This window comes from Schaalia sp. HMT-172 (genome assembly GCF_030644365.1).
GTDB lineage: Bacteria > Actinomycetota > Actinomycetes > Actinomycetales > Actinomycetaceae > Pauljensenia.
On the sequence record NZ_CP130058.1, the window covers coordinates 57672 to 288357 of the forward strand.

190 protein-coding genes, 4 tRNA genes and 1 other RNA gene (2 of these 195 only partly in view) are annotated in these 230686 nt (G+C 66.8%); 98 read left to right on the plus strand and 97 right to left on the minus strand.

Annotation, left to right across the window (positions count from 1 at the left end):
• Positions 1–400 carry the end of a hypothetical protein gene (locus QU663_RS00265; RefSeq protein ID WP_304990602.1) on the plus strand. It extends 560 nt beyond the left edge of the window, so 400 of the gene's 960 nt are visible here — the last part of the coding sequence; its start codon lies off the left edge, out of view; it ends in the stop codon at positions 398–400.
• Between the two features lie 408 nt (positions 401–808).
• Here the strand turns inward: QU663_RS00265 and QU663_RS00270 are convergent, their stop codons facing one another.
• The 7 genes from QU663_RS00270 to QU663_RS00300 form a co-directional block, all read right to left on the minus strand.
• On the minus strand, positions 809–1588 hold the full coding sequence (locus tag QU663_RS00270; protein WP_021611290.1) for an amino acid ABC transporter ATP-binding protein: 780 nt from the start codon (positions 1586–1588) through the stop codon (positions 809–811).
• Complete coding sequence (locus QU663_RS00275) at positions 1588–2460, minus strand: amino acid ABC transporter permease (RefSeq protein WP_021611291.1); 873 nt, start codon at positions 2458–2460, stop codon at positions 1588–1590. Before QU663_RS00275 ends, QU663_RS00270 begins: the two co-directional genes overlap by 1 nt.
• A 10-nt stretch (positions 2461–2470) precedes the next feature.
• Positions 2471–3334 (minus strand): ABC transporter substrate-binding protein, encoded by an 864-nt coding sequence (locus QU663_RS00280; RefSeq protein WP_021611292.1) that lies wholly within the window; start codon positions 3332–3334, stop codon positions 2471–2473.
• Between the two features lie 232 nt (positions 3335–3566).
• A complete protein-coding gene (locus QU663_RS00285) occupies positions 3567–3770 on the minus strand; it encodes a hypothetical protein (protein ID WP_304990604.1) in 204 nt (67 codons plus the stop codon).
• A 144-nt stretch (positions 3771–3914) separates the two neighbouring features.
• On the minus strand, positions 3915–4364 hold the full coding sequence (locus QU663_RS00290) for a cupin domain-containing protein (RefSeq protein WP_021611294.1): 450 nt from the start codon (positions 4362–4364) through the stop codon (positions 3915–3917).
• A gap of 55 nt (positions 4365–4419) precedes the next feature.
• Positions 4420–5712: an amidohydrolase family protein gene (locus QU663_RS00295; RefSeq protein ID WP_296490302.1), complete on the minus strand. Its 1293-nt coding sequence runs from the start codon at positions 5710–5712 to the stop codon at positions 4420–4422.
• 82 nt (positions 5713–5794) lie between these two features.
• The gene (locus QU663_RS00300; RefSeq protein WP_021611981.1) at positions 5795–7261 is read right to left on the minus strand and encodes an adenosylhomocysteinase; all 1467 of its coding nucleotides are present in this window, start codon (positions 7259–7261) and stop codon (positions 5795–5797) included.
• A gap of 104 nt (positions 7262–7365) precedes the next feature.
• Here QU663_RS00300 and QU663_RS00305 point away from each other — a divergent pair, with 104 nt between their 5' ends.
• Positions 7366–8091: an ABC transporter ATP-binding protein gene (locus QU663_RS00305; protein ID WP_021611980.1), complete on the plus strand. Its 726-nt coding sequence runs from the start codon at positions 7366–7368 to the stop codon at positions 8089–8091.
• Positions 8088–9455: an efflux ABC transporter permease gene (locus QU663_RS00310; RefSeq protein ID WP_021611979.1), complete on the plus strand. Its 1368-nt coding sequence runs from the start codon at positions 8088–8090 to the stop codon at positions 9453–9455. The genes QU663_RS00305 and QU663_RS00310 overlap by 4 nt, the downstream gene beginning before the upstream one ends.
• Before the next feature lie 177 nt (positions 9456–9632).
• On the opposite strand, the gene QU663_RS00315 is transcribed toward QU663_RS00310, so the two are convergent.
• Both QU663_RS00315 and QU663_RS00320 read right to left on the minus strand, forming a co-directional pair.
• Entirely contained in the window at positions 9633–10022 is a 390-nt protein-coding gene (locus QU663_RS00315; protein WP_021611977.1) for a type II toxin-antitoxin system death-on-curing family toxin, read from the minus strand.
• On the minus strand, positions 10019–10564 hold the full coding sequence (locus QU663_RS00320) for a Panacea domain-containing protein (protein ID WP_021611976.1): 546 nt from the start codon (positions 10562–10564) through the stop codon (positions 10019–10021). Before QU663_RS00320 ends, QU663_RS00315 begins: the two co-directional genes overlap by 4 nt.
• 163 nt (positions 10565–10727) lie before the next feature.
• On the opposite strand from QU663_RS00320, the gene QU663_RS00325 reads away from it, so the two are divergent.
• A complete protein-coding gene (locus QU663_RS00325; RefSeq protein WP_269500913.1) occupies positions 10728–10856 on the plus strand; it encodes a hypothetical protein in 129 nt (42 codons plus the stop codon).
• Positions 10857–10990: 134 nt separating this feature from the next.
• Here QU663_RS00325 and QU663_RS00330 read toward each other — a convergent pair whose 3' ends face one another.
• Positions 10991–11236: a YtxH domain-containing protein gene (locus QU663_RS00330; RefSeq protein ID WP_034481434.1), complete on the minus strand. Its 246-nt coding sequence runs from the start codon at positions 11234–11236 to the stop codon at positions 10991–10993.
• A 220-nt stretch (positions 11237–11456) separates the two neighbouring features.
• Between QU663_RS00330 and QU663_RS00335 the strand changes: the two genes are divergently transcribed.
• From QU663_RS00335 to QU663_RS00380, 10 genes are all read left to right on the plus strand, one after another.
• Entirely contained in the window at positions 11457–11741 is a 285-nt protein-coding gene (locus QU663_RS00335; protein WP_084437421.1) for a hypothetical protein, read from the plus strand.
• A gap of 69 nt (positions 11742–11810) precedes the next feature.
• On the plus strand, positions 11811–12248 hold the full coding sequence (locus QU663_RS00340) for a hypothetical protein (protein ID WP_021611972.1): 438 nt from the start codon (positions 11811–11813) through the stop codon (positions 12246–12248).
• A 91-nt stretch (positions 12249–12339) separates the two neighbouring features.
• A complete protein-coding gene (locus tag QU663_RS00345) occupies positions 12340–13203 on the plus strand; it encodes an HAD-IIB family hydrolase (RefSeq protein WP_021611971.1) in 864 nt (287 codons plus the stop codon).
• A gap of 124 nt (positions 13204–13327) precedes the next feature.
• A complete protein-coding gene (locus QU663_RS00350; RefSeq protein WP_051267779.1) occupies positions 13328–13873 on the plus strand; it encodes a hypothetical protein in 546 nt (181 codons plus the stop codon).
• A 120-nt stretch (positions 13874–13993) separates the two neighbouring features.
• Positions 13994–14755, plus strand: a complete 762-nt coding sequence (locus QU663_RS00355; RefSeq protein WP_232210935.1) for a hypothetical protein — start codon at positions 13994–13996, stop codon at positions 14753–14755.
• 431 nt (positions 14756–15186) lie between these two features.
• A complete protein-coding gene (locus QU663_RS00360; protein WP_021610680.1) occupies positions 15187–15516 on the plus strand; it encodes a hypothetical protein in 330 nt (109 codons plus the stop codon).
• A gap of 126 nt (positions 15517–15642) precedes the next feature.
• A complete protein-coding gene (locus QU663_RS00365; RefSeq protein ID WP_034480046.1) occupies positions 15643–16152 on the plus strand; it encodes a hypothetical protein in 510 nt (169 codons plus the stop codon).
• 416 nt (positions 16153–16568) lie between these two features.
• Entirely contained in the window at positions 16569–17045 is a 477-nt protein-coding gene (locus tag QU663_RS00370; protein ID WP_304990605.1) for a hypothetical protein, read from the plus strand.
• Positions 17046–17084: 39 nt separating this feature from the next.
• Positions 17085–17750: a hypothetical protein gene (locus tag QU663_RS00375; protein WP_304990606.1), complete on the plus strand. Its 666-nt coding sequence runs from the start codon at positions 17085–17087 to the stop codon at positions 17748–17750.
• A 3-nt stretch (positions 17751–17753) separates the two neighbouring features.
• The gene (locus QU663_RS00380; protein ID WP_304990607.1) at positions 17754–18239 is read left to right on the plus strand and encodes a hypothetical protein; all 486 of its coding nucleotides are present in this window, start codon (positions 17754–17756) and stop codon (positions 18237–18239) included.
• A gap of 171 nt (positions 18240–18410) precedes the next feature.
• Here QU663_RS00380 and QU663_RS00385 read toward each other — a convergent pair whose 3' ends face one another.
• Entirely contained in the window at positions 18411–19007 is a 597-nt protein-coding gene (locus tag QU663_RS00385) for a hypothetical protein (RefSeq protein WP_021612136.1), read from the minus strand.
• Between the two features lie 150 nt (positions 19008–19157).
• Between QU663_RS00385 and QU663_RS00390 the strand changes: the two genes are divergently transcribed.
• From QU663_RS00390 to QU663_RS00400, 3 genes are all read left to right on the plus strand, one after another.
• On the plus strand, positions 19158–19679 hold the full coding sequence (locus QU663_RS00390) for a peptidylprolyl isomerase (protein WP_021612137.1): 522 nt from the start codon (positions 19158–19160) through the stop codon (positions 19677–19679).
• 108 nt (positions 19680–19787) lie between these two features.
• Entirely contained in the window at positions 19788–20666 is an 879-nt protein-coding gene (locus QU663_RS00395; protein ID WP_021612138.1) for a rhomboid family intramembrane serine protease, read from the plus strand.
• Positions 20667–20778: 112 nt separating this feature from the next.
• The gene (locus QU663_RS00400) at positions 20779–21540 is read left to right on the plus strand and encodes a Rossmann-like domain-containing protein (protein WP_084437428.1); all 762 of its coding nucleotides are present in this window, start codon (positions 20779–20781) and stop codon (positions 21538–21540) included.
• Positions 21541–21667: 127 nt separating this feature from the next.
• On the opposite strand, the gene QU663_RS00405 is transcribed toward QU663_RS00400, so the two are convergent.
• The gene (locus QU663_RS00405; RefSeq protein ID WP_009058111.1) at positions 21668–21931 is read right to left on the minus strand and encodes a cell division protein CrgA; all 264 of its coding nucleotides are present in this window, start codon (positions 21929–21931) and stop codon (positions 21668–21670) included.
• 124 nt (positions 21932–22055) lie between these two features.
• Between QU663_RS00405 and QU663_RS00410 the strand changes: the two genes are divergently transcribed.
• The 4 genes from QU663_RS00410 (at position 22056) to QU663_RS00425 (ending at position 24520) form a co-directional block, all read left to right on the plus strand.
• Positions 22056–22757 (plus strand): DUF881 domain-containing protein, encoded by a 702-nt coding sequence (locus QU663_RS00410; RefSeq protein WP_034481568.1) that lies wholly within the window; start codon positions 22056–22058, stop codon positions 22755–22757.
• Positions 22750–23511, plus strand: a complete 762-nt coding sequence (locus QU663_RS00415) for a class E sortase (protein WP_021612141.1) — start codon at positions 22750–22752, stop codon at positions 23509–23511. Before QU663_RS00410 ends, QU663_RS00415 begins: the two co-directional genes overlap by 8 nt.
• A gap of 10 nt (positions 23512–23521) precedes the next feature.
• Complete coding sequence (locus tag QU663_RS00420) at positions 23522–23683, plus strand: hypothetical protein (protein WP_003791609.1); 162 nt, start codon at positions 23522–23524, stop codon at positions 23681–23683.
• 150 nt (positions 23684–23833) lie between these two features.
• Positions 23834–24520 carry a gamma-glutamyl-gamma-aminobutyrate hydrolase family protein gene (locus QU663_RS00425; RefSeq protein ID WP_021612142.1) on the plus strand — a complete coding sequence of 229 codons (687 nt, stop codon included), beginning with the start codon at positions 23834–23836 and terminating at the stop codon, positions 24518–24520.
• Between the two features lie 509 nt (positions 24521–25029).
• Here QU663_RS00425 and pknB read toward each other — a convergent pair.
• From pknB to QU663_RS00460, 7 genes are read right to left on the minus strand one after another with little or no spacing between them, the layout of a single operon-like run.
• On the minus strand, positions 25030–27063 hold the full coding sequence (gene pknB / locus QU663_RS00430; protein WP_021612144.1) for a Stk1 family PASTA domain-containing Ser/Thr kinase: 2034 nt from the start codon (positions 27061–27063) through the stop codon (positions 25030–25032).
• Positions 27036–29300 (minus strand): serine/threonine-protein kinase, encoded by a 2265-nt coding sequence (locus QU663_RS00435; RefSeq protein ID WP_304990609.1) that lies wholly within the window; start codon positions 29298–29300, stop codon positions 27036–27038. Before QU663_RS00435 ends, pknB begins: the two co-directional genes overlap by 28 nt.
• A gap of 11 nt (positions 29301–29311) precedes the next feature.
• Positions 29312–30763: a penicillin-binding protein 2 gene (locus QU663_RS00440; protein ID WP_021611541.1), complete on the minus strand. Its 1452-nt coding sequence runs from the start codon at positions 30761–30763 to the stop codon at positions 29312–29314.
• 3 nt (positions 30764–30766) lie between these two features.
• Positions 30767–32146 carry an FtsW/RodA/SpoVE family cell cycle protein gene (locus QU663_RS00445; RefSeq protein ID WP_021611542.1) on the minus strand — a complete coding sequence of 460 codons (1380 nt, stop codon included), beginning with the start codon at positions 32144–32146 and terminating at the stop codon, positions 30767–30769.
• Positions 32146–33444 carry a PP2C family serine/threonine-protein phosphatase gene (locus QU663_RS00450; RefSeq protein ID WP_021611543.1) on the minus strand — a complete coding sequence of 433 codons (1299 nt, stop codon included), beginning with the start codon at positions 33442–33444 and terminating at the stop codon, positions 32146–32148. The genes QU663_RS00445 and QU663_RS00450 overlap by 1 nt, the downstream gene beginning before the upstream one ends.
• A gap of 1 nt (position 33445) precedes the next feature.
• Positions 33446–33946, minus strand: a complete 501-nt coding sequence (locus QU663_RS00455; protein ID WP_021611544.1) for an FHA domain-containing protein — start codon at positions 33944–33946, stop codon at positions 33446–33448.
• Between the two features lie 4 nt (positions 33947–33950).
• Positions 33951–34652, minus strand: a complete 702-nt coding sequence (locus tag QU663_RS00460; RefSeq protein WP_021611545.1) for a DUF3662 and FHA domain-containing protein — start codon at positions 34650–34652, stop codon at positions 33951–33953.
• A 480-nt stretch (positions 34653–35132) separates the two neighbouring features.
• Between QU663_RS00460 and QU663_RS00465 the strand changes: the two genes are divergently transcribed.
• Complete coding sequence (locus tag QU663_RS00465) at positions 35133–37805, plus strand: SpaA isopeptide-forming pilin-related protein (RefSeq protein WP_021611546.1); 2673 nt, start codon at positions 35133–35135, stop codon at positions 37803–37805.
• A 554-nt stretch (positions 37806–38359) separates the two neighbouring features.
• On the opposite strand, the gene nrdF is transcribed toward QU663_RS00465, so the two are convergent.
• On the minus strand, positions 38360–39322 hold the full coding sequence (gene nrdF / locus QU663_RS00470; RefSeq protein WP_021611548.1) for a class 1b ribonucleoside-diphosphate reductase subunit beta: 963 nt from the start codon (positions 39320–39322) through the stop codon (positions 38360–38362).
• Between the two features lie 61 nt (positions 39323–39383).
• Positions 39384–39647, minus strand: coding sequence for a hypothetical protein (locus tag QU663_RS00475; protein WP_021611549.1), 264 nt, complete (start codon positions 39645–39647; stop codon positions 39384–39386).
• Here QU663_RS00475 and QU663_RS00480 point away from each other — a divergent pair.
• The 3 genes from QU663_RS00480 (at position 39646) to QU663_RS00490 (ending at position 42254) form a co-directional block, all read left to right on the plus strand.
• Positions 39646–39951 (plus strand): hypothetical protein, encoded by a 306-nt coding sequence (locus QU663_RS00480; RefSeq protein WP_296490358.1) that lies wholly within the window; start codon positions 39646–39648, stop codon positions 39949–39951. The two genes, QU663_RS00475 and QU663_RS00480, sit on opposite strands and share 2 nt — an antisense overlap.
• Positions 39952–40004: 53 nt before the next feature.
• Positions 40005–41114: an ATP-binding protein gene (locus QU663_RS00485; RefSeq protein ID WP_021611552.1), complete on the plus strand. Its 1110-nt coding sequence runs from the start codon at positions 40005–40007 to the stop codon at positions 41112–41114.
• A 180-nt stretch (positions 41115–41294) separates the two neighbouring features.
• Entirely contained in the window at positions 41295–42254 is a 960-nt protein-coding gene (locus QU663_RS00490; protein ID WP_021611553.1) for a M48 family metallopeptidase, read from the plus strand.
• A 117-nt stretch (positions 42255–42371) separates the two neighbouring features.
• Here the strand turns inward: QU663_RS00490 and QU663_RS00495 are convergent, their stop codons facing one another.
• The 4 genes from QU663_RS00495 to QU663_RS00510 all read right to left on the minus strand — a co-directional run bounded on the left by QU663_RS00495 (position 42372) and on the right by QU663_RS00510 (position 45887).
• A complete protein-coding gene (locus tag QU663_RS00495; RefSeq protein ID WP_034480947.1) occupies positions 42372–42893 on the minus strand; it encodes a hypothetical protein in 522 nt (173 codons plus the stop codon).
• A gap of 33 nt (positions 42894–42926) precedes the next feature.
• Complete coding sequence (locus QU663_RS00500; RefSeq protein WP_021611555.1) at positions 42927–44237, minus strand: alpha/beta fold hydrolase; 1311 nt, start codon at positions 44235–44237, stop codon at positions 42927–42929.
• 535 nt (positions 44238–44772) lie between these two features.
• Positions 44773–45102 carry a branched-chain amino acid transporter permease gene (locus QU663_RS00505; RefSeq protein WP_021611556.1) on the minus strand — a complete coding sequence of 110 codons (330 nt, stop codon included), beginning with the start codon at positions 45100–45102 and terminating at the stop codon, positions 44773–44775.
• Complete coding sequence (locus tag QU663_RS00510; RefSeq protein ID WP_021611557.1) at positions 45099–45887, minus strand: AzlC family ABC transporter permease; 789 nt, start codon at positions 45885–45887, stop codon at positions 45099–45101. The genes QU663_RS00505 and QU663_RS00510 overlap by 4 nt, the downstream gene beginning before the upstream one ends.
• A gap of 249 nt (positions 45888–46136) precedes the next feature.
• Between QU663_RS00510 and QU663_RS00515 the strand changes: the two genes are divergently transcribed.
• The 4 genes from QU663_RS00515 to QU663_RS00530 all read left to right on the plus strand — a co-directional run bounded on the left by QU663_RS00515 (position 46137) and on the right by QU663_RS00530 (position 49247).
• Entirely contained in the window at positions 46137–47042 is a 906-nt protein-coding gene (locus QU663_RS00515; protein WP_021611558.1) for a cysteine ABC transporter substrate-binding protein, read from the plus strand.
• Positions 47043–47129: 87 nt separating this feature from the next.
• Positions 47130–47789 carry an amino acid ABC transporter permease gene (locus QU663_RS00520; RefSeq protein ID WP_021611559.1) on the plus strand — a complete coding sequence of 220 codons (660 nt, stop codon included), beginning with the start codon at positions 47130–47132 and terminating at the stop codon, positions 47787–47789.
• The gene (locus QU663_RS00525) at positions 47770–48447 is read left to right on the plus strand and encodes an amino acid ABC transporter permease (protein WP_021611560.1); all 678 of its coding nucleotides are present in this window, start codon (positions 47770–47772) and stop codon (positions 48445–48447) included. The genes QU663_RS00520 and QU663_RS00525 overlap by 20 nt, the downstream gene beginning before the upstream one ends.
• Positions 48435–49247 (plus strand): amino acid ABC transporter ATP-binding protein, encoded by an 813-nt coding sequence (locus QU663_RS00530; RefSeq protein ID WP_021611561.1) that lies wholly within the window; start codon positions 48435–48437, stop codon positions 49245–49247. Before QU663_RS00525 ends, QU663_RS00530 begins: the two co-directional genes overlap by 13 nt.
• 414 nt (positions 49248–49661) lie before the next feature.
• On the opposite strand, the gene QU663_RS00535 is transcribed toward QU663_RS00530, so the two are convergent.
• Positions 49662–50882, minus strand: coding sequence for an RNase H family protein (locus tag QU663_RS00535; protein WP_021611563.1), 1221 nt, complete (start codon positions 50880–50882; stop codon positions 49662–49664).
• A 161-nt stretch (positions 50883–51043) separates the two neighbouring features.
• Between QU663_RS00535 and QU663_RS00540 the strand changes: the two genes are divergently transcribed.
• On the plus strand, positions 51044–52396 hold the full coding sequence (locus tag QU663_RS00540; protein ID WP_084437406.1) for a hypothetical protein: 1353 nt from the start codon (positions 51044–51046) through the stop codon (positions 52394–52396).
• A gap of 87 nt (positions 52397–52483) precedes the next feature.
• On the opposite strand, the gene QU663_RS00545 is transcribed toward QU663_RS00540, so the two are convergent.
• The gene (locus QU663_RS00545; RefSeq protein WP_021611565.1) at positions 52484–54946 is read right to left on the minus strand and encodes a S9 family peptidase; all 2463 of its coding nucleotides are present in this window, start codon (positions 54944–54946) and stop codon (positions 52484–52486) included.
• A 264-nt stretch (positions 54947–55210) separates the two neighbouring features.
• Here QU663_RS00545 and QU663_RS00550 point away from each other — a divergent pair, with 264 nt between their 5' ends.
• From QU663_RS00550 to QU663_RS00600, 11 genes are all read left to right on the plus strand, one after another.
• On the plus strand, positions 55211–56215 hold the full coding sequence (locus tag QU663_RS00550; RefSeq protein ID WP_021611567.1) for an Abi family protein: 1005 nt from the start codon (positions 55211–55213) through the stop codon (positions 56213–56215).
• A 38-nt stretch (positions 56216–56253) separates the two neighbouring features.
• Entirely contained in the window at positions 56254–56865 is a 612-nt protein-coding gene (locus QU663_RS00555; protein WP_370465122.1) for a GtrA family protein, read from the plus strand.
• A gap of 28 nt (positions 56866–56893) precedes the next feature.
• Positions 56894–57826, plus strand: coding sequence for a patatin family protein (locus tag QU663_RS00560; RefSeq protein ID WP_021611569.1), 933 nt, complete (start codon positions 56894–56896; stop codon positions 57824–57826).
• Positions 57827–59133: 1307 nt separating this feature from the next.
• On the plus strand, positions 59134–59382 hold the full coding sequence (nrdH, locus tag QU663_RS00565; protein WP_009058684.1) for a glutaredoxin-like protein NrdH: 249 nt from the start codon (positions 59134–59136) through the stop codon (positions 59380–59382).
• A gap of 302 nt (positions 59383–59684) precedes the next feature.
• Positions 59685–60101 carry a class Ib ribonucleoside-diphosphate reductase assembly flavoprotein NrdI gene (gene nrdI, locus QU663_RS00570; RefSeq protein ID WP_021611572.1) on the plus strand — a complete coding sequence of 139 codons (417 nt, stop codon included), beginning with the start codon at positions 59685–59687 and terminating at the stop codon, positions 60099–60101.
• Positions 60071–62227: a class 1b ribonucleoside-diphosphate reductase subunit alpha gene (gene nrdE, locus QU663_RS00575; protein WP_021611573.1), complete on the plus strand. Its 2157-nt coding sequence runs from the start codon at positions 60071–60073 to the stop codon at positions 62225–62227. Before nrdI ends, nrdE begins: the two co-directional genes overlap by 31 nt.
• A 273-nt stretch (positions 62228–62500) precedes the next feature.
• Entirely contained in the window at positions 62501–63061 is a 561-nt protein-coding gene (locus QU663_RS00580) for a hypothetical protein (protein WP_304990610.1), read from the plus strand.
• Positions 63062–63091: 30 nt separating this feature from the next.
• A complete protein-coding gene (locus QU663_RS00585; RefSeq protein WP_304990611.1) occupies positions 63092–64105 on the plus strand; it encodes a hypothetical protein in 1014 nt (337 codons plus the stop codon).
• 113 nt (positions 64106–64218) lie between these two features.
• Positions 64219–64692 (plus strand): hypothetical protein, encoded by a 474-nt coding sequence (locus QU663_RS00590; RefSeq protein ID WP_034482162.1) that lies wholly within the window; start codon positions 64219–64221, stop codon positions 64690–64692.
• A 115-nt stretch (positions 64693–64807) separates the two neighbouring features.
• Positions 64808–65419, plus strand: a complete 612-nt coding sequence (locus QU663_RS00595; RefSeq protein WP_304990612.1) for a hypothetical protein — start codon at positions 64808–64810, stop codon at positions 65417–65419.
• A 137-nt stretch (positions 65420–65556) separates the two neighbouring features.
• On the plus strand, positions 65557–67386 hold the full coding sequence (locus QU663_RS00600; protein WP_304990613.1) for an ABC-ATPase domain-containing protein: 1830 nt from the start codon (positions 65557–65559) through the stop codon (positions 67384–67386).
• 646 nt (positions 67387–68032) lie between these two features.
• On the opposite strand, the gene QU663_RS00605 is transcribed toward QU663_RS00600, so the two are convergent.
• Positions 68033–69040 (minus strand): DUF559 domain-containing protein, encoded by a 1008-nt coding sequence (locus QU663_RS00605; RefSeq protein ID WP_051267743.1) that lies wholly within the window; start codon positions 69038–69040, stop codon positions 68033–68035.
• Positions 69041–69605: 565 nt separating this feature from the next.
• Between QU663_RS00605 and QU663_RS00610 the strand changes: the two genes are divergently transcribed.
• Together QU663_RS00610 and QU663_RS00615 are read left to right on the plus strand one after the other, a co-directional pair.
• Positions 69606–70373, plus strand: coding sequence for an ABC transporter ATP-binding protein (locus QU663_RS00610; protein WP_021611313.1), 768 nt, complete (start codon positions 69606–69608; stop codon positions 70371–70373).
• Positions 70374–70402: 29 nt separating this feature from the next.
• The gene (locus tag QU663_RS00615) at positions 70403–72937 is read left to right on the plus strand and encodes an FtsX-like permease family protein (protein ID WP_021611312.1); all 2535 of its coding nucleotides are present in this window, start codon (positions 70403–70405) and stop codon (positions 72935–72937) included.
• Positions 72938–73039: 102 nt separating this feature from the next.
• Here QU663_RS00615 and QU663_RS00620 read toward each other — a convergent pair whose 3' ends face one another.
• Together QU663_RS00620 and QU663_RS00625 are read right to left on the minus strand one after the other, a co-directional pair.
• Positions 73040–76072 (minus strand): prealbumin-like fold domain-containing protein, encoded by a 3033-nt coding sequence (locus QU663_RS00620; RefSeq protein WP_304990614.1) that lies wholly within the window; start codon positions 76070–76072, stop codon positions 73040–73042.
• A 688-nt stretch (positions 76073–76760) separates the two neighbouring features.
• Positions 76761–78509 (minus strand): L-serine ammonia-lyase, iron-sulfur-dependent, subunit alpha, encoded by a 1749-nt coding sequence (locus QU663_RS00625; protein WP_304990615.1) that lies wholly within the window; start codon positions 78507–78509, stop codon positions 76761–76763.
• A 688-nt stretch (positions 78510–79197) separates the two neighbouring features.
• On the opposite strand from QU663_RS00625, the gene QU663_RS00630 reads away from it, so the two are divergent.
• From QU663_RS00630 to QU663_RS00655, 6 genes are all read left to right on the plus strand, one after another.
• A complete protein-coding gene (locus QU663_RS00630) occupies positions 79198–82272 on the plus strand; it encodes a SpaA isopeptide-forming pilin-related protein (RefSeq protein ID WP_021610838.1) in 3075 nt (1024 codons plus the stop codon).
• Between the two features lie 82 nt (positions 82273–82354).
• Complete coding sequence (locus tag QU663_RS00635; protein WP_021610837.1) at positions 82355–83965, plus strand: SpaH/EbpB family LPXTG-anchored major pilin; 1611 nt, start codon at positions 82355–82357, stop codon at positions 83963–83965.
• A 138-nt stretch (positions 83966–84103) separates the two neighbouring features.
• On the plus strand, positions 84104–85240 hold the full coding sequence (locus tag QU663_RS00640; RefSeq protein ID WP_034480233.1) for a class C sortase: 1137 nt from the start codon (positions 84104–84106) through the stop codon (positions 85238–85240).
• Positions 85241–85375: 135 nt separating this feature from the next.
• Positions 85376–87976, plus strand: a complete 2601-nt coding sequence (locus QU663_RS00645) for a prealbumin-like fold domain-containing protein (RefSeq protein WP_021610835.1) — start codon at positions 85376–85378, stop codon at positions 87974–87976.
• 356 nt (positions 87977–88332) lie between these two features.
• Positions 88333–89076, plus strand: coding sequence for a 5'-methylthioadenosine/S-adenosylhomocysteine nucleosidase (mtnN, locus tag QU663_RS00650; protein WP_304990616.1), 744 nt, complete (start codon positions 88333–88335; stop codon positions 89074–89076).
• Between the two features lie 178 nt (positions 89077–89254).
• Positions 89255–89761 (plus strand): low molecular weight protein-tyrosine-phosphatase, encoded by a 507-nt coding sequence (locus QU663_RS00655; protein WP_021612470.1) that lies wholly within the window; start codon positions 89255–89257, stop codon positions 89759–89761.
• Between the two features lie 170 nt (positions 89762–89931).
• Here the strand turns inward: QU663_RS00655 and QU663_RS00660 are convergent, their stop codons facing one another.
• On the minus strand, positions 89932–90879 hold the full coding sequence (locus QU663_RS00660; protein WP_034481961.1) for an endonuclease domain-containing protein: 948 nt from the start codon (positions 90877–90879) through the stop codon (positions 89932–89934).
• Between the two features lie 506 nt (positions 90880–91385).
• Here QU663_RS00660 and QU663_RS00665 point away from each other — a divergent pair.
• Positions 91386–92117, plus strand: a complete 732-nt coding sequence (locus QU663_RS00665) for a hypothetical protein (protein ID WP_232210948.1) — start codon at positions 91386–91388, stop codon at positions 92115–92117.
• A gap of 344 nt (positions 92118–92461) precedes the next feature.
• On the opposite strand, the gene QU663_RS00670 is transcribed toward QU663_RS00665, so the two are convergent.
• The 13 genes from QU663_RS00670 to QU663_RS00730 all read right to left on the minus strand — a co-directional run bounded on the left by QU663_RS00670 (position 92462) and on the right by QU663_RS00730 (position 107951).
• Positions 92462–93796 carry a cytochrome c biogenesis protein/redoxin gene (locus QU663_RS00670; RefSeq protein ID WP_021612474.1) on the minus strand — a complete coding sequence of 445 codons (1335 nt, stop codon included), beginning with the start codon at positions 93794–93796 and terminating at the stop codon, positions 92462–92464.
• Positions 93797–94095: 299 nt separating this feature from the next.
• A complete protein-coding gene (locus QU663_RS00675; protein ID WP_021612475.1) occupies positions 94096–94773 on the minus strand; it encodes an AAA family ATPase in 678 nt (225 codons plus the stop codon).
• Positions 94774–94775: 2 nt separating this feature from the next.
• Positions 94776–95309, minus strand: a complete 534-nt coding sequence (locus tag QU663_RS00680; RefSeq protein WP_021612476.1) for a phosphoribosyltransferase — start codon at positions 95307–95309, stop codon at positions 94776–94778.
• Positions 95310–95630: 321 nt separating this feature from the next.
• On the minus strand, positions 95631–96134 hold the full coding sequence (locus QU663_RS00685) for a SprT-like domain-containing protein (protein WP_021612477.1): 504 nt from the start codon (positions 96132–96134) through the stop codon (positions 95631–95633).
• 106 nt (positions 96135–96240) lie between these two features.
• Positions 96241–101445, minus strand: a complete 5205-nt coding sequence (locus tag QU663_RS00690) for a DUF3418 domain-containing protein (protein ID WP_304990617.1) — start codon at positions 101443–101445, stop codon at positions 96241–96243.
• A 348-nt stretch (positions 101446–101793) separates the two neighbouring features.
• On the minus strand, positions 101794–102744 hold the full coding sequence (locus tag QU663_RS00695) for an ADP-ribosylglycohydrolase family protein (protein WP_021612323.1): 951 nt from the start codon (positions 102742–102744) through the stop codon (positions 101794–101796).
• 232 nt (positions 102745–102976) lie between these two features.
• Positions 102977–103531, minus strand: coding sequence for a DUF6301 family protein (locus tag QU663_RS00700; RefSeq protein ID WP_304990618.1), 555 nt, complete (start codon positions 103529–103531; stop codon positions 102977–102979).
• Positions 103524–104021, minus strand: a complete 498-nt coding sequence (locus QU663_RS00705; protein ID WP_304990619.1) for a DUF6301 family protein — start codon at positions 104019–104021, stop codon at positions 103524–103526. The genes QU663_RS00700 and QU663_RS00705 overlap by 8 nt, the downstream gene beginning before the upstream one ends.
• 38 nt (positions 104022–104059) lie before the next feature.
• Positions 104060–105622: a hypothetical protein gene (locus QU663_RS00710; protein WP_021610744.1), complete on the minus strand. Its 1563-nt coding sequence runs from the start codon at positions 105620–105622 to the stop codon at positions 104060–104062.
• The gene (locus QU663_RS00715) at positions 105619–105972 is read right to left on the minus strand and encodes a hypothetical protein (RefSeq protein ID WP_156912115.1); all 354 of its coding nucleotides are present in this window, start codon (positions 105970–105972) and stop codon (positions 105619–105621) included. The genes QU663_RS00710 and QU663_RS00715 overlap by 4 nt, the downstream gene beginning before the upstream one ends.
• Complete coding sequence (locus tag QU663_RS00720; protein ID WP_021610742.1) at positions 105963–106448, minus strand: YbaB/EbfC family nucleoid-associated protein; 486 nt, start codon at positions 106446–106448, stop codon at positions 105963–105965. Before QU663_RS00720 ends, QU663_RS00715 begins: the two co-directional genes overlap by 10 nt.
• Positions 106449–106503: 55 nt before the next feature.
• Positions 106504–107661, minus strand: a complete 1158-nt coding sequence (locus QU663_RS00725; protein ID WP_021610741.1) for a VIT1/CCC1 transporter family protein — start codon at positions 107659–107661, stop codon at positions 106504–106506.
• Positions 107658–107951 (minus strand): hypothetical protein, encoded by a 294-nt coding sequence (locus QU663_RS00730; protein WP_034480128.1) that lies wholly within the window; start codon positions 107949–107951, stop codon positions 107658–107660. Before QU663_RS00730 ends, QU663_RS00725 begins: the two co-directional genes overlap by 4 nt.
• A 240-nt stretch (positions 107952–108191) precedes the next feature.
• On the opposite strand from QU663_RS00730, the gene QU663_RS00735 reads away from it, so the two are divergent.
• Positions 108192–109034: an alpha/beta hydrolase gene (locus QU663_RS00735; RefSeq protein ID WP_021610739.1), complete on the plus strand. Its 843-nt coding sequence runs from the start codon at positions 108192–108194 to the stop codon at positions 109032–109034.
• 792 nt (positions 109035–109826) lie between these two features.
• On the opposite strand, the gene QU663_RS00740 is transcribed toward QU663_RS00735, so the two are convergent.
• Positions 109827–110900, minus strand: a complete 1074-nt coding sequence (locus tag QU663_RS00740) for a PfkB family carbohydrate kinase (protein ID WP_034480132.1) — start codon at positions 110898–110900, stop codon at positions 109827–109829.
• A complete protein-coding gene (locus QU663_RS00745) occupies positions 110897–111103 on the minus strand; it encodes a hypothetical protein (RefSeq protein WP_304990620.1) in 207 nt (68 codons plus the stop codon). The genes QU663_RS00740 and QU663_RS00745 overlap by 4 nt, the downstream gene beginning before the upstream one ends.
• A 38-nt stretch (positions 111104–111141) precedes the next feature.
• On the opposite strand from QU663_RS00745, the gene QU663_RS00750 reads away from it, so the two are divergent.
• The 4 genes from QU663_RS00750 (at position 111142) to QU663_RS00765 (ending at position 115271) form a co-directional block, all read left to right on the plus strand.
• Complete coding sequence (locus tag QU663_RS00750; RefSeq protein ID WP_021610955.1) at positions 111142–111840, plus strand: trimeric intracellular cation channel family protein; 699 nt, start codon at positions 111142–111144, stop codon at positions 111838–111840.
• Between the two features lie 84 nt (positions 111841–111924).
• Positions 111925–113337: an amino acid permease gene (locus QU663_RS00755; RefSeq protein ID WP_021610954.1), complete on the plus strand. Its 1413-nt coding sequence runs from the start codon at positions 111925–111927 to the stop codon at positions 113335–113337.
• Positions 113338–113467: 130 nt separating this feature from the next.
• Positions 113468–114211 carry an HNH endonuclease family protein gene (locus QU663_RS00760; RefSeq protein ID WP_021610953.1) on the plus strand — a complete coding sequence of 248 codons (744 nt, stop codon included), beginning with the start codon at positions 113468–113470 and terminating at the stop codon, positions 114209–114211.
• Positions 114212–114416: 205 nt separating this feature from the next.
• A complete protein-coding gene (locus QU663_RS00765) occupies positions 114417–115271 on the plus strand; it encodes a VanZ family protein (RefSeq protein WP_021610952.1) in 855 nt (284 codons plus the stop codon).
• Here QU663_RS00765 and QU663_RS00770 read toward each other — a convergent pair.
• The 15 genes from QU663_RS00770 to QU663_RS00840 form a co-directional block, all read right to left on the minus strand.
• Entirely contained in the window at positions 115258–115641 is a 384-nt protein-coding gene (locus QU663_RS00770) for a type II toxin-antitoxin system death-on-curing family toxin (RefSeq protein WP_021610951.1), read from the minus strand. The genes QU663_RS00765 and QU663_RS00770 overlap by 14 nt on opposite strands.
• Positions 115642–115645: 4 nt before the next feature.
• Positions 115646–115849, minus strand: a complete 204-nt coding sequence (locus tag QU663_RS00775) for a type II toxin-antitoxin system VapB family antitoxin (protein WP_021610950.1) — start codon at positions 115847–115849, stop codon at positions 115646–115648.
• Between the two features lie 46 nt (positions 115850–115895).
• On the minus strand, positions 115896–116549 hold the full coding sequence (locus QU663_RS00780) for a DNA-binding response regulator (protein ID WP_021610949.1): 654 nt from the start codon (positions 116547–116549) through the stop codon (positions 115896–115898).
• 199 nt (positions 116550–116748) lie between these two features.
• The gene (locus tag QU663_RS00785; protein WP_021610948.1) at positions 116749–117852 is read right to left on the minus strand and encodes a sensor histidine kinase; all 1104 of its coding nucleotides are present in this window, start codon (positions 117850–117852) and stop codon (positions 116749–116751) included.
• Between the two features lie 9 nt (positions 117853–117861).
• Positions 117862–118650, minus strand: a complete 789-nt coding sequence (locus QU663_RS00790; protein ID WP_021610947.1) for an ABC transporter permease — start codon at positions 118648–118650, stop codon at positions 117862–117864.
• Positions 118651–118754: 104 nt separating this feature from the next.
• On the minus strand, positions 118755–119477 hold the full coding sequence (locus QU663_RS00795; RefSeq protein ID WP_021610946.1) for an ABC transporter ATP-binding protein: 723 nt from the start codon (positions 119475–119477) through the stop codon (positions 118755–118757).
• A gap of 762 nt (positions 119478–120239) precedes the next feature.
• On the minus strand, positions 120240–122147 hold the full coding sequence (locus tag QU663_RS00800) for an ABC transporter ATP-binding protein (protein ID WP_021611130.1): 1908 nt from the start codon (positions 122145–122147) through the stop codon (positions 120240–120242).
• On the minus strand, positions 122144–123115 hold the full coding sequence (locus QU663_RS00805; protein WP_021611131.1) for an ABC transporter permease: 972 nt from the start codon (positions 123113–123115) through the stop codon (positions 122144–122146). Before QU663_RS00805 ends, QU663_RS00800 begins: the two co-directional genes overlap by 4 nt.
• Positions 123108–124034 carry an ABC transporter permease gene (locus QU663_RS00810; protein WP_021611132.1) on the minus strand — a complete coding sequence of 309 codons (927 nt, stop codon included), beginning with the start codon at positions 124032–124034 and terminating at the stop codon, positions 123108–123110. Before QU663_RS00810 ends, QU663_RS00805 begins: the two co-directional genes overlap by 8 nt.
• Before the next feature lie 336 nt (positions 124035–124370).
• Complete coding sequence (locus QU663_RS00815; protein ID WP_021611134.1) at positions 124371–125972, minus strand: ABC transporter substrate-binding protein; 1602 nt, start codon at positions 125970–125972, stop codon at positions 124371–124373.
• A 262-nt stretch (positions 125973–126234) separates the two neighbouring features.
• On the minus strand, positions 126235–127134 hold the full coding sequence (locus QU663_RS00820) for an ABC transporter substrate-binding protein (protein WP_021611135.1): 900 nt from the start codon (positions 127132–127134) through the stop codon (positions 126235–126237).
• Positions 127131–127826 carry an ABC transporter permease gene (locus QU663_RS00825; RefSeq protein ID WP_034480532.1) on the minus strand — a complete coding sequence of 232 codons (696 nt, stop codon included), beginning with the start codon at positions 127824–127826 and terminating at the stop codon, positions 127131–127133. The genes QU663_RS00820 and QU663_RS00825 overlap by 4 nt, the downstream gene beginning before the upstream one ends.
• Positions 127823–128461 carry an ABC transporter permease gene (locus tag QU663_RS00830; protein ID WP_021611137.1) on the minus strand — a complete coding sequence of 213 codons (639 nt, stop codon included), beginning with the start codon at positions 128459–128461 and terminating at the stop codon, positions 127823–127825. The genes QU663_RS00825 and QU663_RS00830 overlap by 4 nt, the downstream gene beginning before the upstream one ends.
• On the minus strand, positions 128458–129348 hold the full coding sequence (locus tag QU663_RS00835; protein ID WP_034480533.1) for an ABC transporter ATP-binding protein: 891 nt from the start codon (positions 129346–129348) through the stop codon (positions 128458–128460). Before QU663_RS00835 ends, QU663_RS00830 begins: the two co-directional genes overlap by 4 nt.
• Positions 129345–129815 carry a MarR family winged helix-turn-helix transcriptional regulator gene (locus QU663_RS00840; protein ID WP_021611139.1) on the minus strand — a complete coding sequence of 157 codons (471 nt, stop codon included), beginning with the start codon at positions 129813–129815 and terminating at the stop codon, positions 129345–129347. The genes QU663_RS00835 and QU663_RS00840 overlap by 4 nt, the downstream gene beginning before the upstream one ends.
• A gap of 267 nt (positions 129816–130082) precedes the next feature.
• Between QU663_RS00840 and QU663_RS00845 the strand changes: the two genes are divergently transcribed.
• Complete coding sequence (locus QU663_RS00845; RefSeq protein WP_034480526.1) at positions 130083–130787, plus strand: ion transporter; 705 nt, start codon at positions 130083–130085, stop codon at positions 130785–130787.
• Between the two features lie 259 nt (positions 130788–131046).
• Here the strand turns inward: QU663_RS00845 and QU663_RS00850 are convergent, their stop codons facing one another.
• Positions 131047–132420, minus strand: a complete 1374-nt coding sequence (locus tag QU663_RS00850; RefSeq protein ID WP_021611141.1) for a uracil-xanthine permease family protein — start codon at positions 132418–132420, stop codon at positions 131047–131049.
• Positions 132421–132578: 158 nt separating this feature from the next.
• Here QU663_RS00850 and QU663_RS00855 point away from each other — a divergent pair, with 158 nt between their 5' ends.
• Together QU663_RS00855 and QU663_RS00860 are read left to right on the plus strand one after the other, a co-directional pair.
• Positions 132579–133058, plus strand: coding sequence for a hypothetical protein (locus QU663_RS00855; protein ID WP_232210908.1), 480 nt, complete (start codon positions 132579–132581; stop codon positions 133056–133058).
• A gap of 81 nt (positions 133059–133139) precedes the next feature.
• Positions 133140–133227 (plus strand) — tRNA-Ser (locus QU663_RS00860).
• 1047 nt (positions 133228–134274) lie between these two features.
• Here the strand turns inward: QU663_RS00860 and QU663_RS00865 are convergent.
• Positions 134275–134850, minus strand: a complete 576-nt coding sequence (locus QU663_RS00865; protein WP_021611145.1) for a YbaK/EbsC family protein — start codon at positions 134848–134850, stop codon at positions 134275–134277.
• A gap of 152 nt (positions 134851–135002) precedes the next feature.
• On the opposite strand from QU663_RS00865, the gene ffs reads away from it, so the two are divergent.
• Together ffs and QU663_RS00875 are read left to right on the plus strand one after the other, a co-directional pair.
• Positions 135003–135098: signal recognition particle sRNA small type (gene ffs, locus QU663_RS00870), an RNA gene on the plus strand.
• A 118-nt stretch (positions 135099–135216) separates the two neighbouring features.
• Positions 135217–135289, plus strand: a tRNA-Arg gene (locus QU663_RS00875).
• 136 nt (positions 135290–135425) lie between these two features.
• Here QU663_RS00875 and gluQRS read toward each other — a convergent pair.
• Positions 135426–136340, minus strand: a complete 915-nt coding sequence (gene gluQRS, locus QU663_RS00880; RefSeq protein WP_021611146.1) for a tRNA glutamyl-Q(34) synthetase GluQRS — start codon at positions 136338–136340, stop codon at positions 135426–135428.
• A gap of 81 nt (positions 136341–136421) precedes the next feature.
• Here gluQRS and QU663_RS00885 point away from each other — a divergent pair, with 81 nt between their 5' ends.
• From QU663_RS00885 to QU663_RS00905, 5 genes are all read left to right on the plus strand, one after another.
• The gene (locus tag QU663_RS00885; RefSeq protein ID WP_021611147.1) at positions 136422–136880 is read left to right on the plus strand and encodes a CrcB family protein; all 459 of its coding nucleotides are present in this window, start codon (positions 136422–136424) and stop codon (positions 136878–136880) included.
• Between the two features lie 2 nt (positions 136881–136882).
• On the plus strand, positions 136883–137251 hold the full coding sequence (locus QU663_RS00890; RefSeq protein WP_034480528.1) for a CrcB family protein: 369 nt from the start codon (positions 136883–136885) through the stop codon (positions 137249–137251).
• A gap of 642 nt (positions 137252–137893) precedes the next feature.
• The gene (locus QU663_RS00895; protein WP_021611151.1) at positions 137894–138922 is read left to right on the plus strand and encodes a methionine ABC transporter ATP-binding protein; all 1029 of its coding nucleotides are present in this window, start codon (positions 137894–137896) and stop codon (positions 138920–138922) included.
• Entirely contained in the window at positions 138919–139656 is a 738-nt protein-coding gene (locus QU663_RS00900; protein WP_021611152.1) for a methionine ABC transporter permease, read from the plus strand. The genes QU663_RS00895 and QU663_RS00900 overlap by 4 nt, the downstream gene beginning before the upstream one ends.
• 82 nt (positions 139657–139738) lie before the next feature.
• A complete protein-coding gene (locus tag QU663_RS00905) occupies positions 139739–140572 on the plus strand; it encodes a MetQ/NlpA family ABC transporter substrate-binding protein (protein ID WP_021611153.1) in 834 nt (277 codons plus the stop codon).
• Positions 140573–140807: 235 nt separating this feature from the next.
• Here the strand turns inward: QU663_RS00905 and QU663_RS00910 are convergent, their stop codons facing one another.
• Both QU663_RS00910 and upp read right to left on the minus strand, forming a co-directional pair.
• Positions 140808–141362, minus strand: coding sequence for a YagU family protein (locus QU663_RS00910; RefSeq protein ID WP_009055699.1), 555 nt, complete (start codon positions 141360–141362; stop codon positions 140808–140810).
• A 230-nt stretch (positions 141363–141592) separates the two neighbouring features.
• Entirely contained in the window at positions 141593–142231 is a 639-nt protein-coding gene (gene upp, locus QU663_RS00915) for a uracil phosphoribosyltransferase (RefSeq protein ID WP_021611702.1), read from the minus strand.
• A 212-nt stretch (positions 142232–142443) separates the two neighbouring features.
• On the opposite strand from upp, the gene tadA reads away from it, so the two are divergent.
• Together tadA and QU663_RS00925 are read left to right on the plus strand one after the other, a co-directional pair.
• Positions 142444–143673 (plus strand): tRNA adenosine(34) deaminase TadA, encoded by a 1230-nt coding sequence (gene tadA / locus QU663_RS00920; RefSeq protein ID WP_304990621.1) that lies wholly within the window; start codon positions 142444–142446, stop codon positions 143671–143673.
• Between the two features lies 1 nt (position 143674).
• On the plus strand, positions 143675–144166 hold the full coding sequence (locus QU663_RS00925; RefSeq protein WP_021612774.1) for a MogA/MoaB family molybdenum cofactor biosynthesis protein: 492 nt from the start codon (positions 143675–143677) through the stop codon (positions 144164–144166).
• A gap of 197 nt (positions 144167–144363) precedes the next feature.
• On the opposite strand, the gene moaC is transcribed toward QU663_RS00925, so the two are convergent.
• The 4 genes from moaC to QU663_RS00945 all read right to left on the minus strand — a co-directional run bounded on the left by moaC (position 144364) and on the right by QU663_RS00945 (position 150163).
• Complete coding sequence (gene moaC, locus QU663_RS00930) at positions 144364–144837, minus strand: cyclic pyranopterin monophosphate synthase MoaC (protein ID WP_009056586.1); 474 nt, start codon at positions 144835–144837, stop codon at positions 144364–144366.
• Between the two features lie 52 nt (positions 144838–144889).
• Positions 144890–146215 (minus strand): gephyrin-like molybdotransferase Glp, encoded by a 1326-nt coding sequence (gene glp / locus QU663_RS00935; protein ID WP_021612772.1) that lies wholly within the window; start codon positions 146213–146215, stop codon positions 144890–144892.
• A 353-nt stretch (positions 146216–146568) separates the two neighbouring features.
• Positions 146569–147585, minus strand: coding sequence for an endonuclease domain-containing protein (locus QU663_RS00940; protein ID WP_034482393.1), 1017 nt, complete (start codon positions 147583–147585; stop codon positions 146569–146571).
• Positions 147586–149122: 1537 nt separating this feature from the next.
• Complete coding sequence (locus tag QU663_RS00945) at positions 149123–150163, minus strand: zinc-dependent alcohol dehydrogenase family protein (RefSeq protein ID WP_021611743.1); 1041 nt, start codon at positions 150161–150163, stop codon at positions 149123–149125.
• 173 nt (positions 150164–150336) lie between these two features.
• On the opposite strand from QU663_RS00945, the gene moaA reads away from it, so the two are divergent.
• The 11 genes from moaA (at position 150337) to QU663_RS01000 (ending at position 165239) form a co-directional block, all read left to right on the plus strand.
• Positions 150337–151401, plus strand: coding sequence for a GTP 3',8-cyclase MoaA (moaA, locus tag QU663_RS00950; RefSeq protein WP_021611742.1), 1065 nt, complete (start codon positions 150337–150339; stop codon positions 151399–151401).
• Between the two features lie 225 nt (positions 151402–151626).
• Entirely contained in the window at positions 151627–152979 is a 1353-nt protein-coding gene (locus QU663_RS00955) for an MFS transporter (protein ID WP_034481134.1), read from the plus strand.
• A gap of 68 nt (positions 152980–153047) precedes the next feature.
• Positions 153048–156818, plus strand: coding sequence for a nitrate reductase subunit alpha (locus tag QU663_RS00960; RefSeq protein WP_021611740.1), 3771 nt, complete (start codon positions 153048–153050; stop codon positions 156816–156818).
• Positions 156818–158368, plus strand: a complete 1551-nt coding sequence (narH, locus tag QU663_RS00965; RefSeq protein WP_021611739.1) for a nitrate reductase subunit beta — start codon at positions 156818–156820, stop codon at positions 158366–158368. Before QU663_RS00960 ends, narH begins: the two co-directional genes overlap by 1 nt.
• On the plus strand, positions 158365–159054 hold the full coding sequence (gene narJ, locus QU663_RS00970; protein WP_021611738.1) for a nitrate reductase molybdenum cofactor assembly chaperone: 690 nt from the start codon (positions 158365–158367) through the stop codon (positions 159052–159054). Before narH ends, narJ begins: the two co-directional genes overlap by 4 nt.
• A 5-nt stretch (positions 159055–159059) precedes the next feature.
• Positions 159060–159836: a respiratory nitrate reductase subunit gamma gene (narI, locus tag QU663_RS00975; protein WP_021611737.1), complete on the plus strand. Its 777-nt coding sequence runs from the start codon at positions 159060–159062 to the stop codon at positions 159834–159836.
• 299 nt (positions 159837–160135) lie between these two features.
• A complete protein-coding gene (locus QU663_RS00980; protein ID WP_021611736.1) occupies positions 160136–161131 on the plus strand; it encodes a MoaD/ThiS family protein in 996 nt (331 codons plus the stop codon).
• A gap of 100 nt (positions 161132–161231) precedes the next feature.
• Complete coding sequence (locus QU663_RS00985) at positions 161232–161651, plus strand: molybdenum cofactor biosynthesis protein MoaE (RefSeq protein ID WP_021611735.1); 420 nt, start codon at positions 161232–161234, stop codon at positions 161649–161651.
• A 1-nt stretch (position 161652) separates the two neighbouring features.
• Positions 161653–162477, plus strand: coding sequence for a HesA/MoeB/ThiF family protein (locus QU663_RS00990; RefSeq protein WP_021611734.1), 825 nt, complete (start codon positions 161653–161655; stop codon positions 162475–162477).
• Positions 162468–163106, plus strand: coding sequence for an NTP transferase domain-containing protein (locus QU663_RS00995; protein WP_296490874.1), 639 nt, complete (start codon positions 162468–162470; stop codon positions 163104–163106). Before QU663_RS00990 ends, QU663_RS00995 begins: the two co-directional genes overlap by 10 nt.
• Before the next feature lie 75 nt (positions 163107–163181).
• Positions 163182–165239 carry an MBL fold metallo-hydrolase gene (locus tag QU663_RS01000; protein WP_021611731.1) on the plus strand — a complete coding sequence of 686 codons (2058 nt, stop codon included), beginning with the start codon at positions 163182–163184 and terminating at the stop codon, positions 165237–165239.
• A gap of 396 nt (positions 165240–165635) precedes the next feature.
• Here the strand turns inward: QU663_RS01000 and QU663_RS01005 are convergent, their stop codons facing one another.
• Positions 165636–166148, minus strand: coding sequence for a molybdopterin-binding protein (locus tag QU663_RS01005; protein WP_021611729.1), 513 nt, complete (start codon positions 166146–166148; stop codon positions 165636–165638).
• A gap of 334 nt (positions 166149–166482) precedes the next feature.
• Between QU663_RS01005 and modA the strand changes: the two genes are divergently transcribed.
• Both modA and QU663_RS01015 read left to right on the plus strand, forming a co-directional pair.
• Complete coding sequence (gene modA, locus QU663_RS01010; RefSeq protein ID WP_034481127.1) at positions 166483–167280, plus strand: molybdate ABC transporter substrate-binding protein; 798 nt, start codon at positions 166483–166485, stop codon at positions 167278–167280.
• Between the two features lie 9 nt (positions 167281–167289).
• Positions 167290–169479 (plus strand): ABC transporter permease, encoded by a 2190-nt coding sequence (locus QU663_RS01015; protein ID WP_021611727.1) that lies wholly within the window; start codon positions 167290–167292, stop codon positions 169477–169479.
• Positions 169480–169646: 167 nt separating this feature from the next.
• On the opposite strand, the gene QU663_RS01020 is transcribed toward QU663_RS01015, so the two are convergent.
• Both QU663_RS01020 and QU663_RS01025 read right to left on the minus strand, forming a co-directional pair.
• Complete coding sequence (locus QU663_RS01020) at positions 169647–170309, minus strand: nucleotidyl transferase AbiEii/AbiGii toxin family protein (RefSeq protein WP_021611726.1); 663 nt, start codon at positions 170307–170309, stop codon at positions 169647–169649.
• Positions 170273–170629, minus strand: a complete 357-nt coding sequence (locus QU663_RS01025) for a hypothetical protein (RefSeq protein ID WP_021611725.1) — start codon at positions 170627–170629, stop codon at positions 170273–170275. Before QU663_RS01025 ends, QU663_RS01020 begins: the two co-directional genes overlap by 37 nt.
• 455 nt (positions 170630–171084) lie before the next feature.
• Here QU663_RS01025 and QU663_RS01030 point away from each other — a divergent pair, with 455 nt between their 5' ends.
• Positions 171085–175659: an acyl-CoA dehydratase activase-related protein gene (locus tag QU663_RS01030; protein WP_021611723.1), complete on the plus strand. Its 4575-nt coding sequence runs from the start codon at positions 171085–171087 to the stop codon at positions 175657–175659.
• 146 nt (positions 175660–175805) lie between these two features.
• Here the strand turns inward: QU663_RS01030 and QU663_RS01035 are convergent, their stop codons facing one another.
• Both QU663_RS01035 and QU663_RS01040 read right to left on the minus strand, forming a co-directional pair.
• Positions 175806–177416 carry a glycoside hydrolase family 2 TIM barrel-domain containing protein gene (locus tag QU663_RS01035; RefSeq protein ID WP_034481124.1) on the minus strand — a complete coding sequence of 537 codons (1611 nt, stop codon included), beginning with the start codon at positions 177414–177416 and terminating at the stop codon, positions 175806–175808.
• Positions 177417–177692: 276 nt separating this feature from the next.
• On the minus strand, positions 177693–179717 hold the full coding sequence (locus QU663_RS01040; RefSeq protein ID WP_021611721.1) for an OPT family oligopeptide transporter: 2025 nt from the start codon (positions 179715–179717) through the stop codon (positions 177693–177695).
• A 366-nt stretch (positions 179718–180083) separates the two neighbouring features.
• Between QU663_RS01040 and QU663_RS01045 the strand changes: the two genes are divergently transcribed.
• A tRNA-Ser gene (locus QU663_RS01045) sits at positions 180084–180173 on the plus strand.
• Positions 180174–180523: 350 nt separating this feature from the next.
• Here the strand turns inward: QU663_RS01045 and QU663_RS01050 are convergent.
• Positions 180524–181207: a superoxide dismutase gene (locus tag QU663_RS01050; protein ID WP_021611720.1), complete on the minus strand. Its 684-nt coding sequence runs from the start codon at positions 181205–181207 to the stop codon at positions 180524–180526.
• Positions 181208–181381: 174 nt separating this feature from the next.
• Positions 181382–182350 carry a DUF808 domain-containing protein gene (locus tag QU663_RS01055; protein WP_021611719.1) on the minus strand — a complete coding sequence of 323 codons (969 nt, stop codon included), beginning with the start codon at positions 182348–182350 and terminating at the stop codon, positions 181382–181384.
• 79 nt (positions 182351–182429) lie between these two features.
• On the opposite strand from QU663_RS01055, the gene QU663_RS01060 reads away from it, so the two are divergent.
• From QU663_RS01060 to QU663_RS01075, 4 genes are all read left to right on the plus strand, one after another.
• Positions 182430–184145 carry a methyltransferase gene (locus QU663_RS01060; RefSeq protein ID WP_021611718.1) on the plus strand — a complete coding sequence of 572 codons (1716 nt, stop codon included), beginning with the start codon at positions 182430–182432 and terminating at the stop codon, positions 184143–184145.
• Between the two features lie 181 nt (positions 184146–184326).
• Positions 184327–185721, plus strand: coding sequence for an SWIM zinc finger family protein (locus QU663_RS01065; RefSeq protein WP_021612176.1), 1395 nt, complete (start codon positions 184327–184329; stop codon positions 185719–185721).
• Positions 185718–188159 carry a DUF6493 family protein gene (locus tag QU663_RS01070; RefSeq protein ID WP_021612175.1) on the plus strand — a complete coding sequence of 814 codons (2442 nt, stop codon included), beginning with the start codon at positions 185718–185720 and terminating at the stop codon, positions 188157–188159. The genes QU663_RS01065 and QU663_RS01070 overlap by 4 nt, the downstream gene beginning before the upstream one ends.
• The gene (locus QU663_RS01075; RefSeq protein WP_021612174.1) at positions 188156–190792 is read left to right on the plus strand and encodes a DUF6493 family protein; all 2637 of its coding nucleotides are present in this window, start codon (positions 188156–188158) and stop codon (positions 190790–190792) included. The genes QU663_RS01070 and QU663_RS01075 overlap by 4 nt, the downstream gene beginning before the upstream one ends.
• A 139-nt stretch (positions 190793–190931) precedes the next feature.
• On the opposite strand, the gene QU663_RS01080 is transcribed toward QU663_RS01075, so the two are convergent.
• The 15 genes from QU663_RS01080 to QU663_RS01150 form a co-directional block, all read right to left on the minus strand.
• Positions 190932–191198, minus strand: coding sequence for a Txe/YoeB family addiction module toxin (locus QU663_RS01080; RefSeq protein WP_009053938.1), 267 nt, complete (start codon positions 191196–191198; stop codon positions 190932–190934).
• Positions 191199–191200: 2 nt separating this feature from the next.
• On the minus strand, positions 191201–191464 hold the full coding sequence (locus QU663_RS01085; protein ID WP_005985322.1) for a type II toxin-antitoxin system Phd/YefM family antitoxin: 264 nt from the start codon (positions 191462–191464) through the stop codon (positions 191201–191203).
• A gap of 591 nt (positions 191465–192055) precedes the next feature.
• Positions 192056–193081, minus strand: a complete 1026-nt coding sequence (locus QU663_RS01090; RefSeq protein ID WP_034481619.1) for a DUF1266 domain-containing protein — start codon at positions 193079–193081, stop codon at positions 192056–192058.
• 138 nt (positions 193082–193219) lie between these two features.
• A complete protein-coding gene (locus QU663_RS01095; RefSeq protein ID WP_021612171.1) occupies positions 193220–194725 on the minus strand; it encodes a hypothetical protein in 1506 nt (501 codons plus the stop codon).
• Entirely contained in the window at positions 194722–196320 is a 1599-nt protein-coding gene (locus QU663_RS01100; protein ID WP_304990622.1) for a hypothetical protein, read from the minus strand. The genes QU663_RS01095 and QU663_RS01100 overlap by 4 nt, the downstream gene beginning before the upstream one ends.
• 78 nt (positions 196321–196398) lie before the next feature.
• Positions 196399–197928, minus strand: coding sequence for a hypothetical protein (locus tag QU663_RS01105; protein ID WP_304990623.1), 1530 nt, complete (start codon positions 197926–197928; stop codon positions 196399–196401).
• Complete coding sequence (locus QU663_RS01110; RefSeq protein WP_296490811.1) at positions 197925–199523, minus strand: hypothetical protein; 1599 nt, start codon at positions 199521–199523, stop codon at positions 197925–197927. Before QU663_RS01110 ends, QU663_RS01105 begins: the two co-directional genes overlap by 4 nt.
• A gap of 112 nt (positions 199524–199635) precedes the next feature.
• The gene (locus QU663_RS01115; RefSeq protein WP_021611128.1) at positions 199636–201204 is read right to left on the minus strand and encodes a hypothetical protein; all 1569 of its coding nucleotides are present in this window, start codon (positions 201202–201204) and stop codon (positions 199636–199638) included.
• Positions 201201–202781: a hypothetical protein gene (locus tag QU663_RS01120; RefSeq protein WP_304990624.1), complete on the minus strand. Its 1581-nt coding sequence runs from the start codon at positions 202779–202781 to the stop codon at positions 201201–201203. The genes QU663_RS01115 and QU663_RS01120 overlap by 4 nt, the downstream gene beginning before the upstream one ends.
• Positions 202782–202955: 174 nt before the next feature.
• Positions 202956–204506 (minus strand): hypothetical protein, encoded by a 1551-nt coding sequence (locus QU663_RS01125; protein ID WP_304990625.1) that lies wholly within the window; start codon positions 204504–204506, stop codon positions 202956–202958.
• Positions 204503–206080, minus strand: coding sequence for a hypothetical protein (locus tag QU663_RS01130; protein WP_304990626.1), 1578 nt, complete (start codon positions 206078–206080; stop codon positions 204503–204505). The genes QU663_RS01125 and QU663_RS01130 overlap by 4 nt, the downstream gene beginning before the upstream one ends.
• Before the next feature lie 173 nt (positions 206081–206253).
• The gene (locus tag QU663_RS01135; RefSeq protein WP_304990627.1) at positions 206254–207774 is read right to left on the minus strand and encodes a hypothetical protein; all 1521 of its coding nucleotides are present in this window, start codon (positions 207772–207774) and stop codon (positions 206254–206256) included.
• The gene (locus tag QU663_RS01140) at positions 207771–209363 is read right to left on the minus strand and encodes a hypothetical protein (protein WP_304990628.1); all 1593 of its coding nucleotides are present in this window, start codon (positions 209361–209363) and stop codon (positions 207771–207773) included. The genes QU663_RS01135 and QU663_RS01140 overlap by 4 nt, the downstream gene beginning before the upstream one ends.
• A 124-nt stretch (positions 209364–209487) precedes the next feature.
• Complete coding sequence (locus QU663_RS01145; protein ID WP_304990629.1) at positions 209488–211020, minus strand: hypothetical protein; 1533 nt, start codon at positions 211018–211020, stop codon at positions 209488–209490.
• Complete coding sequence (locus tag QU663_RS01150) at positions 211017–212594, minus strand: hypothetical protein (protein ID WP_304990630.1); 1578 nt, start codon at positions 212592–212594, stop codon at positions 211017–211019. The genes QU663_RS01145 and QU663_RS01150 overlap by 4 nt, the downstream gene beginning before the upstream one ends.
• A gap of 312 nt (positions 212595–212906) precedes the next feature.
• Here QU663_RS01150 and topA point away from each other — a divergent pair, with 312 nt between their 5' ends.
• From topA to QU663_RS01190, 8 genes are all read left to right on the plus strand, one after another.
• Complete coding sequence (topA, locus tag QU663_RS01155) at positions 212907–215651, plus strand: type I DNA topoisomerase (RefSeq protein ID WP_304990631.1); 2745 nt, start codon at positions 212907–212909, stop codon at positions 215649–215651.
• Positions 215651–216490, plus strand: a complete 840-nt coding sequence (gene tmk / locus QU663_RS01160; protein WP_021611892.1) for a dTMP kinase — start codon at positions 215651–215653, stop codon at positions 216488–216490. Before topA ends, tmk begins: the two co-directional genes overlap by 1 nt.
• Positions 216487–217677 (plus strand): DNA polymerase III subunit delta', encoded by a 1191-nt coding sequence (locus QU663_RS01165; protein ID WP_021611893.1) that lies wholly within the window; start codon positions 216487–216489, stop codon positions 217675–217677. Before tmk ends, QU663_RS01165 begins: the two co-directional genes overlap by 4 nt.
• 37 nt (positions 217678–217714) lie before the next feature.
• On the plus strand, positions 217715–219325 hold the full coding sequence (locus QU663_RS01170) for an alpha/beta hydrolase (protein WP_021611894.1): 1611 nt from the start codon (positions 217715–217717) through the stop codon (positions 219323–219325).
• Between the two features lie 114 nt (positions 219326–219439).
• Positions 219440–219512 (plus strand) — tRNA-Thr (locus QU663_RS01175).
• Between the two features lie 432 nt (positions 219513–219944).
• Positions 219945–220415: a Dps family protein gene (locus QU663_RS01180; protein ID WP_009056527.1), complete on the plus strand. Its 471-nt coding sequence runs from the start codon at positions 219945–219947 to the stop codon at positions 220413–220415.
• A 327-nt stretch (positions 220416–220742) separates the two neighbouring features.
• Positions 220743–221780, plus strand: coding sequence for a ferrochelatase (hemH, locus tag QU663_RS01185; RefSeq protein WP_021610726.1), 1038 nt, complete (start codon positions 220743–220745; stop codon positions 221778–221780).
• Between the two features lie 73 nt (positions 221781–221853).
• The gene (locus QU663_RS01190; RefSeq protein WP_021610725.1) at positions 221854–223056 is read left to right on the plus strand and encodes a PLP-dependent transferase; all 1203 of its coding nucleotides are present in this window, start codon (positions 221854–221856) and stop codon (positions 223054–223056) included.
• Between the two features lie 184 nt (positions 223057–223240).
• Here QU663_RS01190 and QU663_RS01195 read toward each other — a convergent pair whose 3' ends face one another.
• A complete protein-coding gene (locus QU663_RS01195) occupies positions 223241–224470 on the minus strand; it encodes a chloride channel protein (RefSeq protein ID WP_021610724.1) in 1230 nt (409 codons plus the stop codon).
• Positions 224461–224922 (minus strand): MarR family winged helix-turn-helix transcriptional regulator, encoded by a 462-nt coding sequence (locus tag QU663_RS01200; protein ID WP_021610723.1) that lies wholly within the window; start codon positions 224920–224922, stop codon positions 224461–224463. The genes QU663_RS01195 and QU663_RS01200 overlap by 10 nt, the downstream gene beginning before the upstream one ends.
• Before the next feature lie 226 nt (positions 224923–225148).
• On the opposite strand from QU663_RS01200, the gene QU663_RS01205 reads away from it, so the two are divergent.
• Positions 225149–225478, plus strand: a complete 330-nt coding sequence (locus tag QU663_RS01205; protein WP_021610721.1) for an Lsr2 family protein — start codon at positions 225149–225151, stop codon at positions 225476–225478.
• 62 nt (positions 225479–225540) lie between these two features.
• Here the strand turns inward: QU663_RS01205 and QU663_RS01210 are convergent, their stop codons facing one another.
• Both QU663_RS01210 and QU663_RS01215 read right to left on the minus strand, forming a co-directional pair.
• Complete coding sequence (locus QU663_RS01210; protein ID WP_296490783.1) at positions 225541–226035, minus strand: DUF3060 domain-containing protein; 495 nt, start codon at positions 226033–226035, stop codon at positions 225541–225543.
• Between the two features lie 45 nt (positions 226036–226080).
• Positions 226081–227295, minus strand: coding sequence for an OmpA family protein (locus QU663_RS01215; RefSeq protein ID WP_034482292.1), 1215 nt, complete (start codon positions 227293–227295; stop codon positions 226081–226083).
• A gap of 269 nt (positions 227296–227564) precedes the next feature.
• On the opposite strand from QU663_RS01215, the gene QU663_RS01220 reads away from it, so the two are divergent.
• The 3 genes from QU663_RS01220 (at position 227565) to ispD (ending at position 229808) form a co-directional block, all read left to right on the plus strand.
• Positions 227565–228302, plus strand: a complete 738-nt coding sequence (locus QU663_RS01220; RefSeq protein ID WP_021612715.1) for a phosphoglyceromutase — start codon at positions 227565–227567, stop codon at positions 228300–228302.
• A gap of 287 nt (positions 228303–228589) precedes the next feature.
• Positions 228590–229108, plus strand: coding sequence for a CarD family transcriptional regulator (locus tag QU663_RS01225; protein ID WP_009059404.1), 519 nt, complete (start codon positions 228590–228592; stop codon positions 229106–229108).
• Positions 229092–229808 carry a 2-C-methyl-D-erythritol 4-phosphate cytidylyltransferase gene (gene ispD, locus QU663_RS01230; protein ID WP_021612714.1) on the plus strand — a complete coding sequence of 239 codons (717 nt, stop codon included), beginning with the start codon at positions 229092–229094 and terminating at the stop codon, positions 229806–229808. The genes QU663_RS01225 and ispD overlap by 17 nt, the downstream gene beginning before the upstream one ends.
• A gap of 108 nt (positions 229809–229916) precedes the next feature.
• Here ispD and QU663_RS01235 read toward each other — a convergent pair whose 3' ends face one another.
• Positions 229917–230686, minus strand: the 3' portion of a protein-coding gene (locus QU663_RS01235; protein ID WP_021612713.1) for a hypothetical protein. The gene runs 76 nt beyond the window's last position; 770 of the gene's 846 nt are visible here — the last part of the coding sequence; the start codon falls outside the window, past its right edge — the gene reads right to left on this strand; the stop codon is at positions 229917–229919.

The following is a 230686-nucleotide window of genomic DNA, read 5'->3' on the forward strand; positions in this document are numbered from 1 at the left end:
TCACTGTAACGCGAGCCCCTCGAGAGAAGATCTCAACAAGCTGTTAGGCATCGCCCACAAGTCCACTTGCGTGTGGGATGTTGATGATGGGGCCACGATGCCCACGACCGATGACCCGCTCATGGAGGGTGACGCCGAGGACTACTTCACCGGGTACCTTAATGGCACCGTCGGTCCCTTCGCCGAGCTGAACCCGCCCGTCAACCCCTTCACCATCACCCCCGCGCCCACGACCGACCCGGCCACCGGCGCTGCTTCCTCGGCCGCCGCATCGGGCGACCGGTCCGAGACGGGCGAGTCCTCTTCCACGGGCCTGCTCATCGGTATCGGCGCCGCCATCGCCGTCCTCCTCTTGGTCGGCACCGGTGCCCTGGTGGTGGCGCTGCGTCGGAAGAAGTAACAGTGCGGCCACCACTTGCCCGTGCGTGAACGTCACGCATTCGAGGCAGCCAGTTAGACGATCGCAGGGCTCTCTATCGAGTACAAGACCACACTCATGCCGAGCGACCACGATCAGGTGAATCCCTCCTGGCCGACGGGCAGGGCGCAACGATCACAGCCCTGCCGCGAAGCAGAGCGGTAGCAGATAGCGGTGAGACACCATCCGACCTCCTGGAAGATCACGGGGGTGCAAGTCCACTCATCATCAAGGACCTCACCCCCTACCCGCAACCCCGGCCACCGCCCGCTCACCCACACTCAACTCGGAAAAGCCGTTATATGCTGTCAAGGCGTTGCACGTTAGCGCGCTAGCTAGTGCTTTGGTCGCGCAGAGATGAGGCCAGCTCGCAGTCGCCCCGTCTGCCCGTCAGTGCAGGATTCGCGCCAGGAAGTCCCGGGTTGCCTGCTCGCGCGGGTTGTCGATGACCTGCTCGGGCGGGCCCTGCTCGACGATCTGGCCGCCGCGCAGGAACACGACTCGGTCGGCTGCCTGTCGAGCGAAGCTGATCTCGTGCGTCGCCATGAGAATGGTCGAGCCCTGAGCCTTGATCTCGCGCACGAGATCCAAGACCTCGCCGACGAGCACCGGGTCCAGCGCGGCCGTGATCTCGTCCAGCAGGAGAAGCTCCGGGTTCGTGGCGAGCGCGCGTGCGATCGCCACGCGCTGCTGCTGGCCGCCCGACAGGCGATCCGGGTACTCCTTCGCCTTGTCCTTCAAGCCGATGCGCTCCAACAGCTCCATGCCGCGCTCGCGCGCGCGGTCCTTCTCCCAGCCGTGCACCTTGCGGGCCGCCAGCGTCACGTTGTCCAGCACAGACATGTGCGGGAACAGGTTGTAGTGCTGGAACACCACGCCGATGCGCGCGCGGATCTGATCCGCGTTCGCGCGCGGATCCGTGATGTCCACGCCAGACAGGAAGATCTGGCCGTCGTCCACCCGCTCCAGCAGGTTTGCGCAGCGCAGCAGCGTCGACTTACCCGAGCCCGACGCGCCCAAGAGGACCACGACCTCGTGCGCGGCGACGTCCAGGTCCAGGCCGCGCAGGACGACGTTGTCGCCGAAGCGCTTGACGACGCCGACGGCGCTCAGGACCGGGATCGTGTTGTCCGAGGCGGGGGAGGCCTCGTTCATCGTGGGGACCGACATCAGACGGCACCTCCCATCTGCTCGCGCTTACGCAGCCGGGCCGTGTACCAGTCCGACAGGCGAATGAAGGGGAACGACAAGACGATGAACAGCAGGCCGGCAACCACGTAGGAGGTCATGTTGTAGGTCTTGGCCTGCACCATCTGGGCCGAGCGGATCGCGTCGACCGCGCCCAGGACCGAGATCAGGCCGACGTCCTTCTGCATCGAAATGAAGTCGTTCATCAGGGCGGGCGTGACCTTGCGGATCGCCTGCGGAACGATGATCATGCGCAGCGTCTGCCCGTGGGACAGGCCCAGCGAGCGGGCCGCGTAACGCTGGGAGGGGTGCACCGAGTCCAGGCCGGCGCGCAGCACCTCGGCGACGTATGAGGAGTACGTGAGGATCAGCGCGACCGTGCCCAGGAACGCGGTCGGGATGCGCGTCGTCGGGTTGAGCGCGGGGATGCCGAAGCCGATCAGGTAGAGGACGACCAGGAAGGGGACGCCACGGAAAATGTCCGTGTATGCCGCCGCCAGGAAACGGATCGGGAAGAACACGGGACCGGCCAGCGTGCGCGCGGCCGCCAGGAGGGTCGCGAACACCGCGACGCCGAGCACCGCGATCGCCAGGATCCGGATGTTGAGCCACAGGCCGGACAGGACCTGGGGGAAAGCCTCGACGAAGTACTTGCCGTTGAAGAAGGTGTTGCGGGTGGCCTCCCACCCGTCGGAGTTGACGACCACGGCGATGAGGACTCCGGCGACCACGACCGTGGAGGCCAGGGAGATGAGAATAGACCGGACCGTCTGCTTGCGCCGATAAGCGCGACGGCCACGCTCCACCGACGAAACGGGAGGCGTGGCCAGCGCGTCATTCGAGTAGTCACTCATGAATGAGGCCTCACTTGAGGGTGGGCACGTTCTGTGCCTCGTTCAGCCACTTCTCCTGCAGCTCGGCGAGCTTGCCGGACGAGGCCAGGCGATCGACCGCGGCGGAGACCGTGGGGGTCAGCTTGGAGCCCTTGGGCAGGACGATGCCGTACTCCTCGCCGCCCGTCGTGTCGTCGAACTGGCCGATGATGACGCCGTCATCGATCTGCGCGGAGACCATGTAGAAGGCGGTCGGCAGGTCGACAACGATCGCGTCCACGCGGCCCGTTTGCAGGGCCAGGACCGTGTCGTCGGAGGAGTTGAAGATCTGCAGCTTCTGGGTCAGTCCGGCCTCCAGGTGATCGGAGGCGAACTGCTGCGACGTCGTGCCGGCTTGGACGCCGATGAGGACGTCCTTGAGGTCCGCAATGGATGTCGCACTGGCGGCAGGGGAGCCGGCCTTGGTGATGATCGCCGAGGTGGTCGTGTAGTAGGGGGAGGTGAAGTCGACGGCGTTCTTGCGCTCGTCGGTGATGGAGAACTGCTGAATGTTCAGGTCCCAGTCCTTCGCGCCGGGGGTGATCGACGAGTCGAAGGTGGCGCGCACCCACTGGACGTTGTCGGCGCTGTAGCCGAGTTCCTCGGCCAGCGCGTAGATGACGGCCGACTCGTAGCCTTCGCCCGAGGCCGGGTCGTTGTCCAGGATCCACGGCGAGTAGGCGGGGTCGGAGGTGGCGACGGTGAGCTTACCGTCCGTCACGGTCGGCAGGGCGCCGGGGCCGTAGGTCTGCTCGGCGTCGGAGGAAGAAGAGGAGCTCGTGCCGCCCGTGCAGGCGGCCAGGCCGAGGGCCGCGACGGCGGCGACGGCAGCGAGGGAACGGACAGAGCGGCGCATGGGGCCTCCCGGTGACGTGAGGAAATCCGCCGGTGAGGGCGGGTCTGACTCGATGAGCGTATAGGCACGCCGACGGATGCGCTGGCGTCGTTTCGATGCACGAAACAATGGAACGAGGCCTGGGCTGGGAAAACGCTGGAATCGTTGGGGTATCAGGGGATGGGGGATGGGACACAGTGCCGCGCGGGCATGCGAAAGGGCCGGGCCACACGGGCCCGGCCCTCCCATCACGTCACTTCTGGAACTTATCCTTCAGATCGGAGACGACCTCGGTCGCCTTGTCCTTGGCGGCCTCGACGGCTTCGCTCGCCTTGTCCTTGGCGGTCTCGGCGGCCTCGCTCGCCTTGTCCTTGGCGGTCTCGGCGGCCTCGCTCGCCTTGTCCTTGGCCTTCTCGAGGCCCTCTTCAGCCTGCTTCTTCAGATCGTCCAGACCCATGTTTCCTCCTTGGAACGAGCCGCTCGTCTTAGTCGAGCGGATGGTCTCACCTTATGCTGGAAACGTGGCGCCCGCGCGTTCAAGGTACTCAGCGGCGCGATCGCTCCCTGTGCGTCCGAGCCCTGGAACATTGTGCCGTCGGGCTTAGGCCCCCTCGGCGAGCGTCCAGTCGTCGAAGGTGAACTCGGGGGAGACGACGCAGGTGGCCAGCGCGTAGTCGCCGCGGGCGAAGGTGCGCTGCCAGGTACCGGCCCTCACGAGGACCTGCACGGGGTTCGTCGGATCGGAGGCCTGCGCGCCGTCCGGAGAACCCAGCGTGACGATGCGCGGGTCGGCGTCGGGCGCGTCCCCTCTGCCTCCCAGGTGCACCTCGAGGGCACCGGGCCCCGACCAGATCCACAGCTCGTCGGAGTGGACGAGGTGCCAGCGGGCCTCCTCGTCGCACTCGAGGAGGAAGATGATCGCGGAGGCACTGTGGCGGCTCCCGCGCGGCGTGTCCACGCGGGTGGGCGCGGTCCACGTGCGGCGGTAGTGCCCGCCCTCGGGGTGGGGCGCGAGGCCCATGGCGTCAATCAGCGGGGACACGTCGGTCATGTGACACTCCAAACGAAGGGAAAGGGAGGCTGAGCGAAAGGGGGAAACGAAGGAGTCAGCGCGAGGCCGAGTAGCGCACGCGCCCGGACACGACGGTTTCGACGACGCGACCTGCGCCGTGGCGGGCGACGGTGTCGATGGTCTCCACGATCGAGGTGACGGGCACGTCGACGACGCACATGTCGGCGACTGCGCCCGACTGGAGCTGACCCAGGCGGTCAGGGCCGGTCGCCAGGCCCATCGCGGTGGCACCGCCCAGGGTCGCGGCCTGCAGGAGGCGGCGCGCCAGGTCCTGATCCTCGTAGCCCTGAGATCGCGCCAGGTCGAAGAGGAGGGCGACGTCCTCGAGCAGGTCGAGGGACGGGGAGGAGGACAGGGAGTCCGTGCCCACCGCGATCATGTTGCCCTCTGCGAGGTAGGCGCCGACGGGCGGCGCGTCCAGGCCGATCACGCGATTCGAGCGCGGGCACAGCGCCACTGCCGTCTGGCGGGCGCGCAGTCGCCGGCGGTCGTCGGCGCGCATGTACACGCCGTGCGCGACGTGGCAGTCGGGCCCGAGGACGCCCAGCTGATCGACGAACTGCGTCGACGAGAAGCCACCCCCGCGCGAGCGCATCGCCGTGAACGACGAGGAGTGCTCGCTCTTCCACAGGTCGGCCAGGGCGGTCGTGCGCGTCTCGGACCATTCGGCCTCGGAGTGGGACTCGCCCAGGTGAATGTGGATGCGCATGCCGCGGCGCCTGGCCATGTCCGGCAAATCCAGGAGCGGCTCGGCGTCGAGGGAGTAGGGGGCGTGCGGGGAGATGCCCACGGCCGGAGGGGTCGGCATCGCGTCCAGAGAAGCGGAGACCTCGCGCTCACCGCGTGCCCGCCACTCCTCGTTCGACCAGCCCATGACCTCCCAGTAGGCGACGCCGTGCAGGCCCGCGTCGTGCAGCGCCGAGGCCGCGGCCGCGTCCGTCACCACGTCGGCGGCGGCGGTCGTGCCGCCCTCCAGGAGCAGGCGCGCGCCCGCGGCCGCGTCCCCTGCCCAGTCCAGGCCGCCCGCGTCGTAGACCTCGTCGAAGGCGCGCGCCCAGTCGTCGAAACCCCGATACTGCCCCGCGCCCACGGACGCCATGCCCGTGTACTGCAGGTGCGTGTGCGCATTGACGAGGCCGGGAAGCAGCACGCCGTCACAGTGGCGTTCCGTGAAGGAAAGGCCGCGCTGCGAGAGCGTGTTGATGACCCAGCCGCGCGCCCCTACGTGCTCGATGCGCCCGTCGCGCACGGCGACAGCGCCGTCGAGAATCGAGGGGGCGGTGATCGGGATGACCATGCCGGCGGACCAGACGACCACGTCGCTCATCGGGGACCTTTCAGTGGGGAACGCTGACTATCAGTGTAGAAGCGGGGCGGGGGCGACCGCCCGCGGGTGGCGTGAGCTGCGACTACGCCAGGGACAGGGCGGCCAGCGCCGCCGCGGCCACCGCGTCGTCGGCCTCGCGCGGCAGGTCGTGCAGGCCGGGGGCCAGCTCGCCTTCGCGGGTGAGGAGCTCGCGCAGGGATGCCAGCTGCACGCCGAAGCTCATGTCCATGATCTCGATGGGGTTTCCCTCGCCCGCCGTGTAGTTGATGCCCTCCCCGCGCTCAAGGACGCGCAGGGTCTTACCCGAGGGGCTCGTCAGGGTCTGCACGTGGGGATCGCCCGACTCGGCCATGACCCAGGAGACGGCCACTGCCTCGTCGATGGACACCTCCCCGTCGACCCCGCCGGCGACTGTGACGATCGCGCCACCCGGCGCCGCCTCCAGTGCGCTCAGCGGGATCGTCGAGCGCTCGCCCGTCGCGGAGATCAACATGCCGGCGCTCGCAGCTGCCTCCTGAAGCGAGGCCACGGCGAACCCGTCCATCGACGCCTGCAGGGCGCGCACGGGGTCCAGCTCCACGACGGTCACGGCCGCGCCGAGCGCCGCGCCGAAGCGTGCGCAGCCCCGCCCCACGTCGCCGTAGCCGATGACGACGACGCTCATCCCCGCCACGGGCGCGCCCACGCCGCGCGGGTCGATCAGGTCGAGGATCGTCGTCCAGCACGACTGGCCCGTCCCGTAGGCGTTGTCGAACAGGGTCTTGGACCGCGCGTCGTTCGAGGCCATAACCGGAATGCGCAGGTCGAAAGAACGCAGGGGGCGCAGCCCCGAGGTGGTCTCCTCCGCCGCGCCGACCAGCGCGTCCAGGACGCCCGGGCAGTCTTCCGTGTCGTGCGCCAGGCGGATCAGGTGGGAGCCGTCATCCAGGAGGAATTCGCTGCGCTGAGCCAAAAACTCGCGCGCGAGCTCCCACTCGCGCTCGCGGGAGGCTGCCGAGTCCGCGAAGACGGGGATGCCGGCGTCGCGCAGGCGGGCCGCGACGTCCTCGCGGGTCTCGGACGCCCAGCCGAAGACGCTCACGCGCGCCCCGGCCTCGGAGAGCATGAGAGCCAGTGCCGCTGTTTTCGGTTCCAGGACGAGGGAGAGCCCCACGCTTCGGCCCGCCACCAGGGGAGCCAGGGCGCGTGCCGCCGCCTCGGTGACCGGCATGTGGGCGCGCGCCCACTCGATGCGCTCCTCGTCGCCGGGGCCCGTGATGGTGCGCCCGTCGGGGGCGACGACGGCGCGGAAGACGCCGCCGGGCGCCAGGACCGTGATCGCCCCGGGCCTCGGGGCCGCGTCCTCCTCGAGCGAGAAGACGACCGGGGGCGAGGCCGGGGTCCCCTCGGCGTCCGACAGCGGGCGCACGTGGGCGCCGAAGGCGCGCAGCAGGGCGGCGAGCGTCGGGTCGTCCGTCGCGAAGGAGCGCCCCGCGATGAGCATGTTCGTGGCCCGCGCGTAGGCGCGTAGCAGCAGCTGGGCGGCGAGTGGATCCAGGGCGCGGTTCATGCGTCAAACGTAGCAACTGCGGCGTCGATGTCGGGGATGAGCCAGGGGGTGACCAGGGCGGACCCCCATAGAAACGCGCGGGGCTGCGGGCCTATCGTTCACACATGACACACGACACGGCGGGTCTGGTGACCCGAGCACTGACGAAGACATACATGCGTGGGAACACGCCCGTCCATGCCCTGGCAGGCGTCGACCTGACCCTCCCGCAGGGCACGCAGGTGGCGATCATGGGTCCCTCGGGCTCCGGTAAGACCACGCTCCTGCACTGCCTGGCGGGCGTGCTGCGCCCCAGCTCCGGGTCAATCATGCTCGACGGCGAGGAGATGACGACCATGTCGGAGCGGGTGCTCTCCGACCTGCGCCTGCGCCGCTTCGGCTTCGTGTTCCAGGACGGCCAGCTCCTGCCCGAGCTGCCCACGCAGGAGAACATCGCGATGCCCCTCATGCTCGCGGGCACGCCCAAGTCGCAGGCCATCGCTCGCGCACGCGAGATCCTGACGAACCTCGGCCTCGACGGCGCCGGCCCCTACCGCCCCGGCCAGCTCTCGGGCGGCCAGGCCCAGCGCGTCGCGATCGGGCGCGCGCTCGCCACCAATCCTTCGGTGATCTTCGCGGATGAGCCCACGGGCGCCCTCGACCAGGCAACCGGCGGCGAGGTCATGTCCCTCCTGACGAGCGCCTGCGCCTCCACCGGCGCATCCCTCGTCCTCGTCACCCACGACCCAGCCGTCGCCGCGCGCCTGCCGCACACGATCCACGTGCGCGACGGCCGCATCTCCCTCGAGGCCCGAGGCAGTGGAACCCCCAGCCAGGGGGTGGCCCGATGAGCGCCGTGCGCACAGCCGCCGGAGCGCTCCTGCGGTCGCGCGACCGGGCGACGAGTGTCCTCACGGTCGCTGCCTTTGCCCTGCCGCACGCGTTCCTGCTCGCGGTCACGGGCGGCGTCATGGCCTTCGGGGCGCGTGCAGCCGTGGCTGCCACGTCCGCCACGGCCGACGACCCCTCAAGCCTCGACGGGATGGCGTCCTTCTACGTGATGCTTGCGTACTTCGCGGCCACCCTGCTGATCGTTCCCATCATCTCGATGGGGGCCGCGGCCGCGCGCCTGGGCATGAGCAGGCGTGAGCGCGACCTCGCGGTCCTGCGCCTCGTCGGCCTCGCGCCGGGAAAGACGAAGCTTGCCTGCATCCTCGAAACCTGCGTGTTCGCGGCCATCGGCGTCCTCGTCGGATCGATCCTGTACGCGGTGACACTGCCCGCGTGGGGTGCCCTGTCCTTCCAGGGACGCCCGATGGGGGCCAGCGAGATGTGGGTGGGGGTCGTGGCCCTCCTCGTCGAGGGGCTCGCCATGATCCTCCTGGCCTCCCTGTCCTCGTGGCTGGCCATGCGCACAGTCGCGATCACGCCCCTGGGCGTCGCGCGCCGAACGCAGGCGGGCCGAGTGAGCGCGGTCGGCCCCGTCCTCGGACTGGTCCTCCTCGTCCTCTGGCTGAGCGTCGGCACCCTCGCGATGAACCTGGGAACCGCGATCGGCATGGCCGTGTTCATGGGCTTCATGGGCGCGATCTTCCTGATCGTCAACCTGGTGGGCGTCTGGTCGATCAGCCTCATGGGCCGCATCATGGCTCGGGCTTCGCGCACCCCTCAGATGATGGTGGCCGGGCGCCGCATGGCCGACGACCCGCGCGCCGTGTGGCGCTCCTTCGGGGCGGTTGCCCTCGTCGGGTTCCTCGTGGGCATCATGTACCCGGCCGCCTCCGCGATCTCGATGAGCGGGGACTCTACGGACGAGGTCGGGCGCATCGTCATCGGCGACATCAACAGGGGCATGCTGCTCACCTTCGCGATCACCCTCGCACTGGGCGCCGTGTCGACCGCGGTCAACCAGTCGATCCGCGTCCTCGACTCTGCCGACCAGGTGCGCGCCCTGTCCTACATGGGGTCGCCGCGCGGCTTCATGGACCGCAGCCGCCGCCTCGAGGTCGCGATTCCCGCGTCCGTGATGATCGTCGGCTCGATGCTGCTCGGCATGGTGTTTATGTCGCCGATGCTCGCGGCGGGCGCCGTCAAGGGGTTCCTTGTCGCGCTCGCCACCGCGATCGTGGGTGTGGTCCTCATCGTTGCCGCCTCCGAGGCGACCGTCCCGCTGCGCCGCCGCATCCTGGCGGGAGTGCGCGAGGGACGCGAGTAGAGCGTGGGAGACCTTTGACGAGGCGATGATCTGTCTGCACGAGGCGCTGCGAGGTTGCCCCGGCCTCGGCCCCCTATCGACGAGGCCGGGGCAACTTATGGAGCTGGTGTCGAGTAGCCGATGCTTGCTGCGGGACGATTGCGCGTGTCAGTATTGACGGTTTTGAACTGCTTGTGGCTATTCGGTGAGCGGTACGAGGTGCTGGGCGATCCAGCCTGCGAAGTCCGCGAGGGGAAGATTGTGAGTGACGACGGAAACCACCACTTCTTCGCCCTCTGCATCGGATATGCCCCGGAGGGTTTGTCGATGGCAAGCAAGGAAGTAAATGAGGGTCATCCAGCCGGTTCTTTTGTTCCCGTCGTCAAACGCGTGAGCTAAGACGATTCCCTCTAAGAGAGCAGCAGCCTGACTGACGACGGTTGGATGCAGCAAGGACCCATCGAAGGTTTGAAAGGGTCTGCCACACGCGCTCCGAAGCTTGTGTTCCGAGATCAAAGAACCGGAACACTCGGTGCGCGCGTAGCAGACCGCAAACTCGAACAGCTTGTCGCTAGGATCGGTGGTCACGATCCAAGACGGGCCAACAGGCCAGCCCAGCGTTGATTCTCACTGTCCATGAAACTGCGAGAAACCGGCTGAAAATCACAATCCAGGGCCTGGGGACGCTCGGGTCCGGAGGCAGTGGAGAAGTACCGCATCATCGTCTGCAGGGACATCTGCGCAGATGAAGGAGCACTACTAGGGAGTCCGGCACGTGCCTCGATCCATGGTTCCTCTTGGTGAGTTCGTTCTGCAAGACTCCGCGAGCTGCTTGTCTTGTACGCGCTCACGACGGCATCGATCACTGCGATCTCTGCCTTGGTCAGCGAAGCTGTGCTCGTGGGGTGAGAGTGCAGAGTCCCACTGTTCTGCGCTGCATACACGCTTTTGTAGACAGGGCCGAACTTCCATGCTTCAGGAGCCTCTTGGAACAGCGGGCGACCCGTCCAAGCCTGCGACCACCCCTGTACGTAGTACAGGAGCTTGTGTAGCTTCATCTTGTCACAAGAAGGATCGGTGGCCAGGATTCGCTCTGCAATCGTGAACACCTTGTTCTGATCCGTCATCATCTGACCCCCTCTCTCTAGGTCATGTCTTTCCTCAAGTGTATGCGTTTCCCGTCTGGCTTCCACGCTTTTCGCTCTGTTGTGCGTAATTTCGCGTTTGGAGTGTTGGTAATTTATGGTCCTAGTATTTGCCCCCATGCTCTTCTGTAGCCTCCAGAGTGATCGGATGCTGACCAGACGTGTGCTCTTTCTTGCTTGGGGCCTGTGTGGATTCCCAGAACGTGATCGCGCCTCCGAGGCGACCGTCCCGCTGCGCCGCCGCATCCTGGCGGGCGTGCGCGAGGGACGGGAGTAGAGCGCTCGTCGCCAGTCGCGTGGGTCCGAGCTGCGGGGGAATGCAAACGAGCTACGAGGAAATACAAACCCGTCGGGGGTGAGAGTGTATGGAGAAGGGGGGCAAACCTATTGGTTCGCCCCCCTTCCGGTCACTCACTTTGCGAGTTCGTCCTTGGCGTCCTCCGCCTTGTCCTTGGCGTCCTCGGCGATGTCCTTTGCCTTGTCCTTAGCGTCCTCGGCGGCCTCTTCGACCTTGTCCTTGGCGTCCTCTGCCTTGTCCTTAGCATCGCCAGCGAGCTCAGCAAGCTTGTCCTTGGCTTCTTCAGCCTTCTCCTTGGCCGCGTCAACGACCTTCTCGAAGCCTTCTTCGGCCTTCTTTGCCAGATCTTCCAGACTCATGGTTCTCTCCTCGAAATAGGGGTGTTCAATGCTTTGAACGAGCATGATCAGCCTAACACATGGTGTGATGGTGGGATACTTTTACAAGGGGATGCAAGCTGTTTGTCGATTTGTTGCCCCGATTAAATGAAGCGAAGTGCGAGAAGGGAAATGAGTGTGACGCGCGCCTCATAGGTGCTAGGATTGCGCCATTCACACCGTAATAGTCGATGGAGACATCGTGTATCGCTCGCCTTCCCAGTACTCGCACGCGGAGGGGGTCGGTGGGGCCGCGCGAGGAGCGCAGGTCACCAGGCCAGCCGCGCGTCGCCGGCGCCCCGCGCCGCCCTCGTATCCGCCCGCCGTGCGCCCACAGACGCGAGCGGGCCTCGATGAGGAAATCTTCTCCCTGTCGGCCTCGACGAGATGCCCACTGTCCATGGGGGCCAGTCGCTTCCCGCGCATCGGTGCTTTCGTGGTCGCCGTGCTGGCCCTGGCTGCGGCTGCGCTATGGTGGTGGTGCTGAGACGATCTCGACGTCCCCCGAATGGAATGGAGGGGCGTGACGGCCTCGGTTCCATCATCTGGAGGTGTTGTGTTCCTCGTCGGATTACTTCTGTTTGCTGCCCCCGTAGCATTTGTCGTCCTCCTAGCGCTGGCTGCCGACGTCACGGCAACGAAAAGCCGCGAGAGAAAGGCCGCCGATGCGGAGGCGCGGGTCATGTCGGCCGATGGAGCTTCGGACAATGCTGGTGAGTTGATCCGCGAGAAACGGCGTCAGGGTTCGAGTGTGGTGCGAATCTGCGTCATCCTGGGTTTCGTCCTCACCGGAAGTATGTTGTACCTGCCGCCGTTGGCCTGGCTCGCCAGCTTTTTTGATCCGGACGGTAACCCGCCCGCAGTCGCCATGAACTTGGCCTTCCTCTCCGCGCTGCTCTTTATCGCTCCGTTCGGCATGCTTGCGTTCCTGTGCGCCCTCCTCGTGCGCTTCTTCGAAAAGGGCAACGAGAAGGATCGGGAGCGCTCAGAGTGACCATGCGCGTACCGCACGAGGTCACGTGAGGTTGCCCCGGCCTCGTCGCAGGTCGCGCGCACCCGGCACCCCGGTCGGGCACAATGGAGGCATGACGACCCCCACTGACCCCGCGCGTTACGCGGGCGCCGACCTGCGCCTGGCCGCCGTCGACATGGACGGCACGCTCCTGGACGATGACAAGAACTTCCCGCCCGGCATGGACGAGCTGCTCGACCAGATGGATGCGCGCGGCGTCACCTTCGCGCCCGCGTCCGGCCGCCAGGTGTGGACCCTCATCGACATGTTCCCCGGGCGCCTGGGCATGACCGTCATCGGCGAGAACGGCGGCATCGTCATGCGTGACGGCGTCGAGGTCTCCTCCCACCCCGTCGACACCCCCACCGTGCGCGAGGTCATCCGCCTCGTGCGGGAAGCTACCTCGGGTTCGGACGGGATCGACGGCGGCCTGGTCATGTGCGGCAAGCAATTCGCCTACGTCGAGCGCACCGACGACCGCTTCGTCGACGGCGTCATGCCCTACTACCACCGCACCAAGCGCGTGGATGACCAGATCGCCATCATCGACGCGATCGAGGCCGGCGAGATCGACGACGCGATCGTCAAGCTCGCCGTGTACGTCATTGGGCCGGTCCAGGCGCTCGCGGAGGCCACCCTGGCCAACTTCGCTGACACGCACCAATACGCGATTTCCGGCGCGAATTGGGCGGACCTGCAGATTCGCGGCGTCGACAAGGGCAGCGCCGTGCGTGACCTGCAGCGCTTCCTCGGGGTGGATCGTTCCCAGACCGCCGTCTTCGGCGACGCGGGAAACGACCTGTCGATGATGAGCGAGGGGGACCTGTCCTTCGCGATGGCTAACGCGTCGCGGGACGTCGTCGAGGCTGCACGTTTCGTGGCGCCCTCGAACAACGAGGCCGGGGTCGCCCAGGTGCTGCGCGCTCTCCTCGGGTGAGTGTCCGTTGCGCGGCTAGGAACGTACCGTTAATCTCAATTCTTGAAAGACTTTTCGGTACGGGGGATGTGTGGGTTCTTCACAGTCTCGTTGCCGCATGTCGGTGCAATAAAGGAGGAACCTAATGAGCACCCCTTATCCCCAGCAGCCTGCGGGGCAGCCCGCAGTTCCCGTGCAGCCCGCAGTTCCCGTGCAGCCCGCGCAGCCTGTGCAGCTCGCGCCGCAAGGGTCGCCGCAGGTTGTGCCCCAGGCGGGAGTACCCGCGCAGCCCGCGGGGCAGGGGTATTCGACGGCACCTCAGGGATTTGCGCCGGGCTATGCGCCCGTGCCTCAGGGGCCTGTGAAAGTGCGGGTTAACTGCGTCTCCCTCGTCTTTGGAATTTGTGTATGGGTGTTCATCGCGCTGTTAGTGCTGGACGCGTGGAGATTGATGCACTCGCCGGATGTGTCCGCGAGCGGGGCGGCTATTGTCGGCTTCTATCCTCTTTTTGTGCTGGGCTTCTGCGGTCCGTTGAACCTCGTCGGTGCCATCGTGGCGTCCTCAAGGGCGAAGGAGAAGCCGGCGAAATGGAAGCTCAACAGGCTGGGAATGATCCTCAACCTGAGCCCGTACGTCATCTTTTTCGTCATCATGTTCGTCGGCATGATTGTGGAGGCGTTTTTGTCGTAGGTCGTTGGCGCACGCCCAATGATGGCGTGTGCTTGTTCTTGACCAGGCCGCCGCTGCGATCACTGGGGGGAGAATGCTATGAACGACTGCAGCGTTCCCGCAGGTGGACCTCGTGAACGCATGTCGCGACGGATGTGCGGGCTGTCCCTGTTCTGCGTATTCGCGGGACTTGCGGTCATGATCGGTGGCTTTATCGTCCGATCAGCCTCGGTTGTTGACGAGATGAGCGCCAGCGCGAACCTCGTCATTCCCGGCGACTCTGCAGTGATGAGCGACGGCGAGTTTATCCGTTCCCTCCTGCCCGTCGTCGGTGCGTCTAGGATCGTTCACCTCGTCGGTGTTATCGCCGGGTTAGTGGGGCGAGCGCGAGCCGAGGGGCGCAGGGAGCTCGGGCGCTGCGCGTTGGGAGTGGGTGCGAATGCCTTCTTCCTTGCCTGTGCCTGTATTATTCCCGCGGTGGGTATTGTTGGCGATCCGGGCGCTCTCGTCCCCCTCCTCGTCGTGTGCGGCGTTGCGGTCCTGGCTGCGTGTGGCTCCCTGTTCGAGCGTCTCTTTCACAGCGTGGGCGCGAAGTCGGTGGGTGCGGGGCTCGCGGGCATACTGGCGATGGTCGGGGCGCTGATTGTTGGCCTGTTCGCGATGCTTCACGACCTCGCGATGGCGCTGGGGGATCCGTTCTTGCCCACGCTGATCGTCGTGGCCGTCTGCTTCTACATGTCCGTCCCGGCGGGCCTTGTCCAACTTGCGGGCTTGATCATGGGAATACGAGCGCGTCGGCGCGCTGACAGCGAGGCTGAGCGGGCACTCGCCACGTGGGGAATAGTCCTGAATGTGCCCCTGTGCTGGTGCGTTCTTTTCCTCCCCCTGCTGGTTCTCATCTGAACCTGCTCGGCGCTTTGCTGGCGATGGTCGAGGTGTCGCCTTTTCGTTGCGATGGCGAGGCTTCTGTCGCCTGACTGCCCGGGTGCTGCGCGCTCTCCTCGGGTGAGTGTCCGTTGCGCGGGTAGGAACTTACCGTTAATCTCAATTCTTGAAATATCGGTTGGATGGAGGACACCGTGAGCATGCCCGGATACACGCAATATGGAGGCAGGCCGACCCAGGCGGGCCCCGTGCAGCCGAGCATAGCGCCATATCCGGGGCTTCAGCCGGGAGTGCCCGCCTACCCGGGTATGCAGCAGGTGCCCCCTCAGCCCGCCGTTTCCGCAGTTCCTGGAGCGCCCGCGGGGCAGCCCGTGCAGCCCGCGCCGCAGGGGTATTCGGCGGTGCCCCAGGGGATTGCTCCGGGCTATGCACCAGTGCCTCAAGGGCCCGTGGTTCAGAAGGTGAATTGGCCGTCGATCATCCTGGGTATTATCGGGTGGACCCTCATCGGCCTGACGCTGCTGGCCATGTGGATGGCCCTGCGAGCTAGCGCGTCCGATCCTGACCCGAGTGGCAAAGATATAATCGGTTTCTTTCCGCTCTTCGCCCTGGTAATCATTGGCCCGGTGAACCTCGCCGGTGGCATTGCCGGGATCATGGGGGCCGTCGGAAAGCCCAAGACGCTCAAGCTCAACTGGTTGGGAATCCTCCTCAATGCGAGCCCGTACGTCATTTTCACAGTCCTCCCGTTCTTGCTGGCGATACTCTTTGGCCGCTGAGCCGTGGGGCAGCTCACGTGTCCAACAATGTTTGTGGGTGCATGCCCACCGTCGGCCCGCTCGCAAGGGCGTGCGGCTGTGCTGGTATTACCGCGATGATCAACTCATGAAGGAGCGATTGTGACAATGTCGGATTCTCGCGCCCCGAACTCACACACCTATCGGAGCGGAGGAAATCAGGGCGGGATACCCACGGCTCCCTACGCGCCCGGGCAGGCTGCGCCGCAGGGAGCCAACCCGTACCAGGCTGCTGGCCCCTACCAGGGGTATCCGCAGTCCTGCCCGGTCGGCCCCCAGGTGCAGATGCCCCCGCGGGTCAACTGGGTGTCCATTGCTTGCGGGGCGGCGGTGTGGGCACTGCACCTGATAACCTATCTGGGGCTTTGGCTGCTGACCAGCACGGAATTTGGGAAGACCCATCACTCAGTCTTAGGTTTCGTCGGCCTTATTCCGCAGATAACAGGTTCGGTCATGCTCCCCCTCAACATGACTGGCCTGGTCATCGGGATCAGGAGGCTCTCGGATCGGTCGAGGAAGTGGCGGTTGAATTGGTTGGGGATCGTCCTCAACGTGAGTCCATATATCTATTTCGCAATCTGTTTTATCCTCTGGGTGATGAACGGCAGCACGCACTAGACATAAGGGCAAGGAGCAGTGAATGACTGTGCCGATCAACAATCCTCAGCCGGACAGCTACGGGGATAGTGTGCCGTATCAGGGGAGTATGCCCTACCAGAGTGGCGGACTCTATCCGGGTGATGGGTTCTACCAGGGTGGTGTCCCCTACCAGAATGGCGGGTTCTACTAGGGTGGCGGACCCTATCTGGGATACCCTCAGACCTATGTCGCCCAACCCCAGGTGAGCTTCCCTACGCGGGTCGATCGGATCAGCATCTCCTGTGGAATCGCAGGGCGGGTCATCATTGTTCTGGCTCTCCTGGCCCATGGGGCACCCCAGGTGCTGCGCGCTCTCCTCGGGTGAGTGTCCGTTGCGCGGGTAGGAACTTACCGTTAATCTCAATTCTTGAAATATCGGTTGGATGGAGGACACCGTGAGCATGCCCGGATACACGCAATATGGAGGCAGGCCGACCCAGGCGGGCCCCGCGCAGCCGAGCGTAGCGCCATATCCGGGGCTTCAGCCGGGAGTGCCCGCCTACCCGGGTATGCAGCAGGTGCCCCCTCAGCCCGCCGTTTCCGCCGAGAAACGAGGCGGAAAAATGGCGAGCTGGATCTCCCTGGCCTGCGGAATCATCGGACTGGTCATCATCGGCGCGACAGTGTTCGCCATGTGGGAGGCTCTCCACTCGGAATCGATGATGGCCGATGCGAGCGGGGCGGACATCATCGGATTTTTCCCGCTCTTCGCGTTTATCTTCATGGGCCCCGTGAATACGGCCGGATTCGTGACTGGGATTATGGGTGTTGCACTCACCCCGAAGGCAAAGACAGTCGTCGGATGGCTGGGTCTTCTTCTCAATGCAGCCCCCTACGTGGCGTTCTTTGCCAGTATATGGTTTCTCCACTAGCCGATGAGCGTGCGTGAGTAACGAACAAAGGATCAGCGAATGAGCGTACCGACCAACAACCCGCAGCTAAGCGGCTACCCGGGAGTGCTCAACCCGCAGGGGGCCAGCGCCTACCAGGGGGCCACGCCCTATCAGGGGAGCGCGCAGCAGGGCGCCGCACCCTACCAGGGGGCCACGCCATACCAGGGGAGCGCGCAGCAGGGCGCCGCACCCTACCAGGGGGCCACGCCATACCAGGGGAGCGCGCAGCAGGGCGCCGCACCCTACCCGGGTGGTGCTCCCCAGTCGTACCCGGGTGGCGTTCCCCAGTCGTACCCGGGTAGTGCTCCCCAGCCCTACGGCGGGGCGCAGACGCAGGCGAGCACGAAGAAGATCCCGACCGCTTTTATCCTCGGTATCGCGGTCTGGGTAGCAATCTTCCTGATCATCGGCGTGACGGCGCTGATGATATGGAGTTCGGCCGACGAGAGTGCTTCGGAGCGGTCCGGGATCGCCGTTATTCCGATGTTTGGATTCCTGGTCGTCGTCCCGCCCCTCGTCCTCTTCGGCCTGATCGCCGGCGGATCGGCGAATAAACGGCTCATGACGCGCAAGCAGCTCATCATGAACAGGATCGGCATCGGCTTGAGCGTCGCGCCGTTCGTCGCCTTCTTCCTGCTCTACGCCGTCATCATGATCGCGACGATGGTCGAGAGGGGCCACTAGCCCATGAATCAGCGTCAGCCCTACCCTGCCGCGGTGTCGGCGTCGCCCCCATCGCCCGCGTCGCCCGCGGGCCCCGCGCCGCAGGGCCCCGAGGCCCGCGCTGCCGCCCATGCCGAGCAGCGCCAGGGCCTCCACGGAAAATATTCCGTGCGCTTCGGCATCGGCGGATGGGTGTTCTTTACCCTCCAGGTGGTCCTTGCCCTGGTGCTGATCACCACGGGGGTGTTCCAGGACTATCCGAATGTGACGTGGCCGCTCATCTTCTTTTTCATCTTCCTCTACGGATCGGCCGTTCAAGCACCCATGAACATCACCGGCCTCGTCGTCGCGCTGGTGGGGCTACGCAAGCGCTACGCACGTCAGCAGCGGTCACGCTGCGTGTGGGGAATCATCCTCAACGTAACCCCTTTCCTGGTCGCCGTCGCCATCGTGATCATCGGCGAGATAATGCGCCAGCCGGCGGGTTCTATCCCTCTGCCCAGCAACTGAGGCCGTCACCTACGCCCCCGAGCTGTGACCGCACCACCCACGCCCCGCGCCGCCCCGGCGAGAACGTAAGCGGCCGCGCCGGGGAGCACCGCTGGCAACACAAACACAAACAGCAACGGGTGGGGCCGCGACGCAATGCGTCGCGGCCCCACCCGCACAAGTGACGAAGACTCAGCCCTCGAAGGTGGCCTTCTCAGCTTCGGTGTCCGGCACGAAGGAATCCGTGTCCAGATCGGCCCAGTACTCCTCGGCCCACGGATCCTCGATCGGCTGCGAACGCTTCCACAGGATGTAGCCAGCGCCGGCGACCGCGCCGACCAGGGCCGTCAGACCGAAGGCGCGCAGCACGCGGCACTTGCGGCGCTTGGGCGTCGGCGTCGCCAGGGCAGCAGCCGAGGCCTCGGAGGCGCGGCGAGCGCGATCCGACAGGGAACCGCGGGCAGTGAGGGCGGCGCTCGCCTCGTTCACGGCGCGGGAAGCGCGCGGCAGGTAGTCGTCCACCAGGTGTCCGCGGGCGTTCTCGATCGCGGGGCCGGCGTGCGCGGCGGCGGCCTGCGCGCGGGCGGCGGCGTTCTCGATGGCGGGGGTCGCGTGCTCAATCGCGTTCGTCAGGACGGCCTGCGCGCGGGGCGCAGCCCAATCAACGCCCTGGTTCGCCAGATCGGCGGCCCGGACGGCAACCTTCCCGGCGTACACAGCGGCGGCGTCGCGAAGCTGCTCAGAGGTAGCGCGCAGCTTTTCTGCATCGAAAGAAGGCGAAGTAGCCATGATGTCTCCGATTCTGTCCACATTAACTGGGGCGCGGCCGCGCCACTCACTCCTATTGTGCTACATCCGCTTGTGATGTGCAGCCCACCCACCAGGGCGACCCGTGTGACGGACAGGAAACACCCAGGAAAAGATGTCACCATTAACCCCATGAAAGCTATTCTGCACACCACCGCCGGCGACATCACCGTCGAACTGTTCCCCAACCACGCCCCCAACACGGTTCACAACTTCGTGACCCTGGCCAAAGGCGAGCGCGAATGGGTCGACCCGAAGACCGGCCAGAAGACCTCCCGTCCCCTCTACGACGGCACCATCTTCCACCGCGTCATCCCCGGCTTCATGATCCAGGGCGGCGACCCCCTCGGCACCGGCACGGGCGGCCCCGGCTACCAGTTCAACGACGAGATTCACCCCGAACTGACCTTCAACGACCCCTACCTGCTCGCCATGGCCAACGCCGGCAAGCGCATGGGCAAGGGCACCAACGGCTCGCAGTTCTTCATCACCGTGGCCCCCACCCCGTGGCTGCTCGGCAACCACACAATCTTCGGTAAGGTCACCGACGAGGAGTCCAAGCGCGTCGTCGACGCCATCGTCAACACCCCCACGGGCGCCAACGACCGCCCCGTCACGGATCAGGTCATCAACTCGATCGAGATCGTCGACTGACCTTTTCTTCTCTTTTTCGACGAGGCCGGGGCTACCCCCGCTGCTCAGTGCAGTTGGCGGGGTGGGCGACCCCGGCCTCGTCCCTTACCCACTCCTGAAAGGGACCCTATGAGCATGCCGAGCTACGGCCAGCGCTCCGACCCGCGCGCCGCCCCCGACTGCCCGCGCCACCCGGGCGTGCGCAGCGTGGACTACTGCAAGCGCTGCAACCGGCCCATGTGCGTGGACTGTGCGATCCCCACCGAGGTCCGCTCCATCTGCGTGGACTGTACGTCCTCCAAGAAGCGGTGGATGGGTTCCGCGTCGCGCGCGGTCGCGGCCGGCGCGCCGGTCGTCACCTACGCGATGATCGCGATCTGCGTCCTCATGTACGCGGTGACCTCCTTCGCGCCCTCGACGAAGCTTGACCTGGCGCTCGTGCCCGCGACCCTCATGTCGCGCCCGTGGACGATCCTCACTGGCGCGTTCCTGCACGGCGGCATCATGCACATCCTGTTCAACATGCTCTCCCTGTACTGGGTGGGGCGGGTGATCGAACCGGTCCTGGGTCGGTGGCGCTTCCTCACGCTCTACCTGGTGAGCGCGCTGGGAGGCTCCGCCTTCATCATCGCGTGGTGCCTCATCCAGCCCTCCGAGATCTTCGTGAGCACGGTCGGCGCGTCGGGCGCCGTCTTCGGCCTGTTCGGCGCCGTGTTCGTCCTCCAGCGCCTGGGCGGGTCAGACACGACCGCGATCCTGACGCTGCTCGGCATCAACCTCGTCTACGGCTTCATGGTCAGCGGCATCTCCTGGCAGGGGCACATCGGCGGGGCGATCGCCGGCGTGGGCGCCACGTGGGTCCTCGTGCGCATGGCCCGCCCGCGCGCAGGCGTCACGCAGGTGTACCAGAATCGGCGTGAAACGGTCGTCGCGCTCGGCATGATTGTCGGCATGATCGTGATTAACGCGCTGGCCTTCCGCGTCCTCGTTGAGGTCTACGGGGCGTGATCGGAGAGCCGTTGCCTCCGCGGGGCATCGGCGAGTTGTCTTAGGATGACCTAACATAGGGAGGGTCCGGCGCTGTGCCGGGCCCTCCCTCATGCTTCCCACAGGAGACACCATGACCAGCCCCTGGGACCTGTACGACCAGCTCATCGACGAGATTCCCGCCGACATCACCGTCACCGCGATCCACACAGACGGCAAGTGGCGTCGCGTTGCCACCAGCGAGGACGGCGCCGGCATGGCTTTCGGCATGAACGTCCAGTCCCGCCCGCGCGCCATCGAGGACCCCTCCGACCTGGTCGGCCGCCCCCTGCGCGACGTCGCCGCCCTGGCGAAATCCTGGAACTTTGAGGACGCCGGCGTCGGCATGGCGGCCGTCAACGCCTACCACTCCCATCCAGTGCGAGCCCTTGCCCACGGGTTCCGCCCCTGCAAGGAAAACAACTGGGCGCGCACCTTCCACCCATACGGGCCCTTCGTCGCCGGCAAGCGCGTCGCCGTCATCGGTCACTTCCCCTTCGCGGCTGCCGCCATGCCCGACGCTGCGGAGCTCACGATCCTCGAACGCAACGTCTTCGACGGCGACTACCCCGACTCCGCCTGCGAATACCTGCTCCCCGAGATGGACTACGTCTTCATCTCCGGATCCGCGTTCGTCAACAAGACGATGCCGCGCCTGCTCGCGCTCGCGGCGGACGCGCACACCGTTGTCCTGGGCCCCTCCACTCCGGCCTCTCCCGCGATCCTGAGAGCCGGCGCCACGACCGTCATGTCATTCGCCAGCGCGCATCCCGCCCGCCTCGAAGACGGCCTCGCCGGACGCACCCTGCAAGGCATGTACGACGCCGGCATGAGGGTCGAGCTCAGCCGCCCCTGACGCGCCGCTTCGCTCCGAGCGGTCCGCCCGGGCCTCGTCGAAATACAGCGGGGCGTCCCAGCCGCAGCCGGAACGCCCCGCTCTCACACTCGCTGGAGACGGCAGGCCCACGCCCGCCGCGCTCCCGTCAGCGCCAGCGCAACGTCATCAGGAAACCCACCATCATCGTGCCCAGACCCACCGCGATATTCCACGCGCCCAGCTTCGGAATCGGGTAAATGCCCTGGGAAATGTAGTAGACGACGACCCACAGCAGGCCCAGGATCATGAGGGCCACGAACGTCGGCGCCCACCATGCGGGACTCAACGGAATGCCATCCGTCCAATTCTTGATCTCGGTATCGTCCTCGACCTCGTGCCCATTCTTCTTACGCTTCTTAGATTCGGCCACGTCGGGTCCTCTCTGCTGGCCCGCGCGGGAAGACAAACCGCCCGGCGGTGATGAATTAATCGCAACACTAGCGTAGTCTCGGACCTGAGAAGTGCCAAAACGCAGCGCCACGGAGGGGGAAATCATGCGCGCACGCACAGCACGCCACGCGGTGGCCGTCCTCGCCGTCACCATCGCCTCCGGCCTGCTCTTCTCCGTCTCCTCCCTCAACGAGCGCAAAAACCCTGCCGGGACCTCGAACCTGGCGACCCTCGTGCGCACCCGCCAAGCCCAGGTCTCCACCCTCGACAACGAGGTATCCTCCCTCGACGCCCAGGTGCAGAGCTTCTCCTCCGCGCCCCAATCCGGCTCCCCCGACGAAGACGCCTTCACCGCCCGATCCACCAGCCCCGTGAGCGGCCCCGGCGTCCAAATCACCCTCTCCGACGCGCCCCCCGGCCAGATCCCAGCCGGAGCCACCCCCAACGACCTCGTCATCCACCAGCAGGACATCGAGGACACCATGAACGCCCTGTGGGCCGGCGGCGCCGAAGCCATGACCGTCCAGGGCGTGCGCATCACCAACCGAACCGTCATCCGCTGCATCGGCAACGTCATCCTCGTCGACGGAACCAGCTACTCGCCGCCCTATGTGATTCAAGCAATCGGTGATCCTGACACCCTGCGCGCGACGGTTACCGCAAACCCACGTATGGTGAATTATCAGGCCTACGTGACAAAATACGGCCTCGGGTGGGACATGCAGACCAAAGACTCCCTGAACTTCGCACCCGCAACAACCTCGTTGACCGTCAACTACGCAACCGTGGAGGAATCGCATGGGTGAACACGTCGCCCGAACCACACCGACAAAGAAAAAGCGCTCCAACGTCTTCTGGAATATCGTCGGTGTCGTCGGCGAACTCCTCATCACCTTCGCGTTCGTCATCGGCCTCTTCTCCGTCTGGCAGCTCTACTGGACGACCTACCAAGTCTCCGGACAGGTCTCCCAGACCATCGCCTCGTACGAAGACAGCCACCAGCCCGCCAAGCGCACCCAGGGCGAAATCCGCACCGACGACCCACCCGCCTTCGACCGCGAAGTCGGCGACGGCGAAGTCTACGGCATCGTCCACGTGCCCACCTGGGACTGGATGAAAATCCCCCTCGCCGAAGGCACCACCTCCTACGTCCTCGACCAGGGCTGGGCCGGCCACTACGACATGACCACCCAGCCCGGCGGCGTCGGCAACTTCTCCGTCGCCGGCCACCGCCGCACCTACGGCAACAACTTCCGCTGGATCGACCGCCTCACCCAGGGCGACAAGGTCGTCGTGGAAGTCGACGACCGCTACCTCGTGTACTCCATGGTCTCCTCCGAGATCATCGACGCCACCGACCCCACCCAGATGCGCGTCGTCGCCCCCGTCATCGACGACGAATCCTGGTCCGAAACCCCCACCGAGCGTTGGATGACCATGACCACCTGCCACCCCGAATACGGCAACTGGCAGCGCTACATCGTCCACCTCAAGTTCGAATCCTGGACCCCCAAGGACACGGGCGTGCCCGCCGAACTCGTCGACGAACCCACGAACTGAAGGACCCCACATGTACGCATGGATCTTCCGCCACCTGCCCGGCCCCACCTGGTTCAAGGTCATCGAATCCCTGGCCCTCATCGGCGCGGCCGTCGCCGCCCTGTTCACCTGGGTTTACCCCTGGGTTCAGTCCTACCTGGAACTGGGGCAGTCCTCCGTCGGCGGCGCCTGAACCGCTCACTCCGGAAAGGTACGAGGCCGGGGCCACCCCGGCCTCGTGCCGTATCCACGGGCGTCGGTTGGCTACCGCCGTCCGCGCCCGCGCGCCCGCGCGCCCGGAGAACGGACGGCGCCCGCGCGCCCGCTGGGGGAGCGCCCTACGATGGAGGCCGGAGAAGGGGCCACGGCCTCGTACATGAAAGGACCGGCAATGGCACGAATCCTCTGCGTCGATAACTACGACTCGTTCGTCTTCACGATCGTGGGCTACCTGCGTCACCTGGGTGCCGCCGTGGACGTGGTGCGCAACGACGTCGTGGATCCCGCGTGGTTCGAGGCCGGCTACGACGGCGTCCTCATCTCCCCCGGACCCGGCGACCCCAAGAGCGCCGGCGCCTCCCTGCAGACCATCGCCGACTGCGCCGAGCGTGAGATCCCGATGCTGGGCGTGTGCCTGGGCCACCAGGCCCTCGGCGAGCTCTTCGGCGCGACCGTCGGGCACGCACCCGAGCTCATGCACGGCAAGACCTCCGTCATCACGCACGACGGGCGTGGCGTGTTCGAGGGCGTGCCCTCGCCGCTGACCGTCACCCGCTACCATTCGCTGACGATCGACCCCGCGACCATGCCCGACGAGCTCGAGGTTTCCGCGGCTACCGAGTCCGGCATCATCATGGGTGTGCGCCACCGCTCCCTGCCCCTTGAGGGCGTCCAGTTCCACCCCGAGTCCGTCATGACCCAGTCCGGGCACCTCATGTTCGCCAACTGGCTGGCCGCCTGCGGTGACGCTGGCGCACGCGAGCGGGCCGTGTCCCTGAAGCCCGTCGTCGCGGAGCGTTTCACGCTGTAGATTCTGCAGTCCGCGTGGCAACTACCGTGCCGCAGGCGTGCTTGTGGGCGCGTGCATCCGGATAGGTTACGAGCATCTGGATAGGTTATGCGTATGTGGATAGCTTATTAACCTATCCGGATGTCAATAACCTATCCACATCGTCACAACCTATCCACATCGTCACAACCTATCCGCATCAGGGCCGGCTTTCCCGCCTCGCGTGTTGGCCGCGCCCGCATGCAGTGAGGCCCGCGTCGCAGCACAGCACCTATCCGCATCAGGGCCGGCTCGGTTCGGGATAGGTGTTCGTGGAAGCGTTCGATGACGAGGTTGTGGCCAGGATCGGGGCGCTCGTGGCCTCACCACGCACGCCCGAGCTCACCGCCGAGTAAGCGCGTGCGGCTCACCACACACCCCACCGCACACGCGGGATACGACGAGGCCCGCACCTCAGGAGGATTCCTGTGAGTGCGGGCCTCGATGCGCGTGTGCCGCAGGGGCGGTGTGTGCCGCTCGCGCGGCGCGCGTCAGTGACTCTTCGTGGGGCTCGGGCTGGGGGTGTTCCCCTGGGAGCCCTTGGATACCTTCAGCTTCACGGTCGAGTTCTTGTCCACCTTCGAGCCCTCGCCGGGCTCGACAGAGAGGACCTGGCCGGCGGGCTGCGAGCCCGCGACTTCCTCGACGGTGACGGTCAAGCCCAGGGCCTTGAGCTGCGCCTCGGCGTCGTCACGGCCGATGCCGACGACGGAGGGGATCTCCACCTGCGCGCTCTTGCCGTTGGACACGGACACGGCGATGCTCGTACCCTTCTTGACCTTCGTCCCGGTCGCGGGATCCTGCGAGACGATGCGGTCCTTCTCCTTATCGGAATCGACGCTTGTCACGTTACCGAGCTCCAGGCCGGCGGACTTCAGGGCGCTGCGCGCCTGGTCCTGGCTCATGCCCTGCAGATCCGGGACCTCGACCTCGGAGGAGCCCGAGGACAGGGACACGGTGATGGTCTGGCCGGCCTTCACCTTCGTGCCGGGGGAGGGGTTGGTCTCGGCGACCTTGCCCTCGGGCACGGTGTCGGACGCGACCGTCTTCGAGCTCTGCTCAAACTTCAACCCCTGGGCCTCGATGGCCTTGCGGGCCTCGTCGGGGCTCATGCCGACCAGGTTATCGGGCACGACGACGGAGTCGGGGCCCGACGAAATGGTGACGCGCACGGTGGCGCCCTTCTCGGCGGATGTGCCCGCGGCCGGGTCAGTCGAGACGACGGATCCGGCCTCCACGGTGTCGGAGGCGACCTTGTCGGGGTTGAGTTCCCACGTGAAGCCGGCGGCTTCGATCTGGGCCTTCGCGTCGGCCTGCGACAGGCCGACGACGTTGGGAACCGCCGTCGGCTCAGCCGTCGACGCGCCGCGCGTGAGCGCGTACACGCTGCCTCCGATGAGGAGCAGGGCGATGAGGACGAGGGACGCGATGATCGCTGTGCGGCGCTTGCGTGCCTTGGCGGCGGCGTTGGCCGCGTCGTCAGTCGCCACGGCGGGCAGGGACGTCGAGGTCGCCGCGACCCCGGCGGGGGCGGCAGCGTGTGGGGCGACGGTGTGGGGGGTGACGGCGGCCATCGGGGTGGTGGCAGCTGTACGCGCACCGGCCATGCCGGCGGCGGGCAGCACCTCGGTCGCCCAGGAGTCGGTGGGTGGGGCGCCCACGTCCAGGCCGCGAGCCACGCGCTGCAGGTCGGAGAGCATGGCGGCGGCGCTGGGGTAGCGGTCGTCGCGGTTCTTCGCCAGGGCCTTGAGGACGACGCGGTCCAGGGAATCCGGGATGTCGGAGAGAATCGACGAGGGCGTGGGCGGGATTTGCTCGACGTGCTGGTAGGCGACGGCCACCGCGGAATCGCCCTTGAAGGGAGGGCGGCCGGTCAGCAGCTCGAAGAGGACGACGCCGGTGGAGTACAGGTCGGAGCGCTCGTCAACGGTCTCGCCGCGCGCCTGCTCGGGGGAGAGGTACTGCGCTGTGCCGACGACCGCGTTGGTCTGAGTCATCGTCGCCTGCGAGTCGGTCAGGGCTCGGGCGATGCCGAAGTCCATGACCTTCACCTTGCCGTCCGAGGTCAGCATGATGTTGCCCGGCTTGATGTCTCGGTGCACCAGGTGGTTGGCGTGCGAGTACTGCAGGGCGGACAGGACGCCGGAGACGATCTCGATGGCCTCGTTGATCGGTACGGCCGTCCCGTCGGAGATGAGGTCCTTGACGGTGTGTCCCTCGACGTACTCCATGACGATGTAGGGCACCGCGATCGAGCGGCCGGTCGTGTCTTCGATGATCTCCTCGCCGGTGTCGTACACGGCGACGATGTTCGGGTGATTCAGCGATGCCGCTGACTGAGCTTCGCGGCGGAAGCGTGCCTGGAAGATCGAATCTTGCGCCAGGTCGCGCCGCAGCATCTTGATGGCGACGACGCGCGAGAGGCGGGTGTCGAAGCCCAGGTGGACTTCGGCCATGCCGCCTCGCCCGATGAGCGAGCGGACCTCGTATCGGCCAGCTAGACGGTGGGCCATGGGCTCTGCCATGTCCTAACCTCCTCGATAATGTTTGCCCCCGCGTTGGTTTGGATGAGGGAGCTCAGCATGTACTTGATCGTAACTGCTGCGAGTACGATTAGCGCAATCGCGATGAGTGCGATGATCGCCGCGCGGATGATTTTCTTGCTCGCCGGGACGGGCGGTGCGACGACGCTGCGCGAGTACGCGGTCTTTGCGATCGGTCGTTTCCGGTCGACGGAGCGTGCGTCGAGTTCGTGCCACTGGGGGCCGCGGGTCTTCTTCTCGGGGCGGGGTTCGTACACGGAGCGCCGCGGGCGAGTGTTGGCTTTCTTGCTGCGGGGCTGGGGCACGGTTCCGTAGACGCGCGGCGTGGAGCCGGTGGTCGTCGGTGTGGGGGACGAGGCCGTGGCGTCCGCGGCGCGTCGTCCGTCCGAGCGGCGGGAGGGCACGGGTGCGCCGGAGCGCACGGCCTGGCGCTGAGCCTGCTCGGCGTCGCGGCGTTGGCGTGCCTCGCGGCGTTGGCGCGCTTCGCGTGCTTCGCGCAGCTCGCGCTGGCGTCGTTCCTCCTCGCGGGCGACTTGCGCGCGGCGCTGTTCTTCGGCGGCGTCCTCGGCTTGGCGGTGCTGGGCGCGCTGGCGCAGGCGTTCGGTCAGCGCGGCGTGGCGGTCCTGCGGTTGTGCGGGTTGCGCTGACGAGGGCGGGGCGGGGATCGCGTCCGGGCGTGCGGGGGTGTCCGAGGCTGGCGCAGCCTTCTCGGGGCTGGCTTGCTCGGGCGCGGCCTTCGTGGGGGCAGCCGTGAGCGGGGCCGCCTCCGGAGGCGAGGCCTGGGCGGGTGCCGCGGGAATGGGCGCTGCGCCAGCGGCGCGAGTGCGCGAAGGCTCTGCGGGCGTGCCGGGGGCGGCTGGCGGTGGCGCGGCGTGCCGGGTTGTGGGCGCCTCAGGGATGGCTTGCGGCGCGGGCCGAGCCGCGACGATGCGCGTGGGGATCGAGGCCTGGGCGGACTCTGGCTGGGGCACGGCGGCGTGGCGGCCCGTGGAGGTCAGGGAGCTCGAGGAGGCGGGGGCGTGCTCGCCCGTCGCGTCGGGGCGGATGCGCCGTACCCGAGTGGGCGCGGACACCGGCCGCTGGACCGGGGGAGCGGGGGCCTCGTCGATGATGCGCGGGACGGTCGCGTGGCGACCGGTGATCGGGATCATCGAGGAGGAGGGCGCGATCGTGGTGGCCTCGTCGATGATGCGCGGGACGGCCGCGTGGCGTCCCGTGATGGCGCGCACTCGGGGGGTGAGGCCCGACGGGGGCTGGAGCATCTCGTCGGGCAGCGTGCGGCGAGTCAGGTGACGCACGGGTGCGAGGATCGGCACGGAGGGTTGGACGGGCGTGCGGGTCTCGGCCGGGCGCTGCGCGGCCTTCGGCAGCGGCAGCGGGCGAGGCGCCACGGAGATGCCCATGGCCTTGGCAGCCCCGGCGATCTCGCGGACGGCCGCGGAACCGGACTCGGGGCGCTTGGCGGGATCCTTTTCCAGCAGGTGCAAGATAACGTCGGCGAGGGGCTCGGGGACGAAATCCGGCAGCGGAGGCACGGGGTCGTTGACGTGGGCGAACGCGATGTCCACCTGCGTCTCGCCCGTGAAGGGGCGTCGACCCGCCGCTGCCTCGTAGGCGATGACGCCGAGGGCGTAGAGGTCTCCGGTGGGGGTCGCCAATTCGCCCATAGCCTGCTCGGGCGGCAGGTACTGGGCGGTGCCCATGACCATGCCGGCGGCTGTCAGGTTGACCTGGTTGCGGGTGCGGGAGATGCCGAAGTCCGTCAGCTTCACCATACCGTCGGGGCGAACAATGATGTTCGCGGGCTTGATGTCGCGGTGCACGACGCCCGCGCGGGCCGCAGCGCCGAGGGCCATCGCGACCTGGATGAGGATCGGAATGAGGTATTCGGGTTCGATGCGTGAGCCGCCGCGCAGGTAGTCTGTCAGCGGGTATCCGTCGACGAGCTCCATGATGATCCAGCCGATGCCATCTTCCTCGCCCGAATCCTGCGTGTTCGCGATGTTCGGGTGGGAGATCGACATGGAGTTGCGGGCCTCGAGGCGCAGGCGCGACAGCGAGAGCTCCTCGCCCGCCAGCTCGGGGCGCAGGACCTTCGCGGCGACGATGTGGCCGCTGACCCGGTCGCGGGCCTTCCACACTTCGCCCATGCCGCCCTGGGCGATCGGGGTGAGCAGCGTGTAGCGCCCCCCGAGCACCCGCCCGGCACCGGATGTCATGCGTTGGACGCTCACGAGAGCCCCGCTTCCAGGATGGCCCGGGCGATCGGGCCGGCCACGTCTCCGCCGTGCGGTGTGGGATTGTTGTCGTCGCCCTCGACGAGGACAGCGAACGCGATCTTCGGGTTGGTGACGGGGGCAAATCCGATGGCCCACGCGTTGGCGCGGTCGCCTTCGCCCGTCTCGGCGGTGCCCGTCTTGGCTGCGACCGCAACGTTCGGTAGCGCCATCGTGGAGCCGGTGCCGTAGGGCTGGGAGACGACGGCCTCCATCATGGTGGTCAGCTTCGAGGCCGTCTCCGCGGAGATCGGTCGGCCGCCGTCCGTGGGGGCGGTCGTGCGCACGACCTGGTTGTCGGCGTCGACGATCGACTTGATCAGGTAGGGTGTCATCATCTGGCCGCCGTTGGCGACCGTCTGGGCGACCTGCGCCATCTGCAGGGGCGTGGTCTGGACCGTGTACTGGCCGATGGAACTCATGGCGAGCTGGGCCGCGTCGGCGTCGGAGGGGAACACGGAGGGCGTCACGGTCAGGGGAATCTGCGATTCGCGGCCGAATCCGAAGCGGTTGGTGACGTCGATGAGCTGCTGGTTCGTCAGCTGCTGGGAGGCCAGCACGAAGGTCGTGTTGCAGGAGCGCGCGAAGGCCTCGGTGAGCGTCGGGTTGCCGTCCCCGCAGGTGGATGACTCGATGTTGGAGACCTCGGTGGCCGTGCCCGGCAGGGTGGTCGATACGGGTGAGGGCATGCGCGTGTCCGGCGCAGCCAGGCCGTTTTCGAACAGTGCGACGGTGGTGAGGACCTTGAAGGTCGAGCCGGGGGCGTAGCGCTGCGAGATGGCCCGGTTCGTCAGCGGGTTGTTCGGGTCAGCAGACAGGGTCGAGAAGGCCTGGGACACCTCGGTCGCGTCCGAGGAGGCCAGCTGATTGGGGTCGTAGCTCGGCGAGGAGTACATCGCCAGGACCGCGCCGGTCGTCGCGTCCAGGGCCACGACGGCTCCCTTGCGGTCGCCCAGCGCCTCGGCGGCGGCCTTCTGCATCTGGGAGTTGAGCGTGAGTTCGACGCCGCCGCCCTGGCGGTTCTGGCCCGTCAGGAGGTTACGCAGGCGCTGCCCGAGGAGCGTCTGGGACTGGCCGTCCAGGACATCCTCCTCGGCGGCCTCGATGCCGGTCGACGCGTTGCCCACGGACGAGAAGTAGCCGGTGACGGGGGCGTAGAGGGGCCCCTCGGAGTAGGAGCGCGCGTAGCGCTTGGAGCCGTCCTCGAGCTCGGAGGAGGCGATGGCGGTCTTGTCAACGATAATGGGGCCGCGGTCGGTTTCTGCCGCGTGCAGGATCGTCCGCTGGTTACGCGGGTCCTCGTTGAGCGAGGACGCGGAGATGAACTGCGTGTTCGTGACACCCACCCCGAGGAGGGCGAACATCAGCAGGACGATGACGAAAATCTTGCGAATCTGGTTATTCACGCCTTACTCACCCACTCCCACGGCCGGCTGGATGCCCGAGTTCCACGGCGCTGGGGTCGAGGCCGGGCGACGCGCGGCGTCGGAGACGCGGATCAGCAGCGCGACGGTGATCCACGAGGACACCATCGAGGAGCCACCCGCCGCGAGGAACGGGGCGGTCAGGCCCGTCAGCGGAATAATGCGCGTGATGCCGCCGAGGACCACGAAGAGCTGAATCGCGAGGGAGAAGCTCAGGCCGGTGGCCAGGAGCTTGCCGAAGCCATCGCGCACCGTCAGGGCGGCGCGCAGGCCGCGCTGGATGAGGATCAGGTACAGGACGAGGATGGCCGCCATGCCCGTCAGGCCCAGCTCCTCGGCGAAGGAGGAGAGGATGAAGTCGGAGTTGGCCAGCGGCACCAGCTGCGGGTAGCCGCGGCCCCAGCCGGTGCCCATGAGGCCGCCCGAGGCCTGGCCGAAGAGACCCTGCACGAGCTGGTAGGAGCCGGAGTCGTAGATATCCGGATCCAGGGCGTGCAGCCACACGTTGAAGCGCGTCTGGACGTGTGCGAAAGAGTGCACGGCGATGGCGACGGCGGGCACGAAGAGCGCGAAGCCGATGACCAGCCACGACACGCGGTTCGTGGCCACGTACAGCATGGCGACGAAGAGGCCGAAGAAGAGCAGCGAGGTGCCCAGGTCGCGCTGGAGGACGAGGATCGCGATGCCGATGAGCCACACGACCATGATGGGGCCGAGGTCTCGGGCGCGCGGCAGGCGCATGCCCAGGACCTTGCGGCCGCCGATCGCCAGGTTGTCGCGGTTGGTGACCAGGTAGCCGGCGAAGAAGATAGCCAGCGTGATCTTGACGAGCTCGCCCGGCTGGATCGAGATGGGGCCCAGGTGGATCCACACGCGCGCGCCGAAGGTCTCCTGGCCCAGGCCGGGAATCATCGGCAGCAGCAGGAGGAAGAGGGAGAGCGCGCCGAAGGTGTAGGTGTAGCGGCGCAGCATGCGGTGGTCGCGCAGGGTGATCAGGATGATGGCGGCGATGACGATCGCGATGCCCACGAAGAGCGCCTGCCGGAAGCCGACCACGGCCTCGTCCCTGCGTGCGTAGGACAGGTCCAGGCGGTAGATCATCGCCAAGCCCAGCCCGGTGAGCGCCACGGCGATCGGCAGGATCACCGGGTCCGCGTAGGGCGCGAGGAAGTGCACGCCGATCTCGCCGACGATGGCGAGCGCGACGAGCACGCCCACCTGCGTGAGAAGGTTCGCGGGGATGGTGCCCGTGTAGTTCAGGGAGGTGAGCACGTAGCCGGAGATGCCGACCGCGAGAGCCAGGCCCATGAGGCCGAGCTCAAGGAAGCGGCGCGGCCTCGCGGGGGCGATTGAGACGGTTGCCATCAGGATTCGCCTCCGCTCTGCGCCCCGGATTGTGGGTTGCCCGACTGGGCGCCGGACTGGGCGCCGGACTGGGCGCCGGAGGGCGCGGGGGTCACGGCGGAGCGCTTGAGGCCCGCGATGTAGGAGTCGATGTCGGCGCGCGAGGAGCGCAGGACGGGGGTGTCGAGGCGCTGGCGGTCCACGGGGGACAGGTCGGCGAGCGCGACGTCGGAGACTTCGATGGCGTGGGAGAGTTTCCACGGGCCGATTGACTGGGGGATGCCCTGGTAGATGACGACGTACCCGTCCTGGCCGACCGCGTAGTACTGGGTCTGCGTCCACTTCCAGGACAGCCAGGAGGCCGCGACCACCAGGACGGTGACGAGCGAGACGAACACGGGCGTCCACCAGGAGGAGCGGGGCTTGAGCTCGAGGGGGGCCTCGTCCTCGTCCGTTCCGTCTCCCGAGGCCTTGGCCCCCAGGGCGGCCGCGCGCGCCGCCGCTCCTTCGCCGCCGCGCGACTTGGCGTTGCGGTCGATGGCAGCGGCGCCGACGATCTGCGGGGGCGCGGGCGGGTAGGTGCCGGCGGGAACGATGTCCGCGATGACGCAGGTGATGTTGTCGGGGCCGCCGGCCAGGAGGGCCAGACGGATGAGCTCTTCGGCGCATTCGCCCGGGTCCTTGATGTCGGCCATGACCTGGCCGATCGTCTCGGGGGAGACCAGGCCGGAGAGGCCGTCGGAGCACAGCATCCAGCGGTCGCCGACGACGGCCTCGCGGATCGTCTCGTCGGGGGCGACGTCGGCCTGGGCGTCGCCGAGGATCTTCAGGACGACGTTGCGGTTGGGGTGGTGTTCGGCCTCTTCGGGCGTGATCTGGCCGGTGTCGACCAGGTATTGCACAAAGGAGTGGTCGGTCGTGACCTGCGTGAGCGTGTCGCCGCGCAGGACGTAGGCGCGCGAGTCGCCGATGTGGACCATGGCCAGGCGGTTGCCCGAGCGCATGAGGGCGATGCAGGTGGTGCCCAGGCCTTCGAGGTCGCGGTCGCGGCTGGAGCGGTCGGTGAGTTCTTCGTGCGCGTCGAGGAGGGCCTCGCGCAGGAGTGGGAGCATGGAGTCCGCGGGGTGGGAGTCCGTGTCGAGGGGGACCAGGTGGGCGAGGGCGACCGAGGAGGCGATGTCGCCGCCGGCGGGCCCGCCCATGCCGTCGGCGAGGACCAGGAGGTTGGCGCCGGCGTAGCCGGAGTCCTGGTTGTTGGAGCGCACCAGGCCCACGTCGGAGCGGGCAGCGTAGTGGAATTGAACGGCTTTTGCTGACATGTCAACCCACCAATTCGAGCGTGGTCTGGCCGATACGGATGACGTCGCCGATCTTGAGCTGGCGGGGTTGGCTCAGGCGTTCGTCGTCAATGAAGGTGCCGTTTCGGCTGGAGAGGTCTTCGATCCACCAGCCGTCGGACTGGGGGGTGAGGGCTGCGTGGCGGCTGGAGGCGTATTCGTCTTCGAGGACGAGGGTGCACGCTGGGGAGCGGCCGATGACGATGGGGGCTTCGCCGAGGGGCAGCATGGTGCCCACGAGCGGCCCGCCGGTGACCAGGAGGTCCTTGGGGGCCAGCGGGTTGGTGGAGGTGCGCTTCTTGTTCTTGCGTTTCTCGCGCGAGGCTTTGCGGCGCGAAGCGGCCTTATCGCGTCCCTTGCCGCGCGGGGTGACGACGGTGCCGAAGATGTCGCGTCGCAGCGTGTTGACGGCGGCGAGCACGAGGAGCCAGAGCAGCACCAGGAACCCGATGCGGAAGACGGTAAATGCGAGATCAGTGGTCACTTCATTAAACTCCGCTCTGGTCTGGGTGTGTCCAGAAGAGGATCTTGGTACGTCCGATGACGATTTGGTTGCCGTCGAGCAGGGTTGCTGCGTCGATGCGGTGGCCTTCGACGAAGGTGCCGTTGGTGGATCCCAGGTCGGTCGCGATGACCCCGGTGGGGGTGATGCGCAGTTCGAGGTGGCGGCGTGAGACGCCGGAGTCGTTGACGACGATGTCTGCTTCGGAGCCGCGCCCGATGACGGTGACGGGCTCGGTGAGGAGCCACTTGTCGCCGTCGACGTCGATGATGGGGTGTTCGGGGGATGCGGACGAGGCCGTGGCGGGGGCGGCGGGTCCGCGCCGGTTTTCGGCGTCGACTTTGAGGGTGCCGCTGGGTTCGGAGGCGTCGGCGATGAATTCGATGGTGACGGGGCCGAGGAGGGAGTAACCGTTGGAGGAGGCGTGTTCGGTGGCCTGTTGGGCGAATTCGTCGGCGAGGACGTCGAGGGATGCTTCGAGTGAGGTGAGGTCGGTGCGCGAGGCGTAGACGGTGAAGTGGTTGGCGGCGATGATGCGAGTTGCGGAGACTTCCTGGACGGATTCGTCCATGGCGCGGCGGATCGCCGTGGTGATGTCCACGGGCTTGATCCCCGACCGGAACACGCGCGAGAAGGCGCCGTTGACGCCTCGCTCAACGGCGCTCTCGAAGCGGTCGAAGATGCTCATAGTCGTGCTCTCCTCATTCCCCCGCGCGGTGTGCGCGACGTACGTTGTGTGTGGAAGCGAGGCCGCTTCCGGTCCCAGTTTAGCGGCGATAGTAAGCGCCGGTGCCCCAACTGTCGGGATGTTCCCGATGTGGGGTGGCGCTGGTCGTCGCGCGCAATGCGCGTGATGGCGGGGAATACCGCGCCATGATGCGCCTGTGACAGCTGGTGCACATGTTACACGTGTGACTATAAGTGTGGTGGAGCAAACAAAGTGAGAGGGGTGTTCTCTTGGTGGCGCGTCTGGCGTTGACTGCTTGTCAGCGGTGTTCGTTGATGTGCCAATCTGAGCCTGTGTGGAATTAACGCGGAATATAGACGTATGCTCGACGGTCATAAAAGCGCTGGTAAAACTCGAATACGATGATATCTGCCACAACTTACTCATTAATTGACGGGACTTGCTAGGGTGGCGTGGTAACTATTGCTAACTGGGGGAACTATGCACCATGACGAAGCTGTGAGCAGTGCTCGCCTGGCGGACACCGCTCCTCCGCGAGGGCGATACGCGCCCGAGGCCTCCCTCCGCACCCGCGGTCCGAGGCCTCGTCGTTTTCTCACTCGCGCCCTGATCGCCGGGGCGCTCGCCGCCGCCTCGGCACTGCCCGCGCTCACCTCCGCGGTCGAGCCCGCCCACGCCGAGGCTCCCCTCGAGACGCCCGGCGTGACCACGACCTCGTTTAATCGCGCTGAGGGGCGTATCGGCGCCACCGTCATCAACAACATTGAAGGAGATCGCACAACCTTCGTGTCCGACAACGGCTACTTCGGTGTTGTGCGCGGCCAGTCGCGCTACAACTCGAGCGACCCGAACCAGTCGTCGATCAAGCACACCAGCGGCACTCAGGTTCAGCCGTGGCTGAAAGCATCCGTGGCTGAGAGTGGGGACTACTGGTCCTACATCGTTCGAGGAAAGCCCTACACAGCTACTGCTGAATACAGTCCGTACTACATCTCCGCCTCCACGACGAGTGCTCTGGGCTTCAAGCCCAACGATCCCGGAACGGTGACGCTGGGTGAGCCATTCCTGATCGGGGCCGTGCGCCACAACAATTTCACGATTCTTACGTGGAACGACTGGGTCCATTCCTCCTTCGACATTCGTATCGGTGACCTGGAGGAGTCCTTCCCCTTCGACCAGTACGAGACGACGAACGACACGGAGACGACCGCGGTGCCCCGCGCCGGAGGTCCTTACAGGTACAGAATCGAAGGCAGCGGGACCTACTGTCCCCCCGGCGCGCCCTACAAGGCGCGCAAGCGAGGGGATAAGGCCAACTGGTACTGCTACGAGTATGTGGGCACTGGCAAGGGCGATGCGGACATCTACAAGAATCCCAACCCGCCCGCCGCGAACAGGGAACCCAGGAATTACCGCGAGAACGCCGGCGTCCCCGGCCAGACCCCGGACTCCGACGACATCCTGACGATCCGTAAGACCTCGTCGGAGAAGACCGTCATCATCAACGGGATGCCGCACCGCCTCTTCATCTACGGTTTCGTGCCCAACGCGGACGGCAACTGCCCCGCCGCGCCCCCGGCGGGCGTGGAGCCGGTGGCGACGTTCGTGACGAAGGAGAACAGGTCGTCATTTGGTTGCATGTATGGGTCGTTCCAACAGGAGCGCTACGTGCGCGTCGCCAAGGCGATCACCGAGGACTCCGAGGGCGTGGGCGGCACGATCCCGCCCTTCACCTTCACGACGCGGGTCGGCGATGGCTGGGCCGGCATGACCGGAACCCCGGACACGACGCTCGTGGCCGCCGACGGCTTCGTGGAGGCGGGCTCCTTCTCGGATGCGCAGCTGACCCCCACCGGCTACGGCGCTGGCGGCACCGCGACCTCGTCCTTCAAGGCCTTCATCCCCGGCCAGTCGAAGTTCGTCATCGCCGAGACCGGCCCCGTCCTGCCCGGGTACTCCCCGAAGCCCGGCTACTTCGGGCCCACCTGGGAAACCAGTGAGCTGGAGGGGAGCCCCGTGTGGGCCATGACCGACGTGACCTGCCTGAACGGCGTGGGCGAGCGCGTGAACGTCACACGCGACGCGACCACCGGCGGCGTCGACTTCTCGGAGGTTGCCCCGGCCTCGTCCCCCGCGGCACTGCCGATCACGTGTACCTTCACGAACCAAAAGCAGTCGCCGAACCTGCGCCTCGACAAGAGCCTCGATGCCGTTGAGGGCGAGACGACCGACACGATCACCGTCACCTATCGCATCACCGCAACCAACGACGGCAACGTCAAGGGGTCCACCGGGCGCGTCGTGGACCGTCCCGACTTCGCGCCGGGACTGACCGTGCAATCCGCGCGCATCACGACCGAACCCGAGAATATCGACCAGGCCCCCGCGCTGCCCGCAACCGAAAACTACGTCCTGACCGAGGGGACCGACATCGAGCCGGGCGCCTCCGTTACGTGGTTCATTCGCTTCACCGTCGCGCGCGACAAGAGCGCCGAGGGGTACAGGGAGACCCTGCTCGAATGCCGCACCGAGAATGAGCGCCTCGTTCCGGGCCACGGCCTCTACAACGAGGTCGCCGGACCCAAGGATCACGACGGCAGCGCCAACAACGAGGCCTGTGCACCCGCTCGCCCGCGCTCGATCCGCGTCGAGAAAGCCGGAACCCAGCCCGTGGGCACGCCCAACGATGACGGCACCTACCCGCTCGACGGCGCTGCTTTCGCGATCTACGACAACGCGGAGCTCAGCGGAACCCCGGTCAGCGTCCTTGATGGTGGATCCAGCTTCGTGGTCTCGTCCTTGGAGAAGGGCGTCACCTACTGGCTTGTCGAGACCCGCGCGCCGGCGGGCCACGTCCTGCTGCCGCGCCCCGTTCCCTTCCACATCGAGGTGGGGACCGATGACGCGCGTTCGACCGTCGTCGTGGCCGACTATGGACCGGACCAAGGCTTCACCTCCGTGCGAGTCCTGCCCGCCGACGCCGACGCGAGCGGCGACGCCGCCCTGCCCGGTATCCGCGTCGTCGACACGCAGGTCGGCACCCTGCCCAAGGCCGGCGCCGCCGGGGTGTATCCCTACCTCGCTGTGGCCGCGTGCCTGCTCGGCCTCGCCGGCGCATGCGCGTGGCGTCGCAGAGGCCTTGTGATGGCCTGATAGGCCGCCTGTTTGTGCGCACCGGGGGTGCCCGCCAATCGGCGGGCACCCCCGGCACTCGTCTCGGTCCTCGTCCTGGTCTTCGTCCCGGTCTTTGTCCTGGTCTTCGTCCCGGTCTTCGTCCCGATCCTGTGGTTCCTCAACAATGTCGCATGCAATTCCCTCGCGACTATTTCAAACATTGAAATCGCATCGTTGGAATTGCAACGTTTGTAGGCGGTGTTAAAAACTGACCCGGGGGAATTGCATGCGACTTTTTTGGGGGGAACGCCGGAAAGGGGTCGCGCATAGACGACGCGGCCGGGCACCCGCCAGATTCCTGCAGTCGTGGTCCCGTGGTTCCTCAACAATGTCGCATGCAATTCCCTCGCGATTATTTCAAACATTGAAATCGCATCGTTGGAATTGCAACGTTTGTAGGCGGTGTTAAAAACTGACCCGGGGGAATTGCATGCGACATTTGGGTGGGAATCCACAGAAAGGGAGCGCGCACAGACAATGCGGCCGGGCATATGACGCGGCCGGGCACGACAATGTGCCCGGCCGCGTGGGGATCAGAAGTCCCAGTCCTCGTCCTCGGTGTCCACGACCTCGCCCATCACGTAGGACGAACCGGACCCCGAGAAGAAGTCGTGGTTCTCGTCCGCGTTCGGGCTCAGGGCCGCCAGGATCGCCGGGTTCACGTCGGTCGCGTCATGCGGGAACAAGGCCTCGTACCCCAGATTCATGAGCGCCTTGTTCGCGTTGTAACGCAGGAACTTCTTCACGTCCTCGGTCAGGCCCAGCGGATCGTACAGGTCCTCCGTGTACTGCTCCTCGTTCTCGTAAAGCTCGTACAGTAGCGCGTACGTGTAATCGCGCAGGTCATCCTGGCGTTCCTCGCTCGACTCGTTCACGGCCAGCTGATACTTGTAGCCGATGTAGTAGCCGTGGACGGCCTCGTCGCGGATGATGAGACGAATCAGGTCAGCCGTGTTCGTCAGCTTCGCGTGCGAGCTCCAGTACATGGGCGCGTAGAAGCCCGAGTAGAACAGGAAAGACTCCAGCATCGTCGAGGCGACCTTGCGCTTCTCCGGGTCGTTGCCGTCGTAGTACGACTTGATGATCTCGGCCTTCTTCTGCAGGGCCGCGTTCTCATTCGACCAGCGGAAAGACTCGTTGATCTCCTCCGTGGATAGCAGGGTGGAGAAGATCGACGAATAAGACTTCGCGTGCACCGACTCCATGAATGCGATGTTCGTGTAGACGGCCTCCTCGTGCGGGGTGCGCGCGTCCGGGATCAGCGACACCGCGCCGACCGTGCCCTGAAGCGTATCCAGGAGGGTCAGGCCCGTGAACACGCGGTTCGTCATGAGCTGCTCATCCTTGTTGAGGGTCTTCCAGCTCGGCAGGTCGTTGGAGAGCGGAATCTTCTCAGGCAGCCAGAAGTTGCCCGTCAGGCGATCCCAGACCTCAAGGTCCTTGTCGTCTTGGATCTTGTTCCAGTTGATGGCCTCGAACACGGGCTCGGTCGCCATGGGGGCTCCTCTATGTGCGGTGTTGAACGGACGAGGCCGGGGTTGCCTCGCGCTGCTCCCATCAGGATACCCGCGGGGTACGCCCGGCGCGTTCACCCGGGGATGTGCGTTTCGTGGACGCGCTCACGCAGGAGGGCACGCGGGCGCTATCGTAATCGCCATGACGACGCCCACATTCGCCGATGCCGACGCTGCGCTCGCCAAAAACGACTACGAGGCCGCCCTCACCATCCTCGAACGCATCGACGTGGTTGGCGAAGACGCCTGCTACCGGCGAGACATCCAGGCCGCGACCATGGCCGGCAAAGGCTGCTCCCAAGCTCATGAAGCTCCCCTTCATCTCCGGCCTGGGCTGCTTACTTCTGTACCATCTGTGCCTCGCTCGATTCATGTCCTACGGCGCCCGCCCGTTGGTCCTCCTGCTGTACATCGCCCCCATCGCCGATATTTACCTCCACATGGGCCGCCAGGTCGCCACCTTCAACCGAACCCTGCCGCGAGGCGTGCGCCTGACCTTCTTAGGCCTCAACATCCGGTGGCATGATGTGGCTGACAATGTCTACATCTCCTTTTTCACCACAGCCTTCGTCGGCCTCATCCTCGCATCCTTGGTGCAGGGCGGCGGGTAGGGCCGCGCTCCTCGCGTACCGACGCGTGGCTCGTGGGCGGTAGGCTTGTGGGCATGACGAGCCCCCTCATCGACTCTCTCACCGCCGCTGTTCGCGCGGCGCCTGAGGATCGGCCGCTGCGCCTCCACCTCGCTGAGCTTTTGATCGCGCAGGGGCGTAGCGGTGAGGCCGTCCCCCACGTCGATGTCGTCCTGGCCTCAGACCCCACCAACGCGCACGCCCTCTCCCTCATGCGGACCGGCCTCGGTGTGCCCGAACCTCCCGCCGAAGTGGTCTGGGAGGTCGAGACCCCCACCACGACCCTGGCTGACGTTGAGGGCATGCAGGATGTGAAAGACCGTCTCGCCGAGGTATTCCTGGACCCGCTGAGGGGCGCTGACGGCGTCGGACTCTCCGGTAAGAGCCTCCCAGGAGGCATCCTGCTCTACGGCCCCCCGAATTGCGGAAAGGCTTTCATTGCGCGCTCGCTCGCGGGCGACGTTGGGGCGTCATTCATGTCAGTCTCGCTCGCCGACCTTCGGGCGCGGTACACCGAGGGTTCCCCGTTCAGCCTCTATTCGTTCTTCGAAGCGGTCCGCAAGAATGCTCCCGTTGTCCTTTTCCTTGAGGACGTTGACGCCATTAGCCTCAAACACAGCCTGACGGTTCACGATGAATGGACAGTGCTCAATAACCAGCTCTACTCGGCGATAAGGTTCGACAATAACGAGGGCGTGTTCCTCTTGGCCTCGACCGACAGGCCGTGGGATGTGTCGCAATACCTGCGTAAGCCGGGCTGCTTCGACCAATCCATCGCCATCCTGCCTCCCGACGAACCCGCACGCCGCGCGATCCTCACTCGCTATCTCGCAAAACATCATGTGGAGGGTATTGATATCGACTTCCTGGTTCGCAAAACGCGGGCATACACGGTCGCCGACCTGGAGGAGCTCGTCGACTGCGCTATCCATTTTGCGATGATTCACTCCGAGACCAGCGGTACGCCTCAGGCGGTTGCTTGGCAGCATTTCGTCACCGCCTTCAAGCTGGTAAAACCCGGCGCGGGCCGATGGTTCGCTTTGGCGCGGACCCTCGTAGAACGCGATAACCATGCCGGTCAGTACGACGACCTGGCCACCTACTTGAAGATAAATAAGCAGGTGATCGATTGGGTAGTACGTTAGCGATCCGTGAGTGGCGCGTGCCCAGGTCTTCACCCAGGCCTCGTCACGAGGGGGAGGGCTATCGGTTGCCTCGACGTCGTGCTAGGTAGGCGTTGATGTTCTGGGGACGCGTTCTGAGATTCGCACGTGTTTCGTGGACGAGGTCACCTCGGACGAGTGAGGGGCGGTATCGTATGCGCCATGACGACGCCCACATTCGCCGATGCCGACGCTGCGCTCGCCAAAAACGACTACGAGGCCGCCCTCACCATCCTCGAACGCATCGACGTGGTTGGCGAGGACGCCTGCTACCGGCGAGACATCCAGGCCGCCGCCTGCGCCGACCGCCTCCGCCTCTACCCCCTGTGCGAGGAATACGCGACGCGCGCCCACTCCTACGGCGACGACATGGCCGACCCCTTCGCCCTCATGGCCCGAGCTCAGCGCCGACAGGGGCTGGCCACCGACGCCGCCGCCACGGCCTCGTCCGGCGCGCGCATCCACCCCAACAACCCGGCGATCGCGCGCGAACTCGCCCTCGCCCTGGTCGCCCTCGGGCGATACGAGGAAGCCCGCGGCCCCGCCGACCTCGCCACCGACACCTACCGCAACGACATCGAACTCCTCATGGCCTACGGGCGCGTCTGGGAACCCGTCAACCCCGACGCCGCGCAGTGGGCCTTCCGTCTAGCCAACAAACTCAACCCCGATTGTGAGGAAGCGAAGACCGCCTACGACAGCCTGCTGCGCCCCCTCAGGGGCGCGGGACGATCCTCCTACCAGATCGAAATCCAGCCCCCCGTCGCCGCCGCCTACCGCACCATGCTGCGCCGCGTGCGCGCCGTGGTGACCACAGCCGGGAAGTTCGCCGCCGCCTCCGGCGTGTGCTGCCTGCTCTTCTACGTGTGCGTCGCCCGATCCCTCTTCCCCGGCGCCCGCTGGGGGGTCTTCCTGCTCTACATCGCCTCCGTCATCGGCGTTCGCGCATACATGGCTGCCCAAATCTCCATGTTCAACCGAACCCTGCCGCGAGGCGTGCGCCTGTCCTTCATGCGCCTCGGCGGACGATTCCCCGAGCTGCGCGCCAAGGCCATCGCCTGCGTGTACGCCGTCGTCATCGTCGGCTTCTTCCTCATCTGCATCATGAGCGGCATCAGCTAGAGCCTAGAGCCGCCCACTGTGCACCGATGCGCGGCGTGCGAGCGCGCGGCAGGCTTGCGGGCGTGACGAGCCGACGCGCCTCAGTGCCCCGGGGCGGCGGCGCCCCCGAAAGCGTGCCTAGGCCTCGTCCCGAGCGGAAGACGCCGCCTCGCCCGCGAGCGTTGCCACGGCTCCGACCGCCTCCAGGGCACCGAGAACCAGCCCCTGCCTCGTGTGAGCGAAACGCACGCCCTCCGCGCGGCGGCGCTCCCCGCGGCGGAACAACCACCGCTCCACGCCGACCGTGATCATCGCCGACCCCAGCGCCGCGCCCGCCAGAACCGCCAGCTCGCGCGGCTCCGCCTCCGTGACACCCGTGAGCGGATCCTCGCCGGCCACCGGCGACCCCTTCGAGCAGTCCGTCTCGTCGTCGTAGGGCGGCAGCTCCCCGTCCTCGGGCAGCATCGTGACGATCGACCAGCCGATCGCCCCCAGCAGGCCCGTCTTCACGAGGGCACGCAGCGGGCGTGAGCGCACATAATCGGGCAGCGCGTACCAGGCGAGCGTCGCTCCCGCGCCGACCGCGATACCCGCGGCGCGGGTCGGGCTCACCGGCAGGGACACGGAGCAGGGGCAGGGGCAGGAGTGAGGCGAGGCCATGGCCAGTCCTTTCAGTGAAGCGTCTCTCGCGGGTCAGTCCGCGAGCAGGTCAAGCAGGTGAGAGACGACCTTTCCGCCAGAATAGGCGGAACCGTCGTGCTGATACTCGTTCGTGATGTAGTGGTGGGCGCCGATCAGGTCGCCCGTGTCCAAGGACAGCTCGCGCGGCACGAACATGTCGTCGTAGTAGACGGCCGCCGCGACCGGCACCGTGTTCTCGGCCAGCACGTCCGGCAGGTACACGGGGGCGGCCTCCGTCGTCGAGGCGAGGATCTCGGCGACGCCCTTCAGGGGTGCCAAGCCCGGGTCCTCGTCGAAGACGCGGCGCATGAAGTGCTCGCCCGTCAGGTAGAACGGCTCGCGCTCGTCGAGGGGGTCCGCGTCCTTCGCGAAGCCCGGGACCTCCTCGGCCAGGCGATCCGCCGCCCAGAGCGTCGCCGTACCCGCCAGGGACGGCGTCGCGCACGCGTAGATGTACTCCTGGAACACCCCGTAGATCGGCGCGACGTCCACCTGCGCGCCGATCGCAGCCAGGAACTGCGACGAGAGGCGGCGCTGGCCTCGAACCGACGTCCACGGGCCCTCAAGCAGGTAGTGCAGCTGGTCCGTGTTGCCCTGGCCGCCCAGCATCATGCCGATCATGCGCAGGCGGGTCGGCGAGAGGCGCTCGCCCATCGGCAGCGTCTCCTCCGTGTCCGTCAGGTGCGCGCACAGCTCGCGGACCGTGCGCTCGTCCCCGGGGTGGCGGCGGAAGTACGCGCGGTTGCGAGCCGCCGTGCGCTCATAGGTGAGGCGGTAGATGTCGTCCACGTGGACGAGGCCGGGCAGGCCTCCCGTGATCAGGCTGGCCTTCAGTCCCTGGGGGGCCAGCGACAGGTACGAGGTCGTGATGAAGCCGCCGAACGACTGGCCGAGCGTCGTCCACGGGTCTTCCCCGCACAGCTCGCGGCGCAGCGCCTCCGCGTCGTAGACGATCTGGTCCTGGCGGAAGTAGCGCAGGTACGCGGCCTTCTCCTCGTCCGTGGCCAGGTGGGAGAGCGCCTGGGCGTCCATGCGCGTGGACTGGCCTGTGCCTCGTTGGTCGAGGAGCACCACGCGGTAGTCCTGCAGGAGACGGTTCATCCACCCGCCGGTAAACGTGCCGAAACGCGGGCTCGGGTAGCCCGGGCCGCCCTGCAGGAATACCGCGTAGGGGGAGTCCTCGTGGCCCTTGCGCACGACTTCGCGTGCGAAGACCTCGATCGTGGGGTTGTCCTGGCCGATCGGGCGCAGGTGATCGAGGGGGACCTGGAGGCGATGCTCGTAGACCGTGTGTCCGTGGTGCAGGTACGACTCTGTGTGCATGGGCACAATGGTAGCGGTTTTGCCGCCGTGCCGTTGTGCCCGTTTGTTGTCGGACGGCATTCGGGCGGGGTGGTTTGCTGCGTGCTCTCGCCGGGACTCTAGTGGGGGCCTGTTGCGAATGGTTCCCCAACAATGTCGCATGCAATTCCCCGAGGAGTGTTTCAAAAGTTGAAATCGCATCGTTGGAATTGCAACGTTTGTGGCGAATGTTGAAAGTTTAGGCAATCGAATTGCATGCGACATTTTTCTGCGCTGGGCTCGCTCGGCCAGGCCCAGCCGACACCCACTGGCGCCGTAGCCGGCCTGCCGCGCGCTCTCGCCGGGTCCTCCTGCTGCGCGCTCTCGCCGGGACTCTAGTGGGGGCCTGTTGCGAATGGTTCCCCAACAATGTCGCATGCAATTCCCCTGCGAGTATTTCAGACTTTGAAATCGTGTCGTTGGGATTGCAACGTTTGCGGGGTGTCTCGAAAAATGACCAAGTTAAATTACCTGCGACTTTGGGGGGGCTCAGAGCCAGTTCATCAGAGCCAGTTCATCAGAGCCAGTTCAGCAGCGCGATGTAGGCGAGCGTTCCGGCGCCGACGCTCCACAGGAGCTTGCGGCCGCTGAGCAGGTGCACCGCGACGGTAATGCCCGTCGCCACCAGCGCCGCCCACCAGCGCCCGCCCGCCGCCTGCGCATTGTGGGACAGCGTCGACAGGACCAGGATCAGCATGATCCCCGGCGGCATCCACACCGCCATATCTTCCACGAAGCGCGAGTCGCGCAGCGGCTCCAGGATCTTGAACGGCAGCGCGCGCAGCGTGAAGTCGATGACGAAGACGATCGCCAGGATCGCCAGCAGGTAGGGCAGAGACGGAGTCACGAGGCCTTCCCTTCGTGGCGGACCTGACCAGACCCGCCGCTCGGGGGCAGGGAATCGGGGAAGCGCAGGATGCCTCGTCGATGGAGGACGTGACGCACCGACAGGCAGGCAACGAACAGGAGGAGCGCGACGATGAGGCGCTGGCCCGGCGCCACCACCATGGCCACAGCGAAGGATGCGCCAGCCAGGAGGATCGAGGGCAACTCGCGCCTCGTGCGCGCCGCGTCCAGGGTCAGCGTGATGAACAGGGCCGTCAGTGCGAAGTCGAGGCCCTGGATCTGCGTGGGGATAAGCGCGCCCGCGAAGACTCCGACCAGGCCCGAGACGAACCATGTGAGATGGAAGAGGACCTGCATCGCCAGGAGGCGTGGCTTGGTCCACCCGTTCGGGCGGGCGGCGGTGAGGGCGTACGCCTCGTCGACCAGGGCGTACATCGAGAAGAGCCGCGCGACACGTCCCTCGATCGCGTGCAACGGGAACGAGAACGCAAAAAAGAGGAGGCGGAAGTTCACCAGGAGCATCGTCACCGCGATGACGGCCAGCGGCGTGTTCTGCGCGGCCAGGGTAATGACGAGGAGCTCGGCCGACCCCGAGTAGGCGGCCAGTGACAGGGCGGGCGCCATCCACCATGGCATCCCCAGCTGAACTACCAGGAGGCCGTAGGCCAGGCCGAGCGGGATGTATCCGGCGGCCACGGGTGCCGTGATGCGCAGCCCCTCAACGATTTCAAAGCGGGTAGGCTTCGCCGGCACGGGGAAGTTCACTGTGCGCGGTAGCTTGGGCATGAGAGCAATTTTTGCGTGTCTGTCCGTCCAATTGCGAGCGGGCGCACTGTAGCGTGACGGTTTTAACGTTTTTCTGGGCCCTAGGTCCTGGAGCGGAATACTGGCGATCGCCCTGCCATTCGTTTGTCACATAGTTTCAAAACGGGAAACGCCCCTCGCAAATGTCGTTCCGCGGTGGAAGCATCGACACCAACGCCGAGGACGAACGCCCCGGCGTCCTTTATTCCAGACCGCAGATTAGGAGCCCTTATGAGCGCCACTCACGCACGCACAAAGCCATTCCTTCGACTCGCCACGGCCGCCGTCGCCATGGTCGCAGCCCTCGGCATGGCCGCATGCTCCGGTGGCGCGGCCACCTCCTCGTCCTCCTCGAGCGCGCAGGTCGGCGACCGCACCCCCGAGCAGATCCAGGAAGCCGGCGAGATCGTCATCGGCATCTTCTCCGACAAGGCCCCCTTCGGCTACATCGACGCCGACGGCAAGCCCGCCGGATACGACGTCGTCTACGGTGACCGCATCGCCGCCGACCTGGGCGTCACCGCCAAGTACGTCCCCGTCGACGCCGCCGCCCGCACCGAGGTCCTCGCCTCCAACAAGGTCGACATCACCCTCGCGAACTTCACCGTCACGCCCGAGCGCGCCGAAAAGGTCGACTTCGCGAACCCCTACTTCAAGGTCTCCCTCGGCGTCGTCTCGCCCACCTCGGCGGAAATTACGGACGTGAGCCAGCTGGCCGGCAAGACCCTCATCGTCACCAAGGGCACGACCGCCGAAGCCTACTTCGAGGCTAACCACCCCGAGGTCAAGCTCCAGAAGTACGACCAGTACTCCGACGCCTACCAGGCCCTCGAGGACGGCCGCGGCGACGCCTTCTCCACCGACAACACCGAGGTCATCGCCTGGGCGATCCAGCACCCCGGCTTCAGCGTCGGCATCAAGAGCCTGGGCGACACCAGCTACATCGCGGCCGCCGTCAAGAAGGGCAACACCGCCCTCCTCGACTGGCTGAACAACGAGCTCGTCGAGCTCGGCAAGGAAGACTTCTTCCACAAGGACTACGAGCAGACCCTCGCCCCCGTCTACGGTGACGCCGCGACCCCCGACGACCTGGTCGTCGAAGGCGGCGTGGACACCACCTCCACCTCCACCAACTGACGCAGGTACGAGGCCGTGGCCCCTCCCGGGTCCGCCCGCCGCGGGTGATCGCCCGGCGCGGCCACGGCCTCGTCCCAGATTTCGCTTATGAATCTTGAGATTTTGGCGCGATACGCGCCCCTCTACGTCGACGCCGCCATCCTCACCCTGAGGATTGCGGCCATCGGCATCGTCGGCTCTCTCGCTGTCGGCCTCCTGGTGGCTGCGATCCGGCACTACCGGATTCCGATCGCCTCTCAGATCGGTGCCGCCTACGTCGAACTGTCGCGTAACACGCCGCTGCTCGTGCAGCTTTTCTTCATCTACTTTGGCCTGCCGCGCGTGGGCATCAAGTGGAGCGGTGAGACCTGCGCGATTGTCGGCCTGATCTTCCTGGGCGGCGCCTACATGGCCGAAGCCCTGCGTTCCGGCCTCGACTCGATTGCCACCATCCAGTGGGAGTCCGCGTCGGCGCTCGGCCTCACGCGCACGCAGACGCTGCGCCACGTCGCCCTGCCGCAGGCCATCGCGACCTCCGTGCCGCCGCTGGCCGCCAACGTCATCTTCCTCATCAAGGAAACCTCCGTCGTCTCCGTCGTCGCGCTGCCCGACCTCGTGTACGTCGCGAAAGACCTCATCGGCATGTCCTACAACACCTCAGAGGCTCTGATCCTCCTGGTCCTCGCCTACCTGGTGATCCTCCTGCCCGTGTCCATCGCGGCCCGACTCGTCGAAAAGAAGGTGCGCCGTGGCGGATTTGGGAATTAACGTCATCTTCGAAGGCCGCAACCTCGTGCGCATCCTCGAGGGCCTGGGCGTCACCATCGGAATCTCCGCGCTGTCCGTCGTGCTGTCCCTGATCCTCGGCGTGTTCGTGGGCCTCGGCATGCGCTCGCGCTGGCGCCTCCTGCGCTGGCTCATGCAGCTCTACCTCGAGTTCGTGCGCATCATGCCCCAGCTTGTGCTGCTGTTTGTGGCCTACTTTGGGCTCACGCGCGTCGCGGGGATTAACCTGAACGGCATCACCGCGTCCGTCCTCGTCTTCACCCTGTGGGGCGGTGCCGAGATGGGCGACCTCGTGCGAGGCGCGCTCATCGCGATCCCCCGCCACCAGTACGAGTCCGCATACGCTCTGGGACTCTCCCCGAGGCAGACCATGCGCCGCGTGATCCTACCGCAAACCCTGCGTAGGCTCGCGCCCCCGGCCGTCAACCTCATCACCCGCATGATCAAGACGACGTCCCTCGTCGTCCTCATCGGCGTCGTCGAAGTCCTCAAAGTCGGACAGCAGATCATCGACGCCAACCGCTTCAACTACCCCACCGCCTCGCTGTGGATCTACGGCCTGATCTTCGCGCTGTACTTCCTCATCTGCTGGCCCATCTCGCTCCTCTCACGCCACATGGAGAAAACATGGCAGAACTGACCCCCGACACTGCGGCCTCGCCCGAGCGCGCCACGTCCTCGTCCGTGGAAGACCCGCAGCTGCGCCTCGTCGACCTCGACAAGACCTACCCGGGAGGGCACCACGCCCTGCGCGGCGTCTCCCTCGACGTCGCCGACGGTGAAGTTGTCGTCATCATTGGCCCGTCGGGCTGCGGCAAGTCCACGCTGCTGCGCACGATCAACGGCCTCGAGCCGATCAACTCCGGGCAGATCCTCTTCGACGGGACCGACCTGGCGGCGCCCGGCGTCTCCTGGCCGGGCGTCCGCCGCCGCATCGGCATGGTCTTCCAGTCCTACGAGCTCTTCCCCCACCTGACCGTCATGGGGAACCTGACGCTCGCCCCCGGCCTCGTCGCGGGAGAATCACGCGCCGACGCCGAGGAGCGGGCGCATAAACTGCTCGAGCGCGTCGGCCTGGCTGACCGCGCCGACGACTACCCGCGCCAGCTCTCCGGCGGCCAGCGCCAGCGCGTCGCCATCGTGCGCGCCCTCATGATGAACCCCGAGATCCTCCTCCTCGACGAGGTCACCGCCTCCCTTGACCCGGAGATGGTGCGCGAGGTCCTCGACGTCGTTCTCGAGTTGGCTCGCACCGGCATGACGATGCTCATTGTGACGCACGAGATGGGCTTCGCCCGCGCGATCGCCGACCGCATCGTCTTCATGGACGAGGGCCGCATCGTCGAGGTCGACCCGCCGCGCAAGTTCTTCGCCGACCCGTCCTCGGATCGCGCGCGCAAGTTCCTCGACATCTTCAGCTTCGAGGGCGCCAAGCTGTAAGCGCGTTGGGGCTCGCGGATAGGAAACGGCTACGCGGATAGGTTATGAGCATCTGGATACCTTAATAACCTATCCGCGTGTGCATAACCTATCCGCATGTGCGCAACCTATCCGCATGAGGTGCACTCGGCCGACTGGAGCTCCAGGGGGGGACGCGTGCACTGGCTGTCGAGACGCAACCTCTCCGCGTCGCGGCCACGGCCATGGAGCGGTTTCCCAACAATGTCGCATGCAATTCCCCTGAGGTTGCTTCAAACATTGAATTCACGTCGTTGGAATTGCAACGTTTGTGGGCGGTGCCGTTTATTCGGGCAGCCGAATTGCATGCGACTTTTGGAGAGAGTGCGGCTGTCGTGCCCGGAGCGCGCCCGCCGAACGCGCGAGCCGAGCCCACCCGAGACAGAACGCCCCGCTTCAGGAAATCAGCGTCGACTGGTGGTGCACCATGACCAGGCGCGCCTCGCCAGAGGTCGCCGGCGCCCACACGCTGGATTCCAGCGACGCGCCGCCCTCCCAGCGCACCCGGTAGCGGGTCAGGAACGCCCCGCCCAGGTCGTGCGCGTCGATGCGGCCGACCGCTGGTGAGGCGGGCGAGGGCCCCGCCAGCGTCGTGGTCGCCGCGCCACCCGGCCAGATGCGCGTCGTGCGCTCGTCGGTCATGGCCGCCAGCGCCTCCTCGTCGCCGCCGGTCCACGCCAGGATGAACTCGCGCTCGCGGGCGATCGCGTCCTCGGTGGTCGCCGAAGGTTCACTCTCGGACGAGGCCGGGGCCGCCTCGGTGGGTACGCTCGACTCGGTGGAAGCTGAGAAAACGCTGGGATGAGAACGGAAAGTCGAGGTCGTGGCCCCGCTGCTGGAAGCGGTCCCGGTCGTGGGCGTGTCTATGGTGTCGGCCGAGCCCGTACCCGCCGGGTCCGCGTTCTTCGCCGAAGCGCCGCGCGAAGGCGACTCTGTCGCGGGGGAATCAGAGGTGGCAACGCCCTGCGGTTCTGCCGAAGTGGGCGCAGTGTCCTCGGCGGAACCGCCACGCGAAGAAGACGCAGTCGCAGGCGCATCAGCGGAGGTGGCATCGTGAGGGGTTTCTGACGTAGATGCAGTGTGCGTGTCAGCTGAGCCTGCGCTGGCCGCGCCGTCGTCCGCCTGTGTTGTGCTCGCAGTGGTGCGCGACGAGCCGCCCCCGAACCCGGGACCCGGCTCGGGTGTGCGCCCGGCCTGGTAGGCCTCGGCGCACCCTCGCGCGAGGTCGTCGGCGCGCTCGTTCATGCGGTGGCCAGCGTGTCCCTTGACCCACTCGAAGGTGACGCGGCGCCCTTCCATGGCCCGGTCGATCTCCTGGATGAGCTCCAGGTTCTTGATGGGCTTCTTGTCGGCCTTTGTCCAGCCGCGTTTCTTCCAGCCGAGCCGCCACTTGGACACGACGTTGATGGCGTACTGCGAGTCGGCGAGGATGTGCAGCTCGTCGCCGGTCTCGGCGGTGGCCTGAAGCAGGCGCAGGATCGCGGTCAGCTCACCGAGGTTGTTGGTGCCCTTCGGCCAGCCGCCCGCGTCCCACGTGTCCTCGTCCACGTACCAGGCCCACCCCGCGGGCCCGGGATTGCCGAGGGAAGAACCGTCTGCCGCCGCCGTTATCGTCATGCCCTCATCCTATCGGCATCGCGCTTGCCTGATCGGAACGGGGACGAGGCCCGGCTCGTTCGGGCAACGGGACGAGGCCGGGGCAGCCTATGCCTCGTGCTCTAAAATCGGGGGTGGGCGCGGTCGCGCCCTTCGCCGCAACGATGAGGACGGAGACGACCATGAGCACTCGCAGCGATGAACAGCACGAGACGAATGCGCCTCAGCGAGAGGGAGGTGGTTCGGCGAAGCGGAAGCGGTCCCGCCCGTGGGGTCTCCTCGCGCTTGCCTTCGCGCTTGGGTTGCTCATGTGGAGCTGCATTCCGAAGGGCTACCTGATCAGTTCGTCGGTGGATGAGCTGAGTACGGGTGACGCTGTTATCGCTCTTCGAATAGGTCACGCAGAATCGGTGTCTGGCCTGGAAGCACCGATTCATGACAGCTGGGTCGTGCTTCTCGATGCTCAAGGCAATCTCGAAGGCGCGCTCCGTCGCGATGATTCAGTAGCCCGTCTCGCGTGGCTTGACAGCGGGATTTCATACGGTTCGTGGGAGCAAGAGTACCTGACCACGGAAGACGGGACCCGTGTGGTGGACCGTGACCATTCGAGGATTGCGGAATATGGGCGTTACCTGCTGCCGGATGGACGAATTGTCGTTGTTTCTTCCTGGTCCGATAAGGGGCTTCTGATCGATACGATCGAACCTGATGGCAGTATGACGACTGTGGAAACTGAAGGAACGCGCGGAGACATGGGCCAGTGCGGGGGACGGATTGTGTCGATCGTCGACACGAAGCAGCTCCCGCGTGCGAAGGCATCAGAGGCCTTTGAGGCCTACGCCGCACAATCGGGCGGTGATGGTGACCAGCCGGAGGTTCTGTCTGTCGTCGTTCAGCTGACTGATCTTGACGGCGGTACTCCCCAGATCCTTGGCGTAGCGCCCGAGAACAATGTGTTGGGGTCGGGGCAGAAGATGTTTGCCTGCGAGGGGGATGTGATCACTGTGCCGGGCATCCAAGTGGCCGATCCTGACTCCACAAAGAGGGCAAAAGTGTCTGAACCTGAGGGAACCCTGGTTCTCCAGCGATGGGACCTGTCGACGGGGCAGCGCACGGTTATTCCCGTGCTCGACGAGCAGGGAAATCCCATCGAATTGGGGAGAGACCCCAATATCGATCGCTATGTGGGGATCCAGGTGGGGCGCGAGTACAGGTTCATCAGTGCGGACGGTCATGCGTTTGCGGTCGACTTGGACAGTGGCCAGGGCCGTCACCTGTTCTCGTACAGGGAGCCGGGCAATTACCCACCAGTGTTGTTCCAAGTGACTAAGACGGGCGTCTACGCCCTCGACGATGACTTGCAAGGGCGCCGGGTCAACCTCATCTATCTACCGTGGGACGGGGGAGAGCGCCGGAAGGTTCTGACAACGACCAAGCTGGAGGGATACATCAAGACGTGGAGCCCGCTGTCGGGGCACGTGCGAAAGATTGAGTCCTTTACCCTGCGTCCCGGCTGGGACGGCGGCGCTCAGTAACGTAGCGAGGTAACACAGCACAGTCTCGCGCGGCACCGTGCGCGGCGCGAGAGGGGCGGTCTTCCAACGAAGACCGCCCCCCACCCGTTACAGCGTGACGCCCACCTGGCCCAGCGCGAAGGCGAATTCCTCGCAGCGCGCCGCCCACCGGCCCTCGCGCCCGGACGGGCCGGCGTGCCCGGCGACCATCTCGGTGCGCAGGATGATCGGACGCTCGCGCGGGTCGCGCGCGGCGACGAGGCCTCCTCTGGCCTCCGCGCCCGTGCTCTCGCCGCCGCCGGAGTCGACGCCGACCGTACCGGAATCCCCGGCCGCCCCCGAATCGCAGGAGTTGCAGCGCTTCCCAGCCCCGGCCTCGTCCGTGGAGGGAACCTGGCCGGTGGCCTCGCGCAAGCGCTGCACCCACTTGGTGGGCTCGACGAACTCGACGCGCGTGTCGTTGACGGACGTCGTCGCCATGATCGCGGGCAGGAGCGCGCCGTCGGGCACGTTCTCGTACGGCGTGTAGCGGCTCATTGCGTCGAACACGGCGCGCGAGGTCAGCGGGTTGCCCCATTCTTCCCACTCGCCGACGGTGAGCGGCAGGGTCGGGTCCAGGATCGTGGTGAGCGCGTCCACGAAGGGAACGCCCGCGAGGATCGCGCGGAAGCGGTCGGGGGCGGCGTTGGTGACCGCGCCCATGAGGAGGCCTCCGGCGCTGCGGCCCTCGGCGACCAGGCGGCCGGGCGCCACCCACCCGGAGTCGACCAGCCAGTCGGCCACGTCGATGAAGTCCGTGAAGGTGTGCTCCTTGACCAGCTCCTTGCCGTCCTCGTACCAGGCGCGGCCCATCTCGCCGCCGCCGCGCACGTGCGCGATCGCGTAGACGGCGCGGCGTAGGATCGGCAGGCGCAGGGTCTCGAACTCGGGGTCGTAGCTGACCTCGTAGGACCCGTACCCGATCTCCCAGCCCGCGTGCGTGCCGTCCGGGCGCGCGTCGCGGTGGTGAATGAGGGTGACGGGGATGCGGGTCGCGCCGTCGCGCGCGAGCACCCACACGCGCTCCTCGACGTACTCGGCGGGGTCCCAGCCGGGTGCCTCGCGGGTGCACAGGGTCCGTACGCTCAGCGCCGCGTTTTCGCTTGTGGTCTCGGGGGACGAGGCCGGGGCGCGGTTCGGCAGGGTCACCTCGGCGACCGTGGGCGGCACGGTCTGCGACTGGAACTCCACGCGCAGCGGATCGGCCCACGGGGTTGGCACGGTCGTGATCGTGCGCACCGGGGCGTCGACCTCCACGCGCTGCCACGTGGGCGCCTGCTCGCTGCGGTCCCACACGTCGACCTGCGTGAGCGAACCCGAACGAAGCGAGAGCGCCACGTAGCCCGCGTGGGCCTCGACGTCGGTGATGCGCTCGCCGGGGCCGGGGCTACGCAACGGCTCCCAGGACTCAAACGGCGTGAGGGGGGTGGGCTCGTCCCCCGGCAGGGGAGTGCCGGGAGTGCGATCCGCCAGGGCCTGGCGACTGTACGCGGAGGAAGACGTGACGCCGAGGCGCGCCAACGCCTCGGGCGACCCCCCTGCGGGCAGCATCGCCTGCGCGAGCGAGCCCTCCTGCGTCAGCCCCGTATGCACGATAAACAGGCGGTCGCCCGCCGAATCCGCCGACACCAGCGTACGCGGGCGCACCGGCATGAGCGGCAGCGGGCGCACCGACGGGTGGGCGGGCAGCCACAGCCACGCGCGGCCCGCCGTCGACGAGGACGAATGAATGACGACGTGCCCCGGGAAGCCCGAGGGCGCGAACCCCATCTCGAAGCCCTCGTCCGGTTCAACCAACAGCAGCTCGTCGGCCTCGCGCGGCGTGCCCAGGCGGTGCAGCCACACGTCGCACGCGCGCCACGCATCGTCCACTCCCATGTAGATAAAGGACTTCGAGTCATCCGCCCACGCGAAACCGTACCCGGCGCCTGCCACGGCCTCGTCGATGACGCGCCCCGACGCCTCCTGCACGACCCACGTGTAGCGCTCGTCGCCGCTCGTGTCCCTCGCCCACGCGATCAGGCGCCCATCCGGGGAGGGATACAGGTCCGCCAGGCGGAAAAACTCCTGCCCGCGCGCCCACTCGTTCTCATCGACGAGGAGCTCCTCACCCCGCGCGGGCACGCCCGGATAGGGGACGAGCGGGATCGGCGCCCCGGCCTCGTCGCGCTCCACCGGCGCGCGGTGATGCGTCGCGTAGGACTGACCCTCCGCGAAACGACGGAAGTACCAGAACTCGCCCTCGCGGATCGGAACCGTCACGTCGGTGAGCGCCGTGGAGGCCTTCACCTCCTCCACGAGGCGCGCGGCCGCCTCGCGCGTCGGCGCCGTCACCGCGTCCGCCCACGCGTTTTCCGCCTCCAGGTGCGCGCGCACCTCCGGGTTCTCTCCGTCGCGCAACCAATCCCACGGGTCATCAAAATGCTGCCCGAACTGGTCGCGCACCCGGTACCCGTAGCGTTTCGGGGCAATCGGGGGAGTCGGCGAGGCCTGGGGTGCGTGGTGCGGGGTCGTCTCAGTCATGGGGACCATCTTAGAGGCGGGCGTGGGGGTGGGTCGCCGCGGGTGCGGGCTGGCGGCGTGCGGGCCCGGGCGTGGCGGGTGGTTGAGCGGCCCGGGGCGGTGCCGGGGAGGATGGTGAGGTGGCCGCAGTGTTCGTCCACAACGTGCAGCATGACTGCACTCGGATGGACAAACCCAGTGCGTGTGCGCGGCTGCCGTGATACGATGAGATCACAATGACCGGTTCCGCCCGACGAGGGTCCAGGGCCGGTCTTAACATTTCGGAGAAGAGCGATGGAGCCCAAACCCTTTAAGTCTGTCGATGATCAGATTTCCATTCTCCGCGAGAGGGGAATGGAAATACATGATCTTGAGTTTGCTCGCTCTGTCCTTCGTGAAATCGGATACTATAGACTGTCTGGATATTCCTATCCCTATCGTGCTGTCCAAGCAGAGGCAGCGCTTCTCTCCGATAACTTTATCGAAGGAACCACGATCGAAAAAGTGGTCAAGCTGTACAGGTATGATCAAGAGCTAAGAGCTGTCACGGGGCTTCAGCTAGCGAAAATTGAAATTGTGCTTCGGGTAATGATCAGTCACGAGCTTGGACGGGTTGATCCATACATACACTTGAGTCCACATAAGCTCGGGAAAAAAGCTTGGGATAAGAATAATGCGCAATCAACTGAACAGTATGCAATGTGGCTAGAAAAATATAGTACAGCTGTGGTTCGTTCAAACGAGGACTCAGTCGTGCATTATAAGAAAAAGTATGACGCCATTTTGCCAGTTTGGGTCGCAGTGCATGTTCTCGATTGGGGAAGTTTGCGCATGTTGTACGACTTCGCTCGCGATGAGCAGCGGAGAGCTGTTGCCAATCAGCTCAATATTTCAGAATCGCAGCTCAGCTCATGGCTGCTTTGTCTTAATGATGTCAGAAATGTGTGCGCGCATCATGGTCGACTCTATAGCAGGACGTTTCCAAAGAGTCCCATGCTCACGGGAGAGGATCATGAGCTCGGATTTCTGCGTCGATTCGTGCTTGACGATGTGAAAGAGGGGAATGGGAAGGAAAAGAAAGGAAAGTGCTTTGCGCAGTTCACCATCATCCAGTATCTTCTTTCTAAGATGAATCTGGAGGGGCTCGACGAACTTCCACGTCTGTTGCATAACTTCCCCGAAGTATCTCCTGTTTCGGTTGAATACCTTGGTGTTCCCGAGAACTGGGAGGAGCTTCCTTTGTGGAATGGTGATATGTATTCGTGTCCTCCTCAGGCGATGTCATACAGTCAAGGCTGATGGTAGAAACACCGGGGAGTGCGTGCGAGACTAGGGGAGTGAACGACGAACAAGCTCCCTCGCGCGAATCCGCCGTGCTCGCACCCGCGTCCCTGGTGCTTGAGCCCGCGGCCCCTGCACTCGGACCCGCAGCGCTCGCGGACTCGTCTCTTACTCAGCCCGGCACCCGCGGACAGGTGAACGAGGAAGCGGCCCCTGCCTCGTCCCTGAGCCTCACCGAGCGGCTCATCGCCTGGGTGCGCGAATTCATCCAGTTCGGGCTCGTCGGTGCGACCGCCTTCATCGTCGACGCCGGACTGTTCAACCTCCTCCAACACGGTCCGCTCGGCATCCTCGCCGGACACCCCAACACCGCGCAATTCGTCGCCGCCGTGACCGCGACCCTCTACTCGTGGATCGCCAACCGCCTGTGGACCTACCGCGGCCGCACCCGGGACAACGCCACGCGTGAAGCCATCCTCTTCTTCTTCGCCAACGCCTGCGGCATCGGCATCTCCCAGTTCTGCCTGCTGTTCACCCACCACATCCTCGGGTTCACCTCGGCGCTGGCCGACAATATCGCCGTCTACGTCGTCGGCTTCGCCCTGGGCACCGCGTTCCGCTTCTTCTTTTATCACTACGTGGTCTTCACCGGGGGTACGCGCGCGTAGGTTCGAGGCGCGGCGGTAGGGTCGACACGTGAAGGAAACGCCAGAGCACTACCCGACCCCCGAAGAATCCATCGCCACGATGGTCACCATCGACGACACCGCCCTCGTTTTCGAAGGTGGCGGCATGCGCAACGCCTACACGGCCGCGCTCGTCAGCCGACTCATCGCCGAAGGCATCAACTTCCCCCACATCTCCGGCGTCTCCGCGGGCTCCAGCCACCTGTGCAACTTCACCTCCCGCGACGCGATCCGCTCACACGCGACCTTCGTCGACCTCGTCGAAGACCCCGAATTCGGCGGGCTCAAACACTTCCGCAAAGGCCACGGCTACTTCAATGCCGAGTACATCTACCAGCAGATCTGCTACCCCGACGGCGCCATGCCCTTCAACATGGACACCTTCCTGGCGAACCCGGCCACCACGCGCGTCGCCACCTTCAACGCATCGCGCGGCGAAGAACGCTGGTTCTCCAAGGAAGAAATGAACACCCTGGACACCCTCGGGCCCATCGTCCGCGCCTCCTCCACGCTGCCGATCCTCATGCCGCCCGTCGAAATCGACGGCGACACCTACGTCGACGGCGCGCTCGGCCCCAACGGAGGCCTGCCCTTCGACCAGCCCCTGCGCGAGGGATACCGCAAGCTCCTCGTCGTCCTCACCCGTCCCCGCGACTTCGTCAAAGACCCCATGCCCGCCAGCGTCGGCGCACTCCTGCGCACCGCCTACCGTTCATTCCCGTCCGTCTTCGAGGGCGTCGCCCTGCGCACCGACCGCTACAACGCGGGACGCCGCTTCCTCTTCGAACTCGAGGAACGAGGCCAGGCCTACGTCTTCGCCCCCGACAACCTGTGGATCAACAACACCGAGTCGCGGCGCGAGCGCCTCGAAGCCACCTACCGAGCCGGCCTGGTCCAGGCCGTGCGCGAGATGCCCGCAATCAAGGCGTTCCTGGGGTTGTAAGGGGCCGCGGCTGTTGCGGGAGCCGTGTCGCGGTGCCGGTGGCCGGTGGTATCGGCGGCCCGGGGGAGGGCTGGTGGCCCGGTAGCGGGCTGGTGGCCCGTGGTGATGGTGGCCCGTCGGTGGGTGTGTCTCTCGTTGGCTGCGTTGCGGGCCTGGGTGTGGCTTCTGTCTGGGGCTATCCGGATAGGTTGTGCGCATCCGGATAGGTTATGGGGATGTGGATAGGTTGTGCGCATCCGGATAGGTTATTAAGGTATCCGGATGCTGGTTTCCTATCCGGATGTTGGTTTCCTATCCGGATGTGTTGTCGCCCGGGGGCGGTATCCGCTCAACTAGCCGCGTTGCGGGCCTGTGACCCGGCGCGGAGGCTGGGGCCGCGGGAGGCGCGGCGGAGCCAAGGCTGCGCTCGTGATGATTCAGCTGGCGTGGCCGCGTTCGTTGCAGCCGCTCCCAGGCATCGTGGCCGGGCTGTTCGGTTCTTGTCGTGCCCTCTTGCCGGGTGATTGGGGGGTTTTGCAGCATTAGGAGCTGTTTTACGGCGTGTCGTCGGCGTGTCGCGGCTCTATTGGTGCAATTCCCCCGTGGGCGACGGTGTAGGGGTTACGGGTGGCACCCCGGCCCGCCCCCGTGCCCAGCCGCCGGCCCCGGGGAGTCAGCCGTCCGCCCATGCCCCCAGCCGCCCGCCCATGCCCCAGCTGCCCGCCCAGGCCCCCAGGCCCAGCCTGGCCCCCCGCACGTGATCTGCCTTGCGACGCAGGCCGCCCGCCCATGCCCCCAGGCCCGCCCGTCCCGCGCAGCTTTCCGCGGCATTTCAGGCATTCGTCCGAAATGGCTCCCAACCCCTACATCTAGGGGCGCTTATCTGCCAACGACCCCTAGATGCGGGGGTGCGACACGCCCAAACCCCTCCGCTAAACTGTGATGCGCAATACAATTCACCTGGTTGAACAATGGTTATCCACAGGGTGGTGACGACGCTGTCCACAGTGTTCACAGGGGTGTTAGGGTCCTCGGGGACATGATGAACGGGTTGTAGGGTTAGCGATAAACCCACGTGTTTGCGCGCATTCGCGCATGTCCCCTCGTCGGCCTCGACAAACCTGTGAGAGAGGAGGGTGATCCTGACCGCTCGCTCCGTCCACAGGGCGTCCACCCCTGCCCTCCACAAGGGCGGCGCACACAACATCTAGGGGTCGCTTGCGCAAGTGCCCCCAAGGTGTAGTGTTGTCGTGTTCGCGGCGAACGAGCCGCAAGAAAGCCCGCAAGGTAAGAAAACGTCCGGCCTCGAGCCGCAAGGAGACACGAACATGTCGATCACCGTCTACTCCAAGCCCCGCTGCCCCCAGTGCGACGCGACCTACCGCGCCCTCGACAAGCAGGGCGTCTCCTACGAGAAGATCGACGTCACCCAGGACGCGGAATCCCTCGCCTTCATCAAGGGCCTCGGCTACCAGCAGGCCCCCGTCGTCGTCGCGGGTGAGGACCACTGGTCCGGCTTCCGCCCCGACCGTATCAAGGCCGTCGCCGCCGCAGCCCCCCTGGCGCTGCAGGCCTGAGCCGCGCCGACGAGTCCCGGCCGCGAGGCCGGGGCTTTCGCGTATCTGGGCGGGGACGAGGCCGGGGTAACCCGCGCGCACGCGGGGCACTCGTGCGCGCGGCAGTGTGGGGGTGATAAGCCTCTGACCGGGGCCAACGCCAATGTGCTGCGGCTAGCACGCCCGCCGGGAAACGGCGAGCTCACCCGGCCTGGAGGCGCGTCGACCATCCCACACGGGGACACGCCTCCCACGCGCGCCCGCCCGGGCCTCGTGAGTGAGACACTAGAAGCTCACCGTCCCGACAAGTCGGAAGGAACACTATGGGCATCGTCGTCTACTTCTCGTCGGCGACGGGCAACACCCGCCGTTTCGTGGAAAAACTGGGAGTCCCGGCTGCGCGCATCCCGTTGCATCCCAAGGATGAGCCCCTGCGCGTGACCGATGAGTACGTGCTCGTTGTGCCCACCTACGGCGGCGGAAATATTAAGGGCGCTGTCCCTAAGCAGGTCATCAAGTTCCTCAACGACCCCGACAACCGGGCCCTGTGCAGGGGCGTGATCTCGTCGGGAAACACTAACTTCGGCAAGGCCTACTGCATCGCGGGCGACATCATCGCGGCCAAGCTGGGGGTTCCCCACATGTATAAGTTCGAGCTCCTCGGCACGCCTGAGGATGTCTCCAGAGTTCGCGAAGGACTGGAACAGTTTTGGCAGAAAACTACACCGACACAGGCGTAGAGGACGCTCCCTCCCCGGAGCTGGACTACCACGCGCTGAACGCGCAGCTCAACCTGTACGACGCGGACGGACGCATCCAGTTCGACGCGGACCGTAAGGCCGCTCGCCAGTACTTCCTGCAGCACGTCAACCAGAACACGGTGTTCTTCCACGACCTGGAGGAGAAGCTGAAGTACCTGGTGGACGAGGGCTACTACGAGAAGCACGTCCTGGATCAGTACGACTTCGCGGACATCAAGGAGCTGTACAAGCAGGCCTACGCCCACAAGTTCCGCTTCCCGACGTTCCTGGGCGCGTTCAAGTACTACACGTCGTACACGCTCAAGACCTTCGACGGTAAGCGCTACCTGGAGCGCTTCGAGGATCGCGTGGCCATGGTGTCCCTGTACCTGGCGCGCGGCGACATTGAGCTGGCCCGCGCCTTCGTCGATGAGATCATGAGCGGCCGCTTCCAGCCGGCCACCCCGACTTTCCTGAACGCGGGAAAGGCGGCGCGCGGCGAGCTGGTCTCCTGCTTCCTGCTGCGCATCGAGGACAACATGGAGTCGATCGCGCGCGGCATCAACTCGGCGCTGCAGCTGTCGAAGCGCGGCGGCGGCGTCGCCCTGCAGCTGACGAACCTGCGTGAGTCGGGCGCCCCGATCAAGAAGATCCAGAACCAGTCCAGCGGCGTCGTGCCCGTCATGAAGCTGCTCGAGGACTCCTTCTCCTACGCGAACCAGCTGGGCGCGCGTCAGGGCGCGGGCGCCGTGTACCTGCATGCGCACCACCCGGACATCATGCAGTTCCTGGACACCAAGCGTGAGAATGCGGACGAGAAGATCCGTATCAAGACGCTGTCCCTGGGCGTCGTCATTCCGGACATCACGTTCGAGCTGGCCCGCAAGAACGAGGACATGTACCTGTTCAGCCCCTACGACGTGGAGCGCGTGTACGGCGTGCCCTTCTCCGAGATCTCGGTGACGGAGAAGTACCACGAGATGGTGGACGATGGCCGCATCCACAAGCGCAAGATCAACGCGCGTCGCTTCTTCCAGACGATCGCGGAGATCCAGTTCGAGTCCGGCTACCCCTACATCGTCTTCGAGGACACGGTGAACAAGGCGAACCCGATCAAGGGCCGTATCACCATGTCGAACCTGTGCTCGGAGATCCTGCAGGTGTCCGAGGCCTCGACCTACAACGACGACCTGTCGTACTCGCACGTCGGCAAGGACATCTCCTGCAACCTGGGCTCGCTCAATATCGCGAAGACCATGGATTCCCCGGACTTCTCGAAGACGATCGAGATGGCGATCCGAGGCCTGACGGCCGTGTCGGATCTGTCGGACATCGGCTCGGTGCCGTCGATTGCTCGCGGTAACGCGATGAGCCACGCGATCGGCCTGGGTCAGATGAACCTGCACGGGTACCTGGCGCGCGAGCACGTGCACTACGGGTCCGAGGAAGCGCTGGACTTCACGAACATGTACTTCATGACGGTCCTGTTCGAGGCCATCAAGGCCTCGTGCACGATCGCGCGCGAGCGCGGCGAGACCTTCGAGGGCTTCGAGGAGTCGAAGTACGCGTCCGGCGAGTTCTTCCGCAAGTACATTGACGAGGAGTGGGCCCCCACCACGGACAAGTGCCGTGAGCTGCTCGCAGCCTCCTCGATCAAGGTCCCGACCCAGGCGGACTGGGAGGCCCTGGCGGCCGACGTCGCGAAGTACGGCATGTACAACCAGAACCTGCAGGCGGTCCCGCCGACGGGCTCTATCTCGTACATCAACAACTCGACGTCGTCGATCCACCCGATCGTCTCACGCATCGAGATCCGCAAGGAAGGCAAGATCGGCCGCGTCTACTACCCGGCGCCGTACATGACGAACGAGAACCTTCAGTACTACCAGGACGCGTACGAGATCGGCCCCGAGAAGATCATCGACACCTACGCGGTGGCGACCCAGCACGTCGATCAGGGCTTGTCGCTCACGCTGTTCTATCCGGACACGGTGACTACGCGTGACCTGAACAAGTCCTACATTTACGCGTGGAGGAAGGGCGTTAAGACCCTGTACTACATGCGCCTGCGTCAGATGGCCCTGGAGGGCACGGCGGTTGAGGGCTGCGTGTCCTGCATGCTGTGACGTGGCGCCCGTTTGTCGGCTGGTGCGGGGGTCGGGAAGCCGGCCCCCGCACCGTTTTGTGCGCGTGGGACGAGGCCGGGGTGCCTTGAGGCGGTGGCGGTGCGTGGGACGAGGCCGGGGTGGCTTAAGGCGAGGCGGGGGTGGCGTGTGGGACGAGGCCGGGGTGGCTTGAGGCGGTGGCAGAATAGTTGGGCACGGAAACCGTTCGGCTTTTTGGCGTGATGCTCGTATGATTGCGGAGGAACAATGCGTCAATTCTGACCGGAGTAAGCGATGAGTGATCCTACGAACCCCTACGGTGGAACCAGCCCGAGCACCGAGATCGTCTACGGCGCCCAGCCGGCCTATGGCGAGCAGGGCGCCTACGGGACGCAGCCCGGATATGGCGCCGGGCAGAACGCCTACGGGACGCAGCCCGGATATGGCGCCGGGCAGAACGCCTACGGCGGCGGACAGGCCGGTTACGGCGGGGGCCCCGCCTACGGTCCCCAGGCCTCGTATGGCCAACCCGCATACGGCCAGGGCGTGTACATGCTCAACCCCGCTGTCGAGCGGCTCCGCTCGAACGCGACGATGGTGCGCATCATGGCGTTCGTCAGCTTCGTGACCCTGGGGCCGCTGCTGGCGATTCCCGCGTGGTTCTGGGGAGGGAGCCTCGTCAGCGAGGCTCAGTCCATGGGCGCCCCCGCGGACGTCATTGCGGATATCCGCGGTGCCAGATCGGCGGCCATGATCTGCTCGGTTATTGAGATCATCGGTCTCCTTGTGCTCGTCGTGATCTTCTTTGTCATCCCGCTCATCATTGCCGCCTTGGCGTTTGGTGCAGGCTACTAGGCCCGCCCCTGAAACTAATTGGATCTCGTCATGAGTCATGGATACAACCCTGCCGGGAACGTCTCCGGCGGCCAGTGGCAGGCGGCTTACCAGCAGCAGGGGCAGGCGGCTCAGTCTGCCCAGCCGCAGGGAAGCCAAGAGTACGCGGCCCCGCAGTCGGCGCCCGCCTCGGGCCAAGGTGCGGGCGGGTATGCGCAGGGCGGCCCTCAGCAGTACGCGCAGCCGCAGGGTAACCCCCAGCAGTACGCGGACCAGCAGTACCCCCCGCCGCAGGCTGGCCAGCAGTACGGCGGTGCGCAGTACGCCCAGCCGCAGCAGTACGCGGCCCCGCAGTCGGCGCCCGCCTCGGGCCAGGGCGCGGGTGGGTACGTGCAGGGCGGCCCTCAGCAGTACGCGGGCCAGCAGTACGCCCAGCCGCAGCAACAGGGGCAGCAGCAGTTCGTCCAGAGCGGGCAAGGTGGCGCGCCCCAGGTTGCCTCGCAGCAGTACGCGGGTGCTCAGGCGGCCCAGCCGCAGCAGTACGCGGCTCCGCAGTCGGCGCCCGCCTCGGGCCAGGGCGCGGGTGGGTATACGCAGGGCAACCCTCAGCAGTACGCGGGCCAGCAGTACGCCCAGCCGCAGCAACAGGGGCAGCAGCAGTTCGTCCAGAGCGGGCAAGGTGGCGCGCCCCAGGTTGCCTCGCAGCAGTACGCCGGGCAGGTCCAGGGTGGTGGGCAGCAGTACGCGGCTCCGCAGTCGGCGCCCTCGCAGCAGGTGCAGGCGAGCGCCCAACTGGCCAAAGACCCCCGAGCGGACGATTGGATACGCCTCAAGGGCAGGGCGAACGTTGCCATCCTCAACAGCGCGCTCCGCTTCTTTGGGTTCCCGTTCCTCTCTCTGCTCATTGGGTTCGCGAGGGCGCACGACGTGTACGAGGCCGCGAAGCAACTCGGCGCTCCTTCTGATGTCCTCCTGCGTGCAAGGATCGCGATGGGTACCGCGGCATTTTTCTTCTTCGTGCAGATCGCCATCCTCGTGGTCGTCGTCATCGGCGCAAACATGTGACGCGATCGCGTCGGAGGCGAGGTGCGGAGTAATCCGTGCCTCGTTTCTTCGCCCGTGGTGAGCCGTGCGCTAGCATGGAGGCGCAAGAGCGACCCCTTCTTTTGGAGCAACACATGAGTGATCCCGTCAACCCCTTCACGCAGCAGGCCCCCGACACCGAGGCCCCTGCCGCGTCGGCGACGCCGGGTGCGGAGATCCCCGAGGCCTCGGCAACGCCGGGCGCAAACCAGCAAGCGTACGGCCAGCAGCAGTACGGCCAGCAGGCATACGCTCAGCCGATGTACGCCGTGAACCCCGCGGTGGAGAAGATCCGCTCGAACGCTTCGACGGCGCGACTCCTGGCGATCCTCAGCTTCTTGTTCGGCGGACTCCTGCTGTCGGGCGGCATGTGGTTCTGGGCGAACAACATGCTGCAGGAAGCCCAGATGCTCGGCGCCCCCATCGACGTCGTCGACCAGGCGCGCAGCGCCCAGTCGACCGCCAAGATCTGCTCGATCATCCACATCGTCTTCATCGTCGCAGGTCTTGTCATCGGCGTGATCTTTCTCGTCCTCGGCCTGTTCATCGCGGGTGCTGCCGGCCACTGACGCGCCGCCACGGTCGCGAGGCCCAGGTGTTTCCCGGGCCTCGGACCTGTTTTCTTGTCCGACTCGTGCGCTAGTATGAGTCGCGAATCCCTGCCCTATCATTTTGGAGCAACACATGAGTGATCCCGTCAACCCCTACGCGCAGCAGGCGCCGGCCGACCAGGCCCCCTTCGCGCAGCAGCCCGGCTACGGGCAGCAGCAGTCTTACGGAACTGGCGGAGCGTACGGTCAGAGCGCATACGGCCAGTCCGCCGCCGGGTACGATCAGAGCGCCGGTCAGTACGGCTACGACCAGAACGGCTACGCCCAGAACGGCTACGCCCAGGCCGGCTACGCCCAGAACGGCTACGCCCAGAACGGCTACGCCCAGAACGGCTACGCCCAGGCCGGCCAGCCCCCCTACGGCGAGTCGGCCTACGGCCCCACCTACGGCCAGCCCGCCTACACGCCCCCCAACACCTACCAGTACGAGTCGATCCGTTCGAACTCGACGATCGTCATCATCCTGGCCGCGCTCAGCTTCTTTACCTTCGGACTCCTCATGTCGGTCCCCGCGTGGGTCTGGGGCCAGATGCTGGTTACGAACGCACAAACAAGCAATGCGCCCATGGACGTGCTCGACAAGGCGCGCATGGGCCGCATGATCGCCATGATCATCTCCATCGTGCAGATCCTCCTCACGCTCCTCTTCGTCATGATGATCATCGCTGGGATCTTCTCGCACTGAGGCATCCAACGCTCGTGGGGCGGGCCCGGGAATTCTCCCGGGCCCGCCCCACTGTCAGCCAGCCCGCCCCGCGATGAGACCAACGCCAGCGCCTGCGAGAACCCCTCTCTCGCAGGCACCGCCTGTAAACTTGCAGCATGACTCCCCGATACGAAGCCCCCGCACGCTCGACGTCCGGAACCGACGCTGACCTCCTCGACCAGCTGCGACACGCGGACGGGCGCCCCTACGGCTTCTACAAGAACGCCCTCGGCGCCTGGGACTACGGCGACTTCACCCTCGCGATCGACCACGTTCAAGCGGACCCCTACGCCCCGCCCTCGTCCCTGCGAGCCTGGGCACGGCCCGAGGCCATGGGACTGCCCGAGGCCGCCCTGGCCTCGTCCGACGCCCGCCTCGCCGCCGCGGACTTCATCGCCCGCTCCTTCGACGAGGCTATCCGCGCCCGCGGAGCGCGCGACGTGACGATCGCCCGCGCCGGCGCCCTCATCCTCCAGCGCTCCTACGCGACCGTCCTGCCCGACCGCGTCGAAGTCCGCTTCCAAGTCAAGCTCCCCGCGCGCGGACGCACGATCCTCGGCAAGAGCGCCGCTCGCCTCTTCGACGTCGACGTGCCCAACATCGTCATGGACTGCTTCGACTTCGTCTCCGAAGACCCGGACACGACCCGCAAGCGTTCCCGCCTCCTCGCCCACGTCGCCGCCTACGAGGACTACCGCGCCCTCCAAGGGATCCTCGAAGAGCGCGGGTGGGTGTCCTTCGTCGCCGACGACGCCATGCTCGCGCGCCGCTCCGGCGTGTCCGAGGCCCCCCTCGCCGGCGACGGCGTCGTCGCCTTCGCCTCCCCCGAGTCCCTGCGCACCACCGTCACCCTGCCGCACGCCGGCGAGGTCACCGGCATGGCCATCCCCCCGGGCCTGACCCTCATCGTGGGCGGCGGCTACCACGGCAAATCCACCCTCCTGGAGGCCATCGCCCAGGGCGTCTACGCGCACGTGCCCGGCGACGGCCGCGAACTCGTCGCCACCGACCCCACCGCCACGAAGGTGCGCGCCGCCGACGGGCGAGCCGTCACCGGCGTCGACATCTCACCCTTCATCACCCACCTGCCCGGCGGCGCCGACACCACGTCGTTTTCCACCGAGAACGCCTCCGGCTCCACCTCGCAGGCCGCCTCCATCATCGAATCCCTCGAGCTGGGCGCGCGCACGCTCCTCATCGACGAAGACACCTCCGCCACCAACCTCCTCATCCGCGACACCCGCATGCGCGACCTCGTCGCCGCCGAGAAGGAACCCATCACGCCCCTCGTCGACCGCGTCACCTCCCTCACCGAGGCCGGGGTCTCCCTCATCATGGTCGTCGGCGGCTCCGGCGCCTTCCTCGACGCCGCCGACCGGGTCCTCATGATGGACAACTACCACTGCCTCGACGTCACCTCCCGCGCGCGCGAGGTCGTCGCCGACCTGCCGCGCCCCCGCACCGACGCCCCAACCTCCTGGGAGGCCGCACCCCGCGTGCCCGCCGCTAAGGCCCGCGTGGACCGCCCGCGCACCAAGGCCTCGGGCACGACCGTGTTGACGATCGACCGTTCGACCGTCGACATTTCCGACGTCGCCGCCGTCGTTGACCCCGGGCAGGCCGAGGCCATCGCCTGGTGCGTGCGCGGCGTCCTCGAGGAGATGGCCGGCAAGCAGTCGATGCCCGACCTCATGGCCAAGCTCGGCCGACGCCTCGCTTCCGAGGGCCTGGACGCCGTCTGCAAGTTCGGCGCCCGCCCCTACCCGGCGTTCCTGGCGCGCCCGCGCCTCATCGACGTGGGCGCCGCCATCAACCGCTACCGCGGCCTGTCCCTGCGCGAGCCGCGCGAGGCGGGGGAGGCGGACGATCCGCGCGAGGCTGGCCAGGTGGGCGCGGCGCGCGAGGCGGGCCAGGTGGACGATCCGCGCGAGGCGGTCGAGTCGTAGCCGCTTGCGGCCGGACGCCGGGGCCACCCTCCACGCCAGTGGCGCCTGGTGTGCGCTCGGCAATTTCGCACGTAATTCCCATGTAAACCTTTCAGACATTGAATTGGCATCGTTGGAATTGCAGCGATTCCGGAGATAATTGAAAGTTCAGGCAATCGAATTGCATGCGAAATTTCGGGTATGTGTCTCTGTCGTCACTCCTGGGTGCTGCAGTCGGGCCAGCGCGGCTATTGTGCGCTCGGCATTTTCGCACGTAATTCCCCCGCGACTATTTCAAACTTTGAATTCAGGCCGTTGGAATTGCAACGTTTGTGGGGCTAATTAAAAACTGACCAAGCGAAATTACGTGCGACTTTTGTGATGTGTGCTCAAAGTGCAGTCCACTTCGGTGGAAATTGGCACTTTTGGGGTGTTTTGGGCGAGGTGGTCTACGGTTTGGGCACACTGCGGTTGAAACCGGAGCCGGGGGCGGGCTCGGGCCGGTCTCAGGGACCTATACGCTCGACTGAGGGTGGATGGAGCGCAAGCCTTGCCCAGGCCTCGTCCTTGGGTGCATGACGTATTCTTCCCCGGACCCCGGACTCCGGACCCCGGACCCCGGACCCCGGACTGAAGCTTGTCCGGTGCGACAACCGAGACGTGCGGCTTACTGGCCACCGAGGAGCGTGCGGATCTGCCCGAGGATCTCATCGGGATGTGCGAGCGCCTCCCACCGAAATCGTCGGATTTGCCATCCCTGGGCTTCGAGCAGGCGCTGGCGGCGCTCCTCGGCTTCGATCGACCGGTGGACGGAATCGACGTCGGAGCCGTACTTGCCACGGCCGTCGAACTCGATGCCGATGCGCGCCTCCGGCACTGCGATGTCGATGAAGTACCACTTGCCGGAAGCCGACACCGGATACTGTGTCTCCAGCCCCGATAGTCCCCCGCAGATCAGGAGATAGAGCAGTCGAGACTCTCCCACGCTGTCGCAGCCCGCATCCGCGTGAGTGAGCACCCAGCGGGCGGAAGTCACGTTCCTCGTTCCCTGACCCGAGGAACCGATCATGCGCTGCAAACGGGCGCGGTTAACCTCCTCGCGTTGGCGTGAATCGTCCCGGTAGAAACGCCGGTATCGCGCCAGTTCGTGCAGGCCCGCGCAGGCGACGACAAATGCTTCCTCCTGGTCGAGTGCTAACGCGCAGTCAATGATCGTGTCCTCGAGCGTTGCCCCCATGAGGTCCCCGTCGTAGCGATTCATCGCTGGTGATCGTCCCCCTCGCGGCCGGTGCGGGCGGACCGTGACGGCCGGAACATGGAGGTGGCCCGCGTGAATCTCGGGAAGCGTGACCGGACGCGGGTGATGGTCCGAGGTCGTGGTGACGTGCAGCGGATGCTCGTGCAGAAGCGGTAAGTCACGGAGCCACGCGGCGGTGGGGCCGGATGCGATCAGGTGCGGGTGCCTGTACTGAAGGGCCAGTAGCCGCGCCAGATCGACGGCCACGCTCGGGGCAGGATGCGTGGTGATTGCCTCGGAGTCGAGGTAGTAGCCGGGAGCGATCCTCACGAGTTCGCCTCGTTGCGCGCGACGAGCCAGTTCCCGGCGCGCGCCGTTATCCCTGTTCGCAGTTGTGTGTGCGTGCTCCGCAAGGGTGCGGACCGCAGATGCATCCATTGTGGTCTCCTTTGACTTGCCTTCAATTGTAGGGTGTGTGCTCAAAGTGCAGTCCACTTCGGTGGAAATGGGCATTTTTGGGGTGTTTCAGGCGAGGTGGTCTACGGTTTGGGCACACTGCGGGCGAGGTGCGCGGGGCGGTCTCCGTGATGCGCCGGGCGGCCTAGCTTTCGGCTGCCCGCTCTGCCCCGGCCTCGGCATGGTTTCCCAAAAATGTCGCACGTAATTCCCATGTAAACCTTTCAAACATTGAATAGGCGTCGTTGGAATTGCAACGTTTGTGGGGCTAATTAAAAACTGACCAAGGGAAATTACGTGCGAGATTTTGTATATGTGTGTCTGCCATCACTCCTGGAGGTCTGTGGGGTGTGTCCGCAGGCACCGCAGCCGGCCCTGCCCACGGGCGGCGTGGTCAGCACCAACAAACCCGCAAGCACCGGGAATTTCGGTCGCGCCCCTGGTGTAGGGCGACTGAGCGTCCCCGAGTGTACCCCGGGTGGCCTCGGGGACGAATCAGGGGAAACCTCCGTAGCGGTGACGCGCACCGCAGGCGCACCATGGATGCATGAACACGAACACGACAATCGCGCAGGCCCCCGTGGCCGACCAGGGGGCCCCGGCCTCGTCCATCGTCCGACTCCAGGGCGTCTCCAAGATCTACGGAAGCGGCGACGCACAGGTGCGCGCCCTCGACGACGTGAGCGTCGGCTTTGGCGCCGGTGAATTCACCGCCATCATGGGCCCCTCCGGCTCCGGCAAGTCCACGATGATGCACATCCTCGCCGGCCTCGACGCCCCCACCTCCGGGCATGTCTTCGTCGAAGACACCGACATCACCACCCTGAAAGACACCGCGCTGACGAAGCTGCGCCGCGACCGCATCGGCTTCGTTTTCCAGTCCTTCAACCTGGTGCCCACCCTGGACGCCCGCGCCAACATCCTCCTGCCGATGCGCCTGGCCGGGGCCACCCCCGAGAAGGAATGGTTCGACCTCATCGTCGCCTCCCTGGGCATCGCGGACCGACTGAGTCACCGCCCCTCCGAGATGTCCGGCGGCCAGCAGCAGCGCGTCGCCGTCGCCCGCGCCCTCATGAGCCGCCCCGCCGTCATCGTCGCGGACGAGCCCACCGGCAACCTCGACTCACACTCGACCGCCGAGGTCATGGACCTGCTGCGCCGCGCCGTCGACGAACTCGGCCAGAGCGTCATCATGGTCACCCACGACACCTCCACCGCCGCCTATGCGGACCGCGTCCTCGTGTGCCGCGACGGACGCATCGTCTCCGACCTGCGCGACGTCACTGCCGACTCCCTGACCGCGGCGCTGCGCTGAACGCGCGCCCACTCCCCAAGGCTCACCTCATGTCTGCAACACACTCACTCCTGCGCGCAAACCTGCGCTCCCACGGCCGCCGCTACATCTCCACCGGCCTGGCCGTCGCCATCTCTACGGCCTTCATCGTCATCACCCTCATCGTCATGACGGGGATGACCTCGGGCCTGACCTCCAGCGTCTACCAGCAGTACCGCGGCGGCACGATCGTCGTCTCCCAAGACAAGGACGCGCCTGAGGGCGCCATCGAAAGCGCCGAAAAAGCCCTGGCAGCAACCAGCGGTGTCACCGCCATCAAGCACATGGCTCAGTGGCCCGCCGACGCCCAAACCGACGCGACGCGCGCCGGCCTCTACGTGTCGCCGCTGGCCCCCAAGCCCTTCGCGGACCTCGACCTGAGCGCCGGAACCGCCCCGACTGCCGACGACCAGATCGCCATCCCCGAGCACACGGCCTTGACCCTCTCTCTGAAGGTCGGCGACACCGTCCGCGTGCGCGCCGGATTCACCGAGGGCGACTACCGCACCCTCACCATCGTCGGCACCACCCGCTCGAACACGATCAGCATGGGCATCCCCGCCTCTTACGTGACCGACGGCGGCTTCTCCGCGATCTTCGGAACGACCGCCTCCGGGCAGTTCATCGTCGCGACTTCCGGAGCGGATGCGGACAGCAACGCAAACCCTCCCAGCGCCACCCAGGACGAGTGGGTGGCGAGAGCAAACTCCGCGCTCAGCGGCATCTCGGGCGTGACCGTGACCAGCGTGCACAAGGCAATCCAGGACGACCTCAACCAGGCGCGCCTGGGAGCGTCCGTGACGATGGGAATCATGCTGATCTTCCCGGCGATCGCGGCGCTCGTGGCCTCTATCGTCGTCTCCTCGACATTCCGAGTGGTGCTCACGCAGCGCACCCGCGAACTGGCGCTACTGCGCACGCTGGGAGCGACCAGGCGACAGGTCCGCTCGCTCGTGACCCGCGAGGCCCTCGCGATCGGAGCGATCTCGTCCGCGATTGGCGTCGCACTCGGCTGGCTGATTGGCGCGCTCGCGGAGGCGGGCACCGGCCTGGCCTCTAGCGTCGTCGCGGCACTGGCGGGGGCCTCCGTCTGGCAGCTCGCGTTCACGTGGCTCGGTGCCACCCTGTTCACGACCCTGGTCGGCGTCTTCCCGGCCCGCGCCGCCTCCCGCGTCGCGCCCGTCGCCGCCCTCGCCCCCGTGAACGAGGCCGGGGCCGCCGCCCGCAAGAAGCACACCGTCCGCTTCATCATCGGTGCGCTCATCGCGGTGGCCGGGTGCGGAGCTGTGGCCCTCGCGTGGTGCTCGGATAGTGGCGGCACGAAATTCCTTGGGGCTTTCGCCGGGTCGCTCCTGGCCCTCCTCGGCGCGCTGCTCGTCGCCTCCGTGCTGCTGCCCGCCCTCACCCGTGCGTTCGGCGCAGCCTTCCCGGGCACCCTGTCCGCCATGGCCCGCGAGAACACGATGCGCAACCCCGGCCGCACCTCCGCGACCGGCACCGCGATCATCATCGGCGTGACCCTGGTCGTCACCATCATCGTCGGCGCCGCCTCCGTGCGCACCACCCTGACCAACGCCGTCAACGACGCTCGCCCCTTCGACCTCATGGCGGTGTCCACAGATGGGGCGATCACCGACGACCAGCAGGCCGCCATCGCGGCCACCGACGGCGTCGCCGCCACCGTCGCCCAGTACGCCGCCCCCGGCACCCTGACGACCACCTCGGGCGCGCCCGCCTACGCTCCCGGTGAGGGAGCGGGCTCGGAGGACGAGGCCCAGGCCTCGTCGGTCATGATCACCGGAGAACCCGACTACACGGGCGTCACCCACTCGACCGTCACCCAGCTGGGCGATGGTCAGGTGCGCGTCGGCGACGAGGCCCTGGCCGGGCAGACGCTGCGCCTGTGCGCCGACACGTGCGTGGACCTGAGCGCCACCTACGACAAGAACGGCAGCGTCGGGGAGGCCCAGGTCTCCGAGAAGACCCTTCGGTCTATCGCGACGTCGCTTGAGCGTCAGGCGATCATCATCAAGATGGCCGACGGGGCCGACGCCGAGACCGTCCAGGCCGCGCTGCTCAAGGACTCGCACCTGAGCGTCAACGGCTCCGCGCTGGAGCGCCAGACGTACACCAAGATCATCGACCGGCTGATGCTCGTCCTCGTCGGGCTGCTCGGCGTGTCCGTCCTGGTGTCCCTGGTGGGCGTGGCCAACACGCTGTCCCTGTCGGTCGCCGAACGCACCCGCGAGAACGGGCTGCTGCGGGCGCTCGGCCTGACGCGCCGCCAGATGAAGAGCCTCCTCGCCCTCGAGGCGCTGTTCCTATCGCTGACCGGCGCGCTCATCGGCGTCGGCATGGGCGTCGCCTTCGGGTGGGTCGGCGTGATGAGCCTGCCGATTGACGGGGCCACCCCCGTGCTGAGCGTGCCATGGCTGCAGCTGGTCGGCGTGTGCGTCGTGGCCATCGTGTCTGCGCTGATCGCCTCCTGGCTGCCCGGCCGCCGCGCCGCGAAGGTCAGCCACTCGGAGGCGCTGGCCACGGAGTGACGCCGGTTGAGTGACGCCGGTTGAGTGACGGGCGGGGCGCTGTGGGTGTGGTCCACAGCGCCCCGCCTCGCGTTTGTTAGCGTCTCGCGTCATCGTCTCGCGTCAGGCGGCGCGCTTGCGGGCGGCGCGCCGGGCGGCCAGCGCCGAGGCGATCAGGGCCGCCGAGGCCGCGAGGTACGGGTACAGGCCCGGCCCGCCGGAGTAGGGGAGCGTCGGGGCCTCCCGGTCGGCCACCATGATGGTCGCCGTGAACTTCCCGTCGATGATCATGCCCTGCACGTCGAGCGTCAGGTCGTTGTAGCCGGAGTTGTAGACCTGGACGGAGGCCTTCGTCCACTTGTTTTGGTCGAAGATCTCAGTGTCGGGCATGACGTTCGTGCCCGTGCCGTCGCCCAGCTGAGCGCTGAGCGTGAAGCCGATCGGCTGCGGCAGGAGCAGGTGCCCGTCGGGGGCCTTCGTCTCGACGAGCCAGTACTTCTTGTCCGTCGCCAGCGTCGTCACCTTCCAGTAGTACGGGAAGGTGCCGGTGTTCGACGCATCCAGGGTCAGGACCGGGGTGGCCGAGCCGTTCACGCGCGGGTCCACGTCGTAGATCGCGAACTCGGACCCGGCGAGCGGGTAGTAGGAGTAGCCCTGCGCGTCCACGTACTCGTTGGCGATCTCGGGCCACTGGAGATTCGTGAACTGGCGGCCCGCCTTCGCGATGACGACCGTTCGCACGCGCACGGGGGCGCACGCCTTGTTGTTGTCCGAGCCGTCCGAATCGCGGTTCGCGGCGGTGACGACCTCGCTGTACAGGCCGTATCCCGAGCGCGGCGCCCCCAAGTAGCGGCACGAGAAGCGCGACTCGTCCACGTTCGCCGCTTCCGAGCGCGTCACGTTGACGCGCACCCAGTATTCGCGCGAGGAGTTCGCGGGCAGCGCGTCGCCGTCGGTGATCTGGTAGCGCCCGCCCGCGGCGGCCAGCTCGGTCCCCGCGCCCAGGCCCTCCTGCGTGGCGGCCACGCGCACCGAGTTGATCGTCAGGCTCGAGGGGAAACCGGGCGCGACCTGCAAGGCGCCCGTGTCCGCATCTAGCGACCCGCTATTCGTCGCGGTCACCTTGTAATCCACGTCGAAGGTCACCGGCCCATTGCCCCCGTTCGCCACAAGCTCCTGCTTGACGCTCACGTTCGCGCTCTTCGCGTGGTTCGTGAACGTGCAGTCGATCGTTTGCGCGGCCGCACTGGCCGCCGCCCCGACGCCCGCGAAGTTGACGCTCTTCGTGTCGGTGTCCACGGTCGCGGCCACGGCCTCGCCCGCGCCGTTCACGCACGAGATCGACTCAAGCGTCCACTGCTCGTCGGGGTCCTCCAGGGTCACGCCGGTTTCCGTGATCGTGAAGTCGGAGTGGCCCACCAGGAACGCCCGGTACGAGGCCATGGATCCCTTCTTGTCCGCGCCGACGCCGGTGGGGGTGATGGTCTGGTTGAAGGAGCCGCCCTGGACCCAGCCGGAGACCGCCGTGCCGTCCGGGGTCGTCGACGAGGCCGTGGCACCGGCCGGCGCGTCAACCGCGTCGCGGGTCGCCGTGGAGGTGAAGGTCGCCGACGGTCCGGTCGCGTAGGTGCGGCCACCGTCCGTGGTGATGACCTTGTGGATGCGCACGTAGCGCTCCTGCGTGATCGAAGCGTACAGGCACGCGAAGCTCATGTTGAGTTCCGGCGTGCTCATGGACGTCACCGGCTGCGCGCCCTCCGGGGGAGCGGCCGGGCACGAGGCACTGCGGCCGTTATCCGTGAAGCCCCAGATCGTCATGCGGTAGCGGATACCGTCCTTCTCCCACACCGTGTCGGGCAGCGTGGAGGTGGAGATGGAGACCGTGTCGTTCGAGGCCGGGGTGCGCAGGGAGATATCGACGGCGTCCGGCCAGTCGTTCTCCGCGCGCTGTGCCTTCGCCCAGCCCGCGGTCTGGTTGATGTGGCCCTTCTGGCCCTTGTTGTACAGGTCGTGCGTGCCGTTGCCCGCGCCGACGTGCTGGGCGCACACGGTCTTACCTGTCAGCCACTGGTCTGTATTGCGGCCCTCCGGGTTGTAGAGGCGCGCCGGACCCGTGAACTTGCCTCTGATCTTGCGGCGGCTACCGTTCGCGGCCACCGATCCGTCAGGGTTCGTGTCGCACACACTGTTGGCGACGATGGTGTAGGCACCGCCCGCGCGCGGCACGACCGTGGTCTCCGTGTCGTCCTGGGACTCTTCGATGTCCCACGGGATCGCCCCCTGCATGGCGAAACCGTCACCCTGGATGCGCAGGTTCAGGTCCCCGTGGAAATACCGCTGCTGGCCAATATCGGTCAGCGTCTTCTGTTGCCTGCCCGTGCCTCGTTCCAAGTTGTTGAAAATCGGGAGGTTGTTGTTGCGCAGCGTGCCCAGCAGGAAGGGCTTGCCGGCCGCGACCGTGCCCGGCGTGGCCGGCTGGAAGCCCATCGCCGTCTGCTTCCACGGCGCGATCTTGCCCTGGACGGTGGTCTCGTTGTTGTAGAAGATGACGCCGTTGTCTGCGGGGTTTTCGCCCCACGGTAGCGAGCGCGTCGTATAGCTCCAGTAGCCCTGCGACGCCAGGGAGGACTCCAGCCACTGGGCGCGCTTCCAGCCTGTCCCGTCCTGCAGCGAGCCGCCCGGCCAGGGGCCCCACTGGTCTAGGGGCTTGACCCAGCCGTCGCGCGACCACATGTTCGGCTTGTAGGTCTCCATGTAGGCGTATCGGTCCACCTGGTTGCGCGTATCTTCGACCGTGCCGTAGTAGACCAGGCGGCGGAAGTTGTAGTCCCACACGCCCGGCTCGTCGCCGGGGTCGATGAAGGGGTAGGTGCGCTCGGTGGGCGAATTGTTGACGACCGAGTCCGTGAAGATCGAGGCGACGTTGTTGATGGTGAAGGAGGCGCCGCCGGGTTCCTCCGCGGTTTGCGCGGTTTGCGTGGTTTGCGCGGCCTGCGCGGTTTGCGTGGTTTGCGCGGCCTGCGCGGGGGGCGCCACGACGAGGCCCACCAGGAGTGCCGATGCGCTCGCGGCCCACGCGCGCGCCGCGCGCCGGGCGTGAACGGCCGAGTGGGGCGACGCGGGCGTGGCGTGGCCGTGTGTGGATGTGCGATGCATGAGTACTCCGTCGTCCCGGGGCCCGTGGTTATTACAAAACTGACTAGTGGTCATGCTATCTGTGCTGATAGGCACGTGCAAACATTTGTCACACCTGGATGGTTTGTGGGGATAGTCATTCGAGGCTAGTCTCGGTCGGCCCGTTTCTCTGCGCGCTTGGGGTGTGTGGGCTGCTTGGCCCCTTGTCTGCCCGGGGGCGTGTTGGGTGCGGGGTGCGGCGGGTGCGGCGGGTGCGGCGGGCGCAGCCCTGGTGACCCATGGTCCCGATGGTCCCCCAACGATGTCATGGTTCCTCAACAACGTCGCACGTAATTCCCATGTAAACCTTTCAAATGTTGAAATCAGATCGTTGGAATTGCAACGTTTCTAGGCTTTGTTGAAAGTTCAGGCAATCGAATTACGTGCGACTTTTAGGGGGAGTGTTCGGCCTGGCCCTGGTGATCCTACGGTCCCGATGGTCCCCCAATGATGTCATGGTTCCCCAACAATGTCGCACGTAATTCCCATGTAAACCTTTCAAATGTTGCAATTGGATCGTTGGAATTGCAACGTTTCTAGGCTTTGTTGAAAGTTCAGGCAATCGAATTACGTGCGACTTTTGGGGCGGCTCGATGGCTCGGGGCGGCTCGATGGCTCGGGGTGGCTCGGGGGCGCGGCGGCGCGGCGGCGCGGCGGCTCGGGGGCGCGGTTAGCACTCCACGACGTTGACGGCCAGGCCGCCCTCCGACGTCTCCTTGTACTTCGACAGCATGTCGTTGCCGGTCTGGCGCATCGTCTCGATGACGACGTCCAGGCTCACCATGTGTCGCCCGTCGCCCCACAGGGCCATGCGCGCAGCGTTGATCGCCTTGACCGCGGCAATCGCGTTGCGCTCGATGCACGGCACCTGCACGAGGCCCGCCACCGGGTCGCAGGTCAGCCCCAGCGAGTGTTCCATCGCGATCTCCGCCGCGTTCTCCACCTGCTGCGGGGTGCCGCCGAGGGCCTGCGCCAGGCCCGCCGCCGCCATCGCCGAGGCCGACCCGACCTCGCCCTGGCAGCCGACCTCCGCGCCTGCAATGGACGCATTCGTCTTGATGAGCGCGCCGATCGCCGTGGCGGCTAGAAGGAACTCGTGCACGAGGGAGCGGCGGCGGGCCGCGCATTCCTCGACGGACGAGGCCGGGGCCTCGTCGCCGGGTTCCGCGCCGCCCTTGGGGGCGGGGGCGGGGGCCGGGGGAGTCATGCGGATGTGGCACAGTGGCGCGCGCGCCTCGTCCTGCGTCGCAGGCCCCGCCGCGATGCCGGGCGCCGAGCCGGTCTCCGGGCAGTGCGTCACCAGGTAGCCCAGGACCGCCGGAATGACGCCCGCCGCGCCGTTCGTCGGCGCCGTCACCACCCGGTGGCCGGCCGCGTTTTCCTCGTTGACGGCCAGGGCGAACAGGTTCACCCAGTCCATGGCTCGCATCGGGTCGGCCACCGTCGACGCCCATGCCGTGGACCCCGAGCGGTGAGCGCCGGAGCCGGCCCCGGCCTCGTCCGTTGAATCCCCGGGGGCGCCCGTCAGGCGCCGCGCGAGCTTGCCGGCCAGCGCACGGGCGCGGCGCGGCACGTCGAGGCCGCCCGGCAGGATGCCCGCCGCCGACGTGCCCGCGTCCACGCAGTCGAACATCGTGTCCGCGATGCGGTCCAGGTAGGCGTTGAGGGTGTCGCGTGGGCGCACTGCCTCCTCATTGGCGCGCACCAGTTCGGCGACGCTCAGGCCTGACGCCTCGCACTGGGCGAGCAGCTGGGCGCCCGACGCGAAGGGGTGCGGCGCGGGAACGTCGATGCCGACGCCGGCCTGGCTGGATGCGAGCGAGGAAACCTCGGGGTGAAGCGGGTCGTCGTTCGTCTGTAGCATGACGAAGCCGCCGCCCACCGAGTAGTAGGTGCGCTGGAGGATCGTGTCGCCGTCGCCGCCGCTCGCGGTGATCGTCAGTGCGTTCACGTGATAGGGGAGGACCGTGCGTGGGATGAATCGGATGTCCTCGGCGATGTTCAGGGGCACGCGCGTGCCCGAGGGCAGCGTGAGGGTGCCCGTGCTCGCCAGCGTCGGGAGGATCGCCTCCACCGTGTGTATGTCCACCGTCTCCGGGTCGTAGCCCGCCAGGCCCAGCAGCACCGCGCGGTCCGTCGAGTGTCCGCGGCCCGTCGCCCCCAGCGACCCGAACAGGTCGATCGTGATGCGCGAGGGTGGCGTGAGGGTCGTCAGCTCCGTCGTGAAGGCCAGGCCCGCGCGCATTGGGCCCACCGTGTGCGACGAGGAGGGCCCGATCCCGATGCGGAACATGTCGAAGACCGACAGGGGGTGGGGCGCGTCGTGCGCGGCGACCTCGCCGGAGACGATGGCGGCGGGGGTCGGGCGCGACGGGTCGTAGGCGGTGACGGGCACGAGGGCGACGGGGCGTAGATCCATGCGCCCTATTGTGCAGGGGTGTGGGTGCTTGCGCGTGACGAGGCTGGGGCGCGGTGGCGGGTGCTCGCGACGAGGCCGGGGCGCGGTGGCGGGTGCCCTGAGGTTCGGTGGTGCGGAGCTGCGTTGGCGTGTTGGCGTGTGCGGGCGTGTGTGGGCACCGTTAGGCGTGGTTGCCGAAAAATGTCGCACGTAATTCCATGTAAACCTTTCAAACTTTGAAACCAGACCGTTGGGATTGCAACGTTTGTGGGCGGTGTTGAATTTTCGGGTAGCCGAATTACGTGCGACTTTTGGGGTGGGGTGGTGAAGGGGGGTGTGGGCGAGGCGTGGGCGGGAGGCGTCCGAGTGGCGAGTGGGGGGCATGAAAGGCCTTGTGGTACCGATCTTTTGTAGGGTGTCAAGCTCTGCATAGTTCCACGATCGGATTTGTTGCCAGCCGTTAAAAATAACAATTTAGCTACTTATGTTGCGATAATATGAATAGATACCAGCCGGTCAAACCGCGATATCCTGCGGAAAGACGGCTTGACTGTTGTTCTGTAACGTAGCCCACTAGCAAAGTCGTGAAAATGGGGTTGCATTTTTGAGTAACCGCGACGTAGGCTGTGTGTCATCAAGGTTGTGGAAAAACCGAACCGGACGTCCCTCCGGTCACAACACAGCACAAGAACGTCAAGGAGAACGATCGATGACAGCAAGTCGAGCGCGCGCGGGCCACGCGCGGACCAAGCGAGCAGGAGTCGCCTCCCGCGCCCTGGCCGCCCTGGCCGTCGTGGCTACTGCGGCCAGCACGCTGGTCGTCTCCCAGGTCGCCGCTCCCGAGGCCGCCCAGGCCGCCCAGGAGCCCGCCGCCACTGGTATCAATGTTGGTCCCGTCCGTGCGAGCATGGGAACGGGCATTATCAATGCGTCCGAGACGGACACGACGACTAGTTATCCCAATAACTACATTCGCTACGGCATCGTGCCCGGAATGTCGGAGACCCCTTTCTCTCGCGCCGGCATCAACGGCGGCAAGCCGATCACTGACAACAAGCCTGTCGGCACCCAGCTGGGCGGCACGTTCGCCAATAACAATGATCTGTGGACCTACATCACTCGAGGCTGGCCCTGGAAGTGGGATGAGAATCCTACAGGGACAAGTGACAGCGAAAAGTGGATGCAAGCGCAATACACGAAGTGGCACAACGGCGGTGACGCCAAGCTGTGGGCCAACGGCCAGTCGTCGATTGGTTTCAAGCCGAACGATCCTGGCACCGTCCAGCCGGGCGAAACCTTCCTGCTCGGCGCGATCCGCCACAACAACCTGCCGATTCGAGGCGGCGCCGACGTTAAGCCTTACCTGCACTCGAGCTTGAACATCACGATCCCCGACCTGCTTGGCTCTCAGCCCGAGAGCTTCCCCTTTGTCAACCAGGAAACATATAACACGCTGTCCTCGACGATCATCTACCGCAAGGGCGGCGCCTACATTAAGCATCCCGGCATTGCTGGAACCGGCACGTGCCGTAGTGGCTTTGGTGTGGATGGTAAGCCGGCCACGGACAAGCCGCTCGTGCAGTCAGGCGTTGATAATATGCGTGACGCCGTCATGGACCAGGGAATCTACTATGGCACGCCCCAGTGGGCAATGAAGGACGGCAAGTACGTTCTGGATGAGAATGGGCAGAGGCAGTTCATTGGTACCGCCTATGAGCCGGATCCGATCGACCCCTCCGACCGCTCGAAGGGCTACGTCAACAAGCCTGAATCTCAGTCGGGACGCTACTACTGCGTCAAGTACGTGGGCGAGGGCAACGGAGACTACGATCTCTACAGCCAGTACTACAACAAGGGTGCGGCACAGCCCTTCAACCAGATTTCCGGCAAGCGGGTTGAGCCCATTGACTGGCCTGGCGCCAAGGGTAACGTCAACGAGAACCCATACGTGTGGGACAATGTGAAGCTGCAGAAGACGACGTCGGACGATACTTTCACGAAGAACGGACGCACCTACCGACTGCAGCTGTGGGGCTTCGTTCCCGCGAACAACCCCAGGACGCTCATCACCCCGGATAACATCAACAGTATCCCCACCGCCGACTGCCCGGCGACGCCTCCGGCGGACGCCAAGCGTACCGACACCTTCATCACGCAGGAGCTCTCGGTCAACTACGGCTGCCTCTACGGCGTCATCACCGAGGAGCGCTCCGTGCGCATCGTGAAGTCCGTCGAGGATCCCTCGGGTGCCAACCCGACGATCCCGGCTGCTAACTTCGCAGTGACCACGGGTTCCACCTGGGCGGACAATACGAGCCGTACCCCGGCGACCACCGGCACGGTGACCGTCTCGAAGCCCACGGCTTCCTCAGCCCCGGCCAAGACCTCGTACATCTCCGCAGCCGACCCGGCCGCGACGCTGACCCCCACCGGCTTCGGTGAGGGAGGCGCGAAGTACGACTCGACGTTCATCCCCTTCGAGGTCGGCAACTCCGACTTCACCATCACGGAGAAGGACATCTCGACCGGCGGCGAGGACAAGTGGAGCCTCAAGGACATCAAGTGCGTCAACGGCATCGGTGAAGACGTCGCCGTAACCAAGACTGAGCGCGGCGTCAACTTCAAGAACGTCGGCGGCGCAGCCTCCAACGAGGCAGCCCCCATCACCTGTACGTTCGTCAACGAATACCAGGCTCCCAAGCTGCGCGTCCAGAAGACCATCGAGAACAACGGCGGCGCCGGCGGCGCCACCACCTTCAACGTGGACTACAAGATCGTCGCCACCAACGACGGCTCGCTGGCCGCCAACACCGGCAAGCTCACCGACAAGCCCGACTTCGCGAAGGGCCTGGAGATCAACTCCGCCAAGATCGCCGAGACCCAGGCTGGCCTCGACTCCGCGGCCGACGCGACCGCTACCGGCGGCGTCTACACGCTGACCGACGGCGTCGAGCTGGCCCCCGGTGCCACCAAGGAATACTGGATCCGCTTCTCGGTGACCCGCAACCCCGCGGCCGCCGGCTACAACGAGGCTGACCTGGCCTGCTCCGTCAACGGAAACAACGAGCTCGCTCCCGGCAAGGGTCTCTTCAACGAGGTCTTGGCTGAGAACGGCAAGGACAGTGACGGTACGAGCAACAACAAGGCCTGTGGCCCGACCGTCCCCCACGACTTCGTGATCGTGAAGGCCGGCACGCAGAACACCGGCTCCACCTTCGCGGACGCCTCGAACCAGTACATCGGTCCGAACAACGCGGCCATGTACCCCCTGAAGGGCGCCGAGTTCGCGATCTACAAGTCCAACCCCAACACGGATGCGAACGCCACCGTGGTCAAGACCCTGACCCAGGCCAACGCGACCGACGGATACTACTGGAGCGTCAACGACCTCGATCTTGACACCGCCTACTGGCTGGTCGAGACCAAGGCACCCGCCGGACACTCCCTGCTGCCCCAGCCCCTCGAGTTCAAGCTGACCACCGCCCGCCCGGACGGCTCCGGCACGAACGTTGAGCTCGCGGCCGACCTCACGGACCAGGCCAAGTGGGCCACGAGCGCCGTCCAGGCGTTCTCCTCCGAGGCCACCGGCATCTCCGGCCCCCAGGGCTTCATGGCTGCCGGAACCCGCAAGGCCACCCTGGTCGTCAAGGACACACAGGTTGGCGAGCTGCCCAAGGCAGGCAGCACCGGAATCTACCCCTACATCGGCGTCGCAGCGGCGCTCATGTCCGGGGCGATGGTGATGACCGTGGTCACCACCAAGAGGCGCAAGGCACTCGCCTGAGCCACCCATGAGGTCCCGTGACCACGGTGACCCACCATCAAGAAAAACTCCCGAAATCACACACACAGGAGAAAGAAAACCCATGAGCACCACGAAGACCCGCCGCAGCCTGAGCCTGCTCGCAGCCTTCGCCGTCGCCGCCGGCGCGCTGGCCCTGCCCGCCGCCACCTCCGCGACGCAGGCTGCCCCCGCCTTCGGCCTCGCTGCCACCGTCACGCGCGCCCCGTCGCTCGTTGACCTCGACGCCACCAAGACCGGCTCCATCACCATCCACAAGCTGGTCAAGGACGACACCAACGGCACCACCGCCGGCAACGGCCTCGAGGACGCCACCGCGACCGGCACGCCCCTCGACGGCGCGACCTTCACCGTCGAGAAGCTGACCAACGTCGACCTCACCACGCAGGCCGGCTGGGAGAAGCTCGCTGGCTACAACGGCAACGTTGACACCGCGAAGGCTGACGGCACCGACCCTGCCGTCGAGAAGACCACCGCCGGCGGCGGCCTGGCTAAGTTCGACAGCCTCCCCCTCGGCGCCTACATCGTGACCGAGACCGCGACCCCCGCGGGCTACGTCGGCTCCAAGCCCTTCATCATCACGGTGCCCATGACGCACCCGACCGACCTCAACAAGTGGGTCTACGACGTCCACGCCTACCCGAAGAACTCCAAGGCTGGCATCGACAAGACGGTCAACGACGCGGACACCCCGGCCATCGGCTCCGCGATCTCCTACACCATCAAGTCGGACATCCCCGCCGCTGAGGCCCTCGACTACTACGACGTCGTCGACCAGTACGACAAGCGCGTCGAGCTGCCCGAGGCGAACGTCGCCCTGAAGATCATCGACGGCAAGACCGGCGAGGTCGCCCTCGTCAAGGACACCGACTACAAGCTGATCTCCGCCACCGGCACCGACGGCAAGACCATGTTCTGGACCGCCGAGTTCACCGCTGACGGCCGGAAGAAGCTGCTCGACAACCGCAAGGACGACACCACCAAGGTCCAGATGGACCTGTCCGGCACCGTCAAGGACAAGGTTGAGGCTGACGGCCTGTTCAAGAACAAGGCCATCCTGCTCCCCAACGCCCCCTCCAATGGCTGGAAGCCCAACTCGGGTGAGGTTCCCCCGCCGGACTACCCGAACTCCGAGGTTGTCTCCAAGTTCGGCAAGGTGAAGATCACCAAGGTCAACGCCAAGGATCCCGCCACCAAGCTGAAGGGCGCCCAGTTCGAGGTCTACAAGTGCACGCCTCAGTCCACCCCGACCACGAACTTCGAGTCCGTCGACGCGAGCCTCGATGAGAAGCTGAGCCCCGCCGGTACGACCACTTTCGAGACCGACACCGACGGTGTGGTCACCATCGACGGCCTGCGCAACAACGACTGGGAGAACAACGCCGTCGTCGCCAACCCCGGCTACTACTGCCTCGTCGAGGTCAAGGCCCCCGACGGCTTCGAGCTCCAGACCCGCCCGATCGCCTTCCAGGTCCTGCAGACCAACTCCACCAAGGATAACGAGTACACCCTCGCGACGACCGTCAAGGACGTCCCGCACAACGGTGGCTTCAACCTGCCGCTGACCGGTGCTGCCGGCATCGGCGTGCTGATCGGCGCTGGCGCCCTCCTCGTGGGCGGCTCCGGTGCGATCGCGCTGGCCAACAAGCGCCGCAAGGAGCAGGCCGACGCCTGATCCTCGCTAGCTAGCGACACACAGGGGGGTGTGGACCCGCGGGTCCACACCCCCCTCGCGTTGCCCGCAACCACCCCCAAGCGGTACTACCCTGTAACCAGACAAACTTCCACGGCCTCGGCAATGAATGGAGAAAGCGTGAGCACCCAAGCGCCCGACAAGAAGAAGACCCCCCTCAAGTGGCGTCTCCTCACCATCGCGCCCCCGATCCTGCTGCTCGCCGGCATCCTTGTCCTCCTCTACCCCGTCCTGGCGACCCAGTACAACAACCAACGCCAAGAACGCATCGCCTCCGAATTCAGCGCCGTCGCCGACCAGGCCGGCCCCGACGCCGTCGCCGAGTCCCTGCGCCGCGCCGACGAATACAACCTCAAAGCCTCCGAGTCACCCATCCTCGACCCCTGGCTCGACGCCCAACGCCCCGGCACCGCGCAATACCAGGACTACCTGAGCCAGCTCAACCTCAACGACGTCATGGCGACCATCAAAATCCCGTCGATCAACGTCAACCTGCCCATCTACCACGGCACCGAAAACGCCACCCTCGACAAGGGCATCGGCCACCTCTTCGGCACCGCCCTGCCCGTCGGCGGCGAATCCACGCACACCGTCCTCACCGGCCACACCGGCCTGGGCAACGCCACCATGTTCGACCAGCTCACCAGCGTCAAGGTCGGCGACGTCTTCTACATCGAAACCGCCGGCCGCCACCTCAAGTACGAGGTCACCGACATCCGCGTCGTCCTGCCCACCGAAACCGAATCCCTCAACAAAGTCGAGGGCAAGGACCTGGCCACCCTCATCACCTGCACCCCCTACGGCATCAACACCCACCGCCTGCTCGTCACCGGCGAGCGCGTCCCCATGGACGACGACGCCGTCGCCGCCGAAGCCGCGCAGGTCAAGGGCTCCGTTATGAAACCCTGGATGATCGCGGTCCTCGCGTCCGTTGCCGTCATCCTGGCCATCGCCGCCGTCATCTGGGTGCGCTCGCGTAAGCGCACGGAAGAGGAGCCCCAGGCGGTTGAAGGCGCCGCTGCTGCTGGCGCGCTGGCTCCCGCTGATTCGGGGGACGAGGCCGGGGCTGATTCCGGGGACGCTGAGCCTACGTCCGGTGCGGTCGCTGCCGGGGCCGACTCAAGGTCCGGCGACGCGCCGCCAGACGCGCACGCCCCCGACCTGCTGACCTCCGCCGAACAGATCACCGACGAGGAGATCGACGCGGGCCGCACCGCCGCCCTCAAGAAGATGCTCGAGGAGCGCGGCAAGCAGTAAACGGGCGCCTAGCGTGGCCACGAGCGGCCACCCGATACGCGCGAGCGCGCGGGCCTGAGCGAGCAAGCTCACCCGCGCGCTCGCGTGTATCTACGCTAGAGTCGGTGAGTAACTGTCAAACACCATGGAGGGCTCGTGGAGCACCACCCTTGCGGCGCCCGCTCCCGCCGCGCCACGGACGCGGAGACCGAACCCCGGCCTCGTCGCGCCGTCGCACGCACACTGTCCGCCCTCCTCGTCGCGACCACCACGGCCCTGGTCGGCCTCGTCGCTCCCGAGCGCGCCGACGCCGACGCAACCCTGGAAACACCCGGCGGCGGCACCGTCCCGGTCACCTCATCCGCCGGCCGCCTCGGCGCGGCCACCATCAACGCCTCGGCCACAGACCGCACGACGAACGTACCCGACAACGCCTACGTCGGAACCGTACGCGGCGCGGGCCCCTACGATGCGGCAGACCCAGCCCAGTCCTCGGCCCCCTTCCAGGCAGGAGTCACTCAGCCGATGCTGGACGCGGGCGTCGCCGCGGGGGACTACTGGACCTACATCGCGCGCGGCCTGCCCGCCGCCAACCCCGTGAGTACCGGTGTCATCTCGCCGCAGGACACCAACGCCCTGGGATACAAGCCGAACAAACCCGGCAACGTCCCCATCGGCCAGCCCTTCCTGCTGGGTACCGTGCGGCACAACAACTTCCAGGTGCTGTCGGCCAACAAGTGGGTGCACTCCTCGATCGACGTCAACATCGGCGGCATCGAGGATTCCTTCCCCTTCGACCAAGAAGAGACCGAAGACGACACCGACACCACCGCCGCCCTGAGCGACGAGGGCGCCTACATGCTCGCCTCGCGCGCCAACGGCCCTTCCTCCTGCCCCGCGCACGCCCCCTACGCCGCCCTCAACCGCGACGCCGGACCGGGCGTCTGGTACTGCTACCGCCACGTCGGCAAGAGGCGGGGCAACCGCGACATCTACACGAACAACCTGGCCGCCTACCCCGACGCTGCGGGCACGCCCGACCAGAGCCCCAACTCCGAGGACGTTCTGACGATCTCGCGGACCACCTCGACCAAGACTGTCATGATCGACGGCATCCCCTACCGCCTCGTCATCGCCGGCTTCACCCCCAGCGCCGACGGCGACTGCCCGGAGACTCCGCCCGAAGGCGTCACCCCCGTCTCCACCTTCACCTCGAAGGAAAACAAGTCCTCCTTCGGGTGCCTCTACGCCTCCTTCAGTCAGGAGCGCTACATCCGCATCGCCAAGACCGTAACCGCCGAATCCGAGGCGATCGGCGGCACCATCCCCTCCTTCAACTTCACGACGCTCGGCATCGGCGACTTCGTCTCGCCCACCGGCGAGCCCCTCGCCACCGACCAAAACGCCTCCGGATTCGTCGACTGGTCCTCCTTCTCCGACACGCCCCTGACCCCCACCGGCTACGGCAAGGACGGCACCGTGACGTCTGGGTACCAGGCCTTTATCCCCGGATACTCCCAGTTCGTCATCGCCGAAACCGGCCCGCGCATCCCCGGGCGCCGCCCCCTGCGCTTCGGCGAACCCGGCTACTTCGGGCCCTGGAAAATCAGCGACGACCCTAACTCCGGGCGCTGGGAGCTCACCGACATCAGCTGCGTCAACGGCGTCGGCGAGGCCGTCAACGTCACCCGCGACCCCGTGACCGGCGGCATCGACTTCTCCGACGTGCCCCCCGCCAAGACCGCGGCTGCCGTTCCCATCACATGCAACTTCACGATCCAGCAGCAGGCCCCCAAGCTGCGCATCAACAAGGCCGTGGAAAGCGTCGAGGGCGCCTCCGGCGACACGATCACCGTCACCTACCGCGTGACCGCCACGAACGACGGCACGATCGCGGGCACGACGGGACGCCTCGTCGACACTCCGGCCTTCGCGCCCGGCCTCACCCTGCGCTCCGCGGCGATCGCCACCTCTCTCGAAGGACTGGGCGCCGCCCGAGCGCAGAACGCCGCCGCGTCCTACATCCTCACCCAGGGCACCACCGTCGAACCCGGGGAGGGCGCGACCTGGTACGTGCGCATGACGGTCGCCCGCAACAAGGCAGCAGCCGGCTACTCCGAGTCCCTCCTCGAATGCGCCCCCTCCAACGGGCGCCTCGCACCCGGTCATGGCCTCTACAACTCCGTCGCCGGCCCCTACGACCACGACGGCGCCGCCAACAACGAGGACTGCGCCCCCGCCCGCCCGCGCCCCATCCGCATCGAAAAGGCCGGCACCCAGCCCATGGGCACCGCCAACGAAGACGGCACGTATCCGCTGGGCGGCGCTGCCTTCGCGATCTACGACAACGAGGCCCTGGCCGGCACCCCGGTCTCCGTCCTTGACGGAGGCGCGCAGTTCGTCACCGCTCCCCTCGAGACCGGCAAGACCTACTGGCTCGTCGAAACCCGCGCACCCGCCGGGCACGTCCTCCTGCCCCGCGCCGTCCCCTTCCACATCGAGGTGGGCGCCGATGCCTCGGCCTCCACGGTGATCACCACGGACTTCGGCGCCGACGAGGGCTTCACCTCCGTGCGGGTCATCCCCGCCTCCACGGGCGCCGGCGCCGCGGCGCTGCCCGCCATCCGCGTTGTCGACACCCAGGTCGGCGTCCTGCCCAACTCCGGTGCCGCCGGCATCTACCCCTACCTCGGCCTCGGCGCCGCCCTCCTCGGCCTCGCCGGCGCGTGCGCGTGGGTTCGGCGCCGCACGGCTTGATTCATACGAGGTCGGGGCTCGGTCCCGCCCGTCCCGTGTGGTGCGCGCTCCGTACCGCCCCCCGCGCGGGGCGAGCGCGACCCGACCCGGCCTGTCCCGGCCCCGTGGTTCCTCAACAATGTCGCATGCAATTCCCTCAGGATTATTTCAAACATTGAAATCGAGTCGTTGGAATTGCAACGTTTGTGGGCAGTGTCAAAAACTGACCTGGGGGAATTGCATGCGACTTTGGGGTGGGTGTCACCGGAAAGGGAGGGTTCCAGGCGATACCGCCGGGTGCGCCCGGCCCGGCATGCCGCGCGCCCCCGCGCGGGGCGAGCGCGACCCGACCCGGCCTCGTCCCCTACCATGGACACATGAACCTCAGCTTCCCCGCACGCCCCCGCGTCGACGCCATCATCCAAGCCGCCATGGACATGGAGGCCGCGCCCCTCCTCCACGCGCTCGCCCCCATCGGCGACGACGAAACGCCCCAGGCCGTCCTGGCCGGCACCATGAAAACCCAACGATTCGCGCTCGGCCTCCTCGACGGACGCACCGTCCTGGTCGTCACCTCCGGCATCGGCCTGGCCAACGCCGCGTCCGCCACCGGGCGAGCCCTCACCCTCGTCGACGCGCCCATCGTTATCGCCGCCGGCACCACCGGCGGGCTCGCCCGTGACATCAACGTCGGCGACATCGCCGTCGGCACCACCGCCATCTACGGGCAGGCCGACGCCACCGCCTTCGGCTACGCCATGGGCCAAGTCCCCCAAATGCCCGTCGACTACACCTCCTCCGACGCCGCCGTCGCGCGGCTCGCCCAGCTGAGCGCGCTCATCGCCCACACCGTGCGTGCCGGCGGCATCGTCTCCTCTGACTCCTTCTGCACTGAAGCCAACGTCGGCCCCATGCGCGAGCGCTTCCCTGACGCCATCGGCGCCGACATGGAAACCTGCGCGATGGCCCAAGTCTGCTGGTCCTCCGGCGTCGACTGGATCTCGTTGCGAGCAGTTTCCGACCTGTGCGGGCCCACCGCCGACCAGGCCTTCCACATGGACGGCCCCCTCGCCGCCGCCCACAGCGCCCAGGCCGTCCGCGCCTACCTGACGCTCCTCTGAGGCCGCCCGCGGCACCGCCTCCCCGGCAGCGTGCGTGCGCCTACTGCGCGCCCCTGCGCGGACGGTCTGACGCCGCGGCGCCCTGCGACCCGGAGCCACGCGCTCGCCCCCTGCGGCGCCCCGGAGCCCCGCCCCGGCCTCGTGCCTGTCTCCCCGCCCCGAACGAACGGAACCGACCATGACCCGCCCCACCCGCGTCCTGATGGTGTGCACCGGCAACATCTGCCGCTCCACGATGGCCCACGCGATCCTCGACCAGGCCGCCGCGCGCGCAGGCGTGGACGTCGTCGTCGACAGCGCCGGCGTCTCCGACGAGGAAGCCGGCAACCCCATCGACCGTCGCGCCGCCCGCGTCCTGCGCGACGCCGGGTACGCCGTGCCCGACCACCGCGCGCGCCAAATCCGCCCCGGCGAGCTAGGGGAGTGGGACCTGATCCTCGCCATGACCTCGCGACACCTCGGCGTGCTCCAGCGCCTCGCCGATCGTGCGGGGGTTGAGTACGGGGGCGCGCCGGAATCCGCGGACCTGCGCGCCGACACCCCGCGCATCTGCCTGTACCGCGACCTCGACCCCGAGGGCAGCGGCGACGTGCCCGACCCGTGGTACGGCGGCCACCAGGACTTCCTCGACACCCTCGACGTCATCGAGCGGGTCACGCCGCAGATCCTCCAGCTTCTCAGCTGACGGGTACAGCGCGCTTGGCGGGCTTCCCCCCAAAAGTCGCATGCAATTCCCCGGAGGGGTCGTTGGCGACCCTTACGAAAACCGCATGATTTCAATGGTCTGGTTTCAAATCTTGAAATAGTGGTGGGGGAATTGCATGCGACATTTTTGGGTAAGCGTGGTGTGTGGCGTCAAGATGCCCGTCCGAGGCCGTGGTGTGGCAGGTAGAGTCCGCCCAGGATCTGCAGGAAATCGATGTTTTTAGCGGCCACGCGCCCTTCCCCTGCTTCCGAGTGCGACACGAGGCTTTGGATCGCCTTCACCGATTCGGGGACCTCTCGCGCAAAGTCGCCATTCATGACGTTATCGTAGGTGAATCGAAGGACGACGTATCCGCGCCGGAGGAGTTCTCGATCCCGCTTCAGGTCCTTCTCGCGCTGTTCTTTCGAGGAATGGAAAGCCCAGCCGTCCACCTCGATGACGATGAAGCCAAGGATGATCATATCGACCTCGCCGACTCCCTCGATCCAGACTCCTACCTCCGGAGTCAGCCCCATGTCGATGAGTTGCAACCGGGCGACCGTCTCGAGGATCGAGCGTGCACGGTCAGTCGACAGGCCGATTGCCTCGCGAAGATGGGGAACTCTGCTGCCAGAAATCGGTAGTGTGAGGGTCGATATGTCGTACAAGCCGCGGTTGCGCGCGGCATCAAGCATCGGCAGTGACACCTTGAGAGGCATGCAGACGAGCACGCGCTCCAGCACCGTGCCGATACTGGCGACGTGTGTGCGTTCTTCATCGGCGCTCAGGACCGGCTCCCAGTGGATGCATACGTCGTCAAAGCGCCGGAGCTTTGAGTAGTGCATTCCGCGGCTGTGTCTGACCGACAAATGAGTCTGCGGTGGGAGTTCTCCAGTGGCAACCGGTAAGTCATAGAACTTCGCAGCGCTTACACACGAGAGGCAAGCGTTGTAGACGAAGGCTCGGACCTGGTCCAGCGTAAAGCTGTGCCTGTCGTAGATCCAGCCCCGGTAGTGACTGATGCCTGTTGGCAGCATTGAGGGAGTGAGCTCTGCATGGTGCAGGCTTGTGATTCGTGTGATTCCGTGGCGTTTACGTAGCTCTTCGTTGAGGTCCATGGACTGATTGTGCTACTTTATAACGCTTCGTGTGAGCTGTTTGAGAAATCTGTGGATAACTCAGAGATTTCGCATGCAATTCCCCGGCGCGGTCTTTTTAGGACCTCGCGAAAACCGCATGATTTCAACGATCCGATTTCAAACATTGAAAGAGTTGTGGGGGAATTGCATGCGACATTGTTGGGTAACTGAGGGCGGGGGTGTGTGCGCGAGGCTTGGGTTGGGTACGAGGCCTGGGTTGGGTTATGGAGCCTGGGGTACGAGGCTTGGGGTGGCCTGGGGCGTGTGGTTTGAGAGCGGCGCGTTGTCAAGCGTGTCTCGCCTACGGAACGAGGTTGTATGTTACTCGTGTCACGAATTATGGTGATATTGCTGGCATGTTGGTCAGTAGCTGCACGATCTGCGGTGAGTGGCCATGCGCCACAGGATTGCGCGCGCATACACGACACGAACTAAGGATGCTTATGAACGCACTGAATAAAGTCGCACGTGGCGAGCGGATGACAATGATCATTGCACTTGTCGCAGCCGTTGCCCTCGTCCTGGGCGTCGGTGGCTTCTTCATGGCGCGCACGTTCCTGACTAGCGCGGACTCGGGAACCACGGCCTCGAAGTCGAGCTCCGATTCCAACGGAGGGATGAGTGGCGACTCCTCGCCCAGCGAGGCTTCACAGGTGCCCGACACCGCGCCGCAGTCTGAGGCGGCTCCCACCCCGGAGGCCACGGCCTCGAGCATGCCCCCGTGTGAGGACGGCACCTCTGCGCCCGACGGAACCTGCCTGCACCCGGCATCGGTTCAGTGGCTCGACGACCTCCTGCCCGACCCGTCCACCGTTGATCGCAAGGATGCCGACGCAGTGTGCTCCGCCTACGTCATCACCAATCAAACGTGGGACGCGTCGCGCGACGTCACGGACGCGTTCGCGTCCATCCGCGCGAGCGTCTACGAAACGCCCGAGCTGCAGCGTAATCACACGCCGACCCCCGAGCTGGTGAAGGGGCAGGGTGAGTTCCTGCCGCTGGTGCCAAATCGCTCCCACACGACTGTCACGATTGAGAACATCGGCGTCGAAGGCAGGGAATCGACCCGCCGCGAAGGTAATGAGTGGGTGAGGCTCGTCAGCTTCACGCGCTCCTACGCGGACGACTCGCACGAGCCGGTCCGCGAGCTGGTGTTCCTGACCCTCGTCGAGCAGGAGGACGGCACCTGGGCTGTCGGTAACGCCGAGTGGCACTGATTGGCGCGAGGTCGCGTGGGACGTGGATCTGTGCAGTGGATCTGTGCGGCTGATATCCCGTGTGTCCGCCATGCTCGGCGGCCCTCGAAAGTCGCATGCAATTCTAAAATGGTAAGTTTTGGAGTCCTCTGAAAACCGCGGAATTTCAACGATGTGGATTCAAAAATTGAAATAGCGGTGGGGGAATTGCATGCGACATTTTTGGGTAACTAGCGATCAGGGCGGAAAGGCGGGGCGGAAGACCGTGTGGAGGGGCCACGAACGAGGCCGGTGTGAATGCGACGAGCCCCGCGGTGGCCGCCCGTGTGCCGTCGCGAGGCCTCGGCCGCCTCAGTCGGGCCGCCTCAGTCGGGCAGGGACGCCCCCGCCTCGGTGAGGAGAGTGCGAATCTGCTCCTCGACGCCCTTCGTGCCGCGTCCGACGGCGACGAGCTGCCCGTCCGCGCCTGCGATGTAGTGCGTGGGCCACGCGGAGGCGCCATACGTCTGGAAGTCGATCAGCTCCGGATCCAGCGCGACCGGATACGTGATGCCTAGGCGCGACACCGCGTCGGACACGACCGAGGGGTCGCGCTCGTAGGCCTGCTGGGGCGAGTGGACGCCGATCACGACCAGGCCGTAGTCCTTGTACTTCTCGTAGATGCGTTCAAGCTCGGGGATTTCGCGCTGGCAGTTCGTGCACGAGCTCGACCAGAAGTCCACGAGCGTCACGGTGCCGGTGGGCTGGCCGAGCGCGTTCATCCACTCGGTGGAGGTGAGGGCCGGCAGTGTCCCGCAGTCCTTCCCGGTGCCTCGGGCGCACTGGGCGAAGTCGCCGCGCGCCTCGACCTCCTGCTCGGGGTCGCACGCGCCGGTCTCGCAGGCCTCGTCGTCGCCCGCCTGAAGCGAGGCCGTGTAGTCCGGGATGATCCGCTGGAGTGCCGCGGGGGCGTCGGTCGCGATGCCGATCGCGAGGGCGATCATGGCGACGCCGGCGGCGATGCGCAGCGGGCGCTGCCGGGCCTTCAGGCTGGCGGCCACGCCAGACCCCGCGAGGGCGACGGCCAGCAGCGGGATCGACACGCCCACCGCGAAGGAGATGGCCAGGCCCACGATGCGCCACGTGAACTGGCCGTTGTTCGAGGCGACGATGACGGACGTGAGGACGGGCCCCGCGCAGGGCACAAAGGCTGCGCCGAGCACGAGCCCGAGGCCGAAGCCCGCGCCATCTCCCGCTGTGCGCGGCGCGATGCGCGCGAAGGGGCGCTCCAGGATTTCCATGACCTTTGGGACGATCATGCCGACGCCGACGGCCGCCAGTAGCATGATGCCGGCCCAGCGGATCGCCGTCTGTGGCAGGTGGAGCAGGCTCAGCAGCGCCGACCCGGCGACGGTGATCAGCATGAACGAGGTGACGAGGCCTGCGACGATCAGCAGGGGTCGGCGCGCGACGCTCGGCGAGTCGTCGGCGGTCTTGCGCGCGGCGACGGCGGGGGCGCTGCCTCCCCCGAGGGAAACGCCCGGCGCGACGCGGAAAAGTCCGGGGTTCACGGTGTTGGTGTCGCCTGAGGACGAGGCCGTGGCGGCGTTCGCGGTCTCCTTCCCTCCGGCGGCGCCGAGGAATAGGACGGGAAGGACGGGCAGGATGCACGGGGAGATGCCCGTGACGAGGCCGCCGAGCAGGCCAAGCAAGAGGAACATAGGTTCACCTTACTTGGAAGTGGTTGAAAATGCGCGCGACATGGTGCCTGAAGGTGTGAAAACCCTGAGGCTTGGGTTGGTATTAGTTTAATTACCCGACACCCAAAAGTCGCACGTAATTCCCTCCCGGGAATTTCAAACTTTGAAATCGGACCGTTGAAATCATGCGGTTTTCGGCCGTACTCTAAAACTGACCCGGGGGAATTACGTGCGACATTTTTGGGTAACCGAGCGCAGGCGCGGGGGCGCGGCTCAAGGAAGCGGCGCGATGCCTCGGCGCGGGTCCGGGGGCGCGGGGCCTACAGCGACAGGATGAGGTCCGCGCGGGCCTTCGTGCGCTCCACGAGGGCCATGTTCGCGGCGTCCACCGTGCGCACCCAGTGGGCCGCATCCGCGCGGTCGCGCCCGAAACTCACGTGCCGGTCGATGAGGCGCGACGCCAGCTCCTCAAACGGAGTATCGATGTAAACGAGCAGGTCGATGAGGCCGCGCACGTCCGCCCATCCGGGCAGCTCCAGCCCCAGGTAGTTGCCCTCCGTGATGACGACGCCGTCGATCTTGATGGGGAGCGAGGCGGCGACGGGTTCGTGCAGGTCGCGCCGGTAGTCGGGGGCCAGCACCACCGCGTCCCCGCGGCGCACGCGCCCCAGCAGCGCCACGTACCCGCCCACGTCGAAGGTGTCGGGCGCGCCCTTGTGGTCGGCGATCCCGCGCGAGGCCAGCACCGCGTTCGACATGTGGAAGCCGTCCATGGGGGCCAGGCCCGCGACGGGGAGGCCGGCCTCGGGCAGGGCGCGAGCCAGCTCGGCGGCGATCGTCGTCTTGCCGGTCCCGGGAGGACCGGTCAGGCCCAGCACGCGCACGGGGTCACCGAGGCGTGCGCGCTCGGCCACGGCCTCGACGATGCGCCGGGTGATCGACGAGGCCTGGGCGCGTTCGGGGGAGACGGCCCGTGGTCCTGGGTCCTCCCGTTTCATGCTCACGGCTTGATGACGGGCAGCGTCGACCAGGGGAAGTTGATCCACTTATCGGTGAAGGCCCACACGTAGTCGGGCTCGATGATGGACACCGGCTTCTTGTAGATGACCGCGCTGCGCGCCTCGACGCGCACGGCGGCGGAGCCATCCAGGGACAGGCCGTGCTCGTCGATGAGGTCCATGACCATCTTGAGGGTCTTGCCGGAGTCGGCGACGTCGTCGACGACGAGGACGCGCTTGCCGTCCATCGCGGAGACGTCCATGAGCGGGGGAAGCAGCATGGGCTCGTCGAGGGTTTCACCGATGCCGGAGTAGAACTCGACGTTCATGGTGCCGATCGCCTTGACGTCCATCGCGTAGGCGATGGCGCCGGCCGGGATGAGGCCGCCGCGCGCGATGGCGACGATCAGGTCCGGCACCCACCCGGAGTCAATGATCTGCTGGGTGAGCTCGCGAGATGCGTCGCCGAAGCCCTGCCATGTGAGGACTTCGCGGTCGGGAGCGGTGCTGGCGTCGGGGCTGGCGGTGGTACCCATGGCTTCCTTCTCTCGGGGGGTGTTGGGATCAAGGGTATCCCCGGGGGGTGTGTGTCTGCTCGCCTTTGGCTGTGTTCGGCCCTGTGACGTGGGCAGACGCACGCCGCGGGCGGCTTTCCGGCCCCGGCTGGCCCCTCCCCAAAACTCGCACGTAATTTAACTTGGTCAGTTTTTGAGTATGGCTTAAAACGTTGCAATTCCAACGGCTAGAGTTCAAAGTTTGAAAGAGTGATGGGGGAATTACGTGCGACGTTTTTGGGTAACCGGCACCATGGTTGGACTCCGTTGGCGCCGGCCCTAGCGCCGGCCCTGGCGCCGGCCCTAGCGGCGGAGCGCGGCGAGCTCGCGCTCGTAGACGCGACCGGGCGAGGCCGCCTTCCCCCGGTGCTCCCACGTGAGGATCAGTGCGGGGTCGAAAGCACGCGAGCACATCCCGCACGAGGAGACGCGCCGCGGCGCCCTGTAGAGGCGACGCTTGGCCCCGCAGCGCGGGCACGTGCCCACCCAGGGCGCGTCCGGGGCGGGGAGGGAGGAAGACAATCGCGCGGAGTCAGGCGCGCCGAGGGCTCGGGCTGCCCGCTTCCACGCGGCGTCGTGCCCGTGGGCGGGGCCGACGAGGGCGTGGGCGATCTCGTGCAGGATGACGCCCCGGATCGTGGTCGCGTCGTACAGGTCGGTGAGCGGTCCGGACAGGCTGATCGTGCGCGTGGAGTGCGTGCACGCCCCGGCCCGCCGCTTGGCGTGGTCGAAGCGGAAACGCCAGTCGGCCAACCCCGCCGCGTCCATGAGGGAGCGGGCGAGGACGCGCGCCTCCTCCCGCTTCATCGCGCCTCCGCGAGCACACCGAGCGCTCCGAGCGCTCCGAGCGGGCGCCTCGTGGTGGGAACGCTCAGGCGTGGGGTGAACAAGGAGACGCGACGCTTGTCCCGCTTCATCGCGCCCCCGCGAGGACGCCGAGCAGGCGCTTCATGGAGACCTTGTTGGGGGTTCCCAGGGTCTGGGCGAACATGGAGACGCGCAGCTCCTCGGCCATCCACCGCGCCTGCGTGAGCGCGGCGGCGCTGCGGGCCTCGTAGGGGCGTCGCTCCAGGGCCTGCCGCGTGGCGGCGATGTCGGCCTCGGCCTGGTGGATGCGGTCCATGTCCTCCAGGTCGCGCCCCAGCGCCCCGGGCGAGGAGGCGGCGCGCTCGATGCGCACGGCCCCGGCGCGCAGGTAGCGGGCCAGGTGCGGCAGCGCGGAGGCGGGAGTGGCGGACACGAAGCCCTCGTAGAGCAGGGTCCGCCCGTGCGCCGCGACGTCGCGCGTCGTCTCCTTGAGCGAGGCCTGGGGGTGGGAGCGCACCGCGGCGTCGGCCTCGGCGCTGGCCTCCAGCGCCCGCACGACGTGGGAGAGGATCTGGTAGACGCGGTCCTCGTGGGCGTCGCGCGCGGCCGCGACGAGGGTTTCGAAGGCCTCGGGGTCGCGCACGTTTGCGGGGGTGCTGAGCTCGTCGACGAGGGCCAGGGCTGAGGCCAGCTGCGCGTCCGCGACCAGGGCGGCCGTGTCCGCGTAGGGGGAGGCCGCCAGCATGAGGGCCTCGCGGCCCGTCCACCGCGTGGTGACGCGGTTCGTCGCCAGGGCGACGCGGGTGAGCAGCAGGCGGGCGAGGCCGGCGCGGTGCTCGCGGTCGGCCTCGGCGGCGCTGGCCATGACGCGCACGCCTGCCGCGGGGGCCGCGGCGCTGCCCTGGGGGACCAGCGCGGGGAAGGCCCGCAGGGTCATCGCGCCCGAGGTCTGGGTGATCGAGCGCGGCAGCATCGGCATCTCGGCGATGGCATCCGCGTGGAACGCCGGGTTCGGCGCGGGGGCCGAGGCCTGGGCCGCGTCGCGGGGGCCGGTGCCCGTCGCGGTCGCGCCGTGAGCCGGAGTGGAGGGACTCTCCCCACCGGGCGATCCCGTGGAGGTGTCGGTGGGGGAGGGTGCTCCACTCGCGGTGTTGTTCGCGCCGGTGGCAGCCTTCCTTGAGGTGCCGCGCCCGCGCTTGTTCCTGCGCGCCTGCTTCTCGCTGGCCTCCTCGAGGGCGGCGCGAACGGCCGTGCGCACCGCCTTGTTCGCGTCGCTGGCGAGGGAACGCTGCAGGTAGGCCAGGTCCTTGCCCGAGCCCAGCTCACGCCCCGAGGCGTCCGTGACGACGAAAGTCATGCGCAGGTGGTCGGGCAGGTGGGCGCGCGCGTGCGCCAGGTCCGCCTCGCTCAGGTCTACGCCGCGCAGGACGCGCACCGCGTGGGCGAGGGCATCCAGGACGGGGCCGTCGGTGAGCGTGCGGCGCGTGGAGGCACCTGCGGCGGGGGTGCCGGAGGCGCTGGCCGGCGTGGCCGCGCCCGATGCGACGGCTCCCGCGTGACTCCCAGTGCCGACGAGCGCGCCGGTCGTGGGATTCGTGCCCGGCTGCGCCGCTGCGCCCGTCGCGCCCGCGCCGGTCGCCTCGCCCGCGCTCGCTCCCGCCGAGGCCTGCTGTGCGGTGGCCTTCTGCGCGCCCTTCTTGGAGGCCTTTGCGGGAGAATTGCGCGTCGAGACTCGGCCTGAGGTCGCGCCCCACGCGGCCAGGCGTCCCATCGCGGCGTCCAAGCTCAGCGGGTCCGGCTCGTCGGCTTGGGCGGCTTTCTGGCCGCCGCGCTTTCCAATGCTGCCGCCCGCCCGGGCACCCGTCCTGGCCTCGCCCGCGTGCGCATCCGCTGACGCCACCACGGCCTCGGCCGGCTGGTCGCCCGCCTGTTCGATCCACCGCGCCACCGACGCGGCCACGTCCGGCGCGGGGGCCAGCAGGCGGCGCACGCCCTTGGGCAGTGCGCGGATCGCCTCGGTCAGCAGGTCCTCGCGCATGCCGGGCACCAGCCAGTCCGTGCCCGCATCGCTCACGCGCTCGAGCACTTCGATCGGGATGCGCATCGACACGCCGTCACGCGGGCTGCCCGGCGCGAACTCGTAGCTGAGCGCCAGCGACAGGTCGCCGCACTGCCACCGGTCCGGGAAGCCCTCGCCCGACGTCGCCTCGCGCGGCATCAGCAGGGACGCCGGGTAAATGAGTAGGTCCGGGTGAGAGCGGCGCTCGTCCTTCCACCAGCGGTTGAACGCCGCCGCGCTGGTCACGTGCTCGGGGATCAGGTCGTCGAAGAAACGGAAGCGCGCCTGCTCGTCCGCGACGAGGCCGTGGGTGCGGCTCCGGCGCTCAACCTCGCGGGCCTGCTCCACCAGGGCCTCGTTTCGGCGCTGAAAACCGTGCCTCTCCCTCCACTGGCCATCCACCAGGGCGTTACGTATGAACATCTCGCGGGCCAGCTCGCGGGCCGTCGTCCCCTCGCGCGCGGCCGCCAGCTCCTCGAAATGACGCGGCTCAAACGACCCCGACGATAGGGGATCCTTCGACGCCGACACCAAGCCGGCCGCCAGGGCCTCCAGCGACCCCGCGCGCGGAGCGTGAGAGCGCGAGGCGGCCACGGCCTCGTCGATGACCAGGTCGCCCAAGCGCCCCAGCAGCACCTCGCGGTCCGCCGCCAGCGTCAACCCGTAGAGGGTCACGCGCTCGCGGACCATCGCCGCGCCCTTGCCGACCGACCAGAACGGCTCCGAATACGAGCGCTTGAGCAGGCCGCGCGCCGCCGGCTCCACCCACTCCGGGCGGATGCGGGCCACCGTGCGCGCGAACAGGCGCGAGGTCTCCACGAGCTCCGCGGTCATCACCCACGCGGGGTGGCCGCTCACGCCCGACCCCGGCCAGATCGTGAAGTGCGTGCCGCGCGCGCCCTCATAGTCGCGCCTCGTCTCATCCCATGAGCCCAGGTAGGACAGCAGGCCGACCAGCAGCGAGCGGTGCACCTGGTCCGCGTCCACGGAAGCCGGCCCCTGCCCGTAGGCCAGGACCGCGCGCACGGCCGCGTCCTGGGCGCCGCCGAAGCGGGCGGCCTCCACGACGTCGCCCGTCGACGGCTCTCCCACCGGCCCCACGCCGATTCCGAGCGCGCGGGCCATCTGGCGCAGCTGGCCGACGACGTCGCGCCATTCGCGCCACCGCAGGTAGTGGAAGAACTCCGCGCGGCACAGGCGCCGGAACGCCGAGCCCGACAGGTCGCGCGCCTGCACAGCCAGGTAGCGCCACAGGTTCAGGTAGGTGATGAAGTCCGAATGGGGGTCCGCCAGGCGCGCGTGCGAGGCGTCCGCCGTGCCCTGATGCTCGGCCGGGCGCTCGCGCACGTCCTGGATCGACAGCGCCGCCACGATGACGAGGACCTCCGAGGCGCAGCCCAGGCGCTCGGCCTCCAGCAGCATGCGCCCCAGGCGCGGGTCGATCGGCAGGCGCGCCAGGTCCCGGCCGATCCCGGTGAGCCTGTACTGGGACGAGGCCGGGGCCGCGTCCGGCTGCTCAGCGTCCCGGGCTGTGGGCGCGGTGCCCGAGGCATCCTGATCCGCGCGGGTATCCCGCGCGTTGCCTGCGTCGCGTGTACCGCGTTCGTCGCGTGTACGGGAACGGTCGCCACGGCCTCGGCGCTCCTGAGGCTCGCCGGACGCGAGCGCGCCGATCTCCACGAGGAGGGCGACGCCGTCGCGGACCGCGCGCCGATCCGGGGCATCCAGGAAGGGGAAGTCCTCGACCGCGCCCAGGCCCAGGGACGCCATCTGCAAGATGACGCTGGCCAGCGACGTGCGCAGGATTTCCGGCTCCGTGAAACGCGGGCGCGAGAGGTAGTCGGCCTGGGAGAACAGGCGGATCGCCACGCCTTCGGCGACTCGACCGCATCGGCCCGCGCGCTGGTTCGCACTCGCCTGGCTGACCGGCTCGATCGGCAGGCGCTGCACCTTCGTCTTATTGGAATAGCGGGAAATGCGCGCCAAACCCGGGTCGATCACGTAGCGGATGCCCGGCACCGTCAGCGACGTCTCCGCGACGTTCGTCGCTAGGACCACGCGGCGCAGCCGGTGCGGCTCGAACACGCGATGCTGCTCAGCCGCCGTCAGCCGCGCGTACAGGGGCAGGATCTCGATGTCGTCGGGGCGTGCGCCCTTGTCGTCTCCCGCGCGCCGGCCTCGTCCCTTCAAGTGATCGAGGAGGGCCGCCTCCGTGTCGCGGATGTCGCGCTCGCCGGGCAGGAAGACCAGGATGTCGCCGTCGCCCTCCGCGCTCAGCTCGTCCACCGCGTGGCAGATCGCGGTCTCCACGTCGATGTCCTCGCCCATGCCGTAGCCCAGCGTCGCCAGCTCGTCGTCCGGGTCCTCCAGGACCAACTGCATGGGGCCGGACTCGGTGACGTCAGTGGTCTCGATGACCTCGACGGGTTTCTCCGCCTGCGCGGGCGAGGCCTCGGACGTGTACGACGAGGGCGTCGTCGGGCCGAGGGGACGGTAGCGGATCTCCACCGGGTACGTGCGGCCCGACACCTCGATGACCGGCGCGGGCTCGATGAGGCGGCCCGAGCCGGGCGTGCCCTCCCACGTGCCGAAATGGCGCGCGAAACGGTCCGAGTCGATCGTCGCCGAGGTAATGATGACCTTCAGGTCGGGGCGCGCGGGCAGCAGGCGCGCCACGTAGCCCAGGATGAAGTCGATGTTCAGGCTGCGCTCGTGGGCCTCGTCGATGATGAGCGTGTCGTAGCGGCGCAGCATCGGATCCGACTGGATTTCCGCCAGCAGAATGCCGTCCGTCATGAGCTTGACGAGGGTCGTGGGGCCGATCTCGTCCGTGAAACGCACCTGGTATCCGACCACCTGGCCGCGCTCGCGGCCCACGGTCTGGCCCAGCTCGTGGGCGATGCGATCCGCGACGGAGCGCGCCGCGAGCCTGCGCGGCTGGGTGTGCCCGATCATGCCGGCCACGCCGCGGCCCAGCTGCATGCAGATTTTCGGCAGCTGCGTCGTCTTGCCCGAGCCCGTCTCGCCTGACACGATGACCACCTGGTGGTCGCGGATGGCGCGCGCGATCTCGTCGCGCCGGGCGCTCACCGGCAGATCCGGGAAGGAGATCACCGGGATTGCCGCCGCACGCTCGGCGAGCTGCTCCGGCGTGAACGGCTTGAAGGGGCGCGCGTGCTGGCGGCGGCCCGCGCGCGGTCGCGTGCGCGCGGGCTGGGAGGAGCGGGGCGTGGCGGAGCGGGAGTCAGGCATGATAGCGCCAGTCTAGTCGCTCGACATGCCGGTCGAGCGGCGCGCGGCTGGTGGGGGTCGAGTAGGTCGGAAGGGGCTCAGACCCCAAAAGTCGCATGCAATTCCCTTGGGTCAGTTTTTGAGTGCGGCTTAAATCCGCATGATTTCAACGGTCTGATTTCAAATGTTGAAGTAGGTGCGAGGGAATTGCATGCGACATTGTTGGGTAATTGTTGGGTGTGGGTTGACGAGGTGTGGGTGCAGCGGGCGGTGAAGCGACGACGCGGGGGCATCGCCGGCAGCACGAGAGAGATCAGGTCGCGCCCGCCGCATCGTGGAGGGTGCCAGTCAGCCTGAGGGAGCCTCGCCCTACAGGTCCTCGTCGAAGCGCGTGAGAGGCTCCTCGAGGTGCAGGTCCACGAGGGCGCGGGCCAGCGCGTCGATCTCCTCGCCCTGATACAGCGTCGACCTCCACGAGGCCGGGATGGCCTCGACCCCGAAGTATGCGCCGCCGAGCTGCCCGTAGATCGCGGCGTTCGTGTCCGAGTCGCCGCCCATGTTGGCGATCGCCAGGGTCGCATCCTTGAAGGACGGGAAATCCAGGAGGCCGTGAACAGCGAGGCGCAGGCCGTGCACGATGTAACCGCTGGTCTCTGACTCCCACGAGGCGCGCTCGGCGGGGTCCGTGCTGATGACGCGCGCGGCCATCTCGTCGAAGGCGGGGCCCGTTGAGGCCCAGCCGACGTTGATGATGTGCTCCGGCGCCCAGCCGAGGAGGGCACCCACGAGGAGGGCAGCGAAGACCTCGGTGCCTGCCTCGGCCTCGACCGAATAGTGGGTCTCCCGCGCGCTCAGTCCAGCGGTGACGACGATCTCGCGGATTTCGCGGTGCTCGAAGCCGGCGATGACGACGGGCGCCAGGCGCATGATCGCGCCGTTACCGGCACGGTTCGAGCGCTCGGCGGTCACCGGCACACGCTGTTCGTGCTCAAAATCGAACAGCGCGGCACGCACCTGGCCACCGATATCGAAACACCTGTCCGTCGACGAACGGTAACCCTTCGAAAACCAACGCTGGTAGCGCTCCATCACGTCAAAAGAGTCATAGTGGCCCATCGCCAGCAGGGAATCCGCGATGCACAGCGCCATCGACGTGTCATCCGTCCACTGCCCGGGCTTCAACAGGAAGGGGCCGCCACCCACCATGTCCGTGATCGGCTTGAAGGTACCTGCGACCTTGAACTCATTCGTGGTGCCCACTGCGTCGCCGACAGCCAGGCCCATGAGAGCGCCGCGCGCCCGAGAAAGAAAATCCGTCATCCCCACAGTGTGCCACAGGATGCACTTCAACGGATTTCTGGCCTCGTCCCCCAGGAGCGCTCTGGCTTACCGACAAATGTCGCACGTAATTCCCTTTGGTCAGTTTTTGAGTGCGGTCGAAAACCGCATGATTTCAACGGTCCGATTTCAAAGTTTGAAAGAGAGGTGGGGGAATTACGTGCGACATTGTTGGGTATATGTTGGGTGTGAGCACATGGAACGTCAGGATTCGTTACTCACGTTCCCAGTCTTCCAGTTCGCCGCGGGCTTTGCGGTCGAGGAAGTCGAGCAGATTACCCGTCTCCGAAGGAGAGTTCAGAGATAGTGTGATCTTGTCTGCGGCGCCGCCGAGGAAGTAGAGGATTTTATCATGGGAGATAAGCTCAACGCAGGACTTATCGAATGTTCTTTTGCTGGCCAGTCGGTTCTGGAGGCGTTGTTCAAGGTATTCATTGTAGTAGGAATACGCTTTGTCGCATTGCTTCTTGTCGTGTGGGTCTAGGTGCGCTGCGAGATAGAACATAAGACCTGCGACGCCGCCGAAGGTGTTGTAAACAATGTAGGAAGATGATCGTTCGGGAATGACGTCGGAGGTGAAGAGCAGGCTTTCTCTGGGGTCGGGAGTCCACCCGAAATGATCGCGGAAGGCCGCGGCGTCTGCCCGGCTGGCGGGCCACGTCAGAGACTCCCACGCGTCGAGGATCTCGTTCAGGCGCGACAGCGTCATCATGCGCGCCCCCTCGGGCGTGACACGCACATGCTCGGGATTTAACGGCGTGTTACTCACGTTCCCAGTCTTCCAGTTCGCCGCGGGCTTTGCGGTCGAGGAAGTCGAGCAAGTTACCCGTCTCCGAAGGAGAGTTCAGAGATAGTGTGATCTTCTCACCTCCATCTCCAATGCGATAGTAAAGGTTGTCGCTTGTGAATAATCGGATTCCTGATTCGCGTGAACCCGTTTTATTCTGTAGCCTCTCGCCGAGGTGTTTGATGATGTGATTGAGGTAGAACGAAAGAGTGTCGTCGAATTGTGACGTGTCGTGTGGGTCTAGGTGCGCTGCGAGATAGAACCTGAGGCATGCGACGCCGTCGAAGGGAGTGTAGACGATGAAGGAGGATGACCGTTCGGGTACGACGTCGGAGGTGAAGAGCAGGCTTTCTCTGGGGTCGGGAGTCCATCCGAAACGATCGCGGAAGGCCGCGGCGTCTGCCCGGCTGGCGGGCCACGTCAGAGACTCCCACGCGTCGAGGATCTCGTTCAAGCGCGACAGCGTCATCATGCGCGCCCCCTCGGGCGTGACACGCACATGCTCGGGGTTCAACCGTGTCTGATCCATGGGGTGTCCCCTCTTCCGGCCGCGTCGGTCCACGCGGCAATCTTCGCATCAATATTATCCATGTGGTGCGGCGCGAGCGTGATCGGAGTCGTCGTGAAGCGAATCTTCTCCGGATCCGCGGTGCGCGTGAACGACACGTCTGAGTGCAGGGTCATGCGCCCCGTCTTGATGTCGTGCCAGACATCCTGGTTCATCGACATTAGTTCGTGGAACGACGTGTCGGTGCCCAGGCGGTCGCCGATATAGGCAGCAGAACCCTGACGTACCCGTACCCCGTCCACGGAATACGTGCCCATCCGGGCCCCTCCTCCCTTCGATTCGCCGATGTGAAACTCCGTTCCCGAATAGTGAATCGCAAAATCGTCAAGACGTCCGGCACCCGTCCCGGGGCCGCCCAGGCCCAGGTTGTAGATGCCCCGCTCGTGCCACGCGTGATCGAGCCCCGCATGCCCCATCCGCTCCGCCGCATAGCGCGCACCATTGCGCGACGAGGTCAGACCTAAAGACATTTGCTGCATCTGAATGAGCTCAAAATCGTCAACGCCCTGTCGATCCAGTTTATCGAGGGTCCGTTGAATCTGGTCGGCATTCCCCGCAGAAGGCGGCAGGTCGTACCGCGCGAGCCGCTCGGCCAGAGAAGGCTGAAGTTCACGCGCGGTCGTCAGATTCACCTGTCGGATCGTCTCCAGCTCATCGAGCACCTGGGCGGTATACGCGGCGTCGGCGTAGGAGTTCGTGAAATGACCCCTCTCCACGACGTGCAGGCCATTCTTCCTGCGTCGTATCCACATCCCAGACGGAATGATCGCCGCGAGCGACGTGTCGGGAGCCTTCTTCAGCAGGTTCGTGATGGACTCGAGGATGCCTCGAGCATCATGCAGGTGAGAGACAAGATTCTTCGCCGAAGTGACGACACCTGTGACGCTGTCCGTCAATGACGTGACAGCTGCGCCAACCTTGATCTGAATTTGAGCAACGACACCGCCAGACGCCAAACCAACCGTGCCGACGATCTCGATGATCGCGCTGGCTAAGGTTCCAATGATCTCAGCGAGAACATCGCGGACGAGATCGTGAACCGCGCTGACAACCCCCGACAGAATAGAATACGCGGTCGCAACCGCCTCCAACGCCTGAGCGCCCGAACGGAGCGCTCCGACCGTTGAGGCGGACCGCGATCGAAAGGTGCTCGCGGTCAATCCTTCGAATTCTCCCACGAGCGCCTGCGTGCGCGACTCGAGCTCATCGGCTCGCTGCGCCACCGCTGCAGCACACGCCAACCACGACTGGCCGTCAGCCTGGACGGCATCACCGTTCCCAGCGAGATCATCAAGCCAACCTTTGAGCGGCTCGAAATGCTCCAGCAAAAAGGAAGCGCCCCAGCCAATGAGCGTCCCAATCGGGTCGACCATCATCCCCACGACATCCCCGACGACGGCCAGCCCCGATAAACCCGTTCCTAGCCATGAGCCCGACGACATGGACTTATTGAGCCCATCCAAGTCCTCTAGGAGGCCCGAACCTGCTAGCTCTTCCGTGCTCACGGCATCAGCGTCCTTCCAGCCATGCCACGACGACCCTGTGCGGCATCCCGAATTGCTTGAGCTGAGGATTCCTCACACTCCTCGAAGCTCTGAACGGCTTTGATCAGCCCGTCTCCATCTTTCGTTGCTCCAGAAGCTGCTTCCTCCACCATGGAGCGCACCCACCGGCGAACAAGACCCAGCGGGCCTGTGACAAGCGGTCCAACCAACAGGCCGAGGGCCGCATCATTGCAACCGGCATCCACGCCAACGACCGACGACTTCACGTCGTCGCCGGCGCTTTGCGACTCGCGTGCCGCTGCACGCGCTTTCTCGAAGTCAAGGGAGATGTCCGCCATGGTCAGTGCCACTCCCTGCGGATACCAGGATTGCGCAGTATCCCGAAACGATCAATCGGTCGGCTCTCGCGCTCCCCGGCGTCTTGCTCCCGTGCCGACCCATAACGCGCGACCAATGCCTGTGCGCCCGGGTCTGACTCGCCGTAAGCATCAACGGCGGCGTCGGCTACCTGGGCGCCAGCGCTCGATTGGGCCGCCTTCCAGGCCTCAATGACCAAACGCCCCACGGCCTCGTCCCCGTCAATGAGCACCCGAAGCGGGCAACCGGAGGCGTCGACCGTCACGTTGACGCGGCCAGACGCATCCTCACCCTGTCCGCGCACCGTCTCCCGGAGCTCAAGGAACGTTGCGGCCTTCTCCGCGAGGCGCTGAGCTTTTCGCGCCGAACGGCGCACGTTGGCGGCGGCCTCATCGAAAGCAGACAAGTCCGGCGTGCCATCCCCACCCGGGTCACTCTGGCTTGCTGCATCGGGGCGATAGGTAACCATTCGGTCAAGCTACCCCCCCCGAAGGCAACCTGTCAAACTCTGAGCGACCGCCCTGCTAGGAAACCGAGGTGCCGAACAGCAAGCCCAGCAGGTAGGTGACGCCCGCGGCGCCGTAGCCCACGACAAGCTGACGCAGCGCGCGAGGCGTCGGGGACTGGCCCGACAAGATGCCGACCACGCCGCCCGTGAACAGCAGGGCCACGCCCACAATCGCAGCCGCGACCGCGATCGCCGTCAGGCCCGTCAGGCCCACAATATAGGGAATCAACGGGAAAAATGCGCCCGTCGCGAAGAAACAGAACGACGACAACGCGGCCTTCATGGGCGTGCCCACCTGGTCGCCCGCACCATCCGACTCGGGGCTGCCGCCGAGGGCGGCGCGCACCGCGATCGCGCCGGACTCTCCGGTCGCCGGCTTGGCGAGACGCGCGAAAACCTGCCTCGCGTGCCGCTCGGCCTCCTCCTCGCTCTCCCCGCGCGCACGGAACACAAGCGCCAGCTCGTTCGCGTCCACATCCAGGTCCGGCACTGCCTGATGCGCGTCCGGGGCGGGGATCGAGGCGTCGAGCAGCTCGCGCTGACTGCGCACGCTCACCCACTCGCCGGCAGCCATCGACAAGGCGCCCGCGAGCAGGCCCGACACGCCCGTCAGCAACACGACGTGCGGCTCCATGCCCGTCGCCGCCACGCCCAGCACGAGAGCCAGGTTCGACACGAGGCCGTCGTTCGCGCCAAAGACCGCCGCGCGGAACGTGCCCGCCAGGGTCTCGCGGGACTTCGCAGCCAGGGAACGGATGACCTCGGCGTGAATGTACTCGTCTGCCTGCATGTGCGCCGGCACGTCATCATCCACGTCGCGAGCGGAACGCTGCTCCGCGCGCTGGGCCATCGCCAGAATGAAAATCGTGCCAAAAAGATGCGCGAGGACCGCCGCGGCACGCGTGCGCAGCGGCGGCTTCGGGGCGGGCAGGGCCCGCTCACCCAGGCGCGCCAGCCAATACTCCTCGTGGCGGCGCTCCGCCTCCTCCAACTGCAGCAGGACCGCGCGCTCCTCGCCCGTCCGGCGCTCCGACAGGTCACGGTAGGTGTGGGCCTCCATGCGCTCCTCAGCCAGGTGCTTGCGCCAGCGCTTAATCTGCTCGCGCGTCGGCTCCCGGTCTTCGGCCGCGTGATCCGCGTTCACTGCCGAGGCCTCGTTCCCCTGCGCGCTCACCGCTGAGGCGAGGCGGGGGCGGGCTGCGCGTCAACCGTCGTCGGCGAGGCGGGGGCGCCAAAAAGGCGTTCCTTCACCGCATCGGCAACCTTATCCGTCACCTGCTCGCCGCCCGCGCGCACGAAATCCGACACCTTCTGGCCCGCAGCGTCCAGGGGGCGGGCCACGACCGGGAAACGACGCACCTTCGAGGCGCCAGCGCGGATCTGCTCGTAGCGCTCACGCCCGGCGCGGGCCCCCAGCACGTATCCGATGCCAACTCCGATGAGGATCCCGGTCTTGGTTCCCATATCTGTCCTTCTCTCGCTGCGTGGGGCGGCGCCCGCGGTCCGCCGGGCGTTCTCGCGCAGGCGTTCCCACCGGCGCACAATCACCCTCATCTTAGTGCCGGGCCATGCTCGCTCGCACGCCCCTGACGCGGGGTGGAGATTTCTCTCGGAAACCTAGCCCAGGCCTCGTTCCCTTGTCACATATGTGCACACCGTGGTCTCCCCTTCACGGAGGGTGATGGAAAGCGCTATGTTTAATGCGTGAGCCAGATAACGATTCAGACGCCCCGGGGAGTGTCCATCACCGGGACATTCACGCGTCCTGTGGACTGCCGCGACGCCGCGGTGATCTTTTCTCACAGCTTTTTGTCGGACCGTCACGCATCGGGGATGTTCGATGCGCTCGGTCGCGCGATGCGTCGCGCCGGCTACGCCACCCTCGCCTTCGACTATTCCGGGCACGGCGAATCCGGCGATGAGATCATCACCTTCGACCCGCTCATCGAGGACTTTCGCTCCGCCTCCGGCTGGCTGGCCGACCAGGGGTTCACACGCCAAATCTGCGTCGGCCACGAGTTCGGCGCCACCGTCGCCCTGCGCGCCCGCCCGTCCGCCGTGCAGACCTACGTGCTCGTCTCGCCGGTCCTCGGCCCGCTGTCCTACGACTGGAATCTCGTGTTCTCCGACGTGCAGCTCTCCGACCTGGAACGCCACGGCACCACCACCATCCCCAACGACTCCGAGTCCGTGCGCCGTCACTTCACGATCAACAAGGCCACCCTCGCCGACATGTCCATGGTGTCCGGCGAGAAGGCCTTGCACGGCATCGACGTGCCCATTCTCATCACACACGACGCCTTCGACGAGGAAACCGGCCTGCTCGACCGCACGCGCGAGGCCTTCCACCTGCTGCCCGACGGATCCGTCGTCGACATGACCGCGCCGCCCGTCGGTGTCGTCGGCGAGTACACGCCCATCGACGGCGTTCCCGTCGCCGACGAGGCCGTGGATCGCGCCCTGGCCGCCTCAGGTTCCGCGCACCTGCCCGCGCTGCCCGACGTCGCCGTGCGGTGGGTCAGCCGCTGGGTGCCAGCAGGCCGGTAGCTGCCCGGTGGGCTGTGCTGACTGCCTCTGCTCCTGGGCCCGCCCCCTGGCGCGCTCTGGTGGCTCGCTGCGCGGATAAGCTGTTGCTATCTGGATAGGTTGCGCGGATGTGGATAGGTTGTGTGCATCCGGATAGGTTATTAAGCTATCCGGATGTTTGTTACCTATCCGGATGTTTGTTACCTATCCGGATGTTGATTGCCCGTCCGCGCGGATTCGCAGGGACGTGGTTTGCCCGCTCGGCGAGTGCGCCGGGGAGCCTAGTGCGTGTTTGTGCGCGGATAGTTTGGACAGCGGGACTGTCCGACTGGCTTCAGGCCTCTGTTTTGCTGCGCGCTAGGCGGGCTCGAGTGCTCAACGGTCCGCCTCAGACGAGCTCGAGTGCTCAACGGTCCGCGCTAGGCGGGCTCGAGTGCTCAACGGTCCGCGTCAGGCGGGCTCGAGTGCTCAACGGTCCGCGTCAGGCGGGCTCGCGCGTGTGCCGACAATCCACGCCATCATGTATGGTTCCCTAACAATGTCGCACGTAATTCCCTCGTGAATATTTCAGACTTTGAAAATGCGTCGTTGGAATTGCAATGTTTGTGGGGTGTCTCGAAAACTGACCGACATAAATTATGTGCGACTATTTTTGGGGAAGGGGAGGGGAAGGGGTAGGGGAGGGGGAGGGGAAGCGATCAGTGCGAGCCTCGCCCGCGACAGGCGTCAGCCCGCGACAGGCGCCGCGCGCAACCGTCGCCGACCACGTGCGCCAGCAGAAGCGCCCGCAACCGTCGCCGACCACGTGCGCAGCTACCCGCGCACCAACTCCGCCAGGGCAGGAGAAGCCAGCCACTGCCTCGTCCCGAAGGAGGACACCGACACGCCCGCCACCGCCGACGCGAAACGAATGAGGCGCTCCGGATCCGAGGCCCCCGCGCGCTCAAGCGCCCACGCGAACGCCCCGTGGAACGCGTCCCCCGCGCCCATCGTCGAGGCGTCGGGGACCTCGTGCACGGGAACCTCGCCGCTGGTGCCGTCCCACCAGTACTGCACGGGCCGCTCGCCGCGCGTGCGCACCACCCGCGTGATGCCGAAACCGCGCAGGAAGCCGGCGACCTGCTCGCCGTCCGCTCGCGCGAGGAGCGGGGGCGCGAAATCCTCCGACACGACGGCGACGTCCACGAGGCCCAGCAGGGGAGTGAGCCAGTCCTTCCACGAGCCGCCATCGAGCACCCGCAGGTGCGGCGGGCGCGCCTCAAGGACCGCGAAGGGATCCTCACCGTCCACCTCGGGCACGCCCAGCGTCAGCGCCGCCTGCGCCAGCGCCGGGTTGTGCCCGTCGATGAGGACGACGCCGACGCGTTCGGGCAGCTCCGCCGCGACGCGCCCCGGGTCGGCGTCCATCCGCGCGTTCGTGGAGGCGACCATGCGCCCGCTCGGGTGCTCGATGATCGAGGAGACGGCCGGCTCGCGCAGGGACGAGGCCGGGGCCGCGCCGCGCTCTCCAAGCGCGGACGGGTGATCGAGAGGGGTGGGGGCCGTCGCATCCAGGACTCGCACGCCCGCGGACGCCAAGTCCGCGGCCAGGAAAGCAGACACCGGGCCCTCGCCGAGGGCCGTCAACAGCGTCGGCGCCTCCCCAGAGGGGAAGGGGGCGGGGGAGTCGGCCTCGGCCTCGCCGGCGGAAGGAGCGCGGGTGGCCGCGTCGGCGGAAGGAGCGCGGGTGGCCGCGACGAGCGCCGCGTAGGTGACGGCCGCGTTCGTCGCGGGGCCGCCGGCGGCCATCGTGAAGTCCGTGGAGGTCACCTTCAGGCCCGGGTCGGGCACGTGGTCGAGTCGGTGCAGCACATCCAGGGTCGTCAGCCCGGCAAAGAGAGCAGTCATGGGCATATTGTCGCACCCTGCGGGCGCTGGGGGACGAGGCGGGCGAGGGGGACGAGGCGGGCGAGGGGGACGAGGCGGGCGAGGGGGACGAGGCGGGCGAGGGGACGAAGCGGGCGCTGGGGGACGAGGCGGGCGAGGGGACGAAGCGGGCGCTGGGGGACGAGGCGGGCGAGGGGACGAGGCAGGCGCTGGGGCTGTACCATGATGGCGAACCAACATTCACCGACTCTTTCGGACCGCCATGCACCTGCTCGACGCGCTGAACAATTCACTCCCCGAGGCCTTCCGAGCCATCGACCTCATGGGCGTGCTCCTCAACGGTATCCTCGGCGGAAAGGTTGCGCGAGAACGCAACTTCGACGCCGTCGGCTTCTGTATCCTCGCGATCATGACGGCGCTCGCGGGCGGCATGATCCGTGACCTGCTGCTGACGACGCGCACCGGCGCACCCGTGGCCATCACAGACCCCTACTACCTGTGGTTCGCGATCATCGGTGCCCTGGTCGCGATGGCCTTCCGCATGGACTCGCGTGCGTGGTCGGTGCTCCTCGTCATCGCGGACGGCATGGTGCTGGGCTGTTGGAGCGCGACCGGCGCGATCAAGACCCTCGACGCGGGGTTTGCGATCATGCCGGCGATCCTGCTCGGCATCATGACTGCCATCGGCGGTGGCATGGTCCGAGACATCTCCGCGGGCTTGGTCCCGCGCGTCTTTGGCGGCAACAACCTCTACGCCACACCGGCGTTCGCGTGCTCGCTGGTCACGGTTGCGTTCTGGTACATGGGCCAGCCCGTCCTGGGCATGGGCGCATCTATCGTCGTTGGCCTCATTTTCACAGCCATGGCGCACTGGCGTCGATGGAGGCTCCCGCAGACTCGCGAGTGGACGATCACTCTCACATATTCGCAGTTAAAAGCTCTGCGCAGGGGTAGGCGTTAGTATGGCCGTGTGAATTCCAAAACAACACACGCTTCTTCGTCTCCCGCAACGGCGCGTAAGCCGTTCAAAACGTGGCACCTGTCCATGATGGCCCTGGGCCTGGCGATCGGTGCCGGCTTCTTCCTGGGCACGGGCTCCGCCATTCACCAGGCGGGCCCTGCCGTCCTCGTGTCCTACCTGCTGGCCGCCATCATCGTCGTGTCCGTGATGCTGGCCCTCGCGGAGCTGGCCTCGTCGCTGCCGTCGACCGGCTCTTTCTCGTCCTACGCCGAGGCCGGGATCGGCCGGTGGGCCGGGTTCACCATCGGGTGGCTGTATTGGGTCATGCTCATCATGGTGTCGGGCCTGGAGGTGACGGGCGCGGCCACGTTCTTCGTCGGCTGGTTCCCGGGCGTGTCTCAGTGGGTCGTCGCCCTGGTCATCGTCGTCGTCATTGGTGGTATTAACCTGCTGGCCGCCGGTCAGTACGGCGAGATCGAGGCCTGGCTGTCGATGGTGAAGATCATCGCGATCGTCGGCTTCCTGTGCGTGGGTGTCTTCCTGGTCGCGCGCACCGCGCTCGTTGGGCCGCTGCCCGGACACGAGGGTGTCCTGCAGAACGTCCTGGGTCACAACGGTTTCGCGCCCAACGGCCTGTCGGGTATCGCCGTGGCTCTCCTGGCCGTCATCACGTCGTTCGGTGGCCTCGAAATCGTCACGATCGCCGCCGCCGAGGCCGAGGACCCCCGCGCCGCGATGGCCAGCGCGATCCGTTCGGTCATTACCCGCATCCTCGTGTTCTACGTGGGTTCCGTCCTCCTGCTGACCGCCCTGCTGCCCTGGGACAGTGAGGCGATGGAGAAGAAGGCCTTCGCCGCCGTCCTCGAGATGGCTGGCGTCCCGGCCGTCGGAACCATCATGGAGGTCATTATCTTCATGGCGCTGGTTTCTGCGTTCTCCGCGAATATCTACGCGTCCTCGCGCATGGCTTACTCCCTGTCCGCGCGCGACATGGGGCCGCGCTGGCTGCTGGGGGCTTCCGCTTCTGAGAAGGCGCACGCGCACACCGTTGTCGAGGCTGCCCTCGAGGACGACGAGGCCGTCCTGGCAGTCGAGAGGCAGGGTGACATCGAGGCCGGGCGTACCCCGAAGCGCGCGGTCGGCCTGGTCGTCGCGCTGGCGCTCCTGGCGGTCCTGGGCAACTGGTACCTGCCCGGTGAGATCTTGACGATGCTCATCAACGCGATCGGCATGGTCCTCCTCATCGTGTGGACCTTCATCATCATCTCGCTCATGCGCCTACACCCCTCTCTGGAGCGCAGTGGCTCCCTGGTGATCCACATGCCCGGATGGCCGTGGCTGCCGTGGGTTGTCCTGGTGGGCCTGGCTGGCATCGCCGCGCTCATGCTCACGAGCGACGAGGGCCGCTCTCAGCTGGTCTCGATGGGCGCGCTCACGCTCATCATCGTCGCGATCTACTTCGTGCGTCAGCTGGTGAGATCGCGCGCCACCAAGTAGTTATCCACAGGGGCGCGCCGCCGAGTACGCAGATGCCGGCGGTCGGGTCCATCATGGGGGCACCCCGACGACGCGTCGGGGTGCCCCCATGGCGTGGGCTCACGCGAGTGACGAGTGAACAGGAGGCGTGATGGCACACAAGCGCCGCAGGAGCATCGGGGATATGATCGGCGTCCTGCTGATCGTCGTCGCCCTGGTGTGGGCCTTCGCGCCCGGCGTCGGCTGGGACCTGCTGGGCCTGCGCTCGCGCCTGGGATGGCCTCCGATGCGCAGCGGGGAGGCGCTGTCCTCCTTGCCTGACACCGAGGCGGCCCGCCAGCTGCGCGAACTCGCCGTCCGGTCCGCGGATGAGGCGTCAGTCGTCCCGGATTACGACCGTCAGGCCTTCGGCCAGCGGTGGGCGGACACCGACCACAACGGCTGCGATACCCGTAACGACATCCTCGCCCGGGACCTCGCGCGACCCACCTTCAAGCCGGGCACGCGGGACTGCGTGGTGCTCACCGGGACGCTCGCCGAACCCTACACGGGCACCACGATCCAGTTCCAGAGGGGGGACAAGAGCTCTGCCCTGGTCCAGATCGACCACGTCGTCGCCCTGGCTGACGCGTGGCGCTCGGGGGCCTGGCAATGGGACGCGCAGCGGCGCCAGGAGTTCGCCAACGACCCCGAGAACCTCCTGGCGGTCGACGGGGCGGCAAACGAGGACAAGTCGGCGTCCTCCGCTGACCAGTGGCTGCCGCCCAACGCCGCCTTCCGTTGCGACTACGTCAAGCGGCAGATCGCCGTCAAATACGCCTACGGCCTCAGCGTCACTCAGGCCGAACAGGACGCGATGGCGACCCAGCTGACTACCTGCTCGGACGATCCCTAGTCCGAATCTGTCAGACCGTTCGGAGTGTGAGCCTGTGTGTGTGACGCTCACACGAATGCAGCGCGCCGGTGCGCCAGTGACTAGGGGAGGCGAGAAGAATCTCAGCCTTTTTCTCAATATGTGTCCATCCGGCGTGGAACTGTACCCAGCGCGGGGACGTTGCCGAACAACGCCGGTAAGGTTCCCCTCAAGGGAGAGGGGCGACATGTACACGGCAATCAACTGGGCGATGGACGCGGGCTTGTACGCGGCCGTCACCGTGCTCACCTGCGCCCTGTGGTGGCTCCTCGGCCGACGCGCCGACCGCGCGCGCCTACGCGGGCGTCCCCCGCGCGCCACCTCGCACGACGAGGCCCCCGGCCACGCCAGCCACGACCAGCTCACCGTCTCCAAGGCCCTGCCCCTCATCTACCGTCGATCCAAGCGGACCGGCGCCCTCCTGCCGCGAGAAGACAACCCGCACACCCCCACGACCGCGGAGATTCCCGTGGTCGCGGCCCAGGCCTCGTCGATGTGGAGGCTGCCGAGGGCACTGCCCCTCGCGTGGATCCTCTACCTGGCGGGCCTCCTGATCTTCACGCTCCTGCCGATCCCCTCCGACCCGGTGGCAGCCTGCGCCGCGATCATCCACTGGGACAACTACGTGCCCTTCGGGTCCCTGGTCGCCGTCGCCGACCAATTCCGCGACGGCGAACAGCTGCGCGGCACCCTCTACGCCCTGTCGATCCTCCTCAACATCGCCCTGTTCGTGCCCCTCGGCGCGCTCGCGGAGACGACGTGGAGGATTCGGCGCGCCCGCCAAGCCCGCGAGGACCTGCCCACCGACGGCGGGCGCCTGGCCCGTTCCATTCCCACCCGTCGCGTGCTCGTATGGATTGCGATCGGCGCCCTCGTCTCCTGCCTGATCGAATTCACCCAGTACACGGGCCTGTTCGGCATCGTGCCCTGCACCTACCGCGTCGTCGACATCGACGACGTCATCACCAACACGATCGGCACCTACCTGGGCGTGCGGCTCCTGCCCCTCATCGCGCGCAACGCGCGCTTCATGGGCGCGTAGCCGTCCACTCCGATAGCGTGGCGCAGACTCGCTCGAACGTCACGCGAGAGGAATCGACGGCGACCACAAGGCCGTACACATCATCGTCGGAAACTGTTTCTGAGATTTCGAGCGCGTTGAGAGATAAGAAAGCGGAACAGGCAGCCCACGCAAGGCGCTTGTTGCCGTCGATCAGCGCGTGGTTCTTCGTGAGTGATTCGAGTAAAGCTGCAGCCTTGGCTGCGGTGGACGGGTAAGCGTCCTTGCCCAGCAGCGTCGTCTGTGGGCGCAAGGCCGCCGCATCGAGGAGGCCGAGATCTTGAACGGGACCGATTCTCAGTGCGGCCACGATATCCAGCAGGTCCTCAAGTGAGAGAAACTCGCACGGCATAGCGCTACTGTCCAAGTCGCTCCAGCGCGTCCCCCCAGCGCTCAACGGTCTGGTTGAGTGCGTCGGTCACGCGCTGGCGGTGCGTCATGCGGTTGAACTCCTCGTCGATGGCGCGCAGCACTGCATCGTGTTTGGACGTGCCGGCGCGCTGGGCGAGCTCGTCGAGCTTGCGTGCGTGTTCCTCGTCGAGTCGGAGTGTCATAGCCATGCCGTAATGGCATCACTCTGATACCAGCCTTGTGGCGGTGGCCCTCCTACAGCCAGCCGGCGGCGCGGGCCAGGGACGCGGCCTCGGCGCGGGTGCGTGCGTCCATCTTCAGCATCGACGAGGACACGTGGTTGCGCACCGTCCCCTGGCTGAGATGGAGGGAATGGGCGATGTCGGCGATCGTGCCTCCGCCTTCGACCTCGCGCAACACGTCGGCCTCGCGATCCGTCAGGGGAGAAGACCCCGCCGCCAGCGCCTCCAACGCCAGATTCTGGTCGATCACCCGCCCGCCCGCGGCCACCGTCCGCACGCCCTCGGCGAGAGTCTCGACCGGCGCGTCCTTCACCGTGAAGCCCGTCGCCCCCGCGTCGAGGGCGCGCTGCAAGTAACCCGGGCGCCCGAAGGTCGTCACGATGAGCACGCGCACCCCCGGGAAACGCTCCCGGATCGCCTGCGTGGCCGTGATGCCGTCCATGCGGGGCATCTCGACGTCGATGATGGCGACGTCGACGGGGGCACTCGCGCGGGCAGGGGCGTGGGCAGGGGCGTCCGCTGATGCCAGGCGCGCCAGCTCATCGAGTGCCTGCGCGCCGTCTGCGGCCTGCGCGACGACCTCAATATCGCGTTCCAGGTCCAGCAACCCAGCCAACGCCCCGCGAATCATCGCCTGGTCATCGGCCACGAGTACCCGAATCGTCACGTCACCCTCCTGTCTGCCTGCGCTTGGGGTACTAGGCTAGCGCAGGTAAGCGGCTCATTTCTCCGATCAGCCACCACTCAGGACGAGGCCGACTCCCCCTCCCGGGGACCGCGCAAGAGCCGGGAAGGGGACACTGCCTCGTCGAGGGGAGTGCAGCGGGACAGTCAGGACGAGTGGGCGGCGGGTGCACCGTCGAAGGTCACGACGAGTGAGCGGCGGGTGTGGCCTCGAAGGACAGCGCGAGCGTCCACGTGGAGCCCGACGCGCCCCAGGTGAGCGTGCCCTCGTCGCCGACCAGCTCGGACAGGCCCGCCAGGCCCGACCCCGATCCCACGCTCGACGCCGCGTAGGCGGCCGAGTATCCGTCGTTCGTGACCGTCACGCCATCAGGGGAAAGACGTACCCGCACCCACGAGGGGCGCGCGTGCAGGATCGCGTTCGTGACCCCCTCGCGGATCACGTGGGCGGCGGCGGCCGAACGAGGCCCCGACGGCGGCTCGCCCTCGTTCGTGATCTCGGCGTCGATGCGCGCGACCTCCAGAAGCGACCGCGCCTCCTCGAGCTCCTCTCCCGGGGACAAGGCCCGCGTGGCCGCCACGATGCGGCGCACGTCAGCCAAGGCCTCGTTCGACTGCGCGGTCACCGCGCGAATCTGCTCGCGCGCCTCCTGGACGCGCCCAGCCTCCAGGAGGCGACCCGCCAGCTCGGACACCATCGTGATCCCCGTCAGCGAGTGCCCCAGGATGTCGTGCAGATCCGTGCTCAGGCGCGCACGCTCCGCGGCCTTTGCGCGCTGGATCGCATCCTGGCGGCGCAGATGCTCGCGGGCCGAACGCTCCATGCGCCAACGCGCCACCCCCACGAAGACACACAGCAGCACCAGGTACCAGCCCATCCACAGGGGCTCACCCTGCGCGTAAGCGGCCACACCCGCGATAGCGGTCACCGGCACGAGGCCCGCGACGATGAACCTGCCCGGCGCCTGAAACACCCACGCGACCAGCAGATACGACGTCAGCATGAACGCGTGTGGCGTGTCAACGGAAACCGCGTACACGAGGTAGGCAACCGTCGCCGCCACCAGCGCCGCGTGGGAGAGGATGAATGGCCTCGTGAAGGAGTTGCGCGCGGGCAGGGGATTGGCCAGCCACGTCGCCGAGTTCACGACCGCGAGGAGGGCGCACAGCCCGATGAGGCCCGCGCGCTGGGCCGGATCCGGCAGTTCCAGGGCGTAGGCGAGGGGAAACCCCATGAACAGCATCCACGGGGCCGCCCACGCCAGGGAGATCAAGCGCTCCTTCATGACACCAGCCTAGCGAGCCGTGTCGTGGGACGCGCCCCACCAGGCGATGCCCGCCGTGATAACCACCCACCCGACGATGTTGAGCCACGCCGCCGTCGGCATCGGGACGGTACCGGCGACCGCGTAGATCGCCTGGACGGCGCCATACAGGGGCGTGAAGGGCGCGACGTGGGAGACGAAGGGCGGCATCTGCTCCAGCGGGATGAACATGCCGGACACGAACGCGCCGAACACCATGACGAACGCCGAGGCGCTGTAGGCGTTCTCGCCCTTAATCGTGTAGCCGCACGCCAGGCCGATCAGCGCACCCAGCGCCGACAGCGCGACGACCACCGCGGCGCTGGCCGCCCACGCGCCCGCCGTCATCTTTGAGCCGGTAGCCAGACCAACACTGAAGCAGATGAGCGCGATGAACGCGCTCAGCGCCACCAGGGCCGTGAGGCGCACGAGGAGGATCACCCACGGCTGGATGGGGGTCAGCGCGTACATGCGCGAAATGCCGGTCGTGCGCTCGACGGACAGCGTCGCGCCGAGCGACCCGCCCACCAGGATGACGCCGTACGTGGTCATCATGACGACCATCGCGGCGGCCACGTTGCCGCGCCCGGTCTGCGTGGTGCGCGCGGCCTCGGTCATCCCGAACATCGCGTACATGAACAGGGGCAGGAGCAGGGCAAACGCCATATTCCATGGGTTGAGGATGTGCGACAGGAACGTCGCGCGCCACAGCTTCCCGGCCCCCGTGAAGGGGAAGGGGATCGGTCGGTCGGTGGTACGCGCGGGTGCGTGGGTGGTCATGATTCCTTCTTCGTGTGTCGTGTCTGCGTTCGTGGGGCGTGGGCTTCGGCGTCGGCCTCGGGACGAGGCTGGGGCCGGCTCATCGGGTTGGGCGTTCGTCACGCTCACTCGGCGTCGGCGTGGGAGGTGATGCGCTCGAAGACGTCTTCGAGGTCCTCGTTGTCGGCGACGACCTGCTCGGTGGGAGCGTCCAGGAGGACCTTCCCGGCGTCGATGATGACGATGCGATCGGCCTCCTTGCGGGCCTCGGTCAGGTAGTGCGTGGCGAAGAGGAGCGTGCGGCCCTCCGCGGCCTCGGCGTGCATCGTGTCCCAGAATGCGCGCCGCGCCAGGGCGTCCATGCCGGCCGTGGCCTCGTCGAGGATCAGGAAGTCCGGGTTGCCGGACAGGGCGAGGGCGAGGCGCACGCGCTGCACTTCGCCGCCGGAGAGCTTGTTGAGCGGGCGCTTCGCGAGCTTCGTCAGGTTCGTGCGCTCGAGGAGCTCGTCGGTGGGGATCGGATCGGCGTGCATCGCGGCGACCAGGTCGATCGTGTTGCGGACCTTCCCGTCGCGCGGTAAGGCACCGGTCTGGAGCATCGCGCCCACGAGGGAGCGGCGCACGGCCTCGCGTGGGCTCATGCCGTAGACGCTGATGTCGCCCTGCGTGGGGGTGGCCAGGCCGAGGACGATGTCCAGGAAGGTGCTCTTGCCCGCACCGTTGACGCCGAGGAGCGCCACGATTTCGCCGGGCATGAGGGTCAGGTTCACGCCGCGCAGGGCGTCGACGTGGCCGAAAGACTGATGAATGTTCGTCGCCTGGAGGGCGGGCGTTGCTTGTGCGTTCATGGCTCCCAGTCTGCGCGCGTTTAGGTGGGGCCGGAAGTGCCCTTTGATGCAGGAGGAGCCATGACAAATGTCAGGGGTGGGGGCTGTCACTCGCGCGTGGGCCCTCTGTCGCGTGTAATCCCGCCGTCAGCCGGTGAATGAGTTGCGCGGGAGTGGTGTCCTGCCCTGAAAGTCGCATGCAATTCCCCCAAGCGAGTTTTTTGAGATGCCCGGAAACGTTGGAATTGCAACGGCGCTATTTCAATATGTGAAAGGTTGACAGGGAAATTGCATGCGAAAACGTATCGGTTGGGCGGCCATACCCTTCAGTCGCGGACTCGCCGCCAGCAAACGGGGGAATTGCACCATTAGAGGTGCGACACGCCGACGACACGCCGAGGGGAGGCTTCTAATGCTGCAAAACCCCCATCGCCACCGGTGTGCCGAGCGCCGGTGGGCTCGGGCCAGGCCACGGTGCCCGCGGGGGAAACGGGGTGAGCGCCAGATTAGTTTCGCACGTAATTTAACTCGGTCATTTTTCGAGATGGCCCACAAACGTTGCAATTCCAACGATTGCGCTTCAAAGTCTGAAATATGTGGAGGGGAATTACGTGCGACATTGGTGACCGGCGGGCATGACTGGTCAGTGCACAGCCACATGGCAGACCAAACACGCAACCCGCCGCGAACGAGGAGGCAAGGGGGCCCGAAACGCGGGCACAGCAAACAGCAAGGGGCCCGAGGCGCTGCAGCGCCTCGGGCCCCCTCGCGTGTGCCAGTTGCTCACAGGTTGAGCTGGATGTTGCGGCCGGGGACGGCCTCGATCAGCTCGCGTGTGTAGTCCTGGACCGGGTTGTTGAACAGCTCGTCCGTCGAGTTGGCCTCGACGAGCTTGCCCTTCTCCATGACGATGACGTCGTCGGCGATCTGGCGGACGACAGCCAGGTCGTGTGTGATGAAGAGGTAGGACAGGCCCAGCTCCGCCTGCAGGTCGTTGAGCAGGTACAGGATCTGATTCTGCACCAGCACGTCCAGGGCGGACACGGCCTCGTCCAGGACGATGACCTCCGGGTTGAGCGCGAGAGCGCGAGCCACGGCCACGCGCTGACGCTGGCCGCCCGACAGCTCGTTCGGGTAGCGGCGCATGGCGCTGCGTGGCAGGGCCACCATGTCAAGCAGCTCGGCGGCGCGGGCGATGCGCAGCTTCTTCGGGGTCAGCTTGCGCTTCTCGGCCGCGGTCAGCGTACGCTTGCCCTCCGAGGCCTCGACGAGGGTGGTCATCCACTCTTCGGGCTCACGACCGGTCTCCTCGGCGCGCTTGATCTCCTGGACGGCGTACTCGAGGGTGCCGTAGCCGTGAATCTTCAGCGGCTCCTCGATGAGGCGGTAGATCGAGTACATCGGATCCAGCGACCCGTAGGGGTTCTGGAACACGGCCTGGAGACGGCGGCGCAGGCGGAAGAGCTCCGCGCTGGTCATTGTCGAGGTGTCCTGGCCGTCGAAGAAGATTGTTCCGGCGGTGGGCTTGAGGAGCTGCAGGATCATGTTCGCGGCGGTCGACTTGCCGGAGCCGGACTCGCCGACGACCGCGAGGGTCGTGCCGCGGCGCAGCTCGAAGGACACGTCATCGACGGCCAGGAAGGTGTTGTTGCCCTTCTTGGCTCCGCGAATGTCGAACTCCTTGGTGAGGTTTTCGACGCGGATGATGGCGTCCGTGGAGACGGATCCCTTGCCGGCGCCGGTGAGCTCCTCGTCGGTGACCTGGATGCCGCGCTTGTGGGCGGATTCGATGCGGGCCGAGGCCAGGGAGGGCGCGGCGGACACGAGGCGCTTCGTGTAGGGGTGCTGCGGGCGCTGCAGGATCTCGAGGGCGGGGCCGGATTCGACGATGCGGCCTCGGTGCATGACGACGAGCTGTTCGGCGCGTTCGGCCGCCAGGCCGAGGTCGTGCGTGATGAACAGGACGGCGGTGCCCATCTCAGCGGTCAGCTTTTCGAGGTGGTCGAGGATGCGGCGCTGGACGGTGACGTCCAGGGCGGAGGTGGGCTCGTCGGCGATCAGCAGTTTGGGGTGCGCGGCCATGCCGATGGCGATGAGGGCGCGCTGACGCATGCCGCCGGAGAATTCGTGCGGGAACTGCTTGGCGCGGCGTTCGGCGTCGGGCAGGCCGGCTTCCTCCAGGAGAGCGGTGACGCGCTCGCCGACCTCGGACTTGGGGACGACGTTGTTGGCGAGCAGCGCTTCCTTGACCTGGTAGCCCACGCGCAGGACGGGGTTCAGGTTGCTCATGGGGTCCTGGGGGACGAGGCCGATGCCGGATCCGCGCAGGGCCACCCATTCGTTGGTAGACAGGTTGGTGATGTCCTGCCCGTCGAACTCGATGGTTCCGCCCGCGACCTTGCCGGTGCCGGGCAGTAGGCCGATGACGGCTGCGGCCGTCGTGGACTTGCCGGAGCCGGACTCGCCGACGATTGCGACGGTCTGGCCGGGGTAGATGGTCAGGTTCGCGCCGCGAACGGCGGGGACGATGCCGGTCGAGGAGGTGAAGGTGACCTCCAGGTCGGTGATCTTGAGCAGGGGATTCTCGTCGTCGGGGTGGACGGGGGCCGAGGCCGCGGCGGGGGCGACGGCTCGTTCGACGATCTCTTCCATCTCCTTCTCGGAGAGGGGGGTGTTGTTCGTTTCGCTCACTTGCGTGCCTTCGGGTCGAGGGCTTCGCGCACGGCGTCACCCATCATGATGAAGCTGAGGACGGTCAGGGCCAGGGCCGAGGCCGGGTAGAAGAGAACCATGGGGGCGTCGCTCAGCTGGTCCTTGGCCGTGGAGATGTCGGCGCCCCAGGAGACGACCGAGCTGGGCAGGCCGATGCCCATGAAGGACAGGGAGGCCTCGGAGACGATGAAGGTGCCCAGTGCGACGGTCGCGTACACGATGATGGGGGCCATCGAGTTGGGGATGATGTGGCTCATGAGGATGCGCGCGCGGGAGGCGCCGGTGGCGCGGGCCGCGGTGACGAATTCTTCGTTCTTCGCGCTCATGACGGATCCTCGCGTGATACGCGCGATGGAGGTCCAGGCGAAGGCGGACAGGACGACGACGACCATGGTGATGGAGCGCGAGTCCTTGAACATCTGCATGAAGACGATGGCTGCCAGGAGCAGGGGGATCGCGAAGAAGACGTCGGTGATGCGCGAGAGCAGGGAGTCGAGCCAGCCGCCGAAGTAGCCGGCGAGGGCGCCGATCGTGCCGCCGATGAGGGTGACGGCGATGGTCGTCAGGATGCCGACGGAGACGGAGGCGCGGGCGCCGTAGATGACGCGCGAGTAGATGTCGCAGCCCTGCTTGTCGAAGCCGAAGGGGTGGCTCCACAGCTCGGGGGCGCCCAGGGAGTTGGAGAGCACGCAGTAGCGCGGGTCCTGGCTGGTGAAGAGCCAGGGGAACACTGAGATCATGACCGCGAAGAAGATGATCGCGGCGGCGAACCAGAAGATTGGGCGGCGGCGCAGGCGCTTCCAGGCCTCGCCCCACATGGAGGAGGGGGCGCCCTCGTCGGGGACCGCGTCGACGGCGCCGAGGCCGGTCTCGTCGATGTCGGAGACGTAGTGGTCCTGTCCCGCGCGGGTGCGGGAAATGTTGGCGGAGGGGATGAAATCACTCATAGCGGATCCTCGGGTCGAGCACGGCGTAGAGGAGGTCAACGATGAGGTTGGCCAGGATGTACACCAGGACGAGCACGGTCGTGATGGAGACGACGGTGGGGGCTTCACCCAGACGGATGGCCTGCCAGAGCGTGCCGCCGACGCCGTTGATGTTGAAGATGCCCTCGGTGATGATGGCGCCGCCCATGAGGGCGCCGAGGTCGCCGCCGAGGAAGGTGGCAACGGGGATGAGGGAGTTACGCAGGATGTGGCGCGTCATGACGGCGCTGTTGGCCAGGCCCTTGGCGCGGGCGGTGCGCACGTAGTCGGCGGAGACGTTCTCGGAGACGGACTGGCGGGTGAGTCGGATGACGTATGCCAGGGAGACGCCGCCGAGGACCATGGCTGGCATGGTCAGTGATGCCATGTTGACCGAGGCGCTGGCTGTGACCGGGAGGACCCCGAGTTTGAAGCCGAGGAGGAACTGGAGGACGAAGCCCAGGACGAAGGTGGGCACCGAGATCAGCAGGAGCGAGAACACGAGGATCGTCGAGTCGAACCAGCCGCCGCGGCGCACGCCGGCGATGACGCCCAGGGTGATGCCAAAGATGGATTCGATGGAGAGAGCGTAGATGGCCAGGGCGATCGTGGTGGGGAAGGCTCGTGCCATGACGTCGATGACGGGCTGCTGGTTGAAGGACTTGCCGAAGTCGAGGGTGAAGACACCTTTGAGGTAGAGCAGGTACTGCATCCAGAAGGGCTGGTCGAGGTGGTATTCGGCGCGGATCTGAGCGGCGGCCGCCTCGGTGAGGCCGCGGTCGCCACCGAGGGCGGCAACGGGGTCACCTGGCATCAGGTAGACCATCGCGAAGATCAGAAAGGTGGCTCCGAAGAAGACCGGGATGGTCTGGAGGAGTCGCCGTCCGATGTAGCGGAGCATGGGCAATCCTTTAGATTCGTGTCGAGGGATGGGCGCGGTGCCTTTCCCGTTCGTGCGCCCCGCTGGGGGCGGGGCTGCCTTTATGTCCCATCATAGGGTAAAGAATGGGCAAATGAGGCGTGGGGGACGTGATGTGGCCCGAGGATCAGTGCTTTTCCCTTGTTCGTGGGCGAAAGTGTGGCCCACATTGCGGGCGGCTGGTGCGGGGTGAGCACCTCACGGGGGCGCGGGCAGGCGACATATGCCGGTCTGATCGTGTTTGTCAGGTCGGGGTGCGCCGAGGGGGTGGGCGGCCGGTGCCGCCCACCCCCTCGGGTGAGGAGAGTTCCTAGGAACTCACTTGCTCGCGTTCTTGGTGATCTCGGAGAGCATGGGCTGGCCCCTCCAGTCGAAGGTCACGTTGCTCACGTTCTTGGACCAAGCGCCGTTGACGTTGTAGTACCACAGCGGGATGACGGGCAGATCCTGCAGGAGGATCTCCTGGGCCTGCTGCAGGGTCGTCGTGGCTTCCTCGGCGTTGGCGGCGCCCGCCGCCTTGGTGATCAGGGCGTCGAACTCGGGGTTGGAGTAGTCACCCTTGTTCGAGGCGGCCTTGGTCACGTACAGGGGCTGCAGGAAGTTGTAGATCGACGGGTAGTCGCCCTGCCAGCCGGAGCGGAAGGCCGAGCCGATGGTCTGGTCATCTTCCTGCTGGAGCAAGGTCTTGAAGTCGACGATCGCCTTGCCCTGGGCGTCGATGTTCAGCGTGTTCTTGATGGAGTTGGCGGCAGCGTCCACCCATTCCTTGTGGCCGCCGTCGGAGTTGTAGGCGATCTCGAAGGTGCCGTCCCACGGGGCGATGGCGTCGGCCTGGGCCCACAGTTCCTTAGCCTTGGTCTCGTTGTAGGTCAGGACATCGGAGCCGGGCAGGGAATCGGAGTAGCCCGGAAGGGTGGGGGCGGTGAAGTCCTTGGCCGGGGTGCGCGCGCCGGCGTAGATCGTCGAGGTGATCTCGTCGCGGTTGATGGCCATCGAGATGGCCTGGCGGCGCAGCTTGCCTTCCTCGCCCTTGAAGTGGTCGAGGTACTGCGGGATGGTCAGCGTCATGATGCCGGCGTAGGGCTCGTTGACGGAGGTGCCCGCGAAGGTCTGCTGGTAGGAGGCCATGGCGGAGGAGGGAACGGCGTCGAGGACGTCGACGTTACCAGCCTTGAGGTCGTTGTAGGCGGCATCCATCGAGTTGTAGAAGACGAAGGTCACGCCCTCGTTCTGGGGCTTCTCGTCGCCGACGTAGTTCTCGTTGGGGACGAGGGTAATCTTGACGTTGTGCTCCCACGCGGAGTCGGAGGCCAGCTTGTAGGGGCCGTTGCCGACCGGCACCTGGCCGCCCTTGTCCGGGTCGTCCAGGGTCGAGTCGGGAAGCGGTGCGTAGGCGGTGTAGCCCAGGCGGGTGATGAGGTCGTAGGCGGGGGCCTTCAGCTTGATCGTGAAGGTGTAGTCGTCGACGATCTGGACGCCGGTCAGCTCGCCGACGCCTTCCTCATTGGTGCCTTCGAAGGAGTCGAAGAAGGAGGCCTGCTTCTGGTTCTGGGAGGTGACGAGGTTCCAGGCTCGAGTGAAGTTCTGGGCCTTGACGGGGGTGCCGTCGGAGAACTTGCGGTCCTGGTGGAGCTTGACGGTCCACAGGGTGTTGTCTTCGTTGGGCTCGATGGACTCGGCGACGTCGAGGACGGCCGTGCCGTCGGCCTCGTATCGGACGAGCTCGCTGAAGATCGCGGTGAGGATGCGGCCGCCGCCGGTCTCAGAGGTCTGGCCGGGCAGCAGAGCGTTCTGCGGCTCGGAGCCGTTGAGGATGATGGCGTTGTTGGTGGTGGTGGCGGATCCGCCGCCACCGGCGCAGGCGGTCAGCGCGAGCGCAGCCGCCGCGGGAATGGCGAGCCATGCCTTCTTCAGGTTCATGGTTACTACCTCCTGGTTGATGGACGGGACCGGTGGGCTGTGCCCGTGGTCATGTCTTCGAGGGTAGCCGGTCGCGCGTGGAAGTAACCGGACGTGTCCATCATGTGCGCATTACATTTTGGTTACAAACGTAAAAAGTAGGTCAAATGATGGTGTGGGTCACATAAAACGGCGCAGTTGTGCCCATATTCACACGCGACGAGGCCGGGGCGCGGAACGCGAACACGCTCCCCAGCCCCGGCCTCGTCCCACGCGGGTGTTCTCAGGACAGCAAACCCTTGGAGGACAGCCACTCCCGGGCGATCTGCGAGGCCGACCGCTGCTCCTGCGTGGATGCGCGGTTCATCTCCACCAGATCCGCGGGCTCAAGCGCGGCGCTCACGCGGTTGATGACGGCGGCCGCCGCATCGTCCACGCGGGCTGAGGCCAGGGGGACGACGTGCGAGGCCAGGAACAGGCCCTGCGGATCCGCCAGGACCGTCAGCGTGCCGTCCGCCAGCACCGGATCCGAGGAGTAGATGTTCGCCAGCTGGATATCCCCGTCCCTCAAGGCCTTGACCGTCAGCGGACCGCCCGAATCCTCGATCGGCGTGAAGGACACCGTCACGCCGTAGGCCTGCGACAAGCCAGCCGGGCCATACGGGCGAGTCTCAAGCTCCGAGTTCCCGCCCAGGATCAGCGGCCCCGCGCCGGCCAGGTCGCCGATCGAGGCCAGCGAATGCTCCGCGGCGAAGTCGGCCGTCACCACGTAGGAATCCTGGTCGGTCGCCGGCGCCTGGTCGAGGGCGCGCAGCCCCTGCGGAAGGGCGGCGGTCAGCGCCGCGTACACCTCATCCGAGGATCGCGCGGACGCCTCGGAATCCAGGTATTGCAACAGGTTGCCCGTGTACTCGGGGAACACGTCGATCGAGCCGGCCTCGAGCTCGGGCATGTAGACCTCGCGCTGACCGATACGCATCTGTCGATCCACCGTGTACCCGGCGCCCTCCAGGGCCTGCGCGTAGACCTCGGCGATGATCTCATTCGAGTAGTAATCCTGTGAGCCCACGACGATCGTGGACGAGGCCGTGGCGCCTCCGTCGACGGTCTGCGCCGACCCGCAGGCGGCCAGGACCAGGGCGGACGCGGCGGCGGCCGCGAGCGTGATCATCGAGCGTTTCATAGTGACTCCTTGAGTGAATTGTTCCCCGCGTCAACGCGCGAGTGAGTGCGGGCGCGCAGCGCGCGGCTCGCGGCCGCCAGCGCAGCATCCGCGAGAAGAGCGAGCACGACGACGACGATCGCGCCGCCGATCATCTGCGCGTAGTCGCGGGTCTTCAATCCCGCGTAAAGGAAGCGGCCCAGGCCATAGTTAGCCGTGTAGGCCGCCAGGGTGGTCGTCGCGATCACCTGCAGGGTCGCCGAGCGCACACCGGCCGCGACGAGGCCCGCCGCGTGGGGCACCTCGACACCCACAAGAATCTGGCGCTCAGTCAACCCCATCGCGCGGGCGGCATCCACCGTCGCACGCGGCGTCGAGGCGATCCCCGAATACGTCGCCGACAGCAGCGGCGGGACCGCGAGCACCAGAAGCGCCAGCGTCGGAGCCGCCAGGCCGATGCCCAGCCACAGGCCCGCGAGCGTCAGCACGCCCAGGGTGGGGACCGCGCGGGCTCCGCCCGTCGCACCCACCAGCCACCGGCCCCTGCCCGTGTGCCCGATCCACGTGCCCACGGGCAGTGCCACCAGCGTCGCAAGCGCGACGATGAGGAGGGTTAAGCCCAGGTGCTCGGCGCTCCGGGCAAGGATCCCCGACTCGCCCACCCAATTCGCCGGGGTCGCAAGCCACCTCAGGGCTTCCCAGAGAATGCTCACGCCGTCCCCCTCCTCGCCCACGGGGTCAGCGCCCAGCCGATCCCCTGCACGGCCGCGTCCACCACGAGCGCCAGGAGCACCGTCGCAACCAGGCCGGCCACGACCTCGGCCGTGATGCCGCGCTGAAAACCGTCCGTGAACAGCGTCCCCAGCGAGCGCACCCCGATAAACGCGCCCACCGTCACGAGCGACACCGTGGACGTGGCCACCACGCGCGTCCCCGCGATGATGACCGGCGTCGCCAGGGGCAGCTCGACCTCCACGAAGCGACGCGGCAGCGAGTAGCCGCACGCGTTCGCCGCCCGCAGGGTCGCGCCCGGGATCGCGCGGAAACCCTCGGTCGCCTGGCGCACCAGGACGGCCACGCCGTACAGGGTGAGCACCGCGATCATGTTCGCGCTCGAGCGCAGCGCCACCCCGATGATCACCGGCACCACCACCAGGAGAGGCAGCGACGGCACCGCGTACAGGGCCGACAGGGCCGACAGGACCCAGCCGCCCCGGCGCGAAAACGCCGCCCAGCGGGCGATTGGCACCGAGAGCGCGACCGAGAGCGCGATCGCCGGCAGGGCGATCCACAGGTGCTCGGCGGTCAGCTCGCCGATCAGCGCCAGGTTCGAGGACAGCCAGCTCATAGGCGCACTCCGGCGGGATCGGCACCTCCGCGCGGCGCGGGCGAGGGAGCCGTGGCCTCGTCCCCTCCCTGCTCACGCGTGCCCTGCGTGAGCGTGCCCACCGGGGTTCCCGCCTCGTCCACGACCAGGCCGTGGGAGCCCGTCACGCGCACCGGGCGCGCCGCGCGCGAGGCCCCCACGAAGTCGGCGACGAACGCGCAGGCCGGGGAGGTGAGCAGATCGAGCGGGCGACCCGCCTGCTCGATGTGCCCGCCCGTGGAGAGGACGGCGACCTGGTCGCCCAGGGTGAAGGCCTCGTCCACGTCGTGCGTCACGAACAGGATCGTCGTACCCAGCGAGCGCTGAATCTCCTTCAATTCCCGCTGCAGATCCGCGCGCACGAGCGGGTCGAGCGCCCCGAAAGGCTCATCCATCAGCAGGATGTCCGCGCGGTTCGCCAGCGCCCGCGCGACCCCCACGCGCTGACGCTGCCCGCCCGACAACTCGGAGGGGTAGCGATCAGCCATCTGCGTGTCCAGGCCCACCAGACCCAGGAGCTCGAGGGCGCGCTCGCGGGACTCCTTCTTGCCGGCACCCTCCAGGCGCGGCACGGTCGCGACGTTGTCCGCGACCGTGCGGTGCGGGAACAGGCCGCCTTCCTGCAGGACGTAGCCGATCGAGCGGCGCAGGCGCACCGGGTCCTCGTCCGCGACGTTGGCGCCGCGCACGAAGACCGCGCCCGAGGTCGGGGTGACCATCGCGTTCACCATGCGCATGAGGGTCGTCTTTCCGCAGCCCGAGGTTCCCAGGAGGACCGTCGTCGAGCCGCGCTCGACGTGGAGGGAAAAGTCCTCGACGGCCCTCGTTCCGCCCGGGTAGGTCTTCGAGACGTGGTCGAAGCGGATCATGCGCGCCCCTTCCCGCATCCCTGCACGTTTCCTGCAGTTGGGTCCGCGGCCTCGTCAATGAGGGCGAGCGCGTGGGCGAGGTGTTCGCGCTGGCCCGGGGAGAGGGGTGCGAGGAGTCGTTCCTGCTCGGCGGTGACGATGGCCTCGGCGCTGGCGAGGTGGGTCATGCCCGTGTCGGTGACCGTCAGGATCGTGGCGCGGCGGTCGTGCTCGCACGGCGTCCGATGGAGCAGGCCGACGCGGTGCAGGCGGTCGACCAGGCGTGAGGCGGCACCCAACGTGATGCCCTGGCTCGCGGCCACCTCCTGGATGCGGCAGGCGGGGGTGTCGCGCACGGTGCGCAGGACCAGGAAACGGCCCAGTGACAGGGGGTTGTTCGCCTTGCAGAGCGCGGATTCAACCGCGTTCCAGGCGCGTAGTTCTGCACTCACGAGGGCAGAAAACAGCGATGATGCATCCGTTGCCATGGTCGACACATTACGTGGAAATAAGTGATATGTATAGTGAGTGTGAGGGGAGACTCGTTGATGCTTTCGCGAAATCGGTTGCTACTGTGTGCTCGTCGAAAGGCTCTCGAACCGTGTGTGGGGTGTGGTTGGCGGGCCCCCGTGCGGTGCTACAGTGCGTGGTGTCGGCGACTGACAGCGTCGTGCCCCTCGCTTCGTGCACGGGGGTCCCAGTGGCGGGTGAGTTTTCTTGGTGCGTCACGCGTCTATCAATGAGGAGTGCCAACGGTGCGACAACGTCTCTGCTCTGCGCTGAACGGCGAAGACGGCGCGGCACTGTGGTACGGCCGCATCATGACCGTGCTCATTATCGCCAGCCTCCTTCCCCTGTGTTTCAAGGAATCCAGCCCCATCCTCGAAACGATCGAGTACGCGTGCGTCCTCGTGTTCATCGTCGACTACCTGGCCCGCTGGGCGACGGCGGACCTGAAGCTACGCAAAGGCGCGTTGTCGTTCCTGATCTACCCCTTCACGCCGATGGCGATCATCGACCTGGCGTCGATCCTGCCCGTCTTCAACGCCCTCAACGACGCGCTGCGCACGCTGCGAGTCCTGCGTCTGTTCCGTGCGCTGCGTGCCTTCAAGCTCATCCGCTACTCGAAGAGCGCCTCCGCCATCGCCACCGTGTTCGAGAAGCAAAGGGAGGCGCTGCTCGCCGTCCTCTGCCTGGCGATCGGCTACATCCTCGTCAGCGCCCTCGTCATCTTCAACGTCGAGCCGAACACCTTCAACACCTTCTTCGACGCCGTCTACTGGGCGGTCGTCTCCCTGACGACCGTCGGCTACGGCGACCTCTACCCCACCTCCGACGTGGGGCGCACCATCGCCATGATCTCCTCGCTCATGGGCGTCGCGGTCGTCGCCCTGCCCTCGGGCATCATCACCGCGGGAATGCTCGACGAGCTGCGCGGCGATGGAGACGCCAGCGACTGATCTGCAGGGGCTTTTGTTGCCTCATGCATCCTTACGGCCGCTGCTCTCACTCTGAAAAGTCGCACGTAATTCTCACTCGGTCACTTTGTAGGTGCGCCTAAAAACGTTGGAATTCCGGGCATTGCGCTGACGGGGGTCGTGGCGCGCCGGGGGAATTACGTGCGAAATTATGGGGACGGACGAGGCCGGGGCCCAGCCACGCTCCCACCGTGCGGTGAGAAAGCGACCAGGCCCCGGCCTCGTCAATGAAAGCGCCAGATCAGGCGTCAGCCTGCGGCGCGGGGGAGCGGTGGCGCTTCGAGTACGCCTCGCCCTCCAGCTCCGAACCCGACGGCGCCGACGCGGGCGACGCCGCCTCCAGGTTCGTGCCGCGCAGCTTCGAAATCAGGCGCATGCCGTGGTAGATCGCCAGCGCCGAGGCGGTGCCCAGCGCGATGCCCTCGAAGGACATGTCACCGATCTTCCACGTGAAGTTCGCGATCGCGACGATCAGGGCCACCGCGGCGGTGTTCAGGTTCACCGGGTTGGAGAAATCCACGCGGTTCTGCACCCAGATACGCACGCCCAGCATACCGATCATGCCGTACAGGACCGTGCCCGCACCACCGAGGACGCCCGGGGGAATCGTCGCAATCAGCGCGCCGAACTTCGGCAACATCGACAGAACCAAGGCAACACCAGCCGCGATCAGGTACGCGGCCGTCGAATACACGCGGGTCGCCGCCATCACGCCAATGTTCTCCGCGTAGGTCGTCGTACCCGAGCCGCCGCCGCTGCCAGCCAGCATCGTAGACAGGCCGTCCGCCATGAGCGCACGGCCCGTCAGGTCATCCATATTCTCGCCCGTCATCGCGGACACCGACTTCACGTGGCCGACGTTCTCGGCGACCAGGATGAACACGACCGGCAGGAAAAGGCCCAGGGTCGACGGGGCGAAGCTCGGGGCCTGGAACTCGGGGAAGCCGATCCAGGCAGCCTTGCTCACGGTCGAGAAATCAACCTGGCCCTGGATAATCGCGGCCACGTAGCCGATCAGCACACCGATAAGGATCGAGAGGCGGCCCAGGATACCCTTGAAGAGAACCGTCACGAGGCAGATCGACACGATCGTCACGACAGCAGTGATCGGGCCTTCCTTCACCCAGTTCCACGCGGCGGGCGCCAGGTTCAGGCCGATGAGAGCCACGATCGCGCCCGTCACCACGGGCGGCATGACCGCGTCAATCCAGCGCACGCCCGCGAAGTGAACGATCAGGCCGACGAGAGCAAGCGTCGCACCCGTCGCAATGATGCCGCCGAGCGCGTAGGAGGACCCCATGGACGCCGACACCGCGGTAATCGGGGCGATCAGGGCGAACGAGGAACCCAGGTACGAGGGCAGACGGCCCGCCGTGATCAGGAAGAACAGCAGGGTGCCGATCGCAGTGAAAAAAAGCGTTGTTGACGGGGGGAAACCCGTCAACAACGGAACAAGGAACGTCGCACCAAACATTGCGACCACGTGCTGGGCGCCAATGCCGATAGTGCGCGGCCACGACAGCCGCTCGCCCGGGAGGACGACGTCGCCAGGATTAATGGATGTGCCGTTACCGTGAAGCTTCCAACGGAACAGCGAGGTCTTCGTTTCGCTCATAAGCGTACAAATCCGATCAGTTGATGGGCGGGATGGCCGTACCGGTCGGAACAACAGGGTAGCGCGTTCCGGCCAAGTCCCGCGGCATTTGATACCGAAAAACCCAGTCCCCACGCAAAGTGTGGTGGACGCCCCTTTCAATATGCGATAGTGGACGCATGAGCGCACCGGCACCCTACCCCTCCGCGCCCGGCGGAACGCCCCCGGCAGTGGCCACCCCGGCCTCGTCGCCCAGTCTTGCCGAGGCCGTCGCCCCCTACCCGGGAGCCGGCACCGGATTCCCCTACGCGTCGCGCGGCGTCGATGACCGCTACGGGTACGCTCCCGCCAACCCCGCTGCCGTTGGCTTTGCCGCCCCGCACTTCCCCGGGACTGAATACGTCAACATGGGTGAAGTCTTCGCCGACGGCGGCTACACCTCCCCCAAGCCCGTCACCAACCCCATGGCGAAGACCGCCCTGTGGGTCAGCGTCTTCGCGATCTTCGGGCTGCCCCTCATCGTCGGCGCGGTCCTCGCCGTCATTGCCCTGGTGGAGGCACAAAAACTCCCCGATCGGATCGGCCAACACGAGGCCATCGCAGCCCTCATCTACGACGGCATCATCGCCTTCGTGTGGACCACGATCTCCGTCCTGTAGACGAGGCTGTGACCGGCTCCATTGGCTTGGATTGGCGCTGCGAGCCGTTTATTGCTTATGATTGTCCGGCACGATGTGCACGGAGGATTCGCCTAGTGGCCTATGGCGCACGCTTGGAAAGCGTGTTGGGTGCAAGCCCTCGGGGGTTCGAATCCCCCATCCTCCGCCACCGGACCCCGGGACCGCTTCAGGTTCCGGGGTTTTCTTGAACCTAGGGAGCTCGCTCGGGGTGCAAGCCGGGGGTTAGGGTTATAGGACAAAACGTGTTGGTTTTGTAGCGACTTTTCGGCTTGTTAGTGCGGGTAAGTCGGTATTGAAGTTGGTGGGAGCCAACTTGAGGGTTATAGGACAAAACGTGTTGGTTTTGTAGCGACTTTTCATCATATTGATGCGGGAAGCTCGGGTTATAGGACATTTCATGTTGCTGGAAGGGTGACTTTTTGGCTTTCTGGCGCGGGAAAGTCGGTGTTTTAGTTGGCGGCGTGTGCCTCGTTCCTGCGAATGCTGCATCACGGGCCTGAGTGTGGCTGCCGCGTGATCGGGTGAAAGGGTGCCGCGGCCTGGCCCTTGCGCTCATGGGTGCCGCAACCTGACTCTGTTCGGGTAATGGTGGGGGGTTTTGCAGCCTTAGAAGTCTCGCCACGGCGTGTCGCCGGCGTGTCGCGCCTCTATTGGTGCAATTCCCCCCGTTTGCTGGCGGCGAGGTTGTGGTTCGGGGCGGCGAGGTTGTGGTTCGGGGCGGTGAGGTCGCGGTTTGGGGCGGTGAGGCGCCCAAAGTGCAGACCACCTCGGCGACAAACGCCAACAATGGGGTGTTGTGGCTGAGGTGGTCTGCGATACGGGCACAACGGCGCCTGGCCTCGCGTGGAGCTCGCACGAGAACCCGCTATTGCGAGCGCTGACCCGCACTATCGCACGTAAACCCGCTATTCCGTGTCTGGGCGGGGCTGCCCACGCTCGTATTAGTGGGCCCACGTGCGCATTAGCGGGCCCCAGACAGTGCGAAGGGTGTGTCAACGGACAGGAAGCGCTAACCCCACCACATACAACGTGTCCTATGACCCTGTGTCGCCGCGACCAACACGAGGTCGTTGCTGCTGTGCGCCCCGGCCTTCCTGGCCCCGCCCTGGTCGCCCCGCTTGGCGCCGGCTTGGTCGCCCTTAGGCGCCGGTCCCGGCCTCGTCCCCCTTAGACGCCGGCCCCGGCCTCGTCCCCCTTAGACGCCGACGGGGACGCCGAGCCCCTCGACGACCTCCGCGCCCGGGAGTGCCGCGAGGACCTCGCCGGTCACGAAAAGCTTCGAGCGGCGCAGCCCCGACCCGATGCAGCTCCAGCCCACCGCGCACGCCGAGTCGACCAGCAGACGCCACGAACCGGGCACGCCCACCGGCGTGATGCCGCCGTACTCCATGCCCGACGCTTCGACCGCGCGCTCCTGCGGCCAGAAACTCGCCTTGCGCACGTCGAGGAGCTTCTTCACGACGTGGTTCACGTCCGCGTTCGTCGTCGCGCGCACGACGCAGGCGGCGATCCGCTCCTCTCCGGCGCGCTTGCCCGCCACCAGGATGCAATTCGACGACAGGGCCAAGTCCATGCCGAACTCGTGCGTCATTGTTTCCGTGTCCGCGAACCGCGGGTCGATCTCCACCACGAGGGCGGACGAGGCCGTGGCAACCCCGCGCTCAGCCAGTGCGGCGAGTGCGGCGGCGACCGGCTCCGCAAGAAGATCCAGGTGTTCCAAGGCGGGCTCCGGCTCGAGCGAACCGGCGCCGGGAATGATGATGTCGCTCATGCGTCCAGCGTAGGCCCGTTGCTCGCTAGATGGCGGTGGTGGCCATGGTACAAGCCTCTGTGACGGCGCACGTCGCCCGCGGCTGGTCCTGTTGTCGGCATGAGTGCGACTGGCGCGGCTGCGCGCGGGGGTGGAAAACGTGTATGCTGGGAGCCGGTCCTCCGCGTGACGGTATCATCCGAACCTCCCCAGGGCAGGAATGCAGCAAGGATAAGGGTGCGCTGCCGGGTGCGCGGAGGATCTTCGTATATGTCGCTCGATTCTGGTCGACTGCAGGACGCGCATTTACCGTGTGGTTCAAGCCACATCGTTTGGTTTTGCATCTCGATGAGAAGCGTGTAAGCTTGTTCCCAGCCAAACGGCACAGCGCCCGTAGCTCAATGGATAGAGCATCTGATTACGGTTCAGAAGGTTGGGGGTTCGAGTCCCTTCGGGCGCGCAGCGGCCCCCCTCGGTGCGATCCACCGGTGGGGGTTCTGCATTTGTGAAAAGCACTCCTTCGGGAGTGCTTTTTTCATGCCCGCCGAGGCGCCGACGAGGCCAGACGAGTTCGACGCCTCACGCGTCCACGCAGCTCACGCGCTCGGCGGCGTCACCACCCACGGCTCGGTCGACAAGGAACGCAGCCCCTCAATCCCCAGGGCCTCCGCGATATCTGAGGCGCAACGCGCCCCGGGCACACCAAGAGATGCCCCGATAAACGAAACGACGTCCGCCGTGGACCAGCCCAGGCCTCGTAAATCGGCGAGCGTGACCGCGCCGTCGCGCTTGGCCAGGCGCGCACCGGACGGCGCGAGAGCGAGCGGCACGTGCGCGTACGTCGGCTCTGGCGCCCCGAGCAGGTGTGCGAGCTGAGCCTGCGCGGGCGCCTGCGAGAGCAGGTCGAATCCGCGCACGACCTGGTCGACCCCCTGGTAGGCGTCGTCGACGACCGCCGCTAGGTTGTAGGCGGGCACCCCGTCCGCGCGGCGCACGACGAAATGGTCGACGGGCCCGGTGTAGGAACCGTGCAGCTCGTCGAACACGGTCCACTCGGGTGAGGGCGCGGCCAGACGCAGCGCAGGTTCGCGCCCGAGCGCCGCCAGTGACGCACGTTTGGCGGCGCGCTCTGACTCGCTGAGCGTCAGGCACGTGCCCGGGTAGTGGCCGGGCGGCACGTGGGGCGCGGAGGCGGCCTCGCGGATGTCACGACGCGTGCAGTAGCACTCGAAGATGAGGCCTCGCGCGGCCAGCGACGCCAGCGCCTCCTCGTGTGCGTCGGCCCGCGCGGTCTGGATGAGAGGCTCGCCGTCCCAATCCACGCCGATCGCTTCCAGGTCCTCGAGCTGGCGCTGGGCGGACCCGGCACGCTCCCGGTCGATGTCCTCGATGCGCAGGACGAAACGCCGCCCGGTTGTGCGCGCCCACGCCCATGCGAGGATCGCGGTGCGCAGGTTACCCAGGTGGAAGTCGCCCGTGGGGGAGGGTGCGAACCGTCCAGTATTCGTCATGAGCCCAGTGTACGAGCCTGTGGCCTGCTCGCCGCTGTGCCTTGCCCGGGTGCGCGGTGCGGTGGGCGTACAGTGGTGTGCATGACGAGTTTTCGGGTGCCCGACTGGTTGGCGGTCTTCGTGGGCGGTGTCGCGGGCACGGCGGCGCGCGCGGGGCTTGATGAGGTCGCGAAGGCGTCCCCCGTGCGAGGCCTCTTCCTGTCCTGGTCGACGCTGACGGTCAATATCGTGGGCGCTTTCGCGCTGGGGGCGCTGGCCGCGTGGGTGGCGGGGCGCCTCGCGCGCGGCGTGGGCGATGCGACGTCATTGAAGACTTTGAAGCTTCTGGTCGGCACGGGTTTCGCGGGCGCGTTCACGACGTATGGGACGTACATCGTCGCGTCTGTGGGCTACGTGTCGCTCAATGGAATCGCCGAGGCCGTCTCGCAGTCCCTCGGTCTCCTGGCCCTGGGTGCGGCGTCGGCGTGGGTTGGCGTGCGCGTGGGGGAGTGGTTGTGCGGCCCCTCGGGCGCGCGGCCTGTCAGCGGCGAGGAGGGGTGAGCGTGAGCGTGTCAACCTTCCTGTTCGTTGCCCTGGCCGGCGGTGTGGGCGCGTGCGCGCGCTTCTGGCTGGACCGCGGGATTCAGCGCGCCCTGTCCTCATGGGGCGACCCGGCGGGAGCGAAGCTCGGCATCCTGGTCGTTAACGTGATCGGTTGTTTTCTGGCGGGCGCGGCCACTCAGCTTGTGCCCGCTCACCTGATGCCGATCGTGTCGACGGGGTTCCTGGGTGGCTTTACGACGTTCTCGACGGCTCTCGTGGATGCGGTGACCCTGTGGGCGGACGGGTTTCGGGGGCGTTCGCTGGTTCTCGCGCTGGGCACGTGGGCGGTGTCCTGGGGTGCGGCGGTCGTGGGCATCGCCGTCGCGTGAGCCTCGTCGGGGCGTTCTGGGCTCTGCTTGATCTGGCGCTTGTTATCAGCCGCGTGTGATCTGAGCGCAGGCCTGGCCTGCGCTTATCTTTACCCAAAAATGTCGCATGCAATTCCCTCGCGGTTATTTCATGATTTGAATTGTGATCGTTGGAATTGCAACGTTTTCTCGGGCCCTAAGAAAAGTGAGGGTACCCAAATTGCATGCGACTTTTGGGGAGGGGTGAGGCCGGGAGGTGAGGGCGACGAGGCCGGGGGTCGAGGGGCGGGGCCGGATGTTCGCACAGACCCGCGCTTATCTTTACCCAAAAATGTCGCATGCAATTCCCTCGCGGTTATTTCATGATTTGAATTGTGATCGTTGGAATTGCAACGTTTTCTCGGGCCCTAAGAAAAGTGAGGGTACCCAAATTGCATGCGACTTTTGGGGAGGGGCGAGGGCGACGAGGCCGGGGCCGGGGCCAGGGAGCGAGGGGCGACGGGGACGAGGCCGGGGGGCCGGGCTCGCGTCGCTCGCCGCGGCGACAGCTCCGATGAGGGTTTAGCCACGATACGGTGTTTTGTAACAGCATGCCGAGCGCTCCCGCGCGCCGCCCCCATATGCTGATTGTGCGGGCCGAACGGCCCAGTAACGGAGAAACTCATGATTGACCTCACCGGGGTGTCCAAGGTCTACCCCGTGAAAAACGGCGGCCAAGTGGTCGCACTCGATGGGGTGAACCTGCACGTTGACCGCGGATCGATCCACGGCATCGTCGGTCGATCCGGCGCGGGCAAGTCCACCCTCATCCGGTGTCTGACCGCCCTCGAGAAGCCCACCGAGGGAAGCATCGTCGTTGACGGCCTCGATCTGGCGACCCTCTCGGGCGCGCGACTGCGCGCCGCGCGCCGCCACATCGGCATGGTCTTCCAGGCGGCGAACCTCCTCGACGCTCGCACGGCGGCCGAGAACATCGGCTACCCGCTCAAGCTGGCGGGCGTCCCCGCCGCGAAGCGTCGCGCGCGCGTGGACGAACTGCTCGAACTCGTCGGCCTCACCGGACGCGGAGACTCCTACCCGTCCCAGCTCTCCGGCGGCCAGCGTCAACGCGTCGGCATCGCCCGAGCGCTGGCGGACAACCCTGGCGTGCTCCTGTGCGACGAGCCCACGAGCGCGCTCGACACCGAGTCGACTGCCCAGATCCTCTCGCTGCTGCGCCTCGTCCGTGACGTCTCGGGAGTCACCGTCGTCATCATCACCCACGAGATGTCTGTCGTCCGCGAGATCTGCGACTCTGTGACCCTCCTCGGCCACGGCCAGGTCCTCCAGACCGGAACCCTCGAAGAGGTCGTCGCCGACCCGGCCACGCCTCTCGCCCGCGAGCTGGTCCCCATGCCCGTCGTCGACTCGATCCCGTCTCTGTCCTCCCAGGAACGATCCTACGGGCCCGGCGCGGATGCGGGCGTCGTCCTCCTCGACGTCGTCTTCACCTCGCACCCCGGCGTCCCCACGGGCGCGACCGTGCTGCGCCTGGCCTCGTCCATGGGCGCCGATGTCACCGCGGGAACCTTCGAATCTCTCGGCAGCGTGCAGGTTGGCCGACTGGCCCTGACCGTCCCCGCCTACCACGCTGACAAGATCATCGAGCAGCTGCGCAAGAACAACGTCCACGCGGAAGTGAGGGACCAATGACCACCGCCTACCTCGCCGCTGCGAGCGCCGCAGGGCTGCTCGCGCCCACGGGCAAGGGCGACCCCACGTGGCTCGATAACCCCGCCCTCACCCAGAAGTTCGTTCCCGCGATCTTCGAGACCCTTATGATGACGGGCCTGTCCACCGTTTTCGCGGTCGTCATCGGAACGCTGCTGGGCCTCGTGCTGGTCCAGACCGGCAAGGGCGGCCTCACCCCCAACAAGGGCGTGTACCAGGCCGTCTCCTTCGTCGTCAACATCGTGCGCTCCCTGCCCTTCATCATCGGCATCATCATGCTGATCCCGGTCACCAAGATGATCGTCGGCAAGTCCACGGGCTCGCTGGCCACCGTCGTGCCGCTCGTCATCCTGTCCGCGCCGTTCTTTGCGCGCCTCGTGGAGACGAACCTCCTGGCCGTCGACCCGGGCAAGGTTGAGGCCGCCCAGATGATGGGCGCCTCCAACCGCCAGATCCGTTGGGGAGTCCTCATCCGCGAGGCCATGCCCGCCCTTGTCCAGTCGATCACGACCCTGGCGATCACGCTGATCGGCTACTCCGCGATGGCGGGCGCCGTCGGCGGCGGTGGCCTGGGCCAGATGGCCATCAACTACGGCTACAACCGCTGGCAGGACGACGTCATGATTTCGACCGTCGTCGCCATCATCATCATCGTCCAGGTTATCCAGCTGATCGGCGACCTCATCTCGCGGGCGGTCGACCACCGCTCGCGCTGAGGCGCACGCAAACACCCTTGTCCACCCGAGGCCACCCTGGCCTCGTCCCATCCCATCGACGACCATAGAAAAGAGAAACATCATGCGTCATCGCTCCTTCGCGGCCCTCGCGCTGGCCGCCGTTGCCTCCCTCGGCCTGGCGGCCTGCGGCGGCGGCTCCACCTCCTCCGATGCGTCCGGGTCCTCCGCCGACGTCGTCACCCTGACCGTGGGCGCGACCCCCTCGCCCCACGCCAAGATCCTCACCTACATCAACGACAACCTGGCCGCGGACGCGGGTATCAAGATCAAGATCGTGGAGTACACCGACTACGTTCAGCCCAACACGGCGCTCAACGACGGTGAGCTCGACGCCAATTTCTTCCAGACCGTCCCCTACCTGGAGAACGCTGAGAAGCAGGCTGGGTATGATTTCGAGGCCGGCGCGGGCATCCACCTCGAGCCCCTCGGCGTCTTCTCCAACAAGCATAAGTCCCTCGACGAGCTGCCCAACGGCGGCACGATCGGTATCATCTCCGACACCTCCAACCAGGAGCGCGCGCTGCGCCTGCTGGCCACCCAGGGCCTTGTGTCCATCCCCGAGGGTGAGGGCGACGTCAACGTCAACACCGTCACGAAGCTGAAGGACTTCAGCTTCAACGAGGTCGAGGGTCCGCAGCTGGTCCGTTCGCTCGAGGACTTCGACTACGCGGTCATCAACGGTAACTTCGCCCAGGAGGGCGGCCTGAGCCTGAGCGGCGACGCCCTGGTCGTCGAGTCCCCGGTCGACAATCCGGCCGTGAACGTCCTTGTGTGGAAGGCTGGCTCCGACAAGGCCGCCGCTATCGCGAAGCTCGAGGAACTCCTGCACTCCGATCAGGTGAAGCAGTACATCGAGTCGACCTGGTCGGATGGCTCGGTCATCCCGGCGTTCTGACCGGCGAAGCCGGAGCGCGGTCATCCCGGCGTTCTGATCGACGAGGCCGGGGCGCGGTCGGGCGGGCGTGAGCGACGCCGGGCCCTGAGATCGTGTCCGCGGGCCCCGAGATCGTGTCCGCGCGCCCTGCGCCGCGTATCGCGCAGCGCGCTGGGCCGCTTGAATGAGCACAGACGGGTGGGCCCCGGAACCATGGGTTCCGGGGCCCACCCTTATACCGCCGAAACGGTTGTCATCAGTTGGTGCGGGCCTCGAGCGGGAACTCGGCGTCCGGCTCGTGGGTGATGCGGTTGCGCATGTCGCGGCGGAAGACTTCGATGACCCACAGCCAGATGATGTGGCCGAAGAACTCGGAGAAGTGTTCCGCGAAGGGCTGGTTCCAGGGTGCCGGGACGGTGCCCATGAGCGGCATGAGGACGACGTGGAAGGCCACGTAGACGACGATGCCGAAGGCGGCGCCTTGCCAGAGCTTGATCTGGGGGAAGCGTTCGGCGAGGACGCAGTAGATGACCGCGAAGGCGATCGAGAATGAGAAGTGAACGATGAAGGACACCCAGGGGAGACCCTCGTTACCGTTGAAGGTGTAGGACAGGTGGGTGACGCTCTCGGGGATGCCCATCTGCTGGAGCAGTTCCTGCGGCGGGTTCGTCGCGTTGCGTTCGGGCGTGCGCGGGGGCAACGGCACCTCCCATCCGAACTTCACGATCGCGGAGACGATGCCTCCGAGAACACCTGCGAGTGCTGCGACGCCATAGCGGCGACGCTTGGGATTGGTCTGAATCAGTGCCATGTGTCAAGCATCTGACGTGATTGTTCAAATTTCGAGGTTTGTGCACAGTAAGCGTTCAAGGTCACATTCGCGCGCGACCTGCGAGGAAGCCCGAAAAATAGCCAATTCGGTCAATTATCGCGGTTTATTTACTCGGACAGTATCCGGGTGGGGGAAGGACCTGAGTCCTTCCCCCACCCGGAGTCGTTAGTCAGCGCGCCGCCCCGTGAGAAGGGCGCGCGCGAAGCGAATCAGTCGACGATGCCGTACAGGCGGTCGCCTGCGTCGCCCAGGCCCGGCACGATGTATGACTTCTCGTTGAGACACTCATCGACGGCGGCGACGACGACATTCACGTCGGCGCGATCGCCGATCGCGGCCTCGAGCGTCGACACACCCTCGGGGGCAGCCAGGATGCACACGCACGTCACGTCCTTGGCGCCTCGCTCAAACAGATAGTTCGTCGCGGCGACCATGGTATGGCCCGTGGCCAGCATCGGATCCAGGACGAAGCACTGACGACCCGACAGGTCGTCGGGCAGGCGGTTCGCGTAGGTCTCGATCTCCAGGGTGTCGTCGTCGCGGCGCATTCCCAGGAAGCCGACCTCGGCGGTGGGAAGCAGGCGGGTCATGCCCTCGAGCATGCCCAGGCCGGCGCGCAGCACGGGCACGACGATCGGGCGCGGCTCGGAAAGCGTGAGCCCCACGGTCGGCGCGACCGGAGTCTCGATGGAGGTTTCGGACACGGCGACCTCGCGGGTCGCCTCGTAGGCGAGCAGAGTGACCAGTTCGTCAACGAGCTGGCGGAACGTCGCCGATGGCGTCTGACGATCGCGCAGGACAGTGAGCTTGTGGGCGATCAGGGGGTGATTAGCTACGTGGAGGCGCATGCTTATAGGCTACCCCCTACGCGCGGGGCTATGCACCCCGGTATGTGGGACGAGGCTGTGGTTGCGTCCGCGTGCAGGTGTCGGAGGGAGGGAGGTGACCTCGTGATTCGGGAGCGCGAGGTGACAAACACAGTCACCACACGAACCACACACGTATCCACCCGTTTCAGTTACCCCATTGCTGGTTTGGCCGGTAAGCTAGAGGGGTGACAGTGAATGAGCAGTATCGCGAGGCTATGGGCAAAGCCCTGTTCCTCGCTAACCGCGCCCGCGAGACGGGAGACGTCCCCGTCGGAGCCGTCGTCGTCGACGCCGACGGCCACATCATCGGCCGAGGATGGAACTGCCGCGAGGCCGACCACGATCCCACAGGTCACGCTGAAATCATCGCCCTGCGCGAAGCCAGTCGGGCCCTCGGCACCTGGCGCCTCAGTGACTGCACGCTCATCGTCACCCTCGAACCCTGCACCATGTGCGCCGGAGCAATCCTCGCCTCGCGCATCGACCGCGTCGTCTTCGGCGCCTGGGACCCCAAGGCCGGAGCCGCCGGATCCCTGCGCGACGTCCTACGCGACGCGCGCATGCCCCACCCCACAGAGGTCATCGGCGGCGTCCTCGCCCAGGAAGCCGCCATGCAGCTGCGCTCCTTCTTCCTCGGTCGCCGCGGCGCCGACGAAATGCCCGTCGTCGCCGCCCCCGTCCACGAGCCCGCCGACCTGCCCTCCCCGGCACCCGCCCGCGAACGCCACGACGCCGAGCCTGCCCAGGCCTCGTACCCCGAGCCCGCCGACCTGCCCGCCCGCGAACGCCACGACGCCGAGCCAGCCCAGGCCTCGTACCCCGAGCCTGCTGCCCCCATCCCCGCCCCGCCCGCCGAGGACACCCACCCCCACCCGGCCACGCCCCTGCCTCGCCGAGCCGGACGCCCCTTCTCACAGCGCGTCTCCGGCAACGCCGACAACCCCGCCGACATCCCCGCCGGCGAAACGGTGCCCCCCGCCTCGCAGCCGCCCTACCGCAGTGCCGCCCCCGTCATGCCCGCCGTCTCCCCCGACACCACGCGCGGCCCCGTCACCAAATCCGTCCCCCAAATCCGCCCCGTGCACGTGCGCCCCACCGCCACCGTGCCCGCCGGAATCTACACGCCAGCCCAGCCTAAGCGTCCCGCCCTCCAGCCGCTCAGCGACACCGTCACCCCGCCGCCCGCCCCCGAACCCGCCCCGCAGATCATCGACGCCCCGGTGCCCCCCGTTTTCCCCCAGCGAGCCAAACAGCGCACCACCGCGCGCCCGCAGCGCCCGCTCCCGCAGGCCTTCGAACCCGAACCCGCGCGCCGCGTCGACTACGAACTCTCCCCGCGCCAGTTCAGCGACGTCGACCCCATCACCTCCGGCATCCGCGTGCGCCGCTCCGGGCGACGCCGCGGCAACGCACGCCACTAACATGATCCCCGCGCGCGTCATCACCGTCTCCGACCGGTGCTCCGCAGGCCTCGCCGAGGACCTCTCCGGCCCCCTCGCCGCCCGCCTCCTCGCCGAGCACAGCATCGAAGCCTCCGTGGTGGTCGTCCCCGACGAGGTCGACGCCATCCGCGCCGCGATCATCGCCGCCGTGGAGGACGGCGCCCGTCTCGTCTTCACGACCGGCGGCACCGGCCTCGCGCCCCGCGACGTCACCCCCGAGGCCACCGAGCCTCTCCTCGCCACCCGCATCGACGGCCTCGCCAACGCGATCCGACGCCGCGGCGAAGAAAAAATCGCCTCCGCCGCCCTGTCGCGAGGCCTCGTCGGCGTCACCGCACGATCCCCCGAGGGCGCCCTCGTCGTCAACGCGCCCGGCTCGCGCGGCGGCGTCACCGACGCTGTGGCCGTCATCGGCCCACTCGTCGCCCACATCATCGACCAGCTCGCCGGCGGCGACCACCCGCGCGCCTAAGCGCAACCCTCCCGCGTGCATATCCGCGCGGGCGCGAGTGCGCGCGAACGAGCCCTTGTGCACGGGTTCGCTCCCGGGCGCCCCCTCACACGAGGCGACCGCTCGGCGACCGCCCGGCTTCCGCTCGGCGAGCGCGAACACCCCGGGCGACCCAAGCCTCGTCGGCGAGCGCCGCCTCGTCGGTCAGAGCCCTGCGATCAGTCCTCCGGGCGCACCCAGTCGCCGCTGCGCCCACCCGACTTTGCGACAATCTTCGCCTCGGTGATACGAGCCGAGCGATCCACGCCCTTCACCATGTCGACAATCGCCAAGGCCGCCACCGTCACCGACGTCAACGCCTCCATCTCCACGCCCGTCCGATCCGCCGTGCGCACCGTCGCGCGGATCGCCACGTGATCAACCTCCAGGCCCAGATCCACCTCGCACCCGTGCACGCCGATCGTGTGCGCGAGCGGCAACAGCTCCGGGACGCGCTTCGCCGCCGCGATACCCGCCACGCGGGCCACCGCCAGCACGTCCCCCTTCGGCACAGTGCCCTCGCGCAAAGCCCGCATGACCTCGGGCGAACAATCCACGCGACACACGGCGCTCGCCTGGCGAACCGTCGGGCTCTTCGCCGTCACGTCCACCATGTAGGCGGCCCCCTCCTCGTTCAGATGCGTCAACTTCACGGGAATCCTTTCGTCGAAACGACCTAGTACTAACTGCTGAACGACGCGCCTCTCAGCCCACCAGCGCCACGACGGCCAGCTCCTCGCCAGCCTCAACCGCGCCACGCTCCGGCGCCACCACACCAATGCCCTGCGCCCGCGCCAACGACGCCACCAAATGCGACTTCGACCCCAACGGGTGCACGGGCTCGACCCAGCGGACCCCGGCCTCGGGCACGACGGCCTCGCCGCCCCCCAACCCGGCGGCAGCAGAAGAACACGCCCCGGCCTCGTTGACGAAGCGCAGCGGAATGAACTGAGTCTTACCCTCCGGCGACTCCCACCCCACGCGCGCCCGCGCAATGACGGCGCTCGGAACGGTCGCACCGCGCTCGGGGAGGACCAGGCCCGACATGACCGCCAGCGCGCCCGCCACGTACATGTGGAACGTCGTGAACACCGACACCGGGTTTCCTGGCAGGCAGATAACCGGAGTCTCACGCCTGTGCGCACCCACCGGCGTCGACCCCACTCCCTGTGGACCACCCGGCTGCTGGGCGACATGATGGAAGCCCGCATCCGTGCCAAGCGTCAGCCGCACCACCTCGTAGGCCCCCGCCGAAATACCGCCCGCGGTGATCACCAGGTCAGCGTCGGGAGCATCGTCGAAGGCTCGGCGCAGCTCCTCCGGTGTGTCACCCGTGCGCAGATGAGCGACAACCCGCCCGCCCGCCTCCTCCACGAGGCCACGCAGCAGGACCCCGTTCGAGTCCGGGATCTGGCCGCGTTCCAGCTCCTCGCCCGCCCGCCTCAGCTCTGATCCCGTCGACACCACGATCACGCGAGGGCGCGGCAGGACCGGCAGCATCCCGTGCCCCACGGAGATCGCCGCCGCCAGGGCAGCACCGTCCAGGAGGCGGCCCGCCTTGAGGATCGGGGACCCCGCCTCGAGGGCCTCGCCCGCGACGCGCACATTCGCGCCGTGCGTCGGGGCCACGCGGACCTGGACCGTGTCGGGCGCCTGCGCGACGCCGGGCGCATGGTCCGTGTCCTCAACCTTGACGACCGTGTCCGCGCCCTCGGGGAGGGGAGCGCCCGTCATAATGCGCATCGCCTGGCCGGCCTCAAGGAAGTGCACGCGGGTGTCGCCCGCCGGAATGTCAGCCACGACCGGCAGCGTCCACGGGCCGTCGCCCACCAGGTCCTCGCGGCGCAGCGCGAAGCCATCCATCGCGGAATTCGTGAACGGCGGCAGCGGGATCAACGAGTGGAGGTCGACAGCCAGGCGGCGCCCCAGGCATTCCTCGGCGGGAAGCGTCTCGTGCGGGAGAACATGGCTGAGCGCCAGCGCCTCAACGAGGTCGCGGTGCTCCATCGTGGACAGCGTCGGATCGTGCATGCCACCAGTGTAGGGGTGTGGGCCCTTGTTGGTTGGCCGTGTGTGGGCGGGTGGGGAGGGTGGGCCATCGCTGGTGGGTCGGGGGCGCAGGGTGCGTTGTTGCCGGCGTTGGCGGCCGGGTGGGCCGGGCGCGGCCTGGTGATCCGTCGCTGGTGGCGGGCGCGGGGCGTGGTTGCCGCGGGCGAATGGGGGGAATTGCAGCATTAGGGGTGCGACACGCCGGCGACACGCCGTAGCGATGCGTCTAGTGGTGCAAAACCCCTGTTGAGTGGGCCGGTGAGCGGTTGCTGGTTGGGCAGGCGACCGGGCGTGGCCGGGCGGGCGAGGCGGACCATCGCTGGTGAGCCGTGGACTCACCCGACTCGGGCAGCGAGCGCAGCGCGAATCTGGGCGATGAGCCGAGCTGGATGGTCGAGGTCGTGCCAGCCGACACGGATGATGTGCCATCCCTCCGCTTCGAGGTGACGCTGCCGCTCGCGCTCGCGGGCGAGTGAAGCGTGAATGCTGCCCGGGTCGTCTCCGTATTTTGCGCGCCCGTCGAACTCGATGCCGACGCGCTCAGCCAGGAAAGCGCAATCGATGAAGTAGCGGTGCCCATGGGTCCACACCTCGACTTGCGTGCGGGCGCCGGTGAGTCCAGCAGCGCACAGCTCGTAGAGCAGCCGCGCCTCGCCGGGGGAGGCGCATCCGGCATCCGCGTGGGTGATGATCCACTGCGCCTGCGAACGTCCCCGCGCCCGGTTGCCCAGCTGTTTCAGCTCTTGCTCAAGAAAGAACTTCCAGGCGTCCTCGTTGTCTCGTGATGCTTTCATGTGGAAGTTGTCGAAACGTGTGCAGGCGTGGGCGTTCATGCACATTTGCGTGAACGCGGCACGACGGTTGCGTGACGTGCGGGCGGCAGTAATCTGTGCGGATTCAAGGCTCTCAATGAGGAGTCCGCCCGCGTCGATGGCCTCGGGGAGGCGACGGGCATGCTGGGGCATTACCCTCATCGGAGCGACGGTGTGAGTACCGATTGTTACTGCGGGCAGCACAATGGGGTGGCCCGTGGATGACGAGGCAACCGTGATCGGCGGAAGCGCGGGATCGCTGACATAGCCTTGCGCCCACAGCGCGCATTGTCCGGTAACGATGAGAGCTCGGTGCGTGTGCGCGAGGTGATACATGCGTGCGGCGAGCACGACCTCTGGTAGGTGTTCGACGCCGATGTTTCGCAGCTTCGCCAGGTCAAGGTAGGTCCTACCCGCAATTTTCACTGCCGTCGGCACCCTCGTCAGACCGTGATGACTCGAGCGAGGGACTCGAATAATTGCACGTTCAACAATTCCTAGGATGTAGGGGGCTCCGATGCCCCCATCTTCTGGGCTCATGTATGAATTCTAGTGCGTTGAGGATCAGTTTGTGACAGTTTGAGCGAATTGAGTTGGTCTGATTTCGTTTTGACTGAATAGCTGGTGGAGTCCGAAGGCTGCGCCGGTGGTGGCGGGCGACTGACTGGCCCGAGGCCGTGGCCGGGGAGTGGAGCCGCTGCGCGGGTGGGGCGGCGGCTGGGCGCGGTGGGGCGTCGGATGTGCCTGCCAGGACTGAAGGCGGGGCCGACGGCGGTGTGGCAGTCGTTCCTTCCCGGGTGAGTGGGGGGAATTGCAGCATTAGGGGTGCGACACGCCGGCGACACGCCGTAGCGGTGCGTCTAATGGTGCAAAACCCCCCGTTGGGCGGCTGAGTGTGGGTCGGTGGGTGAAGTCGCGGTTGGTGGGGGCGCGTTGTGGCTGGGTGTGGTCCGGCGTTGGCGGCCGCGTGGGCCGTGGTTGCCGCGGGCGAATGGGGGGAATTGCAGCATTAGGGGTGCGACACGCCGGCGACACGCCGTAGCGATGCGTCTAGTGGTGCAAAACCCCCCGTTGGGCGGCTGAGTGTGGGCCGGCGGGCGAAGTCGCGGTTGGTTGGGGCGCGTTGTGGACGGGTGCGGTCCGTCGTTGGCGGCCGCGTGGGCCGGGCGAGGCCTGGATCGTGGGCTGTGGAGTGTGGGCCGACGTTGCAACCAGCGGCGGGGTCGGTGGGCCGTGGTTGCCGCGGGCGAATGGGGGGGAATTGCAGCATTAGGGGTGCGACACGCCGGCGACACGCCGTAGCGGTGCGTCTAATGGTGCAAAACCCCCCGTTGAGTGGGCTGGTGAGCGGTGGCTGGGCGGGCAGGCGACCGGGCGTGGCCGGGCGGGTGGGCTGTGGCCAGACGCGTTGTTGCCGGGGGTGGTCCGGCGTTGGCGGCCGGGTGGGCCGGGCGCGGCCTGGTGATCCGTCGCTGGTGGCGGGCGGGGCCGTGGTTGCCGCGGGTGAGTGGGGGAATTGCAGCATTAGGGGCGCGACACGCCGGCGACACGCCGTAGCGGTGCGTCTAGTGGTGCAAAACCCCCCGTTGGGTGGCTGGGTGTGGGTCGGTGGGCGAAGTCGCGGTTGGTGGGGGCGCGTTGTGGCTGGGTGTGGTCCGGCGTTGGCGGCCGCGTGGGCCGTGGTTGCCGCGGGCGAATGGGGGGAATTGCAGCATTAGGGGTGCGACACGCCGGCGACACGCCGTGGCGGTGCGTCTAGTGGTGCAAAACCCCCGTTGAGTGGGCTGGTGAGCGGTGGCCGGGCGGGTGGGCTGTGGCCAGACGCGTTGTTGCCGGGTGTGGGCGGGGGCGCCCACGCTCGGAATAGGGGGTTTGCGTGGGGATAGAGGCCGCGAGGCCAGCGATGCCCGGGACTCCAGCAAGGCTAGGGACGCCAGCGATGCCCGGGGCGCCAGCGATGCCCGGGGCGCCAGCGATGCCCGGGGCGCCAGCGATGCCCGGGGCGCCAGCAAGGCTAGGCACGCCAGCAACGCCGACGACGCCCGCGACGCCAGCAACGCCCGCAGCGCCGCCGGCGTCAGAGGGTGAGCATGACCTTCGTGGCGCGGCGCTCGTCCATGGCGGCGTAGCCCTCGGCGGCCTGCTCGAGCGGCAGGACCATGTCGAAGACGGCGCCAGGATTGATGGTTCCGCTCATGATCAGGTTGATCATGGTCGGCAGGTACTTGCGCACGGCGGCCGGCCCGCCGAACATGTGTACCTCGGCGGCGAACATGCGGCTCATATCCAGGGAGACGCCGTGCGGAACCCCCACGAAAGACAGGTGTCCGCCGGGGCGCACGCAGTCGAGCGCCTGGTTGAAAGCCACCTCGTTGCCCACTGCTTCGACGACGCCGTCGGCCCCCAGGCCGCCGGTCAGTTCCTTAATGCGTGCAACGCCCTCCTCGCCGCGCTCTTCGACGATGTCGGTCGCCCCGAACTCAAGAGCCAGCGCCTGCCGATCCGCGTGGCGCGACATCGCGATGATGCGGGATGCGCCCAGCTGGCGGGCGCCGATGATCGCGCCCAGGCCCACGGCCCCGTCGCCCACGATGACGATAGTTGTGCCGGGACCAGCCCCGGCCTCGTCGGCGGCGAACCAGCCGGTGCCGAGCACGTCAGAGGCTGCCAGGAGCGAGGGGAGCTGTTCGCGCGTGGGCGTGCCGGGGGTCTTCACGAGCGTGCCGTCCGCGAGGGCAATGCGCGCGTATTCGGCCTGGGTGCCGCCGGCGCGCATGCCGACAAAGGGGTCGCCCTGGGCGGCCGCGGTCGCGCAACGCGAGGGGTAGCCGGCGCGGCAGACAGAGCATTCGCCGCAGGAGATACAGAAGGAGCCGACGACGAAATCGCCGGGGCGCACGGTCGTGACGGCCTCGCCCACCTCGACGACGGTGCCGACGTACTCGTGGCCCATGCGCTGCTCGTGGACGGGCTCCATGCCGCGGTAGGGCCACAGGTCAGAGCCGCAGATGCAGGTGGCCGCCAGCTTGATGATGGCGTCCGTGGGTTCCAGGATGGTCGGCATCGGCACGTCTTCGACGGTGACGTTGCCGGGTTCGTGCATGACGACGGCGCGCATGGTGCTCCTCGCTCGGGTGGCTCTCGTGTACTCACGCTATCCCGGTGTTGCTTCTCGCGTCAGCGCTGTCCACTGTAGCCTTTCTCTCAGGCGACGAGGCCGGGGCGCGGTTGCGGGGTGCTCGCACGTATTTCGAGGGGCGAAGACCGGGTATAAAGCGGTAGGGTGTCGCCATGTCTGTCGAGTTCGTATCCGCCGCGCAGGCGGCGCAGGGGGTGGCGTGTGAGGCGCCGCTGCGGCTCGTCGACACCTTCGGGCGTGTAGCCCGCGACCTGCGCGTTTCTCTGACGGATCGCTGCAACCTGCGCTGCTCGTACTGTATGCCCCCCGAGGGCCTGGACTGGCTGCCCACCGAGGACACGTTGACGGACCAGGAGGTCGTGCGCCTCGTGCGCGTCGGCGTCGAGCGGCTGGGGATTCGGCAGGTTCGCTTCACGGGTGGTGAGCCGCTCCTGCGCCGAGGCCTCGAGGGGATTATTGCCGAGTGTGCCCAGCTGCGCACCGACGAAGGAAAGAAGCCGGACCTGGCCCTGACGACGAATGCGCTGGGTTTGGCCAAGCGCGCCCAGGGCCTGAGGGATGCGGGCCTGGATCGCGTCAACATTTCGCTGGATTCCCTGGATGCCGAGCACTACGCGGCGATTACGCGCCGAGACCGCCTGGGAGATGTGCTTGAGGGCATCGAAGCGGCCGCGCGCGCGGGCCTGACCCCGATCAAGGTCAACACCCTGGTGCTGCGCGGCATGAACGAGGCCGACCTGCCCGACCTGGTCGACTACTGCCTGGATCGGGGGATCGAGCTGCGCGTCATCGAGCAGATGCCGATTGGGCCGGCGGACACCTGGGATCGTCAGAATATCCTGACGGCCGACGAGATCCTGCACATCATGGGCACCCGCCACACGTTGACCCCCGCGCAGCGAGAGGACCCGCATTCCCCGGCGGGTCGGTGGATTGTGGACGGAGATCCGACCAAGAGGCTCGGAGTTATCGCCTCAGTGTCCGACCCCTTCTGCGGGGCGTGCGACCGCACCCGCCTGACCTCGGACGGAATGGTGCGATCCTGCCTGTTTTCCACGGAGGAGACCTCGCTGCGGGATCTGCTGCGCGGGGGTGGTTCCGATGCGCAGATTGCCGCGCGATGGGCCGACGCGATGTGGGCGAAGCCGGCCGCGCACGGCCTCAACATCGACGCTTTCGCGCGCCCGTCGCGCACGATGAGTCGTATTGGTGGGTAACTCCCCGCTAATTTCGTAACGTCGATGTTTTGTAACGGCGGTCGATAGCGGCGTTGACATCCTCCCCTCCGTGCTCGACACCCCTATTTTTCCTTGTTGTACCAAGGGTGATGCACGTCCTAAAAAGATGGTGTGACGGAGGTAATTTGCCTTGGTAGCCTCCGTGTTAAAGAACGTCCGGCGTGCGCCCGCGCCCGGATGCCCCCTTCACGGATGAGGAGAGCCATGAGCGCGACCGAACCCGCGGCCAAGAAGAGCCGCTACCTGCTCACTGACTGGAACCCCAACGACGAGTCCAAGTGGGACTCGAAGCTCGCGTGGCGCACGCTGTGGATCACGACCTACTCGCTGATCCTGGCCTTCTGCGTGTGGTTCCTGCCCAGCGCGATCGCGCCGAAGCTGACGCTTCTCGGCTTCGATCTGAACAAGTCGCAGCTGTACTGGCTGACCGCCCTCCCCGGCCTGGCCGCCGGCATCCTGCGCCTCATCTACATGTTCCTGCCCCCGCTCATCGGCACCCGCAAGCTCGTGGGCATCACCTCCCTGCTGTGCATCATCCCCATGGTCGGCTGGTTCTTCGCGGTCCAGGACAAGACGACCCCCTACTGGGTCCTGCTGACCCTCGCCTTCATGTGTGGCATCGGCGGCGGCGCGTTCTCCGGCTACATGTCCTCCACCGGCTACTTCTTCCCCAAGCGCCTAGCCGGGACGGCCCTCGGCCTGCAGGGCGGCATCGGCAACCTCGGCATGTCTGTCATCCAGCTGGTCGGCCCCATCCTCATGGGCTTCGGCCTCTTCGGCATGACCTGGCTGGCCCCGCAGACGCAGGTGAAAGGTGACCACGTCGGTGAGAGCATCTGGGTCTACAACGCCGCGGAGTTCTTCATTCCGTGGTGCCTCGTTGCCGCGATCCTCGCCTTCATCTGGCTGCGCGACGTGCCCGTCAAGGCCAACATCAAGCAGCAGCTGGACATCTTCTCCAACCCCAACACCTGGTACATGACCATCCTCTACGTCATGACCTTCGGCCTCTTCTCCGGCTTCTCCGCCGTCTTCGGCCTGCTCATCAACAACCAGTTCGGCCGCGAGTCCACCGTCGGCCTGCCCGTCCTGGGTGCGACCTTCGCCTTCCTCGGTCCTCTCATCGGCTCGATCATCCGCATGTCCTGGGGCATCTTCTGCGACCGCATGGGCGGCGCCATCTGGACCTTCATCTCCGGCGTCGGCATGGCGATCACCCTGGGCGGCATCGCCTGGGTCCTGTACAACCCCACCGGTTGGACCGACTTCTACATCTTCATGGCGCTCATGCTCACCATGTTCCTGTTCTCCGGCTTCGGCAACGCCGGCACCTTCAAGCAGATGCCGATGATCATGCCGGCCCGCCAGGCCGGCGGCGCCATCGGCTTCACCTCCGCCATCGCATCCCTCGGCCCCTTCCTCGTCGGCGTCGCCCTCTCCGCGGTCGGCACCGGCGGCGCCTGGGCCTTCTTCCTCGGATGCGCCATCTTCTGCGCCCTGTGCGCGGTCCTGTGCTGGGTCATGTACGCGCGCAAGAACGCCCCGTTCCCCGGCTGATCCACCCGGCACTGCGTGGTGCCAGCGGACCTGCCACTGCCTCGTCAATCGACTCTTAGGAGCACCCCATGACGAATCTCGAATCCGATATGACCTTCCCGACCTACGACGGCGAGGTCAAGCCCGCGACCGGTGCGACCCTGTTCGCGCTCGGCTCGTGGCTGCGTCGCGGCAAGGCGTCTGCCGACGCGCGCCAGCTCTTCCTCGAGGGCGGACGCGACGGCGACTCCTTCTACCGCGACCGCTGGAGCTACGACAAGATCGTGCGCTCCACCCATGGCGTGAACTGCACGGGCTCGTGCTCGTGGAAGATCTTCGTCAAGGACGGCGTCATCACCTGGGAAACCCAGCAGACTGACTACCCGACTACCGGCGCGGACATGCCCGAGTACGAGCCCCGCGGCTGCCCGCGTGGCGCGGCGTTCTCGTGGTACGAGTACTCGCCGACCCGTATCAAGTACCCCTACGTGCGCGGCGTCCTGCTCGACATGTTCCGCGAGGCCAAGAAGCGCCTCGGGGATCCCGTCGACGCGTGGGCCGCGGTTGTCGAGGACCCGGAGAAGGCTCGCGCCTACAAGTCGCAGCGTGGCCGCGGCGGCATGGTCCGCGTGTCCTGGGAAGAGGCGATGGAGATCGTCGCCGCCGCCTACGTGCACACGATCAAGCAGTACGGCCCCGACCGTATCGCCGGCTTCTCGGTCATCCCCGCCATGTCGATGATCTCCTACGGTGCGGGCGCCCGCTTCCACGAACTCATCGGCGGCACGATGCTGTCCTTCTATGACTGGTACGCGGACCTGCCCCCGGCCTCGCCGCAGGTCTTCGGCGACCAGACCGACGTGCCCGAGGCCGGCGACTGGTTCAACTCGCAGTACCTCATCATGTGGGGCACGAACCTGCCGCTGACCCGTACCCCCGACGCTCACTTCATGGCCGAGGCCCGATACCACGGCCAGAAGGTCGTCGTCGTGTCCCCGGACTTCGCGGACAACACGAAGTTCGCGGACGACTGGTTGCGCGTCCAGCCCGGCACGGACGGCGCCCTGGCCCAGTCCATGGGCCACGTCATCCTCAAGGAATTCCACGTCGGCAAGCGCGAGCCCATGTTCCTGGACTACATGACGCGCTACACCGACTCCCCGTTCCTGGTGGAGATTAACGAGGTCGGCGAGGGCGCCCACGAGGGCATCGCCCCGACGACCCTGGTCCCGGGCAAGTTCCTGACGGCCGCGAAGATGCCCGCGGGCACGACGACGCGCACCGAGAACAACGAGTTCCGTCCCCTCGTTATCGAGGCCGACGGCACGGTCAAGGACCCGGGCGGCACGCTCGCCGATCGCTTCGGTGAGGAGGGCGCCGGGCACTGGAACCTCAACCTGGACGGCGTCGAGCCCGTCATGTCCATCATGGACACCGACGAGTGGGAAGCCGTCGAGATCGCCCTGCCGCGCTTCGACCTGCCCGCGGCCCCCGGCCAGGCATCGGTCGGCGGCGGCTACGTGAAGCGCGGCGTGCCCGCGCGCCGCGTCAACGGCCGCCTCGTGACGACGGTGTACGACATCATGCTGGCCCACTACGCGGTTGAGCGCGAGGGTCTGCCGGGCCAGTGGCCCACCGACTACATGGACGCCTCCACGCCGGGCACCCCCGCGTGGCAGGAGGAGTTCACGTCGGTTCCCGCGGCCGCAGCCATCAAGATCGGCCGCGAGTTCGCGCAGAACGCGGTCGAAACCGAGGGCCGTTCCATGATCCTCATGGGCGCCGGCACGAACCACTACTACCACTCCGACCAGATGTACCGGACGTTCCTGGCGCTCACGGAAATGTGTGGTACCCAGGGCCGCAACGGTGGCGGCTGGGCCCACTACGTGGGTCAGGAGAAGGTCCGCCCGATCATGGGTTGGGGCTCCTTCACCTTCGCCCTGGACTGGGCGCGCCCGCCGCGTCAGATGATCTCCACCGGCTGGTACTACATGACCACCGACCAGTGGCGCTACGACGGGGCCGCGGCCTCGGCCATGGCGAATCCGATCAAGTCCTCGCACCTGGACGGCAAGCAGCTGGTCGACACCCTCGTCGAGTCGGTTCAGCGCGGCTGGATGCCCTGCTACCCGACGTTCTCCAAGGGCTCGACCCAGCTGGGTCGCGAGGCCGCCGAGGCCGGCATGGCACCCGCGCAGTACGTGTCCCAGGAGCTGCGCGAGGGTCGCCTCCAGTTCGCGATCGAGGACCCGGACGCCCACCACAACGTTCCGAAGATCCTCGCGAACTGGCGTACCAACCTGCTCGGCTCCTCCGCGAAGGGCACTGAGTTCTTCCTGCGTCACATGCTGGGCACCGGAAACGAGGTCAACGCGCAGGAGCTGGAAGAGGGCAACCGCCCCGCGTCCGTCAACTGGCGCGACGCCCACCCCGGTAAGCTCGACCTCATGTGGGTCGCGGACTTCCGCAACACCTCGACGACGCTGCACTCTGACGTCGTGCTGCCCGCCGCCACGTGGTACGAGAAGCACGACCTGTCCTCCACGGACATGCACCCCTTCATGCACTGCTTCGACGAGGCCGTGAACCCGCCGTGGGAGGCGCGCACCGACTTCGAGGTGTTCCAGACCCTGGCTCGCCTCGTCGGCCGCATGGCCCCCGGTCACCTGGACACCCAGACGGACGTCGTGGCGGTCCCGCTGGGGCACGACTCCCCGGACGCCATGACCATGGCGAGCGGCGTCGTTCCCGAGCAGACGTGGACGCCCGGCAAGACCATGCCGAAGCTGGTCCCGATCGAGCGCGACTACACGCAGGTCGGCTACAAGTTCGACCGCATGGGTCCGCTCCTGCCCAAGGCCGGCCTGGCCTCCAAGGGCGTGGCGTACAACGTGCAGGAGGCCTACGAGCAGCTCGGCGACCTCAACGGCCGCGCCCCCATGGACGGCAACGCCGGAGAGGGCATGCCGCTGTGCGACACCGCGATCAAGGCGGCGAACATGGCGCTGCGCTTCTCGGGCACCACGAACGGCTCGCTGGCCGTTCAGGGCTTCCGCACGCTGGAAAAGCGAGTCGGTAACGAGATGGCGTTCCTGGCCGAAGGTGACGAAGAAAAGAAGATCACCTACCAGGACACCGTCCTGCAGCCGCGCAGCGTCATCACCAGCCCCGAGTGGTCGGGTTCCGAGCACGGCGGCCGACGCTACAGCGCCTTCGTCCAGAACGTCGAGTGCCGCAAGCCGTGGCACACGCTCACGGGCCGCCCGCAGTTCTACGTCGACCACGACTGGATGATGGACATGGGCGAGGCCCTGCCGATCTTCCGTCCGCCGCTTGACCTGGCGCACATCTACGGTGAGCGCCCCGTTGGCGACCACCGTCCCGGTCAGCCGGGTCAGGCCGAGGTCGCGGTGCGTTACCTGACGATCCACAACAAGTGGGCCATCCACTCCCAGTACTACGACAACCCGTACATGCTGACGCTGGGTCGTGGTGGCCAGACGGTGTGGATGAGCCCGGCCGATGCCGAGAAGATCGGCGTGCGCGACAACGAGTGGATCGAGGCGAAGAACCGTAACGGCACCGTGTCGGCTCGCGCCGTTGTCTCCCACCGCATCCCGGAGGGCACGGTGTTCATGCACCACGCCCAGGATCGCCAGATCAACACCCCGCTGAACGAGGGGTCCGGCAAGCGCGGCGGTACGCACAACTCGCTGACGCGAATCTTCATTAAGCCGACCCACCTGGCCGGCGGATACGCGCAGTTCGCCTACGCGTTCAACTACTACGGTCCCACCGGCAATAACCGCGACGAGGTCACGGTTATCCGCCGCCGCTCCCAGGAGGTGCAGTTCTGATGAAGGTCATGGCTCAGATCGCGATGGTGATGAACCTCGACAAGTGCATCGGCTGCCACACCTGTTCGGTCACCTGTAAGCAGGTGTGGACGAACCGCGAGGGCACCGAGTACATCTGGTTCAACAACGTCGAAACCCGTCCCGGCGTGGGCTACCCTCGCGGCTGGGAGGACCAGAAGAAGTGGAAGGGCGGCTGGAAGCGTACCGCCACGGGCCGCCTCGTTCCCCGTCAGGGTGGACGCGTCGCCTCGCTCGCGAAGATCTTCGCGAACCCGACGCAGCCGACCATGAAGGACTACTACGAGCCGTGGACGTACGAGTACGACAAGCTGCTCCAGGCGCCCGCGAACTCCCGGGCGATCCCGACGGCCCGCGCGAAGTCCACGATCACGGGCGAGCACATCGACAAGCCCGAGTGGGGCCCGAACTGGGATGATGACCTCGGCGGCTCTATGGAGACCCTGGATCAGGACCCGGTCCTGCACCAGATGAACCTCCAGGTCGCCAAGACCATCGAGGACGCGTACATGTTCTACCTGCCTCGCATTTGCGAGCACTGCCTGAACCCGACCTGCGTGTCGGCGTGCCCCTCGGGCGCGATGTACAAGCGCACCGAAGACGGCATCGTCCTGGTCGACCAGGATCAGTGCCGAGGCTGGCGCATGTGCGTGTCGGCCTGCCCCTACAAGAAGGTCTACTTCAACCACAACACGGGCAAGGCCGAGAAGTGCACGCTGTGCTACCCGCGCCTCGAGGTCGGCCAGCCGACCATCTGCTCGGAGACCTGCGTGGGCCGCCTGCGCTACATGGGCGTGCTGCTCTACGACGCGGACCGCGTCACCTGGGCCGCCTCCCAGGAGGACGAGCGCGACCTGTACCGCGCCCAGCGCGAGATCCTGCTCGACCCGAACGACCCGCAGGTGGTCGCCCAGGCTCAGGCCAACGGCGTTCCCCACTCGTGGATCAAGGCCGCCCAGCAGTCCCCGATCTGGAAGCTCATCACCGAGTACGAGGTCGCCCTGCCGCTGCACCCCGAGTTCCGCACCCTGCCGATGGTCTGGTACGTGCCGCCGCTGTCCCCGGTCGTCGACCAGGTGACCGCGTCCGGCAGCGACGGCGAGGACCACAGGGTCCTGCTGTCCGCCATCTCGCAGATGCGCATCCCGCTGGAGTACCTGGCCGGCCTGTTCACGGCCGGGGACACGGCTCCCGTGGAGCTGGCGCTGCGCCGCCTCGCCGCGATGCGCTCCTACATGCGCGACGTCTTCGTCGACAACCCGACGAACGAGGAGATCCCGGCCTCCGTGGGCATGACCCCGGAGAAGGTCAAGGAGATGTACCGACTGCTGTCGATCGCCAAGTACGACGACCGCTTCGTCATCCCGACCGCCCACCCCGAGATGCCGCGCGGCATCAAGGAGCTTGAGGGCTGCCCGGTGTCCTACGACGTCGAGGCCTTCCACGGACTGGCCCCCGCCACGTCGAACCGCCCGATGGGTGGCTCGTCGCCGGAGGGACGCCAGATGCTCCCCCTTGAGGTCGTTCGATGAGTACTTTCGTCGGCATTCCGCGTATTCCTGCGGCCGCTCCGGAAACGGAGATGGATCCGCAGGACGCGCGCGGCGTGCGCATGGCGGTCTCGATCCTCCTGGACTACCCGGGGGATGACTTCGAGACCAAGCTGGACGCGGTCGAGGAGGCTCTGGCGGACCTGCCGGAGCCGGCCTCGGCGTCCTTGGCCTCGTTCGTGAGCTACGCTCGCGCCGCGGGCCTGCGCGCCATGCAGACCACCTACGTGGAGACGTTTGACCAGCGCCGCCGTTGCGCGCTCGGCCTGACGTACTACACGCACGGCGACACCCGCGGCCGCGGCCAGGCCATCCTGGCCTTCAAGGAGGTCCTGCGCCGCGCCGGTTTCGAGATGGAGCGCGAGGAGCTGCCCGATCACCTGCCGGTGGTCCTGGAGTTCGCCGCCTTCGACGAGACCGGCACGGCCGAGGGCCTGCTGCGCTCCAACCGCGAGGGCATCGAAGTGATCCGCACGGCGCTGCGCGCCGCGGACTCTCCGTACGCGCCGCTGCTGGACGCGCTGGTCGCGACGCTGCCCGAGCCGGACGACAAGACCATTGAGGGCTTCCGCAAGCTCATTAGCCAGGGGCCGCCCACCGAGCTGGTGGGCGTGGGCGATCTGTCTGCCACGCCCTTCCCGACTTCCGAAACAACGATGGGACGGTAACGTTCATGGAATCCGCACTTTTGCATGCCGCGTCAGCACCTGCGACGCAGTCGCTGTCCTTCCTGGACATTGCCCTGTGGGTGATCCTGCCCTACGTGTCCTTCGCGATCCTCATCGTGGGCCTCGCGTGGCGCTACAAGACCGACCAGTACGGGTGGACGTCTCGTTCCTCGGAGTGGAATGAGCCGACCATCCTGCGCTGGGCCTCGCCGCTGTTCCACTTCGGCGTCCTCTTCGTGTTCATGGGCCACATCCTCGGCCTCGTGATCCCGAAGACGTGGACCGAGGCGGCCGGTGTACCCGAGCACGTCTACCACCTGATGGCGACGATCCCCGGCACGATCGCCGGAATCATGACGATCGTCGGCCTCGCGCTGCTGATCTACCGCCGCCTGGTGTACAAGTCGGTGCGCGTGGCGACGACCCGCATGGATATCGTCACCTACGTCATGCTGACTATCCCGGTGCTCCTAGGCGGCGCGGCGACGCTGCTCAACCAGGTGCTCGGTGGACACGGGGGCTACGACTACCGCGAGACGATCTCCGTCTGGTTCCGCTCGATCTTCTATCTCCACCCGCAGGCGCACCTGATGGTGGATGTGCCCCTCAGCTTCAAGCTGCACATCATCGCGGGCCTGCTGCTGTTCTGCATCTGGCCGTTCACACGCCTCGTGCATGCGGTGAGCGCGCCGGTCGGCTACGTGGCGCGTCCCCCGGTGATCTACCGGTCTCGCGACGAGCGCCGCGAGCATCAGCTGACGCGCGGCGGCATGTCGGACTGATCGATGGCCGTGCCCGCCGCGGTCCCTTGCTGAGAGGCGAGGCCTCGGCGGGCCGGGTGTCGGCGTGGGGGTGGGCGAAAGCTCGCCCCTCGCCGTATACCACGGGTCGGGTGTCGTCAGTGAGGTGCGCGCGTGCGGCCGCCCCTCCAAAAGCATCCGCGCAGTGGAATTGACCGTGCGCGCAAAGGCTTGTGCTGGTTAAAATAACACCGGTTTGTAAGTAACGTAACAAAGCTAATGCCGTTACGGAGACTCTCGTCAAGGGGGTTTCCGCAGATTAAGAGGGAGAGAGGACGAACATGACTGACACCTCCCATTCGCGGCCGCTTGCTGAAACGCTTGAGGCGATGGCCGCCCTGACGCCCGCTCAGCACGCTCTGTTGGAGCGCATTTCGCAGCACGTGACGCCCGTGACCGTGGCCGAGTTGGCCCAGGAGGCCGGCCTGCACGTGTCGAGCGTGCGTGAGACCCTCGAAGGTCTGTTTGCCGTGGGTCTGGTGGAAAAGCAGCAGCTTCCCTCCTCGGGGCGCGGGCGTCCCGCGCTCGGATACTCGACGACGACCCCCGCCGACCCCTCGTTTGCGGCTCAGATGCTCCAACAGCTGACCTCGTCGCTGCTGGCATGGCTGCGCGCGGACGCCGCCGACCCGGCCGCGTCGGTGCGTGAGATCGGCGCGCGGTGGGCGGATGCCGCCCTGGAGACGATGGCCGTGCCGGACCACAGCCACGGGATTGCGCGCCGGGCCATGCGCGACAACTTCAACATCGCGGGACACCTGGGCAAGGTGCGACTGTTCATGAACGCGATGGGCTTTGCGTCGGTACCCCACGAGTCCGATCAGATGGCCGTCGTCCTGACGGCCTGCCCGTTCACGGAGCCGGGAGCCCCGGACGACCTGGCCCTCGAGCTGCGGCGCGGCATCGTCGAGCGTGTCTTCGAGCGCACGGCGACGGGGGTTGCGAGCTGGTCAGTGGAGGTCGATCCGATCAACCCGTTGCGCCTGACGGTCTTCCTGCGTCCGCTCAACGAGCCGAATCCGAAGCCGCTGTCGACGACGGTGCACTTCTTCGGCGGCGCGGCCGAGGCGGCGGGCGGTTACATGCGTGAGCTGCCCGCCTCGGAGACGCCCGCGACGCTCGGCGAGCTGGTCGCGCGCCTCGGCGCTGAGAACCCGGAGCTGGATCACATCCTGGAGGTGTCGAGCTTCCTGGTGAACGAGCGTTCCGCGCGCCTGGAGGCGGAGCTGATGCCCGGCGTGCGCATCGACGTGTTACCGCCCTTCGCCGGCGGGTGAGATGTCCACAGCATTTGTGCGGGTCGGTCAGGGTTTTCGCAAAATCCTGACCGTTTCCGTTTAAAATGGACGTAAGCATCTCCCGTTCCTGGAGGATCCCATGTCAGCAGAGATTGCAACAGGTATTACTGACGACCCCCTCGACTCGAGCTCGCTGATCGATAGCGCACGCCGAGATACGTGTGGTGCCGTGGCGTCGTTCATCGGCGTCGTGCGCAACCACGACGGGGGAGAGAGCGTGGACGCGATCGAGTATTCGTCGCATCCTTCCTCGGCGCAGATATTGCGCGACATCGTCGCGGAGTTTAAGGATCGTCCCGGGGTGCATCGTATCGTCGCGTGGCACCGGGTGGGCCGCCTGGAGATCGGTGAGGATGCGATGGTGGTGGCGGTTGCCGCCGAGCATCGCGCACAGGCTTTCCGCGCTGTGGAGGGCATTGTTGAGGACGTGAAGGCGAAGCTCCCGATCTGGAAGAAGCAGGAATTGACTGACGGTTCGCACAACTGGTCGGGTCTGTGAGATGACGATCGGCGATCCTTATTCGCGTGAGGCGGCCGTCTCGGGCCGCAGCGTGGCGCTCCCGCTGATCAATGCGCCCGTCCCGTACGAGGCCGGGGATCCTGCGCTGGAGCGTTTCCGTCGCAATTGGCTGGTCTCCGGCATTGGCCAGGCGGGTCAGGCCCGCCTGGCCGCGGCGCGCGTGCTCGTCGTTGGCGCGGGCGGCCTTGGCTCGCCCGTCCTGCTGTACCTGACGGCTGCGGGCGTCGGGACGATCGGCATCTGCGACTCCGACGTGGTCGATACGTCGAACCTGCAGCGCCAGCTCCTGCACGGCGAGGCCGACGTGGGGGATCCGAAGCCTGATTCGGCGGTGCGTCACCTGAGCGCCCTCAATTCCGGCGTGCGCTTCGAGCGATACGGGCACGTGACCCGAGAGTGGCTGGAGGAGCACGGACGCGAGTGGGACCTGATCGTCGAGTGCACGGATAGCTTCGATGCGAAGTACCTGGTGGCGGACTATTGCGCGGACTCAGGCGTCCCGTTGGTGTGGGGCACGGTCGTGTCGATGACCTTCCAGGTGAGCGTGTTCTGGTCTGCGGCGCCGGCCCCCGTGCCTTCGCTGACGTTGCGGAGCCTGCACCCGGTCAAGCCTGCTCCCGGGACGACCCCGGCCTCGCCGGAGGTTGGCGTGCTCGGTCCCGTGGTCGGTCAGGCGGGCACCGCGATGGCGACGGAGGCCATCAAGCTGCTGGTGGGCTTCGGCGAGCCGTTGATCGGCCGCGTCCTGACGGTGGACGCGGCGACGCAGCGCGCCGACGTGCTGACCTTCGCGCCGTGGGACTGATCCCCGTGGGCGGGGGAGGGCCGCGCCCCGACCTGGCCGCGATCATCGTGGGCGGCGGCGGGGGAGAGCGCCTGGGCGGCGTGTCGAAGCCGGACCTCGTGTTCGGCGGCGTGCGCTTGATCGACCGTGTGTGCGGGGCCCTGCTGGAGGCGTGCGGCGCGGGGTGTGTGGCCGTCGTCCCGCCCGCCGTGCGTGTCCCCGATGGCGTCTTGCGTACCCTGGAGGATCCGCCGGGCGGCGGCCCGCTCGCAGGGATCGACGCTGGTCTGGCGGCCCTCGGTGCCCCCGCCGACGTGTGGGTCGTTGTCGTGTCGGTGGACTGTCCGGGCATCGTCGACGTCCTGGCGGCGCTGCTCGACGAGCCGCTGGGCGATCGGTGCGAGGGGCGCATCCTGCGCGGCGGCGTGCCCGAGCCCTTCGATCAGTACCTGATGGGCGTCTATCGCGTCGGTGCGCTGCGCCGCGTCATCGACGAGGCCGTGGCGCGGCGGGGGAACGTGCGCGGCATGGGGGTGCGGCGGGTGCTGCGCGCCCTCGCGCTCGAGCGGGTGGACGTGAGCGCCGACGTGTGCAGGGACGTCGATACGCCCGAGGATGTGGCGTGGTGGGGTGCTCGCCTTTCCTCATGATTTGTCGGTAATGCCTTGATGGGTATAGATTGAAACGGTAAGTGTCTAGTTTCCTCATCCTATCGAGGTGCACGCATGAATCTTCGCCATGGGCTCCTGTGGCAACGGCTCGGACTGACCGTATTGTCAGGAATCCTTGTTGCATCTATTGCTCCTGCTACTGCTGCCGCTCCGACAAGCGGTCAGGAATCGCACGGCGACGTCGCATCCGTCGACCTCGACCTGTCAAGGACGGATGCCGAGGCGGCCGGCCCTACCGCCTCGCAGGATCGCGCGGCCTCGGACGGCGCTGCCGCCTCCGACTCCATCGACGCCGCCGATTCCGCCGACGGTGCCACGGCCTCGTCCGAGGAGGAGAGCGCCGACGGCGTCGACGCGCAGATCTACACCTTCCCCGGAACGGGCGGCCCCACCCGCATCCACGTCCTGACGACCACGGGTTCCGCGGACGCCATCCTGCTCGAATCGCGCGGCGTCTTCGCCATGATCGACGGCGCCGAGGGTGTCGGTGCCCCCGACGGCACCGACCCGCGTTACCCCAAGCGCGAGGGAATCGTCGACGCGTCGTTCGGAGACACCGACTGGGTGCTCGGCTACATGGCCAACCACGGCGTCACCTCCTCCAACCTCGCGTTCTACCTGGGCACCCACGCCCACTCCGACCACATCGACAACGCGGACGAGATCATCAGGAAGTTCCACCCGAAAGTCATTCTCAGCCCCGAGTACTCCGACGAGTGGATCACGGACAAGTCCCGCCTGTGGGACAACCAGTGGATCTACGACAACATGATGGCGGCCGCGCGATGGGCGCAAGGCGCGTACGGCGCGTCGATCGTGCAGAACATCAACGACTACAACACCCACATCACGCTGGGCGACATGGATGTTCAGATCATCCCCACCGACCCCGCCGAAAATTACAAGCGGACCGGTGTGCGCGACGCGAACCTCATCGCGTACACCGCGAAGGTGAGCGCCTTCGGGCACTCCGCGTACCTGGCCGCCGACCTCGAAGCTGGCGGCGGCTACGAGGACCGCATCGCCCCGATCGTCGGCCACGTCGACATGCTCAAAGCTGGTCACCATGGCCTGCCGACCTCGAACACGGAATCATTCCTGAGCGCCCTGTCCCCATCGGTCATCGTCCAGACGGGTCCCGAATGGTATTCGCCCGATCGGCTCACGGCCTCCGTCGTTGACGGAACGACCGTGTGGGCACCCATGAATCAACTCTGGTCCTCCGGGCATATCTCGTCACTCATCGCGACCTTCGCGCCGTCGGGCATCTCCTACAACGATATCTCCGGCGCCTCGTGGGGCCACGAATACGGCGGTCGCACCCCGCGCGCCTGGTGGTTCGCGGGCGGGAGGCCCGCCGCCAAGACCGGCTGGTGGAAGGGTCTCAGCGGTCACTGGTACTACTTTGCGGGCAAGCCCTCCGCCGAGGCCTCGGCGTGGATCAATGACGGCGGCCAGTGGTACTGGATGGACGCCACCGGAGCCATGATGACAGGGTGGATCTACGACGGTAAGGCCTGGTATTACCTGGATTCCGCCGGGCACCCCTCGGGCAGTGGCTGGAGTTTCATCGACGGCTCGTGGTATTACCTGAGCGGCGGGCGCGTCGCCCTCGGGTGGCTCTACGACTCCGGCTCCTGGTATTACCTGGACGCGAGAACCGGCGCGATGGCCACCGGATGGACCCAGGTCGATGGTCAGTGGTATTTCCTGCGTTCCTCGGGTGCGATGGTCACCGGTTGGCTGAACGGCGGGAGCGCCTGGTACTACCTGGGCGGCAGTGGCGCCATGGCCACCGGCTGGCTCTACGACGGCGGCTCCTGGTACTACCTCGACCCGATGACCGGCGCGATGGCGACCGGCTGGGTGCAGGTGGACGGCAAGTGGTACTACCTGCGGTCCTCGGGTGCGATGGTCACCGGCTGGCTGAACGGCGGGAGCACCTGGTACTACCTGGACGGCAGCGGTGCCATGGCCACCGGCTGGCTCCTGGATCATGGGGCTTGGTACTACCTGGGTGACACGGGAGCCATGGTCACCGGCACGCGCGAGGTCGACGGTCGATCCTCCACCTTCGCCTCGTCTGGGCGCTGGGTCGGCTACGCCTCCTGACCGAGGAGCCGGCGACCATCCTCACAAAGCGCCGCCCGCCGCGTATCGACGCAGGTGGGCGGCGCTTGTCGGTTGTACTGTGGGGTAACCATTCCTGCGCGAAAGGCCTCCCATGACGGCCCCTCGGGCAACCGCTACTACTTCAACGGCTCCGTCTCGGCCGTGGCGTGCGCGGCCTCGTGCTTGACCCGGCTGAGACCTCGTGTGGCTCCCCACGCCCCTCCGGCATGGTTCCCCACGCGCCTCCGGCATGGTTCCCCACAAATGTCGCATGCAATTTCTATGTCAACCTTTCAAACTTTGAAATCGCATCGTTGAGATTCTGCGGTTTTCTCGATGCCTTATAAAAGTAAGGTAACCCAAATTGCATGCGACATTATTATGGGGAGGAGGGGGTCAGCGGGGCTCGTCGAGCTGGTGGAAGATTGCGCCCAACAGAGGGGTGACCACCTCGAGAGTGTCGAGCGCGCCGCCGCGCGAACCCGGTGAGGAGATGATGAGCGCGCCCGAGGAGTCGCGCGCGGTCACGCCGACGACCTCGCGGGACAGGCCTGACAGGGGGGTGTTGGTCAGGCCGTGGGCGCGGATCTGCTCGGCGATGCCGGGGATTTCGACCTCGATGAGGGAACGGACCACCTCGGGCGCGTAGTTGCCCACGCCGAAGCCCGAGCCGCCCAGGACCAGGACGAAACGGGCGCCGGCCTCGAGCGCGTCGCGGATCTCCGTCTCGAGGATGTCGGCGCTTTCGGGAATCGCGGCCATCGTCACCTGGCCCAGGCCCGCCGCGGTCAACGCGCCGACGCACGCGGGGGTCGCCCGGTCCTCCTTCGTGCCGCGCTGCACGCGGTCCGAATAAGCGATGATGTGGGCGTTGATCTGGCCGAGGTCGTAGTCGACGGGCTTGGGCATGGGATCCTCCGTGTGTCTGCGGTGAGTACAAATGTGATCCTAGTCCCGCGGGTGCGGGTGCGAGTGGTCAAAGAGGTGAGGAATTAGTGCTCGCACCATCCGAGGTAAATGCTCGGGTGTGCGTGAGGTGCGCGCCTGGTGGGCGCTCGCCGGTCCCCCTGAAAGCAGCAAGCGCCCATTTAGTATGGACGTCTCCAGGTTAATTGAGGGGCCTGTTTATCCCAATATGCGGCCGCTTGTGGGCGCTCGCGACATGCTCGCTCCGGCCTGTTGCCCACCGTCGCTCCTCTTGTTAGATTAAGCACGTTCGATCCCCTCTCAAAAGGAGATGCCCGTGCGCTCCCTACGCCTCCTCCCCGTCCTGGGCGCCGCCGCCCTTGCCCTGGCCGCCTGCTCGGGCGGCGCCCCCACCCCCGAGGCCACGGCCTCGTCCGACGATTCCCAGGTGCCCGACCGCGAGATCGTCCTCAACGTCTACGCCGCCGCCTCCCTGACCGAAACCTTCAGCGAGCTCGAAACCGACTTCGAGGACGCCAACCCCGAGGTCGACGTCCGCATCAACTACGCGGGCTCCCAAGACCTGGTCACCCAGCTCGGTGAGGGCGCGGACGTCGACGTCCTGGCCACCGCCAACGAATCCACCATGAAGAAGGCTGCCGACGCCTCCCAGGTCGACGAGCAGACCATCTTCGTTACCAACACCCTGACCCTCATCACGACGCCCGGCAACCCTGCGGGCGTCACCGGCCTCGACTCCTCGCTCGACGGCGTCAAGCTGGTCATTTGCGCGCCCGAGGTTCCCTGCGGCAAGCTCACCAAGACCCTGACGGAGAAGCTCGGCGTGACCCTGCACCCCGTCTCCGAGGAGCAGTCCGTCACCGACGTGCGCGGCAAGGTCTCCTCCGGCCAGGCCGACGCCGGCATCGTCTACAAGACCGACGCCCTCGCCGAAGGCGACGCCGTCGACACCGTCGCCATCGCGGGCGCCGACGAGGCCGTCAACAAATACCCGATCGCCCTGGTGAGCGCCTCCACCAAGAAGGAGTACGGCCAAAAGTGGATCGACCTGGTCCTCTCGACCGAAGGACAGGCCATCCTCGCAGAGGCCGGATTCACGCCCGCCGCGAAGTAACATCGACCCGTGACGTCGCGGAAGACACCAGCCGTCAGCCCCCTGCCCATCTGGGCGGGGGGCCTCGGCGCGCTCGCCCTGTGCTTCCTGCTCCTGCCCCTCGCCTTCATGCTGGGGCGTGTCAACTGGGCCACCCTGAGCGCCACGCTCGCCACCGACGAGGCCTCCGCCGCCCTCGCCCTCTCCCTGCGCACCTGCGCCGTGGCCCTCGGCGTTGACCTCGTCCTCGGAGTCCCGGCGGCCCTCCTCCTCTCCCGCTCGTGGAGGGGCGTGCGCGCCGCCCGCATCCTCGTCGCACTGCCCCTCTCGCTGCCGCCCGTCGTCGCCGGCATCGCACTCCTCGCGGCCTTCGGCAGGCGCTCGACGTTGGGCGCTCTGCTGAGCGGCGCCGGCCTCGACATCGCGTTCACGACGACCGCGGTCATCATCGCGCAAGTTTTCGTCTCCCTGCCCTTCCTGATCGTCACCCTCGAATCCGCGCTGCGCTCCCGCGAACAGGGACTCGACGAGATGGCCTCCTCCCTGGGTGCCTCGCCCTCGCGCGTCTTCTGGCAGATCACCCTGCCCACGGTCCTGCCCGGCCTCGGGCGCGGCGCGGCGCTCGCGCTGGCCCGCTGCCTCGGCGAATTCGGCGCCACCCTGACCTTCGCGGGCTCCATGCAGGGCGTCACCCGCACGATGCCCCTTCAGATCTACCTGGCCCGCGAGTCCGACGCGGACCTGGCCCTCGCGCTCGGCGTCGTCCTTCTCGGCGTCGCCGCGCTCGTCGTCGCGCTCACCGAAACACCGTGGGGGCGTGCTGTCTCGTTCCTGCGCGCGCGCCTGTCATCGACGAGGCCGGGGCGCGGCCCTGCGCCCGGGGTTGCCTTAGGTGCTCGCGCCGCGGGATTAGCGGCGGCTGATCCCGGATGCGGCCTCGACGCCTCGGATGACGATGCTGCGGGCGTGGCGGGTGCTGCCGTCCACGTTGCCGGGACCGTGACTGAGCGCTGCTGGGCGGCGGACGCGCGGCTGCGCCCAGGCCTCGTGACGGCCGTCGTCGGCCACAACGGCGCCGGAAAGTCCACCCTCGCTCAGGTGATCGCCGGGACCCTGCGCGTGGATGGCGGGGCCGTGAGCATCGGGGAGCGAGTCGTCGACGACGCCGCCACCTTCGTGCCCGCGCGCAGGCGAAGTGTCGCCATGGTCTCTCAGGCCCCGCGCATCTTCACCCACATGAGCGTGGTTGCCAACGTCGCGTTCCCGTTGCGCGCGCGCGGCGTCGGGCGAGCTGAGGCCCGGGCCGCGGCTCTCGAGCAGCTGCGGGCCGTGGGCATCGAGGACCTGGCATACCGGCGAGCCTCCGATCTGTCCGGCGGCCAGGCCGCGCGCGTCGCCATCGCTCGGGCGCTCGTCTTCCGGCCCGAGGTGCTCATTCTCGACGAACCCACGGCTGCCCTCGACGTCGAGGCGACCGCCCAGGTTTCCGCCGTCCTGCGCCAGCGCCTGATGGGCGCGGGGATCACGACCCTGCTCGTTTCCCACGACATCGCCGAGGTCCTGGCCCTCGCCTCCCACATGATCGTCATGGGGGAGGGTCGCGTCGTCGAGGAGGGCTCGCCCGCCCGCGTGCTCGCCTCGCCCGCCTCCGTGTTCGCCGCGCGCCTGGCCGGCCTCAACATCGTCACCGGCCCCGCCGTCGTCCGCCGCGGCCTGGTGGGCGTGCGCGTCGGTGAGGGAGCGCTGTGGGCGGCCGCGGACTCGCCCGAGAGTGAGACCGAGACCGCGCGTGCTGGCCGTGAAGGCGCTGACGCCGCGCCTGGCGCGGATGCTGGGGGTGCGCCTGGCGGCGGCAGCAGCTCTGGTGTTGGCGGCGCTGACGCCGCGCCTGGCGCGGATGCTGGCAGCCCCGAACCCCTTCCCGCCAGCCCCGCCGGTGAACCCGCTCGCGTCGCGCTGACCTTCCCGCCCGAGGCCGTTGCCCTCTCCCGCGAGGAATCCCACGCCTCGCCGCGCAGCGTCCTGCCCGGCGTTGTTGCGGGCGTCGACCTCGACGGCTCCCTCGTGAGCGTGCGCGTCGCGCTCGCGGGGGGAGTCTCGGTGAGCGCCCGCGTCACCGCCTCCGGGTGGGCCGACCTAGGCCTCGGCGTTGGTGATTCCCTCTGGGTGAGCGTCAAGGCCACCCAGGTCCGGGCGATTCGCGTCGCGGCGGGCTCGTGAACGGCGCGTGTGCCTCAGGCTTGCGGATGCGCGGGGCCTCGTGGCGCTGGTGTGCCGAAGATGCGCGAGGCCATGGCGAGGCCATGGCGAGGCAGGCGGGCAGCGCCGCGCTGGCGAGACGAGGACGGGGTGGGGCTTCATTCGGAGGATGCCGTGCTGTTTTGTGGCTAGTCGTTGCGTTTATTGTCGATATCGTCGGCCCAGCTGCTGAAACGTCGTTGAATCGCGTGGAGCTGCGAGGCAGTGATGCCGTAGGCCGCAACTTGTGTCAGGCTGATGCTGTGTGCTCCGCGCAGACACTCTGTGAAGAATCCTGTGTCGAAGCCTGCGTCGCGTTCCTGAAGGAGCTCGATGAGGCGCGCATCGCTGATCGTTCCGGTGGAGCGGATCGCATCGACGTCCAGATAGTCGCGTGGGTAGCTTCTGGAGTAAAGCGCACTCAGTTTGTTGCCGACGGCGTCAGCAAGGTCAAGAACGGGTCCGATGCCGAGGCGTACGGGTGTGTGGGCGCGCCAGTCGATAGCGAGATCAACGCTGAGTGGTGCCCCGTGTGGTGGGGTGACGGAGAGCTGGGCGAAAGAGGAGCTTGCGCGTTCGACGGTGACGTCGTAGTTGTTGGCAGTGAGGTGCTCAACGAGGTTGACTACTGCGTTGGGGAACCGCGTGGCGGCTTGCATGACCGTGAAGAGGTCAATGTCGTTGGTGGGGCGCTGTGTCATCCCGTGTTCACGGATCGCGCCCGAGCCGGCGAGGGCGAAGCCCTCGTCTGCGAGAACCTCGAGTGCGCATGCGATTAGTTGGCGTTGCGTCTGTTGTACAGAGCGAGCCATTTGTTTCTCCCATGCAGTGCTTCGAAGCGGTTTTCCCATGCGGCTGTGATCGCTAGGTCAAGGCGCAGTATTGGCCACATGTCGGTGAGGGTGTCGCGGTTGAGGTAGCATCGCTGGTCTTCCACGCTGCCCTCGCCGATGATGCATTGGTAGACCGTCGTTCGTTCGCCGTCGTCGTCGAGGCTAAACGAGCCATTCCCTGGTGCCCAGCTCAAGCGCACGGGGAGGTGCACGGTGCCTGTGGATGGACCCGTGAGCTCATCAAGTGACGCGGGAACACAAAAGGGTTTCGTGTCGCGGTACGTGATACGTCCACTCATGTCGCTCCCCTCTCGTGACTGTGATCTGGCGGCTAGCTCGTATGTCTAGCTTAGCGTGCGATGAGGCGGGCTTGTCCGCGAGTTCTTGCCGGGTTGCGCATGTGTAGCTACGATTGCGCCGCTCGGTGTTGTTGATGTTCGATGGGGATTTGACGCCGAGGCTGGTGTGTCGAAGATGCGCGAGGCCGTGGCGAGGCAGGCAGGGCAGGCGGGCAGCGCCGCGCTGGCGAGACGAGGCCGGGGGAGGGTTTTTGCCGAAGGGTTGAATTTTGCAACGCTTCACATGTTGTAATTCTCGTCGGACGCGTCGTGCGTCTCGCGGTCTGCGTGATGTGTCATACAGGCGATTTTCCCTGGTTCTACGCCGTTTTAGTGCCGCGTGCGAGCAAGGTAAACCATACCTTTGACGGGATACGATCCGGGCCTTAAGTTGATGGATGATTCAAGGAGGTCCCATGACAACGCAGCGCGCCAGCGAGCACCGCCGCCCCTATCAGCTCGGCATCGACGTCGGTTCGACCACGGTCAAGGCCGTCGTCCTGGACGGAAACCGTCGACTCTTCTCCGACTACCGGCGCCACAATGCCGACGTGCGCGCATCCCTAGGCGCCCTCCTCGCCGACGTCGAACGTGCCCTGCCCGGCGCCCGCGTCCACGCGGCCATCACCGGCTCCGGCGGCCTGACCACCGCCCGCGCCATGGGCATCCCCTTCGTCCAAGAAGTCATCGCCGGCACCGAGGCCACCCAGCGCCTCCACCCCGAGGTCGACGTCGTCATCGAGCTGGGCGGCGAGGACGCCAAGCTCACCTACCTGCACCCCACCCCCGAGCAGCGCATGAACGGCACCTGCGCGGGCGGCACCGGCGCGTTCATCGACCAGATGGCGACCCTCCTGCACACGGACGCCGCGGGCCTGGGCGAAATGGCGACCCGCCACACCCAGCTCTACCCGATCGCCTCGCGCTGCGGCGTCTTCGCCAAGTCCGACATCCAGCCCCTCATCAACCAGGGCGCCGCCCACGAGGACCTGGCAGCCTCCATCTTCAACGCGGTCGCCACCCAGACCATCGCGGGCCTGGCCTGCGGCCGCCCCATCCGCGGGACCGTCATGTTCCTCGGCGGCCCCCTGCACTTCCTGCCCGCCCTGCGTGAGGCCTACAAGGCCCTCCTGCCCAAGGCCGACGCCTTCGTCACCCCCGACGACGCCCAGCTCTACGTCGCCATCGGCGCGGCCCTCCTCGCCGAGAAGGAGGCCGCCAAGCGGGTGCGCCAGGCAGAGGAGGCGGGCGCCACCTCCGTCGACACCCGCGGTGACAAGCTCACCACCCTCATGGAGCGCCTCGCTGCCGCCCCCGTGCAGGTCGAATCCCCGCGCATGGACCCCCTCTTCGCCACCCCCGAGGACCGCGAGGAGTTCGTGGCCCGCCACAGCCTCGACGTGATCCCCAAGGCCAGCCTCGACGAGGCCGAGGGCCGCTGCTGGCTCGGCATCGACGCGGGCTCCACGACGATCAAGGCCGTCGTCATCGACTCTCAGGACCGCATCGTCTTCACCCACTACGCCTCCAACGAGGGCGACCCCGTGGCCGCGGCCGTCGACATCGTGCGCGCCGTGCGAGGCGCCCTCCCCGAGGGCTGCGAGATCGGCCGCTCGTGCGCAACCGGCTACGGCGAGGGCCTGGTCAAGGCCGCCCTCACCATGGACGAGGGCGAAATCGAGACGATGGCCCACTACCGCGCCGCCGAATTCATCTGCCCCGGCGTCACCTCCGTCATCGACATCGGCGGCCAGGACATGAAGTACCTGCGCATCCGCGACCACGCGGTGGACTCCATCTCCGTCAACGAGGCCTGCTCCTCGGGCTGCGGCTCCTTCCTCCAGACCTTCGCGCAGACGATGGGAACCGACGTGCGTTCCTTCGCGCGCATGGCCATGGAATCCTCCTCCCCCGTGGATCTGGGCACCCGCTGCACGGTGTTCATGAACTCCTCCGTCAAGCAGGCGCAGAAGGAAGGCGCGGACGTGCGCGACATCAGCGCCGGCCTGTCCTACTCCGTCGTGCGTAACGCCCTCTACAAGGTCATCAAGCTCAAGGAGCCCTCGGACCTGGGTGAGCGCGTCGTCGTGCAGGGCGGCACCTTCCTCAACGACTCGGTGCTGCGCGCCTTCGAACTGCTCACCGGTCGCGAGGTCGTGCGCCCCGACATCGCGGGCCTCATGGGTGCCTACGGCGCCGCCCTGACCGCGCGCATGCACGACACGGGTGAGGGGACCTCGTCCCTGGCCACGATTGAGGCCCTGGAAGGCTTCAGCGTGGACACGACCCGCAAGACGTGCCGCCTGTGCCAGAACCACTGCCAGATGACCATCTCGACCTTCTCCAACGGCGAGCGCCACGTGTCGGGCAACCGCTGCGAGCGCGGCGCGTCCCTGGAGCGCGTGCCCAAGAAGTCGGAGCTGCCCAACCTCTACGACTGGAAGTACAAGCGGATCTTCGGCTACCGCCGCCTCACCGAGAAGAAGGCGTTCCGCGGCGACATTGGCATCCCGCGCGTGCTCGGCATGTACGAGAACTACCCCTTCTGGTTCACGATGCTCACCGCGCTGGGCTTCCGCGTCATGATTTCGGGCCGTTCCAACCACGACCTGTTCGAGACCGGCATGGAGTCCATCCCCTCGGAGAACGTGTGCTACCCGGCCAAGCTCGTCCACGGGCACATCGAGTCCCTGCTGGACAAGGGCATCACGACGATCTTCTACCCCTGCGTCGACTTCGAGCAGAAGCTCACCGAGTCCGAGAACTCCTACAACTGCCCCATCGTGGCGACCTACCCCGAGGTCATCCGCAACAACATGGAGCGCCTGGCGGAGCCCGGCACCAAGTTCATCAGCCCCTTCGTCAACTTCGGCAACCGCGACTACCTGCCCGCCCACCTGTCCAAGACCTTCAAGGAATACGGCTACGACATCCCCGTCGAGGAGATGAAGGCCGCCCTCGACAAGGCGTGGGAGGAGGACGCCGCCGTCAAGGCCGAGATCCGCGCGAAGGGCGTCGAAACCATCGAGTGGATGCGGGAGCACGGTGTGCGCGGCATCGTGCTCGCAGGCCGCCCCTACCACCTCGACCCCGAGATCAACCACGGCATCCCCGAGGTCATTGTCGGCCTGGGCATGGCCGTCCTCACCGAGGACTCCATCATCGACGCGCGCCTCGAGCGCCCGCTGCGCGTCCTCGACCAGTGGTCCTACCACTCGCGCCTCTACGAGGCCGCCGCCCGCGTCGGCGACGAGCCCGACCTCGAGATGGTCCAGCTCAACTCCTTCGGCTGCGGCGTCGACGCGATCACCGCCGACCAGGTCCAGGAGATCCTCGAGGGCCGCGGCGACGTGCACACCGTCCTCAAAATCGACGAGGTCTCCAACCTGGGCGCCGCCAAGATTCGCCTGCGTTCCCTCGACGCGGCGATCACCGAGCGCGCCTCCCTCACCTCCGCGATGAACGAGGCCGGGGCCGGCGACGGCGAGAACGGCGCGGATGGAGCGGGACTGGCCCCCGCCTCGTCCGTGGGCCTGGTGTCAGGCTCCGTCGACACGGCCACCCTGCGCGACCCCTCGGGGGACGCCGCCCGCGAGGAGGAGGCCGGGCACATCAAGCCGCGCGCGGTCTTCACCGAGGAGATGCGCGAGGCCGGCTACGAAATCCTCGCCCCCCAGATGTCGCCGATCCACTTCCGTTTCCTCACCCCGCTGTTCGCGACCGCGGGCCTGAAGGTGCGTGTCCTGGAGCATACGAGCCGCACCTCCATGGAGGTCGGCCTGAAATACGTCAACAACGACTCGTGCTACCCGGCGATCGTCGTCATCGGCCAGCTTCTCGACGAGTTCATCTCCGGGCGCGCCGACCCCGACCGTACCGCCGTGGGCATCACGCAGACGGGCGGCATGTGCCGCGCCTCCAACTACGCGGCCCTGCTGCGCAAGGGCCTGCGCGACGCCGGATACCCGCAGGTTCCCGTCATCGCCCTGTCCGTCCAGGGCATCGAGGACAACCCCGGCTTCCACCTGGGGATCCCCCACATCCACAAGGCCATCCAGGCCTTCGTCATCGGCGACGCCATCCAGTCGATGCTGCTGCGCGTGCGCCCCTACGAGGCCACCCCCGGCTCCGCGATGGCGCTGTACCGCACGTGGGACGCCTACGTGCAGGAGTGGATCACGTCGGGCCGCGTGGCCGCCCTGGGTGGGCGCGTCTCCTACGGAAAGATCATCCGCGAGTGCGTGCGCGCCTTCGACGCCCTGCCCCTGCGCGACATCCCGCGCAAGCCGCGCGTCGGCCTGGTCGGCGAGATCCTCGTGAAATTCCATCCCGACGCCAACAACCACGCGGTCGACGTCATCGAGGCCGAGGGTTGCGAGGCCGAACTGCCCGGCCTCATGCAGTTCTTCCACAACTCCGTGGCCACCGCCGCGTGGGACAAGGAGAACCTGGGTATCGACGGCAAGCAGCGCTACATCATGCCGATCGTGCTATGGGCGCTCAAGAAGTACGAGAAGCCCGTGCACCGCGCGTTCGCGGCGACGAACGGCAAGTTCGAGCCGCACCGGCCCATCGAAGAGATGATCGAGCGTTCCCAGGACATCGCGCGCCTGGGCAACCAGGCCGGCGAAGGCTGGTACCTGACCGCCGAAATGGTCGACATGATCGAACACGGCTGCCCGAACATCATCTGCGCCCAGCCGTTCGCGTGCCTGCCCAACCACGTCGTCGGCAAGGGCATGTTCCGGGCGCTGCGCACCCGCTACCCCGAGGCGAACGTCGTGGCCGTCGACTACGATCCGGGTGCCTCCGAGGTGAACCAGCTCAACCGCATCAAGCTGATGCTCGCCACTGCCCTGCAGGACCCCCAGGCGCGCGACAGCGAGGTTCTCCAGCTCGTGGACGTCGAAGAGCCGGCGTCGTGCGGCGGGTCGGGCTCGGTCATGCTCGGCATGCCGACCATCCCGACGAGGCGCGCCGCCTTCCGCTGAGCGTTTCGCCTCGCCGCGCACGAGGCCTGGGCTGGGTTCCCGGGCCTCGTCGCGCTATGCGGGGCGCCGTGCGCGCTGCGGGTGCTGCGGGCTGTGCAAGCCGTGCGTGCCCCGGCCGTCGCGGTGCATCGCGAGGCCGACGCGGCCTACACCGTCAAGCTTCCGTGCGCGATCTCAAAGCCCGCCGACGCCCAGCCCGTGCTGTACGACAGACGCACCGAGACCTCGCGCGTGCCCGAGGACGGCCAGGGCACCTCAAGGAAGCCCGTCTCGCCCGGCGCGACATCCAGGTACGCCGAATACTCCCACGTTTCGTGGCCCTCCTCGACCACGCGGCATAGGAACTCCAGATCCGACGTGGACGTGAACGTCATGTGGTTGCGTACCGTCACCCCCGAATACGAGGGCGCCACCGTCACCGGCGCGTAGTGCAACTCCTCGCCTCGCACCTTGCGCAGGTCCGGGAAACGCGCCTGGGAGTACTCCGGGCGCGTCGGATCGAGAGCGTGGGCGGCGCGGACCTCGTCCTCCTCGTCCCCGATCGCCCAGGCGATGATGCTCGGGTGCGCGCGATCCCGACGGAGCGCGGCCTCGATGGCCTCGTCGCGTGCCACCCCCGGACCGTACAGGTTTGACGCGCAGTCGATGATGTACAGGCCGTACTCGTCGGCCAGATCCAGGAACCGTGCGTGCCCGGGCGCGTCAGCGATCACGACCGTGTTGACGCCGTGGCGCTTACACCACACGATGTCGTCGAGCATATCCGGGATGTTGACGGCCAGGCCCGTGCGCCCGTCGCACTCGTTGCGGGTCACTCCCCGCAGGGCCAGCGCCTTGCCCGCCAGGCTCACCCCCTGGGAGGTCGCCTCAACGTCGCGGAAGCCGAGGTCAAGGGAAACCGTGTCCTTGACCCCCTCCTCGTCGCGCAGCGTCACAATCAGCCGGTACAGCGCCGGCTCCTCGGCGCTCCACGGGATCACGTCCAGACCCCGCGCGGTCATCACCTCATCAGGAGAAGCGACCGCAGACCACAGCCTCTCATGCGCGTTCTCGTTCACGAGCGCGGCGTGAACCTCGACACCGCCCGTCGTTTCAACCCGCAGCGTCAGCGCGCCCGCGCGACCATCGTGGGACGCCACCGGCACCACGTCCACGATGTGCGCCGGAGGCCTGGCCTCCAACGACACCTCGCGGAACAAACCGTGGCAACACATCGGCGAATCCATCAGCAACACGACGAGCGTATGCGAGTGAGTAGGCTGCAACGCGCCGGTCACGTCGAAGGCCGCAGGAATGAAACCGTCCGCGCAGAAACCAACGAACGTTCCATCAACCCACGCGTAGAGAGGGCCGGAGAAGCCGCCGAAAGTCAGCGTCATCATCCAGCCGCGCTCAACCGCCTCCTTCAACGGGGCATCGAAGATGAACTCGCGGCGCAGAATCGAGGCGCGCACCAGGTCGGAGGGCTCTTCGTCGCCGACACGGGAGGCGTCGTCCTCGCGGGCCTGACCCTCATCGCGCATCCACGAGCCGTCCAGCTCGAGGACGCCGGGCACAGACGTCGCGCCGAAATGCTGATGAGTGGGAGCACGACGAATCAGCTCCGAAGCGGTGCCAGTGGCACCGGTAACCTGCCAGGTGCTCGACAGCATCTGAAGTGGCCTGCGTGACCTCCACGTCGCGTGCACCGTCAAGCGGTTCACCGACGTTCCTGGGTCCCGCAGCCAGGTGACGTCCGGTTCCAGGATGTGTCTCATGTTATTAAAGTATCATTATTCAACTAGTCAGGAAAGCGTCATTTTTGCTGGAATACAGTCAAATATGCCTTGACATGCAGTTAGTTCTCAGCTGTCAAAGACGCTCGGTGTTCACATTGTGGGATTTTTGGCCGCCCGAATGGGCACAAGTTCGCGCCCGCCGACAGGCGACGAGCGCATCACGAACCCCGGCCTCGTGGCCCGGGCGAGCGCATCACGAACCCCGGCCTCGTTCCTGAGAACAGGAACGAGGCCGGGGAAGGTGTGAGGACCGGGTCAGCCCTGCACGCTCTGCGCGCCGTCCTGAGCCTTCGACTCGCGATCCGCGTCGCGCGTGATCTTACGGGCGAAGCCGTAAAGCAGCCACGTCGCGCCCGCGAAGAACACGATGCCCAGCACGTTTGCGACCGGGGTGAAACCGTCGCCGATGAACGGCAGCGCCAGCGGGGAATCCGACCCCGTCGCGCCCGCGATGCCCGCGTAGACGACGCCGAACAGGGACTCGCCCACGATCAGGCCCGTCGCAGCCAGCGTGCCGAAGCGCTTCGCGCGCTCCACGTCCGCCTGCTTGTCAGCCCACCTGTTGTACAGGAAGCCAATCAGGCCGCCGATCGGGATCAGGATCGTCAGGGACACGGGCAGGTAGATACCCATGCCGACCGCGAGCGGAGGCAGGGCCAGCTTGCCCTTCGAGGCGGGGCGCAGGACCTCGTCAATGATGATGACGACGACGCCGATCGCCGCGCCGATACCCAGGAGCTTCCAGTCGATGCCGCCGCCGAGCACGCCCTTGGCGAGCGAGGAAATCAACGAGGCCTGCGGGGCCGCCAGCGCATCCGGGCTGGCACCCGGCGCACCCTGGAAGCCGAAGGAGTTCTGCATGAGCTCCAGGACCGGAGGAATGATCAGCGAACCGAAGACGACGCCGATAACCAGGGCGACCTGCTGCTTCCACGGGGTCGCGCCCACCAGCTGGCCGGTCTTGAGGTCCTGCAGGTTATCGTTCGCGATCGTCGCAATGCAGAACACGATCGCGGACGTGAACAGCGTGTAGGCGATGAGCGCCGTGTTCTCCTCCGTGGTCGAACCGCGGCCGTGCACTGCCAGGATGACGACCGCCGTGATGACGACGACCAGCAGGCCCACGCCCGACACGGGCGAGTTCGACGAGCCGATGAGGCCTGCCATGTAACCGCACACCGCCGCGACCAGCAGGCCTGCGAGCAGGATGAAGAGAACCGACACGGCGATCAGGATGGCCGTGTTGTGCTCGATCTGCGTGCCGCGCATGAACCACCACAGCAGGCCCGCGATCGGAATCATGGCCACGAAGATGGAGACGATGACCCACTTGCCGGGAATGTCCTGCTCGGTGCGATCGATCTGGGCGCCGTCTTCCTTGGCGCCGCGCGAGGCGCGCAGCGACTCGGACATGCCGCGGACGATCGGGCCCATGATCTTGATGAGCGTCCAGATGGCGGCAACCGCCATGACGCCCGCGCCGATGAAGCGCACGTCCGACTTGAAGACCGTCGACAGGGCGTCGGTCAGGTCCTTAGCACCCTCCAGCTGGCCGTTTGCGTACAGGGGCAGCAGGACGCCGTAGGAGATGAGCATGCCGATGAGCATCGCGACGCCCACCGTCATGCCGACCAGGTGGCCCACGCCGATGAGCGCGAGCGACAGGGAGGTGGAGAACATCGTGCCCGTCGAGCCGATCCTGAAGGCGGCGCCGACCTCGGAGGCCGTCACCTTCAGGTAGCCGAACAGGGCCATCGCCGCCGAGGCCAGGGCGCCCCAGGTGATCGCCAACAGGCCGCGCTTGTTGTCCTCGCCGGCCTCCTGGGAGTCGCCGACCTTGAGGATCTCAGCGCCGGCCACGCCCTCGGGGTAGGGCAGGTCCGAGCCCGTCACGAGCGCGCGACGCAGGGGGATCGAGTACATGACGCCCAGCGAACCGCCCACCGCGCACACGAACATGGTCTGCCAGTAGGGGAAGCCACTCCACCAGCCCACGATCACGAGGCCGGGGAGGACGAAGATGACAGCCGACAGCGTGCCCGCCGCCGACGCGATCGTCTGGACGATGTTGTTCTCCTGGACCGTGTGGTCGCCCCAGAAGCGAAGGACAGCCATCGAGATGACGGCCGCCGGGATCGAGGTCGCGAAGGTCAGGCCGACCTTCAGGCCCAGGTACACGTTCGCGGCCGTGAACACCAGCGTAATGATGCCGCCGATGATGATGCCGCGAAGCGTTAGTTCTTTGAGCGACGTTCCTTTAGTCGCACGTGGCGCAGACACGAAAAGTCCTCTCGCTGCGTTGAATAGATACCCTGCAAGAGTAGAGCATGTATGCGCGCTCGTGAATGTTATGCGTTTACTTCATCTTGTTTTCAGCCGTTCTCAATGCTGGGGGGCGGGGCCTGGTCCGGTGACGTGGACCGGGTGCGGGGTTATTAGTTGCAATTAGTGGTGCTTTGACCTTTTGGGTGCCTATTGTTTTACGCTCGTGCAAGACCGGTCTCGCTCGCTGCAGTTGCGCCCATGTGCGTGCGTGCTTGTTCGTGAGAGCCAGGTCGGCGCGCCGCGGGGTGGTGTGGCCCTGCTCCCAGCCTGCCCGGTCGATTTGCGTTGCGCGGGGGTCCGTGTAGTAGAGTATCCGGGTAAGGTAGCGTGTCCGAGCGGCCGAAGGTGCAGCACTCGAAATGCTGTGTGGTGTCACAGCCACCCTGGGTTCAAATCCCAGCGCTACCGCCACTGCCGCCCGGCCCCGATGGGGCCGGGCGGCTTTGTTATGCCTGAGTGGTTCCCCAGCAATGTCGCACGTAATTCCCGTGCCTGTATTTTAGGTTTTGAAATTCAATCGTTGGAATTGCAACGTTTGTGGGCTGTCTCGAAAAATGACCGCGTTAAATTACGTGCGACTTTTGGAGGGGTGGTTACCGATGTCACTTTCGGGCACCTCTGTCAGGCCCGCCCCTTCGCAGGCTCAGCCCCTCTGCACCTCCGGGGATGCAGGAGAGGCGGAACCCCGAAGGGTCCCGCCTCTGCTGCGTGTAGTTGTGGTGGTCGCGCGACCAGTGCCACGGCCTCGTCACGAAGAACGCTTAGTTCTTCCACCAGCCCTTGACGGTGTCGATGGCCTGCGTGCCCAGGTCGGACAGTGCGGAGTGGGCGTTCACCAGGCCGGAGGACAGGCGGGCGGCCTGGAAGCGAGACGCGACGTTCTCCCAGTTCACCAGGTTCCACCAGGCCTTGACGTAGTCGGCCTTGACGTTGAGGTAATCCAGGTAGAAGGCGTGCTCCCACATGTCGATCATGAGCAGCGGCACGGTCGCGACAGGGATGTTGCCCTGCTGGTCGGTCATCTGGTAGGTCACGAGGCGCTTGCCGACAGTGTCCCACGCGAGGACGGCCCAGCCGGAACCCTGCAGGCCCAGGGCGGCGGCGGCGAACTGAGCCTGGAAGGACTCAAACGAGTCGAAGAACTCGTCGATGGCGGCGCCGAGCTCGCCCTCGGGGCGCGAGGCGCCCTCGCCGGTCATGTTCGTCCAGAAGATGGAGTGGTTGGTGTGACCGCCCAGGTTGAAGGCCAGGTTCTTCTCCCACAGGTTGATCGCGGCGAAGTCGCCGGACTCGCGGGCGGCCGCCAGCTTCTCCAGTGCGGCGTTCGCGCCGGCCACGTAGTTCGCGTGGTGCTTGTCGTGGTGCAGCTCCATGATGCGTCCGGAGATGTGGGGCTCCAGCGCGGAGTAGTCGTAGGGCAGGTCGGGCAGGGTGTAGACGGTCATGATGCTCCTCCTGGGCGTCGTCGTCGTTTGACTGTTGACTCCAAGAGTAGTACTTAAGTCCCGGTTTGCGTAGGGGGTTTGTGTCACCTTTCGCGGATCGCGATCAACGCCGAGGCCGGGGCTGGGGAACGCGATCGCGCATCCTTGGCCCCGGCCTCGTGAAACGACAGACGATCAGGCCCGAGCGCGCACGCGGCGCACGAGCGCGGAAGCCCCGACGACGAGCCACGCGATGACGGCGCCAAGGATGACACCGAAGACGCCGGACAGGAGTGTCTCGACCAGCCAGGTCACGAATCCGCCTGCGCCGGACACCGCGTGCTCGGCGGCCTCGAGGACGTGGTGGAAGACGGGAACGCCGACCTCGGCGAGGTTCGCGATGACCAGGTGCCCGCCGACCCACAGCATGGCGACCGTGCCGACGACGCCGATCACGCTGAAGACGTGCGGCATGACACGCACGATCGTGCGGCCGATGTTGTCGACCGGGCCGGGCCGGTTGTCCTCGGGCTCGAGGGCGCCGCGCGCCAGGCGGAGGCCGACATCGTCGGCCTTGACCAGCAGGGCGACGAGGCCGTAGACGAAGAATGTCATGAAGAACGCGACCCCGATGAGGACGGCGACGCGCATGACGCCGTGCTCATTCGATAGGCCGGCCATGGACACGAGCATGATTTCGGCGCTGAGGATCAGGTCGGTGCGGGTCGCGGAGGACACGATGGACTTCTCGAGCTCCTCGGCGCTGGTCGCGCCGGCCTCCTCGTGGTCCTCGTGGTGGCCGGGCAGCCAGCCGAGCTTCTCGAGGACCTTCTCCCCGCCCTCGAAGCACAGGTACGCGCCGCCCACGACCAGCAGGAACGGCAGGAAGTGGGGGGCGAGCCACGTGAGCAGGAGCGCGATCGGCAGGATGATGAAGAGCTTGTTGATGAGGGAGCCGCGCGCGATCTTGCCGATGATGGGCAGCTCGCGCGCCGGGCTCAGGCCCGACACGTACTGAGGCGTCACCGCCGTATCGTCGATGACGACGCCCACCGCCTTCGAGGAGGCCTTGACGGCGTTCGCCGCGACGTCGTCGATCGACGAGGCCGTGACCTTCGCGAGGGTCGCGATATCGTCGAGCAGTGCGACAAGTCCACCGGACATGGGGTTTCCTCCTCTGAGCTGGGCGTCGGGCTCCTGGTTGGGTACCCGCGCATTGTACGCATGGGGATAGGCTTGAGGCATGACAACTTCCGTACCCGTCCCCGCCCTCGACCGTGACCTCATCGCGCGCCTGCGCTTCGACGTTATCGCGTCGAGCTGGACCATCGACACCTTGGAGGCGCTGCTGAGCGCCGACACCTTTGCCGCCCTCATGCGCGACTCGCGTCTGCCCGCCCTCGTTGAGCTCGCGGGCGTCGCAGACCCGGCTGCCACCCTCACGCGCTTCTTCATTCTCGGCCAGCCCGAGAGGGCGTCGGCCCTCGCCGGGGCGCTCCCGACGCTTGGGGCGCAGGGCCTGGAGACCCTCGGCCTGGCGGCCGTCATCGACGAGGCCGAGGCCGCCTCCGGCCTCGTCATGCCGCGCGCGTGCGCCAAGCCCACATCAACGTCCGCGCCCACGCGGGAGCGCGCCGAGGCGGGAGAGGATGGGGAGGCCTCGTCCCGGGAGGCGCCCACCCTGCCGACGATGCGGGACCCCGACGAGGAGGCTTCCGAGCCCGAGGTCGAGCACGACCCCTGGATGCGCGCGCTCTTCGACCTGCGCCCACACGCGGCCGCGCTGCCGGGCGGGGACCACGACTGGTGGGTGACCTCGGACCTGGGGGAGGCACAGACCGGCAGGCCGCTGGCCGATGACCACGTGCTCGGCATCGGCGGGGCGACCCTGACGCTCCTGGAGATGACGGTGCGCGATCGGGTTGACTCGGCCCTGGATCTGGGCTGCGGGTGCGGCATCCAGGCCCTGTACTTGGCGACGCATGCCGACCGCGTGGTGGCGACCGACCTGTCGGCGCGGGCTTGCGCGCTCACCCAGTTCAACGCCGCCCTCAACGAGACGGTCATCGACGTGCGCGAGGGGTCCCTCTTCGAGCCGGTCGCCGGTGAGACTTTCGACCTCATCGTCTCCAACCCGCCCTTCGTGATCACGCCGGACAGCGTGCGCGGGACAGCCGGCCTGCTCGAGTACCGCGACGGCGGCATGGATCGCGACAACCTGATCCGGGCGGTCCTGCGTGAGGCTCCCACCTACCTGGCGCCCGGGGGCACGCTGCAGATGCTCGCGAACTGGGAGATTCCCGCGAGCCGCAACCCGGACACGCAGTGGTCGTGGCGCGTGGATTCTTGGCTCGACGGACTGCCGGTGGACGCGTGGGTGGTCCAGCGCGACGTCCTCGATCCCGCGCGCTACGTGGACATGTGGATCCGTGACTCGGGCGGCCAGCTGATGGCGCGCGCCGACTACGATCGCGCGTTTACGTCGTGGCTGGTGGATTTCCGTCGCGCGGGCACGGGCGCGATCGGCATGGGTTTCGTGGCGCTGCGCAGGCTCGACGAGGCCGAGGCCGCCTCGGGTGGGGTTCGCGCCTACGACCTGTCCCTCGATGGGCACGCCCCGCGCGGGCGCGACGTGGCGTGGGCGCTGGCCTCCCTGCGCGCCCCCGAGCTGTGGGAGGTGGCGCTCACGCGTGCGTCGGATGTGCGCGAGGAGCGCCACTACGTGCCGGGTAGCCCGGATCCGGAGCTGTTGATCCTGCATCAGGGCGGGGGGCTGGGCCGTTCCGTGCCGGTCTCGTCGGCCGTGTCCGCGGTCGTGGGGGCTTCGGATGGGGAGTTGACGGTCGGGCAGATCGCGTCGGCCGTCGCGATGCTCACCTCGGTTGAGGTGGAGGATGTACGCGCCGAGGTCGAGGCTCCCCTGCGCGACCTGATCCGCTGGGGGTTCCTCACCTACTGAGCGCTGTTGCGTGCGGGGGCGCCGCGGCCGCGGGGGCGGCCGCGGCGCCCTGGCTGCATCGGGTGGGCTGTGTGGTGTCGTTTCGGGCGCGTTGCGAGCGTGGGTGCGGGTGGGCATGAAGTCGGCTCCAGATGTGGGGGCCCTGTGTTAGCCTGGCGCCACACTCACGCGAAGGAGCGACATGGACTACGAGCTGGCCTACCGCTACGGTGTCCCCTCGCGCCTGGATGAGGGCGCGGGGCTTGCGCTGGCGACATCGGGAGGGTCCACCCCCGAGGGGGAGGCGGCGCACCCCTATTTCTTCTCGGGCTTCATGGAGCGCCCCGACGTGGTGGCCGCCGGCCTACTCGCGGTCGCGCGCGTGGCGCGCACCCGCTTTTACGTGCCGCCCGGCATGGTTCCCACCCCCGGTGGGGGATTGACGCGGATCGGGATGCTCGACCCGGTGGTCACCAGCACGGCGGAGGGCCTGCGCTTTGAGTCTTTTAGCGTCTGCTGCGGCGTGTACGCGCGGCTCGACGTGCAGGCCTCGGCCCTGGACGCCACTCACTGCGCGGTCGGCGTGACCAACGTGGACGTGAACCAGCCGCTGCGCGCCGCCCTGGCGTCCCTGCGAGCGGGGGAACCCCTGCACCTGGGCGTGGGCGAGGAGGGGCTGACGGCCACGACCTTGGACGAGGAGGTCACGGAGGAGAAGGTGCAGCTGTCCTTGCGCTGGCTCAAGGGCTTCGCGGAGACGCAGATGCTCAGCTCTGTGATGATGCCTCTCCACGCGTTGAACGCCGTGCAGGCCCGCGCGTTCATCCGGGGTCTGCCCAGGTCCAGCGCGACGGGCACGGTCATGTGGGCGGGGCGTGCTGTGCGCGGCCTGCGCCTGGGGACCAGGCCCGCTCCGGGGGCCGCGTGCGTCGCCGGGCCCGAGCGCCTGCGCGTGTTCGAGCCTCTCCTGCACCTCATGACGTCGCTTGAGGCCTACGGATCTCACGTGGACGCGGGCAGCGAGCCGGTCGCCTCCCTGTGGGTTGCCTGCCTGCCCGGCGCGCGCCTGAGCGTGGGGCTCAGCCCCGCCAAGTCCCGCGGCTTTTCCGGGGAGGGCGCGGTCCTGGCCTCCCTGGGGGATCCGCGCGTCGAGGAGGACGCGGACATGCTCTCCGCCCTGCTCTCCTTCGAGCCGCGCATCGATACGCGGCTTATGGCCGCCCGCTCCGGCCTGGCCCCCGACCGGGTGGCCGGCGGCCTGGCGCTCCTGGCCTCGAGCGGGCAGGTCGGCTTCGACGTCACCGAGGGCGCCTACTTCCACCGTCCCCTGCCCGTGCGTGCCGACGCGCTCACCGCCATGCACCCGCGCCTGGCCGGGGCGCGCACGCTCATTGAGCGCGGCGCGATCACACGGGAGGAGGGCGCGCGATTCCGCGTGTCGTCGGGTGCGAACCGCTACCGCGTGGAGGTACCTGCCGACCCCTACGCCATCGGCGAGTACCGCTGCACCTGCCCGTGGTGGATGAAACATAGGGGAGGGCGCGGTCCCTGCAAGCACGTCCTCGCCGTTTCCCTGCTCCTGAAGGAGGAATCGTGAGCACCATCCGTTGGCTGCCCGACACCCTGGATGAGTGCATGGACTTTTGGAGGCTCCACCTGTGGGTCCGGCAGCACCCGGGCCTGTGGACGCTCGACCAGGTCTACGCGCGCATGCTGGAAATCAACGACGGCCCGCCCACGGATGCTGACCTGGCCGTGAGCACCCGCCTGTCCGATCCGTGGATGGACGGCATCGGCTTCCTGCGCCTGGCGGAATTGAAGGGTGACCTGGCCCTCGAGCATGACGAGCGATTCCTGACGGCGCTCATCGGCCTCGAACCCGGGCTGCAGCTGCCCCTCATGCGCGCCGATCGGGAGCTGCGCGAGGAGCTGGTGTGGGGGATGCTACGCCAGGAGGGTAACCGCGGCGTGTCACTGTCCGCCTCCGACCGTTCTGCCTCCATGGGCTCGAGGCGGGCGCCCGGCTGGTCGCGCACGCTCGCTGCCTGCGCCGACGAGGGGCTCATCGACCGGGATCGCCTCATCGATGCCCTCCTCGCCATGCTTGCCGCTGACCTGCCTTCCGCGCGCGCCGGCTGGCATTCGCGGACCCTGCGCCTGCTTGCCATGACCCTGGACGAGGCCGAGGCCCGTCAGGGGGCCCTGTGCGCCCTCATGTCCTCTCCCGTCGGGCCGACCGTCACCCTGGCGGTCGGGCAGCTGACCGCCCTTTCGAAGGGCGGGCGACTCGACCTGGAGCTCTTTGCTCGCAGCTGCGAGGGGGCGCTCATGGGGTCGAAGGCGAACGCCCTGCGCGTGCTCGGGGTCCTGCGTGATGGCCTCGGCGCCGTGGAGGGCACGGACCTCGAACCCCTGCTCGGCGTCGCCCTCTCCTTCCCGGACGCGCAGGTGCAGCGGGCGGCGCTGGGGCTGGCGCGCGATAACGTGACCGCCAGCCTCCTGACGCGCGAGAGCGTCGCCGCCATCGTGCGTCTGGCCGACCTGGATCCGCTGGTCGTCCCCGAGGCGCGCGAGTTCGTGTCCGTCTGCGCGGTGGGTGACCGGCCCGGCCCTGGCCTCGTGCCAGAAACCCGGGGCGAGCCGGGTTCCTTCCTGCCGCCTCCCCGCGAGGCGGGCGACCTGGTACCGATGAGCGCCGAGGACGTGAGCGGGCGGGTCGGCGTCCTGGCCGAGAAGGCGCAGATGGGGCTCGAATACGAGGCGCTGCTCGCGTTCCTCGCCTCTCCAGAGTTCACCCCGGACGCGCTGGAATCGTTGCGCCCGCTCGTGCGGCACCTGACCACGCGCAGATTTGGGTACGAGCGCATGCTCGGATCTCTCCTGCAGATAGCCCTCGATGGGGGAGGGGAGGGCGTGGAGAGCCCGCTGGCCGCTGGCACCGCCTGGTTGGAATCGGAAAATATGCCGACCCTTCTGCGAGAGCGCATCATCGAAGTTGTGGGCCTGGTCGAGTGTGGACGGCGCTACCGTCTCCTGGCCACGCCCACCGACGACCGGGGAGCCGTGAACCCGCTTGTCCTCGTGCACCGCGCCCTGGACAACGGGGACGCCGCGCCCCTTCCCGCGGACCTCACCCAGGCGCTGCTGCGCGTGGACACCGAGCACCCGGACTGCGCGGCCGCGCTTGCGCTCGTGGAGGAGCGGGAGGCGGAGCTGCCCGCCGCGGATCGCATCCGCCTCGCGCTCACGGGTGCGGTGCGCAGACGGGCCGAGGGCTACCTGTCCTCCCTCGCCGTTGCGTGGGAGGGGCACCCCGCCTACGAGTCGCGCAGCGGGAAGCCGAAGGTCGCGCGTGACGGCTCGCCCGTCTACGCGTTCTTTACCCCGCGCGTCGTCGGCGCAGATACGGGCGCGACAGGCCCTGAGCTGGGCGCGCTCGCGGATATTGCGAGCGCCTCGGGTGATTTTACTGCCCACCGATATCTCTACCCCGCGTCGGTGCGTCACTTCGCCGTCTGCCTGATCGCCTCGCAGTGGTATGTGCTTGACAGTACGCAGCTGACCGCTGACTGCTATCGGGCCCTGTGTGAGCACGGCGGGCGCTGGGATTCGCTGTCTGCCCAGCTCCTCGGCCAGGCGATGGGCGAACGCGAGGTCGAGTCGCGCGCGCTCGGCGTCGAGGCCCTGGCCGCCCTGGTGGCGCGCGGTGACCTCTCCTTCGACCAGGCCGTGGCCGGTTTTGAGGCCGTGGCACACACCGTGAAACTGAACCGGTGGGCGCAGGCGTTCCAGGATCTGGGGAACGTGGACCCTCGCCTCGCGCTGGACCTGGCGCTCGCGCTGCTCCCCGGGATTGAGCGCGGGCGCACGGGCATCGGGCAGCTGCTGGGCGTCGTCACCGCGCAGTACGCGCGGGCGCAGGCTGAGGGGTGGGCGCCGCCGCTCGGCGAGGATCTCGTCGGCTGGCTTGGCCTTTTCCGAGGCTCCTCACAGGCCGCCAAGTATGCGCGCACGCTGAAGGAGATGAGCCAATGAGTTCGCCGATGACGCTCCCCGCCCGCAGGGCGGCCCTCAAGCGCCTCCTCGCCTCCGGGGAGAGCGCCATCGACGCCTACGAGCGGGTGCTGGAAGGGGCCTCGGAGAAGGATCGGCGCTCCCTGTTCAAGTCCGTGCCCTTCGCTCGCCTCGTCCCGCCAGCCGTCGAGTGGGAGTGGGACGCGGTCCCAGAGGACACGGTGCGCATGTGCGCGTTCCTGCGCGCCGCCCTGGCTGGGAGCGATGATGCCGGCGACGACTACGGTGCCCGGTGGTCGGGCCGCCGCGGCGGTGACCCGCGCGAGGGGGCGGACCTGGAGCGTCTGCTCGCCGCCCACAGGCGCGGCGCGGCTGGGCGCAGCGGTGAGTGGCTCGAGGAGGCCGCCGGGAGCCCCGGCGGCGTTGCCTTCTGGCACACCTACCGCTCCCTCCTGGCCGAGCGTGGAGCGTTCCTCACCTCCGCTCCCTCCCTGGAGTACTTCGCGCGCAGGATCATTCCCGCGCCCCACCCCACCTCGGATGGGACGCAGCGCTTCTTCGAGGAGAACCCGACCTTCCTGGAGCACGAGTTCTGGCAGTTTTTCCGCGTCGAGGGCGCCCTGCCGGGCTCTGCCCTCTTCGTGTGGATGTACCGCGAGGACCCCTCCGCGCCCGGCGGCGACTTCGAGCGCCTGCACAGCCACGACCTGGTCCGCTACATGGCGACGCGCCTCCCGCAGCTGCGACCCCGCATCCTCTCCGAGTGTCTGGCCGCGCAGCGGCGCGACTTTTCCGCGTACAACGCCCGCGTCTTCTCGCGGGCCTGGGAGGCACTCGAACCGACGCGCGAGGAAAAGGTCGCGGCGGCCTCGGACCTCATCGCCCTGCTCGGAGCCCAGCCCTCTCCGACGGTGTCCCTGGCCCACAAGGCCCTCCTCGGCCTCGTCGGGGAGCTGTCGGTGGGGCAGGTGGACGTGCTCGTGCGGGGCAGCGCCCAGGTCCTCGCGCGCTCCGAGAAGAAGCTGCTGCGCGCGCACGTGCGCCTGCTCGCCGCCCTCGTCAAGGCCCATCCCGGCTGCGCGGCCGCCGTCAGCGACGTCGTGGGTGCCGCCGAGTTCCCCCTCGACCTGCGAGACCGCGCAGCCGCGCTCGTCGCGGCACCCACTGGTTCCGGGGACTCTGACGGTTCCGGGGACTGTGGGGACGAGGCCGGGGCCGGGCCTGCGGGGGCGGCCGCCCCCGGCGCAACCGCCCGGGGACGTGAACCCGGGGAGGGGGCCCAGGCCTCGTGGACGTTCCCGGACGCCCCCGCAGCGGACCTGCCGCGCACGTCGCATACCGCCGAGCTGCCCGACGACAATGACGCGGCCGTCGCTGCGTTGCACGCCCTCTTCGAGGACGCGGCAGCGGGCGCCGCCCTGCCCGCGCTCCTGACGCGCATCAGCGGCGAGGGCATCGAGCTGGCGGAGGCCGACAAGGCGCTGCTCGCCAGGTACTGGCGCAGCGCCCCCAACTGGAAGGGCGCCAACCAGCTCTCCTACCTGGCCTCGCGGCTCCTGCGCGACGTGGATGTGAAGGACGCGCCCGAGGCCGGCCACTTCCGCGGCTACCGGCGCAAGGGCAGCGAGTGGGAGCAGCACCGCGGCCCGGTCCGCCTCCTGCACGAGCAGCTGCGCGTCGCATTGGGGGACAAGCCCTACGACAAGCCGAACGGTCAGGACATGTACCGCTTCGACCCGATCCTGACCGAGCCGCTGGAACCCATCGAGGCGCAGTGGGAGCGGCAGATCATTCGGGCTCCCTATCAAAAGCCTGTGAGCGTCGTGCGCGGCGAGTACACCAAGACGGACGACATGCACGAGACGTGGGTGATCCCCGGGCAAACCCTGGCCACGGGCGAGGACTCGCTGGCGGGCGCCCTCGCCAACGTCGCGGGGGTGGCTCCCGAGTTCACCGGGCGGCTCCTGGAATCCGGGGACTACCGGTCGAGCGGCGTCGCCTACGCGTGGGCTGCCTGGGCCCTCCAGCACAACCCGGACATTCTGGCTGCCCACGCGATGCCCGTCCTCCAGGGTGCGTTTGTCAAGTTCCCGCAGGTGATTGCGCCCTTCGAGGTGGTCGTGCGCGCGCTGGGGGAGGGGTGGCGGGCGCCGGGCGCGCCCACCTACTCGGCCCTGGCGTGGGCGTCCACCGCCGCGCAGGCACCCTACCGGGCCATCGCCGCCGAGGCCATCGCGAGCCTCGCCGACACCGGCCGATACGACCCGGCGGCCATGGCTGGTGAGTTCGGCTACCTGCTGCGCAACGGGTGGTTCGGTCCCGGGCGGGTCGCCCAGACGCTCACCGACTGCGCGTCCATCTCGGCGCTGGCCGGCTACCGCGTCGCCCAGACCATCGCCGTCCTGCTTCCGTCACTCGTTGGCATCCGGGGTTCGAATCGTATGGTCGAGGCCCTGGTGGCGCTCGCGGGCGACTACGGCATGAGGGTGTGCGTGCCTGATGAGCTGCGCCCCAAGATGAAGGGATCGAGCGCTCTCGCTCAGGCGCTGCGGGCGCTCGACGCGCTGCCCCACGCACCCACGCGCCACGCCCGCGAGGCGGCGGAGGCGCTCGGCGCGGCGTGTGCGCGCCGAGATCGAGGCACCCCTGCGTGACCTGATCCGCTGGGGACTCTTGACGTACTGAGTGGTGTTGTGTGCGTGGGTGCCGCGGCTGCAGGGGCAGCCGCGGCGCCCGGCGTCAGGGCGTTGTTACTTGTTGTCGGGGTGGATGCAGTCCGGGCCTCGTGAATGTTTACTGGCCGTAGTGGAAGCGGCAGGAAATGATCCAGAGGGCTTTGCCGTCGTCGCTGATCTGGTAGATCAGGCGGTGCCGTGAGTCGATCCGGCGTGACCAGTACCCCGAGAACTCGTAGCGAAGAGGCTCAGGCTTGCCGATCCCCTCGTTTCCGTTGCGCTGGATGTCCTTGATGAGTGCGTTGATGCGCTTGAGGGTCTTGCGATCCTCGAACTGCCACCAGACGTAGTCGTTCCAGGCCTCCTCATCCCATGTGATGTGCATGGTCAGTCCTCGTCGAGCTCAATGAGGTCGTGAACGACGCCCTCGCCAGCGCGGTGACGTGCGATCGATTCGCGCAGGTGGCGGGCGTTCGCGGGGGACTGCATGAGGTAGACGGTCTCCATGAGGGACTCGTACTCGTCGAGGGCGATGATGACGGCGCTCTCGTGGCCCTGGCGGGTGATGACGATTTCCTCGCGGTCGTTGACGACCTGGTCGAGGACCTCGGCGTAGCGTGCGCGCGACTCGGTGTAGGTCATGGTTTTCATGGGGTGCTCCTCTGCTCGCCTATGTACAGAATAGTGTACAGGAAGTGAGGGTGTGTGTCTCCAGCCGGATGGTGATGCGCGGGGCAACACCTCCGTGCGGGGGCCGGCTACTGCGGGACTGCTGGCGCGGAACTGATGACGCGGGGTCTGCATCGCGGCGTTCTTCACCTGGGAGGGAGAAGGCTGTGCGTTCTGGATAGGAAATGCCGATCTGGATAGGAAATGCCGATCTGGATAGGAACCGCTGATCTGGATAGGTTGTTTTCCTATCCGCAACGTCATAACCTATCCAGTTCGTGGTTTCCTATCCACTTCGTGGCCGCCCATGCCCATGCGCGTCCGCACGTGGGCCCGATGATATGCACATGGGCCCTTTCATCCGCACGGGGGGCAGCGCCGCCTACGCGCAGGTTATGGGGTTTACGTGTGTGTCAAGGGGTTAACGTGCAGCCCTTAGTGGCCGCGGTGGTGAGCTTTCGCTTTCAGGCGGGCGAGGTGGCGTTTCTCTTCAGCTTTCTGCCTCTTCTTCTGCCTGGTTACGGAAGCTCGTTCTCGTGCCGTGCGTTCGCGTTCCTGTGAGCGGAGGCGTCGCTACTGGATGGCCGGCTTGCCGCCGGAGGACAGGGGGGCGCGGCTGCGCGACTGGTTGTCGAGCTCCCGCTCCCAGGCCGAGGAGCGCTCCCACTTTTGGGGTGACAAGAGACGCAGGTCCCCCATGGACGCGATCGCGTCGAGCAGGAGGAAACGTGGGGCGGGGTAGGGGGCATCCCACGGGATGGCGGTCCACAGGCCCTTCGGGCCCAGCAGGAAGGTGCCTCGGTTGCGCTCGTGCAGGTCGTTGGTCGCCTCCTGCGCCTTACCCTCGGCGGCCCACAGCCAGCGGGTTGTGCGGAACGCGTCCCAGACCTCGTTCCACGAGGAGTAGGACAAGTCCAGCGCGCGGTTGACGAGAGCGAGAGTGTCCCAGGCCTCGTCCTCGCTCAGCCAGCCGAGGCCCGCCCCCGCGCGCGTCAGCATCGCGACGCGCAGGAAGTCCCACGCCCCAAAGTCCACGGATTGAATGCCGCGATCGTTGGCGACGATGCGGTTGATGCGCCAGCGTTTTTCCCACGCGTAGGTGTCGTTGTCCGCGGTTTTGTTCAGGCGCGCGAGCGTCGAGGAGACCCACGAGGGGTTGGCGCATTGGGAGCGCAGGCGCTCGTAGTCCTCGCGGTGCCCGGACTTCATGAGCGTGTAGAGCTGGCGGAGGAGGCCGTCGCGGCCGGTGATGCCCCAGTCGCGGGCGAGCATCTGCTCGATCGCCCGCTTGTCACCCAGCGCGAGCGTGTCCACCGTGTTGCCCTGGCACAGCGCGTAGGGGATCGCCGGGGCGAGTAGGCGCGCCTTCGGGTTCGCCGCCAGCTTCTTGAGCGAGCCTGTGAGTTTCGGGGTGTGGTGCTTGTTGAGCTTGTCCCACTCCTCGCCTTTTCCGGCCTTGCGCACGTCGTGCGGCGCGGGGGTGGCGCCCTTGGAGCGGTCGAGTGCTTCGCGGATGAGGAGGTAGGGCGTGCAGAGCACCAGCAGGGCTATCGCCAGTGCAACGGGGACAGGTATCTGGGAGACAAGATGCGCGAACACGGACACGATTCTGCCCGATGGCTGGTAGGTCACACAAGCGATGGGCGCGATGGGGACGTGGGACGAGGCCGGGGCCGGGTTGCGTGGGTCCCGGCCCCGGCCTCGTGGGTCGGTGTCGGTCAGCGCACGTCTTGGGGGTCAGCCCGCCCGCTTCGGCGTGATCCCCATGAGGACCGTTTCCGGGTGGGGGTAGAAGCCCAGGAAGGAGCGCAAGCGAGTAAGCCACGAATCCGATCGCGTGGGGGATGCGATGAGCAGGTCGTCGTAGAAAGGTACTGCGTCGTGCAGGCCAACGTCCTCCAGCGAGGCCAGCTGGATGCCCGAGGGGGCGGTATACAGGTTCATCGGTGGGTTCTTGTCCGTCGAGTCCTTATCCTCCGGGGGTTGGGAGAGGATCAGGGAGCCGTCCGTTGCTGCGATTAGGCTCTCCGGATAGGTGCCGTTCTCGGCCCCGCCCGCTCCATTCGTCGCCATCAGACGATGGCCATTCAACATGGAGAAACCCTTTGTGGAGTTTTGATTCCTCTGTACGCATACGGACGCCCAGGGGAACTCCCCAGAGGTGAGAGTGGATGTTGCCTGCTCGCTCGTCGGTCGCGCGACACGGCCTTCCTCATCCCAGCACGTGGCGGATCCGACGTCTGACACATGTATGAGCGGATCGGCGAGGAGAGTGCGTGACACCTCGGTTCCGTCAGGGGCCAGCGTGACGAGGAGGCGCTGCCTGGGATCGTTCGTCCCTCCCTCCAGCAGCCATCCGTCCGCGACGGGATGGAGGCCTCTGGCGTTGTAGGTCGCGCTCTCGACGAGGGTGCCGTCAGCCAGGTGGAGGAAGGCACCGGCCTGGCGATCCTCGTAGTTGAAATTCCGGGAAACGGGAACGTAGCCGTCGACCGCCGTCACGGGCAACGGGAGGCCGGGACCCTGAAGGTCCTCGGAGGACAAGGACACTTCATATCTCCACGCTTCGGTGCCGTCCTTGTTCCATCCCAGGCACAGGTAGTCGAAATCCTGAACACCATAAGGTTTGTCTCTCGGGTAACAGACGACAATGATGGGCCACGTCACACGCGAGAAACCCGTGTACCCCGGATCGACATAGTCGCCTCCCACGTTGATGAAGGCCTCGTCGTCACCCTGTACGAAGCGCGAGGTTGCATCCGCGGGGAGCGGCGTGTCCCAGGTGGCCGTGACCTCGCCGTCGGCGACGCGGATCGTCTGTCCCGCGACCACGATGGAATCCTCCCACGCGAACATCGGAGAATCGACAGCGGACACCTCGCGGCGCCACAGGACCGAGGGCTTCTCGCCGCTCAGGTCGAGGCCCACGAGCGTGGAAGGCTGACCCTTCTCTCCGAAAAGGGCGACGATAAAGCCGTCGACCTTCACGTAGGTCAACAGTGATCCACTCACACCCAGATCCGAGGCCGTCACCTCCCAGGCGACGTCGAAACCCGAGGCAAAGTCCGGGGAAAGCGTCGAGGAAACCCGAGCGTTGCCTGAGTATCCGACGGGCCTGTGCATGAGCCAGGGGGCACCGACGGCTAGCGCGCCAACGAGGGTGGCGGCCAATGCGATGGCGAGACAGCGCAGGAGGACTGGGAGGGCCTCGCGCCAGGAAGTCAGCTTCTTTGGGAGGTTCATCGGACGCTCCTTGACGCTTTGTGGGTGGGGGTCAGGCCGACGACGCGCTCGCCGGGGGCTGCAGACAAGCCTGCAAGGCGCTTGTACCAGGGGGCTTGGGCCGGCGACGAGAAGCCGACGATCAGGTCGTCGAAGATGGGCGTCGCTGCAAGCATATGGAGGTTCTCCCATCCGGGGACAGCGTAGGAACTGATGGCGTACTTGTCTGAATCGGATGCGTTGCTGGTGGCATCGGCGGCCGCATTCACGTCGACGAGAACTGGGTTCCACTCGTACTTGGGGATAAAGGAGGCGGAGGCCACGTTGACGTGGGGGAGAAACACGACGGACGCATCCTTACTGAGCGCGGGGTTACCCAGCCACACACTGGGGTTCTCGGTGTCAGATCCGTAGTACGTCATTCCCGTGTTGAACTTTGTGTGCTCGTTGATGACGAGTGGAGTGTCGTAGCCTCCCGGGCCTCCCGGCGACACGGTGATCGAGGAGTCCCACGATGCCTCGCCCGTGGCCGCAAAGTGCATGAACTGTTCTGTCGTTGGGGTCTGCGCGGAACCGAGATCGGGGTATGTTCGCAGGAACAGGAGGCGCTCCGAGGCTCGATTATCCAGATGCATGACCTGCGGGTTTGAGCCGTCGGGGGCGACGGTCGCGATGTATCCAACGTCGTCGCCGACGATCCACCCGTCGGAGGCACGCAGGATGAGGTGCTGCTGTTTAAATTTCGCGGTGACGCGGCAATAGGGCTCGCCGGACGACTTGTCCAGCGTGGCGGGCCCGCACGCCTCCTCGATGGCGTCCAGGCCGACACGCTGTCCGGTTTCCAGGTTGAGGAAGCCCGTAAGCTCGTCGAGCGTATATCCCATGGCCGGGCCGGCCGACGATGGCTCCCACGCGCGTAGGGGCACCCAGCCCTCCAGTGGGGTGACGGAGTCGGGGAAGGAGCCGGTGGAGGCGTCGAAGTCCCACACGTGGGTTCCGGTCTTGTCCCAGGCCTGGCAGGGAGCGGACGAGGGGGTGGGGCAGTACAGGCGAACCGGTCCGATCGGCCCCGTGCTCGGTCCCGCTCCCGAGGGATGTTGATAGGGGGAGTCCCCTAGGCGAACGCCCGGGGTCGGCCAATCCGAGCGCGTCGACCCGTCAGCGGTCGACACCAGGGTGTTGCCCACGAGCAGGTCATCGCCCCACCAGGTCACCCCATCCTCGTCGTCGACGTTGGTGCGCCACAGCTCGCGCGGGGTGGAATAGGAGGCGTCGAAGGCGACGACGCTGCGCTGAGCCCCCTTATACCCGACCAGATAGATGTATTCGTCACCGACGCGGAAGTTGTCGATGCGGTCCAGGCCCGCGTCGGCCGCGTCGATCTGCCACGCCAAGCGCACGCCGTTGACGAAGTCGCCGGAGAGGAAACCGGTGTCCTGGGCGCGGCCGTGGTAGCCCCACGAGCCGTTCGCTGAATGCATGACGGCGAGGGCGCACAGGATGGACGTTGTCACCATCCACAGGCGCGTGCCGAAGGTGAAGGGGCAGATGATTTTGTAGTAGAGGCGTTTGAGTGCGCCTGCGTTACTGTAGTCGTCGTCGTTGGGACATCTCATGGTGTGATCCTATCGGGTGATCGACGAGGCCGGAGCCGGGTTGTGTGTCCCGGCCCCGGCCTCGTGGATCAGCCTTGGTCAGCTCGCGCGCCTCGGCGTGATCCCCATGAGCACCGTGTCTGGGTGGGGGTAACCACCGAGGTAACGCAGGAAAATGTTGCGTTTGGGAACAGGGGTCGCGATGAGTAGGTCATCGTAGAAGGGCTGCGCGGACCTTGCCCCGACCTGTGAGAGGGAGGCAACCTGCTTGCCGGAACGCGTGAAGTGGAGAGTCGGAATGTTGTCCTTGTCGAAATCCTTCACGACACTTTTCTTTGGGACGCTGAGGATCAGCGAGCCATCGGTCGAGAAGAATGATCCTTGTTCGTACTCCGTGTAGGTGGGTGTTCCATCCTCGTCGGCGGCTAAGAACCACCTGCCGTTGAGGGCGTAGATGCTACTGCCTGATCCCGAAGTCACAACATTACTGCACATGGGTGTCCAACCGTGCCCCGTGCGGAGGGCTGCTAGTGCCTGCTCGGTTGTTGGCTGAACTGCTTGTCCATCGGTATCCGTGCACGTGGTGGTGATGAGTGTCCTCCAGGATAGTGAGTTGGTGGTCAGAGCCATCGTCTCGCGGAGGCTGCCGTCTGGGTTCAAGACGGCGATGTCGTCGTCTTCAAGCTGAGAGTAACTCATCCCGTTAATGATCCAGCCATCGCTTGTTGCGTAGACGTTGTCGATGGAGAGGCGACCGGAGAAGGCCACGCCGAGATCCGTGACGGAGCCGTCGACGAGGCTGAGGAACGAATCGACATACAAATCATAATTCTTCTCATAGTGCCCGACGATGAGATGGTCGTCGACCGTGGCGACACCGGTTGGCTGAACCGTCAGCCTATCGGCGTTCCTCGTGACCGCGTAGTTCCAGGCCTGGGTGCCGTCCTTGTGCCACCCAGTGCACGAGGGGCCCTCATCGCGATCGCCCGACCTCGAGTCGTCGATGGACGTGCAGGTGACCACGACGGACGAGGTGATGGGAACAAAGCTCGCGCCGTCACCCCACGATGGGCGCGACGGGGACAAGACACGTGGGGAACCGAGATCATGGTCGTACCCGACAGTGGTGGGCAGGGGAGAATCCCAGGTGGCGGTGACTGTGCCATCGGATGCGCGAATTGTCTCCCCGCCCGCGATGATCGAGTCGTCCCATGTGAAGAGCGTGTCACTCTCAGAGTTGAACTCGTGGCGCCACAGAACGGTAGGAGTGGAACCGCTCGGATCGATGCCGATGAGTGTCCCTGAGGACGTTGTCGCACCTTTCGACGACCCATCTTTCTTGCCGGTGACCGCGACCAGCACCCCATCGACCCTCGTGGTGGCCGCGATCGGCCCATCGACGCCCAGGTCCTTGCTCGTCATCTCCCAGGCGACGGAGAACCCGGAGGAGAAATCGGTGGAGATGGCCTGCGAGGGGTGGGCGTGACCGGAGTAACCGGTGGGGAGATGGATCAGCCACGACAGGCCGATCCCGAGGACCACGGCGATGGCGGCGACGAGAAGCTTCCTCTCGCGGATAAAACCAAGCACGGAAACAAGGAAGTTGCGCGCACTATCCGAGGCAGTCATCGAACGCTCCTCATCGGTCCGGGGGCGGGGGTGAGTCCGACGATGCGGTCGCCGGGTGAGGGGGCTAGGCCAAGCAAGCGCTTGTACCACGGTGATGTCTCAGGGGATATGCGAGCGACGACGAGATCATCGAAGAGAACTGTGCCGGATGAAACCTGCAGGGTGCGCCATCCGGGGACTGCGGAGTTCTTTAGCCAATACTCGCCCTTATCAGGCCTGCTCCAGTCTGCCGCGGCCGCCGCCGAGTCAACGAGGAGAGGCGTGTAGTAATCCTCTCCCCTGCTCTTGGCGTTGGGGAACAATGCCACCGATGCGTCGCGGCTGTAGGCAATGCCGCGCGCCCACGTGGAAGCGTCCACATCGTCATCGAAAACTTGACGATCAGTGACGATCTCCTGGTTGTCGTTGATGATGACTGAGGCCATGACCGAGCCCGGCGACGTGTAGACCACCGCGCTCGAGGCCTCCCACGTGTGCTCGCCGGTGGCGCCGTAGTGGAGGAGGTCCTCTGTGGTGGGCAGTTCGGAATCGTCCGTCACGTGGACGGTCAGGAAAGCGATGCGTTCCATTGCCTCGAGCGACAGAGTACCCACCCTCGGATTCGATCCGTCAGGGGCGACGGCGGCAACGTTGGAGTCATTCGGGCTGGAGGAGCTTACTCGGAGTCCGTCGCTGACGATCCAGCCATCCCTGCCGCGAATGATGGGTAGCTGGAATACGTTTGGATGGACCAAGCGACACGTTGTCGTACCGTCGTAATCCTCCTCTTTCGTCGGGCCGCACGACTCCTCAATGGCGTCGACCCCCGTGCGTTCGCCCGTCTCCAGGTTCAGGAATCCGGCCAGGTCATGCGCAACGGGTGGAAGAGTCTTGTCCGGCCACTTGCGCGCTGTCAGCAGCGGCACCCAACCGTTCACCGGGGCGACGACGTCAGGGAACGCATCCGAGGAAGCATCGAAGTCCCACACGTGTGTTGCAGTCTTGTCCCAGGCCTCGCACCGTCCGGTGGAGAGGTCAGGGCAGTACAGGCGGATCGGGCCGATCGGGGCGCTTGACCATCCCTGGGAACTCGGTCGCGTGTACGCGCTTGTCCCCAGCGTGGTTCCCGTTGACGGCCACCCGGTGGTGATGGTCCCGTCGGCGGGTGAGATGAGTGTGTTGCCGACGAGGAGGTCCCCGTCCCACCAGTGCACGCCGGGTTCGTCGTCGACGTCGACGCGCCACAGTTCGCGCGGGCTGGAGTACGAGGCATCGTAGCCGATTGCGACCCGCTGGCTTCCCTTGTAGCCCACCAGAAAGAGGTAGCCGTCGCGTGCGATGTACGTGTTGATCATGTCCACATCAGCATCGTTTGCATCGATTTCCCAGGCCAGACGCACGCCGTTGACGTAGTCGCCAGAAAGAAAGCCAGTGTCCTTGGCGTTACCGTGGTAGCCCCACGAGCCGTTCACTGAATGCATGACGGCGAGCGCGCAGATGATGCTGGTTATCACCATCCACAGTCGTGCTCCGTGGGTGTGTGGGGTAATGATCTTGTACCAGAGGCGCTTGAATCGCCCCGCCCACATGTAGTCTTCATCGTCTGGGAATCGCATGGTTCGATCGTAACCGCATCCGCTAGTAACCGGGTAATTTTGACGGCCTCGTGGATCGGTGCGCGTCCTGCGACTCAGTGCCGACCTCGTGGATCGGCTCGCGTCCTGGGGGTCAGCCCGCCCGCTTCGGCGTGATCCCCATGAGCACCGTGTCCGGGTGGGGGTAGGTGCCGAGGAGGGCGCGCTGGCGAGCAAGCCACGAATCCGGGTGCGCGGGGGACGCGACGAGCAGGTCGTCGTAGAGAGGAATCGCGGACGATGCGCCAACATCCGAAAGTGCCGCAAGGCGAACGCCCGAGGGCGCGTCATAGAGGATCATCGTACGCGCCGACTTTACGCCCTCACCGTCAGGAGAATCAGATCGAGCCTCCGCGACCAGGAAGGAACCGTCCAATGCCACGATCGGCGTGCGGCCGTAGGATGCCGGTTCGGGGTAGCCGTCCGCGGTGGTCACCATGAGAACTTGGCCGTTGATGGCTTTCACGTCGCTCACGTCGGTGTCCGTTCGTTCGATGCACGCCGCAGCCCACGGCACTTCTCCGGTGTGAATCGTCTCGATGGCCTGTTGGGCAGTGGGGGTGACAACCTGGCTCTGGGGATCCCAGCAAGTGGTCGCTCTGAAGGCCTTCCACGTCAGGGATCCGTAGACGCGGGGAGTCTGAGCGATCTGGTGTCCGTCCGGGGACAAGCTCACGTAATCCTCTGCAAACTTGCTTGTCGTCGACGGACGGACAGTGAGCCACCCCTCGCTCGTGGGCAGTATCGATGATTCGATGAGGCCACTCTCGGGGAGGTCGCCGCGTACGTAGCTGCCGTCGACGAGGTTCATAAAGCCGTCGATGACCCAAGCGCTCATCCCCGGTTCTTCATCATCCAAGCTAGGGTGAGCTACATACACGTAGCCGTTGGCTGCGGGAACATTTATTGGGGCGTGTTGACGGCCGTCGTCCCCGCTTGTGCGATAGGTCCACGCAACCGTTCCGTCCTTGCGCCACGCCTGACAGGAGAACTCGGCGTCATTGGGAATAGACAGGTCCCAGCTCTTGGCGGGTTCGCAGGTGAGGGCCACCGGCCACATCACCCGGACGAAGGGACTTTTCTGCCCGAGAGCGTAAGGATTTCCAACGAGAGTGCCAGGTTCAGGACTGTGTGAGAAATAGCTGGGTCGTAGTTCCGTCGGAAGGGGCTCTTTCCACGTGGCAGTGACGGCACCGTCGGAGGCGCGGATCGTCTGATCGCCGACGACGATGGAGTCCTCCCACACGAAGAGCTTGCCGCTCGTCTTGGTCAGGTCGTGATGCCACAGGACAGTGGGGGTCTTTCCGCTTGCGTCGATGCCGACGAGCTCGGCGGTCGATGTGGCAGTCTTCTTGTTTGTGGGTTGAGACGGTTCGTCTGCCTGCTCGGGGAGGGCGAGTGCGATGAGTACCCCGTCGATCGTTGTGGTGGCAGCAATCTGCCCCGTGATGCCGAGATCAGAGGCCGTGGCCTCCCAGGCGACGTCGAAGCCCGAGGCGAAGTCCGGGGAAATGAAGGAGGAGACACGTGCGTTGCCCGAATACCCTGTCGGCCGGTGGGTAAGCCAGGACAATCCGAGGGCCAGAGCAGCGACGATGAGAACGGCGATGGCCGCGATGAGCTTGCTAACCGGGCGGGGAAGGCGACGGATGGATGTGGTCATCGGACACTCCTCATTGGTCCGGGGGTGGGGGTCAGGCCGACGATGCGGTCGCCGGGAGAGGGAGCTAATGCAAGAATGCGCTCATACCACGGTGAGCTTGTAGTAGATATGCGGGCGACGATGAGGTCGTCGTAGAGTGGAGTTGCCGAGCGAACACCGAGGTCATCCCAGCCGGGTACAGCGTCGTCTCGGAGCGAGTAGAAGGGTGCTGACTGAGTATCCTCCGCACGTTCTGTGTCGAAGAGTAGAGGCTTTCGATCCTCAAGGCTGGTGTATACAGGGGAGTCGTTCACAATACGGGGCATGAGTATGACGGAGGTATCCCGGCTCATCGCGGGCCTGCTCCACCATGCGGATGAGTCCTCCCGTGCTTTCGTGATGTCCATCTTTGTGTCTAGCTCGCGGGTTCCGTTGATAACGAGGAGTGGCCCGAAATTATCGCCGTATCGCTCCACAAGTGCGAGATCAGCTTCCCACGTCCGTTCACCCGTGGCCGCGTAGTGCAGAATCTCCTCGGTGGTAGGCAGGGAAGCTTGGTCGGATGACGGGTAGAGGGTCAGGTAGCTGAGCCGGTTAAGTTCCTCGGCACTCAGGGTGACCACCCTGGCGTTGGAACCATCGGGGGCGACGGCTGCAGCATTCATTTGCCCGTTGCTGATTACCCAGCCGTCCCGGGCCCGGATGAGAGGCAGTCTGTAGTTCGGTTCTGTCATCGTGCAATGAAGTGTTCCCTCGTATTCCACAAGCGCAGGCTCACATGCTTCCGCGACGGATTCGAGCCCGGTGTGCTCACCGGTGTTGAGGTTCAGGAAGCCGGCCAGTCCTCTGCCGATTGAATCGGGGGTCATATGGTATGTGGAATAACCCGAGTACAAGAGCGGAACCCACCCGTCCACGGGAGCGACGTCGTCGGGGAATGACCAGCCTGACGTGTCGAGATCCCACACGTGTGTCGCGGTCTTGTCCCAGGCCTCGCACAGTCCGGTGGCCGGATCGGGGCAATAGAAACGGACAGGCCCGATGGGGGCCGTCGACCAGCCTTCCGTCGAGGCGTGCTCGTAAGGGGAGACTCCCAGATGAAGCCCAGACGACGACGGCCAGCCAGTTGTTACCTTCCCATCTGCTGGAGAGATCAGTGTATTGCCGACGAGGAGGTCGCCGTCCCACCAGTGCACGCCGGGTTCGTCATCGACGTCGACGTGCCATAGCTGGCGGGGGGTGGAGTTGGAGGCGTCGTAGCCGACGGCGATGCGCTGGCTCCCGCGATAGCCCACCAGGAAGAGGTAGCCGTCGCGTGCGACGTAGTCGTCGATGCGGTCCAGTCCTGCGTCCGCTGCATCGATTTGCCAGGCCAGGCGCACACCGTTGACGTAGTCGCCAGAAAGAAAGCCAGTGTTCTTGGCGTTGCCGTGGTAGCCCCACGAGCCGTTCGCCGACTGGATGACGGCGAGCGCGCACAGGATCGACGTTGTCACCATCCACAGGCGTGCGCCGAAAGTGAAGGGGCAGATGATCCGGTACCAGAGGCGGGTGATGGCCCCGGCCTCGACGTAGGCGTCTTCGTCTGGGAATCTCATGGACCCGATCGTAACCGCATCCGCTAGCAACCGGGTAATTGTGCTGGCGTCGCAGCCCAGACGAGGCCGGGGCCGGGTTGCGTGGGTCCCGGCCTCGGCCTCGTGGATCGGTGCGCGTCCTGCGACTCAGTGTCGGCCTCGTGGGTCGGTGTCGGTCAGCGCACGTCGTGGGGGTCAGCCCGCCCGCTTCGGCGTGATCCCCATGAGCACCGTGTCCGAGTGGGGGTAGGTGCCGAGGTAACGCAGGAAGATATTGCGCTGAGGGACGGGTGTCGCGATGAGTAGGTCATCGTAGAAGGGCTGCGCGGTCCTTGCTCCGACCTGCGAGAGCGAGGCGATCTTGACGCCTGACCGGGAGTAGTACAAGGCTGGAGCTTCTTCCTTGGTGGAGTTCTTCTTGTCGCTCTCTATCGACTGGATGCCGAGGATCAGCGAACCGTCGGTCGAGAAGAATGATCCTTGTTTGTAGTGCGTGTCAGCGGGAATTCCGTCCTCGTCGGGGGCTAAGAAGTTCCTGCCGTTGAGGGCGTAGATGCTGCTGTCGGGTCTGTTACTTTCAACTCCGTAGCACGTGGGTGTCCAGCCGTGCCCCGTACGTAGGGCTGTGAGGGACTGTTCAGTTGTCGGGCGAACGGTATACCCATCGGCATCCACGCACGTGGTGGTGATGAATGTCCTCCACGATAGTGAGTTGGTGGTTAGCGTCATCATCTCGCGGAGGCTGCCGTCAGGGTTTAGGACAGCGATGTCACCGTCTTCAAGCTGCGCATAATCCATCCCATTGAGGAGCCAGCCGTCGCTTGTCGCGTAGATCTCGCTTGTCGCGTAGATGGTGTCGATGGAGAGGTGACCAGAGAAGGCCACGCCGAGATCCGTGACGGATCCGTCGATAAGGCTGAGGAATGAATCGAGGTACGGATAATTGTCGTCGTAGTGCCCGATGATGAGATGGCTGTTGGTTGTAGTAATAAAGGTTGGCTGAACCCTCTGCCTATCGGCATTCCTTGTGAGCGCGTAGTTCCAGGCTTGGGTGCCGTCCTTGTGCCACCCCGTGCACGAGGGTTCCTCGTTGCGATCGCCTTCCTGTGAATCGCCGATACGCGTGCAGGTGACCACGACGGGCCAGGTGATAGGAATGAAGCTTGCAACGGCGCCCCAAGATGGGCGCGACGGGGACAAGACAACACGTGGGGAACCGAGATCCTCCTCGTATCCGACAGTGGGGGGCAGGGGAGAATCCCAGGTGGCGGTCACGACCCCGTCGGATGCTCGAATTGTCTCCCCGCCCGCGATGATCGAGTCATCCCAGGTGAAGAGCGTGCGACTCGGAGATTTTAACTCGTGGTGCCACAGAACGGTGGGAGTGGATCCACTGGGATCAATGCCGATGAGTGTCGCTGGGATTGGCTCTTGTGAGTTGGATGATTTGCTCTCCTCAGCGGCGAGCACGACGAGGACCTCGCCGACCCTCGTGCTGGCGGCGACCGGTGCCGTGACCCCCAAGTCCTTGCTCGTCATCTCCCAGGCGACGGAGAACCCGGAGGAGAAATCGGTGGAGATGGCCTGTGAGGGATGCGCGTGTCCGGAGTAGCCGGTCGGGAGATGGACCAGCCATGACAGGCCGAGCGCGAGGATCGAGGCGAGCGTGGCGACAAGCAGTTTTCTTGCACGGATAAAGGCAAGAATGGAGGTGAGAGGGCTGCGTGCATTATCCGAGGCAGTCATCGAAGGCTCCTCATCGGTCCGGGGGCTGGGGTGAGTCCGGCGATGTGACCGCCGGGTGAGGGGGCTTGGCCAAGCAGGCGCTTGTACCACGGTGATGTCTCGGGGGATATGCGGGCGACGACGAGATCATCGAAGAGAACTGTGCCGGATGAAACCTGCAGGGTTTGCCACCCGGGGACGGCACCATCCTTAAGCCCGTAGTCGTCCTGACCAGGTGTTGTCCAGTTGCGTTGTGCTATCGCCGAGTCGACGAGGAGCGGCGTGGAGTCGGGGATCAATGCCACCGACGCGTCGCGGCTGTAGGTAATGCTGCGCGCCCATACACGAGCATCCACTATGTGCGCGTCCATATCGTCATCGAAAACTTGACGATCAGTGACGATCTCCTGGTTGTCGTTGATGATGACCGAGGCCATCCCAGAGCCTGGCGACGTGTAGACCACCGCGCTCGAGGCCTCCCACGTGTGCTCGCCTGTGGCGCCGTAGTGGAGGAGGTCCTCAGTGGTGGGCAGTTCGGAATCGTCCGTCGCGTGGACGTTGAGGAAAGCGATGCGTTCCATTGCCTCGAACGACAGGGAGCTCACCTGCGGGTTTGTGCCGTCGGGGGCGACGATGGCCACGTAGGACTCTCTAGCGCTCCTGAGCCCGTCACTGATGATCCAGCCATCCCTGCCGCGAATGATGGGTAGTCGAAATGTGCTTGGATTTAGTGGGCGACACGTTGTCGTACCGTCGTAATTCTCCTCTCTCGCCGGGCCGCACGACTCCTCAATGGCGTCGACCCCCGTGCGTTCACCCGTCTCCAGGTTCAAGAATCCGGCCAGGTCAAATGCAACGGGTGAAAGACTCTTGTCCCTCGACTTGTCTGTTCTCACCAACGGCACCCAGCCGTTCACCGGGGCGACGACGTCAGGGAACGCGTTCGACGAGGCGTCGAAATCCCACACGTGTGTCGCGGTCTTATCCCAGGCCTCACAGTGTCCGGTGGAGAGATCAGGGCAGTACAGGCGGATCGGGCCAATGGGGGCGCTTGACCATCCCGTAGAGGTGGGGCGTGCATATGCGTTCCCAGCCAGGGAATCACCCGACGACGGCCAGCCAGTTGTTACCTTCCCATCTGCTGGAGAGATCAGTGTATTGCCGACGAGGAGGTCGCCGTCCCACCAGTGCACGCCGGGTTCGTCGTCGACGTCGACGTGCCATAGCTGGCGCGGGGCGGAGTGGGAGGCGTCGTAGCTGACGGCGACGCGCTGGCTCCCGTGATAGCCCACCAGGAAGAGGTAGCCGTCGCGCGCGATGTAGTCGTCGATGCGGTCCAGGCCCGCGTCCGCCGCGTCGATTTGCCAGGCGATGCGCACGCCGTTGACGAAGTCACCGGAGAGAAATCCGGTGTCCTCGGCGCGGCCGTGGTAGCCCCACGAGCCGTTCGCTGAATGCATGACGGCGAGCGCGCACAGGATGGACGTTGTCACCATCCACAGGCGCGTGCCGAAGGTGAAGGGGCAGATGATCTTGTACCAGAGGCGCTTGAGCGACCCCGCCCACCTGTAGTCGTCTTCGTCTGGGAATCTCATGGACCTGATCGTAACCGCATCCGCTAGCAACCGGGTAATTGTGCTAGCGTCGCAGACCAGACGAGGCCGGGGCCGGGTTGCGTGGGTCCGGTCCCGGCCTCGTGGATCGGTGCGCGTCCTGCGACTCAGTGCCGGCCTCGTGGGTCGGTGTCGGTCAGCGCACGTCCTGGGGGTCAGCCCGCCCGCTTCGGCGTGATCCCCATGAGCACCGTGTCCGGGTGGGGGTAGGCACCCAGATAGGAGCGTAGACGGGCGATCCGCGAATCCGGGCGCGCGGGGGACGCGATGAGCAGGTCGTCGTAGAAAGGTACCGCGTCGCGCAGGCCAACGTCCTCCAGCGAGGCCAGCTGGATCCCCGAGGGGGCGGCATACAGGTTCGTCGGCGGGTTTCTGTCCGTCGAGTCCTCATCCTCCGGGGGTTGGGAGAGCATGAGGGAGCCGTCCGTCGCGGGGATCATGGTGTCCGGGAAGCTGCCGTACTGGGAGCCGCCGTCCGCTTTCGTGGCATTCAGGCGGCGCCCGTTCATCATGGAGACCCCGCCAAATACAGTGGTGTCCTCACGGCGTGTGCACAGGTGTGCCCAGGGGACCTCCCCCGTGGCCAGAGTGGATGCCATTTGCTCGCTCGTCGGTCGCGCGACGCGCCCGTCCTCGTCCCAGCACTTCACATGGTTGAGGTCCGTCAGCCGTATGAACGGATCGGCGAGGCGAGTGCGCGAGACCTCGGTTCCGTCAGGGGCCAGCGTGACGAGGGCGCTCTGCTTGGGATTGTCCGTCATCGTTCCCTCCAACACCCACCCGTCCGCGACGGGACGGAGAGTTTTGGCGTCGTAGGTCGGTCTCTCGACGAGGACTCCGTCGGCTAGGTGGAGGAAGGCTCCGACCTGATTATCCTCGTAGTTGAAATTCCGGGAGACGGGAACGTAGCCGTCGACCGCCGTCACGGGCAACGGGATGCCGGGGCCCTGAAGGTTGTGCGGGGAGAGGTTCACCTTATATCTCCACGCTTCGGTTCCGTCCTTGTTCCATCCCAGGCACAGGTAGTCGAAATCCTGAACACCATAAGGTGTGTCTCTCGGGTAACAGACGACAATGACGGGCCACGTCACGCGTGAGAAACCCGTGGATGAGGGGTCGACACTGTCGCCTCCCACGTTGATGAAGCCCTTCTTATCAGACCTATCAGAATCGTAGAAGTACGAGGTAACGCTCGTGGGGAGCGGCATCTCCCAGGTGGCGGTGACCTCCCCGTCGCTAACGCGGATCGTCTGTCCCGCGACCACAACGGAGTCCCCCCACGCGAACATCGGCGAATCTACCGCTGCTACCTCGCGGCGCCACAGGACCGAGGGCTTCTCACCGCTCAGATCGAGGCCGATGAGCGTGGAAGGCTGACCCTTCTCCCCGAGAAGGGCGACGAGAAGCCCATCGATCTCCGAATAGGCGCGCAGCGACCCGCCTACCCCGAGGTCCTCGCCCGTCAGCTCCCAGGCGACGTCGAAGCCCGAGGCGAAATCCGGGGAGATCAGGGAGGATGCGTGCGCGTCGCCGGAATATCCGACCGGCATGTGCATGAGCCAGGAGGAACCGACGGCCAGCGCGCCGACGAGGGCAACACCGAGCGTAATAGCGAGTCGGCGGAGGAAGGTCAGGACGGCCTCGCGCCAGGAGGCCAGCGTGTTGGAGAGAGTCATCGAACGCTCCTCATCGGTCCGGGGGCGGGGGTCAGGCCGACGATGCGCTCGCCGGGGGCGGCAGACAGGGCGGCTAGACGCTTGTACCAGGGGGCCTGCGCGGGCGACGCAAAGCCGACGATCAGGTCGTCAAACATTGTTGTCGCCGACGTCATGTGGAGGTTCTCCCATCCGGGGACAGCGTAGGAACTGATGGCGTACTTGTCGGAATCGGCTGCGGTGCTCGTGGCATCGGCGGCCGCATTCACGTCGACGAGAAGCGGCCGCCATTCCTTCTTGGTGATGAAGGAGGAGGTAAGGGCCACGTTGATGTGGGGGAGGAACAGAGCAGATGAATCCTCGCTGAGCGCGGGGTTACCCAGCCACACGCTGGGGTTGTCGGTGTCAGTTCCGTAGTACGACTGTCCGGTGCTGATGATGGTCTCCTCGTTGATGGAGATCGGGGCGTCGTAGTCTCCCGGCAACACGGTGATCGAGGAATCCCACGACGCCTCGCCCGTGGCCGCAAAGTGCATGAACTGTTCTGTCGTAGGGGTCTGCTCGGAACCCAGATCGGGGTATGTTCGCAGGAACAGGAGGCGCTCCGAGGCTTGTGCATCCAGGTGCATCACCTGCGGGTTCGAGCCGTCGGGGGCGACGGTCGCGATGTATCCAATGCCGTCGCCGACGATCCACCCGTCGGAGGCACGCAGGATGAGGTGCTGATGTTTAAATTTCTTGGTGATGCGGCAATAGGGTATGCCCTCCGAATCCTCCAGCGTAGCGGGCCCGCACGCCTCCTCGATGGCATCCAGGCCGACACGCTCTCCAGTGTCCAGATTGAGGAAGCCCGTGAGCTCGTCGAGCGTATATCCCATGGCCGGGCCAGTCGACGATGGCTCCCATGTGCGCAGGGGTACCCAGCCCTCCAGTGGGGTGACGGAGTCGGGAAAGGAGCCGGTGGAGGCGTCGAAGTCCCACACGTGGGTCCCGGTCTTGTCCCAGGCCTGGCAAGGAGTTGAGGAGGGAGCGGGGCAGTACAGGCGAACAGGCCCGATCGCCCCCGTGCGTGGTCCCGCTCCCGAGGGATGCTGATAGGGGGAGTCCCCTAGGCGAACGCTCGGGGTCGGCCAGTTCGAGCGCGTCGACCCGTCAGCGGTCGACACCAGGGTGTTGCCCACGAGCAGGTCATCGCCCCACCAGTTCACCCCTTCCTCGTCGTCGACGTTGGTGCGCCACAGCTCGCGCGGGGTGGCATATGAGGCGTCGAAGGCGACGACGCTGCGCTGAGCCCCCTTATATCCGACCAGATAGATGTATTCGTCACCGACGCGGAAGTTGTCGATGCGGTCCAGGCCCGCGTCGGCCGCGTCGATCTGCCACGCCAAGCGCACGCCGTTGACGAAGTCACCGGAGAGGAAACCGGTGTCCTGGGCGCGGCCGTGGTAGCCCCACGAGCCGTTCGCTGAATGCATGACGGCGAGCGCGCACAGGATGGACGTTGTCACCATCCACAGGCGCGTGCCGAAGGTGAAGGGGCAGATGATCTTGTACCAGAGGCGCTTGAGCGACCCCGCCCACCTGTAGTCGTCTTCGTCTGGGAATCTCATGGACCTGATCGTAACCGCATCCGCTAGCAACCGGGTAATTGTGCTGGCGTCGCAGGCCAGACGAGGCCGGGGTCGGGTTGTGGGTCCCAGCCCTGGCCTCGTGGATCGGCTTGCGTCCTAGGGGTCAGCCCGCCCGCTTCGGCGTGATCCCCATGAGTACCGTGTCCGAGTGGGGGTAGGTGCCGAGGTATCGGTGCCAGGAGCTGTTGGGATGCTTGGGTTTCGCTATCAACAGGTCATCGTAAAGCGGGGTGGCTCCGTAGGCACCGACCTCGGTGAGGTTCGACAGAAGTACACCCTCGGGGGCGGAGTAAAGGGGCTGCGACAGGGAGACTGCCTGCCTCGAAGTGTCGGCTGTCCAAGTCGAGGCTGGATACAGGATCAGTGAACCGTCCGATGCGAGGATCGAATCATCGGGATAGCTATCCGTCTCTGGTGAGCCGTCCTCGTTCGTCGACATCAGGGGCCTGCCGTTGATGAAACCGATGTCCGTTTCAGAATAGGTCGGTGGTTGTGTGCATAGCGGAGCCCAGGATACCTCCTCTGAGCGGAGAGTTTCGAGGGCCTGCTCGGCTGTGGGGGTGATGATGTGCCCTGTCGTATCCCAGCACGTCATGTGCAGGATCCTCAACCAGTCTCGGGAACCGACCGAGCGCGCAGTGCGCTCGCGTTCAGTCCCGTCCGGGTTGTAGACGACAAACTCTTGGTCTTGCCAATAGGGGTCGGATGAGGCGGTACCGATCCATCCGTCGCTCGCGGGGAACAGCGTGGAGGCATTGATGCCGTCCTGTGTGTCACCGCGCGTGTAGGTGCCGTCAGCGAGGTTTAAGAATCCGTCGGCGTCGTACCGCCTGTATTCTTGATTGAGGTGGCCGACGAGGATGTAACCATTAACGGCGGGGGTAGTGATGGGTCCGCGTTGATGGTCTTTTTCTGTGCTCGTGACGTAGCTCCACGCCTGGCTGCCGTCTTTGTGCCACGCCGTGCATGTGAATTCCGTCGTTGGGCCAACGTATAAGTACCTCGTGTCGGTTGGTGCACAGACGAGCGCGACAGGCCACGTCACTTGCACAAAGCGTGACCCTTCTCTGATGGGTTGAACGTTACCCACGAGTGTTGCAGGAACTGCCGGGTTCGCGTAGTACCCAAACCTCATGGTCGTGGGTAAGGGCGTCTCCCAGGTAGCGGTGACTGCGCCATCAGCGGCGCGTATTGTTTCGTCACCGGCGACGATAGAGTCCTCCCAGATCAGAAGATTCATGTTGCCGTTGTGGATGTCATGACGCCACAGGACCGTGGGAGTACGTCCGCTCGCATCGATGCCGATGAGTGTCCCGGAAAGTGGATCATCAGAGGATGCAAGCGAGGAGGCGAAGATGACGGCTGTTCCGTCGACATTCACGATCTCACGGATGGGAGCGTCGGTCCCCAGCTCCGCGGACGTCATCTCCCACGCGACGTCGAAGCCCGAGGCGAAGTCCGGGGAGATCAGGGAGGATGCGTGCGCGTCGCCGGAGTACCCGACCGGCCTGTGCATGAGCCAGGAGGTACCGACAGCCAGCGCGCTAACGAGGGCGACGGCCAGTGCGATGGCGAGGCGGCGGAGGATAGTCGGGAGGGACTTGCGCCAGGAGGTCAGCGTGTTGGAGAGAGTCATCGGGCGCTCCTCATCGGTCCGGGGGCTGGGGTCAGGCCGACGATGTGGTCGCCGGGAGAGGAAGTGAGCGCAAGCAGGCGCTTGTACCACGGTGATGTCTCAGGGGATATGCGGGCGACGATGAGGTCGTCGTAGAGTGGAGTTGCCGAGCGAACACCGAGGTTGTTCCAGCCATGTACCGCATCGTTACTCAGCCTGTAAGTGGATGATGTTTCGGGCAGTGTCGACGCCTGCGCCGCATCCGATACGTTGATGAGCGAAGGGTGCCACGAGTCCAGGTCATGGTCGCTGGACGAAGCGCCCTTGAGATGAGGTATGAGCAGGACAGAAGTATCTTGACTGATCGCGGGCGGGGCCCACCACCACGACGCGTCGTAGGATAAAATGTCAAGGTATTGTTGATGCGTAGCCAGCGTGACGTTGTCGTTCACGATGATCGCCGAGCCCTCGGTGAGCGTGATTGTTGTGTCCCACGAGTGGTCTCCTGTGGCTGCGTAGTGCACGATCTGTTCGGTCGTCGGTAGTGAGGCTTGCGTCTGTGGATAGGTGCTCAGGTAGTTGATGCGCGTGACGTCCTCCTGCGTAAGAGTGACGACCTGCGCATTCGATCCGTCGGGCGCGACCGTGGCTGCGTGCATGTACCCGCTGCTGATCACCCAACCGTCTTGGGCGCGGATGATGGGTGGTGCGCCAATGTAGGGGAATGTGATACGGCACGACGTGGTTCCGTCATCGAGTTCGGTCGTTGCTGGACCACATGCCTCCTTGATGGCATCGATTCCGGTGCGTTCACCGGTCGAGAGGTTCAGAAATCCGCGCAGAAACGTGCTGCTGAATCCGGTCAGCTGATACCTCGAAAGATGATCAGCGTGGACGATGGGGATCCAGCCGTCCACGGGAGTCGTGGTGTCGGGGAAGGAGCCGCTGGATGCGTCGAAGTCCCACACGTGTGTTGCGGTCTTATCCCAGGCCTCGCACTGTCCGGTGGAGAGATCGGGGCAGTAGAGGCGGATGGGACCGATCGGGGCACTGGACCAGCCGGTGTGCGAAGGGTGTTCGTAGGGGGAAATTCCGTAGCGAACTCCCGAGGTAGGCCATCCGGTAGTTGTGTGACCGTCCGCTGCGGACACCAGCGTGTTTCCGACGAGGAGGTCGCCGTCCCACCAGTGCACGCCGGGTTCGTCGTCGACGTCGACGCGCCACAGCTGGCGCGGGGTGGAGTGGGAGGCGTCGTAGCCGACGGCGATGCGCTGGCTCCCGCGATATCCCACCAGAAAGAGGTAGCCGTCGCGTGCGACGTAGTCGTCGATGCGGTCCAGGCCCGCGTCCGCCGCGTCGATCTGCCACGCCAAGCGCACGCCGTTGACGAAGTCACCGGAGAGAAATCCGGTGTCCTCGGCGCGGCCGTGGTAGCCCCACGAGCCGTTCGCTGAGTGGAGGACGGCGAGCGCGCACAGGATCGATGTTGTCACCATCCACAGGCGTGAGCCGTGGGTAAAGGGGCAGATGATCCGGTACCAGAGGCGGGTGATGGCCCCGGCCTCGACGTAGTCGTCTTCGTCTGGGAATCTCATGGACCCGATCGTAACCGCATCCGGTAGTAACCGGGTAATTGTGCTGGCGTCGCAGCCCAGACGAGGCCGGGGCTTGTCCCTATGTATAGGTATCGCAACGTGCGCCCACCGCCGCTCCACCCGGTCGCGCACGCGCGCGAGAATCCGCCACGGCCTCGTCAATGTCAAACCCGAAGGGCGTGAGACGCGCGGAAGCGCCCCCGGTACCCAGATGTGGGCGGGACGCGGTAAGGTCCATCCCAGATGCCTCGACGCGTGCGCTCGCCGACGAGGTGCTACAAATACTGGGGAAGTGACGGGAAGGGACAGGCAATGTCAGCGACGAAGCTCGTGATCGTGGAGTCTCCTGCGAAAGCAGCCACCATCGAGGGATACCTGGGTCCCGACTACCACGTGACCGCCTCCATCGGCCACATCCGCGACCTCCCGCAGCCCTCCGAGCTACCCAAAGACATGAAAAAAGGGCCATTCGGCCGCTTCGCAGTCAACGTCGACGAGGGCTTCACGCCCTACTACGTGGTGAACCCGGACAAGAAGAAAAAGGTCACCGAACTCAAGAAACTCCTCAAGGAATCCGACGAACTCTTCCTCGCAACCGATGAGGACCGCGAGGGTGAAGCCATCGCGTGGCACCTCCTCCAGGTGCTCAAGCCGAAGGTGCCCGTTCGCCGCATGGTCTTCCACGAAATCACGAAGGAAGCGATCCAGCGCGCCCTGGAGAACACGCGCGACCTGGACACCGACCTCGTCGACGCGCAGGAGACCCGCCGCATCCTCGACCGCCTCTACGGCTACGAGGTCTCGCCCCTCCTATGGCGCAAAATCCGACCCTCCCTGTCCGCCGGCCGCGTGCAGTCTGTGGCCACGCGCCTCGTGGTCGCCAGGGAGCGTGACCGTATGGCGCACGTGAGCGCCCAATACTGGTCGATCGACACGGCCTTTACGTCGGCAGGCCAGGCCTTCGGCGCGCGCGTGGCCTCCGTGGACGGCCACGCCATCGCGACCGGCTCCGACTTTTCCGAGAAGGGCGAGCTGAGCGCGAAGGCCACCAAGGCCGGCGTCCTCCACCTGGACGAGGCCACCGCCCGCTCCTACGCCCGCGCGCTGGAAGACGCCCCGGCCTCGGTCATCGACTCGGTGACCCGCAAGCCCTACCGCCGCCGCCCGGCCGCCCCCTTCACGACGTCCACCCTCCAGCAGGAGGCGTCGCGCAAACTGCACTGGAACGCCTCGTCGACGATGCGCACCGCCCAGTCCCTCTACGAGTCCGGTTACATCACCTACATGCGTACCGACTCCACGGCCCTGTCCAGCCAGGCAATCCACGCCGCCCGCGAGCAGGCCACCCAGCTTTATGGTGCCGAGGCCGTGGCCGACTCCCCGCGCATGTACGGCACCACGTCGAAGGGCGCGCAGGAGGCGCACGAGGCGATCCGCCCCGCAGGCGACCACTTCCGCACGCCCGGCGAAGTCGCGGGCTCCCTGTCCAAGCAGCAGCTCGCACTGTACGACCTGATCTGGAAGCGCACGGTCGCCTCGCAGATGGCCGACGCGGTTGGCTACACGGCGACGATCCGTGTGCTCACCGGCATCGAGGTCGACGGCGCGCGTCACGACGTGATCTCCTCGGCCTCGGGCACGGTCATCACCTCCCCGGGCTTCCGCCTGGCCTACCAGGAGGGGCGCGACCAGGGGCGCTACGACGCGGAAAAGAACGACGCGGAGAAGACCCTGCCCGACGTCGCCGAGGGGGATCCCGCGACGCTGACCGAGGCCACCCCCGACGGCCACGAAACCCAGCCCCCGGGCCGCTACACGGAGGCCACGCTGGTCAAGACCATGGAGGAGCTCGGCATCGGCCGACCCTCCACCTACGCGGCCACCATCCAGACGATCGGGGATCGCGGGTACGTGACGCACCGCGGCCAGTACCTGGTGCCCACGTGGCTGGCGTTCTCCGTCACGCGCCTGCTCGAGGAGAACCTTGCGAACCTGGTTGACTACGACTTCACGGCCTCGATGGAGGGCGACCTGGACCGTATCGCCGCTGGCGAGGAGAACGGCACGGAGTTCCTGACCAGCTTCTTCTTCGGCCCCGACGGCACGGGCGAAAATGGCGGCCTGCGCCACTACGTCGCCTCCCTGGGCGACGATATCGACGCGCGCGCCGTCAACTCGATCGACCTGGGTCGCGGCGTGACGCTGCGCGTGGGCCGCTACGGGCCCTACATGGAAAAGGCCGACGGGACGCGCGCGAACGTGCCGCCGGAGGTTGCCCCCGACGAGCTGACGGACGAACTCATCGACCAGCTCTTCGCTCGCGCCGCCGACGACGGCCGCGAGCTCGGCGTCGATCCCGCCACCGGTCACACGATCATCGTCAAGGACGGCCGCTACGGTCCCTACGTCACCGAGATTCTCCCCGAGTCGGCCGAAGGGGACCAGGCCGGTGCGAAGAAGGCGAAGAAGAGCGACGTCAAGCCACGCACCGCGTCGCTGTTCAAGACCATGGACATCGCCACCGTCACCCTCGAGGACGCCCTGAGTCTGCTGTCCCTGCCGCGCGAGGTGGGCACGGACCCGGCCTCGGGCGAGGTCATCACCGCGCAGAACGGCCGCTACGGCCCCTACCTGAAGAAGGGGACGGACTCGCGCACCCTGGCCTCCGAGGACCAGCTGCTGACCATCACCCTGGACGAGGCCCTGGCCATCTACGCCCAGCCCAAGACCCGCGGCCGCGGCACGGCCCGCCCGCCGCTGCGCGAGTTCGGCGAGGACCCGATCTCGGGCAAGAAGGTCACCGTCAAGGACGGCCGCTTCGGCCCCTACGTGACGGACGGCGAGACCAACGTGACCGTACCGCGCGCGGAGACGGTCGAGGACCTGACGGCCGAGCGCGCCTACGAGCTGTTGGCGGATAAGCGCGCCAAGGGCCCCGCCCCCAAGCGCACGCGCAAGACGGCCGCGAAGAAGACGACCACCAAGAAGGCGACGGCAAAGAAGACCACCGCGAAGAAGACGGCCACCAAGAAGGCCGCGACGAAGAAGGACAGCTGATGGCGGCGCGAGGAGTGTTCATCACCTTCGAAGGTGGCGACGGCTCGGGGAAGTCCACGCAGATCCAGTCGGTGCGCGAGTGGTTCGAGAGCCGTGGCCGCGAGGTCATCGTCACCCGCGAGCCGGGCGGTACCGAGCTCGGCACGGAAATCCGCCGCCTCGTGCAAAACGGCCCCGAGGACGTCGACGCGCGCACGGAGGCCCTCCTGTACGCGGCCGACCGCGCCTACCACGTCGCCACGGTCATCGGCCCCGCCCTCGAACGCGGCGCCGTCGTCCTGGGGGACCGCTACATTGACTCCTCGCTGGCCTACCAGGGCGCGGCCCGCTCCCTCGGCGTCGACGAGATCGCGTCCCTGAGCGCCTGGGCGACCCAGGGCCTCTACCCGTCCCTGACCTTCCTCCTGGACCTGCCTCCCGAGGTCGGCGCGCGCCGCCGCACCGACGCCCCGGACCGCATGGAACGCGAGTCGATGGACTTCCACGAGCGTGTGCGCCACCAGTACCTGCGACTCGCCGACGCCGAGCCCGAGCGCATCGTCGTCATCGACGCGGTGGGCACTGTCGACCAGGTCTTCTCCGAGATCCGCGGCGTCCTCGTCGAACGCTTTGAGGGCGGAGTCGCCACCATCGACGAGGCCGTGGACGCGCCCTCGGGTGCGCCGGCCCCCGAGGAGTCGGCATCGTCTGCGGAGTCGCCCGTGCCCGAGGCGGCCCCGGAGGCGTCCACCGAGGCCTCGGCGCCACGCACGGGGTCCGGCGAGCAGCGCTCCTCGCGCAAGCCCGCGACCATGGTGGGAGCCCTGGGTGAATCCCAGGGCGCGCTGTGGGATGAATGATGAGCGTCTGGTCCTCGCTGGTCGGACAGGACGCGGCGGTCGCTAAGCTCAGCGATGCCGCGGCGTCCGCCCGCGCGATCGTCGCCTCCCGCGGTGGGCGCGCCTCCGACGAGGCCCGCTCCATGAGCCACGCCTGGCTCATTACCGGCCCGCCCGGGTCGGGTCGGTCGGTCGCCGCCCGCGCCTTCGCGGCCGCCCTCCAGTGCACGGGCGAAACACCCGGGTGCGGAGCGTGCCCCGGCTGCCGCACCACCATGGCCCGCACAAACGCCGACGTCGTCTTCGCGGCCACCGAGACCTCGATCATCAACGTCGACACGGCCCGCTCCCTCGTGCTCCAGGCCCAGTCCTCGCCCTCCCAGGGCCTGTGGCGCGTCATCGTCGTTGAGGACGCGGACCGCCTGGGCGAATCCGGCGCGAACGCGCTCCTCAAAGCCATCGAAGAGCCACCCGAGCACACCGTGTGGCTCCTGTGCGCGCCCAGCCCCGAAGATATGATCGCCACGATCCGCTCGCGCTGCCGCCACCTCGGCCTGCGCATCCCCACGGCCGCCGCCGTCGCCGACCTGCTCGTGCGCGAAGGCGTCGCCACCCCCGACGTCGCCCTCGACGCTGCGCGCGCCGCCCAATCCCACATTGGGCTGGCCCGCGCGCTCGCCCGCGATCCCCAGATGCGCGAACGCCGCCGCGCCATCATCACCGCCCCCGCCTCCGTGCGCAGCGTCGGCGAGGCCGTCATGGCCGCCGACCGCCTCCTCGAGACCGCGAAAGCCCAAGCCGACGCCCAGGTCAGCGAGCGCAACGCCCGCGAAAAGGCCGAACTGCTGCGCCAGCTCGGCATGGAGGAAGGAGAGAGCGCCACCAAGGCATCGCGCACGATGATCCGCCAGCTCGAGGAAGACCAGAAGCGACGCTCCAAGCGTGCCCTCACCGACGCCATCGACCGCGCCCTCATCGACCTGCTCGCCATCTACCGCGACGTCCTCATGGTGCAAGTCGGCGGCCAGGGCGAGCTCATCAACACGGATCTGTCCGACCTCGTCCACACCATTGCGGGCGAGTCCACGCCCTGCCAGACCCTCGCGCGCGTCGACCACATCGAGACGGCGCGCCGGCGCCTCATCGCCAACGGCAACCCCCTCCTCGTCCTCGAAGACATGGCGATCTCCCTGCGCCCACAGGCCTGAAAACTGACCCGGCGATTCAGCGTATACAATCGGGGCCATGAAGACACGCTCCTTCGCGGTCGCAGCCGTCGCGATCCTCGCCGTCGTCGCGATCGTCCTGACCGTCGTCGGCTACTACGGGACCCAGCCCAGGGGACCCGTCCCCACGACCACAGCCACGGCCTCGTCCGCGCCGATCCCCGTCCAATCCGGGTCCACCCAGCCGTACTACGAGCAGGCCATCACGTGGGGCGTGTGCCCCGAAGGCACCTTCGAACAATTCGAAGGCATCGACTCCTCCGACGCCAGCGAATACCAGTGCGCCTTCCTCAAAGCGCCCCTCGACTGGTCGAACCCCGACGGCGACCAAATCTCCCTCGCCCTGGCCATCCACCGCTCCGGGCAGAAAGACGCCCCCGTCCTGTTCGTCAACCCCGGCGGCCCCGGCGGCGCTGTCGTCTCCGCGCTGCCCTACTACGCCGCCCTCGGACTGGGTGAATCCGTCGTCAAGGCCTACGACATCGTCGCCCTCGACCCGCGCGGCGTCGGCGCCTCCACCCCCGTCTTCTGCATGACGGACCAGGAACGTGACCAACGCAATGCCGGCGAAGACACCGACACCGCCGACGACAACCCGCAATCCGCGATTGCCGAGGTGAAGGAAGACTCCCGCTCCCTCGCCGACGGATGCCGCTCCCACTCCGGCAGCCTCTTCGAACACATCGACACCGTCAGCGCCGCGCGCGACTTCGACATGGTGCGCGCGGTGCTCGGCCAGGAGACCCTCAACCTCCTCGGCTACTCCTACGGCACCTTCCTCGGCGCCACCTACGCCGGCCTCTTCCCCGAGCGCGTCGGCCGCTTCGTCCTCGACGGCGCCCTGGACCCCTCGCTCAGCGTCGACGAAATCTCCGCGCTCCAAATGCGCGGACTCGACGCCTCCCTCCAACAGTGGATCAGCGACTGCGCCACCCAGGCCTCGTGCCCCATGGGACACAGCCGGGAAGAGGGCATCGCCACCGTCCGCTCCTTCCTGGAATCCCTCGAGAAGAACCCGCTGACAACCAACGACCCGAATCGCCCCCTGACCGAAGGGCTCGCCGTCACCGCCATGACGGGGTCCATGTACGACACGACGCGCTGGCCCCAGCTCACCCAGGCGTTCGCCGCCGCGTGGCAGAAGGGCGACGGCACCGCGATGCTTGCGATCGCCGACCTGATGAACTCGCGCAACCCCGACGGCACCTACGCGGACAACTCCGCCGACGCCATCAACGCGATCAACAACCTGGACTACGAGCCCGAAGGTAGCTCCGAGCAGTGGGTCAGCCAGGCCGCCGCCCTCAAGAGCGAACTGTCGATCCTCGGCCGATACGTCGGCTACCCCTCCGCGGCGCTGTCCGCCTGGCCCACGCGCCACGCCGACCGCCACCCCATCACCGCGCAGGGCGCCGCCCCCATCGTCGTGATCGGCACGACCCACGACCCGGCCACCCCCTACACGATGGCGCAGGGCCTGTCCGGCCAGCTCGCCTCTGGTGTGCTCGTCTCCGTCGAAGGCTGGAGTCACACCGCCTACCGGCGCGGCGCCAACCAGTGCGTCGTCAACGCCGTCGAAGACTACCTGGTCAAGGGCACCGTCCCGACCGACGGCCTCATGTGCAAGTAGGCAGTGACCCACGACATTGCGTCGGCGGCCGTCCTGGTTTGCGCTGTCGGCGCTCCTTCCAGTAGAGTTGTGCCGTTGCCTGCACGCCCCGGAGACGGTGGAACGGCAGGCGCGGCCGCCTTAGCTCAGTCGGCAGAGCGATTCACTCGTAATGAATAGGTCGTGGGTTCGATTCCCACAGGCGGCTCAGAAGCGTCCACCCCTACAGGGGTGGGCGTTTTCGTCTATGTACGAGGCCTGGGGTGAGAGGGCACAACGTGGTGGCGTGGCTCGGGGCTCGTGGGGTGGCTGGATGCGTGAGGTGGGCTCGGTCGCGCGGGGTGACGCTGCTCGACACTGTGGGGCCATGGTCTCGTGGAAGTCGAAAGTGTGAGGCAACCATGGCCTCGTTGTAGGTTGGTAAGGCAATCCTTGCCCATAGGGCGAAGGTCCTAATGACGTAATAACGCCCAAAAATGCGGCTCTATTCCGGTGCTTGACACAATCGTGAAACATTTGACTAACTGGTGGATAGCACTAGAAATTCTGGGACCAACGGACCAAGATAGAAGGGTCTTCAGGGCGATGCCTCACGAGGGCGGACCCCGTTTTTCGAACACACAAGCAGAGGAGATTCATCATGACCGTTGAGTCCACCGGTTTCAAGGCTTCCGACGTTCTCGCAGGCAACCTGCAGAAGGTCCTGACCGACGTCACGGCGCTGTCCCTCGTGGGCAAGCAGCTGCACTGGAACATCACCGGCGAGGGCTTCCGCTCGCTCCACCTCTACCTGGACGATGTCGTTGACATCGCCCGCGAGGCCTCCGACGAGATCGCCGAGCGCATGCGCGCCCTCCAGGTCGTCCCCAACGGCCTGCCCGAGGTTGTCGCCCAGCGCAACACCCTCCCGACCGTCCCCGAGACGCTCGTCAAGACCGATGACGCCGAGGAGCTCGCCGTCGCCGCCATCAACGCGACCGTCGGCACCATGCGCGATGTTCACGAGAAGGTCGACGCCGAGGACTCCGCCTCCGCCGACATCCTCAACGACTACATCCGCCGCCTCGAGCAGCAGGCGTGGTTCATCCGCTCGCAGAACGGCCAGGCCTGAGCCGACAACCTCCGCCAGGAGGATGCGAGCCCCTCGGGCTCGCCGCATAAGCGCCGGGGCGCCCCACCGACAGGTGGGGCGCCCCGTTTGCACGCAACGCGACCCCCGCGATCAGCCAGGGGGGACGATCCCGCCACACAGGCCCCGGCCTCGTTCGTCCCCGCCGACCGCGGCACGCGGCGCTCCCCGCCGAACGAGGAAACCGAAGCGGCAAGGCCGCGGGTAAGCAATCGAGAGCCCGCACCGCCCCGCACCGCCCCGAACCGGGCCCCCGGGAGGTGACACCGCGTCAGGGACAGTGCGTTCGGCGAACACTATTCTGGACGGGTGACGAACTCCCAGGACACCGCCTCCCCCTTCCTGACCAGCGCACAGCCCGACGATGCGGGAGCCGCGCTGCTCCTGGTCAACCTGGGCACGCCGACCGCGCCCGAGCCGGGCCCTGTCCGGGCGTTCCTGCGCGAGTTCCTCTCCGACCGCCGCGTCATCGAGATGAGCCCGCTCCTGTGGAAACCCATTCTCGAGGGCATCATTCTGCGCGTGCGCCCGCGCGAGGTGTCGCGCAAATACCGCAGCATCTGGCGGGAGGAAGGCTCGCCGCTCATGCACTACACCCGCGAGCAGGCCCGACTCCTCGCCGAGCGCCTGCCGGGTGTGCGCGTCGAGGTCGCGATGCGCTACGGGGAGCCCTCCATCGGCTCGGTCCTCGACCGCCTGCACGCGCAGGGCGTGCGCCGCGTGGCGATCCTGCCCGCCTACCCGCAGTACGCCGCGTCGACGGTGACCTCGATCAACGACGCGGTCGCGCGCTGGATCGACCGCAACCGCGACGGCTTCGAGCTGCGCCTGCATCGGTCCTTCCCCGCCGCCCCGGCCTACATCGAGGCGCTCGCTTCCGCCCTCGAGCGCCATTGGGAGCGCGTGGGGCGCCCGAACTTCCTGACGGGGGACCGCGTCGTCGTGTCCTTCCACTCGATCCCGGTCGCCATGGACGAGGCCGGGGACCCCTACCGCGCCGAGTGCCGCCACACGGTCGCCGCCCTCGAGTCGCGCCTCGGCCTGGCGATGGGTTCCCTGACGGCCACCTTCCAGTCCGTGTTCGGGCGAGCGCAGTGGCTGGGCCCGCAGACGATCGAGGAAATGGCCGAGCTGGGCGCGGCGAAGTGCCCGCGCGTGGACGTCATCTGCCCGGGCTTCATGGCGGACTGCCTGGAGACGCTCGAGGAGATCGACCAGCTCAACCGCGAGACCTTCGTCGAAGCCGGGGGCGGGGACTTCCACTACGTGCCCTGGGGCAACGATTCCGAGGGAGCGGTCGCGTCCCTGGAGGAACAGGCACGTATCGCGCTCGCCGGCTGGATGTAGAAGCGCGCTGTCACAATCGACCGGCGGACGAAACACTCCGGCGTGGTCAGCCACGGCCTCGTAGCGTAGAAGCATGAGCACGACTGACTGTACCGACTTCGCGACGCTGGCCATCCACGCCGGGTTTGACCCGGACCCCGTGACGGGTGACGTGGTGCCGCCGATGCACGTCGCGTCGACGTTCGTGCAGGACCGGCCGGGCGAGCTGCGAGAAGGCTACGAGTACGGGCGCTGCGGCAACCCGACGACCAACGCGTTCGCGGGCGCGCTCGCGGCCCTGGAGGGGGCGACGCACGGCTTCGCGTTCCCCTCGGGCATGAGCGCCGAGGACACCGTCATCCGTCTGCTGGCGCGCCCCGGCGACCACGTCGTGCATTCGACCGACGTGTACGGGGGGACGCACAAGCTCCTCAGCGTCATTAAGCCCGCCGAGGGCATCACCTCCGAGGCCGTGGATCTGACCGACCTGGCCGAGGCCGAGCGCGTGATCCGTGGTTCGCGCCCGCAGATCGTGTGGGTGGAGACCCCCTCGAACCCGTTCCTGCTGGTCACCGACATCGCCGCGATTGCGGCCCTCACGCACGAGGTGGGCGGCCTGCTGGTCGTGGACAACACGTTCGCGACGCCGGTCTTGCAGCGTCCGCTGGCGCTCGGGGCGGACGTCGTCGTGCACTCGACGACCAAGTATGTGGGCGGCCATTCCGACGTGATCGGTGGCGCGTTCGTCCTGCGCGATGGCCTGGAGCTGCCCTCGCACGTCGAGCCTTTCTTCGGCGAGCGCGACGCGGCCGCTGAGGCCGTGAAGCTGCAGATGGCCCTCGGGCACGTGCCATCCCCGCGCGACACGTACCTGGCGCACCGCGGCTTGAAGACCCTGGCTCTGCGCGTGGAGCGCCACTGCGCCAACGCGCAGAAGGTCGCCGAGTTCCTGGCCTCCCACCCGAAGGTGAGTGTGGTCCACTATCCGGGGCTGGCCTCGGACCCTGGGTTCGAGCTGGCTCAGCGCCAGAATCTACGAGGCGTTGGCGGGGTTTTATCCTTCCAGGTCGCCACGGAGGAGGCGGCCCTCGAGCTGACGACGCGCACGCGCATCTTTGCGTTGGCTGCGTCGCTGGGGGCGCCTGAGTCACTCATCGAGCACCCGGCGATCATGACCCATTCGACGCGCGTCGGCGGCGTGGGTGGCGTGCCGGGAACCCTCCTGCGCTTGGCGGTTGGGCTCGAGGATGCGGGTGACTTGATCGAGGACCTGGATCAGGCGCTCGCGCAGATCTGATGCCGCTCTGGTGCCGCTCTGGTGCCTTACCCACAAATCTCGCACGTAATTTAATTTGGTCAGTTTTTAGTTATGCCAGAAAACGTTGCAATTCCAACGCTATGAATTCAATGTTTGAAATAGTGTTGGGGGAATTACGTGCGACATTGTTGGGGAACTATTCTCTAGGTCTGGGTGCGGCGGGTCAGCGGGCGTGGCGGGTCAGCCAGGTGGTCGCCGCGGTAGCGCCGCCGACGGCGAGGACGGCCGGCACCAGGATGGTGGGCCCCTGAGCGGTGAACTCGATGACGAGGATGAGTCCGGTGAACGGCGCGTTCATGGACGCACCGAGGAATGCGGCCGCCCCGATGAAGGCGAAGGCGGCCACCTCGGAGCCGGGCCAGGCGGCTGCCCACGGCAGGCCGATGACGGCGCCCAGCCCTGCGCCGAGCGCGACCGCGGGCGTGAGGACGCCGCCCCAGCCTCCCGCGCGGATCGTCAGGAATGTCGTCAGGGTCTTCGCGGCGAGCACCAGCGCCGCGAACGCGAGCCCCGCGCCGGCCGCCCACGTCGCATCAAACTGCGTCTGTGCGCTGGCCTGGCCGTTGCCGAGGACGGAGGGCAGCCGACTGGCGATGAGTCCGACCACGAGGAAGGCGGCGGGCAGCGTGAGCAGCAGTCGCCAGTCGCGCGGGCGTGCCGCGCCCACGCGAGCGACGGCCTGCTTGAAGGCCCACCCGGCGGCGCCGAGCAACGGCCCGACGAGGGCCCCGAACACGGTGAGCGACAGGGAGGGCGTGAGGGTGGGGACGGTGTAGAACGGTGCCGGCCTCGTGAATCCCGTGGAGATGAGGACGGCGATCCCGGAGGTGAGGAACGCGGGGGCGACCGCGCGCCCCGAGCGGGACACGAGCAGGATTTCGAGCGTGTAGACCGCCCCCGACAGGGGGATCGAGTAGACGGCGGCCAGTCCTGCTCCCGCGCCGCAGGCGACGATGATGCGCCGGTCCTCGGCGCTTAGCCCGAGGCGGTCGGCGGCGGCCGCGCTGAAGGCGGCGGCCATCTCGCGGGGGGCGACCTCGCGCCCGACGGAGGCGCCGAGGCCGACGATGAGGACCTGGGTCAGGGCGTGCCAGGTGGCGCGCAGGGGCGGCATGGGGGTGCCGCTCACGGCTGCCGACACGGAGGTGATGGCCTTGTTGCGGCGGAAGAGGAGGAACCAGGACAGCGCGCCGATGACGCCGCCGAGCGTGAGGACGAGGATGCGGCGCGTGGGGGAGACGGCGCTCGCGGCCTCCAGGAGGGTGCCGCCGTGCATGTCCCAGGCGAGGGCCTGGATCCAGTGGAGCAGGTGGATGCACGCCAGGCCGACGAGGCCTGCGATGACCCCGGTCGCGAGGGTGGCGGCCGCGAGGCGGCGCGCGTTCACAGACATGGCGTGTCGGCGTCGAGGCGCGCGCTGACGCGGCCGAACAGGCTGGTGAGCATGTCGATTTCCTCGGGCGAGATGTCGTCGAGGAAGAGTCGGCGGATGACGTCGCGCTGGACCAGGGCGGCCTCGTCGAAGAGCTTCTTGCCGGTCTCGGTGAGGAAGACGAGGCCTCCGCGCCCGTCCCCCTGGCAGGGGCGGCGTTCGATGAGGCCTCGTAATTCGAGGCGCTTCATCGTGTGCGTGAGGCGCGAGCGGGAGAAGACGACCTGGTGCGCGAGGACGGAGGGTCGGATGCCGGTCTGGCCCGCGCGGTCGGTCATGAGCAGGACGGAGTACTCGGGCATGGAGAGGCTGGCCTCGCATTTGAGGGACGCTTCGATGCGTTCGGTGAGGCGGGCTGTGGTGGTGAAGTAGAGCTCCCATGCCGCCGCTCGGGGGTGGTGTGCTCTGTTCACGGTGTCTCCTCGCTCGTTCCTGCGGTGTGCGAGGCCTTCCCGGCCTCGTGCGTCCTTACGAGTATAACTTTCAATTACCTGGCACCTGCGATTGGTGCTGCCTAACTCACGTTTGTCGATGAATCGGAATAGTGAGAAAGATAATTCGTTGTGAGTTATTCTAATTGTAATGAATTCCGCTGACGGTTCGACTGTGGAATTCTCGATCCTTCAGGAGGAATAACATATGAAGAAGACGACGAAGGTTGTCGAGGTTGTTGACGATTTCGACGGCTCGCCCGCCGATCAGACCGTGCGTTTCGCATTCAATGGTGCGTCGTATGAGATTGACCTGAACCGCGAGCATTTCGAAGAATTCGCCGCGGCCATTCAGCCCTACATTAAGGCTGGCCGTAAGGTTGGTTCGACCCGCCGCCGCGGCAATGCTGGCAACCCCAACCAGCGCCTGGAAAACGCGAAGATTCGTGCGTGGGCGCAGGGTGAAGGCATGGAGGTTTCCGATCGTGGTCGTATTCCCGCTCCGATCGTCGAGGCCTACCGTAAGGCGCATGCCTGATCGATACGCAGCATCGGGGGGTGTGCAGGTTTCCTGCACACCCCCCGATTGTTGAATAAGTGTCAGTCCTGGGAGACGACGTTATTCATGCCGAAGTCGTTGGCCACGCGAGGGGCATTCCCCTTCTTGTATTCGAGCTCGTTGTTGGAGCCCGTGAAGGAGACGGTCGATGCGGAGTCGACCTCGATGGCGTTGTTGGAGCCGTTGACCGTGATGTCGGCGAGCTCGCCGCCCTCCACGTGGTTGTTGGAACCGTTGATGATGACCTTGGTGGTGCCCGCGGGGATCGACAGGTGCTGGTTGGACTCGTCGAAGGTGAGGGCGCCGGAGTTATCCTGCGCGGCGGCGGACGAGGGGGTAGCGGGCGGAGCGACGGGGGCCTGGGTGGCCGAGGCCTCGCCCGAGCTTGCGGGGGCCGACGCGGCGGGGGCCGAGGCGGCGGGCGCCTGGGTGGCCGAGGAGTCGGCCGGGGCGGCGTTGTTCTGGGTGCAGCCGGTCAGGGCCAGGGCGGCCACGGCGGCGGTGGCGGCGAGGGGGAGGATGGACTTGATGGACATGGTGTCTCCCTTTCGTTGAATCGTGGTGAAACCGTGGTCAGGGTACTAGAAAGCGGGGATGAAGATTTCGACGCGGCGGTTCAGGGCGCGACCGGCCGGGTTGTCGGATCCGTCGGCGTTCTCGTTGGGGGCGACGGGCTTGGACTCGCCGTAGCCGGTCGCGTCCATGGTCGCGGTGACGCCGTTCTTGGCCAGGTCGTTCTTGACGGCGTTGGCGCGTGCCTCGGAGAGCTGCTGGTTGAAGGCCTCGTCGGAGACGGAGTCGGTGTGGCCGTAGATGTGGGCGGCGGGCACCTTGGCGTTGTTGAGTACGCCCGCCAGGCTCTTGAGGGTCTGGGCCGCGTCGGGACGGATGTCGGACTTGCCGAAGTCGAAGAGGACGCCGTCTTCCAGGGTGATGAGGGTGCCGCAGGATTCGACGGGCTGGAGGGAGGCGATGGGCGGGAACTTGCCGAGCTTGCTGACCTTGTCGACCTTGGGGGCGTCGGTGACGGTGGTCCCGTTGACGACGGCGGTGCCGTCGCCGTTGTTGCGGATGGTCATCGTCGAGTCGGAGTAGCTGCCCGACCCGTCGCCGTTGTTGATGATGGAGACGGTGGCTGTGGAGTAGTTGCCGGACCCGTCGCCGTTGTTGATGATCGAGATGGTCTTGGAGGAGTCGGTGTAGTTGCCGCCGCCCATGCCGTCGAGGTTGATGGACAGCGTCGGCGTCGAGTAGACGCCGGAGCCGTCCTCGTTGACGTTGATGGACAGGCCGGTGTCTGCGTTCGAGTAGACGCCGGTACCGTCGCCGCCGTAGACGATGGAGATTGGGCCCTGCGTGATGACGCCGGAGCCGTCGCCGCCGTTGACGACGGTACCCGAGCTGTTCGTGGTGACGCCGGAGCCGTCGCCTCCCAGGACCGTGGAGCCGGAGACGAGGGCGTTGCCGTCGCACTTGGCGGGCGTGACGGTCACGCCGGGAACGGAGGACAGGGAGGAGGCGGTCTGGATGACAGCCTTGTCGGCGTTCGAGGCGAAGACGTCGATCGGGGGCACAGCGAAGGCCGGGATCGGGGGGATTTCGCCGGGACGGTAGCCGGGCACCGTGGGCACGGACGAGGCCGTGGCGCTGGGAGCTTGGGTCGGCTCGGCCGTGGTGGCCGCGGAGCTCGGCGAAGCGGCGGGCTCGGCGGGCTTGGAAGAACCGCAGGCGCCCAGGGCGAGGGTGGCCGCGGTGATAACGGCGGCCGCTGTCAGAGTGCGTCGTGTTGTGGTCATGTCTTAACCGTAGGGGAAAAAATGAGGGACGCGCACTGTTCGAGTAATCATGTAAAACCTTGATTTTCTGCGGGTCTCAGGGGGAAAGGGGAGGGGGAGTCAGGGGACAATCAGGGGGAGCCCTGGGGTGAGCCCGGGGGGAGGCGCCCCTGGGAGGTGGCCCCGGCCTCGTCCTTGAGGGGGCGGAGACGCGCGCGGGTGTCCACGCTGTGGCGTGATCAACGACACGGGATGTAGGAGCGGGGCCTCGACTGTGGAAGAATGGAGGCATGAGCTACAAACTGGTGCTGCTCCGCCACGGCGAGAGCGAATGGAATGCAAAGAACCTCTTCACCGGTTGGGTGGATGTTCCGCTGTCGGACAAGGGCCGCGCGGAGGCTACCCACGGTGGTGAGCTCCTCAAGGAATCCGGCGTTCTCCCGGATCTCCTGTTCACGTCGATGCTGCGTCGCGCCATCATGACCGCGAACCTGGCTCTCGACGCCGCCGATCGCCACTGGATCCCCGTTGAGCGCAACTGGCGCCTCAACGAGCGTCACTACGGTGCGCTCCAGGGTAAGAACAAGAAGGAAATCCGCGACGAGTACGGCGAGGAGCAGTTCATGCTGTGGCGCCGTTCCTTCGACGTGGCTCCGCCCGCCATCGAGGCCGGCTCGGAGTTCTCGCAGGATCAGGATCCCCGCTACGCTGGCGAGCCTGTCCCCATGAGCGAGTGCCTCAAGGACGTCATCGCGCGTCTGCTGCCCTACTGGGACGAGGCCATCGTTCCCGCGATCAAGACCGGCAAGACCGTCATGATCGCCGCGCACGGTAACTCGCTGCGCGCGATCGTCAAGCACCTGGATGAGATCTCCGACGAGGATATCGCCGGCGTCAACATCCCCACCGGCATCCCGCTGGTGTACGAGCTCGACGAGGAGACCCTCAAGCCCATCAAGAAGGGCGGCACCTACCTGGATCCCGAGGCCGAGGCGAAGATCGCCGCGGTCGCCAACCAGGGCAAGTGAGCAACGCGGGGCCCCGGCTTCGTCTGTGTGGACGAGGTCGGGGCCTCGTCATGCCCTCGGGTGCGGGCGCGTGCAAGGGGGCGCGCGGACTGTGGCGCATTCCCTAAATCTGACCACCTGATCGTGACCGGGGTCGCAGTGAGGGTCGCATGGTGGTCGTGCTTGAAGCTGGTTTGTGTCATTCCTCTTATGCGTGTAACGTTGAGCTTTCACACTGTCTCGGCGATATTCGTCAGTCAACTGGTAGAATAGGTGTGCTATCCACGCGAGCACCCAGGAGTCATTCCATGTCGTTCGAAATCGGTCAGACGGTCGTCTACCCGCACCACGGCGCAGCCACGATCGAAGAGGTCATGACGCGCACCATTCGTGGTGAAGAGCGAACCTACCTCAAGCTGCGCGTGAATCAGGGCGATCTCGAGATTCAGGTCCCCGCCGAGAACGTCGACCTGGTCGGCGTGCGCGACATCGTTGACGAAGACGGCCTGGAGGAAGTTCTCGCCGTCCTGCGCGCCCCCTACGTCGAGGAGCCCACCAACTGGTCGCGCCGCTTCAAGGCCAACCAGGAGAAGATCGCGACCGGCGACATCGTGAAGGTCTCCGAGGTCGTGCGTGACCTGACGCGCCGCGACGACCTGAAGAAGCTGTCCACGGGCGAGAAGCGCATGCTGACGAAGGCCCGTTCCATCCTCACCTCGGAGCTGGCCCTGGCGCGCAACATCGAAAAGGCGGCCGCCGCCGAGCGCCTCGACGCCGTCCTGGCCGAAGGCCGTATCGAGGCCGACGACGATGCCGCCGAGCAGTGACGTATGCGCGGTTCTGACGGCCGCAGGCTCCGGCTCGCGCCTCGGGTGTGAGCTCCCCAAGGCCCTCGTCTCTCTCTCGGGTCGCCCCCTGCTGTGGTGGGCGGCCCGCGGCCTACGCGCCGGGGGAGTGGGCATGATCGTCGTCACCGCCCCGGCCTCGTGCATCGCTGAGTTCCGCGCCGCGATCGACGGCTTGGGCGACGTGCTCGTCGTCGCGGGCTCCGACCGCTCGCGGCAGGCCTCCGTCGCACTGGGCTTGGCCGCCCTCGGGGAACGAGGCGCGGATACGGTCGTCCTCGTGCACGACGCGGCTCGCCCCCTGACGCCCCCGCAGGTCACCGCGCGCGTTATCGACGCGGTGCGCGCCGGCGCGGGCGCCGTCATCCCCGTCCTGCCCGTCAGCGACACGCTCAAGACCGTGGACGCCTCGGGCCTCGTCACGGGTACGCCGCGGCGCGCCGACTTGGCGGCCGTGCAGACCCCGCAGGGCTTCCGCTGGGATGTGCTCACGCGCGCGCACGAGGCGGGTGCTTCTCTGGGTGCGGACGAGGCCGTGGCCGCCACGGACGACGCTGGCCTCGTCGAGGCGATCGGGGTGGCCGTGCACACCGTCGCGGGCGACGAACGCTCCCTGAAGGTCACGCGCCCCCTGGACCTGGCGCTCGCGCGGCTGCTCGCCGACCAGGAGCAGGCGGACTGAAGCGATCAGGGTGCTTCCGAGAGCACCCCACGCGCGCCAGGAAGCGCGCCAAGGGGGCGGAGGCCAACCCCGACCGGCCGTGCGCATCCGCGGTACGCTGCTCGCGATTCAGCGCGGCCAGTTCGCGGGATTGTCGTTGATGAGTGCCCGAACGAGAGTGAGCCCGCCGTCAGTGGCGAGGGCTCCGCGATACTGGGGGCGGCAGGCGAAGCAGCCGATGACGCGCTGGAGCTGTTCGTATGTGAGATCCAGGCACGTGATGTCGATCGTCGTGGGAACCGGGTTGCCCGTGGTTGTGATGCGTGCCTTCTTCGTGGAATCCCTCTTCACGGTGACGAGGTCGATGCCCGCGAGGTAGGGCATCCGATCCCAGGCGATGGTGACCGGCTCGGCCTCCAGTAGGGGGTGGAACTCCAGGTGGGTTGGGGTGAGTGTCAGGATCGGTCCGCGGTGGATCGTGTTGAGGCGATAGGCGGTGCCTCGCCGAATGAACAGGGCGACTCCAGTCCCGGCCAGACCAAAGACGACCGTGACTATATCCAGGCCGATGGTCACCGCGCTGACAGCACCGCCGGTTGCGGAGGAGGAGGACGACAGGAGCGGGCTGTGCGTGAGCGCGCACGCGATCAGGGAGATGGGGAACGCCGCTGCCAGCCGGATGAAGTCCGCGGTCACCAGCTTGATGGGCGCGATCATCGGCGTGAGGCCAACGCCCCCGTTGGAGAGCGCCAGATCCGGGCCTCGGCGAAGCCTCCGAGACAGCACCGCGGCGTAGTAGAAACGCGTCGATGCGTGGCTAGCGAAGATGAAAATCGCGAGGATGAGCATGGAAAACGGGGAGAGCCAGAGGAGAAAGAGGTTGAGCAGTGCAATGAAGC

Coding starts and splice junctions, on each gene's coding strand:
- QU663_RS00270 (WP_021611290.1), bottom strand. CDS start 1,588: ATGTCGGTCCCCACGATGAACGAGGCCTCCCCCGCCTCGGACAACACG.
- QU663_RS00275 (WP_021611291.1), bottom strand. CDS start 2,460: ATGAGTGACTACTCGAATGACGCGCTGGCCACGCCTCCCGTTTCGTCG.
- QU663_RS00280 (WP_021611292.1), bottom strand. CDS start 3,334: ATGCGCCGCTCTGTCCGTTCCCTCGCTGCCGTCGCCGCCGTCGCGGCC.
- QU663_RS00285 (WP_304990604.1), bottom strand. CDS start 3,770: ATGGGTCTGGACGATCTGAAGAAGCAGGCTGAAGAGGGCCTCGAGAAG.
- QU663_RS00290 (WP_021611294.1), bottom strand. CDS start 4,364: ATGACCGACGTGTCCCCGCTGATTGACGCCATGGGCCTCGCGCCCCAC.
- QU663_RS00295 (WP_296490302.1), bottom strand. CDS start 5,712: ATGAGCGACGTGGTCGTCTGGTCCGCCGGCATGGTCATCCCGATCACC.
- QU663_RS00300 (WP_021611981.1), bottom strand. CDS start 7,261: ATGAACCGCGCCCTGGATCCACTCGCCGCCCAGCTGCTGCTACGCGCC.
- QU663_RS00305 (WP_021611980.1), top strand. CDS start 7,366: ATGACACACGACACGGCGGGTCTGGTGACCCGAGCACTGACGAAGACA.
- QU663_RS00310 (WP_021611979.1), top strand. CDS start 8,088: ATGAGCGCCGTGCGCACAGCCGCCGGAGCGCTCCTGCGGTCGCGCGAC.
- QU663_RS00320 (WP_021611976.1), bottom strand. CDS start 10,564: ATGATGACGGATCAGAACAAGGTGTTCACGATTGCAGAGCGAATCCTG.
- QU663_RS00325 (WP_269500913.1), top strand. CDS start 10,728: ATGCTGACCAGACGTGTGCTCTTTCTTGCTTGGGGCCTGTGTGGATTC.
- QU663_RS00330 (WP_034481434.1), bottom strand. CDS start 11,236: ATGAGTCTGGAAGATCTGGCAAAGAAGGCCGAAGAAGGCTTCGAGAAG.
- QU663_RS00345 (WP_021611971.1), top strand. CDS start 12,340: ATGACGACCCCCACTGACCCCGCGCGTTACGCGGGCGCCGACCTGCGC.
- QU663_RS00350 (WP_051267779.1), top strand. CDS start 13,328: ATGAGCACCCCTTATCCCCAGCAGCCTGCGGGGCAGCCCGCAGTTCCC.
- QU663_RS00355 (WP_232210935.1), top strand. CDS start 13,994: ATGTCGCGACGGATGTGCGGGCTGTCCCTGTTCTGCGTATTCGCGGGA.
- QU663_RS00365 (WP_034480046.1), top strand. CDS start 15,643: ATGTCGGATTCTCGCGCCCCGAACTCACACACCTATCGGAGCGGAGGA.
- QU663_RS00375 (WP_304990606.1), top strand. CDS start 17,085: ATGAGCGTACCGACCAACAACCCGCAGCTAAGCGGCTACCCGGGAGTG.
- QU663_RS00380 (WP_304990607.1), top strand. CDS start 17,754: ATGAATCAGCGTCAGCCCTACCCTGCCGCGGTGTCGGCGTCGCCCCCA.
- QU663_RS00385 (WP_021612136.1), bottom strand. CDS start 19,007: ATGGCTACTTCGCCTTCTTTCGATGCAGAAAAGCTGCGCGCTACCTCT.
- QU663_RS00390 (WP_021612137.1), top strand. CDS start 19,158: ATGAAAGCTATTCTGCACACCACCGCCGGCGACATCACCGTCGAACTG.
- QU663_RS00395 (WP_021612138.1), top strand. CDS start 19,788: ATGAGCATGCCGAGCTACGGCCAGCGCTCCGACCCGCGCGCCGCCCCC.
- QU663_RS00400 (WP_084437428.1), top strand. CDS start 20,779: ATGACCAGCCCCTGGGACCTGTACGACCAGCTCATCGACGAGATTCCC.
- QU663_RS00410 (WP_034481568.1), top strand. CDS start 22,056: ATGCGCGCACGCACAGCACGCCACGCGGTGGCCGTCCTCGCCGTCACC.
- QU663_RS00415 (WP_021612141.1), top strand. CDS start 22,750: ATGGGTGAACACGTCGCCCGAACCACACCGACAAAGAAAAAGCGCTCC.
- QU663_RS00420 (WP_003791609.1), top strand. CDS start 23,522: ATGTACGCATGGATCTTCCGCCACCTGCCCGGCCCCACCTGGTTCAAG.
- QU663_RS00425 (WP_021612142.1), top strand. CDS start 23,834: ATGGAGGCCGGAGAAGGGGCCACGGCCTCGTACATGAAAGGACCGGCA.
- pknB (WP_021612144.1), bottom strand. CDS start 27,063: ATGGCAGAGCCCATGGCCCACCGTCTAGCTGGCCGATACGAGGTCCGC.
- QU663_RS00435 (WP_304990609.1), bottom strand. CDS start 29,300: ATGACATCCGGTGCCGGGCGGGTGCTCGGGGGGCGCTACACGCTGCTC.
- QU663_RS00445 (WP_021611542.1), bottom strand. CDS start 32,146: ATGGCAACCGTCTCAATCGCCCCCGCGAGGCCGCGCCGCTTCCTTGAG.
- QU663_RS00450 (WP_021611543.1), bottom strand. CDS start 33,444: ATGTCAGCAAAAGCCGTTCAATTCCACTACGCTGCCCGCTCCGACGTG.
- QU663_RS00460 (WP_021611545.1), bottom strand. CDS start 34,652: ATGAGCATCTTCGACCGCTTCGAGAGCGCCGTTGAGCGAGGCGTCAAC.
- QU663_RS00465 (WP_021611546.1), top strand. CDS start 35,133: ATGCACCATGACGAAGCTGTGAGCAGTGCTCGCCTGGCGGACACCGCT.
- nrdF (WP_021611548.1), bottom strand. CDS start 39,322: ATGGCGACCGAGCCCGTGTTCGAGGCCATCAACTGGAACAAGATCCAA.
- QU663_RS00480 (WP_296490358.1), top strand. CDS start 39,646: ATGAAGCTCCCCTTCATCTCCGGCCTGGGCTGCTTACTTCTGTACCAT.
- QU663_RS00475 (WP_021611549.1), bottom strand. CDS start 39,647: ATGAGCTTGGGAGCAGCCTTTGCCGGCCATGGTCGCGGCCTGGATGTC.
- QU663_RS00485 (WP_021611552.1), top strand. CDS start 40,005: ATGACGAGCCCCCTCATCGACTCTCTCACCGCCGCTGTTCGCGCGGCG.
- QU663_RS00490 (WP_021611553.1), top strand. CDS start 41,295: ATGACGACGCCCACATTCGCCGATGCCGACGCTGCGCTCGCCAAAAAC.
- QU663_RS00495 (WP_034480947.1), bottom strand. CDS start 42,893: ATGGCCTCGCCTCACTCCTGCCCCTGCCCCTGCTCCGTGTCCCTGCCG.
- QU663_RS00500 (WP_021611555.1), bottom strand. CDS start 44,237: ATGCACACAGAGTCGTACCTGCACCACGGACACACGGTCTACGAGCAT.
- QU663_RS00510 (WP_021611557.1), bottom strand. CDS start 45,887: ATGCCCAAGCTACCGCGCACAGTGAACTTCCCCGTGCCGGCGAAGCCT.
- QU663_RS00515 (WP_021611558.1), top strand. CDS start 46,137: ATGAGCGCCACTCACGCACGCACAAAGCCATTCCTTCGACTCGCCACG.
- QU663_RS00520 (WP_021611559.1), top strand. CDS start 47,130: ATGAATCTTGAGATTTTGGCGCGATACGCGCCCCTCTACGTCGACGCC.
- QU663_RS00530 (WP_021611561.1), top strand. CDS start 48,435: ATGGCAGAACTGACCCCCGACACTGCGGCCTCGCCCGAGCGCGCCACG.
- QU663_RS00535 (WP_021611563.1), bottom strand. CDS start 50,882: ATGACGATAACGGCGGCGGCAGACGGTTCTTCCCTCGGCAATCCCGGG.
- QU663_RS00540 (WP_084437406.1), top strand. CDS start 51,044: ATGAGCACTCGCAGCGATGAACAGCACGAGACGAATGCGCCTCAGCGA.
- QU663_RS00545 (WP_021611565.1), bottom strand. CDS start 54,946: ATGGTCCCCATGACTGAGACGACCCCGCACCACGCACCCCAGGCCTCG.
- QU663_RS00550 (WP_021611567.1), top strand. CDS start 55,211: ATGGAGCCCAAACCCTTTAAGTCTGTCGATGATCAGATTTCCATTCTC.
- nrdH (WP_009058684.1), top strand. CDS start 59,134: ATGTCGATCACCGTCTACTCCAAGCCCCGCTGCCCCCAGTGCGACGCG.
- nrdI (WP_021611572.1), top strand. CDS start 59,685: ATGGGCATCGTCGTCTACTTCTCGTCGGCGACGGGCAACACCCGCCGT.
- QU663_RS00580 (WP_304990610.1), top strand. CDS start 62,501: ATGAGTGATCCTACGAACCCCTACGGTGGAACCAGCCCGAGCACCGAG.
- QU663_RS00585 (WP_304990611.1), top strand. CDS start 63,092: ATGAGTCATGGATACAACCCTGCCGGGAACGTCTCCGGCGGCCAGTGG.
- QU663_RS00590 (WP_034482162.1), top strand. CDS start 64,219: ATGAGTGATCCCGTCAACCCCTTCACGCAGCAGGCCCCCGACACCGAG.
- QU663_RS00595 (WP_304990612.1), top strand. CDS start 64,808: ATGAGTGATCCCGTCAACCCCTACGCGCAGCAGGCGCCGGCCGACCAG.
- QU663_RS00600 (WP_304990613.1), top strand. CDS start 65,557: ATGACTCCCCGATACGAAGCCCCCGCACGCTCGACGTCCGGAACCGAC.
- QU663_RS00605 (WP_051267743.1), bottom strand. CDS start 69,040: ATGGATGCATCTGCGGTCCGCACCCTTGCGGAGCACGCACACACAACT.
- QU663_RS00610 (WP_021611313.1), top strand. CDS start 69,606: ATGAACACGAACACGACAATCGCGCAGGCCCCCGTGGCCGACCAGGGG.
- QU663_RS00615 (WP_021611312.1), top strand. CDS start 70,403: ATGTCTGCAACACACTCACTCCTGCGCGCAAACCTGCGCTCCCACGGC.
- QU663_RS00620 (WP_304990614.1), bottom strand. CDS start 76,072: ATGCATCGCACATCCACACACGGCCACGCCACGCCCGCGTCGCCCCAC.
- QU663_RS00625 (WP_304990615.1), bottom strand. CDS start 78,509: ATGGATCTACGCCCCGTCGCCCTCGTGCCCGTCACCGCCTACGACCCG.
- QU663_RS00630 (WP_021610838.1), top strand. CDS start 79,198: ATGACAGCAAGTCGAGCGCGCGCGGGCCACGCGCGGACCAAGCGAGCA.
- QU663_RS00635 (WP_021610837.1), top strand. CDS start 82,355: ATGAGCACCACGAAGACCCGCCGCAGCCTGAGCCTGCTCGCAGCCTTC.
- mtnN (WP_304990616.1), top strand. CDS start 88,333: ATGAACCTCAGCTTCCCCGCACGCCCCCGCGTCGACGCCATCATCCAA.
- QU663_RS00655 (WP_021612470.1), top strand. CDS start 89,255: ATGACCCGCCCCACCCGCGTCCTGATGGTGTGCACCGGCAACATCTGC.
- QU663_RS00660 (WP_034481961.1), bottom strand. CDS start 90,879: ATGGACCTCAACGAAGAGCTACGTAAACGCCACGGAATCACACGAATC.
- QU663_RS00665 (WP_232210948.1), top strand. CDS start 91,386: ATGATCATTGCACTTGTCGCAGCCGTTGCCCTCGTCCTGGGCGTCGGT.
- QU663_RS00670 (WP_021612474.1), bottom strand. CDS start 93,796: ATGTTCCTCTTGCTTGGCCTGCTCGGCGGCCTCGTCACGGGCATCTCC.
- QU663_RS00675 (WP_021612475.1), bottom strand. CDS start 94,773: ATGAAACGGGAGGACCCAGGACCACGGGCCGTCTCCCCCGAACGCGCC.
- QU663_RS00680 (WP_021612476.1), bottom strand. CDS start 95,309: ATGGGTACCACCGCCAGCCCCGACGCCAGCACCGCTCCCGACCGCGAA.
- QU663_RS00685 (WP_021612477.1), bottom strand. CDS start 96,134: ATGAAGCGGGAGGAGGCGCGCGTCCTCGCCCGCTCCCTCATGGACGCG.
- QU663_RS00690 (WP_304990617.1), bottom strand. CDS start 101,445: ATGCCTGACTCCCGCTCCGCCACGCCCCGCTCCTCCCAGCCCGCGCGC.
- QU663_RS00695 (WP_021612323.1), bottom strand. CDS start 102,744: ATGACGGATTTTCTTTCTCGGGCGCGCGGCGCTCTCATGGGCCTGGCT.
- QU663_RS00705 (WP_304990619.1), bottom strand. CDS start 104,021: ATGATGACGCTGTCGCGCTTGAACGAGATCCTCGACGCGTGGGAGTCT.
- QU663_RS00720 (WP_021610742.1), bottom strand. CDS start 106,448: ATGGTTACCTATCGCCCCGATGCAGCAAGCCAGAGTGACCCGGGTGGG.
- QU663_RS00730 (WP_034480128.1), bottom strand. CDS start 107,951: ATGGGAACCAAGACCGGGATCCTCATCGGAGTTGGCATCGGATACGTG.
- QU663_RS00740 (WP_034480132.1), bottom strand. CDS start 110,900: ATGACTGCTCTCTTTGCCGGGCTGACGACCCTGGATGTGCTGCACCGA.
- QU663_RS00745 (WP_304990620.1), bottom strand. CDS start 111,103: ATGGTACAGCCCCAGCGCCTGCCTCGTCCCCTCGCCCGCCTCGTCCCC.
- QU663_RS00750 (WP_021610955.1), top strand. CDS start 111,142: ATGCACCTGCTCGACGCGCTGAACAATTCACTCCCCGAGGCCTTCCGA.
- QU663_RS00755 (WP_021610954.1), top strand. CDS start 111,925: ATGATGGCCCTGGGCCTGGCGATCGGTGCCGGCTTCTTCCTGGGCACG.
- QU663_RS00760 (WP_021610953.1), top strand. CDS start 113,468: ATGGCACACAAGCGCCGCAGGAGCATCGGGGATATGATCGGCGTCCTG.
- QU663_RS00765 (WP_021610952.1), top strand. CDS start 114,417: ATGTACACGGCAATCAACTGGGCGATGGACGCGGGCTTGTACGCGGCC.
- QU663_RS00770 (WP_021610951.1), bottom strand. CDS start 115,641: ATGCCGTGCGAGTTTCTCTCACTTGAGGACCTGCTGGATATCGTGGCC.
- QU663_RS00775 (WP_021610950.1), bottom strand. CDS start 115,849: ATGGCTATGACACTCCGACTCGACGAGGAACACGCACGCAAGCTCGAC.
- QU663_RS00785 (WP_021610948.1), bottom strand. CDS start 117,852: ATGAAGGAGCGCTTGATCTCCCTGGCGTGGGCGGCCCCGTGGATGCTG.
- QU663_RS00790 (WP_021610947.1), bottom strand. CDS start 118,650: ATGACCACCCACGCACCCGCGCGTACCACCGACCGACCGATCCCCTTC.
- QU663_RS00795 (WP_021610946.1), bottom strand. CDS start 119,477: ATGAACGCACAAGCAACGCCCGCCCTCCAGGCGACGAACATTCATCAG.
- QU663_RS00805 (WP_021611131.1), bottom strand. CDS start 123,115: ATGAGTGATTTCATCCCCTCCGCCAACATTTCCCGCACCCGCGCGGGA.
- QU663_RS00810 (WP_021611132.1), bottom strand. CDS start 124,034: ATGCTCCGCTACATCGGACGGCGACTCCTCCAGACCATCCCGGTCTTC.
- QU663_RS00815 (WP_021611134.1), bottom strand. CDS start 125,972: ATGAACCTGAAGAAGGCATGGCTCGCCATTCCCGCGGCGGCTGCGCTC.
- QU663_RS00820 (WP_021611135.1), bottom strand. CDS start 127,134: ATGAAACGCTCGATGATCACGCTCGCGGCCGCCGCCGCGTCCGCCCTG.
- QU663_RS00830 (WP_021611137.1), bottom strand. CDS start 128,461: ATGAGCTGGCTGTCCTCGAACCTGGCGCTGATCGGCGAGCTGACCGCC.
- QU663_RS00835 (WP_034480533.1), bottom strand. CDS start 129,348: ATGATCCGCTTCGACCACGTCTCGAAGACCTACCCGGGCGGAACGAGG.
- QU663_RS00840 (WP_021611139.1), bottom strand. CDS start 129,815: ATGGCAACGGATGCATCATCGCTGTTTTCTGCCCTCGTGAGTGCAGAA.
- QU663_RS00850 (WP_021611141.1), bottom strand. CDS start 132,420: ATGAGCGAAACGAAGACCTCGCTGTTCCGTTGGAAGCTTCACGGTAAC.
- QU663_RS00855 (WP_232210908.1), top strand. CDS start 132,579: ATGAGCGCACCGGCACCCTACCCCTCCGCGCCCGGCGGAACGCCCCCG.
- QU663_RS00865 (WP_021611145.1), bottom strand. CDS start 134,850: ATGAGCGACATCATCATTCCCGGCGCCGGTTCGCTCGAGCCGGAGCCC.
- gluQRS (WP_021611146.1), bottom strand. CDS start 136,340: ATGACGAATACTGGACGGTTCGCACCCTCCCCCACGGGCGACTTCCAC.
- QU663_RS00885 (WP_021611147.1), top strand. CDS start 136,422: ATGACGAGTTTTCGGGTGCCCGACTGGTTGGCGGTCTTCGTGGGCGGT.
- QU663_RS00895 (WP_021611151.1), top strand. CDS start 137,894: ATGATTGACCTCACCGGGGTGTCCAAGGTCTACCCCGTGAAAAACGGC.
- QU663_RS00900 (WP_021611152.1), top strand. CDS start 138,919: ATGACCACCGCCTACCTCGCCGCTGCGAGCGCCGCAGGGCTGCTCGCG.
- QU663_RS00905 (WP_021611153.1), top strand. CDS start 139,739: ATGCGTCATCGCTCCTTCGCGGCCCTCGCGCTGGCCGCCGTTGCCTCC.
- QU663_RS00910 (WP_009055699.1), bottom strand. CDS start 141,362: ATGGCACTGATTCAGACCAATCCCAAGCGTCGCCGCTATGGCGTCGCA.
- upp (WP_021611702.1), bottom strand. CDS start 142,231: ATGCGCCTCCACGTAGCTAATCACCCCCTGATCGCCCACAAGCTCACT.
- QU663_RS00925 (WP_021612774.1), top strand. CDS start 143,675: ATGATCCCCGCGCGCGTCATCACCGTCTCCGACCGGTGCTCCGCAGGC.
- glp (WP_021612772.1), bottom strand. CDS start 146,215: ATGCACGATCCGACGCTGTCCACGATGGAGCACCGCGACCTCGTTGAG.
- QU663_RS00940 (WP_034482393.1), bottom strand. CDS start 147,585: ATGAGCCCAGAAGATGGGGGCATCGGAGCCCCCTACATCCTAGGAATT.
- QU663_RS00945 (WP_021611743.1), bottom strand. CDS start 150,163: ATGCGCGCCGTCGTCATGCACGAACCCGGCAACGTCACCGTCGAAGAC.
- moaA (WP_021611742.1), top strand. CDS start 150,337: ATGTCTGTCGAGTTCGTATCCGCCGCGCAGGCGGCGCAGGGGGTGGCG.
- QU663_RS00955 (WP_034481134.1), top strand. CDS start 151,627: ATGAGCGCGACCGAACCCGCGGCCAAGAAGAGCCGCTACCTGCTCACT.
- QU663_RS00960 (WP_021611740.1), top strand. CDS start 153,048: ATGACGAATCTCGAATCCGATATGACCTTCCCGACCTACGACGGCGAG.
- narH (WP_021611739.1), top strand. CDS start 156,818: ATGAAGGTCATGGCTCAGATCGCGATGGTGATGAACCTCGACAAGTGC.
- narJ (WP_021611738.1), top strand. CDS start 158,365: ATGAGTACTTTCGTCGGCATTCCGCGTATTCCTGCGGCCGCTCCGGAA.
- narI (WP_021611737.1), top strand. CDS start 159,060: ATGGAATCCGCACTTTTGCATGCCGCGTCAGCACCTGCGACGCAGTCG.
- QU663_RS00980 (WP_021611736.1), top strand. CDS start 160,136: ATGACTGACACCTCCCATTCGCGGCCGCTTGCTGAAACGCTTGAGGCG.
- QU663_RS00985 (WP_021611735.1), top strand. CDS start 161,232: ATGTCAGCAGAGATTGCAACAGGTATTACTGACGACCCCCTCGACTCG.
- QU663_RS00990 (WP_021611734.1), top strand. CDS start 161,653: ATGACGATCGGCGATCCTTATTCGCGTGAGGCGGCCGTCTCGGGCCGC.
- QU663_RS01000 (WP_021611731.1), top strand. CDS start 163,182: ATGAATCTTCGCCATGGGCTCCTGTGGCAACGGCTCGGACTGACCGTA.
- QU663_RS01005 (WP_021611729.1), bottom strand. CDS start 166,148: ATGCCCAAGCCCGTCGACTACGACCTCGGCCAGATCAACGCCCACATC.
- QU663_RS01020 (WP_021611726.1), bottom strand. CDS start 170,309: ATGGCTCGCTCTGTACAACAGACGCAACGCCAACTAATCGCATGCGCA.
- QU663_RS01025 (WP_021611725.1), bottom strand. CDS start 170,629: ATGAGTGGACGTATCACGTACCGCGACACGAAACCCTTTTGTGTTCCC.
- QU663_RS01030 (WP_021611723.1), top strand. CDS start 171,085: ATGACAACGCAGCGCGCCAGCGAGCACCGCCGCCCCTATCAGCTCGGC.
- QU663_RS01035 (WP_034481124.1), bottom strand. CDS start 177,416: ATGAGACACATCCTGGAACCGGACGTCACCTGGCTGCGGGACCCAGGA.
- QU663_RS01050 (WP_021611720.1), bottom strand. CDS start 181,207: ATGACCGTCTACACCCTGCCCGACCTGCCCTACGACTACTCCGCGCTG.
- QU663_RS01055 (WP_021611719.1), bottom strand. CDS start 182,350: ATGTCCGGTGGACTTGTCGCACTGCTCGACGATATCGCGACCCTCGCG.
- QU663_RS01060 (WP_021611718.1), top strand. CDS start 182,430: ATGACAACTTCCGTACCCGTCCCCGCCCTCGACCGTGACCTCATCGCG.
- QU663_RS01065 (WP_021612176.1), top strand. CDS start 184,327: ATGGACTACGAGCTGGCCTACCGCTACGGTGTCCCCTCGCGCCTGGAT.
- QU663_RS01075 (WP_021612174.1), top strand. CDS start 188,156: ATGAGTTCGCCGATGACGCTCCCCGCCCGCAGGGCGGCCCTCAAGCGC.
- QU663_RS01080 (WP_009053938.1), bottom strand. CDS start 191,198: ATGCACATCACATGGGATGAGGAGGCCTGGAACGACTACGTCTGGTGG.
- QU663_RS01085 (WP_005985322.1), bottom strand. CDS start 191,464: ATGAAAACCATGACCTACACCGAGTCGCGCGCACGCTACGCCGAGGTC.
- QU663_RS01095 (WP_021612171.1), bottom strand. CDS start 194,725: ATGAACCTCCCAAAGAAGCTGACTTCCTGGCGCGAGGCCCTCCCAGTC.
- QU663_RS01100 (WP_304990622.1), bottom strand. CDS start 196,320: ATGAGATGTCCCAACGACGACGACTACAGTAACGCAGGCGCACTCAAA.
- QU663_RS01105 (WP_304990623.1), bottom strand. CDS start 197,928: ATGACTGCCTCGGATAGTGCGCGCAACTTCCTTGTTTCCGTGCTTGGT.
- QU663_RS01110 (WP_296490811.1), bottom strand. CDS start 199,523: ATGCGATTCCCAGACGATGAAGACTACATGTGGGCGGGGCGATTCAAG.
- QU663_RS01115 (WP_021611128.1), bottom strand. CDS start 201,204: ATGACCACATCCATCCGTCGCCTTCCCCGCCCGGTTAGCAAGCTCATC.
- QU663_RS01120 (WP_304990624.1), bottom strand. CDS start 202,781: ATGAGATTCCCAGACGAAGACGCCTACGTCGAGGCCGGGGCCATCACC.
- QU663_RS01125 (WP_304990625.1), bottom strand. CDS start 204,506: ATGACTGCCTCGGATAATGCACGCAGCCCTCTCACCTCCATTCTTGCC.
- QU663_RS01130 (WP_304990626.1), bottom strand. CDS start 206,080: ATGAGATTCCCAGACGAAGACGACTACAGGTGGGCGGGGTCGCTCAAG.
- QU663_RS01135 (WP_304990627.1), bottom strand. CDS start 207,774: ATGACTCTCTCCAACACGCTGGCCTCCTGGCGCGAGGCCGTCCTGACC.
- QU663_RS01140 (WP_304990628.1), bottom strand. CDS start 209,363: ATGAGATTCCCAGACGAAGACGACTACAGGTGGGCGGGGTCGCTCAAG.
- QU663_RS01145 (WP_304990629.1), bottom strand. CDS start 211,020: ATGACTCTCTCCAACACGCTGACCTCCTGGCGCAAGTCCCTCCCGACT.
- QU663_RS01150 (WP_304990630.1), bottom strand. CDS start 212,594: ATGAGATTCCCAGACGAAGACGACTACGTCGAGGCCGGGGCCATCACC.
- topA (WP_304990631.1), top strand. CDS start 212,907: ATGTCAGCGACGAAGCTCGTGATCGTGGAGTCTCCTGCGAAAGCAGCC.
- tmk (WP_021611892.1), top strand. CDS start 215,651: ATGGCGGCGCGAGGAGTGTTCATCACCTTCGAAGGTGGCGACGGCTCG.
- QU663_RS01165 (WP_021611893.1), top strand. CDS start 216,487: ATGATGAGCGTCTGGTCCTCGCTGGTCGGACAGGACGCGGCGGTCGCT.
- QU663_RS01170 (WP_021611894.1), top strand. CDS start 217,715: ATGAAGACACGCTCCTTCGCGGTCGCAGCCGTCGCGATCCTCGCCGTC.
- QU663_RS01180 (WP_009056527.1), top strand. CDS start 219,945: ATGACCGTTGAGTCCACCGGTTTCAAGGCTTCCGACGTTCTCGCAGGC.
- QU663_RS01190 (WP_021610725.1), top strand. CDS start 221,854: ATGAGCACGACTGACTGTACCGACTTCGCGACGCTGGCCATCCACGCC.
- QU663_RS01195 (WP_021610724.1), bottom strand. CDS start 224,470: ATGTCTGTGAACGCGCGCCGCCTCGCGGCCGCCACCCTCGCGACCGGG.
- QU663_RS01205 (WP_021610721.1), top strand. CDS start 225,149: ATGAAGAAGACGACGAAGGTTGTCGAGGTTGTTGACGATTTCGACGGC.
- QU663_RS01210 (WP_296490783.1), bottom strand. CDS start 226,035: ATGTCCATCAAGTCCATCCTCCCCCTCGCCGCCACCGCCGCCGTGGCC.
- QU663_RS01215 (WP_034482292.1), bottom strand. CDS start 227,295: ATGACCACAACACGACGCACTCTGACAGCGGCCGCCGTTATCACCGCG.
- QU663_RS01220 (WP_021612715.1), top strand. CDS start 227,565: ATGAGCTACAAACTGGTGCTGCTCCGCCACGGCGAGAGCGAATGGAAT.
- QU663_RS01225 (WP_009059404.1), top strand. CDS start 228,590: ATGTCGTTCGAAATCGGTCAGACGGTCGTCTACCCGCACCACGGCGCA.
- ispD (WP_021612714.1), top strand. CDS start 229,092: ATGCCGCCGAGCAGTGACGTATGCGCGGTTCTGACGGCCGCAGGCTCC.